Origin of the sequence: Gordonia sp. DT219 (assembly GCF_049847065.1) — a bacterium.
GTDB lineage: Bacteria > Actinomycetota > Actinomycetes > Mycobacteriales > Mycobacteriaceae > Gordonia.
Genome location: NZ_JBNCNR010000005.1, coordinates 1 through 203685, shown reverse-complemented (window position 1 = coordinate 203685; position 203685 = coordinate 1). Strand labels below are relative to the sequence as shown.

The following is a 203685-nucleotide window of genomic DNA, read 5'->3' as shown; positions in this document are numbered from 1 at the left end:
ACCGTGCCCCTGTATTTGGGTCGGGCCCGGTTGGCGAGTCGCGGGCAACGGATGGCGTTGTTCGCCAAACCCGACGGCCAGGTGTGCTCACACCCCGGGTGCTCGCAACCCGCCGCGCATTCGGAAATCCACCACGCCACCCTCGATTACGCGAAGGGCGGTCTGACCAACATCGACGACCTCGCCCCGGCGTGCCCGAAACACAACCGGATGGTCGGCGACAAACTCGGCCACTACACCACCGGCATCTACCGCGACGGACCCCTCGCCGGCCGGTGTTGGTGGCGCCGTAACGCCGCACCCGGCGCCCCACCCAACCCGAAACGCGTCAACAAACTGCCTGATGTCGGGCCCGACTTCACCGCCGGGCTCGCGAAGGTGCGTGCCGAAATCCACCGGCAACCACCCGACCCACCCGACACGGGTAAACCGTTGCCGGACACCGACACCGGTACTTTCACCGATCCGATCGCCGCGGACCGGAGCTGCCTGGTGGGCTTGGCACCCGGTGACAAGATCCTGCGCACCACCATCGGCACCCCGACCGGCGGCTACGACATCGTCGAGATCATCACCCACGACGGCACGTACGAAGACGCCGACACCGTCGTGGCTACCGACCAGTCGCCGATCGAAGCCCACCTGGCCCACCTGCTCGCCACCCGCGGACACTGACCACCGAAATCTGCCGGTACCAGTCGTCGGCTTGTCGACCGTGGGCACTAGTTGTATCCTTGGGTTACCGGCGAGTAACTTAGCGGTCGTTCGGTTGCGCCTGCCCCAGGACTCCGACCGCACCGGCACGCGAGGTTTCCGGCCGACACATGTAGCGAATATCGCAGGGGATTACGCCCGCGTCAGATAGGAATCCAAATGGGCCACTACAAGAGCAATATGCGCGACCTGCAGTTCAACCTCTTCGAGGTCTTCGAACTGGACAAGGTGCTCGAGTCGGGGGAGTTCGGCGACCTGGACCACGAGACCGCCGTGGACATGCTCCGCGAGGTCAGGACGCTCGCCGAGGGCCCGATCGCGGAGTCGTTCGCCGACGCCGATCGCAACCCGCCGGTCTTCGACCCGGAGACCCACAGCGCCACCATTCCCGAGAGCTTCAAGAAGTCCTACAACGCGTTCGTCGAGGGCGGCTGGGACAAGGTCGGCATCAACGAGGAGCTCGGCGGCATGCCGGCCCCGCGCTCGCTGTACTGGGCGATCGGCGAGATGGTGCTCGGCGCCAATCCGCCGGTGTTCATGTACGCCGCCGGCGCCGGATTCTCCAAGATCTTCTACGACAACGGCACCGATGAGCAGAAGAAGTGGGCAACAATCTGCGCCGAGCGCGGCTGGGGCGCCACCATGGTGCTCACCGAGCCCGACGCCGGCTCCGACGTGGGTGCCGGTCGCACCAAGGCGGTCCAGCAGGAGGACGGCTCCTGGCACATCGACGGCGTGAAGCGCTTCATCACCTCCGCCGACCAGGACATGACCGAGAACATCTTCCACCTGGTGCTCGCCCGTCCCGAGGGTGCGGGCCCGGGCACCAAGGGACTGTCGCTGTTCTTCGTCCCGAAGTTCCACTTCGACCACGAGACCGGTGAACTCGGCGAGCGCAACGGCGCCTTCGTCACCAATGTCGAGCACAAGATGGGCATCAAGGCCTCGACCACCTGTGAGGTGACCTTCGGTCAGCACGGCGTCCCGGCCAAGGGCTGGCTCGTCGGTGAGGTTCACAAGGGCATCGCGCAGATGTTCCAGGTGATCGAGCACGCACGAATGATGGTGGGCACCAAGGCCATCTCGACACTGTCGACCGGTTACCTCAACGCGCTCGAGTACGCCAAGGAGCGCGTGCAGGGCGCCGACATGGTGCAGATGACCGACAAGTCCGCACCGCGTGTCACCATCACCCACCACCCCGATGTTCGTCGTTCGCTGATGACGCAGAAGGCCTACACCGAAGGCCTGCGCGCCATCTACCTCTACACCGCGTCGCACCAGGATGCCGTTGCCGCACAGATCGTTTCGGGTGCTGACGCCGAGACGGCCCACCGCGTCAACGACCTGCTGCTGCCGATCGTCAAGGGCGTCGGCTCCGAGCGCGCGTACGCCAACCTCGGTCATGAGTCGCTGCAGACGCTCGGCGGTTCGGGCTTCTTGCAGGACTACCCGATCGAGCAGTACATCCGCGACTCCAAGATCGACTCGCTCTACGAGGGCACCACGGCCATCCAGGCGCAGGACTTCTTCTTCCGCAAGATCATTCGCGACAAGGGCCAGGCCCTCGCGCACGTCGCCGGACAGATCCAGTCCTTCATCGACTCCGAGGCGGGCAATGGCCGCCTCAAGACCGAGCGTGCGCTGCTCAAGACCGCCCTCGACGACGTGCAGGCCATGGCCGCGTCGCTGACCGGCGACCTGATGAGCGCGCAGGAGAACCCGAAGGACCTCTACAAGGTCGGTCTGGGCTCGGTGCGCTTCTTGATGGCGGTCGGCGACCTGCTGATCGGCTGGCTGCTGCAGCGTCAGGCCGAGATCGCGATCACCAAGCTCGACGAGGGCGTCACCGGCGACGACAAGGCGTTCTACGAGGGCAAGGTCGCCGTCGCAAGCTTCTTCGCCAAGAACATGCTGCCGCTGCTCACCTCGGTCCGCACCACCGTCGAGAACATCGACGGCGAGATCATGGAGCTCGACGAAGCAGCCTTCTGAGCCACCGCCTCAGCGGCTGACTCAAGAGCAGGGGAACCACAAACGACGGGGCCGGAATTCCATGGGGATTCCGGCCCCGTCGTTCTGTGTGTCGCCACCAGGCCGGGTCGCCACCAGGCCGGGCTCACCGGCACAGACACGGCGCGAGCGGCATACTGGGCACCGTGAGTGGTCGCACCTTTCGGATGCACAGCGCCTGGTCGCTCCCTTTTCGGCGGGATGCCGTCTTTGCCGCACTCGCCGACGCCGACAACTATCCGGCCTGGTGGCCGCAGGTGCATGACGCGCGGCGGATCGACGAGAGATCCGGCTCGGCCCGGATGCAATCGTTTCTGCCGGTGTCGCTGCGGGTGCGGCTGACCGAGGAGCTGATAGATCCGGCGGCCGGCGTGCTGCGTGCCCGGCTCACCGGCGACCTCGTCGGCTGGAGTCAGTGGGAGGTCTCCGAAACGGGCCCGGCCTCGGCCACCGCGGACTTCAGCCAGGTCGTCGAGTTCGCCAAAGGTGTTCCGGCGCCACTGTTGTCGCTGCTGCGTCCGGCACTGCACCTCAACCATCGCTACATGATGTGGTCGGGGCGGCGCGGGCTCACCGACCGGCTGGCGGCCGCACAGACACCGCGGCCGCGTCAGGATCTCCGACGCGGCCGTGGTGAGTGAAAGACGTTGGGAAAGAGCTACTTCGGGGGCATCCGAATGCCGCCGTCGACGCGCACGACCTCGGCGTTCATATACGAGTTGGTCACCAACTCGATGACCATCGACGCGAGTTCGTCGGGCACGCCGAGACGACGCGGGAACAGCACCGACTCGCCGAGTTTGGCCTTGAACACCTCGGCGGCCTCACCCTCGCCGTAGATCGGGGTGTCGATGAGGCCGGGGGCGACGGTGTTGACGCGCACGCCTACCGCGGCGAGGTCACGGGCGACCGGCAGGGTCATGCCGACGACGCCACCCTTGGACGACGAGTACGACGCCTGACCGATCTGTCCGTCGAAGGCTGCGACGCTGGCCATGTTGACGATCGCGCCACGCTCGTTGGATTCGAGCGGCTCGTTGCGGCTCATCGCGGTGGCCGCCAGGCGGATGGCGTCGAAGGTGCCGATCAGGTTGATCGCGATGACCTTCTTGTACGCGTCGAGATCATGCGCCGACGAGAATTCGCCGTCCCTGCCGACGGTGCGCTGCGCCCAGCCGATGCCGGCCGAGTTCACCAGGACCCGCAGCGTGCCGAGTTCGGTCGCCTGATTGACGGCGTTCTCGAGGTCCTCGGTCTTGGTCACGTCCACGGCGACGAACTTGCCGTCGACCTCCCTGGCGAGCTCACCGCCCTTCTCCGCGTTCAGGTCGGCGACGATGACCTTCGCGCCCTTGGCCGCCAACTGGCGAACCACCGCGGCGCCGATGCCCGACGCACCACCCGTCACAATTGCACTTGCTCCGTTGATATCCACGGCAGCCACATTACGACGCCTGTGACAGCCCTTACATCCCGGGCCCGAGCGAGCGGTCGGTAGACGGTCACGCGCCGAACAGCGCGGCCAATTGTTCTCGTCTCGCCGATTCGAGTGCCGGGTCGAGGCGCTCACGTCTGCGCAACTCGCACAGCCCATGCAGCGCGCTCCAGAGCAGCTCCGCACGGACATCGACGTCGGGGTCGTCCGGACCGAGCGCGTCGACGATGATCGCGAATCCCCGTCGCATGACCTCGGGGGTCTCCTCCCGCGCGAAACGCGCGGAGATGGGCATGGCGAACATCGCCTCGTAGGTGGCGGGGTTGTCCTGCGCAAACGAGATGTAGGAATCGATAAGGGCCGCAACAGGTCTGGGTGATGCGGCCACCGTGTCGGCGACCGCATCGACGAACTCGGCGAACCCGAGGAGCGCGACTGCGGTGACGATACCGTCGCGGCCGTCGGGGAAATGTTGATAGAGAACCGGCGGCGTGTACTCGATCTCGTCGGCCAGACGACGTGTCGTCACCGCCGCCCAGCCATCACGCTCCGCCAGCTCCCGCGCCGCCGCGACGAGCCGTTGCTGTCGTTCGGTGCGTTCGCGTGCGCGTCGGTCCGCAACTCCCATGCCACAAATCTACCATTGATAGATTGATCTATCACTGTTAGATTTACTTCCACCAACACAAACTCTGGGAGGCGTCACGGACATGGTTTTCCTACAACTGCTGGTCGGGGTCTCGGTGATGGCCAACGCCGTCATCTACGGCATCGACATCTGCGCCGGCGTGATCATGCGGCCGGTGTACGCCGGCGTCGACGACGCGACGATGACCGTGATGGCCGGCCGCGGCCATCACTACGGCGACAAACGCCTGCCGGTGGTCGGCATCACCGGCTTCGTCACCGCCATCGCCGCCACGATCGGCAATCTGATCACCGGTCACATACCCGCCGCGGTGTTCGGCGCGGTCGCGGTGATCGCCCTGACCCTGTGGCTCGTGCTCTACGCGCGTGGCGCCAAGCCGATCAACAGCCGCCAGAAGGAGGCGGCGCTGAGCGGGGTGATCCCCGCGGATGCGCGACAACTACAGAATCGTTGGGATGCCATGGTGCCGACCCGCATCACACTGCAGACCGTGGCGCTCGCCGCGCTCATCGGCGCGCTGGCGATCTGAGGAGACGGCGATGAGCATTCTCTGGTGGACCGGACTCGTCATCGGTTGGGCGCTTGCCCTGGGCATCATCGCGATCGGAGGCGCCTACCTGGCGCGCAACGCCGCCAACGCCGCCGGCTTCGGACTGACGGTCACCGTGCCACCCGAGGCGCGGGCGTGGTGGCAGGTCAAGGGAATCCGTGATCTGACAACGGGCGTGCTCGTCATCGCGTTCACCTTCGCGGGCACCGACCGACTGCCACTGCTCCTCGGCGTTCTCGCGATCGTCCCCATCGGCGACATGCTGATCGTGCTCGGGCAACGTGGTAACACGGCCCGCGCCCTGGGCATTCATGGTCTGACGGCGCTTCTTCTGCTGCTCGCCGCTGTGCTCATGGGGATCGGGCACGCAGCCTGGTGATCGGGCGCGCACGGCGCCGGTCGGGTGGCGCGATGACCGCAGGTGCACTCTTGATAAAGAACGAGGGCCTGACCGGCGAGAATTCGCTGGTCAGGCCCTCGGTGTGAGAGGCGCTCCGGTCGTGCTGTCGGGTCGGGGGTCTGACAGACCGACCGGAGCTATCCCGTATATCTACGAGACCCCCGTCCGCGTTACAGCACGGGGCACTTTTTATCGGCCGGCATTTCTCAGCCCTCGATGATGGCGGTGACGCCCTGGCCACCGGCGGCACAGATCGAGATCAGGGCGCGGCCGCCACCGTTCTCCTTGATCGTCTTGGCGGCCTGGGCCACGATGCGTCCGCCGGTGGCGGCGAACGGGTGACCGGCGGCAAGCGACGAGCCGTGCACGTTCAGCTTGCTGCGGTCGATGGACCCGAGCGCCTTGTCGAGACCCAGACGCTCCTTGCAGTACTCCTCGGACTCCCAGGCCTGCAGCGTCGCGAGGACCACCGACGCGAACGCCTCGTGGATCTCGTAGAAGTCGAAGTCCTGCAGAGTGAGTCCGTTGCGTTCGAGCAACCGCGGCACCGCATAGGTCGGGGCCATCAGCAGGCCGTCGGGGCCGTTGACGTAATCGACTGCGGCGGTCTCGGAGTCGACGAAGTAGGCCAGGACGGGAATGCCCTTCTCCTGCGCCCACTCGTCGCTGGCGAGCAGCACCGTCGAGGCACCGTCGGTCAGCGGGGTGGAGTTGCCCGCCGTCATGGTGGCGTCCCCGAGAGAGACGCCGAAGACCGGCTTGAGCTTGGCGAGCTTCTCCGCGGTCGAGTCTCCACGCAGGTTCTGGTCGCGGGTCAGCCCGAGGAACGGGGTGACCAGATCGTCGAAGAATCCGGAGTCGTAGGCGGCCGCCATGTTCTGGTGGCTCGCCGCGGCGAGCGCATCCTGATCGGCACGCTTGATGCCGAACTCCTTGGCGGTCTCGGCCGCGTGCTCGCCCATCGACATGCCGGTGCGCGGCTCGCCGTTGCGGGGGATCTCGATGCCGAGTTTGGGCAGCGCCTTGAGCAGGCCGAGCACCTGATCGCGCGGGCTACGGGCCCGGTTCACCTCGAGCAGGCCGCGGCGGAAGCCTTCCGACACACCGATCGGTGCATCGGAGGTGGTGTCGACGCCACCGCCGACCGCCACGTCATAGCGGCCACGCGCGACGCCGTCGGCGACCGCGGTGATGGCCTGCAGGCCGGTACCGCAGGCCTGCTGGATGTCGAAGGCAGGCGTGTAGGGCGAGAGCGCCGACCCCAGCACGCATTCGCGGATGAGATTGAAATCACGCGCGTGCTTCAGGACGGCGCCGCCGGCCACCATGCCCAGTCGTTCACCCTGGAGGCTGTAGCGACTGACGAGCCCGTCGAGGGCTGCGGTGAACATGTCTTGGTTGCTGACCTTGGCGTATGCCTTGTCCTGGCGGGCAAACGGAATACGGTTGCCGCCGAGGATCGCGACCGGGCGCTCGGTGCGGGTCTTGGGTGTGTTGGCCACGAGAGATCTCCCAGGGTTCGAGTGGTACCTATAGCGTATTCTTACTCCAGAGTAAGTTACATGTCGAACGGCGCTCCATATGCGAGCGTCCTCGATCACACCGAGCGTGAGAACAATCAGAGGAGATTCACGTGGCTGCCAACTCCACCACCGCCGGCCTGTACTCGAGTTTCGTGCACTCCGGGCCCGGCGCGTTCATCGCCAAACAGGCCGGTTTGCCGGTGCCGCCGCCGCTGCGCCGGTACAAGGCGTCCCAGCCACCGCTGTCCGGTCCGGTGCTGCTCGGCGGGCAGGGCCGGCTGATCGAGCCGCTGCGCGAGCTGCTCACCGACCCGGACTACACCTTGATCGAGAACGCCACCACCGGCCGTGGTGCCGACAAGTACGGCGGTCTCGTCTTCGATGCCACCGGCATCACCAAGCCGGCCGAGCTCGAGCAGCTCTTCGAATTCTTCGGCCCGGTCCTGCGCTCGACCGCACCGTGCGCGCGCTTCCTGGTCATCGGCACCACGCCGGAACTCATCACCGACCCCGATGAGCGAGTGGCCCAGCGCGCCCTCGAGGGCTTCACCCGCTCACTGGGCAAGGAACTCCTCAAGGGCTCGACGGTCCAGCTCGTCTACGTCTCCCCCGACGCCAAGACCGGCCTCACCGGCCTCGAGTCGACGCTGCGCTTCGTGCTGTCGGCCAAGTCGGCGTTCGTCGACGCCCAGGTGATCCGGGTCGGCGCCGACGACGCGGCCGCACCGACCAGCTGGGACAAGCCGCTCGACGGCAAGGTGGCCGTGGTCACCGGCGCGGCGCGCGGTATCGGCGCGACCATCGCCGAGGTCCTCGCCCGCGACGGCGCCCACGTGATCTGCGCCGACATCCCGGCCTCCGGCGAGGCGCTCGCCCAGACCGCCAACAAGGTCGGCGGCACGTCGTTCCCCCTCGACGTCAGCGCGCCCGACGCCGGCGCGAAGCTCGCCGAGCACGCCCTCGAGCGGCACGGCGGCATCGACATCATCGTCAACAACGCCGGTATCACCCGCGACAAGCTGCTCGCCAACATGGACGATGCCCGCTGGAACTCGGTGATCTCGGTCAACCTGATCGCCCCACAGCAGTTGGTCAACGCCCTCGTCGAGCGCAACGCCATCAAGGAGGGCGGCGCCGTCGTCGACGTGTCGTCGATCGCCGGTATCGCAGGCAACCGCGGCCAGACCAACTACGGCACCTCCAAGGCCGGGGTCATCGGCCTCGTCGACGCCTACGCCCCCATCCTCGCCGAGAAGGGCATCACCATCAACGCGGTCGCCCCGGGCTTCATCGAGACCAAGATGACCGCCGCGATCCCGCTGGCCACCCGCGAGGCCGGCCGCCTGATGAGCTCGCTGCAGCAGGGCGGGCAGACCGTCGACGTCGCCGAAACCGTTGCCTACTTTGCAAATCCGGCGTCCAACGCCATCACCGGCAACGTGGTCCGCGTGTGCGGCCAGGGCTTCCTGGGGGCGTGATGAGCAAGACCATCACCCTCGCCGCGCCACCGAGCACCGCCGACGTCTACTCCAAGGCCGTCACCGCAATGCTCCCCGTGATCGGCAAACCGGCCAAGGTGCGGGCCGACGCAAAGATCCCCGATCGGCACTACCGGCTGGAGAACGTCCGCGTCGATCCCGACCGGCTCCTGGCCTACACCCGCGCCACCGGGCAGCAATTCGGCACCACGCTGCCCATCACCTACCCGTTCGTGCTGCAGTTCCCGCTGGCCATGAAGATCATGACCGACGGCGACTTCCCTTTCGGCGCAGTCGGTTCGGTACACGTCGAGAATTCGATCCACCGGCTGCGCCCGATCGGCCTCGACGAGCCGCTGACGATCGAGAGCCATGCCGAGAACCTGCGCGAGCACCGCAAGGGCATGCTCGTCGACATGGTGTCGGAGATCAGCGTCGGCACCGAGCTGGTCACCCGGCAGGTGGCGACCTTCCTCAAACAGCAGCGCACCAGTCTCTCCGACGAGCCCCGCGGACCGCAGCCGCGCGAGCAGGCCCCGCCACCGCCGGATGCGATCCTGGCAGTGAATCTGGGGCGGATCCGCGAGTACGCGGCCGCCTCCGGTGATCGCAACCCGATCCATATGGGCGACCTGACCGCGAAGGCATTCGGATTCCCCAAGGCGATCGCGCACGGAATGTGGAGTGCGGCAGCCGCGGTGGCCAACATCGAGGCGCAGCTGCCCGACGACGTCACCTACTCGGTGCGCTGGGGCAAGCCGATCCTGTTGCCCGCCAAGGTCAATCTGTACGTGCACCGGATCGACGGGGCCGGCACCGGAGCCGGGGCCAAGGTGTCGGGCAACTTCGACATCTCGATCCGCAACCGGCGCAAGGGTTATCCGCACCTGACGGCGACCACGCGCAACGACTGAGGTACCACCGACACTCGCGAGGACCCTCATCCGGCACCGGCCGGGTGAGGGTCCTCTGCGTTGGTGGCCGACCGCTACATCGGCGTGTGGATGCCCACACCCTTCAGACCGCGCCAGGTGATGCCGACGAGCAGGTCGGTGGCGGTCTCGAGGTCGACGTCGCCCTCGCTCATGCGGTCGGCGACGGCCTCACCGGCACCGACGAGCGCGATCGCGGTGAGCTCGAAGTCGATGTCCCGGGCACCTTCGACGGTGGTGCCGCGGCGGATCAGTTCCGACACCATCTCGACCACCTGGCGACGGCTGGTGCTGACGGTGTCGGCGAAGGCGGCCGCACCGACGGCCACCCGATACAGCACCTGCCACGATTCGCGGTGTTCGTCGACGTACCGGAGGAATTCCCGGACCACCGTGCGCGCCTGCTCGCTCTGACGCAGGGTCGGATCGAAACCCACCGCCATCGAATCCATGAAACGGCCGGATTCGCGGGCGATGCAGGCGCTGAACAACTCTTCCTTGGACCCGTAGTACAGGTACAGCATCGGTTTGCTGATCTGCGCCTGCGCGGCGATGGAATCCATCGACGTGTCACGGAAACCGTTCTCGGCGAACACCGAGACCGCGGCGTCGAGCATCTGCTGCTCGCGCACTGCCCGTGGCAGCCGCTTGGTACCGCCGGCCATGATGGTTCTCCTCACATTCGCCGCATACCCACCACCGGTGGGCAATCAGATCATCTTACCGTTCGGTAAGGTCAACGCACTCGGCCGCGCCGCGCCGTGGTCTATTCGGCGGCCGCCGGCACCGGGGCCGTCAGCACCTCAACTGCCCCTTGGCGCGCAGGATCCGCACGACCGACGCGTTCACCCCCGCCTCGCTGAGCCGGCCGGCATGCACCGCGGCCTCGAGGCTGTCGAGCACCGCCGTCACCTTGTCGGTGGTGATCCACAGCGCGATGTCACCACCGGCGACGAGGAATCGTTGCACCGCCTGCGGGAGCGGGTAGCGCTGCGTGATGGCGCCCATGCCGGACAGATCGTCGGAGAAGACGACGCCGTCGAAGGCCGGACCGCCGTAGGGCTGCCCGGTCCGCAACATCCGAATGGCGTTGGCGCTCAAGCTCGCCGGTGTATCGCCGACGGTCAGTCCGGGCACGATGAGGTGCCCGACCATCACCGCCGCGTTACCCGGGTTCTTCAACAGTGTCCGGTAGGGCACCAGATCGCTCTGCTCGAGCTGCGCCAGCGGAGGCGTCCGCACCACGCCCAGATGTGAATCGCCCGAGCCGTGCCCGTGGCCGGGAAAGTGTTTGAAGACCGGCATGACGCCCGCCGATTCGAGGCCCTGCGCAAAGGCCTGTGCGTAGCGCGTGACCGTCTCCGGATCGTTGGAGAACGAGCGGTCGCCGATCACCTCGTCGTCGCTCTCATCGCTGACGTCGGCCACCGGCGCATAGTCGACCGTGATGCCCTTGGCCCGCATCTGCCTGCCGAGGTTTGCCGCGAGTGCGCGCACCTGCTCGGGCGTGTCGGTGCGGGCCATCTCGCGTGCCGACGGATTGTCGATCCCCAGCGAGGCCAGCCGCGAGACCCGGCCGCCCTCCTGGTCGACGCTGATCATCAGCGGGATCGTGGACTTGCCGGTGACCCGCGCCAGGTTGGCGCCGTTCAGGATCGACTTGTCGGTCCAGCTGCCGATGAAGATGCCGCCGACCGGTTCCCGCGACACCAGCGAATACGCGTCATCGGTACCGGTCACCCCGACCACGATCGACTGACCCAGCTTCTGCCGCAGCGACATCTTGGCGACCGTCTCCGCGCCGCACCCGGTCGGCTGGACGGCCCCACTTGCCGAGGGCGACGCGGAGGACGACGAGGCCGACGGCGACGGCGAGGCCGTACTCGACGACGTCGGGGCCGCCGACGAGGAGTCGGTGTCGCAGGCCACGACGCCGACGCCGGCCACACATACCGCCGCGGCCAGGCACATCAGGTCACGGACGTGGCGGAACCGGCGCCGTCGAGTTGAGCCCATGGCACGAGTGTTGCATGTAGGCTTGGGCAATGGACTCTCGCCATCGGGAGCACAGTGGGTCGGCAACGTCCGATGCGGCGATCGCCGCTGGTCCACGCGGTAGTGCGGACGTGGCGCAGTCGTTGATGATCGCCTTCGACGGCGGGCCCAATTCCGAACGCGCCATCCGCTACGCCGCACGGTTCCTGAAGGCATCGACGGCACATGTCGTCACCGCGTGGCAGCCCGGCACCTTGAATCCGGCGCGGATGTCGAGTGTGTCCGCGGGCATCCAGCCCTTCGTCGACACCTCACCCCTCGAGATCGACGTCGACGACGCGTTGCGCGCCGAGGCGGCCGAGATCAACACCCGCGGCGTCGAGTTGGCGCGTACGGCCGGGCTCGACGCCACCGGAACGCTGGTGGAGGTCGAATCGACGGTGTGGGGTGCGCTCGTCGCCGCGGCCGACGCCCTCGACGTGGACCTGCTGGTCACAGGTACGCGGGGAGACTCCGGGTTGAAGGCTCTGCTGCGGTCGAGCGTGGCCGGACACGTCCTCAAACACTCGCACCGGCCGGTCTTCATCGTTCCGGCCTCCTGCGACAAGCAACACCCGGTGAACCCGTAACGCCCTCGGCGGATCGGGATCGACCGGCGGCGATGGTAGTTTCGTCGTCATGCGTAGAAACCGCGTGATCGCCGGAGCCGTCGCCGGAATCGCCGGCATCGTCGTCGGCCTCGGCGCGGTGTTCCTCGGGGGATTCCTGTCGGCACAGACGAGCCCGTCGACCGATCTGAACAACATCAATCCGAACAGCGGCTTCGTACAGGGATCGGTGGACTACGGATCACGAGGTGGCGCCGGCGACGGCCAGTGACCTCGCATGACCCCGCCGTGTCGACGGGCGGTGTGTCGACGGGGAGTATCTCGACAGGGGTACCGGCCCTGGGCCGTCGCGGCGTTGTCGTTGCCACGCTGATCGCCCTGGTCATCGCCTTCGCGCAGTCCCCCGGCCGCACGGCCGCCGACACCAAACTCGACCTCACCGCCAACCCGCTGGGATTCCTGGCGCGCGCCGCGCACCTGTGGACGCCGCAGGCGCCGCTGGGACAGGTACAGAACCAGGCCTACGGCTACTTCTTTCCGCACGGGACGTTCTTCGCCGTCGGTGAACTGCTGAACTTCCCACCGTGGGTGACCCAGCGGCTGTGGTGGGCGCTGCTGCTCGTCGTCGGATTCGTCGGCCTCGTCCGCGTCGCCGAGGCGCTGGGCATCGGGTCCCCCGGCTCGCGGCTGCTGGCCGGCGCGGTCTTCGTGCTGTCGCCGCGGGTGCTGACCACGCTCGGGTCGATCTCGTCGGAAACCCTGCCGATGATGCTGGCGCCCTGGGTACTACTGCCGGTGATCCGGGCCCTCGACCACGGTTCGACGCCCACCTGGCGGTACGCACTCGCATCGGCGGTGGCGGTCGCGCTGATGGGTGCGGTCAATGCGGTTGCCACCCTCGGTGCGCTGGGCGTGGCGGTCGTCTGGTTCCTGCTGGCCGGGGGGCGCCCCCCGCGGCGCGGGGGGGGGCGGGGGGGGGGGGGGGGGTGGGTGCGGGGGGGCCGCCCGCCCCGCGGTCGGGGGGGCCGCGCGGTTCGGGCTGGCGTGGGCAGGCGGATTGGTGCTCGCCTGCGCCTGGTGGATCGTGCCACTGCTCATCCTGTCCCGGGTGTCGCCGCCGTTCCTCGACTTCATCGAGTCCTCGCGCGTGACCACCGAGTGGATGTCGCTGACCGAGGTGCTACGCGGCACCAGTTCCTGGACGCCGTTCGTCTCGCCGGAACGGATCGCCGGTGCGGTTCTGGTGACCCAGCCGGCCGCGGTGCTGGCGACCGGCACCCTCGCCGCCGCCGGGCTGGCGGGATTGTGTATGCGGCACATGCCCTATCGGCGGCGCGCGATCATCGTGCTACTCATCGGCCTGCTGCTGATGTGCACCGGTTTCGCCGGCGGGCTCGGCTCGCCGATCGCCGAACCTGTGCGCGTATTCCTCGACGGGCCGGGTGCGTTCCTGCGCAACGTGCACAAGTTCGAGCCGTTCATCCGGTTACCGTTGGTGCTCGGTGTCGCCCATCTCCTGGCGCGCGTGCCCATGCCCGGCGCGGCGGGGATGCGGCCCTGGTTGGCAGCGTTCGCCCATCCGCAGCGGTCGCGGCCGGTGGCGGCGGCCATCGTCGTCGTCGTCGCACTCGCCGGTGCGGGCTCGCTGATGTGGACCGGCCAACTCGCCCCCGACGGGGCCTATCGTGCGATCCCCGACTACTGGAAGCAGACCGCGTCGTGGCTCGACGACCACAGCCACGACGGCGTCGCCGCGTCCGGCACCGAGCAACGGGCACTGGTGGTTCCGGGCGCGCCGTTCGCCGACCAGTTATGGGGGTTGACGCGTGACGAGCCGATGCAGGCACTTGCGAAGTCCCCGTGGGCTGTTCGCGACGCGATCCCACTCACACCGCCCGGCGCCATCCGCGCCCTCGACTCCGTACAACGAAGCCTCGCCGACGGCCGATCGTCGCCGGGATTGGCGGCGACACTGGCAAATCAGGGAATCGGCTTCGTGGTGTTGCGCGCCGACCTCGACCCGGACACGTCGAGGTCGGCGCGGCCCCTGCTCGCCCAGCAGGCCCTCGACGGATCGCCGGGGCTCGTGAAGGCCGCGTCGTTCGGCCCCCTTGTCAGCCAGCCGACCGCGAGATCGGTGGTGCGGGACAACGGCTTACGGCCACCCATGCAGGCCGTGCAGATCTACCGGGTCGGCGGGGCGGCCGGCGTCGGCCCGTCGCTCACCGATCTCGACCGGATGCCGCGGATCGCGGGCGGCCCCGAATCGCTGGCCGCACTTCAGGATCTGCGTGCCCGGCTCGGTGAACCGGCGGCCGGACCGGCCCTGCTCGAGGCGGACGCGCGGCGCGCCGGGCTGCCCGACGCCCCGGCGATCATCACCGACACCCCGACCGACCGGGAGACCGACTTCGGCCGGGTCGACGACCACAGTTCGGCGATCCGCGGCGACGGCGACCCCCGCCGCACCCAGAATGCGGCACCCGATTACCCCGTCGACGGGCAACCGCTCACGCAGGGCCAGTGGCTGCTCGACAATCAACCTGGTGCGCTACGAGTGTCGACGTCGGGGTCGGCGGCCGATGCCACCCAGCCCGGACAGACCTCACCGGCGAGCTCTGCGGCCGCCGCCTTCGACGGCGACCCGTCGACGGCCTGGGTCAGCAGCGGCCTCTCCTCGGCGGTCGGTCAGTGGATGCGCCTCGACTTCGACCGTCCGCGTAGCGATCTCGCGCTGCGGCTCACGACCGCCAAGGCCCTCGGACCGGAGGTGTCGTCGATCGTGGTGACCACCGAGGCCGGGTCGACAGTGGCCTCCGGCCTGAAACCGGGCAAGCCGGTGACGGTCACCCTGCCCAGCGGCCCGACCCGCTGGGTGCAGATCCGGGCGTCGGCAACCGACGATGACACGGCCGGAAATCAATTCGCCCTCGGCGAGGTGGGAGCGATCGATCTGGCGTCCGGGCTGCCGTTGACGATCCGGCACCGGGTGGTGCTCCCGCCGCGCGAGACCGGTACCCGGGTGGCGGGTTGGCTTCTCACCCAAGAACTCTCGGGCCGATCGACGTGCGTCGACCAGCCCGTCGGCACCGATGACGGCTCGGCGTCGGTGCGGGTGCGGTGCGCGTCGGGACTCGGCCTGTCGGCCGAGACCCCGGGGGTGCTGACGCGCGCGCTGTCGGTACCCGCGCCGACCGACGTCACACCGGCGGTGGTGTTGCGCCCCAAACCCGGGGATGCGCTCGACGCGCTGCGCAGCGCCCCGGCGACGGTGCGTGCGACCGGGGCGTCGGAGGTCAACGACCCGCGCGGATCCGCTCAGGCCGCCGTCGACGGCGACCCCGGAACCGTCTGGACCGCAGCCGAACCCACGAAGAAGGGCGACAAGCCCACCCTCACCTTGTCGCTGCCCGCACCGCAAGAGGTCCGGGGTCTGCGGATCGTCGTACCGACCGACCATCCGGCCGCGCCCACCGAGGTCGCGGTCGATCTCGGTACCGGTCCGCAGCGCGTGCGGGTGGGCGCCGACGGCACGGTCGCGCTGCGTTCGGCAGTCACCGACCACCTCACCATCACCGTGCTCGACCGCGGCGAGTTGCTCGACGTCAACAGTCTCGGATTCGCCAGTCGCGCACCGGTCGGTATCGCCGAGATCCAGGTCTTGCCCGCCCCGACCGCCGGGCCGCCCGCCGACCGGCCCGTCGACATCGGATGCGACGCCGGCATCGGGATCACCGTGTCGGGTCAGGTGATCGGGTTGTCGGTGCACACCACGGCCGCCGCCCTGCGCGACGGCGACCCGGTGGTGGCGCGGCCGTGCTCGCCGGCCGCGGCCCGGTTGCCGGCAGGCGAACAGGAACTGTCGATCAACCCCGGGTCGGCGTTCACCGTCGAGAGCGCCTGGCTGGGCAATACCGCCCCCGCCGACGCGGCCATGGTGGCCGCACCCGAGCCGGTGACGCACCCCGTCGTCGAGCAGTGGCAGGCGACGGCGCGCAGCGTGCGCGTCGACGCCGCACCGGGCCGGCGCGTGCTGTCGGTGCCGGAGAGCACCAACCCGGGGTGGGTCGCCGAACTCGGCGGTCACACCCTCGAGCCGGTCGTCGTCGACGGCTGGCAACAGGGCTGGCTGATCCCGGCCGGCGAGTCGGGGGCGGTCACGTTGAGATTCCGCTACGACAGCGTCTACCGCTGGTCGCTGGTCGTCGGATTCGTCTTGCTCGCAGCGCTTTTCGGGTTGGCATTCGCCGGACGGCGGTTCCGTCCGAGCACTGCCGGCGATCAGACGGGCACTGCCGCCGCCCTCGGCGACAGAACGGGCACCCTCGGCGCGGTGGCGGGCGCCCTCGGCGGATTGGCGAGCGCCTGGCTGCTGGCCGGCTGGTGGGGCGTGGCGGTGGGTGCGGCCGCGGGTCTTGCCGTCATCGCCCTGCGGCCGCCGATGATCGTGGTGGCGGCCTTCGTCGCGATGATGCTCGCCACCGCCGGATTGGCGGCCGGCCCCTGGCATTCGCCGACCGGGTACCACGGGTTCTCGTGGTGGGTTCAGCTGCCCGCGCTGGTCGCGGTGTCACTGGTGATCGCCTCGGCGATGCCGTCGTCGCTGCCGTCGACATTGCGCCGATGGATCCGTGCGCTCTCGCGGCGCCGCAACCACTGACGCGCCGGTTCTTCGATGAAGGCGTAGGCGGCCGCGGAGATGCCGATCGTGACGACGGCGGTGATGGCCCAGACCAGCACCGAATCGCCACTGAACGGCACGATCCCGAAGAGCCCGAACACCACGGCGAGCACCGCGACATGCCAGATGAAGATGCCGTAGGACCACCTGCCGAGCGCCATCATCACCGGCGAGGTGAGGAACCGGAACTGTGCTCGCGCACTTCGTGATCGGCGTCCGAAAGGCTTCTCGCACACGAGTGGCGCGAGTATCGCGAAGCCGCACAGCGCGCCGAGGGCCATCTTGGTGGCGAATTGCCACGGCGCGAGATCGCCGAGACCGGTGGGCCCGGCGATCGGCGTGCATGCCAGCCCGTAGGCGACGACGAGGAGTACCAGCATCCATCCGCGGCGGGCACCCACGCGTTCGATGGCACGGGTGAACCGCGTCGAGCCGCCGAGTTCCGCGGCCCCGGACACCTCCGCGACGACGAGCCCCGCGACAAACCATGGCAGATGCCCGAACACCCAGTTGGTGGGCTGCACCCCGTCGGGCACCGGCAGCAGTTGCGCCACCCACGCCCAGCCCAGACTCAGGACTCCGAGACCGAGCAGCACCGGGGTGCGGGCGTCGGCGCGCACCCCCCGCAACCGCCACAGCGCGAATCCCAGGATCGGCAGAAGCAGGTAGAAGGCCACCTCGACCGACAGACTCCACATCTGGGTCAGGCCCGCAGTCAGCGACAGCGGCACGAAGACCTGGGTGAGGGTGAGGTTGGCCAGCCACACGGTGAGATCGGCGCCGCGCGCCTCCGGCAGCAACGTCAGCACGACCACGACGACGACCACGTAGGCGGGCCAGATACGCACGAATCGGTGGCGCAGATAGCGCCGCACCGACGGGGGCCGGGCCGCGCGATGCGCCGCGGCGACCCAGTTGCGCCACAGCAGGAATCCCGACAACGCGAAGAACAGGGCGACGGCCAGATCCAGCCGGCCCAGGATCGGGCCGAGGATCGGGGTGCGTACCGCGCCGGTCTGGAAGGCGACGTGGGTGGTCAGCACGCCCAGCGCCGCGACCGCACGCATCCCCTCGAGTTGCGGGAAGAACCGCCGGTACTCGGGGACGGCATCGGTGACGGGCTGGGTGGACATGCTGGGTCACAGGGTAACCGGAGCCGGAATGCCGCCGCGTACGCTCGCCCGTATGCCCGAGCCCGGCGCCGCCGACAGCCGCCCCCGCCCGAGCCGATGGTCCACGCGTGACCTGCTCGGACCCACGATGATCTTCGTCGGCGGATTTCTGCTGGCCGCCGCGCTGGCGCTGCCCACCCTGCTCGTTCCGCAACTGAAGCTCATCCCGCTGTCCACCGACGTCACCACCGTCGCGACCAGCGTCCCGGCCACCGCGACACCGGCCGGGTCGGCACCCGGTGCATCGGCGACGATCCTCGACCGGTGCTCGCTCAACACCCCCACCGCCCGCACCGTGGGTGCCGCGCTGGTCCGCCAGCAGCGCGTCGTCGCGGTGCGGCCCGCCGACAAACGGGTCATCACCCTGCAGGCCGGCACATCGGTGCAGGCCGAACGGATCCGGCTCGACGGCCGGACCGCCGACACCGATGCCCCACGTCCCGGTTCGCAGACCGCCCCGGCGCCGGGCAAGACGCCGTGTACCGATCCGACGCTGTCGGCATCCAAGGACCGCGTGACCCTCGACCGCCGCAGTGCCCTACCCGACCTGGGCGCGAACCCCAGTGGGGTGCGCGGCAATTCGGAGATCCAGTACGACAGCAATGCGGTACCGGTGCCGGCCCCGGACCGCACCGGATACACCTACGTCCTGCCCTTCGGCGTGTCCGGCGACGACCACACCTTCTTCGATCCGACGACCCGGAAGTCGGTGCCACTGGTCCACCGGGGCGAGACCCAGGTCGACGGTCGCAGCGCGGAGCAATTCGTCGCCGACGTCGCCGACACCGACCTCGACGCAACCCGATCGGGTGTCGCCGACGGTGTCCCGCCGACCCGGATCACCCGCCCCGCGTCGTGGTTCGGCGTCGGCGGCGACCCCGCGCGTGAACTCACCGCGACGCTGCATCAGTCCTCGAGATGGGAACTCGCCGTCGACACCACCACCGGCACCATCCTCGACGAGCGCGTCACCGTCGAGGAGGCCTACCGCATCGCCGACCCGACACTCACCGATCCTGCACTCGCCCACTACAGCCTGGTGAACCTGCGCGCCACGTTCGCCTACGACGACGCCACCCGCGACCGGCTGTCGGATCTGGCCGGCAGCCTCGCCACCCCGATTGTGGTCTGGGGCCGGGTCGTGCCGATCGTCGCGGGAATCCTGGGAGTCGCCGCGGTGGCGGGCGGACTCGTCATGACCGTGCCGGGGTGGCGTGAGGCGATGCGCGCATGGACCGGACAACGACGACGCCGGTCGACGCCGCCGCCACGGTGACGGCGATCGCGGCGGTCGCCGCCAGCGCGGTCACCGAGTCGACGAACGCGACGATCACCACCACCTCGACGGCGAGGACCAACCACGTCACCGCCGAGGCACGGGTGCGATCGGCCGCGATCGCCGACAACAGCAGCACCTGCAGCACCGCCATCGCCGAGCCGGTGTAGGCGAACAGCCACAGGATCGGCACGAGCGGCCGGTATGCCGCGCCGACGACGATCGGCACCAACGGCCCGAGGAGCGCCGCACCCAGGGTGAGGACCGCGCCGATCGCCGCGACCACCGTCACCGCCTGCCGCAGCGCCGTGCGGGACGACGCCGGGTCGGCCAGCCGCGGATAGAACACGACGCCGATCGCCTGCGGCAGCCAGAACGCGGCCTTCGTCGCGACCGCGCCGAGGGCGTAGACACCGGCATCGGTGGCACCGAGCGCCGTCCCGGACAACAACAGGTCGATCGAGACCGCGACGATCGCCACCAGCTGGACCTGCGATGCCCGCAGGACGCCGACGGCACTCACGCCGGCGTCGTCCGGCCCGACGGTCCGGTGCTCGGCCCGCACGACGGTGCCCACCGCCGACCACACGACGACTGCGGCCACGGCGGCACCGATCGTGCCGGCCAGCAGACCCGCCGCCGGGCCCGCGCCGACGGCGAACGCGACCAGCATCGGCACCGAGCGCAGGAGCCCGACCACGGCGAGGACCCAGCCGAGCGCACGGAATTCGCCGCGCCCCTGCAGCACCCCCTGACCAGCGGCGATCACGACGAGCACGGGCGCAGCACCGAGCGCCACGGCGGTGGCCGCGGTCCCGGTGCGGGCGACCGCCACGACGACCGGTGCGGCGGCGATCGCGATCACGACGACGGCCGCGGTCGTCGTCGCGGTGACCCGGAACAGCCGGCCACCGCGGCGTCGCACGACCTCCCGTGCGATCACCGATTGCAGGGCCAGCGCGGGCACGCCGAGCACGAGCATCGCCGACAGCAGCCGTGCGAACTGCCCGTAGTCGCTGGGCAGCAACCACCGGCCGGCCCCGACATACACGACATAGGCCGCGACGTTCGCCACCATCGAGCCGACGGCGACCCACCCGAGCGCACCCACCACGCCGCGCACCCGGACCGCCCTCGCCATGGCGTCAAGTGTGCCGCACGGGTTCCGCGCCGGGCTCTCGGCGCAACGCTCACCGCGGCTTGCGGATGTGAAACCATGGAGACCGTTCACCGGCGATCACCACTCGAGAAGGCCAGGATGTACGACCAGCAGAACACCACCGTCGACTCCGAGACGAGCGACATCGGTTCGCGTATCGACCCGGTACTCGCCCGGAGCTGGCTGCTGGTCAACGGCACCCAGTACGAGCGGTTCGCGCCGGCTGCCCGCTCGCGCGCCGACGTCGTCGTCCTCGACATCGAGGATGCGGTCGCCCCCAAGGACAAGGTCTCCGCGCGCGACAACGTGATCCGCTGGCTGGCCGAGGAATCCGAAGATCATCCCGGCGGTGCCGGAGATTGGGTGCGTGTCAACGGTTTCGGGACGCCATGGTGGGCCGATGACCTCGATGCCCTGACGACGACGTCGGTCGGCGGGGTGATGCTGGCGATGGTGGAATCGGTCGACCACGTCACCGAAACCGCCAACCGGCTGCCCGATGTGCCGATCGTCGCCCTGGTGGAGACCGCCCGCGGGCTGGAGCGCATCAGTGAGATCGCCGGGGCGAAGGGCACTTTCCGGCTCGCCTTCGGTATCGGCGACTTCCGGCGGGACACCGGCTTCGGCGACAATCCCACCACGCTCGCCTATGCGCGGTCGCGTTTCACCATCGCGGCCAAGGCCGCACACCTGCCCAGCGCGATCGACGGGCCCACGGTGGGGTCGGGCGCACTGAAGCTCTCGGAGGCAACAGCGGTCAGCGTCGAGTTCGGGATGACCGGCAAGATCTGCCTGACCCCCGACCAGTGCGCGCCGGTCAACGAGGGCCTGTCACCCTCTCCCGACGACATCAGCTGGGCGCGTGAGTTCTTCGCCGAGTTCGAGAAGGCCGGCGGCGAGATCCGCAACGGGTCGGATCTGCCGCGCATCGCCCGCGCCACGAAGATCCTCGACCTGGCGCGTGCCTATGCGGTGACCGAGGCCGACTACGAGGTCGATCCGGGGCATGCGTCGGCGCCGTCGGACACCTACCATTACTGAGCTGCTGCGGCCCGATGATTCTGCGCCCGTGACGACTCCGCGGCTCCTGCCGATCCTCTACGGGGTCGGCGCGGTGCTGGCCGCGGTGATCCTGGCACCGCTCTACGGTGGCCACCTGCTCTACCGGGACGCGGTGTCGACGCCGCGGTCCTTCGTGACCGACGCGGCGCTCGGCATCGGACCTCTCGCACCGCGCGCGGCGCCGCAGGACTGGTTCGTCGCGGTGACGAGCACCGTCGTCGACGGCGGGATCGTCGTTGCCGTGGTGCTCACCGCGGCCCTGGCGTGCGCGGCGGTCGGCTACGGCCGGTTGGCGGCTCGTCTGGTCCCGGGTGCGGGTCGCACGGGTGCGGTGGCCGCGGCCGTAGTGTCGGTGTGGAATCCCTTTGTCGCCGAACGCCTGTTGCAGGGCCATTGGGGATTGCTGGTCGGGTTCGCGGCGCTGGGATGGATCGTCGTTGCCGCCGCCGACCTGGTGGCACAACCTCTTTCGTTGGTGCGCTGGTTGCAGTTGGGTGCGCTACTTGCGGCCGCCGGACTGACCCCGACCGGCTCGGTGCTTGCGCTGGTGACGGGCGTGGTGGCGGTCGCCGCGTCGGAGACGGGGCACCGGCTGCGGCTTTCGGCGGCGGTCGTTGCGTTGTGGGTGTGTTCGGCGCTGCCGTGGTTGGTGGCCGCCGCCATCGGCGGCGGATCGGCGGGATCGGACGGACGGGCCGGGGTGGCCGCCTTCGGGTTACGCCCCGAACCCGGCCTGGGCTCCTGGGGCACCGCACTCGGCCTTGGTGGCATCTGGAATTCCGATGCCGTACCCGCGAGCCGCACGATCTGGTGGGCGGCGGTGGCGACGCTGTGTCTGCTCCTGGTGGTGGTGGCCGGGTCGGTGACGTTGTGGCGCAGCCGGATCGACAGCCACCGACGTCCGCTGATCCGCGCCTCGGCCGCCCTGGCGGTGGTCGCGGTGGTCGTGGTGGCGGCGACGGCGTCGGGTCCGGGACGCAGCGCGCTGGGCATGCTGGTCGACGCCGTACCGAGCGCCGGCCTCGTACGTGACACGCAGAAGTTCCTGGCATTGACGATGCCGTTCATCGCGGTCGCCACCGCCGGCGCGGTGATGGCGCTACGCCGCCATGTTCCGTCCGGGTTCGCGCTGGCGGCGGTGGCGCTGCTGGTGGTGGCGCCGCTGCCGGATCTGGGATGGGGTGTCGGCGGCCGGATCACGCCGGTGCACTATCCCGCCGACTGGGCTCGGGTCGCGGCGATCGTGCCCGCCGATTCCGGCGCGGTCGCCCTGTGGCCGCCCGGTACGGTCCGCGACTACACCTTCGCCGACGGCGTATCACTGGACCCGGCGCCCCGGATGCTGCGTGCGCCCGTCATCGAGTCCGGCGAATTGCGCGTCGACGGAGTGGTGGTGGACCGGGCCGAACCCGGTGCCGCCGAGGTGGATCGGGCGCTGCACGACGGCGCCGACCCGGCCACGCTGGCTGCGCTCGGGGTCGGGTGGGTGCTCGTCGAACGTGACGTCCGCGGTGGGGTGGATCTTCCGGCCCGCCCGGCCGGCCTCACGCCGGTCTTCGCCGGTGCCGACCTGGAACTGTTACGCGTCGAGGGCCCCGCGGCCGCCGGCGCGACGGCGGCGGCCCGCGTATCGGCGTGGACGGCGCACCTGGTGTGGGCGGCGCTGATCGTCGCCGGTGGGCTCGCCGCGGGCACCGCCGCCGCGCGGCGCGGGCTCATCGGCGCGACACGGCGCCGAGCACGTTGAGCATCTGGGCGCCGGTCACCGACCACGAATAGTGGCGCGATTTCGCTTGCGCCGCCTCCCCGAGCCGCCGGGACTCGTCCGAATCCTCGACGAGTTTACGTGCCGCACTGGTGAATTCGTCGATACTGTCGACGAGCAGACCCGTTTGCCCGTCGTCGATCGACTCCGCGAGTCCCGCCGAACTCCGGTAGCCGATGGTCGGGACACCGTGCTGAGCGGCCTCCATCACCGCCAGACCCCAGCCCTCTTTGCGCGATGGCATGAGATGGACGCGAGCGCGAGCGAGGATCTCGTGTTTGGTCACCTCGTCGACGTGCCCGTGAAATGTCACCGCCTCGTCGACACCGCGTTCTGTTGCAGCAGTGCGTAGTTCGTCGGACCACCAGCCGTCGCCGATGACGTCGAGCGCGACGTCGACCCCGGTGCGCCGCAGGTCGGCGACCACCGTCAACGCGTGCTCCACCTGCTTGTGTGGCACCAGACGCGACAGCACACAGAGGCGCGGCGGGGTCGCCGCCGCAGATGTGCGCACCTGCGCCGGGACCGGGTCGAGGCCGTTGCGGATGACGTCGATACGGGTCTCGTCGACACCCAACTGCGCCAGCTCCCGGCGCGAGGGCGCCGACACCGTGACATAGCGCGAGCGCCGATGAATCCACGGGGAGATTCGGGACTCGATGAACCATCCGAGCCGGCCCAGTGCCCGGCCGGCGACCGGCCACTGTTCCCGATGGCAGTGATGTACGAGCACGACGGTGGGCGCCACCCGCGTGAGCGTGGCAAAGAAGGGCACGCCGTTCTGGGTGTCGACGATCGCATCCGGTGCCCGCCCGGCCAGCGGGCCGCGGCCCAATCGTCCGGCGACAAGCAGGGCCAGCGCCCGCGGGTAGACGGTGATACGCCCGCCGACCCGGACGAACCGGATTCCGTCGCGTCGCTCCTGCCGCGCGGCGTCCGGGTATGCCGCCGTCAGATAGGTCACCTCGATCCCGCGCGCCACCATCTCGGCGCCGACCCGCTCCAGGTAGGTCTCGCTGCCGCCGCCCTGCGGGTGGCCGGTATCGCGCCAGCAGAGCAGCAGGACGTGGGTGGGAGGTGTCATCGCCTCACCAGCGTACCGAGCGGGTGGATGCGGTCGGTAGCATCTCGCCCGTGCCCCGAACCCGCGTGCCCGCACCGACTGCGACGATGCGGGCCCACGCGACCTTCGCCCGGGCGGCCGGGCTGCTCTCCGACTTCCGCTTCGAGCAATCCGATCCGGCGCGCTTCTACGGCGCATTGGCGCGCGACACCGCGGCGATGGTCGACGCCCTCACCCACGGCGCTCTCAACCACGACGGACTCGGGGGTGCCGTGGTCCTCGACGTCGGTGGCGGTCCGGGCTACTTCGCCGATGCGTTCGGTGAGCTGGGCGCCCACTACCTCGCCGTCGAACCCGATCCGACGGAGATGCACGCCGGCGGTCTCGAACATCGCGGCACGGTGCGTGCCTCGGGCCAGCACCTGCCCTTCGCCGACGACTCGATGGACGTGACGCTCTCGTCCAACGTCGTCGAACACACCGGCCGGCCGTGGCAGATGTGCGACGAGATGGTTCGGGTCACGCGCGCGGGCGGGCTCGTCGTCGTCAGCTACACGTTGTGGTGGGGTCCGTTCGGCGGCCACGAGATGGGACTGACGCACTACGCCGGCGGCCGCCGCGCGGCCCGCTGGTACACCCGCCGGCACGGGTCTCCCCCGAAGAACCTTTACGGCACTTCCCTTTTCGCCGTCACCGCCACACAGGGCCTGCGGTGGGCCCACTCCCGCTCCGGCGCCACCGAGCTGCTTGCCGCCTTTCCCCGGTATCTGCCGTCGTGGATGTGGTGGGTACTGCGCGTCCCGGTCCTGCGCGAGGTACTCGCCACCAATCTGGTCGTGGTGTTACGGAAGAAGTAGGCGCTGTGGAAGACCTGACCGGCCGGCTCAGTTCGGCAGGTCGGCGGCGCACCGCAGCAGGCCGCCATTGCTGGTCGTCGACGACAGTTGCTGCCCCCCATGCATGATGGTGCAGGTCACCGGACCGCTGACGACGATCGCGGTGAGTTCGGCGGTGGGGCCGGTGACGGTGGTGGTGATCGACCATGGCGCGGATGTGACGGGATCGAGGACGAAGTTGGCGCCCTTGCGGTATCGCAGTCCGGCCACCGTCCCGCCGCCGGTCAACTGGTAGACGACCGAGCCGGACGGCGCCCGTGACGTCGTCGTCTCCCGGGTCGTCGTCTCGGTGGTGCTGGTGGTCGTCGGCGCGCTCGAGCGCGTCGTCGACACCGTGGTGGTGACACTCGGTGCAGCCGTCGTGTTGTCGCCGCCGCCTCCGGTGTTCCGGACGATCAGGACCGCGGCCACCACGACCAGCACCAGCGCGAGGATCGTCGCGAGCACCAGATACAGCGTGCGATGCCCGCCGCCACCGGAACCGGGGTCGCCGGGCGGCACGTACTGGCCCGACTCCGGGTACTGGCCCGACTCCGGGTACTGGCCCGACTCGGGATACTGGCCGGTCGGGTACTGGCCGGATCCCGGATATTGCGCCGGGTTCTGCTCAGGGTCGAACGCCCGCGTATGCGGCGGGGGCTGATTCGGATCGTACGGATCTCCCGGTGGCTGGGTCATGGGCCGATTGTGCCAAACGCGGTCGTCATCCCTCTGCGATCATCCCTCTGCGATCATCCCTCTGCGATCGCCTCAAGCGGTTTGGTGCGTGCCGCCCGCACCGCCGGCCACAGCGCGGCCAGCACACCCACCACGGCCGCCGCCAGGATGGTCCATCCCATCAGACTCCACGGCAGGACGGGATCGCCGAGGCCCCAGCGGGCCAGGGTCCGTACCAGCGCCCACCCGATCACTGCGCCCAGCACCACCCCGAGGACGGCACCGTAGATCGCGATCAGCACCGACTCGAGGTAGACGGTGCGCCGGATCTGGGCGCGCAACGTGCCGATGGCGCGCAGCATGCCGATCTCGCGTTTACGTTCCACCACCGACAGGGCGAGCGTGTTGATGATGCCGAGCACCGCGATCAGCAGTGCGAGACCGAGCATGCCGTAGAGCACCGCGAGCATCTGGTCGATCTGCTCGGAGATACTGCTCTTGAACTGCTCGCGGGTCTCGACCTGCACGGTCAGATACTGATCGGTCGCCTTCTCCAGCCCGGTACGCAGGGTGCCGAGGTCGGTCCCCGGCGCCGCCTTGACGAAAAGACCGAACGTGACCCGGCTCGAGGCCGGCATCACCTTCTCGTAGACCTGCGGACCGACCAGCCACGGCTCCAACGCCTCGTTGTCCTCGTACACCCCGGCGATGGTGACGGGCACGACGGTGCCGTCCGGCGACGTGAACGGGAGGGTCTGGCCGCGTTTCCACCCCATCTGATCGGCGGTCCGGGCGCTGATGAACATCCCGTCGGGGGGCAATTGATCCGAGGCGCCGTCCCGCATCGTCACCGCCGCCACACCGTTGAGATCGCCACCGAGAGCGGCGAAACCGGTGCGCGCTTGCCCGTCGATGCGGGTCTGCACGATGCCGAACGACACGGTGTCAGAGATTCCCGGCACCGTCTTGACCGCGGCGGCCACCGATGCCGGCACCGGCTGACCATTGCTGCCTGCGACGATGTAGTCGGCGCGGATGCCGCTGTCGACCGCGTCATCGACGGTGCCCTTGAACGAGGCGCCCAGTGTGCCGATGATCGCGACCAGCATCAGGCCGAGCGTCAATGCGAATGCTGTTGCCGCGGTGCGCCGCGGATTGCGCACGGCATTGGTCCGGGCGAGTCGCCCGACCGTGCCGAACGGTGCCCCCAAGACCCGGCCGACTCCGCCGACGATGGGCCGCGAGAGCGCCGGCCCGGCGAGCACGGAGGCGACGATCGCCGCGCCCGCCCCCACGCCCACCACGACCGCGCGCAGTAGACCCTCGCCCATCGCGCCCCAGGCGATGGTGCCGATCGCGATCAGCAGGAACACGATTCCCACGAATGTTCGATTGCGCAGCGGCGCAGCACCTTCGGTGACACCGGCGCGCATGGCCTCCACCGGGGGGACGCGGGAGGCGCGGGCCGCCGGCACCCCCGCACTGATCATGGTGACGACGACGCCGACCAGCAGTGCCGCGAGGATCGCCGGCAGACCCACCTGCAGTGAGCCGTCGGGCAGGCCCGAGGACGAACCGATCGCCGCCTTCAGTCCCGCGGCCAGACCGACACCGACGCCGAGGCCGATGACACCGCCGATGATGCCGACCACGAACGCCTCGAAGAGGACCGACCGCGACACCTGGCGCCGGCTGGCCCCGATCGCACGCAGCAGCGCCAGTTCGCGATTGCGTTGGGCGACAATCATCGAGAACGTGTTGTAGATGATGAAGGTGCCCACGACGAGCCCGATCGCCGCGAACGCCAACAGGATTCCGGTGAAGATCGTCAGGAATTGGTTGACCTGATCCTTCTGCTCCTGACGGACCTGCGCGGCCGTGCGGACCTTGTACTGGTCCGCGGGCAGGGCCGCCGAGACCCGCGCAGCGAGTTCCTCATCGGAAACCCCGGGCACCGCGGACATGTCGATGAGTGCCACATGGGAACCGTCGGAGAAGAAATCCGACGCGGTGGCCTGATCGAACTGCACGTTGACGTAGCCGCCGGTGGCGGCGGGCAGATCGACCAGGCCGACCACCGTCACCTCCAGCGGATGGGTACTGCCCTGTCCGATCACGACTTTCGTCTTGGAGCCGACCTTCAGCCCGGCCTTCGCCGCGGCCGAGGAGTTGAGGACTATCTCGTTCTGGCCGTTCGGTGCCCGACCACCGGGCTTCAGTCTGTCCGGCGAGATCGCCTGCTCGGGCGGGGTGTAGGCGGTGCCGATGCTGGGCGCGCCGCCGGTCTGCAGGGCCTTGCCGTCGGCGGCCGCGAGGGTCACCAGGCCACTCTGATTGGTGACGATCTTGGCGATCCCCAGTTGCTGCCGGCGGTCCTGTAGTTGCGCCACGACCTGCTCGGGCACCCCGTCCGACGTCGAGCGCTCCGGCGTGAGCTGTACCGCGACACCGGGAATCGTGTTGTCGAAGATCGAGTTGAAGGCGTTGGAGATGGTGGCGGTGAACACCATCGATCCGGCGACGAACGACGTGCCGAGCACGATGGAGAAAACCGTGAGAAAGAGCCGGAGCTTGTGCGCCCGCAGATTTCGCAGCGAGACCTTGCGCAACGCCGATGAGGCGGCCATGGGTCAGCTGACCTCGTGCCGGCCGTGCGGCTGGTCGGCCGGCTTGTCGTCGAGGTGGCGCATGACCTCGAACACATCGTCGGCGCTCGGCCGGGCGAGCTCGCGCACGACGTTGCCGTCGGCGAGGAAGACCACGCGGTCGGCATACGACGCGGCCCGCGGATCGTGGGTGACGATCACGACCGTCTGGCCGAACTCGTCGGTGGCCGCACGCAGGATGTCGAGAACCTCGCCGGACGACCGGGAATCGAGGTTGCCCGTCGGTTCGTCGCCGAAGATGATGTCGGGGCGGCCGACGAGTGCGCGCGCACACGCGACGCGCTGCTGCTGGCCACCGGAAAGTTCGGTGGGCAGATGGGTGAGCCGGTCACCGATGCCGAGTCGGCCGATCACGGTGTCGAACCACTCTTTGTCGACCGGCCGCCCGGCGATGTCGAGGGGCAGCGTGATGTTCTCGGCCGCAGTGAGTGTGGGCACCAGGTTGAACGACTGGAACACGAAGCCGATCCGGTCGCGGCGCAGGGTCGTCATCTCCTTGTCGGAGAGACCGGTCAGGTCGACGTCACCGATGTAGGCCCGGCCGCCGGTGGCCTCGTCGAGTCCGGCGAGGCAGTGCATCAGCGTCGACTTCCCCGAACCGGACGGTCCCATGATCGCGGTGAACTCGCCGGCCGCGAACTCGATCGTCACGCCGCGCAGCGCGTGGACCACGGTGTCGCCGATGCCATAGGTCTTCGTCAGATCCCGCGAACCGGCCGCAACGGCAGCCCCGTCCGGCTTCATCATGTCTACGCCCGCTGATGTCATGCGCACCACGCTGCCAGGTCGGCGCCCGATTGGCCATCGGGGATTTCCCTGAGGTCGAGCCCCCGGTCCGGCCGGCGAAACCTCAGCGCCGCGGAAACCGGACCTCGAGGGCATGCACGCGGGTCGGCCCGGCGAACATGTCGTTGGTGACGACGTAGAGCGTGCGCGCCCGATAGTTCTGTCCGCGAACGTCGGGAAGCCAATCGCCCCAAGCCATTCCGGACATGTTACCGGTCGCCAGATGCGGCAGCGGGTCGGCCGAGAAGATCTGCGTCTTGCCCATCGCCCGCTCGTCACCGGCGAGCTCGGCCTTCCCGGTGACCGCGTCGGCGCCGCGGGTGGTGGTCCAGTAGATGCTGGTCACCCGGCCCCGTCCGCGTTCGAGAACGAGGAAGTCGGTGTCGTTGACGGCGAGGACATCGGCGGCGACCTTGTCGGGGTCGGTGCGGTAGACGAACTCGCTCTGCGCCCGGCCGGGGCCGAAGGTCAGCAGCCGCGCCGCATTACCCGGATCCTGACGCAATCCGCCGGCGGTGAGAACGCTGATCGCTCCCCGCGGTCCGACGGCGACACCGGTGATGCCCTTCTGCCCGTTGACTCCCCCGGTACGGGTCGGCCGCCACGCGGCCGGCAGACCCAGATCCCGGACGAACGTACCGACCGGGCCGATCTCCCGGACGAACTGATGTGCACCGCCGCTGGCCACCACATATCCGCCGGACATCGAGCGGATGCCCTCGAACTGTGCGTCGCCCGGCAGCAGCGGGAGATCGAGCGGGCTGAGTACCGTTCCGCCGCCGGTCAGGCGCGGGGCGCCGAGCTGCCCGAGACGGGCCGAGTAGTCGATGTGGGCGGTATAGAACCGCGCCGGCCCGGCCCGGCCCACATCGGTGGAGATCATCGCGTAGTCACCGTTGCCGATCCGGTCGATACCCGATATGGCACCGAAAGACGGTATGGCGGGCATGTTCTCGGTATCGACATACCGAGAGGTCACCGCCGGTGCACTCGGTGCGCCGGCCGCCACGCCGGTGCCCAGAGCTGTCATGACGACGCCCACCGAAACGAGCGTTGCCCCCCATGAGCGAAGTCTCATAGGGGGCAACACTACCTCAGTGACGCCGCCCATCTCGGGGCGGCGCTCGATGATCAGGCCAGGCGCTGCTTGAGCTGCGCGAGCTCATCGGCCAGGCTGGTCGGCAACTTCTCTCCGACGAACTCGAAGAGCTCCTCGATCAGCGGCAGTTCCCGCCGCCACTCGTCCTCGTCGAAATCCAGTGCGGCAGCGAGATCTTCGGCCGGGAGATCGAGCCCGCTGATATCGATCTCATCGGGCTTGGCGACGATGCCGATCGGGGTGTTCACGCCCTCGTTCTCGCCCTCGATGCGGCCGATGATCCACTTGAGGACGCGGCTGTTCTCGCCGAAACCGGGCCACAGGAACCGGCCGTCGTCACCGCGGCGGAACCAGTTGACGTAGAACACCTTCGGCAGTTTGGACGCGTCGGCGTTCTTACCGAGATTGATCCAGTGCGCGAAGTAGTCGCCGACGTGGTAACCCATGAACGGCAGCATCGCCATCGGATCGCGGCGGACGGTGCCGACCTTGCCCTCCGCGGCGGCGGTCTGCTCGGAGCCGACGGTGGCGCCCATGAAGACACCGTTCTGCCAATCGCGCGCCTCGGTCACCAGCGGCACCGTGGTCTTACGGCGACCACCGAACAGGATCGCCGAAATCGGCACACCGTTCGGGTCGTCCCATTCCGCCGCCAGTGACGGGCACTGCGAAATCGGGGTGCAGTATCGCGAATTCGGGTGGGCGGCGGGATGATCGGACTCCGGGGTCCAGCTCTTGCCCAGCCAGTCGGTGAGATGCGCCGGGGTCTCGCCGCCGATGCCCTCCCACCAGACGTCCCCGTCGTCGGTCAGGGCGACGTTGGTGTAGAGCGTGTTTCCGGCCTCGATGGTCTTCATCGCGTTCGGATTGGAGTCGTTGCTGGTGCCCGGGGCGACACCGAAGAAGCCGAACTCCGGGTTGATCGCGCAGAGGCGGCCGTCGTCGCCGAATCGCATCCAGGCGATGTCGTCGCCGACGGTCTCGGCCTTCCAGCCCGGGATGGTGGGCTGCAGCATGGCGAGGTTGGTCTTGCCGCAGGCACTCGGGAACGCGGCGGCGACGAAGTACACCTTGTTCTGCGGGCTGGTCAGTTTCAGGATCAGCATGTGCTCGGCGAGCCAGCCCTCGTCACGGGCGATCACCGATGCGATCCGCAGCGCGTAGCACTTCTTGCCGAGCAGCGCGTTGCCGCCGTAACCCGAACCGTAAGACCAGATCTCGCGGTCTTCGGGGAAGTGGGTGATGTATTTGTCGGGGTTGCAGGGCCACGGCACGTCGGCCTGTCCGGGCTCCAGCGGGGCGCCGACCGAGTGCAGCCCCTTCACGAAGAAGCCGTCGTCACCGAGCGTCTCGAGCACCTGCGGGCCGACGCGGGTCATGATGCGCATCGACAGCACGACGTACTCCGAGTCGGTCAACTCCACGCCGAGCTTGGGATCGTCGGAGCCGAGCGGGCCCATGCAGAACGGGATGACGAACATGGTGCGGCCGCGCATGCTGCCGCGGTACAGCTCGGTCATGGTGCGGCGCATCTCGCCCGGTTCGACCCAATTGTTGGTGGGACCGGCGTCCTCGCGGTTCTTGGCGCAGATGAAGGTGCGCGACTCCACGCGGGCGACGTCGGCGGGATCGGAGGCGGCCAGGTAGGAGTTGGGCTTGCGCTCCTCGTTGAGTTTGACCATCGTCCCGGCCGCCACGAGGTCGGCCGTCAGACGGTCCCATTCCTCATCACTGCCGTCGGACCACACGACCCGGTCGGGCTGGGTCAGCTCGGCGACCTGCGCCACCCACGCCAACAACTCCGCGTGTGTGGTGGGCGCGCTGCTCGGGTCCAGTCCGGGAATCGTTGTTGAGGTCATATCTCCTCCTCGGAGTTGGCCACCACCGACGGTGACCGGGGGTACGACGGCTTGGCCCCAGGATACGGCCACCGAACGTCCGCTAGGTCCGGGGGTTGCCTCGTCAGTCGAGGCGGCCCGAATCGGTGGGTACCCAGTTGCCGGTATCGGCGTCGAGCCGATGCGCGTCGTAGCTGCCGTCGGCGCCGATGCGGGTCACCGTGTCGACGCGCCCGTCGTGGTCGCGGTCGGTGTAGACGGTCATCCCGTCGGGTCCGGTCCGCGTCAACGAGTCGGGAATGCCGTCGGCATCGGAGTCGACGTCGGCGGGGCCCAGATCCCAGATCCGGCCGTCGTCGTACATCCACAGGTGGTCGTCGGAACCGGGGACCTCGTCCTCGCCCGGCAGGCTCATGTCCGGCAGGGCCGTCTCCGGCAGGCCGACGAGATGCGCGGCCTCCTCCATCGCCGGCTCGCCGTCCTCGCCCTCACCCAGCACAAACGGATCCATCACGGACCTCCCCTCGTTCCTGCACTCGGCCGACGTTCTCGTGCAGACTCGCCGAAATGAGCGCCCGCAACTGTTGCACCCGCTCGTGATCGGTCGCGCCGCCGGCCGATCGCGGCGAACGCAGGCGACGTAGCCGCTCGTCGATCTCGGCCACGTCGGCGGCGACCTGCCGCATCCGTCGTTCATGGTGCCGGTCGATCTGGCCGGCCAGACGTGACTGGGCCTCGGCCGTGCGGGCGGCGACACGCTGCTCGAGTCGGCCCCGCGCCTCGGCGAGAACATCGGTGGAGTACGCCCGCAGGTCGGCGCGACGCACGGTCGCACGCCGCAACCGGATCACCCAGATGGCCGCGGCGACACCCACCAGCAGCGTCAACGGCATCGACACCCATTGCAGGGTATGGACCGACGCCATCGGCGCAACGGCCAGTCGACCGATTCCCACGCCGGTGGACGCGCCGAACAAGACGAGCAGCGCATCCTCGGCGCCGCGCCGTCCACTCGGCGTGGCGCGGCGAATCAGCGGGGGCGAGGACGAATCCGCCGAAACGCTCACCGGAGCCGGCTCGGCCATGTCGACCCCCAGCAGCGTGGTCGCGGCAACCTCCTCGAGCCGCTCGTCGGTCACCGCGTCCACCCGTTCGGCGATCCGGCCGACCTCGGCCTCGAGCCACCTCCCGTGCGCATCGGGTTCTGACCCTCCCGCGTCGGCACACCGACGATTCGCGGCCGCGGCCAGTGCCCGGAAGCCGGCCTGCACATCGGCGATCGTGGCCGACCGGACGCCCGACACCCCGGCACGTACCGCGGCGAGCCGGTCGGTACGCCCGCGGTCGCGGGTGGCGACCAGGATGCGACGCCGCCGCATCAACTCGTCGGGGCCGCGCCGATCGGGAGCGGGATGACCGGGTGTGGCGAGATGGTCCAGCGCGGTCAGGCACGCGCCGAGCCGGGCTCGTTCGGCACGCAGCCCGGCCGGACCCGTGCCGCAAGCACGCATCCAGCCGACGAGGTCGCCGATACCGGATTCGTCGAGCTCACCGGCCATCGCGGCCGCCGCCGACACCGCGAACACCGGCACGTCCTCGGCCGGATCGAGCACCGCGCGCGCCGCACGCAATCGGCGCGGCCACTCCCAGAACGCGTCGATACCGACGCAGACCAGGGCGACGGTGCCGACCTGTGTCCGTAGCCGCGTGAACAGCGCCACATCCTCGTCATCGATGTCCGACGACGGATCGAGCACCATCACGCCCGCCCCGATTCCCCCGGCTTCCATTCCCCCGGCCCCGGCACCCCCGAACCCCGACACCGAAAGGTCGGGCGCAGTGTCGGCGCATACCGTCAGCAACTCGTCCACGGCGTCGCCGACGACGCCGGCGACAACGATCCGGGAACCCGGAACCGGAATGGCGGCCGCATCGAAACCGGTGATCGCACGCACCCGCAGATACACGTCGTCCACAGCTGTGCTCACCACGTCACCACTCACCACGTCACCTCCCCCACACGCAGCAACTGCTCGATCCCGGCACGCCCGGGACCCGCGGCGGCGAGCAGATCGAGGCGCTCCCGGACCAGCGCCTCGCGCCGTCCCCGGACGATTCCGACGCGGTCGGAAAAGGCGGGCACCAGCGCATCGATGCCACTGAGGCGATGCATCACCGCGTTGAGCGCGGCGGCGTCGGGGACGGCGCGATCACCGAGCAACTCCAGTGCGGTGTCGACGCCGTACCGGTCGAGTCGTCGCAAGAGACCGAGCCGCAGGGCACGCTCCCGGCTGCCCGGGGCCCCGACGAGGAATTGCCCGGACATCGACGGCATGTGCTCGCCGGCGGCGGCGAGGTCGGCCAGAAATGTCCACTCCACCTCGGTGATGTCGGCGCACGCCAGCAGCGCCGACACCGCGACCACCGGCCGTGCGAGCTCGTGTGCGGCTGCGGCCGACGCCTCGAGGGCGATATGCGGATCGGCGAACGTGTCGGCCTTACCGAGCACGACGATCGTCCGATCGGCCGGTAGCGCGGCCAGCATGACGTGATCGGCGCGGCGCGGCGCGGCCACGATCATGTGAACCCAGAGGTCGGCGGCGGCAACGGCGGTGCCGTCCTCGCCGGGGCCGAGCGCGCCGACGCGCAGCCGCTGCCGCAGCGCGCGTGTCATGGTGTCGCGCCCGGTGCCCGCCCGTCCGGAGACCGCCACCGTCAGACCCCGTGCATAACGTGTCGCCGACGACGCCAATTCGGCACGGACCGACGCCGGCAGCCCGTCGCCCCGCATGGCAGAGCGCGGCGTCGACGGCGCCCCGTCGAGCACCCGCGCCAGTTCGCCGCCCCGCTCGGTCATTCGTGTCTCCCCACATCGCCCCTGGTCTCGCAGCCTAACCCCGACAAGGCCGACGTGTGGCAGGTAAATACACAGGCAGAGGGTGTCGGGGATGATCCGTTTGAGGCGATAGGCCACGATGGACCGGTGAACAACGATGGACCGGTGCCCCACACCGCCGAGGCGCAGCCGCGTGAGCAGGAGAAACCGCCACACGAGCACACCGACCGGTCCCGGCTCTATCCGCGGGTCACGAGTTTCCGGTTCCGGCGCGGGTCACTGACACCCAATCAGCAACGCAACTGGGAAACCCGCTGGCCGGAGCTCGGCCGCGACCTGGCCACCGGGGTCACCCAGACCCCCGAACCACCGTTGGACCTGACCGCGACGTTCGGCCGGCAGGCGCCCCGGGTTCTCGAGGTCGGCAGCGGCACCGGCATCTCGACCGCCGCGATGGCCCACGACGAACCCGGCCTCGACGTCCTCGCCGTCGAGGTCTACAAACCCGGCCTCGCACAACTGCTCGGCCTGATCGAGCGCGGCGGCCTCACCAACATCCGGATGATCCGCGGTGACGCCGTCGTGGTGCTGCGCGAACTCATCCCCACCGCGAGCCTGACCGGCATCCGGGTCTTCTTCCCCGACCCCTGGCCCAAATCACGGCACCACAAGCGGCGCTTCATCCAGCGCGGAACCGTCGAACTGATGGCCGACCGCCTGGCCGACGGCGGAATCCTGCACATCGCCACCGACCATGCCGGCTACGCCGAGTGGATCGCGGAGATCCTCGCCACCCAGGACCCTGCCGCGCCACACGTCGTCGGGGCCACGGGTCCGACGCCCATCTCGCTGAGCCGTCCCACCACGAAGTTCGAGGGCCGGGCCGACCGCGAGGGCCGCGCGGTCAACGAGTTCGTGTACGTCCGGCCCCCACGCCCGGCACACCCGCACGACACACCCACGCAGGAGGCTCCGACCCGGGGCGCCGACACCGAGGAGAACCGATGAACGACGCCGCACCGACGCCGCCCGGCAGCCGTTTCGCCGATTCCATCTCCGGGAACAGCAGCGCACCGCGCATGCTCCTGATCTGGGATGCCCCGAACATGGACATGGGTCTCGGGGCCATCCTCGGCGGCCGGCCCACCGCCGCGCACCGACCCCGTTTCGACGCCCTCGGACGGTGGCTGCTCACGCGCACCGCCGACGTCTCCGGCAAGCACGCGGTCCGCGCAGGCGATGGCGGCCCGGTGGATGCGCAACCGGCCGATGCGGACCGGGGCGTGGTGGGACTTCCCACATCCGGTCCCGGTGACACCGGGCCGACGACCGCAGACCGGCCCCGCGGCATCGTCGAACCCGAGGCCACCGTGTTCACCAACATCGTGCCTGGTAGCGCCGATGTCGTACGGCCGTGGGTGGAGGCGTTGCGCAACGTGGGTTACGCCGTCTTCGCCAAACCGAAGGTGTCCGACGACAGCGACGTCGACTCCGACATGCTCGACCACATCGAGTTGCGCAGGCACACTGTGGGGTTAGCCGGACTGATCGTGGCGTCTGCCGATGGGCAGGCCTTCCGGGAACCGCTGTTGGGCATCGTCGCCGACGGCGTCCCGGTCACCGTGATCGGATTTCGGGAGCACGCCAGTTGGGCGTTGACGACCGACGGACTCGAGTTCGTCGACCTCGAAGACATCCCTGGCGTGTTCCGCGAACCGCTGCCACGCATCGGGCTCGATTCACTGCCCGACGAGGGTGCGTGGCTCGCGCCGTTCCGCCCGCTCACCGCGCTCCTGCGGTGAGTCCGACGATGTAGCCCTGCCGCGCGCCGTCGCGCGACGCGGCAGGCCAGGGGTTGCGGGGGCCTCAGGGAGCGCTCAGGAGGCGCTGCGACAATCTTTCCCCGGACTCGAGAAAGGACTGGGCGTGTTCGGAGCCATCGGCACATTCGTCTATCGGATGCGCTTTGCCGTCATCGCCGTCATGGTCGTGCTGATGGCGGGATTGGGCCTCTACGGCCTGGGTCTCAGCAAGCACCTCAGTCAGAGCGGCTGGTTCGACCCGACCTCGCAGTCGTCGAAGGGCTCGGTCGTCGCCGACAAGGCGCTGGGCCGCGATCACCGCTCCGACGTCATCCTGCTGATCACCGCCCCGCCGGGTAAGACGGTCGATGATCCCCAGATCGCACCGAAGGTCGAGAAGTTCGTCGACGACCTGCTCGCGAAGTACCCGTCGATCGTGCAGCGCGCCTACAACGGCGACAGCTCCACCGACGCAGGCCAGCAGCAGGCGTTGCAGAACAACCAGCAGATCATCGACCCCTTCTACCAGCCCAAGGACGCGGCCTCGCAGGCCGCGCAGGACATCGTCCGATCACGCACGATCACCGCCGACCGGCAGCGGGCGTTCATCAGCATCGGTGTCGCGGGCAACGACGACACGACGGTCCTCGGCAACTTCAAGAAGATCGAACCCGAGTTCTCCGGCATCGCCGAGAGATACGGCCTGCCCGCGGGAACACAGTTCCAGTTGGCCGGGCTGCAGCCGGTGGCCGGGGCCATGGCCCGCGGGATGGACGCCGACATCTCGCGCGCCGAGATCATCGCGCTGCCGCTGGTGGCGCTCATGCTGTTCTTCATCTTCGGCGGTGTCATCGCGGCCTGTCTGCCCGTGCTGATCGGTGGCCTGACGATCGCCGGCTCGCTGGGCATCATGAACGCGATCGCCCAGGTCACCGAACTGAACATCTTCGCGCAGTCGGTCGTCACCCTGATCGGCCTGGGTATCGCCATCGACTACGGCCTGTTCATCGTGAGCCGTTTTCGTGAGGAACTTGCCGAAGGCTATTCGACGAAGGCCGCGGTACGAAGAACCGTGATGACTGCCGGGCAGACGGTGGTCTTCTCGGCGACGATCATCGTCGCCGCGATCGCGTGTCTGCTGATCATGCCGCAGGGCTTCCTCAAGTCGGTGGCCTACGGCGCGATCGCGTCGGTGTCGTTGGCCGCGATCCTGTCGCTCACGGTCCTGCCCGCGCTGCTGAGCATCCTGGGCCCGCGGGTCGACGCGTTCTCGCTGCGGTGGATGCTCTCCTACACGCTGTTCCCGATAATCCGGAAGTTCTCCCCGTCGGGCGCGGACCGCCTCGACCACCGGGTCGCCGACCTCACCGGACGCACCAAGTCGCGCGAGGAGATCGAGAACGGCTTCTGGGGGCGGTTGTCGGGCTGGGTGATGAAGCATCCGGTGGCGACCGCGGTGCCCACCGTCCTGTTGCTCCTCGTGCTGACCATCCCGTTCGGCGGCATCAAATTCGGCGGTATCAGCGAGACGTATCTCCCGCCGGACAATCCGGCGCGCGTCGCGCAGGAGACATTCGACAAATACTTCCCCACCGAACGCACCGAAGAGATCAAGCTCGTCATCCTCTATGACGACAACGACCCGTCGGCAGGTAACAAACTCCAGCAGATCGCCGACGAGGCCAACAAGGTCCCCGGCTTCACCAAGAAGTTCAGCTCCTCGGCCAACGACGGTGCACTCACCGGCAACTACGGCGGCGCCAACGGTCCACCGGTCATGCAGATGTCGGCGGGACTCGTCGATCGCAATACCGCGGGCGAGGCGATCAAGGATCTGCGTTCGATCCAGATCCCTGGCGGCATGCGAATGTGGGTGGCCGGCACCCCGGCCCTGACCCAGGATTCGATCGACGCACTGCTGCAACGGCTTCCGTTGATGACGATAATGTTGGTGCTCATCACCGGCCTGCTGATGTTCCTCGCATTCGGATCGGTGGTGCTGCCGATCAAGGCGGCATTGATGTCGGCGTTGGGACTCGGCGCCACCCTGGGCATCCTGACGTGGATCTTCGTCGACGGCCACGGCGCCGGACTGGCCAACTTCACGCCCGGCCCGCTGTTCGCCGCGGTGTTGGTGCTGATCATCGCGATCGTCTTCGGTCTGTCGACCGACTATGAGATATTCCTGCTCTCCAGAATGGTCGAGGCCAGACAGCGAGGTGCCTCGACCACCGAGGCCATCCGCACCGGCACCGCCCTGACCGGCCGCATCATCACGGCCGCCGCGGCGATCCTCGTGGTGGTCACCGGCGCCTTCGGGCTCTCCGACATCGTGATGATGAAGTACATCGCATACGGAATGATCGCGGCACTCATCCTCGACGCCACCATCATTCGTATGTTGCTGGTGCCGTCGGTGATGAGACTGCTCGGCGACGACTGCTGGTGGGCACCACGCTGGATGAGCTCGCTGCAGCGCAAGATCGGCCTGGGCGAGACCATCCTCGACGAGCAGCCCGGCGACAAACTGCCCGCGGCCGGCGCGTCCCGCCCACTGAGCGCCGGCGCCCTCGTCGCGGAGGTACCCACCTCGGTGATGACCGCGGCGGCCCCGGCCACCCGCACCCGGCGCCGCGCCACCACCGAAACCGTGTCCGCGACCGCTACCCTGGAGCCAGCTGCTCCGCCGAGTGAATCGAATCGCGCACGGCCACAACAGGTTCCGGCTCGTCGCGGCACCTCGGCACCACCGTCCGGCGACATCGGTGCACCGCGCGCGACCCAGCCGCGGCCCACCCAGCCCCGGCCCCCAGAGTCCCGGCCCCCAGAGTCCCGGCCCCCAGAGTCCCGACCGATGCCGCCGCGGCCCTACGCGATGCCCAAGCAGGATCGGCCCGACACCGGCGGCTGGAGCCTCGGCGAGGGCGGTATCCGCCTCAGCGGTCCCGGGCCGGCGCCCGGCGCGCGCCCGGCACCGCGGCCCCGGCCGGAGACGACCCGGCGCCCATCGGCACCGCCTCAGGTGCCGGCCGGCACCCCCGGCGGCGCGCCGCCGTCGGGAGGTTCGTCGGCGGGAGGTTCGTCGTCGGGAGGTTCGTCTGCGGGAGGCCCGTCCCCGTTGTCACGCCGGCCCGAACTGGACCAGACGGGCCGACGCCCACTGGCCGCGTCGGTGAGCCCGGAGGAACGCGCCCGCCGCGGCATGTCCCCGAGTGGCGGGCCCCAATCCGGTCGGTCATCCGATTCGCGTGCGGACCGGACCGGCCGTTCGCCGATGGACCGTGGGTTGACGCCGGGCTCGGCACGTCTCGTGCCGCCACGTGAGGTCGGCAACGATCCGACCGTGACCGCAGATGTGCCCGATCAGCCGGAACCGCCGGTCTCCCGCGGCGCCGGACCCGATCGATCCACCGGCGACCGGCACGCCCGCGATGCCGACGACAACCGCATCAGCGTGCACGAACTGTTGCGGCGCAGCCGCGGCGGGGATCAGAGCGAGTAGCCGGCGACCGGAGCGCGGCTCCGCTGTTCAGTCCGGAGGGCGGGCGCCGTTGTCGCGCCCGCCGTCGCCGTCGTCCCCGTCGCCGTCGTCGCCGTCGCCGTCCGGCTTGTCGTCGGTGATCTCGTCGGCGAGTTGTTCGGCGTCGAGGATCGCCTGCTCAAGGTGTAGCCGGTCCCAGATCGGCGGGTCCGGAGTCGCCTCGAAGGCCCCGTCGCCCTTGATCACCTCATCGAGCGGCGTGCCCCTCAAATAGCGCACGGCAGTGTTGGTGAAGGCGATCACCGGGACGGCGAGCAGGCCGCCGACGATCCCGGCGGCGACGATGCCCGCACCGATCCCCAGGATGACCGCAACCGGATGCAGCCGCACCGAGCGGCCCATCAGGAATGGTTGCAGCACATGCCCTTCGAGCTGCATGACACCGATCAGGATGGCCAGCACGATCACCGCGGTCAGCCAGCCCTGCGTGACCAGCGCGATGACGACCGCGAGCGATCCGCTGATCAGTGCACCCACGATGGGGATGAACGAGAACAGAAAGATCACCGTCGCCAGCGGAAGAGCAAGGGGCACTCGCAGGATCGCGAGTCCGATACCGATGCAGACGGCGTCGACGAGGGCGACGACGACGGTCGCGCGGACGTACGCGACGAGCGTTCCGAACCCGGCGACTCCCGCCGAGACCACCTTGTCCCGGGATCCCCGCGGCACGAGATGGGTACAGAATTCCCAGATATTGCCGCCGCCGTACAAGAAGAAGATCATCAGGAACACCATCAGCAGCAGCCCGGTGATCAGTTCGGTTGCGGTCGTGGCGGTGGCCAGCGCACCGCTGGCCAGCTTGGCCTGGTTGTGCTGCATGAGGTCGATGATGTTGTTGCCGAGGTGACTGACCTGGCCCTCGTCGATGCGCAACGGGCCGTCCGTCAACCACTTTCGGGTCTCGTTGATCGTCGAGACGACCTCGTCGGTGAGTTGGGGGAATCCACTGACGAAGGCCCGGCCGACAAAGGTCAACACCCCGCCGACCACACCGAGCGCGGCGAGCATGACGATGACCACCGACAACGACCGCGGCACACGGCGCCGGTTGAGGAAATCGACCGCGGGCATGAGGAACGCCGAGAGCAGAATCGCCAGCGACAGCGGCACCGTCACCTCGTCGAATTTCTGGAAGAGGCGTCCCGCGATGTAGACGACGGCCAGGATGAGCAGAAGCCGCCAACTCCATTCGGCGGCCTTGCGCACCATCGGATGGACCGCCGAACGATCCAGATCCGCGAGGCTTCGCCGGGCCCGCCGAGGATCACCATCGCCGTCGGGCGCGACCGCCGAAGAACCATCGTCCACGAACGTCAGAGTAGCGGTGGATAGGGTGATGCCTATGTCATCGGACCAACCGACGGTCGGCACCCCGCCGGCCCGCCGCCGATTCTGGTGGTTGCGCTGGGTGGTCTTGGCGGTCGTGGTGGTGATCCTCGCCGTCGAGGTGGTCCTGATCTGGCCCAAGCTCGAACAGGTGTGGCACCGGACCGGCGACCTCGACTGGGTGTGGCTGGTGGCGTGCATGATGGCGGCCGTCCTCTCCATGGACAGTTTCGCCCAGGTGCAGCGGGCGTTGCTGCGCTCGGCCGGTGTGATGGTCAAGCAGATGAAGTCGCTGGCCGTGGTGCTGGCCGCGAATTCGCTGTCGCAGACGATGCCCGGTGGTCAGGTACTCGCGCCGGCCTTCACCTACCGCGAGACCCGCAAGTGGGGCGCCACCCCGGTCGTCGCGTCGTGGCAGGTGGTGATGTCCGGGCTGCTGGCCGGTGTCGGGCTCGCGGTCCTCGGTTTCGGTGGTGCGGTCCTCGCCGGGGCCAAGACCAATCCGTTCACGTTGGTGTTCTCCATCGTCGGATTCGTCGCGGTCGCCCTGGTCCTGCAGTACCTGGCCACCCATCCCGAGTCGTTACGGTCCACCGGCGAGCGGATGCTGGGCTGGTACAATCACCTGCGCAACAAGCCCGAGGACTCGGGAAAGGAACGTCTCCACGAGATCCTCGAGCAGCTGCGGGCGGTGAAGCTGACCCGGCGCGACACCGCGACGGCGTTCGGATGGAGCCTGTTCAACTGGATCACCGACATCGCCTGCCTGATGTTCGCGTGCTGGGCCGTCGGTGTCCATCCGTCGTACTCCGGTGTGATGGTGGCCTATGCCGCGGGCAAGGCGGTGGGTACCGCGGTCCCGCTGCTGCCGGGCGGCATCGGCGTCGTCGACGCCGTCCTCGTGCCGGCGCTGACCACGGCCGGGATGCCCGCGGCGGACGCACTGACCGCGGTACTGGTGTACCGCATCGTCAGCTACGTCCTGATCTCCGTGCTCGGGTGGGTGGTGATCATGGCGAAGTTCCGGTCGGGGATCCGCGACAAGGCCGAACTCGAGGCCGAGTACGACCACGACCGCGAACAGACCATCGAAGAGCTCGACGAATCAGACTCCCGCCGATCAGACCCCGGCCGATCAGACCCCGGCCGATCAGACCCCGGCCGATCGGAGCCCGGCGAATCAGACCCGGGCGAATCAGACCCCGGGGACCGGCGCCGGTCACACGCCGAACGCGATGTCGACCCTCCGGACGACGAGGCGAATTCGGCTTGACGCCGACTTCGGCTACCGTTGGTCACCATGTCGAGTTCTGACATGGCCAGCAGGGTGGCCCGGTCCACATCGCACGCGTCGACCACCGTCCGGTTGCCCGTCACCGCCTTCGCCGACGTCGTCGCGATTGCGGTGTTCGTGCTGATCGGTCGCGGGTCGCATCATCACGGTTACGCACCGCTGTCGGTTGTCCAGACATTGTGGCCGTTCGTCGCAGGCGCCGCCGTCGGCTGGTCGATCGTCTACGTGTACTCCCACGTCCGGTCCAGTGACTGGTTCGGCCGCGACTTCCGCCCGGAGCGGGTGGTGCCCGCCGGGCTGGCGATCTGGTTCTGCGCGGTCACGGTCGGCATGATCCTGCGCTACCTGTTCCACGAGGGCACCGAGGTGAGCTTCATCGTCGTCACCACGGTCGTGCTCGGCCTGTTCCTGCTCGGCTGGCGCGCGCTGACCGCTCTGATCCTGCGGCGGCTCGAGTCGCACCGGCCGACACCGGCCGCGGACGCGGCCCCCTGACGGTCCGCGACCTGCGGCCCGCGCCGCTCACTGGATGCGGAAGTACTTCTGCGCCACCTGAAGCGCCGCGGTTCCCGACTTCGGGCCCTCGGTATAGATCACGACGACCTTGCCGCCCTGGACTCCGACGAACCACCCGGGCCCATCGGGACCGTTGGTGCCGACCAGTGCCCGCAGTCCGGGATCGTTGGTGAGGTCGCTGGCGTCACCGGTCTTGGCGGTGGTGGTCATCGCATCCCAGATCGGACCGGTCAGATCGGGATTCAAGCCGCCGAGTCGGCCACCGGCCACCTTGGTCGGCACCCCGTCGACGACGTAGGGCGCCACCGAGTCGGCGGTTCCGGACGCGCTGCGTGCCATGGCCACACCGAGCGCGGCCATGTTCGTCATCGACATCTGTGTTGCGGCCGAGCGCAGATCGATCGTCGCCACCCCGGTGCCCGTGGCCGGAGCGCTGGCCCCCGGAACGGTGAACTGCACGCCCAGACCGAGCCGGTCGAGCACCGAGTCGGGGGTCTCCTGATTGGCCCGCGCGCTGCGGTCGACGGCGGCGAGCACCGGGTCGAGAGTCGACCCGACGGGATACGCGGCGTCGGGGTTGTTGCCACGCTCGGCGGCGTAGGTGTTCTGTGCCGCACCGAGAATCGCACCCGACTTCGCGTCGAGCGCCATGATGGTGGCCGGCTGCCCGACCTCGACCGCGGCATCGCCCAGCGTGAGTTGTACGCCCTGGTCCACCGACGTCGGCACGTTCGGGCCGGGGGGACCCTGCTCGCCGGCGAGCCGCTGCGGCGCCATCCCTGGGCCGACCATCTGTACCTGCCACCCGGCGGTTGCGTTGCGGATCGCCTGCCAGTAGTTGGTGAGACCGCTCTCGAGCGGCGAGGAGAGCCGACGATCGGCCATGACGAGCATGCCCGCCTTGCGCACGGTCACGCCCGGCACCGAGGCCGGGTCGCTGGTGAGAACGCCCATATCGGAGTTGCGCAGTGTCACCGCGGTGATGGGCTTACCGGGCGTTGCGGCCAGTTTCTCGCCGATGACCGAGGTCGTGACCAGCGGGGCGATCGGTGCGAGCGTGGTGGCCAGCGCCTTCGCCGACGCATTGACGTCGCGGGTCTGGGACGGGTCGAGGACGATCTCGTTGACCGGCTGCAGGTACATCAGGGGCTTACCCGAGCGGCTGTTGACCGTCGGCGCAGGCGTTGCGTCGGTGCGGATCTCGCGCAGGTTGCCACCGACGGGCAGTCCCGGGTAGATCACGCTCGGCTCCCAGGTGATCTTCCACCCGGTCGACAGATGCCGCGCGGCGCCCGAACTGTTCGAGGTGAAGGTGTGATCGGAATCGAACTTCCAGGTGGTCCGCAGCGAGAACGACGCGGTGCCGTCGCTGTACTCGACCGGCTTCTCCACCGCGACATCGACCTCGCGGGCATTCATCGCCTGCAAGGTCTGGGTCAGCGCCTCACCGGCCTGTCCCGGCGCCGTCGTCAACTTTGCGGCCGCGGCGGCGTCCTGGCGACCCCAGGCCGCGGCGAACTCGTTCGCGGTGGCCTTGGCGCCGGTATCGGGGGTCTGCGAGACCAACTCCTTGATCCCGAACGCGGCAGCACAGATCAGCACCACGCACGCGGCGAGCGCCGCCCATTTCACCCGAGTACCCATAGTCACAATTTTCACTCTAGTCACACGAGAATTCGATGCCGCAGGCTTGCAGTCGGGCTTCGGACCGGTCACGATCGGGTCTCGTACTGCAGTTTTGCCTTTCGCTGACGCCTTCGCCGCCGAACCCGCAGCGGGGTCGGCCGCGGCCGGGCCCGCCGTGGCGCGCGGGCGCTGGGCAGAACCGGACCGGGCCGCAGAACCGGACCGGGCAGCAGAACCGGACCGGGCACGGGGCGAACTCGTCGACCGCCGATCGACGGCGGGCTGCGGATCGTCATCGCCGGCCCGGTGGCGGCCCGACTGCGGCGTCCTCGGGGCAGGCGGGGTGCGCGGGATCTGAGAAGAATTCGCCGGAATGCGGCCACGCATCCGAGCAGGCCGGGGTGGGCCCGCGTCCGCGTCGCTCTCGGGTGCCCATAATGGGGTATGGGCTACACGGTCATCCGGGCCGGAGACAGGAGCCTGACGTCGACCGCCTGGCTCACCTCCTACCATTGCTTCTCCTTCGGCGATCACTACGATCCAGCCAACACCCACCATGGTGCCTTAATTGCATCCAACGAAGAATATTTACCGCCAAAATGCGGGTTCGAAACACACCATCACCAAGAATCCGAGATAGTCACATGGGTCAGTTCGGGATCGCTTGTACATCGCGATTCCGCGGGCAACTCCGGAGTCGTGCCCCCGGGTCTGGCCCAGCGCATGAGCGCAGGCAGCGGTGTCGACCACTCCGAACGCAACGAACCCTGGCCCGACCTTCCCGGCTCGGGCACCACGAGAACGCACTATGTCCAGATGTGGGTCATGCCCGACCGGCATGGCCTTGCCCCCTCATACGCGCAGCGCGACATCTCCACCGAGCTGGCGACCGGCGAGCTGGTGCCGGTCGCCTCGGGCAATCCCGACCATGCGGCCGCGATCGCCATCGCGAACGCCGGCGCGACCCTTTATGCCGCCCGCCCGGCGTCCGGTCGCACACTGACACTGCCCGGCGCCCGCTTCACGCATCTGTTCGTCGTCAACGGATCGGTGCAGCTCGAATCGGTGCAGCTCGACGGGCCCGGTGAGTTGTCGGCCGGCGATGCCGCCCGCGGCACCGACGTCGGCGACGTCCGGTTGGTGGCGCGCACGGATGCCGAGATCCTCTACTGGGCGATGGACAGCGCACTGGGTGAATTCTGAGCCGGGGCGAGATATGACCGCCGAGCGCACTACCCGGTGACGAATCGCCACGGCGATGACAGGATGGACGGCGTGACTGTGTCGAAGCATTCTCTGCCCGAATCCGGATTGGACCTCGACTGGGTCGACGACGCCGTGCGCGTCGAGGACGACCTGTTCGCCCACGTCAACGGTAAATGGCTGGCATCACATGTCATCCCCGAGGACCGCTCGGTCGACGGCGCGTTTCACGTGCTGCGCGACCGCGCCGAGGAAAACGTCCGCGACATCATCACCGACGCCGCCGAGTCGAATGCGCCGAGCGGCACCGACGCCGCCAAGATCGGCGATCTCTACGGGTCGTTCATGGACACCGAGCACATCGAGGCCCTGGGCATCGGACCGATCTCCGGTGAACTGGAGAGGATCGCCGCGATCTCCGATGTCGCCGAACTGTCCGCCCGGATCGGACGGCTTCAGCGACACGGCGTCGGCGGGCTGTTCGGTTTCTACGTCGACACCGACGCCCGCCGATCCGACCGGTACCTCGTCCACATCGTGCAATCAGGACTGGGCTTACCCGACGAGTCCTACTACCGCGAGGACAAGCACGCCCAGACTCGCGACCAGTACGTCGCGCACATCGGCCGGGCGTTCGGCCTCGCCGGGCTCGACGGCGCCGACGAGCGCGCACAGACCGTGCTGCGGCTGGAGACCGCGATCGCCGGACACCATTGGGATGTAGTGCGCCGCCGCGACGCCGAGCTCACCTACAACCTGATGAGTCTCGACGAATTCTCCTCCGCTGCAGCCGGTTTCGACCTGCACGCATGGTTCGGCGGGCTCGGCACCGTCGGCGACGACACCTTCGCCGAGGTGGTGGTCGGTCAGCCGTCGTTCGTCACCGACGTCGCCACCCTGGTCGAGGAGACCCCGCTCGCGGACTGGAAGACGTGGCTCACCTGGCGTCTCTTGCGTTCGGCCGCACCATATCTCTCGTCTGCGTTCGTCGACGAGAACTTCGATTTCTATGGCCGCACCCTGACCGGAGCGCAGACCATCCGCGACCGGTGGAAACGCGGTGTCGGCTTCGTCGAGGACGCAATGGGATTCGCGGTCGGGCGCCTCTACGTCGAACAACACTTCCCGCCCGAGGCCAAGGCCCGGATGGACGAGTTGATCGACAATCTCGTCAAGGCCTACCGGCGCAACATCTCCGACCTCGACTGGATGACCCCGGCCACCCGCGAGAAGGCCCTGACCAAGCTCGGCAAGTTCACCCCGAAGATCGGCTATCCGGCCCGCTGGCGCGATTACGGCGCGCTGACCGTCGATCGCGGCGACCTGGTCGGAAACGTCGCCCGTGCAGCATCTTTCGAGCAGGAACGGGAGCTTGCGAAGATCGGGGCACCGGTGGATCGCGACGAGTGGTTCATGACCCCGCAGACGGTCAACGCCTACTACAACCCGGGGATGAACGAGATCGTGTTCCCGGCGGCGATCCTGCAACCGCCGTTCTTCGACCCGGATGCCGACGACGCCGCCAACTACGGCGGGATCGGCGCGGTCATCGGGCACGAGATCGGCCACGGCTTCGACGACCAGGGCGCCAAATACGATGGTGATGGCAACCTCGTCAACTGGTGGAGCGATGCGGACCGCTCCGAATTCTCCACGCGTACACGCAAACTCATCGATCAATACAACGAGTTCACGCCACTGGGCCTCGACACGGAGTACAAGGTCAACGGCGAGTTCACGATCGGCGAGAACATCGGTGACCTCGGCGGGCTGTCGATCGCGCTCGTCGCCTATCGGCTCGCCACGACATCTTCGCCGCCCCCCGTGATCGACGGCCTGACCGGCGTTCAGCGGGTGTTCTACTCGTGGGCGCAGATCTGGCGCACCAAAACCCGTGACGCCGAGGCCATCCGGCGGCTGTCGATCGACCCGCACTCACCGCCGGAGTTCCGGTGCAACGGCGTGGTCCGCAACATCGACGCGTTCTACGACGCGTTTGGCGTGTCCGAGGGTGATGCCCTGTATCTCCCGGACGCCGACCGTGTCCGGATCTGGTGACCGGCGGCGCCGTCGAACCATCGACGGGCACGAGATCACCCGCCGCGAGATGGTCTCGGCCGTCCTGCGGCCGATCGCGGCGGGGGTGCTCCTGCTGGTCGGCTATTTCCTGTTGCCCTTCAACGCGGCCAGCAACTCCAAACTGATCGGCTTCGTCGCGGGCGTCGCACTGCTCATGGCGTTCTGCGCCTACGAGATCCGGCATTTCCTGCGGTCGCGCTACCCGGTGGTGACCGCACTCGAGATGCTCGTGGCACTCGCTACCTTCTATATCGTCGCCTTCGCCACGGCGTATTTCGTGTCCTCGGAATACACCGCGCACGGCTTCACCGAGAAGCTCACCCGCGTCGATGCGCTGTACTTCAGTCTCACCGTGTTCACGACGACCGGGTTCGGCGACATCGTGGCCGTATCACAGGGTGCCCGCATCGTGGTGTCGGTGCAGATGGTCAGCAGTTTCGTCCTACTGGGCCTCGGAATCCGTTTCCTGACCCTGCTCGTCAACGCCCGGCGGCGGCCGACCGGGCACTCGGGCCCGGTCGGCGACTGAGAGGCCGGGGTCAGTAGTCGTCGTCGCCGTAGACGATCACGCCGCGAATGTTCTTGCCCGACAGCATGTCGTCGTAGGCCTCGTTGATCTGGTCCTGTCGGTAGGTGGTGGTGATCAGGTCGGACAGGTTGAGTCGACCGGCCCGGTACTCGCGCAACAGGTTGGGGATCTGCGTACGCGGGCCGGTGCCACCGAAGATGGCTCCCTGTACCCGCTTCTGCAGCAGCGTCAGCTCGAACAGGTTGAGTTTGGTGTCCAGCGAGGCGAAATTGCCCATGCCGGTGACGATCACCTGGCCGCCCTTGCCGGTCAGTCCGAGCGCCGGTGCGATGATGTCGCCGGAGATCTCGCCGACGGTGATCACCGTGGTGTTGGCCATCCGGCCCCAGGTGATCTCGCCGAGAACCGGAGCCGCCTCCTCGATCGACGCGAAGGTATGGGTGGCGCCCAGCTTTTCGGCCATCTGCAGTTTGAACGGCACCGGATCGATCGCGATCACATAGCGGGCGCCCGCCGCGGCCGCGCCCTGGACCGAGTTGATCCCGACGCCGCCGATGCCGATCACCACGACCGTGTCACCGGTGTGGGTGTCGCCGATCTCGACCGCCGACCCCCAGCCGGTGGCCACCCCGCATCCGAGCAGTGCCGCCTCGCGGAGCGGGATGTCGTCCTCGATCTTGACCAGTGACGCCTCGTTGACGGTGATATAGGGGGCGAAGGTGCCCAGCAGACACATCGGGGTCAACGGTGTCCCGTCGGCGGTGTGCTGACGATGGGTGTCGTCGGAGATCGACATCCCGGTCAACAGCCGGGAGCCCTCGTCGCAAAGATTCTGCAGACCCCGGGAGCACGGCTCGCAGGTGCCGCACGCCGGGATGAACGCGGTGACGACGTGATCGCCCTCGCGCAGTCGGGTGACGCCGGGCCCGACCTTGGTGATCACTCCGGCGCCCTCGTGTCCGCCGAGCACCGGCATCGGTGCCGGGCTGTCGCCGGTGCGCAGGTGGTGGTCGGAGTGGCACAGCCCGGAGGCCGCGAGGCGCACCTGGACCTCACCGGCGATCGGGTCACCGACCTCGATCTCCTCGATCTGCCACGGCCGGCCGGTTTCGCGCAGGATCGCGCCCTTGGTCTTCATGCTCTGCTCCTTTTCGGCGCACTGCGGCGCCCTGCGGCCATCGTCGTCCATCCATGCGGCCATCGGCATGGGAACGGCGAGATCTGTTGCTGCACTCCGACTCCGGCATTCTCGACCGGAGCGACAGCCGATGGCGATTCCTCGTCCGAGGACCCCGACGGCCAAGGCTTGTGGCATTCCGGCCACAACCCGCGGGTAACCCGATAGCGTCGGATTCATCGCGATGCGAAAGCAGGTGACCCGATGACCCTCGCCGAACACTCCACGCCGATGCGTGCCGACTTCGCCTCGCTGCGCCGCGGCGGCCTGAACTGGGAATCGTTCCCGTTGCGCCTCTTCGTGAAGGGCAATGCGCGCTTCTGGGATCCGGCCGCCATCGATTTCGACCGGGACGCCGAGGACTGGAAGGCGATCACCGACGAACAGCGCCGCAGCTCCACATTTCTGGTCAGTCAGTTCATCGCCGGCGAGGAGGCGGTCACCCAGGACATCCAGCCGTTCATGAAGGCGATGGCCGCGGAGGGGCGATTCGGCGACGAGATGTTTCTGTCGCAGTTCTGCTTCGAGGAGGCCAAACACACCCAGGTGTTCCGGCGGTGGATGGATGCGGTCGGCCTCGACGGTGATCTGCAGTCGTTCGTCGCCGACAATCCGTACTACCGGCAGCTGTTCTACGAGGAGTTGCCGCAGAGTCTGCATGTCCTCGACCACGATCCGTCACCGCGCAACCAGATCCGCGCCAGCGTCACCTACAACCACGTCATCGAGGGATCGCTCGCGCTGACCGGCTATCACGCCTGGCAGACGGTGTGCACCCGGCACGGCATCTTTCCCGGCATGCAGCGGCTGATCCGGTTCATCGGCGACGACGAACGCCGGCACATGGCGTGGGGTACGTTCACCTGCCGGCGCCACGTGGCCGCCGACGACTCGCTGTGGGAGGTCGTCAACGCCCGGATGGCCGAGTTGATGCCGATGGCCCTCGGCATGATCACCTGGGTCAACGAGCAGTTCGACGAGCAGCCGTTCGGCCTGGACAACAACGAATTCCTCGGGTTCGCCGCCGACCGCGCCCAACGCCGGCTGCACGCGATCGAATCCGCCCGCGGACGCGACGTCGCCGAGATCGATCTGGACTATTCGCCCGCCGAACTCGAAGAACGCTTCGGGGAGGAAGAGGCCGAGTCGCTCGGTGGGTGAGCAGGCGCGAGCCCCGATGACAACCAACTAGAACACGTTCTAGTCTGGTGGGGTGGATGTCTCCTACGAATCGACCCGACGCGAGCTGACCACCGACCGCGGCGTGCTGCGCTACCACGAGGCCGGCGCTGCCGACGCCCCGCCGCTGATCCTGCTGCACGGCTCCGGTCCCGGCGTGACCGGCTGGCGCAACTATCGCGGCAACCTCGGCTTCTTCGCCCGCACCCGCCACTGCTACATCCTCGAGTTCCCAGGCTTCGGCGTCAGTGATCCGTGGGAGGGGATGCCGGTGCTGACCGCGGGTAAGTCCGTCATCGCCTTCCTCGACGCCCTGGGTATCGACAAGGCGCCGATGATCGGCAACTCGATGGGCGGCGTCGTCGGCGTCAACCTGGCGATCCGCAAACCCGGCCGCGTCGAGAAGCTGGTGACCATCGGCGGGGTCGGGCCCAACCTGTTCAGCCCGAGCCCCAGCGAGGGCCTGCGCCTGCTGCAGGAGTTCGCCGACGATCCCGATCGCGACAAACTCGTCCGGTGGCTCAACGCGATGGTCTACGACCGCGCCCTGGTCACCGACGAACTCATCGCCGAACGCTGGGAGGCCGCGATGAACCCCGACGCCCTGGCGACCGGGCGGGCGATGTACGGGTCGGCGGCCTTCGAGATGCAGCAACAGTTCCTGGCGAGCGCCGACACCCCGCCCTACTGGTCGATGATGCACAAGATCGCCTGTCCGACGCTGCTCACCTGGGGACGCGACGACCGCGTCAGCCCGCCCGACATGGCGCTGGCGCCGATGCGGCTGATCCCCGACGCGCAGCTGCACATCTTTCCCCGCTGCGGTCACTGGGTGATGATCGAGGCCAGCGACGCCTTCGAGGCGACCGTCGCCGCGTTCCTGGCGAGCTGAGCCGCCTTTTCCTGGCGACCGAAACCCGCGGAAGAACGGTTCTTCCGTGGGTTCTGGTTTCGTTCCCCAGAAACTTCTGGGGAACGAAACCACAAGTGGGGGAAGAACTTTCCTCCCCCACTTTCGGCCGGCGATGCGCCGCCACCCACATCGTCTCGCCCGACGTCCACCGATCGGTTGACGCACGTCCGACCGTCCGGTGGATCCACATCCACCGGTCTCGGGTCCAGACTGGAGAACATGGCGATGATCGAGGTCCATGGACTGACCAAGAGTTACGGCGACAGCCAGGTGGTGCGCGGCATCGACTTCGAGGTGCAACAGGGCGAGATCTTCGGGATCCTCGGTCCCAACGGTGCCGGAAAGACGACGACCGTCGAGTGCATCGGCGGCCTGCGCACCCGCGACGCCGGCCACATCCGCGTCGCCGGATTCGACCCCGCCGACGAGGACCGCGGACTCCGCGAGGAGCTGGGAATCCAGTTACAGGAGAGCCGGCTTCCGGACAAGCAGACCGTCGGCGAGGCGATTCGGCTGTATTCGAGTTTCTATTCCGCGCCCCGCGACTGGCGCGAGCTCCTCGAGCGTCTGGACATCGCATCGCAGGAGCGGACATACTTCGCCAAACTCTCCGGCGGACAGAAGCAACGGCTCTCGGTGGCGTTGGCGCTCATCGGAAATCCGAAGGTCGCGATCCTCGACGAACTGACCACCGGCCTCGATCCCGGCGCCCGCCGCGAGGTCTGGGGACTGTTGGAGGATCTCAAGGACACCGGCGTCACGCTCCTGCTGGTCAGCCACTTCATGGAAGAGGCCGAGCGACTGTGCGACCGGGTCGCGGTGATCGACGACGGGCGGGTCGTCGCCCTGGACACCCCGGCCGACCTGGCCGCCTCGGTTCACGCCGATCAGCGAATGTCGTTCGTGCCCACCGCACCCGTCGACACCGCCGCGCTGAGCACGCTGCCCGACGTCCACCGGATCGATCGGGTCGGCGACCGGGTGATCGCCACCGGCACCGACAACGTGGCCGCCGCGGTCATCATCGCCCTGCACGAGCGTGGCATCGCATGCCAGAAACTGCGCGTCGACCAACCGAGTCTCGACGACGCCTTCCTCGCCCTGACCCGTACCGATGCAACCGGCCCCGGCGCAACCGAGAACTGAGGAGTTCACCGATGAGCGCAGTGACCGCCATGATCGGTTCGGAAGCACGTCTGCTGGCCCGCAATCCCGGTGTCGTCATCTGGACGGCGATACTGCCGGTGGCGGCGGCGATCGTGATCGCGTCGATTCCGGCCGCGCGCAGACCCGTCACCGCCTTCGGCGGTCTGAGCACATTTCAGGTGTACCAACCGATCCTGGTGCTGTTCGTGCTGTCGCTGCTCGCCGTGCAGGCCATGCCCGATATGCTGACCCGCTATCGAGAGATGGGAGTTCTCAAGCGGTTGCGCACCACGCCCGTCTCGCCTGCCCTCCTGCTCGTTGCGCATTTCGTGCTGATCACGGGCGTCTCGATCGTCTGCCTGGTGTTGATCGTGGTGATCCCGGGCATCATCTCCGGACAATGGCCGCATCACCTGCTGGGCTTCGTCGTCAGCTTTCTGTTGTCCTGCTGGGCCTTTCTGGGCCTGGGGATGGTGATCGCGTCGTTGTTCCGCAACGCGAAGGTGGCGGCCGGGTGCGGCACGTTGATGTTCTTCGTGCTGATGTTCTTCGCCGGTCTGTGGATTCCGCGCTCGACGATGCCCGGCTGGTTGCACACGATCTCGAATCTGACGGCATCGGGGGCCGGCACCCAGGCCCTCGCCGACACCGCGACCAGCGGATGGCCCCCGGTGGGCTTCTTCGGCACACTGGTCGTGTGGGGAGCGCTCGCGACGGTCATCGCGATACGGACCTTCAAGTGGGAGTAGCCGTGTCGCGCGGTCACCTGGCCACCGGCAGCATCACCCTGCACCGCATCCCCGAACGCGAACCCCACGGCCGGTGGATCGATGCCCGCTCCGGGCTGACGTGGCCCGACACCCTGCTGCCACCGGAGTCGGAGGTATGGGGCCTGCGAATCCTCAACGTCGCCGGACTCATTGTCGCCCAATGCGTTCCGGCCGGCCAGCGCCATCATCTGATCAGCGCGGCCCTGATGGTCGCATTGATACTCTTCACCGAGTTCTGGATCCGGATCGACATCGGACCGATGTGGCGACGGTGCGCCGTATTCGGTGTCAACACCGCACTGCTCGCGGCAGCGATCGCGGTCACCCCGATGGCCGGTATCGCGTCGTGGGCGGGATACATGCTCTACGCCTCGCTGTTCACCGGTGCCCCGATGCTGCTCTGCGTCGGGGTGTCGTGTGTGTTGATGACGGCCACCCAGCGCAACGGCTGGCACCACATCGCCGACCCGTGGTGGGTGTCGATCCTGTGCTGGGTGCTGAACGTGGTCGTCGGAGTCGCGGCGGTGGCCGTCATCGACGCCCGCGAGAGCACACTCCTGCGTCGACGCGAACTCACCGACGAGCTGATCGCCGAGCGCTCCCGCAACGCCGAACTACAGGAGGAACTCGTCGGGCAGGCCATGCGCACCGGGGTGCGTGACGAACGTGCCCGGCTCGCACGCGAACTGCACGACACGGTCGCGCAGGGCTTCGTCGCCGTCGTCACCCAACTCGAGTCGATCGACGAGGATCACCTGTCGCCGTCGGTACGCGAGCGGGTCGAGAACGCGAAATCGCTTGCGCGCGAGGGATTGGGCGAAGCCAGGCGGGCGGTCAACGCCCTCGCCCCGGTGCCACTGGAATCCCGGCCGCTGGCCACCGCACTCCAGGAGGCTCTCACCGCCTTCTCCCGCCGCAACCCCATCGCGGCCACCCTGCGCGTGGACGGCGACCCGCGGTCCCTTCCCGGCGACGAGTCGCTGTTGCGGATCGCACAGGAGTCACTCGCCAATGTCGCCAAGCATGCCGGTGCCACGCAGGTGGTGACGACGCTGACCTATCTGGACGACACCTTGCTGCTCGACATCCGCGACAACGGGCGCGGTTTCATCCCCGATGCTGTGCGACGCGGCGCGGACAACGGCTTCGGCCTCACCACCATGGCGCAGCGCGCCGGCCTCATCGGCGGCGAGTTGGCGATCGAATCCGAACCCGGTGCGGGGTGCGTGATCTCGGTGTCGGTGCCCCGATGAACCCCGAACCCGACACCCCGATCACCATCGTCGTCGTCGACGACCATCCGGTCGTCCGGGACGGAATCCGGGGCATGCTCGAACGCGAGCCCGGGATGTCGGTGGTCGGTGAAGCCGCCGACGGCGCACAGGCACTCACCGAGATCGCAAGGCTGCGGCCGGATGTGGTGCTGATGGATCTGCGGATGCCGGGGACCGACGGGGTGACCGCGATCCGGCGACTGCGCGCGCAGGATCCCGATCGTCCACGCATCCTCGTGTTGACGACCTACGACACCGACACCGACATCCATGCCGCCGTCGACGCCGGCGCCGACGGCTACCTCCTCAAGGCCACACCGCGGGCGGACCTGATCGGCGCGGTGCGGAGTGCGGCTGCCGGCCGGCACGTCCTCGACCCGACTGCGGCGGCAAGTCTGATGAGCCGCAACCGCTTCGACACACTGACCGATCGGGAATGCGAGGTGCTGCGGGCAGTTGCCCGCGGTGGCACCAACCGGCAGGTCGCCGCCGAACTGATGATCAGCGAGGCGACGGTGAAGACACACCTGCTCCGGCTCTATCCCAAGCTCGGCGTCAAGGACCGGGCAGCGGCGGTGCGGGTGGCCTTCGAGCGCGGCCTGATCCGCTGACGACGAAACCCACGGAAGAATCGTTCTTCCGTGGGTTTCGTATTCGTCCCCCGGAAACTTCTGGAGGACGAAAACAAAAGTGGGGGACGAACATTCGTCCCCCACTTTTGGCTACCGGCTCAGCTCAGCTCAGCTCGACGACGCAGGAGCTCAGTACTTCTCGCCCTTGCTCGCCTTCTCGACCAGCGAGGCCGGCGGCTCGAACTGTGCGCCGTACTTCTTGGCCAGCTCGCGCGAGCGGTCGACGAAGCCTTGCAGGCCGCCCTCGTACTGGTTCATGTACTGCACGACGCCACCGGTCCACGCCGGGAAGCCGATGCCGAAGATCGAGCCGATGTTGGCGTCGGGCACCGAGGTGATGACGCCCCCCTCGATGCAGCGTGCGGTCTCGACGGCCTCGGCGAAGAGCATGCGCTCCTTGAGTTCTTCGAGCGACGGGTCGCTGCTGCCGGAGTCGAACTTCTCCCGCAGACCCGGCCACAGACGTACCCGCTTGCCGTTCTCGTCGTACTCGTAGAAGCCCGCACCGTCCTTCTTGCCGGGGCGGCCCTGCTCGACGAGGTAGTCGATGACGTCGAAGGAACCGTGGTGCGGGAATTCCTTGCCCTCGGCCTTGGCACCTTCTTGGCCGGATGTCCGGATCTTCTGCATCAGCACGAGATTCAGCTCGTCGGAGAGCTGCAGCGGCGCGGCCGGGTATCCGGCCTGGGTGCCTGCATGCTCGATCAGTGCCGGCTCCACGCCCTCACCGACGGCCGCGATGGCCTCGTTGATGAAGGTGCCGATGACGCGGCTGGTGAAGAAGCCGCGGCTGTCGTTGACCACGATCGGGGTCTTGCGGATCTGCAGGGTGTAGTCGATCACCTTGGCCAGCACCGCATCCGAGGTCTTCTCGCCGCGGATGATCTCCACGAGCGGCATCTTGTCGACCGGCGAGAAGAAGTGGATGCCGATGAAGTCCTCTTGGCGCTTGACGCCCTGGGCGAGGATGGTGATCGGCAGCGTCGAGGTGTTGGAGCCCAGGATGGCGTCGGGTTCGACGATGTCCTCGATCTCCTGGAATACCTTGTTCTTGACCTCGACGGACTCGAAGGCGGCCTCGATGACGAGGTCGACGCCCTTGAAGTCCTCGGCCTTCTCGGTCGGGTGGATGCGGGCGAGCAGCTCGTCGCTCTTGTCCTGGGTGGTCTTGCCGCGGGAGAGGGCCTTCTCCTCGATCTTGACGGCGTAGCCCTTGCCACGTTCGGCGGCCTCGAGCGAGACGTCCTTCAGCACGACCTCGATGCCGGCCTTGGCCGAGACGTAGGCGATCGCCGCACCCATCATGCCCGCGCCGATGACGCCGACCTTCTTGGCGGTGTACTTCTCGTAGCCGTCCGGCCGCGACCCACCGTTGTTGATGTGCTGCAGATCGAAGAAGAACGCCTTGATCATGTTCTGCGCGACCTGACCGGTCACCAGCGACACGAAGTAGCGGGTCTCGATGAGGTCGGCGGTGTCGACGTCGACGTAGGCACCCTCGATGGCGGCGGCCAGGATGGCGCGCGGGGCCGGCATGTTGGCGCCCTTGATCTGCTTGCGCAGCAAGGCCGGGAAGGCAGGCAGGTTCGCCGCGACCGATGGGTTGGTCACCGATCCACCGGGCATCTTGTAGCCCTTGACATCCCACGGCTGCTGCGCCTCGGGGTTGTCCTTGATCCACGCCTTGGCGGCGGGCAGGAGCTCGTCGACCGAGCCGACGACCTCGTCGACGAGACCGATCTCCTTGGCCTTGGCCGGCTTGAGACGGGGCCCCTGCAGCAGGACGCTCATCAGCGCGTTCTGGAAGCCGAGCAGTCGCACGGTACGCACGACGCCACCGCCGCCGGGCAGCAGGCCGAGGGTGACCTCGGGCAGGCCGACCTGAGCGCCCTTGACGTCGGCGATCACGCGGTGATGGGTATGCAGCGTGATCTCCAGGCCACCGCCGAGGGCGGCGCCGTTGATGGCCGACACGACGGGCTTGCCGAGGGTTTCCAGCCGACGAAGAACCTTCTTCATCGCGTTGGTCGTCTCGGTGATCTGGGTGGCGATCTCTTCTTTGGACTGGGTCCGCTCGGCGGTCATGTCCTTGAGGTCGCCGCCGGCGAAGAACGTCTTCTTCGCCGAGGTGAGCACCACTCCGGTGATGTCGTCCTTCTCCGCCTCCAGCCGATCGACCGTCTCGGCGATCGAGGTCTGGAAGAGCGCGTTCATCGTGTTGGCGCCCTGGTTGGGGTCGTCCATCGTCAGGACGACGACGCCGTCGGCGTCCTTCTCCCAATTGATCATGTTGTCACTCATGGTGTTCGAAGATTCTTTCTCTCGTGGCGGAGTATCAGAGACGCTCGATGATGGTCGCGACGCCCATTCCGCCGCCGATACACAGGGTGACCAGGCCGTAACGGCCGCCGGTGCGCTCGAGCTCGTCGAGCACGGTGCCGAAGATCATTGCGCCGGTCGCGCCGAGCGGATGGCCCATGGCGATCGCGCCGCCGTTGACGTTGACCTTCTCGTGCGGGATCTTCAGGTCCTTCATCCACTTGAGGACAACCGCGGCGAAGGCTTCGTTGAGCTCGAAGACATCGATGTCGTCGACGGTCAGGCCGGCCTTCTTGAGCGCCAGCTCGGTGGCCGGGGTGGGACCGGTGAGCATGATCGACGGCTCGGAGCCGACCTCGGCGAAGGCGACGACGCGACCGCGCGGGGTCAGCCCGTTGCGCTTGCCCGCGGCTTCGCTACCGATCAGGACGATTCCGGCGCCGTCGACGATGCCGGAGCTGTTGCCGCCGGTGTGAACGTGGTTGATGGCCTCGAGCTGCGGGTAGCGCTGCATGATGACGTCGTCGAATCCGGCCATCTCGGCGAGTGCGGCGAAGGCCGGCTTGAGCTTGCCGAGCGACTCGACGGTGCTGCCGGGCCGGCGGTGCTCGTCGTGGTCGAGCACGATGACGCCGTTGATGTCGCGCACGGGTACCACCGACTTGGCAAAGTAGCCCGAGGTCCAGGCCTTCTCGGCCCGGGCCTGCGACTCGGCGGCGTAGGCGTCGACGTCCTCGCGGGAGAAGCCCTCGATGGTGGCGATGGTGTCGGCGCCGATGCCCTGCGGGGTGATGTAGTGGTCGTAGGCAGTGGCCGGGTCGGTGAAGAGAGCACCGCCGTCGCTGCCCATCGGCACGCGCGACATCGATTCGACGCCACCGGCGAGAACCAGATCGTCGAAGCCCGAGGCCACCTTCGCGGCGGCCAGGTTGGTGGCTTCCAGACCCGACGCGCAGAAGCGGTCGATCTGGGTGCCGGGGACGGTCTCGGGCAGACCGCTGTTGAGGGCGGCGGTGCGGGCGATGACGCCACCCTGCTCACCGACCGGCGAGACCACACCGAGGATCACGTCGTTGACCTCGGCGGGATCGAGCCCGCCGTGCCGTGCGAGGACCTCGTTGATGATGCCCGATGCGAGATCGACGGGCTTGACGCTGTGCAGCGAACCACCACGCTGCTTGCCACGGGGCGTACGGAGCGCCTCGTAGATGAATGCTTGATCGGCCACGATGCTTCTGTTCCTTTCACACGAACCTTGTCGACGGTTACTCCGTCAGGCTAACGCGGAATAACTTCCTTGACCATACCCCGAGGTCAAGACTTGATCGAAGCCGCCATATCTGAGCTATGGTCGATTCACCATGCCTACCGAAAAGCCATCCCCGCGGGCCCGCCCGGCCGACCGCAAGCGGCAACTCGTCGCCCATGCCGCGTCGCTGTTCGCCGAGCGCGGCTACCCCCAGGTGGCCGTGGCCGACATCGCGCGGGCCGCCGGCGTCACCGCACCGTCGGTGTACCGGCACTTCGCCGACAAGCACGCCCTGCTGGTGGCCGCGGTGCGCAGCGGGGTCGACGAACTCGAGGCCTGCACCGATCAGGTGCTGTCGGCCGACTCCTCGCCGGCGGGCCTCGTCGACGCGGTCTGCTCGATCGGTGTCCGCAGCCCGGCGGCCACCTCGCTGTGGCGCTCGGCGAGCCAGCATCTCAGTGACGAGCAGAATCGGGAGATCGTCCTGCACATCCGCGGGGTGATCCACCGGTGGGCGGGGGTACTAGCCGCCGGCACCGGGATCCCCGAACGCGAGGCGGTCGAATTGTGCTGGGCGACGCTGAGTGTCGTCGGCAGTCTCGGCGTCCACAACACCCGGCTGTCGGCCGGCCGCTCGCTCGCGGCGATCAAGACACTCGTCCACCGACTCCTCACCCTGCGCCCGGATTCGGCGCCACCACTGACCCCGGCACCGTTGATCTCCACCGGTTCTCGGACCAGGCGCGACGAGATCCTTGACGCAGCAGCGGAATTGTTCGCCACGAGCGGCTACGCCGGGGTCGGCATGGACGACATCGGCGCCGCCGTCGGCATCACCGGACCGAGCGTGTACCGGCACTTCAGCTCCAAGCTCGCCATCCTCGTCGGAATCGGCCGGCGCAGCGCCACCCGACTGGAGGCCGGTGCGATGGCCGCCTACGGCTCCACCTCCGACAGCGCCAAACTCCTTGCCCTGCTGATCGATTCGTACGTCGGCGTACTGACCTCCAGTCCGGATCTCTCGGTCGGGTTCAACAACTCCGCGGTCTTCATCGGGCAGTCCGCCGCCGCCGACCTCATCGACGTACAACGCAATTACGTTGCGCGCTGGATCGACCTGCTGACCCAGACCGATCCCGATCTGCCCCGCCCCGAGGCTGCCGTGGCCGCGCACGCCGCCCTGTCGATCGTCAACGACGCCGTCCGCGTGCGCCGCGGGACGTCACGTCCCGACTTCCCGGCCCGGATGGCATACCTGATGAAAGGCGTCCTGGACGTCTGAGCGTGCTCGTCCGTGTCCGTGTCCGCGGCCGACCGGCGTGACTTCTGTTCACCGCAGGGAAAGCCGTTCACCGCTGTGACAACTGTTCACTGGTGGTACGAAAGCCGTTGCAGCCCTTGTGGATTAATCCTCGCAGCCCTTGCGCGTCGAACAAATCTTCTGCTACACTGGACCCATCGCAAGATCATCCAGGGGGGATTCATGATCGACGCCACCACGCCTTCGGCTTCACGGTCCGCAGAGCTTTCGGCCGACCTGTTCGCGGGCCTCATCGCGCAGCTCGACGACCGCACCTTCCGTGCGGACATCGGTTCACGAGACGCGTTCGCGTCGATGCAGCAACTGATCACCTTGCGCAACATGATCGATCACCTCGCCGCGACGTTGACCGGCGAGTTCGACCGCCTCAAAATGACCGCACCCCAAGGCCGCTCGGTGCGACAACTGTTGATCACCATGGGAATTGCGCCCGCCGTCGCCGGCCGACTCGTTCGCGTCGGAACCGCCACGGATGTCGACGGTGTGCGTATCCATACCGTCGACGGTGCGATATCCCTCGACCACGCCGACGCCATCGTCCTCGGACTCACCCACATCGAATCCCGCGCCGGCGAACCCGTCACCCCCGAACAACGCCGCGACCACACCCGCGCACTCGTCTCGCAAGCATTGTCCGGGATGAGTCCCGCCGAAATCGGTAAGCACGCACGCCAACTCGGCAACACCCTCGCCGACGACACCGGTGGCACACCTGCTGCCGAAGATCGTTCCCTCAACAGCGTCACCCTCGCCACAACCAGCGACGGCCGCCTCGACGTGCGCGCCGACCTCGACATGAGTGTCGGCGAAAAACTGTGCACCACCATCGAAACGCTGTCCGCCCCCACGCCCCAGCCCGACGGCTCCCACGACCCACGCACGGTCCAGCAACGCCAGGCCGACGCACTCGAGACACTGCTGGAAGCCGCCGCCCGCGGACTCGCCGACGACACGGTGTCGACGACATCACGGTATGACGTCCTGTTGACGCTCAACGCCGAACAGCCCGACCAATCCGCGCTGCAATACATGGGTCCGGTCACCGACCAACTCGCCACCACCCTGACCTGTGACGCCCAACTGACCGTCGCCATCCTCGACGACGAACGAGCACCCCTACAACTCGGACGCCGCAAACGATTGTTCACCAACGCCCAACGCAAAGCGTTCATCCTGCGCGACGAATGCTGCATCAAATGTGGTGCACCCGCATCGCGGACCCAAGCACACCATTTGCGGCATTGGGCCGACGGCGGGGCCACCGACCTCGACAACGGGTGCCTGCTCTGCACCGCATGCCACCACGACGTTCACGACCGCGCCGGCGCCGGGAGCGAAGCGAGCGGGCCGAATGATTACTGGGGTGTGGTCATGGGCTTCGACCGGCATCCGTGGCTCATCCCGCCCTCCACCGTCGACCCGAAACGACGACCACAACCGGCCTACAACCGGCGCACCCTACGCCTCGACAGCGCTGCCTGACCACACTGGCCGCCCGAAACAGGCCTGCCCACAAGACTTCCCGACCCCCGCACCCGGCCCGCCGGGACCGCATCTGTTGTTTGAGAACTTCATAGGGCGCCGGCCCCGGGACCTCCTGCTAGACTCACCGCGACCACGACGACGGACGGGGACCGATGAGTGCCGGCACAGGATCCGACGAGCCCACATACTCCCGCGACGAACTCATCGCCGAGCTCGACGTCTCACCGGAGTACGCCCAAAGACTGTGGAATGCCTTCGGTTTCGCACATCGGACCACCGACGACAAGATCTTCACCGCCGACGAGGTGGCCGCGTTGCGACTGTTCGCCGATTCCGAGGGTTCGATGCCGCAACGGGCGCAGGTCGCCACCGCCCGTGCGATCGGACAGACCATGTCGCGTCTGACCGAATGGCAGGCCGATCAGATCACCGACCTCCAACGCGATCCCGACGTTCCGTGGACGCAGGATCAGATGATCAACGCCATCGACGTCATCCAACGACTGATCTGGCGTCGCCACCTGAAACTCGCACTCGAGCGCGATGCGACACGGGTATCCGACGAGGAACACGATCTGGTGGTCGGGTTCGCCGACATCGTCGGATACACCAGCCTGTCCCGCCGCATCGGGATGGGTGAACTCGAGGACCTGCTCGAGAAATTCGAGGAACGCACCTTCGATATCGTCACCGATCGTGGCGGGCAGGTCATCAAAACCCTCGGCGACGCGGTGATGTTCAGCTTCGAGGCCGCCGGTGGCGCGGCGGCCGCCGCGTTGGCGATCCAGCGGCTGAGCGACGCCGACCCCATCCCCCCGTTGCGGGTCGGTCTGGCCCGCGGACCCGTCCTGAGCCGCCTCGGTGATCTGTTCGGTGAGCCGGTCAACATCGCTGCCCGGCTGTGCGGGTCGGCGCGCCCGGGCACCATCCTCGTCGACGAGGTATTGGCCGCCGACCTCGCCGACTCCGATCGCTTCTATCTGCGGTCGATGCCGTCATTGTCGGTGCGCGGCTACCGTCGGCTCCGCGCAAAGGTGCTCGAGCCCAACAAGTACTACTCGCGCGACTCTGCGGCACCATAGATCCGCACCTCGGTCGCCTTGACCGAGAGATGCACCGCCACACCCGCTCCCAGCCCGAGTTCGGCCACCGACGCCCACGTGACCTCCGCCGCGACGTCGTGGTCACCGCAACGGCATCGGATCAGCGCCCGATCCCCTTGCGGCACCACCTCTCCCACCACCGCAGGCCAGGTGTTGCGTGGACTGCCATGCGGCTGCGACGGATACACGGCGACCGCACGAGGCGAGAAGGCGCCCGCCGCGCGGGCGGCCGGTCGCAACGATTCGACTGCGGTGCCGACGACGGGCAGACCGTCGGCCGCGACGACCGTGTCGGGGTCCCGATAGGCCCCGACGACCAGGTTGGTGCCCGCCAGCGTCGCCGCGAACGCCGTTTCGGGATGGGTGAGCACATACGTGGTGAGTCCGGACTGCATGACGTGCCCGTCGTCGAGCACAGCGATCCGGTCGGCGAGGCTCACCACATCGATCAGATCGTGGGTGACCAGAATCGTCATGCCGTCGCGCTCCGCGAGCAACGACCGCATCAACGTCCGCATCTGTTGTGCCACACTGATGTCCAGCGCAGCGAACGGTTCATCGAGTAGCAGCACGTCGGGCTCGGTCGCCAGCGCGCGGGCGATCGCGACCCGCTGCGCCTGCCCACCGGACAGATGCGCGGGCATCCGGTCGGCCAGCTCGGCCACCCCGGCAGCCGCCATCCACTTCTGCGTCCGGTTGCGCACCGCCGCCCGGCCCAGTCCCGACGCGGCCGGACCGAAGGCGACGTTGCGCCGCACCGACAGATGGCCGAAGAGCCGCGCCTTCTGCTCGAGCAACACCACCGACCGGCGATGCGGTTCGACAAAAGTGTTGTGCCCCTGTAGCTCACGGTCGCCCATGGACATTTGCGAATCCGGGGTGCGGCGCAGTCCGGCCAGCACCGACAACAGCGTCGACTTGCCCGCGCCGTTGGGTCCGATGATGCCGAGGGTCTCGCCGGGCGCGACGTCGATGCGTGCGGTGACCTCGGGAGCCGAGCACCGCACCGAGGCACGAAATCCCTCGGCGCCTGCGGACGATCTTGGGGTTCCGGCTGATTCGGGGACGGTCTCGGTCATGAGACCTCCGGGCTGCGGCGTAGATGGACGCCGATCACCACCGCGAGGGCGACGACCATCAGCACGAGCGCGAGCGGAAGTGCCTGCGCGGGGTCGTTGATCGCGTCGAGGTAGATCTTCAGCGGAGCCGTCTGGGTGGTGCCGGGCAGGTTGCCGGCGAAGGTGATGGTGGCCCCGAACTCACCCAATGCTCGGGCGAATGCGAGGACCCCACCGGCGATCAGTGCCGGCCGCGCCATCGGCAGCGTCACCCGCCACAGGGTTCGCGTCGGGGACGCCCCGAGGGTCGCCGCGATCCGCTCGAAACCATCGTCGCCGCTGCGCAGTGCACCTTCCACACTGATCACCAGAAAGGGCAGCGCGACAAAGGTTTGCGCGATCACCACCGCCGGGGTGGTGAACGCGAGGGTGATCCCGGCCCGGTCGAGATACTGGCCGACGAGGCCATACCGGCCGAGGGCGTAGAGCAGCGCCACGCCGCCGACCACCGGCGGCAACACCAGCGGCAACAGCACCAGCGCGCGGACGATTCGGATCACGACGCCCTCGTATCTCGCGAAGACGACGGCCATCGGCACCCCGAGCAGTACACAGACGACGGTGCTGACCACGGCGGTGCCGAAGCCCAGCTTCAGTGCCGCAACCGATTCCGTCGATGTGACCGACGACCAGAAGATCGCCCACGGCATCCGGACGATGATCGCGACGGGTCCGATCAGGATCAGAGCGACGCCGAGCAGCGCGGGCAGATGAACCCACCGGGGAACGCGTCTCATACAGTCACCGAACCGGCGTCACCCGGCCGTGGCGAAGCCCGCGTCGGTCAGGATCTTCTGCCCCGTCTGCGCGAGTACGAGATCCATGAATTCCTGCGCCTGCTGCTGGTGCTTGCTCGTCTTGAGGGTGGCGATCGGATAGTTGTTGACCACCTTCGCGAAAGCTCGGTCGCCGACCACCGCGATCGTGTCGGGGCCGCTCTTGGCGTCGGTCACGTACACGAGCCCGGCGTCGGCCTCGCCGGAGGTCACCTTGGTCAGCACCGCCGTCACCGACGATTCCTCACTCACCGGCTTGATGACGATCCCGGTGTTGCGTTCGACCTGGGCGGTCGCCGCCCCGCAGGGCACCTCGACCGCACACACCACGGTGCGGATCGACGGGTTGGCCAGGCTCCCGAAGTTCGTGATGTTCTTGGGGTTTCCCGCCGCGGTGACGATCACCAGGGTGTTGCGCGCGAAGATCTTCGGCGGATCGACGAGATCACCGAGCTTGCTCATGGTGGCCTCGTCGGCGGTCGCGATGACGTCGGCGTCGGCTCCTTGCTTGATCTGGTTCACCAGCGCCGAGGATCCGTCGAAGTTGATCGTCACGTCCACGTCCGGGTGCTGGCTCTCGTAGGCTTTCTCGATCTCGGTGAAGGTCTTCTTCAGCGACGCCGCCGCATACACCTTCAGCGGGGTCTTCGCGTCGGCGTCATCCGACGACGAACACCCCACGGCCACACCGGTGATCAGCGCCGCCGAGGCCGCCACACACACCCACCGGGTCCATCTCGAAACAGCGGTCATCGGTTCTCCTGTGGTCGGTGTTGCGGGGCGGGGCGCTCGACGATCACGGTCGTCGCCTTGACCACCGCGGTGGCCACCACCCCGGGTTCGAGTCCGAGTTCGCGGGCTGCCTCGGCGCTCATCAGCGACGTCACGGCGAACGGCCCGCACTGCAGGCTGACCTTCGCCATCACACCGTCCATCTCGACGTCGGTGACCAGTCCGGTGAATCGGTTGCGCGCCGAGGTCAGCGCGGGCGAGGAATCGGTGACCGCGCGAGCCCGCGCGACCGCTAGTTGCGCCAGGTGCGCGCCGTCGACGGTGGTCACCCCCTTGTCGGGACCGGCCGTGTCGGAGCCCGCGGGTAGTGTTCCGGCCGCCATCCACCGACGGATGGTGTCGTCGCTGACGCCCAGCAGCAGCGCCGCGTCACGAATCCGAATCGGAGCCATGGACGTACCTTAGCCGCACATTCGGAGAAATTCTGCATCGAACCCCGCATATGCAGACCCAGTCGAATCGACTTCCTCACAACCGATGAGTTCTCGCGGCGGCGACCGTCTATACCGCCGAAAGGTCAAGCGATGGTAAAAATCGCTGGCCAACCACCCCACCCCGTCAACTAGCGTGGAGAACCATGACCGCACCCTCCTCTACCCCGACCGCCGGTGGCGGCCGCCCCGCGATCGAGGCCGTCGACCTCGTCAAGACGTTCGGCGATTTCACCGCCGTCGACGGTGTCTCCTTCTCCGTCGCGCCCGGCTCGGTACTCGGCCTGCTCGGCCCCAACGGCGCGGGCAAGACGACCATCGTCCGCATGATGACGACCCTGTCGACCCCGACGAGCGGCACCGCCCGGATCGCCGGACACGACGTCATCGCCGAGCCCGAAGCCGTTCGCCGCAACATGGGTCTCACCGGTCAGGCGGCCACCGTCGACGAGATCCTCACCGGCCGCGAGAATCTCAAGATGATCGGCGGCCTCTACGGAATCGGGCGGCGTGATCTGGCGCGACGGGGTGATCAACTCCTCGAACAGTTCTCCTTGACCGATTCCGCCAACAAGCAGGTCCGCTCGTACTCCGGCGGCATGCGCCGGCGACTCGACCTGGCGGTGAGCCTGCTGGCCGCGCCGCCGGTCCTGTTCCTCGACGAGCCGACGACCGGGCTCGATCCGCGTAGCCGCAACGAACTGTGGGATGTGCTGCGGGAGTTGGTGAAGGCCGGTACCACATTGTTGCTGACCACCCAGTACCTCGAGGAGGCCGATCAGCTCGCCGACGACATCGTCGTCATCGATCACGGCACGATCATCGCCCACGGCACCCCGTTGCAGCTCAAGCAGCAGGCCGGATCTGCCAGCGTGGTGGTCACGGTCTCCGACGACGCCGATCTACCACAAGCCCGAGAACTGTTGTCACGCAGCGGCAATGAGGTCTTCGTCGACGAGAATGCCCGCACCGTCACCACCGCGGCCGCCGGACTGTCGGATCTCACCCGCATCGCCGGATGGTTCGACGAATCCCGCATCGCCGTCGACGATCTCGGCCTCGTCCGGCCGAGCCTCGACGACGTCTTCCTCTCCCTCACCGGCCATCGCGCCGAACAGGACTCGACCGACACCGACACCGCGGTGAACGAAGGAGCAGCATGACCACCACCGAGACCCCGCCCACCGCTATCACCGGGCCACTTCCGGACCGCCCGGCGGTGCACCAGACCAATTTGGCGCAGCAATCATGGATAATGGTGCGCCGCAACCTCATCCACACCCGACGCATGCCCGAGATGCTCTCGGATGTGACGATCCAGCCGATCATGTTCGTGGTGCTGTTCGCCTTCGTCTTCGGGCCGGCGATCAGCCTCGGGGTACCCGGGGTGAGCTACAAGGAATACCTGCTGCCCGGCATCATGGGCCAGACGATCGTGTTCACCGCATTCATCGTCGCCACCGGCATCACCGCCGACATCGAGAAGGGCATCGTCGACCGGTTCCGGTCACTGCCGATCCGCCGCTCGTCGGTCCTGGTCGGCCGCAGTCTCGCCAGCCTGATCCACTCGTCGATCGGCATCGTGGTGATGGCGGTGACCGGTCTGATCATCGGGTGGCGGATCACCACCTCGGTCGGCGAGGGCGCGCTCGGCTTCGCACTGGTGCTGCTCTTCGGCTTCGGGATGATCTGGTTCGGGGTGCTCATCGGCTCCTGGCTGCGTTCGGTGGAGGCGGTCAACGGGTTCATGTTCTCGATCCTGTTCCCGATCACCTTCGTGTCCAACGCCTTCGTGCCGACCCAGAACATGCAGCCGTGGCTGCGCGCCATCGCCGAGTGGAATCCGATGTCGGCGCTGGTGCAGGCCATGCGCGTGTTGTGGGGTAACGGTCCCGACGCCGCCGCCGACGCCGCGTGGCCGATGCGCCACCCGGAGTTGGCGACACTGATCTGGGCGATCATCCTGACCGCGGTCTTCGCCCCGTTCGCGCTGCGCAACTACGCCAAGCGCACGGCCGACTGACCCCGTGCTGCCCGCCGCCGACTACTCGGTGGCCCCCAGCGCGGCCAGCGGGTCGCTGTAGACGGCGTCGAGCGACACCGCACCGGCGGCCTGCTGCTGCACTGTCGTTCCCGAATGCGACACTCGCACATCGCGTCCGGGTACGACGGAAGTCTCACGCAAGGAGGCCGCCACGATCGGCAGGGTGGTCGGGTTGTCGGTGAAGGCCTGGCCACCGAGGATCACGTGGTCGGGGTTGAAGATGTCGGCGATCAGTGCCACCGTGCGGCCGAGCACCTGCGCGCGCTCCTCGAACAGGGCGCGAGCGGTGGCGTCACCATTGCGGGCGAGCGCGAGGACGCCCTCGATGTCGGTGACCGCCAGGTTCAGCGACTGTGCGGCCTCGACCACGCCGGTGTCGGAGACGGTCGGTTCGAGCCGGCCCGTCCGGTTGGGATCCAGCAGCGTGGTACCCGATGCCGGGAAGTGGCCGATCACCGGTGGCCCACCGGCCGGAGTGTGCACGGTGCCGTCGACGCTGAAGGCGATGCCGACCATTTCGCGGGCGTAGAAGTACAGGAAGCTCGAGCGCTGATCGGCGTCGGACCCGCTGGGGTTCACCACGAGTTCGGCGGCGGCCATCGCCTCCACATGTGAGGCCACCGACACGGGCAGGCCCACCGACTCGGCGATGACCTGCCCGACGGGTGCATTGACCCAGCCCAGCCGGGGGTGATCGACGAGGCCGCCGCGCGCCACGCGCCCGCCGACGGCCACACCTGCCCACAGCACGCGGCGATTGGTCCAGCGGCCGAGGAAGCGGTGGGCGCTCTCGCCGATGGCGGCGAGCGTCTGTTCCGGCGAGTCGCCGATGGGGGTCGGGATCTGGATCGCACCGACCACCCGATGCAGCAGGTCGTGGGTGGTGATCGAGGTGACCTTGTATCCGATGTGGATACCCAGGGTCAGGAACGTCGAGACGTTGAGTTCGAACGGCAGACGCGGCCGCCCGATCGCACCGGCGGGTGCCAGGTCGGCGCGCTCACGCAGGAGTCCGGCCTTGAGAAGTGCGCCGACCTGCCGGTTCACGGTCGAGATGGACAGTCCGGTGAGTTCGGCGGCCTCGTCGCGGAAGACCGGACCCGACAGCCGTGCGGTACGCAGCACGAGCGCGGCGGGTTTGGTCGACAGTTCGAGTTGCGGGGTCGCGATCTGAATGCCTCGACCCCCTTTGTGTGACGTCCGCGCGTCGACCCGGGCGGGTGCCGCCCGAACCGGTCGGGGCCGGGTGGTGCGGGCCGGGGTGGTTGCGGTGCGGGTGCGGTGGTCGATCGTTGCGGTCATGAGTGAATGCGTCCTCGTGAATGTGCCACAGGCGGTCATCGTCGTCCAACGCTCGAGTCGATCTCGGCGGCGGACGGCCACTCGGGTACCGATCAATGCGGCGGTGGTGGATGACCAAGTGGGAAGGGGTTGTCGGCTGGGATTATCGAATCGCTCGGGGCATCAGCAGATGACGCTCAGAACAGGCGACTCAGTGCATTCGACAACAACACAGAACACGAGCGAAGGGCAGGCGGCAGCCCAAGGCGGTGATCACGTAGGACACCTCCGGGATGCGGCTCTGTTCGCTGCACGTCATGGGAGCCAAGCTAGCAACGGCCGGTGCGTCGCCGCAAGCCTGCGCCGAGGACGTCACACCCGGCGACAGGCCATCGGACCCGAGAGCGCACTCCCGCTCACTCATTTGTTTCCCGCTCACCGAGATCGTCGAGCGGGAAGTAAATCGTTGAGCGGGAGCGCGCTCAACACGGGTCGCCGTACCCTGGACACCATGCCCGGCATCCCCGCCACCAGCGCCCCGGCGACCGTCCCGACGCAGCCGTCCGATACCGAATTCCTGGCGGCGACCGAGCCGCTTCGACGTGAGATCCACGCGCATTGCTACCGCATGATGGGGTCGCATCACGACGCCGAGGACCTCACCCAGGAGACCTACTTGCGGGCGTGGCGCGGCTACCCGAAATTCGACCGGCGGGCGTCGGTGCGCACGTGGCTGCACAAGATCGCGACCAACACCTGCCTCACCGCGCTGGGCAGCGCGCAACGCCGGTCGTTGCCGTCGGGTTTGGGCACCGACGCCTTCGATCCCACCGACACCCTCCTTCAGGACCACGAGGTGCCGTGGCTCGAGCCGTACGCCGGCGCGGTCGACGAGATCAGCCCCGGCGAGGACGCGGATCCGGCATACGTTGTCGGCGCCCGGGAATCCATCCGGCTCGCGTTCATCGCCGCGCTCCAGCATCTGCCGGAACGGCAGCGTGCCGTGCTGATCCTGCGGGATGTGTTGCAGTGGAAGGCCGCCGAGGTCGCCGATACCATCGGCGTCACCACCACCTCCGTCAACAGTCTGCTCCAGCGTGCCCGCGAGCAACTGAAAACCGTTCGGGCCGACGATGATTCGTCCACCGTTCTCGATGACGAGGGGAATCGCGAGCTGCTCGCGAAGTACGTCTCGGCGTTCGAACGGTACGACGTCGACGCCATCGTCGACCTGTTCACCGACTCATCGATCTGGGAGATGCCGCCGTTCACCGGTTGGTATCAGGGCGGTGCGGCCATCGGCACACTCATCCGGGCCAATTGCCCGGCCGAGAAGGCCGGCGATCAGATCCTCTTGCCCACCATCGCGAACGGACAGCCGGCGCTGGGCCTGTACATGCGTGACCCCGGCGACGGTGTGCACCGCCCGTTCCAGCTGCAGGTACTCGATCTCGACCCGCGGACCCGGTCGGTAGCCCACGTCGTCGCCTTTTTCAGTGACACGATGATCGAGGACTTCGCCCGATTCGGGCTCCCGGCGACGCCTCCCTCGGACGAGTCCTCCCGCTGAACCATTTGCGGTTGAGCGGGCGCCTCACGACACATCCATCGACACGAATTCCCAGGCGTGGCCGTCGAGGTCGCAGAAACTGCGCGAATACATGAAGCCGAGGTCCTCGGCCGCCCGCAACGGGGTGGCACCGGAGCCGAAGGCGGCGTCCGCGTATCGGTCGACCGCGCCGCGCGACGGTGCGGATATGGCGAGCACCGCCTCGCGTCCCGCGCCGAGGTCGGCGACCGGTGCCGACGCGTAGCCACGGAATCGGCTTCGCCGATGCATGACCACCATCGCCTGGCGGTTCACCGGCATGCACAGCGTCGAGGGGTCGCAGAACATCTCGTCGAAGACGAATCCGAGGCCGCCGAAGAAGGCCCGCGAGCGCGCGACGTCGGCGACCGGCAGATTGACGAACATCATCGGCGCCACCGTCACCTCTTCCGATTTGTCGGGCGCACCCGCGCTGCGGGTTCTCTCGATGGACAGACCACCCGGCCCGCCCGAATTCATCGCCGGGATGGCCAATAGGCTCCTCGGTCATGGGTGTCATCTATGTGGTGCGGCATGGTCAGGCAGATCCGAAGGCGTACGGGATCGTGGGCTCAGAAGCCGCGAGTGCCTCCGGCGAGGTCGGTGGCCTGACCGCGATGGGCATCGTCCAGGCGGGACTCACCGGCGACCTGCTCGCCGCGCAGATCCCGTCGGTCACCACCGCCATCTGTGGTGACCTCCCACGGCAGCGCGACACCCTCGCCGGCGTGCTCGGCCGCTTCGACAACGCCCCCGAGCCGATCGTGGATCCGCGCTGGAACGAGTACGCGCTGCCGGCGCTGGTCGGCGAGACGAGTGCGGCGGAGTTCGACGACGGGCGCAACTATCAGAAGCGCCTCGACGATTCGCTCGGCGCCTGGGTCGCACGCAACGACAAACCCGATGCCGCCCACGATCACAGCGGCGAGACCTACGGGGGCTTCCGCGATCGGGTGGACGCCGCCGGCCACGACGCGGCCGCTCACGCCGGCAGCGGACAGACCGTGGTGGTGGTGTCCTCGGCGGGTGTGATCGCCCAGTGGATCGCCGATCTCTGGGGTGTGCCGCCGCAACAGTGGCCGACGGTGGCCCGCGCGATGATCAACGCGTCGGTGACCAAACTGATCGTCGGCCGCCGTGGTGTCTCGGTGGTGTCGTTCAACGAGCACGCCCACCTCGACGACCGCGACGGCGGGGTCGCGACCTTCCGCTGACTACCCGACGTGCCGCAGGCCGGCGGCGATGAATTCGGCGGTGGCCTCCGACGCCTGTTCGGCCCCCGCCTCCGTCGACGCACCCGCGCGGGCGCGGTGACTGATGCCCTCGGCGATCACTCCGAGTTTGAGATTCGCCAGCGCCAGATAGAAGTCCCAGTCACCCAGGTCGTTTCCGGTCGCGGTGACGTAGCGCTGCGCCATGTCGTCGGCGCTCGGATAGCGTGGGCTGGTCCAGGCGGCGTCGAAACCGAGAACGGTGTCGAAGATCGGCTGCCGGTACACGCACATCAGCGCAACATCGGTGATCGGGTCACCGAGCGTCGACATCTCCCAATCCACCACCGCCGCAACATGCCCCGGGTCGGCGGCATCGAGGATGGTGTTGTCGACGCGGTAGTCGCCGTGCACGATGGTCGCCCGCGTGTCCGTCGGCACGCGGTCGGCGAGAACTGCGCACAACCGTTCCACGTCCGGCAGTTCGCGGGTCTTGACGATCCCCCACTGGCGCGCCCATAACTTCACCTGGCGGGCGGCAAATCCTGCGGGACGGCCGAATTCACCGAGGCCGACCTGCTCGTGGTCGACGGCGTGCAGGGCCGCGAGCGTGGTGACGAGTCCGTCGACGTTGCGATCCACCTCGTCGTCGGAGAGCGCATCGAGTTCGGCCGCGGTGCGGATGACGACGCCGTCGACGAACTCGACGATGGTGCACGGGGCGCCGAGGGCCTCGCCGTCGGCATCGAAGGCGACCGTCGGTGCGACGGGGACGTCGGTGGCGCCGAGGGCCCGGGTCACCGTCCACTCACGGGCCATGTCGTGCGCCGAGGGCGTCAGGCCGCCGGTCGGGGGCCGTCGGGCGATCCACCTCGTCACACCGTCGGTGACGGCGAACGTGAGGTTGGACTTGCCGCCACTGATCAGGTCGATCTGCAGGTCTCCCTGCACGTCGACGCCGTTGTGCTCCAAGAACTTCCGCAATGCCACCGGGTCGAGCACCCGGCGCGGGTCGATGGCCGTGCTCATCGCCGGCCCTCCGCGGCCGCCGCGGCCTTACGGGCGCGGCCGACGGCACGGCGTGCGATCGCCCACCGATGCACCTCGGACGGTCCGTCGTAGATCCGGAACGGTCGCAGCTCGTTCTGCAAACGGGCCAGCGGCAGCTCGTCGGAGACGCCTGTCCCGCCGCACATCTGGATGGCGCGGTCGGCGACCCGGGTGAACGCCTCGGCGGCAAAGGTTTTGGCGATCGATGTCTCGTTTGATGCATGCGCACCGCGGTCGAGCTCGGCGCAGGCCTTCACCAGTAGGGCGCGGGCGGCGGCGAGATCGATCTCGTTGTCGGCGATCATCTGCTGGATCATGCCGAGATCGGCGAGCTTGCCGCCGAAACCCGCACGGCGCGAGACGTAGTCGACGGCGACGTCCTGGCAGCGCACCGCCGAACCCATCCACCGCGTCACGTGCGTCATGCGGGCCGGGCCCAGGCGGACCTGGGCGTAGCGGTAGCCCTCGTCGACCTCGCCGAGGACATCCTCGTCGGGGACGAAGAGATCGGTGAAGGTGACCTCGCGATGCCCACCGACCATCGAGCGGTCGGTGGTGCGGATGTGGCGGCCGACGGCGATACCCGCACGATCGGCGGGCGCCAGGAACATCGTCGCACCACCCCGATCACCCGGGGAGCCGGCGGTGCGCGCCATGATGATGAAGAATCCGGCACCATCGGCGCCGGTGATGAATCGCTTCTCCCCGTTGACTTTCCAGCCGCCGTCGACCTTGGTCGCGATGGTGTTCAGCGCATTCGGATCCGAGCCGGCACCGGGCGATGGTTCGGTCATCGCGAACGCCGACCGCACGTCGCCGGCGGCGAGCGGCGCGAGATAGGTGTGCCGCTGCTCTTCACTCGCGATGTGGGCCAGCATGTGAACGTTGCCTTCGTCGGGTGCCCCGATGTGCAGGGCGACCGGGCCGAAGGTCGAGTAGCCTGCGGCCTCGAAGACCGGTGCGCGATCGGACATGTCGAGCCCGAGCCCGCCGAACTCCACCGGTGCATGGGGCGCGAAGATGCCCGCGGCCCTGGCCTTGGCGTTCATCTCCCGCCGCAGCGCGTCGCCGCCGGCCGCCGCGATGTCGCCGGCGTACTTCTCCTCGATCGGCGCGACATACTCGGCAATGAACTGCGACGTCTTCTCGACGAGGTCGACGACGTCGGCGCCGTACGTCAGATCGATCGGCATGGGGTCTCCTCGGGCATTCGCCTCTCCTCACCTGGAGCAGCCCGACCGGTCGCACCGACCGATCGTTCGCTCTGTCGGCGTCTCACCCTGCCAGTCCGCACCGCCACGGTCAAGCGCGCCTGCCCCTCGACCCGCCGGCCGCCGAGGTCAGGCCCGACGATAGCCCACGATGTCACGCGCGAAACTGAGGTTGCGCCGGATCAGTTCGTCGGCGCCGAGTTCGCCGTCGAGTTTGAACCAGGTCGACACCCCGACACACATGGTGGCCACGGCGCGGGCGGCGTCCTTGGGATATGGGGTCGCGAAGTCGCCCGCCTCGACCCCGGCGAACACGATCTCGTCGACCATGTGCTGTTGCCGGTCGCGATGGCCGATGTAGGTGGGCTTGTACGAGTCGTCGAGGCTGCGGATCTCGGTGGACCCGACGAATGCCTGTTCGCGGCGATACATGTGGAAGCGCAGCAACGACTCGACGACGGCGTCGAAGCGCCGCACCGGTTCGGGACCGGCCTCGCGGATCGCCTGCTCGGACCGGGCCAGCAGGTCGGTCATCGTGCGCTCCAGGAGTCCTTGCAGCAGCGACTGTTTCGACGGGTAGTGATGATAGAGGCCGGGCACCGAGAGGCCTGCCCGCGCGGCGATCTCACGGACCGAGGTTCCGTGATAGCCGTGTTCGGCGAAGGCTGCGAGCGCCGCGGCGAGGGGCACCGGCAGCTGGGCCTCCCCGTAGTCACGCCACGAGTCGAAGGCCGGCACGCTCTCGGGCTCCTCGATCCGCGTCCCCTCGGCTCCGTCGCTCATCGGTCCAACATATCGTCATCGCGCCCGGTGACCGCACCCACCAGCGACATCATCAACCGCACGCTCAGCGCGACCACCTCGACGCGCCCCAGTGGGACCTCGCCGTCGAGCCACGCCGAGAGCAGCCGGCCGAGCCCACCCACCTGGAACTGGGCCGCCGCGATCGCCTCGGCCCCGACCTCGGTCGCCAGCGCGTCGGTGGCCGTGTGCAGCGTCAGCATCGCGAACAAGCCGGTGGATTCGCTGCGCTTGGCGGCCACGATCGGCGACAACAGCGATGGTGAGAACAGCAGTTTTCCCTTGCGCCGGTCGGCATCGATGATCTCGACGATGGCCGTCACCGCCCCGGCGACCTTACCGGTGACGCCGCCGCCGGTCGCGGTCGTGAAGGCAGCGAGCGCGGCGTCGGAGATCTCCTCGATGACGCGATCGAAGGTGGCCGCGACCAGCGCGTCCGCGGACTCGAAACTCTCGTAGAAGTAGCGTGGATTCAGCCCGGCAGCACGGCAGATCCCGCGGACGGTGACCGCGCCCTCGGTGGCGAGCACACCGAGCGTCGCGTCCATCAATGTCTCGCGGCGACGGGAGATCCGCTCGTCACCTTCGACGCCGCCATATGCACGCAAACCCGTACTACGCAGACCGGTACCGCGCAGACCGGTACCGCGCTCCGCCCGGACTTCGGTGGCGGCCGGCACGGATTTGTCACTCGGCGATCGGTCGGACACGGCTTTCATCTTGACACCTTCACGACCGGAGGGGTTCAATCAATCAGGAAACATCCGTTACCAGATTACGCGGCGTCCGAGGGGCAGTGCCGTAGCGATCTGGAGAGATCAGAGGTGCGAGCATGACGACGCAGGACACCGCCTCCGGCCGCGACACCACCCCCGGCCGGGACGCCGCCCTTCAGGCCAATCTCGCCGCCGCGACCCCGGACACCGAATTCCTGCCGCCGGCAGCACGCATGTCGCGCGCCGAACTCGACGCACTGCCTGCGGCGAACATGGAGATGCTGGGCATCGCGACGCTGGCCGGCTCGGCGAATGTGATCATGCAGCTGGCGCTGCCCGCGGTGGGATACGGCGTCTACGAGAGCCGTGTCGATTCGGGCAATCTCTTCAAGCATCCGGTCAAGCGCACCCGCACCACGCTCTCCTACCTGTCGGTCGCCGCGAGCGGGGATCCCAAGGTGCGCAAGGCCTACCGGCATGCCGTCGGACGATCGCATGCGCAGGTGCGGTCCACCCCGGACAGTCCCGTCGAGTACAACGCCTTCGACCCCGCGCTGCAGCTCTGGGTGGCCGCGTGCCTGTACAAGGGCTGGGAGGACGTCCAGCGGATCTTCGGCGATCGGGCGCTGATCACCGAGGAGGCCTATCAGGCCGGTGCGGTCATGGGCACCACGTTGCAGATGCCACGCGAGATGTGGCCCGCCACCCGTGCGGATTTCGAGGAGTACTGGAACACCACGGTCGAGCAGCTCGAGATCGACCCCGTCATCCGGGCGCACCTCATGTCGATCGCCCGCCTGGAGTTCGCGGGTCCGGTGGTGTCTCGGCTCTTCGGCTGGCATTCGGAGATCTTCACCATCGGTTTCCTTCCCGAGGGATTCCGCACGGCCATGGGTGTCGAGATGAAGCCATGGCAGCAGCGGTTCTTCGACACGCACAACAAGGTGGCCCGCGCGGTCATCCGGCGGCTCCCGAAGCCGGTGCGCGCCTTCCCCTTCAACCTACTGCTCACCGACGTGAAGTGGCGGATGCGGACCAAGCGGCCGCTGGTGTGAGTGCTCGTCAGATCCGGCGCAGGGCATCGGCGGTCACGTCGGCCACCGAGGTGTGGCCGGCGAGCCCGAGGGTCAGATCGAGCTCACCGATGATGTTGGCGACCACCTCACGTGCACCGTCGGCGCCGTCGATCGCCAGCCCGTACATGTGCGGCCGGCCGATACAGATTGCGTCGGCTCCGAGCGCAAGTGCCTTGAAAGCGTCTGCACCGGTGTAGATTCCGGAGTCGACGAGGATCTTGGCGCGGCCGTCGACGACGGACGCGATCTCGGTGAGCGCGTCGATCGAGCCGATCTCGCCGTCGATCTGGCGGCCGCCGTGATTGGACACGATGATGCCGTCGATCCCGGCGTCGACGGCGGCGCGCGCGTCGTCGGGATGCAGTATCCCCTTGAGCACGATCGGCAATGATGTCCGTTCCCGCAGCGACGCGATCTCGGTCCAGCCCAGCGACGGACGCGAGTAGATGTCGAGGAAGGTCTGCACGCCGACGCGTGGTTCCGGGCGGATCAGATTGCGCAGCAACGATCCCGGGGTGTTACGGGCGATCGAGAACAGGGTTCTGACGGCGCCCGGCGAGACCTCCGGCTTCTCGCCGGTACCGGCCGCCGCGCGGTCGGCGACGATCTCGGCGAATCGCGGATCGGACGTGTACTGCGCGATGCCCTCGGCGCGCGCGAACGGCAGCGATCCGAGGTTGAGATCCTGCGGGCGCCAGCCGAGCAGCGTCGTGTCGAGCGTGACGGCGATCGCCTGGGCGCCACACCGCTCGGCGCGTCGCAGGAACGAGTCGACGAGGTCGTCATCGGTCGACCAGTACAGCTGAAACCAGCGGGGCGCACCGTCCTTCACCGACTCCATCGCGGTGGCGACCCGTTCCATCGACGCGCTGCCCTGGTTGGAGAAGATGTAGGGCACACCGAGTTCGGCTGCGGCCCGCCCGATCGCGACGTCGGCGTCGCGCAGCACGAGACCACCGGCACCGACCGGCGCGAACAGGATCGGCGCAGGCAACTGCGCGCCGAACAGTTCGATCTCGAGGCTGCGGTGCGACACGTCCCGCAAGACCCGCGGCACGATCGCCCACCGGTCGAGCGCCGCCCGATTGGCCGCCATCGTGCGACCCTCCCCCGCACCGCCGGCGACATACGCCCACGCCCGCTCCGACATGACCTTGCGTGCGCGGCGTTCGAGTTCGGCGAAGTCGGTGGGCACCCGGGGGCGCCGCCCGTGGATTCCCGCGGTGTAGATGGCGTTCTGACGGGTGCGTCCCCAGCCTGGGGTCATCGGTGATCTCCTTCGTCGGCCCTCCCCGTATCTCTATCAGGTCGTATCTCTATCAGGTCGTATCTCTATCAGGTCGCAGCCGCCCGCCCGGCCCGGTCGCGCGTGATCAGGGCCTGCACCCCGAGACTGATCCCGAGGAACAACAGGATCGAGGCACTCTCGAGCCCGCCGAGCGAACCGTGCCGTCCGTCGAACAGCTCCGGAACCAGCAGCGCGATGACGATGTGCGCCGCGATCGCGAGGATCCACAGGCTGATGGTCACCGCGTTGCCCCGCCGCACGAGTACGCCGGCGGTATTGCGATAGATGTGCATCGTGTGGGCCCGCGGAACGGCGATCAGCGCGGCGACCGCGAATCCCAGGAACATCGCGACGACCTCGCCGACCTCGACGTGGTGCGGTCCGCGGAGATAGTTCATGGTCTCGATCAGCCCGACGACCGCAAGAATCGCCGGCAGCTTCAGCGGGTTGTCCTTGATCGGCCGTTCGGCCAGTTGGCGGTAGAGGATGTACGCCAGCACCAACAGTGCCACCAGTGCGTAGAAGACAGTGTTCTGGGTCATGGTGTTCACCTTCGTCGGCGGCGGCGCCGTTGCCATCAACCCGAGGGTGGATACCGGGTTGATCTTGCGGCGACGACCGCCACCGGAGTGCTCATGTACGGCTACGGTGAGTTGTGCCCTCCGCCATACGAACCCGAGTCCCGATCCGGATGGACACGTTCGTGCTGCGCGGTGTGGTGAGTGTCCCGCTGGTGGTCTCCGCGGCCCTGGGTGCGGGATCGGTGCCCGGGTGGCGGCTCGCGATCGGCTGGGCCGCCACCGCGGTCCTCGTCGGGGCAGTGTTTCGCGGCATGTTCGCCGCGTCCGCCACCGATCGCATCCTGGGCCAGGACTCCATGGTGTTCTCGGCGGTGACCATCGCCGCAGCCACCGCCACCGGACTCGCCTTCGGCGGCGCGGCCACCGTCTGGGTGCCCCTGCTGGGGGTTGCCGCAGCAGCGCTGGCGCCGGTCGGCATCTGGATCACCGCGCTGCTGGCGGTTCCGCCGGTGGCCGCAATCGTGGTGCAGTCGTGGTGGCTCGATCGCGAGATGTGGACGGTCGTCATCGATCTCGCGATCGCGTTGCTGGTCTTCGGTTGGGTACACCTGCGGCGGTATCGGCGCGAGGCGGACGAACTCGCTGCCGCACAACGGCAGATCATCGAGGGCGAACGGGCCCGAGCCGCGGCTGCCGAGGACCGGCAGGTACTGGCCGCCCAGCTCCATGATGTGCTGGCACACACCTTGTCGGGGTTGATCATCACGGTGCAGGGCGCAGCGCTCGCCGCCCGGCGCGAGGGTGTCTCGCCGGAGCTGACCGAAAAGCTCGACACCGCAGCAGCACTGGCGCGCGACGGGCTGGCGGAGGCTCGCGATGCCGTTCGTTCGCTGCGCGGTGACGACGATTCGCCACTTGGCAGTGGTGGTGAATCGCTATCCGACTGGACCGCTTCCACGATCGAGCGGCTGCACACCGCGACCGGATTGGAGATCACGGTCACCGGCTCGGCCGCCGACGTCGATACGCCATGGGTGGCACTGGCGAAGTCGGTGGTGATGGAGGGGCTCACCAATTCGCTGCGTCACGCCGCAGGCGCCCCGGTGCGCATCGAATTCGGCGCGACGACGCTGCGTGTGCTGTCGGTGGGCGCACCCGATGAATTCAGCGACCGCGATCATCCCAGTGGCGCATACGGTTTGGCCGGACTGGCCGAACGCGTGGCGCTGGCCGGCGGTACGCTGACCCATGGCCCGTGCGAGGAAGGCTTCGAGCTCACCATGCGGATGACGTCGTGACGGTGCGAGTGGTGATCGCCGATGATCAGACCGTGGTGCGGGAGGGCCTGCGCTCGATGCTCGGCATGTTCGACGGCGTCGAGGTGACCGGCGCCGCGGCGTCGGCCGAAGCCGCCCTCGACCTCGTCGCCGATACCGACCCCGACGTGCTGCTCACCGATCTTCGAATGCCCGGAATCGGTGGCGTCGAAGGGATTCGCCGGCTCCGCGAATCCGGATCACGCACCAATGTGGTCGCGTTGACCACCTACGACGACGACGCGACGATCGTCGACGCACTCGAGGCGGGTGCCGTTGGATTCCTCAACAAAGACGCCGATCCCGACGCGATCGAGGCCGCGCTGGTTGCCGCGGCCACCGGCCGTTCGATGCTCGACGAGAAGGCACTTCGTGCGGTCTTGACCCACCAGCGGACCGCGGACGGACGCACTGCGCCGGCCGCCAACCCGGACGGCCTCACCGACCGGGAGGTCGAGGTACTGCGGCTCGTCGCCACTGCGATGTCGAATCAGCAGATCGCATCGCACCTGGTGGTCGGGCTCAGCACTGTCAAGACCCACATCAATCACCTGCTCGCCAAGACCGGCTGCCGCGACCGGGCGGCACTCGTGGCCTACGCCTACCGACATGGTCTGATCTGACACATTCTTCGGCTTGCGTTCCGGCAGCCCAGCCATTTGAGTCGGCAATCTATATACAGCAACACCCATCTTCTTGAATTCACCACATCTCGACTCCGCCACGGTACTGTGTTATGTATCACACCTGGTCAATCGTCCTAGTCGGGGAGGTCCGTCATGGTGGTCGGTTTGCGCTGGCGTCGCACTGCCGTATTTACGGTGTTTGCGGCACTTTTGGGAATGCTCGCACTTCTCTGGGCACCGGGCGCGGCCGCAACCGCCGGTGCCGTGGACTGCAAGACGGGTGCGGTCTTCATGGTCAACGGCACCAACGACGTCGGTGGCGCGGCCTACAAGAACCTGCAGACCCGCTTTCCCGCGGACCAGTGGGAGGTCCACGACCTCGGCGCGAGCGACGAGGACTACACCACCGCGCTGTGGCCCGTCGGGGCGATCGGATACAACGACGACGTCGCCCGCGGAAAGCAGCAGCTCATCCAACAGGTCGCTACCTACCAGACGGCCTGTCCCAACAGCGAAATCGTGATCGTCGGATACTCCCAGGGCGCGCGAGTCGCCGGGGACGTCCTCTCCGACATCGCGCACGGCCGGGCCACCACCACCGTCGACGGCGTCACCTACACCATCAGCGACTCGAACGAGATTCGCGGAGAGCTCTATTCGGACCCGCGCCGCGACGGAGACAAGTCCGGCCGCGGGATCGAACTCTCGTGGGTCGGCCTGATCCCCGGACTCACGTTGTCCGGTCCGCGCGACGGCTTCGGCGACATCCCGGTGATCTCGTATTGCACCCAGGGCGACGGCATCTGCGACATGCCCGACCCGCTCTACGATCCGATCGGCGCGCTGAACGGGATCGCCGGATACGTCCTCGGCCGGCACGGCAGCTACCAGAACGCCGAGATGCTGCTGACCCCGAACTATGCACTCGGTGAATTCCAGAACATCCTGCGACCGATGCCATCGATGGTGAAGCAGTATCTCGGCGTCGACATTCCCTCCATCTACTTCGATCTGCCGTTCCAGTTGGCGGCGATCCAGCCGGTCCTCACCGCCGTCTACGACCTCATGCCCCCACTGCCGAAGCTGGGCTACGGTGCGTACCTGCCCGACCCACTCACCGCACTCAACATGCTCAGCTTCGATACGGCCACCCGAACCGCGGCGGTCAAGGCGATCGCCGCCAGCCTCACCAGTCTGGTTCTCCTGCCGGCGAACTTCACCATCTACTGGGGCCAGCAGGGCCTCACCCTCGTCCACGGCATCGTCACCTCACCGATGTTCACCGCCGCGGGTGCCGCGATCCACAACGCCGCGCTCGAACTGATCGCGAAAATCGAAGCGGCGGCGAAGAAGCCGACGGCGGCTCCGACGGCGTCGACGTCCGGCCCGTCGGGCACGGCAAGTCCGCTGGGCTCCCGGTCACGGACGAGCACCTCGCCCGCCCCGTCCACGCGGGCCACCGGCACAACTTCGGCAACCAGCTCAACCGAATCGAGCCCAGCAGCGTCGAGCGCAGCAGGATCGAGCCCTGTGACGTCGAACCCTGAATCTGCCACTGCCGCCACGCCTTCGGCCACCGCGACGTCGAGTCGACCCAGCCCGACCGAAACGACACCCTCCGACACGGTCACCACACCCGAGACCGCACCGACGGGGACGGTCACCACAACGCCGGAGACCACGGCCCCGGCCGCGCCCGCCGCCGAAACACCCACCGCTACCGAACCCACGCCGACGAATCGGTAGACATAGTTACCGGTTTCCGAGAGAGATGTCTACCGATTAGAGTGCGCCGACCCGGCTAGTCGGTTGTCCCCCAGGTGATTCGCGCCTGGCCGTCAACACAGTCGGGGGTCACTTGCAACCGACGCGTCACACCCTTGCCTTGACCGGACGCGTCATAGCCTTTGATGTAGATGTCGTTGTCGCACATGATCCGTGTTCGACCGCAGGGTGGCCAGAGCATATGCGGGCCGTCCAGCGCATTCAGCTCGAAGTATCGACCGGCATAATCCCGCCACTGGGTCGTCGGTATCAAAAACTCCAAGACCGAACAGTTTCCCTGCAGGGCAAACGGTGGGTCGTCGACACCGACCCGGGTGGCGTCAGCCGGAATGCTCACCCCGATACGGTCTGCCATCCTGGCAGCAGGATGCCCGGTGCTGAAGTACGTTGCCACACCGACAGCGACCACCACCACAATAATCACTGCCACGCAGATCACTGCCGACCAGATCCAACCCGTACGCGTCATCATGGTGTTACGACTCCTACTGTGTGCTCTGGGCTCTGCCGTACAGCCTTCGGCGGCGGAGGCAAGTAGCGAACCCAACCGGCTCTCGGCGGCGTCGGTGAAACGACCGAACAACGATGGATACCGCCGAGCTAGTCGGTTGTCCCCCACACAATTTGCGCCTGCCCGTCAACACAATCCGGTATCACCTGCAAGGAACGTCGGATGCCGCTCTTCTCTTCCGTCGCCTCAAACCCGCCGGCGTAAATGCCTTTGTGACAGTTGATGAGTGAATGCCCACAGAAACCCGGGACCTCCTCCAGTTCACGGAGGCGATCGACATCGAAGTAGTGTGAAACGTATGACTGCCAACTACTTTGGGGCACCTGAAAGTCCAACATCGAACAGTTTCCCTGCAGGGCGAACGGTGGGTCGTCGACACCGACCCGGGTGGCGTCAGCCGGAATGCTCACCCCGATGCGGTCTGCCATCCTGGCAGCACGATGCCCGGTGCTGAAGTATGTTGTCACACCGACAGCGACCACCAACACGACAGTCACCGCCACGCAGATCACTGCCGTCCAGATCCAACGCGCGCGTGTCATCACGGCGTCCCGGATCGTGCGGAGTGAGGGCTCGACGTGCCTGTTACCTCGTAGTTCTGGGCCCAACCGGCACGGTGGAGATCGTTAAGATCCGAATACTGTTCGGATGGCGACTTTTTGGTTGTATCCCAGTTGTAGTAGTCGTAGATGCTGGTCTGATAGGTGAGTTCACCCGGACCAACGCCTGCTCCACCGAGGTGCGGCATATAGACACCACTCGTCTGATATGAGAAGGTGCCCAGCGCAGCCCAGTAGTCCGGGTGTGCGGTAGCGTCTGCGCGAAATCCGGGGTTGACTTGCCACTGGCTCTGAAAGGCAACTGGCCCGTCGTAACCGTTCGGCATCACCGACTGCGCCCTGCTAGCGCTCCGGCTTGCGGTATCTTCGGATCTTCCCGCGAACTCGGGCACATCTCTGAGCATTCCGTTCACATCGAATCGATATTCGTTCCCACTGTTTCCGAGGAAATGCATGAGCATGCTCGACGCGATGGGCAGGCTCGGCGAAGCATTTGCCGCACCAGCTTCGGCAGCCGCCCGAATCCCCTGCAAATACGCCTTCTTCGCAAGGTTGGGATCGTAGGTGCGGTAGTCGTCGGGCCCCGACCCGTCCCTGTTCGCGTCGGCGATTGCTCCCGCCGGGGGAGCGGGTGCCGGGGGTATCCGCGGATGGAACGGATGAGCAGCGGCTTAAACGTGATCTGCGTAGCGAACGCAAAAGCCTTTTCACGCGCGTCAGCCAATCCATCTTGGTCATTGACATTCGCTGCCGCCAGCTTCTGCAGATAGCTCTTTCTGACCGTGGCCACACCGCTGTCTGCCACATCACATACAGTTCGCACCATCATGTCGTCGACTGTGGCGAGTATTTCGTCCCTGAGTTTTCCGAGTTGGTCGGCCGCGGTACGCAACACAACGGCCGCATTCGACCATCGATCAGCCCTCTCCCGAAGGCTTTCGGCATGGTCTTTGGCCTTCACCGCAACCTGCGTCTGCGTCTCGCCCTTCCAATCGGTCGATGCGCGGTCGAGTTCATTGAGGACCGACGTCGCATTACCCGCCAACGACTCCGCTCCCGAACTGAGCCCATCACCGGTCTGGGTCAGCGACCCAATCGAGAAGTCTTCGACCTGGCCGATCGTAAGAGTCACAGCCGCGACTCACCGGGCGAAGCGATCTGCTCGGAAAACTCGCTGTCTGCTCGCAGAAACCTATCGACAGCAAGTTTCACGCCGTTGCCGAACTCGTCGAAATTCGTGGACAACCCACTAACGGCCTCATGTTCACGCTCGGCGTGCCGCTTCAACCCGCGTTCGAGGTCCGTACCGGGGCATGCAGCGGCGCCCGTCGCAAGGATGCCCGCCGCGTCGATGTCGGCCAGACTGTCCGACACGCGCCACAAATGCTTGCCGAAATGTATCACCGCCTCCGGATCAAGCCTGAACTCGTGGGACATGAATCTCCTCGCTCATCTTCGGGTGGGACGTTCACTCGGCCATGATGGTAGCGGGTCCCACACATCGAGAATCGGTGTCATGCGAGAGAATGATGTGCTACCAGATCAGAATCACCGGCGCGGCGTCGTCGACCGGAAGCAGACCCGCACGTTCCGACAGTCTCCGGGCGAGCAAACAGGCCGTCACCGGTCGGCCCGCCAACTGTAGGCCGACGCCGACATCTCGTCGTGCACGACCGCGATCGCGGGCTGGTTCTCGGTGTCGCGGAGCGGGTGAGCGGTCTCGTCGCGCCACAGCCGGGCGGCGAGGTAGAAGGCCGCCGCGAACGGCACGGGGACGAGCCCGCACACGACGAAGGTCGTGGTGAGGCCGATCACGTCGGCGACCGGAGCGGCCAGGGCCATCGACACCGGCATCAGCACGACCGACACGAAGAAGTCGAGGCTCGCCACACGGCCCAGCAATGCCGGCGGCACCCGACGTTGTAAGAGCGTGCCCCACAACACCATCGGACCGTCGAACAACAGACCCATGACGAATCCGGCAACGATGAACACCCAGGTGTGGCCGGCAACGCCCATGAGTACCAACGGGATCGACGACCAGCCCCACAGCCCGAACATCAGGGTCAGATAGCGCCTCGGCATCCGGATCGATGCGAACACGAAGGAGCCGATCGCCGCGCCGGCACCGAACGCGGCCAGCACCAGCGAGTGGTCGCCGGCACCGCCGTGGACCCGCTCCCGTAACGCGAAGGGGATGAGCACCTCGATCGGCCCCATGGTGGCCAACACCAGAATCGTCGCGAAGAACAGCGTCGACCACAGCCACGGGGTGCGCCACATGTAGCCGAAGCCCTCGGCGAGGTCGGTGATGATCGAACGAATCGCCGGACCGCGCAACGTATCCGGGTCCCGGCGCAACGGCACCGGCCGCATCGCGAGGTAGCAGAGTGCCGCACCCACACTCGCCACCGCCGCCACCAGGGCCGCCTGCGCCGGCGCGGTCACGGCGATCACCGCGCCGGCGATCATCGGCCCGGCCGCCTGGAACAGCACCGGCCGCAGGATTCCCTCGATGCCGTTGGCCGCCTGCAATTGGTCGGCGGCGACGATGCCCGGCAGCAACGCCGAATACGCCGGGTAGTACATGCCGGTGGTGACCCCGCCGAGCATGGCCGCGACCGCCAGGATCGGCATCGACAGCACCCCGGTGATCGCGCAGATCGCCACGGCCGCGAACACGGCCATCTTGACGACCTCGAGCCCGATGATGATGGATCGCTGGGATACTCGATCGGCGAGCACGCCACCGGCCAGCGTCGACACCACCATCCCGACCGCAGCCAATCCGGTCGCCAACGACACCTGCCCCGGTCCCCCACCGAGCCCGATGACCTGCCACACCAGCGTGATCGTCCAGACCCCGTCGGAGAACAGCGCCAACATCAGACCGGCCGCGAGCAGCCGGTACTGTCCACTGCCGAACGGGCGCAGCGCCCGCGGCAACGTACGCGTGGACGTCGACGAACTCACCTCATCAGCGTGCCCCACCCGGGCCGGGTGCGGCCACCGATTTTGGTGGTTCTGATCCGGCCCGACCGACTCAACTGGCGCGGCGGGAGGTCTTCTTGGCTGCGGTCTTCTTGGCCGGAGCCTTCTTCTCGGGAGCCTTCTTCGCAGCGGTCTTCTTCGCCGGAGCCTTCTTCGCGGCAGTCTTCTTCGCGGGCGCCTTCTTGCCGGCCGTATCGGACTCCGATGTCGACGACTCGTCGGCACCGCGATCCTTCACCGACGCACGCAACGCGGCCAACAGGTCGGCGACCTCGGAGTCCTCGTCGGCCTCCGGCTTCGCCTCGGTTTCCGGAAACGCTTCGGAGCCTTCGGATTTCGCGTCGATCAGCTTGGCCAGCTCTTTTTGATAGGTGTCGGAGAACTCACTGGGGTCATAGTCCTGCGCCATCGAGTCGATGAGCGACGACGCCATCGTCAACTCCTGGTCACGGATCTGCACGTCCTCGCCCAGGAAACCGAAGTCGGGTTTGCGGACCTCGTCCGGCCACAGCAGGGTCTGCAGCGTCATCACCCCGGGTTCGATCACCCGCAGCGCCGCCATACGGGTGCGGTTGCGCAGCGTGAACGATGCGATCGCCAGCCGATCGGTCTCCTGCAGCGCGCGCGCCAACAGCACGTAGGCCTTCGGCGACTTCGACGACGGCTCCAGGTAGTACGGCTTGTCGAAATAGATCGGATCGACCTGTTCGACAGGTACGAACTCGAGAATCGAGATCTCCGGACTCTTCTGCACCGGGAGCGAGGCCAGATCGTCCTTGGTCAAGATCACCGTCTCGCCGGACGACGATTCGTAGGCATTGCCGATGTCGGAGAAATCGACCTCGGTGTCGGTGCCCTCCCGGACGCGCCGATAGCGGATTCGGGTGCCGTCGGAGGAATCGACCTGATAGGACTTCCGGTCGTGGCTTTCCGTGGCCGAGTACACCTTGACCGGCACATTGACCAGACCAAAGCTCAGATCGCCCTTCCAGATCGAGCGCATGGTCGCCATTGTGCCATCCCAGGGCGGCAATTGCGCCCTGGACACGAGAGCCGTGGCACGCTTGATCCATGGCATCCGGAGGACAGACGCTCCAGGTGGGTGGACACACCATCTCGGTGACCAACCTGGCCAAGGTGCTCTATCCGGCGTCGGGCACCCGCAAATACGACGTCATCGACTACTACGCGCGCATCGCCGACACCATGCTGCCCCACCTGGCCGATCGGCTCGTCACCCGCAAACGCTGGCCCAACGGCGTCGAGTCCACCCCGTTCTTCGAGAAGTCGGTACCCGAGGGCACCCCCGAGTGGGTCTCGCGCCGCGCCATCGAACACAGCAGTCGCATCATCGAGTATGTGGTGGCCGATTCGCCGGCAACCTTGGTGTGGCTGGCGCAGATGGCCGCCCTCGAATTGCACACCCCGCAATGGCGTCTGCCCGCCCCCGACGAGACCGCGGTCTTCGCAGCCGAGGGCCCCAAGGCCAACCGGCTGGTCCTCGACCTCGATCCCGGGCCCGGTGTGACGCTCGCCGAGTGCGCCCAGGTGGCCTGCGCCGTCCACGACATGCTCGACGCCGCGGGACTGCCCTGCTATCCGGTGACCAGCGGCGGCAAGGGAATACACGTCTACGCACGGTTCGAGACGCCGGTGTCGGCGGACTCCGCGAGCGCCGTGGCCAAACAGATCGCCACCTCCCTGGCCCAGCAGCAACCCGACCGGGTCACCGCGATCATGGCGAAAGCCCAACGCCCCCACAAGGTTTTCATCGACTGGAGCCAGAACAGCGCATCGAAGACCACCTTGGCGCCGTATTCGTTGCGCGGGCGCGAACAGCCCTGGGTCGCCGCGCCACGCACCTGGGACGAAATGGCCGATCCCGATCTGACGCAGCTGCTCTACACCGACGTGCTCGCACGGGTCGAGGAGATGGGCGATCTCCTCGAGGGGCTCGACGACGACCCCGATACCGCCGACAGCACCGAGGCGACCGAAGATCCCGACGGTGACGACGCCGACGGACACGGCGAGGCGGACGGTGCGGCCACGAATGCCGGCCAGGTCATCAACCTGCGCGAATACCGTCGCAAACGCAACGCCGAGGTGACACCCGAGCCGTTCGACGACGCCACCGCCCGGCAACGGCGTGGCGCGGACACCGATGCGGCAGGCCCGATCTTCGTGATCCAGGAACACCATGCCCGGCGGCTGCACTACGACTTCCGGCTCGAACGCAACGGCGTCCTGGTGAGCTGGGCCGTCCCGAAGAACCTGCCGACCGATCCCGGCCAGAATCGGCTCGCCGTGCACACCGAGGACCACCCCCTCGACTACGCCGACTTCGCCGGCGACATCCCGGCCGGCGAATACGGTGGCGGGCACGTGGAGATCTGGGATCGCGGCACCTACGAAACCGAGAAGTGGCGCGACGACGAGGTCATCGTCCGCCTGCACGGAGAACGCGTCCAGGGCAGATATGCGCTGATCAAGACCGGTGACAAGAACTGGCTCGCGCACCTGATGAGCGACGAACCCCGACCCATCCTGCCCGACAGCCTGCGGGATCCGCGGCCGATGCTGGCCACCGACGAACCGGTGGAGAAGCTCGACCCGAAGGACTGGGCTTTCGAGGGCAAGTGGGACGGCTACCGTCTCCTGGTGCGCTACATCGGCGGTGAGTTCACCCTGACCTCCCGCTCCGGTCTGAACATGACCGCCGACTTTCCCGAACTCGCCGCCATGACCGACGATCTCGGGCTGATCGACGTCGTACTCGACGGCGAGGTGGTGGCCCTCGACTCGGCCGGGCGCACCAATTTCACGCTCCTCGCCGGGCGCCGATCCGCGGACGCCGGTATCACGCTCAAGCTCTATCTGTTCGACGTCCTCTACCTCAACGGCACCTCTCTGCTCGGCAAACCGTGGTCGCAGCGACGCGAACTACTCGAAGGGCTAGCACCCGCGTTCGGGCGTTCGCGCTACGTCGAGGTGCCCGCCCTGCTACCCGAGCCGGGCTCGGCGGCCGTAGCATACAGTCGCGAACACCAGCTCGAAGGCGTTGTCGCCAAGCGTCGTTCGTCGACCTATCAGCAGGGTCGGCGGTCCAAGTCGTGGCTCAAACAGAAGAACTGGCGCGACATCGAGGTGGTGATCGGCGGCTGGCGGCCGGGGCGCGGCCACCGCACCGACACAATCGGTTCCCTGCTCCTCGGTCTGCCGGAGGCGACCGGACTGCGCTACGTCGGGCGGGTCGGCACCGGGTTCACCGAAGCCCAATTGTCCTTGCTCGCCGAGGAACTCGAACCGCTGACGATCCGCCGCTCCCCGTTCCTGGACAAGTTGGATCGGCCGGTGGCGGCGAATGCGGTGTGGGTGCTGCCGAAGATCGTCGGTGAGGTGCGGTTCATGGATTGGACGAGCACCGGGCATCTGCGACATCCGAGCTGGCGCGGTATCCGACGCGACAAACTGCCCGGCGACCTATGAGGCGGGTACGCGTTCGCGCGGTCCGACCTGGTTCGCGCGGGCCGTCGACCACCTGCGTGAGCAAATTCGAGCCGCGCGACCCCTGCTGATCAGTCCACCGATTTCGAGAGGAAGAGATGAGCGAGACAACCGGAGAGAAGATCACCGTCACCGCCGCCGACGGCGATGCCGAAGCGTATGTGGCGCGGCCGGCGCCCGCGGCGGACGGCGACACCTGGCCCGGCGTCCTGTTTCTCATGGACGCGATCGGATTGCGCCCCCAGATCGAGAAGATGGCCGACCGGATCGCGTCGTGGGGCTATGTGGTGTTGGCGCCCAACACCTTCTACCGCAGTGGAACCGCGGCCGAGACCTCCCCCGACGAGCCGTTGCTCGATGCCGAGAGCCGCTCGACGTTCTTCGCGAAAGCGCGGCCGCGCATCAAAAGCCTCACCACCTACCGGGCGCGCGGCGATCTGGCCGCGTACCTCGACGCGTTGCGCGCGCTGCCGGAGACCGCGCCCGGGCCGGTCGGCGCGACGGGCTATTGCATGGGCGGGCGGCTGGCCCTGCTGGCCGCTACCACCCGACCCGATGACGTTGCCGCCGTGGGCATGTTCCACACCGGTGGCCTGGTCACCGACTCCTCGGACAGCCCGCACCTGTCGCTGCCCGAGGTGAAAGCAGAGGTGCTCGCGATACACGCCGATCACGACCGCTCCCTGCCGCCCGAGTCGGTCGCCGTGTTCGAACACGCACTCACCTCATCCGGTGTCACCCATCACGCCAGTGTCTATCCCGGTGCCCCACACGGATACACCATGGCCGACACCGCCTCCTACAACCACGATGCGTCGGAGTATCACTTCGCGGAACTGGCCAAATTGTTCGCCCGCACACTGGGGTGACGGCGGGCACGGCCACGCGCCGGCCCCGGTACACCCTCGGCGTGCTCTTGCGGTGCCATGCGGCTAGCCTCAGGTGAGTCGACAAGGGAGTGTGTGCGTGTTCGTCGTTGCCCACATCAGCGACCTCCATTTCAACGGAACGCGGTACAACCGCGCCCGGATCGAGTCGACCCTGAGTTATCTCAACGCACGCGCGGCCGGACTCGATGCGTTGCTGGTCACCGGCGACATCGCCGACGAAGGAACACCTCGCGAATACGTCGAGGCCTATCGCGTTCTCGAGTCCCCACTACCGATGCTGGTCACCGTCGGTAACCATGATCTTCGGGACAATTTCAGCGAGGTCTTCGGTCCTCGTCGCAGCATGGCCCCGGTCAACTCCTCGCTGCTCATCGGTGACGTCTTGCTGCTGTCGGCGGACAGTTCCATTCCCGGGGGCAACGACGGTTACCTCGACGACGACACGCTCGAATGGATGTCGGCGCAGATCGAGGCCGCCGGCCCGCAGACCCGGGTGCTGGTGGCCTTCCATCACCCGCCGGTGGACGTCGGTATGACCTACATGGACACCATCCGCCAGACCGGAGAACAGCGGCTGGCCGCTCTCGTCGGCAAACACCCCAACATCGTCGGCTTCGTCTGTGGGCACATACACTCCGCATGCGTCACCCGCTTTGCGGACCGTCCGCTCTGCATGGCGCCGGGTGTCTCATCGACACTGAACCTGCCCTTCGAGGGCACCGACATCATCAACCGCGGCCAACCCCCGGGTATCGCCTTCCACATGATCGACGGCGATCGCCTGATCACCCACTTCCGTTCGGTGATGTTCTAGCGTCCACCCGAGGCGCGAAACACTTTGTCCACAAGCAGTATTCGATACCCAGATCGCCCACCGGCGTGACGGCTGTTCACCGCAGGGAAAGTCGTTCACCGCTGGGGCAACTGTTCACTGGCGTGGCGAAAGTGGTTGCTGCCCTTGTGGATTAATCCTACAAACCCTGCCAGTCGAACAAATCTTCTGCTACACTGGACTCATCGCAAGATCATCCAGGGGGGATTCCATGATCGACGCCACCACACACTCCGCGGAGCTCCCGGCTGACCTGTTCGCGGGTCTCATCGCGCAGCTCGATGACCATACGTTCCGCGCGGACATCGGTTCGCGGGAAGCGTTCGCGGCGATGCAGCAACTGATCATCTTGCGCAACAAAGTCGATCACCTCGCCGCGACATTGACCGGCGAGTTCGACCGTCTCAAAGTGACCGCGCCCCAAGGCCGCTCGGTACGACAATTGTTGATCACCATGGGAATCGCACCCGCCGTCGCCGGCCGACTCGTCCGCGTCGGCACCACGAAGGAGCTCGACGGTCTGCGTATCCACACCGTCGACGGTGCGATATCCCTCGACCACGCCGACGCCGTCGTCCTCGGACTCACCCACATCGATTCCCGCACCGGCGAACCCGTCACCCCCGAACAGCGTCGCGACCACACCCGGTCCCTCGTCTCGCAAGCGTTGTCCGGGATGAGTCCCGCCGAAATCGGTAAGCACGCAAACCAACTCGGCAATCTGCTCGCCGACGACACCGACGGAAAGCCTGCCGCCGAAGACAAGAGCGTCAACGAACTCGGCTACCACAAGACCAGCGACGGACGCCTCGATGTGCGCGCCAACCTCGATGCGGTTGCCGGGGAGAAACTCCACAGTCTCGTCGAGAGTTTGTCCGCGCCAAAGCCTCAGCCCGATGGTTCGCTGGATTCGCGGTCGGCCGATCGTAAGCGCGCCGATGCTCTGGAAACGATCCTGGAGCTCGCGGCAAAGGGCCTCGCCGACGAGACCGTGTCGTGTAAACCGACCGGCGGTGTGCTGCTGACGATTCCTGCTGATGCCCCGAAGCTTTCCGCACTTGAGTTCATGGGATCGGTGACGCCCGCGACCGCGAAAACACTCGGGTGTGATGCCGGGGTCACCGTGGTGATCGTCGACGGTGACGAGGTGCCGTTGAACGTCGGACGCGAGAAGCGGTTGTTCACCCCGGCACAGCGAAAAGCGTTGCTGATCAGGGATAAATGCTGCATCAAGTGTGGTGCGCCGGCGTCGCGCACCCAGGCGCACCACCTCGTGTCGTGGGTCGAGGGTGGCCCCACCGACCTCGACAACGGCTGCCTTTTGTGCACGGCGTGCCATCACGATGTCCACGACAGGGGATGGGATGTGGTGATGGGCTTCGATCGGCACCCGTGGCTGGTCCCGCCCGCGGGTGTCGACCCGAATCGGCGACCCTTACCGGCCTACAACCGTCGCACCCTGCACCTCGACGACGCTGCCTGACACTGACCGTCTGACACGATCCGCCTGAAACAGGCCTACCCATAACGACTTCCCGACCCCGCACCCGGCCCGCCGGGACCGCATCTGTTCGTTGAGAACTTCATAGATAGATAGGGCTACGGCCCAGATCCCGGCTGTCGCCGGTCCACGTCGACCACCCTTCCGAGGTGGGACGTCGGTGCCGGCGACTGCCGGGGTTGACCTTCACGTAGATCGAAGCCCGATGATGTGGTGGTGGAAGATCCCGGGTTGATGCCGATCGGTTCGTTCGCGCGCAGGAGTGGGCTGACAGCGAGCGCGTTGCGCTTCTATGCCGATGCCGGCGTGCTGATCCCGACCGAGGTCGACCCGGCGTCCGGGTATCGGTTCTATGCGACAGACCAACTCGAGCGTGCGTCGTTGCTTCGGCAACTACGCGAGATCGGAATGCCTCTCGCGACGGCGAGATCCGTGCTCACTGCCGACTGCGAGGAGGCGGTGCGCTTGGTCGACGACCATGTCGACGCAGTCGTCGGCAACGCCGTCACCGCACGGGAGCGTGCCGCCACCATCAAATCCGCCCTGGTCGAAACGACCGCAACGATGGTCGCCACGGTGAGCGGCCCAGTGCTGGCCGCGGCGGTGGCGCAGGTCCTCACCGCCACCACCGACGAGCCGGACGTCCCGGTACTCGGCGGTGTACGCATCGAGGCCGACGCCGGCACGGTGGTGGTGACCGCAACCGATCGCTACCGCTTGTCGATTCGCACGCTGGTGAGCACCCATCGTCCTGGTCCGGCCTGGGCAGCGACGGTGAACGGCGAGGACCTGCGTGACTGCCTGACCGATCTGCGGCGCACGCCGCAAGCTCGAATCGAGGCGACCGACCACGAAATATGGATCCGGATGCCGACACGCGGAGATCGACATTGTCGACTCCTGACCGAAACGTTCCCCGACTACCAGTTGATGCTCGACGAACTGCCCCCGCCGACGACGCGCGTTGAGTCGCCGAAGACGATGTTGCTCCAACGCCTCGAAGAAAGATCCACAGGACTGATCTGCCTGCGCGTCAACAACTCCGGGATCTCGTTGTACGACACCAGCCACGACATGCACGGCCAGATTCCGGGCCGTGTCAGTGGGCCCGGGTTCGACGTCTGGTTCGAGATGACCACCCTCTATCCGGCCATCAGTACCGCAATCGGCGCGGATGTGGTCTTCGACCTCCGCGGCGCGACGCAGCCTGCGACCATCCGCTCTGCCGACAACGGTGATCTGACCACGCTTGTCATGCCCACCATGCCCCCATTCACCGAAGATGGCGCCACACCAAAGGAGCACCACGAATGACCGGAGCAACCACGACCGACCCGACGATGAATGCCATCATCGAGGCGGTCACCGACGGACGCAGCGGAAACGTCGACAACGCACGCACCCAACTCCTGGATCTGTGGCAGACAATCGGAGTCACCGGAGATCCACTCCACCGCTGCACACTGGCGCATTACCTGGCCGACCTCTACATCGATCCTGCACAGGCCCTGCAATGGGATGTGCGTGCACTCGACGCCGCCGATGCCGTCAGCGAGCAACGGGCCCGAGAACTCGACGCCGGCCTGCACATCGCCGGCTTCTACCCATCGCTTCACCTCAACCTCGCCGACAACTTTCGTCGGCTCGGCAGCTTCGACGCCGCCCGAGACCAGCTCGCATCAGCCCGTGAACGCTCCTTTACCCTGCAAGCCGATTCATACGGCGACCTCATTCGTGTGGGAATCGAGGAGGTGGCCGCCGCGGTCAAGAAGCGGGACACCGCACCCCGCGCATGGTCTCGAGCATCGAGCGGAACCGAATAGCGTCCGCTCCACCGGCCAGAAGGGCGACACCCCACCGCCGGACGCGACCATTTCCGGCCCACCAGATGCTCGTTACCGGGTTGGAACCAAGTCCCCCTGGTGACCTGCATATCCGCCACCTACTGTTACTCAAGTGACTGGCGTGTCCAGAGTGAAACGTAATTTTCGACGAACCGCTGTCGGGGTTCTCGCACTGTCGGCCATCGGCGGCGCGGCCGTCGGTACTCTGCCGACGTCCCACGAGAGCGCGGTGACCACAGCTGCGGTCACCGTCGATCCGGCCTCGCTGTACAACGCCGCGCAACAGAAGTTCGCCGCCGGAGATGTGGCCGGCGGCCTCGGTGACCTCAAACAGGCGGTGACACTCAATCCTGCTGACAGCCAATCCCTTGCACTGCAAGCCATCTGGGCCGACCAGATCTCCGACGACGCGCTCGGCAAGGCAGCGCTGAATCGCTTGACAGTGGTGGACTCTCGGTTGGCGAAGACCACACGCAACGTCATCGACGGCGTCACCAAGGCGGCCGCGATCGTCCCGAGCACCACCGCCCGACCCGTCTCGGGCAACCCGGCCATCGTCATCCTCGGATTCGGCCTGTCCCCCGAGGGGAAACCGGCGCCCGAGCTGATCAAGCGACTCGAAGCCGGACGCGCACAGGCACTGTCATCGCCGTCGGCGCCGATCGTCGTCACCGGTGGCAAGCCCCAAAACGGGGCCACCGAGGCATCGGTGATGCGCAAGTGGCTGATCGCCAACGGCGTCGCGCCCGCACGCATCGCCACCGAGGAAACGTCCGTCTCGACCGTGTCGAACGCCCAGAACACCGCCGGGCTCCTCACCGCACGCCACATCTCCGATGTGGTGCTGGTGACTTCCCCCAACCACATTCGCCGCGCCGCAGCCGACTTCGCCGCAGCCGGCCTCACCGTCACGCAGTCGATCACCACCGACACCGACCTGGCGAAGAACGACGCACCACTGCCCAAGGACAAGCAGACCGGCATCCGCGTCGAGGCGACCCGCACCGCGGGCATTCCGGCGAGCCGGACCCCGCTTCTGCCCACCGATCAGCTACCCGGAAGTCAGCTACCTGACGTGGGCCCCGGAATAATCGACGACATCGGCGGGAAGATCCTCGGGCAGCTGGTCGGATCGGGGTCGGTCGGCTGATCACCCTCGGCGGGTGATTCGGCATCCGGGCGCGTCGCCCGAGGTCTGCCCGGTGTCTGCCCGAACGGCCGGTCTACCAGACCAGCGGCGCAAGGAATTTCGTCGCGAACTCGCGCAGCGCGTCGTCGTCGTCGACGTCGATGGCGTGCGATGACGTGGTCGCGAAGGACGTGACCAAGCGGAAGAGGATCTCGGCGACCAGGCGCAGATCAGGCTCGGGCATCGAGGCGCAGGGTGGCGACGACGCCGCCACTGAATTCGTCGATGAGGTCGTCGACACGGGGATCCTCGGTGCCGACGCTGAGATCGATGGCGGCCGGGTCGTCGACGATGACCTTCGCGATGACGTCGTTGTTGCGCATTCCCAGAACTGCCGCGGTGAAGGCCTCGACGATGGCGGCGCGGGGTCGAGCCCCTTGACCCGCACGCCGATCTCGTGAACGAAATCGCGACGCATCCGTTCGACCGCCGCGGCGAGGAGTTCCTCCTTGCCGGGGAAGCGACGGTACAGCGTGCTGCGGCTGACGCCGGCCTCGCGCGCAATCCGAGGTCACCGATGCCGGTGCGCCACAACAGCTGAGCGCCAGCGAGATCAGTACGTCCAGTGGCACCGTCGTGGTGGTCTTGGCCTGCCTGCTCGGTGCGTTGGCGTTGCGGCGCCTGAGCCCGGCATACCGCCCGGTCTGGGCCGGCTATACCGGTATCGCACTCTCGGCCCTCGCGGTGGTAGCGGTGCTGTGGTTCACCTCCGATACCGCACACCAGGTCTCGGCTCTGGGTTCATCGGTCGACGTCGACGCCGATTCGCTGCAGGTGACGCCGTGGCCGTGGATCACGTTGTGCTGCTTCCTCATCGGCGCCGCGATCAGCGTATTCCTGGTCCCCCGGAGCGGCCGTGGCCGCGCCGGGGGCGTCGATCGCGGGCCGGCTACAGCGCCTTGAGTTCCTCGATGACCGAGTCGACGGACTTCTTGGCGTCCCCGAAGAGCATCGAGGTGTGATCGAGGTAGAACAGTGGGTTCTCGATGCCGGCGTATCCGGAACTCATCCCGCGTTTGAGCACGATCACCGAACGCGCCTGATCGACATTGAGGATCGGCATGCCATGGATGGGTGAACCCGGATCGTTGCGCGCCGCCGGATTGGTGACGTCGTTCGCGCCGATCACGATGGCGACGTCGGTGCGCGCGAACTCGCCGTTGATGTCGTCCATCTCCTTCATCGCGTCATACGGCACATCTGCTTCGGCCAGAAGCACATTCATGTGTCCGGGCATCCGCCCGGCGACCGGGTGGATGGCGTATTTGACCTCGACGCCCTTGGCCTCGAGCAGGGTGGCCATCTCTTTGACGGTGTGCTGCGCCTGCGCGACGGCCAGGCCGTAACCCGGCACGACGATCACCTGGTTGGCGTAGGCCATCTGGATTGCGGCGTCGGCGGCCGAGGTGGCCTTGACCGTGCCGCCCGCCGCGTCCGCACCGCCGGCGACGCCGGCCTCGCCACCACCGAAGGCGCCGAACACGATCGCCGGGATGGACCGGTTCATCGCCTTGGCCATCAGGTTGGTCAGGATCGTGCCCGATGCACCGACGATCATGCCGGCCACGATCATGGCCTGGTTGTTCAGCGCCAGACCCGCAGCCGCGGCCGACAGCCCGGTCAGCGCGTTGAGCAGCGAGATGACCACCGGCATGTCGGCGCCGCCGATCGGGAACACCACGAACAGACCCATCACACCGGCGATCACGAGCAGCGCCACGATCCAGAACCATGGCGTCGCCGAAGTGGAATCGGCGGAGACACCGATGTAGACGGCGATCGCGATGGCCGCGATGGCGAGCACGATGTTGGCGAACTGGAAGGCCTTGGCGGCCTTGACCAACTTCTTCTCGAGGTTCTTGTTCAACAGCTCCTGCAGCTTCGCGAACGCCACCAGCGATCCCCAGAAGGAGACCGAACCGATGATCGCCGCAAACAGCGAGCCGACGATGACGTGTACGTCGGGCGTCTCGTGCACTGCGGTGAAGCCGTCGGACTCGATGTACTCCGACCACGCGATCAGCGCGACGGTCCCGCCGCCGACACCGTTGAACAGTGCCACGAGCTGCGGCATCGCGGTCATCTTGGTCTTCAGGGCCGGCGGGATGCCCAGCGCCACACCGACCACCAGGCCGACGGCGATCAGAATCCAGTTGATCGACGGCACGCCCGCATCGCCGGCGTTGTTGTAGACGCCGAGCAACGTCGCGACGACGGCGATCCCCATGCCGACCGCGGCGATCCAGTTGCCGCGCACCGCGGTCTTCGGCCCGGTCAGGCCCGACAGGCCATAGATGAACAGCGAGAACGCGACGATGTAGAGGACGGTCACCCCGTAACCGAGGCCTTCGGAGACCTGCCCCGTGCCGCTGAAACTGGCGTCTACCACCTCTTGGGCGAAAACGGTGGCGCTCACTTGGCGGACTCCTTCTTACCCTTGAACATTCCCAGCATGCGGTCGGTGACGGCGAAACCGCCGACCACGTTGAGCGTGCCGAACACCAGCGCGATGAACGCGATGATGCGCACGCCCCAATTGGCGTCGGCCGGTAGCGAACCCAGCACCACCAGGGCGCCGAGCACAACTACGCCGTGGATGGCGTTGGTGCCCGACATCAGCGGGGTGTGCAGGGTGTTGGGGACCTTCGAGATGACGGCGAAGCCGACGAAGCCGGCCAGCACGAGAATCGCAATGTTCGCGAGTAGTTCGTTGTACATCAGGCCGACGCCTCCTGGCTGTCACGGGTGACACACGCGGCGGTGATGACCTCGTCGGTGAAATCCGGTGCGAGCGCACCATTCTCGTCGAGCATGAGGTCGATCAGCGCGAGCACGTTCTTGGCATACAACTCGCTGGCGTGCTCGGGCATGGTGGCGGGGAGATTCAGCGGCGAGGTGATGGTGACGTCGTGTGTGACGACCGTCTGCCCGGGTTCGGTGAGTTCGCAGTTGCCGCCGGTCTCGCCTGCGAGGTCGACGACGACGCTGCCCGGCTTCATGCCCTCGACCGCGGCGGCGGTCACCAGACGTGGCGCCGGCCGACCCGGCACCAGTGCGGTGGTGATGACGACGTCGAATCCCTTGATCGCATCCTCGAGCGCCTGCTGTTGCTTCGCTCGCTCGTCGTCGGTCAGTTCGCGGGCATACCCGCCCTCGCCGGCGGCGTCGATCCCGAGATCGAGCCACTGCGCGCCCACCGAACGAACCTGCTCGGCCACCTCGGGCCGCACGTCGTAGCCGGTGGTGCGGCCACCCAGACGTTTGGCGGTCGCAAGCGCCTGCAGACCGGCGACGCCCACCCCGAGCACCAGCACGGTTGCCGGCTTCACGGTGCCCGCCGCGGTGGTCAGCATCGGGAAGAAGCGGGTCGACAGATCGGCGGCGACGATGACGGCCTTGTATCCCGACACGTTGGCCTGCGAACTCAGTGCGTCCATCACCTGAGCGCGCGAGATACGCGGAATCGCCTCGACGGCATACGCCTCGATGCCGGCCTCGCGCAGGGCGCCGATCTTGGTGTCGGCGTTGCGCGGCGCGAGGAATCCGATCAGCTTCTGTCCACTGTGCAGCTTGGCGATCTCGGCGTCCGACGGCGGCGACACCCGCAACACCGCATCGGCCGAATACGGATCGCCGATCGTCGCACCGGCCTCGACGAAGGCCTCGTCGGGGATCAGCGCCCCGAGGCCTGCCCCCTCCTCGACGATCACGGGGACGTTCTTGCCCACCAGCGACGCGACGACCTTCGGTACCAGCGCCACCCGACGCTCACCGGAGGCCGTTTCGCGCACGACACCCACACTCATTGCTATTCGCTGTCTTTCGTTCTGTCGGTACTCATCGACTTGTCGGTGCATCGGCGAAAACGAACGATCGGCCCGGTCGGTGCTCTGATCGGCCGTGCCGCAGTGATGCGGTCGGGACGGGGCGACGGGTTACATCACCACCAGAAACGTGCGACGAACATAACACGACCTCTCCCGACGCAGATCACTGCGTTGGTTTGCTCACTTTCCCTTGACTCTCGTACGACGTCCTGAGCACTGCGTGCGTCAGATTGGCCGGCAAACCGGGCCAATCAGGCGAACCGGCACCGGTCCCGGATGGGACAGCGGCCGATCCCGCGGCTCTATCAACATCTCGGCGCGGTGATCGCACCGCCGGCTGGTGGGATGTAGTCGACGATGATGCGAGAGAACACCGGGATCATCAGGTCGGGAACCGGCTCGAAGGCGCCACGATCGGGCATCGTCAGCGCCGAGCTGTTGTTCCACTGCTGCCGGGTGATTCGACTGAGGTCCAGATCGTGCCGGTGGTCCCGGAGCAATTGCCGCAGAAACAGTTTTGCACTTCTGCCGTTCCCTCTCGCCAGGGATGGGCGGTATTGAGGTAGGCGTAGGCCGTGGCTGCTTCGACGGCGAGACCGCCGTGGGCAAGGGCACCCCAGTCGGTGGTGGCGATGTGGTCGGCAGCCGCCCTCAGGTAGGCGCCGATCTGCGCAGGGTCGGCGAAGCCGATGCGGTCTTTGGCCATCGGGTAGATGCGGGTCTTACCGGCCCAGTCATAGATGTCGGCGAACAAGGCGGTGTGTACAGCGCGGAGATGCTCGGCGTCGTAGGTGCGGTCGATTACCAGCTGCCCGCGCAGGACTTGACGCTCGGCGGTGGCGGTGAGTCCATACTCCAGCTGCTCGAGTTGGTCTGGGTCGTCGATCCCGAGCTTGTTTGCCAATACGTGACTGCCTGGGATGAAGGTGGCATCCCAGTCCGATCGGGGAGAAGCCATGGACCGCGACGCCTATCTCGAGTTGATGATGACCGGCAGTAAGACGGCGACACCACCCGTCATGACTCCAGGGGGCGTCGCATGCGAGGCGGACGATTCGTCAGGTGGCGGCGGTGACTCCACGCAGTGCCATCTGGACGAGCTCCGCTCGGGTGATCTCGCCACGTGCTTGGCGCAGGAGGTCGTCGCGGCTGATGGCGCCGCGAGCCTCGGCGGTGAGAATGGCAATGTCGTCGCGGGTCGGCTCCCAGCCTTCGAGGACGTTGTTGTCCACCGCGGCGGTGATATCCAGCGCGTCATGTTCGGTCAGTCCGGCAAACAGGTCGGGGTATGCGCGGGTGAGCCAGGTGGAAGTGGCCATGGCACGCTCCTTTCGGCTGCGGTACGTAGATTCTAGCCGCGAAACCAACCACGTTCGGTCACGTGTTCGGTAGAACCGCCGGTTCGGCGCTCTCGGTCGTCGGAGTCTCGATCGTCGGGGTCTCGATCGTCGGGGTCTCGATCGTCGGGGTCTCTGGCGTCGGGGTGGCAGTAGATGTCGTGGCTGCCAACTCTCCACTACTCGGTGCCGGTGCCGTACTCGTGGCCGATCGGTTGGTCCCGGTGATCGACGGCGCTGTCGGAGTCGAATTCGCCGGCGTCGTCGCAGGCGGCGTGTCGGCACCGGCCACCGAGCTGTAGTCGGCCCGGCAGGCCGACGGGGTCCGGGCGCAGGCATCGGGATCGTGGACCGGGACACCGACTCCGAGACGGGCGGCGAGAAGTCCCTGGAGTTCACGCGGTGTGGGCACGTCGTAGGCGCTCAACTGGCCCCGCATTTCGTCCGACATCGGGATCGGCAGATCTGCCAGGGTCGAGCGGGCACCGGGCATCGGCACCGGGACGAGCGCACTCAGCGCCTCGTCGAATTCTCGCGGCACCGGAATACCCAAGTCACGCAGCATCATTCCCCACGGATTGCCGCCGTCGTAGACGATGTAGTGCGTGTTGCCGCCGGCTCCGGCCTCCTGGCTCGTCCACTCCTTGGTGATCGTGTACTCGTTGATGTGCTGGTTGAGAGATCCGTGCACGTAGAAGCCTGGTGCCAGATAGAAGAACGTGGAGATCGGATTGACGAGCGGATTACCCGCCCCACAGGTCGGATCGCCGCGGACGCAGTAGGAGTACACGGGAATGTCGCCGGTGTCGGCGGGATCGCGGTCACCGTTGGTATACAGCCCCGGCAGAAGGCTCGGCATCGTGTTCTCCACGCCAGTGTTGGGAAAGCGTGAGTCAGCGCCGATGATCACCACGATCTTGTCGTCGGGGATCTCACCCTCCCCGTCGATGTTTCTGTGGTGCAACAGGTATGCGACGTTCATCGCGATCGGTGCGCTCTGCGAGTAGCCGTTGACGACGACCCTGCGGTTGCCGTCACCCGGATACGCGGCCTCGGCATCGGCGACGCCGTTGATCGATCCGGCCTCGACAGAGTGGGTGAAGGTATCCGAGCCGACGAGGTAGATCGGGATACCGAACGGATCGAGTCCGAAGGCGCCGGGATACGAGACGACGGTGACTTCCGGTGCAGCCTTGGGATCGACGACGGCCGCGCCGGTCGCCGGGTCGGTCGTGACGCCCCCGAACAGCCCGATCTGCAGAGTGCGCCCGAGTTGGTCGCTGCCGTCGTAGTCGGTGGTGCCAGGGATGAGGATGACCGCATCATCGGCGCTCAATGGCGGCGCCCATTCCGGAGTTCTGACGAGTGCGGGTTCGCCGTGATCGCCGGTTCCCGAGGAACCGGCGTCCGGGAAGATGATGGGGCCGATCTGTAGTGCGTTGGTCACTCCCGGCTGAAAACTTGCCTGTACGAAGAGAAGTGCGGCGGCAGCCACCACCACCGTCAGTATCGAGTGTCGCCCTCTGAGCACTTCATCCCCCTGATCCGCGGATCGTTCCCCTCCGGCGAACTGGTCCCCGCCGGTCTACGACCGCTGCCGCCCATGTCGAGAGGTGAGTGTATCGCCCATCGTCGCGCACCAGAGGCGCTTGCCACCAATCGGTGAAACCCAGATAGTCCAATCGACACCGTGCCAGGGCGCGTACGCCTAGCACAACTCACCGACAGAAACGCGCGTCCACCGAGCCACGAAACACGTTGTCCACAAGCGGTATTCGATCCACAAATGCCGGCGATCCGGGTGCCATTGTCGGTGCATGCGTGTAAGATGGAGACATCGAATCGATCACCAAGGGGGGCACTATGATCGCCGACGCAACTGTCGAAAGCGACGATACCGCAGCCATTCTGGCCGGCATTGTCGACCAGCTGGCCGAGCTTCGCACCGGATTGGACATGACCGGGCCGCAAGCACACGCCGCGCTGCAGCAGATTCTGCTGATCCGCAACCTCGCCGACCACCATGCGGCCACGCTGACCGGTGATCTCGACCGATTCGGTGTCGCCGACGGCCACGGACGCCGCCTGCGGGAACTGTTGACCGTGATGGGGTGCGCGCCCGCGGTCGCTGCACGGTTCGTGCGGGTCGGTACCGCCATCGACATCGACCCACTCGTGCGCCGGGCGGCTGACGGAGCCATCTCGTCCGAACACGCCGACGCGATCGTGCGGGGGCTGTCGCACATCGAATCGCGCTCAACCGAACCCGTTGATCCCGACCTGCGGTCAGCACAGTTGATGTCACTGATGTCGTGGTCGTCGGCGGGCATGACGCCCGCGCAGATCACCGATCACGCTCGCACCATCGCGAACGAACTCGCCGCCGACGCCGATGCCGGTGTGCCTGCCGCCGAGGACAAGTCGATCAACGAGCTGGGCTACCACAAAACCGATGATGGCCGTTTGGATGTGCGTGCCAACCTGGATGCGGTTGCCGGGGAGAAGCTGCACAGCCTGGTTGAAGCGTTGTCGGCGCCGAAACCTCAACCCGATGGTTCGCATGATCCGCGGGCGGCCGAGCGCCGCCGTGCTGATGCCTTCGAATCCATTTTGGAACTCGCCGAGCGGGGTCTCGCCGACGAGACCGTGTCGTGCAAGCCGACCGGTGGTGTCCTGCTGACGATCCCGGCTGATGCCCCGAAGCTGTCCGCGTTGGAGTTCATGGGGTCGGTGACACCCGCGACGGCGAAAGCGTTGGGGTGTGATGCCGCGGTCACCGTCGTCATCGTCGACGACGCACAGGTGCCGTTGAACGTGGGACGCGAAAAGCGTCTGTTCACCCCGGCGCAACGAAAAGCGTTGCTGCTGCGGGATGAGTGCTGCGTGAAATGCGGTGCCCCCGCATCGCGCACCCAGGCACACCACCTCGTGTCATGGGTCGACGGTGGCCCCACCGACCTCGATAACGGGTGCCTCCTGTGCACGGCCTGCCATCACGACGTCCACGACCGCGGCTGGGATGTCGTGATGGGCTTCGATCGTCACCCGTGGCTGGTCCCGCCTGCGGGTGTCGACCCGAAGCGACGACCCTTACCCGCCTACAACCGACGAACCCTCCACCTCGACAACGCCGCCTGAAACAGGCCTGATCCCAAGTCTTTCCGACCCCTGCACCCGGCCAGCCGGGACCGCAAATGTACATTGAGAACTTCATAGGTCGCCGGCCCCGGACTCGGGACCACCGGTCTCAGCTGACGGTATAGGTGCGGGTATCCAGTCCGGTGGCGCCGTCGGGGACCGGGTCGGCGAGCGCGGCGGTCTGGACCTGCCCGTCCTTCCCGATCGCCCGGCACGCGACGGTGTGTGCGCCCGGCGTGGCGTGCCACTCGTATTTCCATGGGCGCCAGGTGTCGTCGCTGTAGTCGGCGGCCAGAGTCGCCGGCGCCCACGGACCGTTGTCGACCCGTACCTCGACCCGAGCGATGCCGGTGTGCTGATGCCAGGAGGTGCCGGCGATGATCACCTGGCCGGCCCGCAGACTCGAGCCGGAGGACGGGCGGTCGATGCGCGAGGCGATCTTGATCGGTCCGGTGGCCGACCAGCCGCGCGTCGTCCAATATGCCTGCGCCGCAGAGAACGTGGTCAATTCCCAGTCCACCACCCATTTGGTGGCCGAGACGTATCCGTAGAGCCCGGGGATGACCTGTCGCACCGGGTATCCGTGTTCGATCGGCAGTGGCTGACCATTCATGCCGATCGCGAGCAGGGCGTCGCGGTTGTCGCTGATCGCCGAAACCGGTGTGCCACAGGTCCATCCGTCGGAGCTGGTGGACAGCAGCATATTCGCGCCCGGACGCGCCCCGGCGCGATCGAGCAGATCCTTCATCCGTACCCCGAGCCAGCGTGCATTGCCGATCAGGTCACCGCCGACCTCATTGGAGACGCAGGTGAGCGTGACCAGCCGCTCGGTCAACGGCATCCGCAGCAATTCGTCCCAGGAGAGGGAGAACTCGTTGTCGACCATGCCGTGCACCCGCAGCTTCCAGTCGCCGGTGGTCAGCTGCGGGACCTGCAGAGCGGTGTCGATCCGGTAGAAGTCGGCGTTGCCGGTGACGAACGGCGACGTCCCCGGAACTCCGATGTCGGCGGCGGCCGGTACCGGCGGGGCAGGGTCGGCCGGGGCCGGGAGACGCACGGCATTGCGATCGGCCAGCGTCTTGGCGGCACCGGCGAGCAGGGTCCGGCCCAGAGCACCGGCGGCGACGGCGACCGCCGCGATCCCGGCCGCGGCCAGCACGAAGCGGCGCGACGTGGGCGCTCCGAGACCACCACGGCGGTCCTCGGCATCCGCTGGATCGTCCGTATCGACAGGATCCTCGCCCGACTCATCCTTCCCGGCGTCGAGGGTGAGGATGCCGATGAGGATCCGCAGCGCGACCACGCCGGCGGCGCCACCCAGGAGCGAGGGCAGCACGAAGGTCGCCGTGGCACCGGGGCGGCCGAGGGCAGTGATCATCCCGACGATGGCGAAAACCACGATGACCACCGAACCGATCGGTGGGCGTCGCCGTTCCACGACCCCGCAGACACCCGCGATCACGGCGATCACCACGCCCATCACCACGAACAGCGTGAGTTTGTCTGAGGTGCCAAAGGTGGATATCGCCCATTCGCGCATCCACAGCGGCGAATGGTCCACGACGGTCGAGCCGACGGCGAAATACGGGGAGGATTCCGGCGAGATGAGCGCCGCCACCAATTCGCCGATGCCGAGGGCGGCACCGACGGCGACGATTCCGGCGATGGCATTCACCGGCGCCCCGACACGACGAGCGGGGGCGTGCCGGGGTGTGTCGTCGAGTTCGGAGGTCACACTCATTGATACTCCCCGTCCTGGCCTCCTCGCGCGGGTCGCGCCCACCACGTCGATCAGTCACCCGACAAACCCAAGACTAGAACGCGTTCTAGTTTGTCGGTTACGCTGATGCGCATGGCAGCGGATACAGCGATCCCCGACACGGTCGCGCTCGAATCGGTCGACACCTTCGGCGACGAGGTCGACGTGGTGGTCATCGGACTCGGCATCGCGGGCGGATGCGCCGCCGTCGAGGCCGCGGCCCACGGCGCCCGGGTACTCGTACTGGAACGTGCGGCGCAGGCCGGTGGTACGACCGCCATGGCCGGCGGACACTTCTACCTCGGCGGCGGCACCGCGGTGCAACAGGCCACCGGCCACGAGGACTCGGCCGAGGAGATGGAGCGCTACATCACCGCCGTCTCGAGCGATCCCGAGCCGGACAAGATCCACGCGTACTGCGTCGACAGCGTCGATCACTTCAATTGGCTCGAGGCTCTCGGCTTCACCTTCGAGCGCAGCTACTACCCCGAGAAGGCCGTCGTGCAGCCCGAGACGCAGGGGCTGATGTACACCGGCAACGAAAAGGTGTGGCCGTTCAAGGACATGGCCAAACCCGCCCCGCGCGGACACAAGGTGCCGGTACCCGGTGACACCGGCGGCGCCGCGATGGTCGTCGAACTGCTGGTCAAACGGCTCGCCGAACTCGGCGTCGAGGTGCGCTACGAGACCGGCGCACGCAACCTCGTCGTCGACGCGGACGGTGCCGTCACGGGGGTGGCGTGGCGCGGCATCGGCGGCGAACAAGGCTACATTCGGGCGCACGGGGTGATCGTCGCCGCCGGCGGATTCGTCATGAACTCCGCGATGGTGGCCGAGCACGTGCCGTGGCTGACCGAGAAGCCGTTCGTGCTGGGCAACACCTACGACGACGGGCTCGGACTCCGGATGGGAGTGTCGGCAGGCGCTGTGCTCAAGCACATGGATCAGGCGTTCTGCACCGCGCCGGTGTACCCGCCGTCGATCCTGCTCACCGGAATCGCCGTCAACAAGAACGGGGATCGCTTCGTCGCCGAGGACTCCTACCATTCCCGGACGTCGGCATTCGTGCTCGAACAACCCGATGCGACGGCCTACCTCATCGTCGACGAGGCACATATGAAACGCCCCCGAATGCCGTTGGTACCCTTCGTCGACGGATACGAGACGGTCGCCGAAATGGAAGCGGCCCTGGGTATTCCGACCGGCCGACTGCAGACGACGCTGGACCGCTACAACACCCACGCCGCCGCGGGCACCGACCCCGACTTCCACAAGTCGGCGGAATTCCTGGCCGCGCAGGACACCGGCCCGTGGGCGGTATTCGACATGAGTCTGGGCAAGGCGATGTACGCCGGGTTCACCATGGGCGGCATGGCGACCTCGCTGGACGGCGAAGTCCTCGACGCCGACGGCAGTTCCATCGCGGGGCTGTATGCGGCCGGAGCGTGCGCCGCCAACATCGCCCAGGACAGCTTGGGATACGCCAGCGGCACCCAGCTCGGGGAGGGCTCGTACTTCGGGCGCCGCGCGGGACGGCACGCCGCCGCACGCCGCCGATCTGCCGAGGTGATCGGGTAGTCGGCTACGCACGTCCGCCGCCGATCCTGGTGGTGTACTGCGTTCACCGACACCACCGCGCACCGTGGTGCGCCCACTCCCGAGGTGCGCACCGAGGAGTGTGGACCATGCGATCACACCGACTCATCCACCTGGCCGCCGCATTTCTTATCGCGGCCGTGAGCGGCGTGATCGCGATGGGAATCTCCCCGCCCACGTCGTCGGCCGATCCCGGGCGCGTGGTCTCCACCGAGACCGCCGGACCGAATCATCTTCTCCTGCGGGTGTTCTCGCCATCGATGGGCCGCGACGTCCCGGTGGAGGTCCTGCGCGCACCGGGCGGCGCTCCGGCGCCGACGCTGTATCTGCTGAACGGGGCCGGTGGTGGCGAGGACACCGCGAACTGGATTCAGCAGGGCTCACTCACGACCGTGTCCCGGCCACGCGTGACCGAAAACCCCGCAGCCGCAGGCTGTTCGCGACGACGAATACCGACGAGAACGCCATCGCGGCACCGGCGATCATCGGATTGAGCAGCCCGGCCGCGGCGATCGGGATCGCGGCGACGTTGTATCCGAACGCCCAGAACAGATTTCCCTTGATGATCGAGAGCGTGCGGCGCGAGAGGTTGATCGCGTCGATCACCTTGCGCAGCTCACCGTCGACGATCGTCAGGTCGGCGGCGGCGATGGCCACGTCGGTGCCGGTACCCATCGACAACCCCAGATCGGCCTGAGCCAGCGCGGCAGCATCGTTGATGCCGTCGCCGACCATCGCCACCACGCGTCCCTGCTGCTGGAAGTTCTTGATGGCGGCCACCTTTTCTTCCGGCCGCATCTCGGCGATGACCTGATCGATCCCCACCTGACCGGCCACATGGCGCGCTGCGCCCGGGTTGTCGCCGGTCAACAGCACCGGGGTCAAGCCCATCTGTTTGAGTTCGGTAATCGCCTGCCCCGAGGTCTGTTTCACCTCGTCAGCAACCACGATGACACCGTACTCCGTCGGCCCCCGGCCCTCGACGGACACGATCACCGCGGTGGCGCCCCGGTCGTGGGCGGCGTCGACCTGGGCGGTCAACGTAGCCGGCAGTAGGTCGGCGAATTCGCGCGGACTGCCGACGCGAACCTTGTCGCCGTCGACCATTCCGGCGACCCCGGCACCCTTGGTGCCGGCGAAGTCGGTGACCGTTCCCACCGGAAGATCCTGCGCGGCAACGACGATGGCCTTGCCGATCGGATGTTCGGACGCCGATTCCACGGCGGCCGCCGCCGTCAGCATCCGTTCATGGTCGGCGGCGTCGAGGGTGTGGACCGTCTCGACCCGCATGATTCCGGTGGTGACGGTGCCGGTCTTGTCGAGCACGATCGTGTCGACGCGTCTGGTCTGCTCCAGCACCTCCGGACCCTTGAGCAGGATGCCCAGCTGCGCGCCGCGGCCGGTGCCCACCATCAGCGCCGTCGGGGTCGCCAGACCCAGTGCACACGGGCAGGCGATGATCAACACCGACACCGCAGCGGTGAACGCGAAGGTAACCGGTGAATCGGTGGCGATCGCCGCGCCCATCCAGAATCCCAGCGCCGCAACGGCGATGGCGATCACCGCGGGCACGAACCAGGCCGAGATGCGGTCGGCGAGGCGCTGGGCACCGGCCTTGCCCGTCTGGGCGTCGGCGACCATCCGGGCCATCTGGGCGAGCGCCGTATCGGCGCCGACATGGGTGGCACGCACCAGCAATCGGCCGCTGGTGTTGATGGTGGCACCCACCACGGCATCCCCCGGGCCGACCTCGGCCGGCACCGATTCGCCGGTGACCATCGAGGCGTCGACGGCCGAGGCCCCCTCGACGACCGCTCCGTCGGTGGCGATCTTCTCGCCGGGACGCACCACGAACACGTCGTCGACGCGCAGCGCCTCGATCGGGATGCGGGTCTCGACCCCGCCCCGTACCACGGCAACGTCCTTGGCGCCCAAGCGCATCAGCGCGCGCAAGGCGTCGCCTGCGGTGTGCTTGGCCCGCTTCTCGAAGTAGCGTCCGAGGAGCAGGAAGGTGGTGACGCCCGCGGCGGCCTCGAGATAGATGTTCGCGGCGCCGTCGGCGCGCTGCGGGACGAGATCGAAGCCATGGGTCATCCCGGGCTCGCCCGCGGTACCGAAGAACAATGCGTACAGCGACCAGCCGAACGCCGCCAGCGTGCCCATCGACACCAGCGTGTCCATCGTGGTCGAGCCGTGACGCAGATTGAGCCACGCGGCGCGATGGAACGGCCAGGCGCCCCACACCACGACCGGCGCCGCCAACGTCAGCGACAACCACTGCCAGTAGGTGAACTGCCATGCCGGGACCATCGCCAATGCGACGACGGGAATGGTGAGTACGGCGCAGATCAGTACCCGGTTGCGTAGCGCGTCGAGCACCGGGTCGGTGTCGGTCTCGGACTCGGTGTCGGTGCGCGGCTGGTCGTCAACGGGTCCCGCGTCGTAGCCGGCGGACCGGATCACCTCGATGAGCTGGGAGGTGTCGAGGCCGGCGGGGTGATCGACGTGCGCCCGTTCGGTCGCGAAGTTGACTGTCGCGTGCACCCCGTCGAGCTTGTTGAGCTTGCGCTCGATCCGGTTGGCGCACGACGCACACGTCATGCCCTCGATGTCGAGGTCGACGCGGTCGGCGGTGGGCGCGGTGGCGGGGGTTGTCATCAGTGGCCTCGGTGGATCTCGGTGGTCGTCGGTGGCTGCTGATGCTGATGGGTAGGGGCGCCGGTGTCGGGCCCGACCGCGTGACCGACCGTGAACGCCACGACGAACACCGCCGCGAGGGCCACCAGGAAGGCGGCCACCCGTGCGGCGGTGCTCGACGCGAGGGCGCCGGCGGTCAGCGCACGCGGGATCATGATCGGCTCACACCAACTGATATCCGGCCTCGGTGACGGCCCGGGCCACATCATCGCGGGCGAGTGGCTCGTCGCTGGTCACCTCGACACGCCCCGAGTCGACGGTCACGTCGACACTCTGCACGCCGGAGATCTCCTCGATCTCCTCACGCACCGATGCCGCGCAGTGACCACAGGTCATGCCGCTCACGGTGTAGATCTCACTTGCCATGGAAATCACTCCTCACAATTCTTCGGTCCGGCGCCACGCCGGGCCCGGTTGGACACAGTCGGTTGTCAACACACAAATGTTGCAGCACAACGCTTCTCAGGACTTGACGAGCCGCGCGATCGCCTGGACCGCCTCGTCGACCTTGGCCTTGCCCTCGGCGTCACCCTCCCGGGCGGCGCGGACGACGCAGTGGTTCATGTGCTCTTCGAGCAGACCGAGTCCGACGGCCTGCAGGGCCTTCGTCATCGCCGAGACCTGGGTGAGGATGTCGATGCAGTACTGCTCTTCCTCCACCATCCGCTGAAGCCCGCGGGCCTGCCCTTCGATGCGGCGCAGCCGGCGCAAGTAGTCGTCCTTGCGGCCGATGTAGCCGTGTTCGGCGTGGTCCATGAAGCCTCCATCGGTGCAACTGGTTCGGTGATACCCCCAATAGGTATACGCCGGTCGCACGGGAAACGCTACCCCCCTAGGGTATGTGGGCCGTCGGCGAGTAAGCGAGCGCCGTCGGCGAGTAAGTGAGCGCCGTCGGCGAGTAAGCGAGCGCTGTCAGCGACGGCGCAGTGCTTCGGCGAGCTTCGAGAGCGCCGAGGCGACGTCATCGAGCGCATCGCCGACCGTGCCCAGGCCGCCACGACCTGCCGAGACGTCCGGCGACGGGGCGGGCAGCGGTGCGGTCGGCTCGACTGTGTGGTCTCGCGCCGCGGGCTCGGAGGCTGCCGGCTCGGAGGCTGCCGGCTCGAGAGCTGCGGGCGCGGAAGTCGGGGGCGCCGGTTCCGGGGCCGGGGCCTGAGGTGGAGTCCGCGGAGTCTGCGCAGGAGCCGACAACGGCTCGGGCGCCGGTGCGGGCACGTCGAAGCTGTGACGCCGCCCCCGATAAGCAGGCAGATCGCCGGGCGGGGTGGAATCGGTGGAGCGTCGGCCACCGCGGTAGGACTCCCCGGTGGGAGCCGCCGGCGGCGGTGGCGTCTCGGGCCGCCGGATCTCGGGCTGCCGGGCCTCCGATTGCGATGTCTCGGGCATGCGGTGCGATCCGCGGGCGCCGACGCCGGAGACCGGCAGGTCGCCCGTCGACGGTCCGTGCGTGCCACCACGGGTTGTCGAGTATTCCGGCCCGGGCGCCGGGCTCGTCGTATGGGGCCCGGCGGGCGCGTGCCCGTGCCCCCCGGCGGCCATCCCCGACATGGCGCTCGGGGCATGCCCGTTGGACCTGGCGTAGACGTGCAGCCCGGGATGGCCGTAGAAGTAGCGGCAGGGCGCGTTCTCCGCGGAGTGCACCGGGCACGGATTGCGTTCGATGAGCGACTGCGCGCGGGGGTCGAAGTCGTTCCACTCCAGCCAGAGCCGACGATCGCCGCGGGGGCCCAGACTGCCGTCGGTGGCATGGTTGCCTCGATGGCCGCCGGACAGGCGGCACTCCAGCATCCAGCCCGCCGATTCGGGAAGTCCCAGCGCCCGGCGTTCAGCAGCCGAGCTGACCACCGTCGACCAGCACCCCTCGCTGTCCATCGAACCTCCAATTCGCGCGGGTCGAAGAACTCCCAACCCCCGCGGCCAGTGTACGAAGGTCCGCCTGCCGGGGCTACCCCGGGAGGACGGCCGGCACGGCGTCGGCGAACTCGGTCATCCGACCATCGGCGAAACCGAAAAAGCGGGATGCGGCCCGGGGCGCAGAATGCGGGAAATCCGAGCGTACATGGCAGCCGCGGGATTCGCGACGAGCCGCCGCCGCGGCGACGACAGCACCCGCGGCCAGGGTCAGCGACGCATCCTCGGCGGCGCGCGAATCATCGATCCGCCGCACCGGCGCCGAGGACAGCACGGCGCCCACCTCGGCGAGACCCGACGCGTCGCGCCGCAGCGCGACGTGCCGGCTCATCGTGTCCTGCAGCGTCGTGCGATCGAGCGCCGGCAGCCTGAGGTGCGCGGTGTGCCCGAGTGGCCCGCGGCTCTCGTCACGCCACGACGATGCGACCCCGGCCGCCGCAATACCCGTCACCACACCCTCGAGCAGGCTGTTGGACGCCAGCCGGTTCGCGCCGTGCAACCCCGTCCGCGCGACCTCCCCGGCAGCGAGCAGCCCCGGCACGCCGGTCCGGGTGACGGTGTCGGTGACGACGCCGCCGCACTGATAGTGGGCGCCGGGCACCACCGGGATGCGGCCGCCCTCGATCGACAACCCGGCTGCACGCACCCCGGCGGTCACCGTCGGGAACCGCGACGCGAAGTGCTCGATATCCGCGACGTCGAGGTAGACGCATGGATGGCCGGTGCGTTCGATCGCCGCGATCACGGCGTTGGCGACCACGTCGCGCGGGGCGAGATCGCCGAGCGGGTGCACACCCGCCGTCACCGACCGGCCGCCGGCGTCGACGAGACGACCGCCTTCGCCGCGGATCGCCTCGGTGACCAGGGTGCGCCGCCCCCGCTCGCCAGGGGTGAAGAGCATCGTCGGATGGAACTGGACGAACTCGAGGTCGGCCACCCGGGCCCCGGCGCGCAGGGCGAGGGCAATACCGTCGCCGGTTGCGCCGGCCGGGTTGGTCGTCGCGGCATAGAGGTGCCCGGCGCCGCCGGTGGCGAGCAGCACTGTCGGCGCCCTCACCGCCGCCGTCTGCCCCACCCGGTCCTGCCCCGCACCCTGGCCGCCTGCCCGCAGGTATTCGATCCCGCCGACGCGGCCGTCGACATCGGTGAGCAGGCGGGTGACCACGGCGTCGTCGACGCATTCGACGCCCCCGGCGGCTTGTGCACCGAGCAACGCCGACCCCAACGCGCGCTGCACTGCCGCGCCGGTCGCGTCACCACCGGCGTGCAGGATGCGGCGCATCCGGTGCCCGCCCTCGCGGCCCCGGGCCAGGGCACCGTCGGCATCTCGGTCGAATTGTGTTCCCCACGAGGTCAGTTCGGCGACCGCGGCCCAGCCGGCGTCGAGGATCGGCCGGCTCGCCGAGGGGTCGGTGAGTCCCCCGCCCGCGGCCACCGTGTCGGCGAGGTGGGCGTCGACGGAATCGTCGGGGTCGCCCGGCATGACCGCCGCGATCCCACCCTGCGCGTAGAACGTGGCCGTGGCCTGTTCGGCACGGTCGGGCTGCCAGCGCGGCCCCTTGTGCACGACGACCACGCGCAGCCCCGCGGCATGGGCGGTCAACGCCGCGGCAATCCCGGCGACGCCCGCTCCGACCACCACGAGATCGGCGCAGCGGGTCGCGTACGCCCGTGAAGCAGTCATGGTCACGCCTTTCCGCACCGGAGATGAACCCTCGTTTTCGATCCACAGTCGAAAACCTCTGACGTGCACTGTACGCCTGGTTGCCGGCAACGACGAGGATGCGTTCACACCGAATACGGCTTGCCAACTCACCACTGCGCGGATGCGGAGCCACGTCGGAATTCGTGGCTACACTGGCCCGCGGTGACCTTCATGAACAAACCCCCTGTCAACACCCAGGTCGACCGGCGAGCGCAGCCGGCGCACGCACAGTTGCGCCCGGTCTCACCGCTGTCGGAGGCCTACCGGTTCGGTTCGACCGCCGTGCAGGCCTCCGTCGGAGTGGCACGATTCGCGGCGAGTACTGCCCTCGATGCTTTGCGGTTGCGGCCGCCGACCGCCCAGCTGACTGCCCGGCGCGCAGCCCAAGAGGTTCGCGCGACCTTCGAGCGCCTCGGCCCCACCTACGTGAAGCTGGGCCAGCTGATCGCATCCAGCCCGGGGGTGTTCACCGAGACGTTGGCCGCCGAATTCGAGGGATTGCTCGACCGCGTGCCGCCCGCCGACCCAACCGAGATCCGGCAACTCTTCATCGAAGAATTCGGGCGCCCGCCCGAAGAGGTGTTCGCGACCTTCGACACGCGGCCCATCGCCTCGGCCTCGATCGCCCAGGTCCACACGGCGACTCTGCCCGACGGCACCGAGGTCGTCGTCAAGATCCAGCGCCCGGGTATCGGTGCGCGACTGGCCCCCGACGTGGCGATCCTCGACCGGCTGGCCGCGCTGGCCGAGCGCTCGGAATACGGACGGATGCTCAGTGCCCGGCATTTCGTCGAGGACTTCGCCGCGGGCCTCGACGCCGAGCTGGACTTCGGCAACGAGGCGTCGGCGATGCACGAATGGTATGAATGCCTGCGCCCCGGGCCTTTTGGCGATCGCGTGCGCGTGCCCCGCGTCTACGACGAGCTCAGCACGCCCCGGGTCCTGACGATGGAACGGATCTACGCGACCCGCATCGACGACGCGGCGGGGGTACGGGCCGCGGGCCATGACGGGGTGGCGTTGTGCCGCAACCTGTTGCTCTCGCTGCTGGAGTCGGCCTTTCACGGTGGCCTGTTCCACGGTGACCTGCACGCGGGCAACGTCCTCGTCGACGACGACGGGCGGCTGGTGCTCCTCGATTTCGGCATCGTCGGCCGGTTCACCCCCCGGACGCGCCGCATCCTGCGGCAACTCGTCGTCGATCTGATCGTCCGCAACGACTTCGAGTCGGCGGGCCGGGCCATCTTCTTGCTCGGCGCCGTCCGCAATCCGGGCTCGTCCGCGCAAGGCGGTGTCGACATCGAGAAGGTCGCCGCACCACTGTCGAGCACCGACCTCGGGTCGATGAGCTACACCGACCTCGGCCGTCAGCTCGCCGCCCTCGCCCGCGCGCACGACGCGCGCTTGCCGCGTGAGCTGGTCCTCGTCGGCAAACAACTGCTCTACGTGGAGAAGTACATGAAGCTCCTCGCCCCGCGCTGGAAGGCGCTGAGCGATCGCGAAATCTACGGCTATATGGCCGGGATCATGAAGGAGGCCGAGCGGGATCGCCGCGCCTCCGGCGCATCCGTTCGCTGAATCGCACCGAGCCGCCCGCAGTGGCCGATCGCGAGGCGTTGAGCGGCTCGCCACACCGTCGCCATTAGGGTGGTGTCAGTCGCGAGCGCGCGGATGGCTCGACGTCGCCGACCCGAGGGAGACGATTGATGAAACGAGTGTTGCCTGCGGTGCTGGCATTCCTCGGCGTGGCCTGCATCACGGCAGCGATCGCCGTGCCGTTGTGGCTGGTCCCGCAGCTGAAGGTGGTCCCACTTGACCTCGACATCACCTCAGACGCCACCAGCGTTGCCGCCGACGGCTCGCCCGGCGAACGCTTTCCCGCCGAGATCTTCGATCGTTGCTCGGTCGGCCAGGCCAAGGCGCAGACCCTGCAGGCGCACCTCACCCAGCAGCGCCGATCGGTCATCGTCGACCCCTCCGATCGCCGCCAGGCCACGATCCAGTCCGCCCAGACGGTGCGCATCGACGGGACCCGCGCCGCGAACGGCGACGAGTCGCAGCCTGCGGCTCCTGCGGCAAATGGCGACCTGCAGTGCAACGACGGCCTGCTGACGGCGAACATCGACCGGGTCTCACTGAACCGCAAGACATCGGTGCCCAACGGCACCGTCAGCTCGCTGCAGGTCGAGGCGGCCCCGGAGGGCGTGAACCGCAACGACGTGTCGGTTCAGCTTCCCAACCGCAAGGGTTTCCAGTACAAGTTCCCGTTCAACACCAAGAAGCGTTCGTACCTCTATTACGACCTCAACACCCGTCAGGACACCCCGGCCGCGTTCGTCGGCGAGGAGACCGTCCACGGCATCAAGACCTATCACTTCCGGACCCAGGTCCCCGAGACCGATCTGTCGTCGCTGCCGAACCCGCAGAACGAGGCACCGCTGGGGACGATGCTGACGATGCCCGCCAAGTGGTGGGGTATCACCGGTCCCGGGGTGCGGCCGGGCGATCACATCAACATGCACCGCTACGCGACGGCGACCCGCGAGGTGTGGGTCGAACCGCGCACCGGCACGATCGTCAACGGCCGTGAGGTTCAGCACCAGTACTTCCGCTCGCCCTACAAAGACGACGATTCGACGCCGGCACCGGTGCGCAACTTCCAGCTCGACGCGCTGAAGGCCAACTTCGCCTGGAGCGACAAGACGGTGTCCGCGCAGGCCGACAAGGCCGACAAGTACATGGGCCAGTTGAAGCTCGGCAACTTCTGGCTACCGCTCATCCTCGGCATCGTCGGTGCGGTGCTGCTGCTCGCCTGCCTGCTCATCTTGCTGCGCCGACGCCGCAACCGTGGTGCCGGGCCCGACGGGGACCCGCGCGACGACGGGCAGAACGAGTACGGGGACAACGAGTACGGGGACAACGGGTACGGGGAGGTCCCCGACACCGACCCGGGTGCCGATGCGCCGACCGTCGTCGACCCCGGCGGGCCGGCCGCGGCGCGCGCGGCCGCACCGACCGCGGTCATCGCCAATCAGCGATCGCGGCACAGTACGCCCGCCTCCCCGAATCCGGATCACCCCGGGCACGAGGCCGGCCCGGACGACGCCGACGACGACACCGCATATCTGTGGGATCACCCGACGGAGCAGATCCCGCGGGTGGAAGGGCCGGCGCCCACGGGCGGCGGCGATCACGACTTCCGTCCCATCGACGAGTCGTCCGCGGACCCCCCGCATCACGCCCACGAGCGTCGCGACGAGGACCGGTAGCAGCGCAGCACACGGTGTGGCCGTGGGTGTGTGTCCGGCCATGCTCACCGGGGAGCCGGCTGGCGTATGTGTAAGTCCGCTTATACCCTCGCTGCGGGGTTGATCGACTGATCAACCGAGGCACGGCGAGACGAAGGGCAAGGTAGCGGATATGTGGCGATTCGAAGCGATCGGATGCTCGGTAGGCGGAGCCGTCGCCGGTGTGCTGATCTCGACCTCCATCGCTGCCCACCAGGCAGCGCAGGCGGTGTTCGGCGACTAGACGCGCAGCACAGACACAGAACGAGGGCCGGTGATCGCGATGATCACCGGCCCTCGTCGCTGTCTCGGTCTCAAGCCCTCGCGGACCTTCCGATCAGCCGATCAGAAGAACGCGGGCGCGAACGTGGTGCCCCAGGACTGCTTGAAATCGTCGTCCCAGTAGGTCCACCAGTGATCACCGTCCGGGGTGATCCGGGTGGTGAGGTGGATCGGCAGCGTGCGCAGCCGGCCGATGTAGATCTGGCTGCTCGTCGAGGCTGCGACCTCGAGCGGAACCATCTGGGCGAAGTGCACCGCGTTGAAGTTGGGGCTGCCCGGGGTGATCGACGAGTCGTAGCGGCTGCCCATGCCGGTGCCCGCGGACACGTACACGTACTTGCCGGACAGGTTGCCCGCCGAGAGGAACGGGTCGTTCTGGAACCACTCACCGGCCGGGTAGAAGCCCCACATGTTGTTGGGATCGCCGCCCGTCTGAGCCACCGATGTCTGGATGCCCTGGGTGAAGCCGGGCATGGTGACGGTCGGGTAGCCGCTGTAGGACGCGACGGCCTTGTAGAAGCCCGGGTGACGCGAGGCGAGGTTCAGCGCCGAGGTCCCCGACATCGACAGCCCGGCGATGCCGTTGCGACGGTTGTCGCTGCCGTGCCTGGCGGCCATGTAGGCAGGGAGCTCGCGGGTCAGGAAGGTCTCCCACTTGTTGATGCCGAGCTTCGGGTCGGGACGCTCCCAGTCGGTGTAGAAGCTGCCGCCGCCACCGAACGGGATCGCCACGTTGGCGCCCTTTCCGGCCATCCAGCTCGCGACGTTGGTGTTGATCAGCCAGCCGCTGTTGTTGTCCATCGCGCGCAGACCGTCGAGCAGGTACAGGGTGGGCTTGTTGCTGCCACCGTCGGAGACGATGCAGACCGGAATGTTGCGGTGCATCGACTGCGAGTAGACCGGCTCGACGATGCATCCGCGGGCCGCCGAGGCGGCCGGTGCGGCGACGGTGGTGACGCCGGCAACGGCGGCGAGGGCCACCATTCCCGCCACCAGGCGCTTACGGGCGCGAGAAAGCATGAGTTGTCAGTCCTTACGATCGTGACCCGAGCGGTCTCGTTCACATGGGGTGGTGCGGGGTGAGTGGCGGCAAGCCGCCCGGGACGATCCCCGTCGCGGTGATAGTAACGGCCCCATAACACGGCGGCAAAGGGAGACGAGCGCCCGACGACCACTTCGAGAGATCCTGCCAGGCCCCGGTGATCCTCGTCACCTGCACCGATCACGGTTACACGTCGACTTGGTCACATAGCCGAAAGTCGTCGAACACCGGATCCGATATGTCGCCGATGCCCACCTCGAGTGGCGCGGATTACAGTCGATGGCGACTGCCAGGGAGGTCCAGTGAATCAGCAGAACGCCGAAGCCGTCGTCGTCGGAGCCGGCTTGGCCGGTCTCGTCGCCACCTACGAACTCACCCGCGCCGGCCGCAAGGTGATCGTGGTCGATCAGGAGAACCGCAACAACCTCGGCGGGCAGGCCTTCTGGTCGCTGGGCGGACTCTTCCTGGTCGACACCCCCGAGCAACGGCGACTCGGTGTCCACGACTCCGCCGAACTGGCCCTGCAGGACTGGATGGGCTCGGCCGGATTCGATCGCGACGACGAGGACTACTGGCCGCGGCAGTGGGCGCGCGCCTACGTCGAGTTCGCCGCCACGGAGAAGCGACAGTATCTGCGCGACCTCGGTCTGCGGGCGCCGCTCGTCGGGTGGGCCGAGCGCGGTGGCGGATTCGCCGACGGCCACGGCAACTCGGTACCGCGATTCCATCTGACCTGGGGTACCGGCCCGGAGGTCGTCGGGGTGTTCGCCGAGCCGGTGCTCGACGCGGAACGCCGCGGACTCGTCGAGTTCCGGTTCCGCCACCGCGTCGACGAACTGATCGTCGAAGACGGCGCGGCGGTCGGAACACGCGGCGCCGTGCTGGCGCCCACCGATCTCGACCGTGGGAAGGCGTCGAACCGAGAAGTGGTCGGCGACTTCGAGATCCGCGCCGGCGCGGTGATCCTGACCACCGGCGGCATCGGCCACAACCACGACATGATCCGCGCGAACTGGCCGGTCGATCGCCTCGGCCCGGCACCGAAGACGATGATCTCGGGGGTGCCCGCACACGTGGACGGCCGGATGCTGGGGATCGCCGAGAGCGCCGGGGCCCACCTGGTGAACCGCGACCGCATGTGGCACTACACCGAGGGCATCATCAACTGGGATCCGATCTGGCCCGATCACGCCATCCGGATCATCCCCGGCCCGTCGTCGATCTGGCTCGACGCCAACGGCGACCGGCTCGCGCCGCCCAATTTCCCCGGCTTCGACACCAATTCGACGATGAAGGCGATCCTCGCCACCGGGCAGGACTACTCGTGGTTCATCCTCACCCAGACCATCATCGAGAAGGAATTCATGCTCTCGGGTTCGGAGCAGAACCCCGATCTGACCAGCAAGGACCTCAAGTTCGCGGCGAAGAGCCGCCTGGCCAAGGGTGCGCCCGGCCCGATCGCGAAGTTCGTCGAGCACGGCGAGGACTTCGTTGTCGCCGACAATCTCTCGGAGTTGGTCGCGGGGATGAACCGCATCGCGCGCGGCCCGCAATTGGATCTGGCCAAGATCGAACGCATCGTCTCCGCGCGCGACGCCGAGGTGGACAACAAGTTCGCCAAGGACGCCCAGATCATGGCCATCACCAATGCGCGGCAGTACCTCGGCGACAAGGTCGCGCGGGTCGCCAAACCGCACAAGATCCTCGACCCGGCGCACGGGCCGCTGATCGCGGTGCGGCTCAACATCCTCAGCCGCAAGACCCTCGGTGGCGTGGAGACCAACCTCGATTCGGCGGTGATGCGTCCCGACGGCACCGTCTTCGACGGCCTCTACGCCGCCGGTGAGGTGGCCGGCTTCGGTGGCGGCGGCGTCCACGGCTACAACGCGCTGGAGGGCACCTTTCTCGGCGGCTGCATCTTCTCCGGCCGCGCCGCCGGCCGGGCCATCGCGCGACGCTGAGGCGCGGCCCGATCATTGTGGTCGGGTCGCAGCTCGTCCCTTCGACACCACACCTGACCCGGGCGTGGGCTCATCCGTCGGACCCGCCGGCCGCCGACCGCTCACCCGATGGCGCCGTTCTGAGTAGCGCTGCGGGGAGAGTCCGCTCGAGCCAGTCGCGAAATCCGTCGAGGGTGTAGCCGAGGCGGTGAACCAGAAGGTCGAACGTCTCCGGGCCGGCGATGGCCCAAGCGGTGTCGATCGCTACCTGGCGAGTAAGCCCGGGCTTCAACGAGTCCTCCGGAATGGCCCCGATGATGGTGGTGAAGGTTTGGTGTCGCAGGAGCTGGAGCTCGTTCCAGTCGGCAGCGATCTCGGGATCGATGGCGGCGGCGTCACGGTAGAGCGTCCAGCCGGTGGAGGCACGCTCCGCGACCTCGGCCACCAGGTGCGCGAGCTCCCTGAGTCGACGGTCGGGCGGCATCTGTTCGGTGAACCGCTCGGACGCGTCGGCGGGTGACGCGGCACCGCCCGCGAGAACCTTCTCCATGTACCCGCGCAGGAGCTCGCGCTTGCTGCCCCAGGCCAGGTAAAGGGTCTGCACCGAAACCCCGGCCGCGGATGCGAGGCGAGTGACGGTGGTCGCGGCGTAGCCGTGCGCGGCGAACTCGGCCTCGGCCGCCTCCAGGAGCCTGTTCCGGGTCTCCTGCCGCAGAACGTCGCCGACGCGCTTCTGCCGACTGCGGTAATCGGCTGCAGCTTCTTTTTCCGTGGTCATGGACAACACCCTACCGCACGTTCTAGAGTGACACTCAAGTGCTATTGAATGGCACTCAAGAGCATAGCTGAAGGGATCAGCATCATGAAGAACACCACGATCGATAAGCCCTGGAAGCGGCCCGCAGCCGCCGCCTACGCACGAGCGCGCCGAAAGGCATTTCTGCATCCGCCGGTCACCGTGTACGAGATGGGCGCCGACGTGCGCAAGGACGAGGACGTGCCCGTGGTGATGCGCGATGGCGTGACGCTACGGCTGAACCTGTTCCGCCCCGCCGACGCCGAGGGCCCGCTGCCGGTGTTGCTCTCCGCGCACCCCTACCGGAAAGACTCGGTCCCGAAGAAGAAGGGGGGAAAGTGGTCGCTGAGCTTCCAGTTCCGGATCATGAATCAGCCTGAGCCGCTGCGGATCTCGGACCAGACCAGTTGGGAAGCACCCGACCCGGTGTGGTGGGCGCAGCACGGCTACGCGGTCATCAATCTCGACACCCGTGGCGGCGGTCATTCGCAGGGCCGCGGCGACCTCTTCTCCGACCAGGAGGCCGACGACATCTCGCAGGTCATCGCCTGGGCTGCCGAGCAGCCCTGGAGCAACGGCCGGGTGGGAACGCTCGGCGTGTCGTACCTCGCGATGTCGCAGTACAAGGTCGCAGCGTTGAACCCGCCGGCGTTGACGGCGATCTGCCCGTGGGAGGGCTTCACCGACGCCTACCGCGACTTCATGACCCCCGGCGGCATCGTCGAGGACGGGTTCGCGAAGGTGTGGCTGGCGATCACCAAGAGAGTCGCGCGAACGAACACGAACCTCGCCGCCGAGCGGATGAAGCACCCCCTGCACGATGACTGGTGGAAGAAGATCACCCCCGACATCGCGAAGATCCGGGTTCCCATGCTCGAGTGCACGAGCTTCTCCGACGCCAACCTGCACAGCGTCGGGTCCATGCGCGCCTTCCAGAGGGCCGGCTCCGCCGAGAAGCACGCGTACACGCACCGCGGAGCCAAGTGGGCCGTCTTCTACGGGGGGAGGCCAAGCGCGTCCAGCTCGCGTTCTTCGACAGACACCTCCGCGGGCGGGACGTCCCCGAGTTGCCACCCGTGCGGCTGGAGGTCCGAGACCGGGCCGAGCGCATCGTCGAGGTGCGCGACGAACAGCAGTGGCCCCTCGCCCGCACCCAATGGCAGCAGCTGCACCTCGGCGCCCACGGCGCCCTCACCGACGCGGCCGGCGCACCCGGGCAGGTGACCTTCGACCTCAAGCGCAACGCCGCCGCATTCGAGTACCGCTTCGAGGAGGACACCGAGCTCAGCGGCCCGATGACCCTCCGACTACAGGTGGCCACGAACGGCGCCGACGACCCACGCCTGTTCGTCGGGGTCGAGAAATGGTCGCACGGCAGGCCGGTGCCCTTCGAAGGCTCCTACGGGTACGGTCGCGACCGCATCGCCCAGGGCCGGCTACGACTCGCCCTGCGAGAACTGGACCCCGAGCTGAGCATGCCCCATCAGCCCGAGCACACCTTCCGCACCCTCCAACCGGTACGCGACGGCGAGGAGCTGGAGGTGCTCATCCCCCTGAGCTCCTCGGCAACCCTCTTCCACGCCGGGGAGAGCCTGCGGCTCATGGTCGCCGGCCGCTACCTGCAACCCCGCAACCCCGTCTTCGGCCACTTTCCAACGCACTACGTTCCGAACAAGTCCGGCCGCGCCACCATCAGCTGGCGCCCCGAGCGCCCCTCGACACTCGAGATTCCCATGATCCCGGCACACTGAGCGGCTCCAGAGCGCGCAGATCACCCGGGCCCGAAACCGCTGCCGGCGATCAACTCCACAGTCCGGGCCGCACCGATCGCCGGTTAGGGTGGACGACGTGCCGGTGCCGCAGACGATCCTGACGCGCAAGACCAAACACGCCGTGTTCCTGGTCATGACGATCAACGAGGGCGGCGAGGCCGCGGTGCGCGATTTTCTCGCCGTCCTCGGCTCCCGTATCAACTCGGTCTCCTCCCGTGCGCCGGAGGAGGCGCTCTCGGGAATCGTGTCGATCGGGTCCGGGGCGTGGGATCGGCTCTTCGACGGCGCGCGGCCGCGGTCGTTGCGGCCCTTCGTCGTCTACCCGGGCGAGGTACACACCGCCCCGGCCACCCCGGCCGATCTGCTGCTGCACGTCAAGAGTGACCAGACCGATCTGTGCTGGGAACTCGCCCGGCTGGCGATGGACGATCTCGGTGCTGCGGTCACCGTCGTCGACGAGGTCCACGGGTTCCGGTACTTCGATCTGCGTGACCTGATCGGCTTCGTCGACGGCAGCGAGAATCCGGACGGACAGGCCGCGATCGACGCGATCACCGTCGGCGACGAAGATCCGGCGTTCGCGGGCGGCAGCTACGTGGCGATCCAGCGTTACGTCACCGACCTCGAGTCCTGGAACGCCATCGGTGTCACCGAACAGGAAAAGGCCATCGGCCGAACCAAATTGGACAATGTGGAGATGTCCGACGACGTCAAGCCGGCCAATTCGCACATTGCCCTCAACGTCGTCGAGGACGCCGACGGCGAGGAGATCGAGGTCGTCCGCGACAACATGCCCTACGGCAATGTCTCCGGCACCGGCGAGACGGGAACCTTCTACATCGTCTACTCCTCGGGTCCCGACGTCACCGAGGAGATGCTGCGCAAGATGTTCATCGGCGACCCGCCCGGCAACTACGATCGGCTGCTCGACTTCACCACCGCGGTCACCGGTTCCCAATTCTTCACGCCCACAGTCGATTTCCTCGACGATCTGCCGCCGGCACCGGCAGCCGAGGGGGGATCGGCGGACGATTCCGGCGATGGCCCCGCCGAGCCGCCCGCACCCCCACCCACCCGGCCCGGCGACGGCTCGCTGGGCATCGGCTCACTGCACTGACCCGCTTCGCCTCTCCCCCAACCACTCCCGAACCCACCCGACCGCCGACCACCAGGAGACAGCCATGAACAACCTGCATCGCGAACTCGCCCCGATCTCCGCATCGGCGTGGGAGGCCATCGAGGAGGAGGCGACGCGCTCGCTCCGTCGCAACATCGCCGGGCGCCGCCTCGTCGACGTCAAGGGGCCGCTCGGGCTCGAGACGTCGGCGGTCACCCGCGGACACCGGTCCACGATCGACTCCCCCGCCGACGGCATCCTCGCGTTCAAGCGGCACGTGCAGCCGCTGATCGAGCTGAAGGTTCCCTTCACCGTCACCCGGACGGCCATCGACGACGTCGACCGCGGGGCACTCGACTCCGATTGGGATCCGGTGGTGGAGGCGGCACGGCAGCTCGCTCTCGCCGAGGACCGCGCCGTCTTCGAGGGCTACCCGGCCGCCGGGATCAGCGGGATCCGCGCCGAGGCCACGGCCACCCCCATCGGGCTGCCCGATGATGTGCGTGACTATCCGCAGGCGTTCAGCCAGGCGTTGTCGACGCTGAAGCTGGCCTCGATCGACGGGCCGTATTCGATTGCGGTGTCCGCCGACGTCTACACGCTGATCAACGAGACGTCCGACCACGGCTACCCCGTTCGCGAGCACATCCAACGGCTGATCGACGGCGAGATCGTCTGGGCACCGGCGATCACCGGCGCATTCGTGCTGTCCACCCGGGGCGGGGACTTCGAGTTGACGATCGGGCAGGACGTGTCGATCGGCTACGACTCACACGACGCCGACGTGGTGAACCTGTACTTCCAGGAGTCCTTCACCTACCTCACCTACACCGGCGAGGCAGCGGTCGCGCTCGCCGGAGCCTGAGCCACCTCGACCGGGTCTCTGGGACAGGAACTTCTGGAGATCACGACATTTCAGACACCGGCGCCACCCGGCCCACCAATCCCGGCATAACCATTCGCCGGGACGAATTCTCATTGCTACCGTCGTCGAGGTGATCGCCCCATGCTGACCCGTTTGATCCGCACGTATCTGTCCCGATATCCGGGGAACATCACCGCGGTGATCCTGCTGCAACTCGTCGCCACCGCGGCGATGCTGTATCTGCCGACCCTCAACGCCGACATCATCGACAACGGGGTGGCCCGCGGCGACTCCGCCTACATCCTGCGCATCGGCGGCTGGATGCTCGCGGTGACCGTCGTGCAGATCGTGTGCACCCTGATCGCCCAGTATTTCGGCTCGCGTGCCGCGCTCGGCGCCGGTCGCGACATCCGCCACGACCTGCTGCATCGGGTCAACACGTTCTCCGCGCGCGAGGTCGGCAGCTTCGGCGCGCCGTCGCTGATCACCCGCAACACCAACGACGTCCAGCAGGTGCAACTGCTCGCCGTGATGAGCACCTCCATCCTGGTGATGGCGCCGATCATGTGTATCGGCGGCATCGTGATGGGCATCCGCGTGGCGCCCGGCCTGTCCTGGCTCCTCGTCGTCGCCGTCCCCATCCTCGGTATCACCATGGCCGCCATCATCGCGCGCATGATCCCGGGATTCCGGGCGATGCAGGATCGGCTCGACGCGGTCAACCGCGTCATGCGCGAGCAGATCACCGGCATCCGCGTGGTCCGCGCGTTCGTGCGGGAACGCCATGAGATGGCACGCTTTTCGGTCGCCAACGACCAGTTGAGCGATGCGTCCATGCGGGTCGGCCGCATGATGGCGCTGATGTTCCCGGCGGTCACCATGATCACCAACGTCACGATCGTCGCGATCATCTGGTTCGGCGGGCATGCCGTCTCCGACGGCAGCGTCGAGATCGGTGCGCTGACCGCGCTGATGACCTACGTCATGCAGATCATGATGTCGGTGATGATGGCCTCCTTCCTGGCCATGATGGCCCCCCGCGCCGCGGTCTGCGCCGAACGGATCGGTGGGGTCCTCGACACCGAGACGTCGGTGCGGCCGCCGCAGCAGCCGGCGCCCTTCGCCGGCGATCCCGCGACGGTGGAGTTCGACGCAGTGCAGTTCCGCTACCCCGGCGCCGACGAGAACGTCCTCTCCGACATCGGCTTTCGCGTGCGCCCGGGTACCACCACCGCCATCGTCGGCTCGACCGGTTCGGGCAAGACCACCCTGATCGGTCTGGTGCCCAGGCTCATCGATGTCACCGCCGGTGCGGTCCGCGTCGGCGGCACCGATGTGCGGGAGCTCGATCCCGACGAGTTGCGGTCGGTGATCGGGCTCGTCCCGCAACGGCCATATCTGTTCTCCGGCACCGTGGCCACCAATATCCGTCATGGCAAACCCGACGCCAGCGACGAGGAGATCTGGGCGGCATTGCGAGTCGCGCAGGCCGCAGACTTCGTCGCCGCGATGCCAGAGCAGCTCGACACCCCGATCGCGCAGGGCGGCACCACCGTCTCGGGCGGGCAGCGGCAACGACTGGCCATCGCCCGTGCCTTGATCCGGCGACCGTCGGTGTATCTGTTCGACGATTCGTTTTCGGCCCTCGACCTCACCACCGACGCGAAACTCCGTGCGGCACTGCGTCCGGCCACCGCCGACGCCGCGGTGTTGATCGTCGCGCAACGGATCTCGACGATCGTCGACGCCGACCAGATCATCGTGCTCGATCGCGGACACGTCGTCGGACGCGGCACCCATGACGAATTGCTCACCTCCAGCGAGACCTACGCCGAGATCGCGCGCTCGCAACTGTCGATCGGAGAACACGCATGACCCGCCCCGGACCGGGCCGTGGCCCCATGGCGGGCGCCGGACCCGTGCTGGAGAAGCCGAAGTCGTTCGGGCCGTCGATGAAGCGGATGGTGCGCCTGCTGATGTCGCACCGCTGGCAGATGGTGATCGTGCTGACGGCGATCGTCGGGTCGGTGATCCTGCTCGCCGCGGCACCACGCATCCTCGGACACGCCACCGACCTCATCTTCGACGGCGCCATCGGCAAGATGCTGCCCGCCGGGATCAGCAAGGCGCAGGCCGTCGACGGTCTGCGCGAGCGGGGTCAGGGCACCTTCGCCGACATGGTGTCGTCGATGGATCTGACCCCCGGGGTGGGGATCGACTTCACCACCGTCGCCTGGACGCTGCTGATCGTCGTGATCTGCTACGTCGCGTCATCGTTGTTGACCTGGATGGCTTTTCGGCTGCTCAATGTGATCGTGGTCGACACCGTTCGCGGTCTGCGCACCGAGATCGAGCAGAAGGTGCACCGGTTGCCGTTGCGCTACTACGACTCCACGCCGCGTGGCGACCTCCTGAGCCGCGTGACCAACGATCTCGACAATCTGTCGCAGGGTCTGCAACAGACCATCTCGCAGTTCGTCAATTCGGTGCTGACCGTGATCGCCCTGCTGGTGGTGATGCTCTGGATCTCGCCGCTGCTGGCGCTGATCGCGGTGGTGACCGTCCCGCTGGCGGTGGCCGCGACCGCACTCATCGCCCGCCGCTCCAAACCGCACTTCATCGCCCAGTGGTCATCGACCGGAAAACTCAACGCCCAGATCGAGGAGGCGTTCACCGGGCATGAGCTGGTGAAGGTGTTCGGCCGGCAGGACGAGATCGAGCGGACCTTCGACGAACGCAATGAGCAGCTCTACCAATCGAGTTGGCGGGCACAGTTCATCTCGGGCATGGTCATGCCGACCATCATGTTCCTGGGCAACCTCAACTACGTCGCGGTCGCCGTCGTCGGTGGTCTACGGGTCGCCTCGGGATCACTGAGCCTCGGTGAGGTACAGGCATTCATCCAGTACTCCCGCCAGTTCACCCAGCCGCTCACCCAGATCGGGTCGATGATCAATCTGATGCAGAGCAGCGTGGCCTCGGCCGAGCGCATTTTCGAGATCCTCGACGCCGACGAGCAGACGCCCGATCCGGCGCAGCCGCAGAGCCCCGCAGAAGACAAGGGCCGCATCGAATTCGAGGACGTGTCCTTCCGCTACGTCCCCGACAAGCCGCTGATCGAGGATCTGTCGCTGGTGGCCCGGCCCGGGCACATGGTCGCGATCGTCGGACCGACCGGCGCGGGCAAGACCACCCTGGTGAACCTGATCATGCGGTTCTACGACGTCGACGCCGGACGCATCGTCCTCGACGGTGTCCATACGCGCGCCATGACGCGTGACGACCTGCGCGAACGAACCGGCATGGTGCTGCAGGACTCGTGGTTGTTCGGCGGCACGATCTACGACAACATCGCCTACGGTGACCCGGGCGCGCCGCCTGAAGACGTGATGGCCGCGGCGATGGCCAGCCACGTCGACCACTTCGTCCGGACGCTGCCCGACGGCTACGACACCGTCCTCGACGACGAGGGCGGCGGGGTGAGTGCCGGTGAGCGACAACTCATCACGATCGCCCGGGCCTTCCTGGCACGGCCCACCATCCTGATCCTCGACGAGGCCACGAGTTCGGTGGACACCCGCACCGAGCTGCTGATCCAGCAGGCGATGGCCAATCTGCGCGCCGACCGCACGAGTTTCGTGATCGCGCACCGTCTTTCGACGATCCGAGACGCCGACACCATCGTCGTGATGGAGGACGGACACATCGTCGAGCAGGGCAATCACGACGAGCTCCTCGCCGCCCAGGGTGCGTACTGCCGGCTGTATCAAAGCCAGTTCGCCGGGGCCCTGGAAACCGAATAGACCGCAACCGAATAGACCGCAACCGAATAGACCGCCGACCGAGTAGACCGCCGACCGGGTGACCGGGACGGGCTCAGGCTCCCCGGCCGCGTTCGAGCTCGCCGGCGATGCCCCGTTCGAGCGCCGCGGCGGCCGGCGACGGGACGTCGATCAGGCCGTCGAGCTCGCTGCGCGCCTTGCGGTATGCGGCCTGCCGTTCGGCCGGGGTGGCTGCGGCGTCCACCGCGATCGAGATGAGTTTGCGCGCCCGATCGAGCGATTCGCGTTCTATGGGTGAAAAGTCGGATTGCTTGCGGCGCCGGGCTTCACGCTCGGCGGCATCGAAGGATGCGGCATACACCTGTACCGCGTCGCGGTAGTCGCCGAAGGTCTCCGGGTCGAGCGTCTCGCCGGGTTCGGGTGCCAGATCGTCGGCACGCACCTTCGCCTGGTGGAACGCCAGCGTCAGCGGTTCGCGCATGTCGATCAGCATCGGGAACTCGATCAGCGTCGCGAGGTCGAGCTCGTAGGCGAACCACTTCTCGTTGATCTCGTCGTGGCGTTTGCGGACCTTGTTCACCTGCGCCGCGTCGGCCTGGGTGATGCGCAGCTGCTCGCTCTTGGCGGTCGCCTTGATCCGGGCGAGCTCGATCTTGTCCCGGCGGCGCTTCTCGTTGTACCGCGCGATGTGATTTGCCCAGCCTCCTACGACGCCGCCGACCGGGAAGATCAGCCACCAGTAGCTCTGCGCATAGTGGAGGAATTGGTCCACGTGACAACCCTACCGGCCCCGGCCCCGGCGGCGCCGATGTCCGGTCCTTCGTTCAGCGAAACCTCAGTAGCCGGCCTCGGCCGACACCGTCGAGATCAGCTCGTCCCCGGCGACGAAGCGCCGGATGTTCTCGGCCACCCAGGGCGCGAACTCGCGCGTCAGACCCGACGCGGGATTGGCGACGTGTGGGGTGATGATGCAATTGGGCAGCGACCACAGCGGATCCTCCGGCGCAGGCGGCTCGGGATCGGTGACATCGAGTGCGGCACCGGCGATCTCGTTACCGCGCAATGCCCAATAGAGGGCCTGCTGGTCGACCAGCGGACCGCGCGCGACGTTGACGACCCAGCAGTGCGCGGGCAGCGCCGCGAGGCTGGCCGAGTTGATGAGGTGATGGGTCTGCGGCGTCGACGGCGCCGCCAGCACGACGTGGTCGGTCGAGGTCCACACCTCGTCCATCCGCGTGGCCGGCAGCGTCCGGTCGGCGCCCTCGACACTGCGCCCGGAACGGTTGACGGCAAGCACCTCGGCGCCGCACGCCTTGAGTCGTCCGGTCAGCGCCGCGCCGATCCCGCCGGCGCCGACGATGGCCACCGTCGCGCCACGCAGGGTACGGACCGCGGTGTCGATGGGCTCCTTGTCCCAGTGGTCGCGGACGGCGGTGTGGATCTGGCGCAGCCCGGTCAGCAGCAGGGCCAGGGCATGTTCGGCGACGTTCTCGGCGTAGAAGCCCGACGCGTTGGTCCAGATCCGCTTGTCGTCGAGCACCCCGGCCGCGAGGAAGCCCTCGATACCCGCGGACTTCAGCGCCACCCACCGCACCGCGTCGGGCAGGGCGGGGAAGCTGCCGGGATCGCCCAGCCACACCAGCGCCTGCGCGTCGTCGAGCCCGACGACGCGCGCCCCGGTGCCCTCGACCGCGGCCACCACGTGGGCGTCGCGCACCGGCTCGACCGCCACCCGCAACTGCTCGCCGCTCGATCCCGTCATGAACGCGCCGGCGCGATCTCGCGGGCCGCCGACGTTGCCAGCCGGTCGGCGATCTCGTTGTAGTGGTCGCCGTTGTGGCCCTTGACCCAGCGCCATTCCACGCGGTGCCGCTTCTCCTCCTCGATGAGGCGTTTCCACAGTTCGGCGTTCTTCACCGGCTTCTTGTCGGAGGTCTTCCAGCCGTTGCGCTGCCAGCCGGCCACCCATTTCATGATCCCGTTGCGCACGTAACTGGAGTCGGTATAGAGGATCACCGTCGACGGCCGGGTCAGCGCGGCCAGCCCTTCGATCGCCGCGAGCAGTTCCATCTTGTTGTTGGTGGTGTCGGGATCCGAGCCGGAGAGCTCCTTCTCGGTGCCCTTGAATCGCAACACCGCCCCCCAGCCGCCCGGTCCCGGATTTCCCAGGCAGGCGCCGTCGGTGGAAATCTCGACGACGTCGTCGGGAAGGGGGCTCGCGGTCGGATCATTCGCCATTCGTCCAAGATTACGAGACACGCGGCGGCTGGTCGAAACGTCTAGGGTGAATGCATGCCCGTCTGGGATCCGACACGCTATCTCCAGTTCGCCGACGCCCGCACACGCCCGTTCCTCGACCTCATCGCGCAGGTCCCGATCGAACCGGTCACCATCATCGATCTCGGCTGCGGACCCGGGCACCTCACCCGCCACCTGCGGGCCCGCTGGCCGGACGCCCAGATCCTCGGCATCGACTCGTCGGCAGAGATGATCGACGAGGCGCTGCGCGGCAACTCCGACCCGGACGCGAACTACGACATCCACGACGTGACCACCTGGGCGCCCTACGAGCCGGTCGATCTCATCGTCTCCAACTCGATGTTCCAGTGGGTTCCCGACCAGTTCACGGTCATCGGTGCCCTGCTCGACCACCTGACGCCGGGCGGCGCGTTTGCGGTGCAGGTTCCCAACAACGCCAGCTCGACCACCCACACGCTGCTCGACGAGATCGCCCGCACCGAGCCGTACGCGCAGTATCTGCACGAGGTACGACGTCTGCCCACCACCGCCCCCCTGGAGTATCTGGAGTTCTTCGCCGAGCGCGGCTACTCGGTCAACGCCTGGGAGACCACGTACCTGCACGTCCTCGACGGCGAGGACCCGGTGTTCGACTGGATCTCGGGTACCGGTGCGCGCCCGTACCTGCAGGCGTTGCCCGACGATCTGCTCGAGCAGTTCACCGAGGACTACAAGGCGCAGTTGCGTGAGCGGTACCCGACACATCCGTGGGGCACGCCGCTGCCGTTCCGCCGTACCTTCGCCGTCGCGGGGCCGGCGGCGCATCAGTATTGATCGGCGGGACTGCCGCCCGGCCGCACGCCGGTGTAGACGCCCTCGGGCCGGAAGCGCAGCCGTGGCGCCTGGTACTCCTCGAGGGCGTGCGCGGTCCATCCGGCGATGCGGGCGAGCGCGAAGACGGTTTCGGCGGCATCGGGACGCATCCGGTACCGTAACGCCACGGCAGCCAGCGCCAGGTCGGAATTGATGAACGACGACGGGCCGATCGCATCGTCGATCGCGGTGAGGGCGGGCACCACCCGACGGTCCCCGCCACCGCTGCGCCGCAACATCTCCAGCAGTGCCGTCGCCCGCGGATCTCCCGTCCGATAGACGACGTGTCCGGTTCCGGGAACAGGCGTGTCGGCGTAGAGGGCAGCGGCCACGGCGGCGGTCGGGTCGTCGAGCGCGTCGGCGAGGAATCGGTAGGCCAAAGTGGTTGCGCCGCCGTGCATCGGCCCGTCGAAGGCGCCGAGGCCGGCACCGATGACCGCGTAGACGCTACCCCGCGCGCTCGCCGCGACGCGGGCCGCAACGGCGCCGGCGGACATGTCGTGATCGGCCAGCAGCACCAGGGCCGCGTTGAGGAGGGCGGCCGTCCGGGCGGTGGCGGGCTCGTCGGTCAGCCGCGGCCACAGACGTTGCGCGAATGAGCCTTCCGCCGGTCCGGGGGTCAGCGCGTCGACGGCGGTGACGAGCACCCGGGACGCCTTCACGGTCACCGCGGCCGGCTCGATGTGATGCCGCAACGGGTCTCGCGCACCCAACAGATCCACGGTGAGCCGGATCAGGTCCACGCCACGCGAATTCGGCCCGGCCACGCGCCGCACTGCGGCGCCGACCCCGCGCGACGGGGCGGCGGATACCCAGGGTTGCTCCCAGAGCAACTGCGCCACTTGCTCATACGTCGATGCGCGAGCGAGCTCCACGACATCACGGCCGCGATAGTAGAGCCGATCGTCGTGCAGAAGGGTGAGCTGGGTGCGGATGCGTTCGGCGACCCCGGCCGGTGGACGGTGCCGGGCACGATCGCCGAGCGCGTCGATCTCGTCGATCGGGAACATGCTGCCGTCGTATCCGTCGATCCGGGTACTGTGCAGCCGCCCGCGGCTCACGTAGGCATACACCGTGGAGATCTTGACCCCCAACACCTTTGCGACCTGTTCGGTCGTCAGGTAGTCACGGCCGTCATGACGGATCGGCTTCGGAAAACGGCGGGTGTGTGTGCGGTCCACACATTGATTGAATCAACATTGACCGCCGCGCTCAACGTCGCCATCGTGAACCGTGGGAACCGCAGACGAGGGCACGCCCTCGACGACCACGAGGAGTCACGATGACCGGACCACTTGTCGCACCACCGGGATTGCACGACGTCATCGTCGCCGACACCGAGATCGGGGACGTGCGCGGATCGGAGGGCTTCTACCACTACCGCCAGTACTCGGCGATCGAGCTGGCGCGCACCCGCTCCTTCGAGGAGGTGTGGTTCCTGTTCGTGCACGGGCATCTGCCCACCGCCGCCGAACTCACCGGATTCGTCGACGTGGTGCACGAGCTGTCGGTGCTGCCGCCCGAGGTCGGCGGAATCCTCACCGCGGCAGCACTACTCGGTGGCGAGCGGGACTCGCTGGCCGGGCTGCGGACGGTGTTGTCGGCGGCAGGCAGCGCCACCGGCACGCAACCGTTATGGGACAGCGACGACGAGCAACGTCGCGTCGACGCCATCCGGGTCGCCGCACTCACCCCGACGATCCTCGGTGCGCTCGCCCGGATTCGCGCCGGTGAGGAGCCCCTGGCGCCGCGCCGCGATCTGTCGGCGGCCGCCAACTGGCTGTATCTGATCTCCGGGCGCGAGGCCACACCGCAACATGTACGGGCGATCGAGCATTACCTCATCGCCACGATCGATCACGGATTCAACGCATCCACCTTCACCGCCCGGGTCATCGCGTCCACCGGTGCGGACGTGTTCGCGGCGGTGTGCGGTGCCATCGGGTCGTTCTCCGGGCCGCTGCACGGCGGGGCACCCGACCGTGCGCTCGACGCACTCGACGAGATCGCGGCGTTCGGCGATCCGACCGAGTGGGCACGCCGGCAGGTCGAGCAGCGGCAACGCATCATGGGATTCGGGCACGCGGTGTATCGCACCGCCGACCCGCGCGCGCTGATGCTGCGCGAGATCGCCCGCGAACTCGGCGGTCCCCTTGTCGAGCAGGCCGTCGCCGCTGAGGCCGCGATCACCGACGTGCTCGCGCAGGCCTATCCCGAACAGCCCCGCTACGCAAACGTCGAGTTCTATGCCGGGGTGGTGATGGAATGCTGCGGGGTGCCGCGCTCGATGTTCACCCCGACCTTCGCGGTCAGCCGGGTGGTCGGATGGAGCGCCAACATCCTCGAACAGGCCCGCAGCCGCAAGATCATCCGGCCCGCCGCCCGTTACGTCGGGCCGGCCCCAACCGTGACCGGGGAAGGCGTGCCAGACTGAGGAAATGGCACGTCAGGTCTATCTGATCCGCGCGATCAACGTCGGGGGCGCGAAGTTGCCGATGGCGCAATTGCGTTCGCTGGCCACCGAACTCGGCGCCACCGAGGTGAAGACGCACATCGCGTCGGGCAACCTTGTCTGCACCCCGCCGGGGAGCCCCGACGACTTCGCCCGGACGCTCGAGACGCGGATCGAGGATCGCTTCGGCTTCTTTCGCGAAGTGATCGCCCGGTCGGCGGCGCAACTAGGGGATGCGGTGGCCGCGTACCCGTTCGACGCCGGCGAGGAGAAGTTCGCACACCTCTACTTCCTGACCGGCGTCCCTGACGCGGAGCTGGTGAAGTCGTTTCTGGACAATGACTTCGAACCCGACGAACTGGCAGTGATCGGGGCAGACCTGCACATCCGCTATCGGGCCGGAGTGGCGGCCACCAAGTTGTCGGTACCCAAGATCGCCCGCGGTCTCGGCGTCACCGGCACCGGCCGCAACCTGCGCACCGTCCGCACCTTGATCGAGCTCGCGCAGAGTTGAGCGTGGCGGGCCGGGCGCTACACGCGCATCAATGCCGCGGTCACCGCTCCGATGTCTTCGCGCTGCTGCGCGAACGGCGCTTCCCACAACTTGCGAGGCAGTTCCTCGAGCTTTTCCACCGCACCCTCGAGCTGTTCGAGTCGTTCGGTCTTTTCGTCACCGCTCAATTCCGTCGCGGCGATGAGTTGATCGTCGACGGCGAACACCGCGTCGTCGAGGCGGTCCCGCTCGGCGAGGGTCTGCTCGTCGTGCGGGATCGCCGGATTCTGGTGCACGTCGGCGATCGCATAGCGAACACGTCGGTGCAGCAACGCTTCCGGTGAGGTGGCGGTCGTCCAGTCGTCGGGGGCCCGGCTCGGCTTGCCGGGGATCAGGTCGGTCGAGCGCGCGAACGCCCGGACCCGCTTGTCGGAATCCCAGGCGAACCAGATGGCCCCGATCAGGATGAACAGTGCGACGAAGACGATGACGCCGATGACAACGATCGCGATGGCCGACATAATGCGACCTTAGCCCAATGCGGTTTGTGCTCAGCCGGGCTCGTGTGCGGCCCGCACCGCTGCCGCATTGACCCGCGTGAGCACCGAGTGCAGTTCTTCGAGGTCGGCGCGGTCGACGCCGAGCGCGTCGACGACGGCGGTCGGAATCGACAGCGCCTGCTCGCGCAGCGCCCGCCCGGCGGCTGTGAGATCGACGTCGACGTTACGGACATCGTCGTCGCGGCGACGGCGTTCGATGAGCCCGGTGGCCTCGAGTCGCTTGAGCAGCGGTGAGAGCGTCGCCGAATCGAGTTGGAGCGCCGCGCCGATCTCCTTGACCGCCTGCGGCGAGGTCTCCCACAGCGCCAGCATCACCAGGTACTGCGGATGCGTGAGTCCCAGCGGATCGAGGACCCGACGGTAGATCCGCAGGACCGATCGGTTGGCGACCGCCAGCGCGAAGCACACCTGCCGTTCCAGCAGGAGCGGATTATCGTCGGCGCCCCCCGGTCCGGCGATCGGCGTTGTCGGCTCCGACATGGCCCTCCTCTTCGGAACGTATGCGTTGTTCACATGGTAGGGCGGGCGGCACCGGGCGCGTCTCCCGACGGTTTGCCCGCCACCAGATCTTCGATGGTCAGACCCCATTTACCGAAGCGGGTATCGAAGTCGGCGGCCCGCTTCGCGCTGCACGCCGCCTTGGCCGGGGAATAGCGGTGGGCGGCCCACCGCGAGTGCGGCCGGGCCAGCCGGATCGCACCGACCCAGCCCACCGGGACGATGAACGCGCCGACCGCGGCCGTCGAGTATTTGCCCTTGGCGACGCACATCAGCACGCACGCGATGTGGATCGGCAGGATGACGAGGATTCCGAGGTTGCCGTCGAGGTGGGCGGTCGAGTCGTCGTCGAACGGGTCGATTCCCAGTGCGAGCAACCCGAGCGCCGCGGTCGTCAGCGAGACCACCTGCACCGAGAGCTGGCCCTCGGTGGTCCAGTAGACGTCGCCGAGATGCAGGATCAGGGCGAACTCGTCGAGCACCAGGCTCGCACCGACACCGATGAGGACCGCCGCGATCAGCGCACCCGGGCGATGGCCGGCGACGGCGACCGAGGTGACCGCACCGACGAGCAACAGGATGAGCCCCGGAACCGCGTGATGGATGTGCACCCCGCCGCGCACGTTGTTGCGAAACGGCCCGCGGCCCGCCCGGATCAGGCGCGTGATGGTCCGGGTGATGACGAAGGTCAGCAGAAACGCGATGAACAGCAACGACACCGGCAATCGACCCGAGTGCCAGAAGTGCTCGAGCGCGCTCACGGTGCGCTCAGGCGCCGCCGCTGATCCCGGTGCGGCGCTGTTCGATGAGCAGGCACCGGTCCTCGACGTAGAGCAGTCCGGCCGATTCGGCGATCTCACGAGCCTCCGGTGAGGCGATACCGAGTTGCAGCCACAGAGCGGTGGCCCCGACGGCGACGGCCTGCCGGGCGATCTCCGGAGTCTGCGCGGACGGCCGGAACACATCGACGAGGCCGACCTGCTCGGGAACATCGGCCAACGTTGGATACACGCGTTCGCCGACGATCTCGGTGGCGGTCGGGTTGACCGGGATGATCCGCCAGCCCTTGGACTGCATGACTGCGGGAACCTCGCCCGCGGCCTTCGCCGGATTCGCACTGGCCCCCACCACCGTGATGGTGTCGTAGGTGCGCAGGATCTGTTCCACCACATCGTCGGTGCTCATGGCGTCGAGTCTAGAGCGCGCGGGCGCCGGTCCTGCGGGCGTGAGGTGGTGCGGTCCGAGTCGACTACGATCCCGTCACGACCCACAGGCTTCGACCCATGGGCATCAAGGAGAGCCCAGTCGACGTGACCAGGCTTCTCCCGCCCGGTAACGGCGGGCCCGCCCCACATCAGCAGCCCTACGGGCAACAGCCGTACCCGTATCCGCCACAGCCGCCGCAGAAAAAAGCGGACGGTCTGGCCATGGGTCCTCGGGAGCGTCGTCCTCACGATCGTCCTCCTCATCGGCGGCGGCTTCCCTGTCGTCAGCCTCGCCGAGCATGAGGCCGTCAAGGAATTCCAGCGGAGGGTAGAAGTCACGTATCGGGTGACTGCCTCCGGGGTCTCGGACGTGGACGCCTCCTGGTACGTCAATGGCATCGAGGACGAGAAGGCGACCAATATTTCGGTGCCCTGGGAGAAGGTGACCGTGACCGGCCCGGATTCGTCAAGGAACGCGCAACGCCATTCAGCCCCGCAACCGAATATAACTTGCAGCTATAGTGACGGTCGCGACGATTATCGTCTCGGCCGTCGCTATAGCCGCATTCTGTATTCGCGTCAGTAGCATTTCGTCCTCGACACGCACCACACATCCGCAGGCGATCCACCGGTGACAAGCCCTGGCCCGTTATGCCACCACCACCGCTGTTGGCCAGCCCCGCAAACTCCCTCGGCAGTCGGTGTACACGCGCACGGCCGCGCAGGCAGACTCTTCCCGGATTCGTCAAGGAACGCGCAACACCATTCGGCCCCGTCACCGAATATAACTTGCGGCTATGGCGACGGTCGCGACGATTATCGTCTCGGCCGTCGCTATAGCCGCATTCTGTATTCGCAGCGGTCCGATATCAGTGCTCGCGGTGGCCAGAGGACTCAGACCTGCGACGCACAACCGTGGTGATCGAGGTGGTCAACAGCAAGGCGCCGGCGGCGATCCACAGCACCGCGTCGGGGAGTCGGGTGTAGACGTATGCGCCGATGACCGCGCCCATCGCCAGCGCGATCCACATCGCCAGATACCGAAGCCATGCGGTGCGTGAGCCGCCGAAGAAGCCGTCCACCAGGCGCTGACCGGCTTTGACGAGGGTGCCGGTCATGTAGGTGATGCCGATCGACACCTCGCCGCCGCGCTGGAAGGTCGCATTGAGCAGGCCCATCGCAACCGCGATCACGACGATCGCGGGCACGCCGACACCGAGCGATCGTGCCGTCGCTGCGCCACCGATGATGACGGTCGTCGCCCACAACACCATGCTCCGCCCGTCGCGGGACCGCGACAGCAACGACCCCGCCACGACACCGACGAAGAACAACCCGATCAGTCCCGCGGCGCGGCCGGCCGACACCCACCGGCCGTTCACCGCCTCGACCGCAGCCCGCGTCGTGTTCCCGCTCATGAACGAGACGAAGTAGCCGCCGAGATGGAGAAAGCCGACCGCATCGAGATACCCCGCGATGGCGGCCAGCACCGTCGCGAGCAGCAACTCCCGTCTACGTACACTCTGCACCCGCTGATCCTGGCACATCGAGCAGGTGGGGCCGGTACGCACGTAGGGCGATCCATCCCGCGACCAGACCTAATCGGTTGTCCCCCAAGCAGTTCGCACCTGGCTGTCAATGGGCAACACGTGCCGGGCACGCTCACGTCGATCCGCTCGCTGCTGCGAATTATCAGCCCGCGAAGGAATCCAACGACAGCCGGACGACCGCGAACGCGCCGACAGCGAGTAGCGCGCACGTCATCCCGATCCCGAAGGATCTGGTGCGGGCCGGTTGCACCAGCGAGATCGTGGCCAAGACGTACACAATCCACAAAGGTGGGTAGAACAATCCGAAGACCAGAAGCAGTGCTCCCCAAACGGCACCGAGAATCGACCACACCTCGTTCTTCATAGGCCGACCAGCAACAGCAGGGCCGCACACACCATCCCGGCGGCCATTCCGCCTGCCATCGGCGAGAATCGGGTCCACGTCCCGATCCGTGGAAACAGGAAGATCCGCGTCGTCAGCACCACGACGCCTGCGCCGATCAAGACACCTGCGAGCAGACCCACCGATACCATGTCTTGCGCAACAAGAAATCTCGAGACCCCATTGGCGAGACCACCCACGATGCTCGCGGACGCGCCGGCAACCAGCGCGCACAATGATCCCGACGACCTCGCCATCGAACCGCTACTCAACTCGGCGCTCGCTCGATCCGAGGCACGGCCGATCCCGAACCGAAAGCGGGTCCGTCATCAAGCCCCCCACTGGCTTCACCCAATCGACGTACATGACATCCGCGAGGACCAGGGGCGGCTCCCGGATCCCCGGAAACGACCTCGGCCCTCCTGGCGGAAGCGGAGGGATTTGAACCCCCGGTGGTTTTACCCACGCTCGCTTTCAAGGCGAGTGCATTCGGCCGCTCTGCCACGCTTCCCTGCCGAAAAGGGTACGTGAGGAGGCCACGACGCCGAACGCGGGGCGAATGAGAGAACGCCACCGGTGCACCGACCGCGTCTACCAGGACGGACCGCGTGCGGACGCCATGGTGTGCCACGATCGGGGTATGCGTGCCGTCACCGTTTCTTCGTCCGGCGATCTGTCCGTTTCCACCATCGACGATCCGGTCGCCGGTGCCGACGAGGTGATCGTCGACGTCGTCTCGGCCGGGGTCAACCGTGCCGACCTGCTGCAACGACGCGGGCACTATCCGCCGCCGCCCGGTGCCCCCGACACGCTCGGTCTGGAGGTGTCGGGCCATATCAGCGAGGTGGGCCCGGACGTGTCCGGCTGGTCGGTCGGCGACGAGGTGTGTGCCCTGCTGGCCGGCGGCGGATACGCCGAGCGGGTCGTGGTGCCGGCAGCGCAGGTGTTGCCGGTACCGGCCGGGGTTCCGGTGGCCGACGCGGCCGCGTTGCCGGAGGTGGCGTGCACCGTCGTGTCCAACGTCGTCGAGGCCGGTGGGCTGCGCGCCGGGGAGTTGCTGCTGATACACGGCGGCTCGAGTGGCATCGGCACGCACGCCACGCAGCTCGCGCACGCACTCGACGCCCGGGTCGCCGTCACCGCGCGCACCCAGGAGAAGCTGGATCGCTGCGCCGGATTCGGCGCCGACATCCTGATCAACTACGCCACCGAGGATTTCGCCCAGGTGATCTCCGAACACGGTGGCGCGGACGTCATTCTCGACATCATCGGCGCAAAGTACTTGTCGCGCAACGTTTCTTCACTCAATACCGGTGGCCGGCTCGTCATCATCGGGATGCAGGGCGGAGCCACCGCCGAGCTTTCCATCGCGACGCTGATGGGCAAACGCGCCTCGGTGATCGGCACGACGCTACGGTCGCGCCCGGTCGACGGCGACGGCGGCAAGAGGCAGATCGTCGCCCACACACAGGCGGTGACGTGGCCGCTGATCGCCGCAGGCAAGGTGGTGCCGGTCATCGACAGCGTCTACGACCTCGACGACGCGGCCGCGGCACACGAGCGTCTCGACAGTGGCGAGGCGATCGGCAAGGTCCTGCTGCGCGTCTCGGCCGCCCGACCAGCAACCGGCTAGCGCGGGGGCGGACAATCGTCGGCCGAGCAGCCGTCCCGGATCTTGCCGAAGATGCGTCCGAGATTCTCGTACTCCTCCGGCGTGAGCATCTCGACGACGTGGGCGCGGATCACCGCGTCGCGCACGTCGAGCTGGGCCCGGAGCTCGGCACGCCCGCGGTCGGTGATGCGGACCAGGCGGTGACGTGCGTCCGACCGGGAGGGCACCCGCTCGAGGAGTCCGTCGTCGATGAGTCTCCGGACCACGCGCGAGACCCTGCTGACACCGGCGTGCATCGCTGCCGCGAGCTCGCTGATCCCCGCGGACTCGCGCGCGACGATGATCTCGAGCAGCCGCATGTCGGTCACGGTCACGCCCGCAGCACTGAATCCGGCGTTGACCTCGGCCATCAGCGCCCAGCCGCCGTCGACGACCGCGCGCCACACGTCCATCTCGTCGCCGGACAGTGAGACAGACCCCATGGACACCGACCCCTTGCTCTTCACTTTCCACAAGATAGTGCGCCAGAGCGTTTCTTACGAACTCATTGGGTCATCTGACCGACAATTCGGTCGATCAGGCCAGCGAGCCGAGGGTCCGGACGAGGTGATCGACTTCGTACGGAGTCGAGTACGGGCCGAGCCCGACGGTGACCGCTCCCCCGAAATCGCCGGCCCCCATGCGCGCCAGCGCGCGGCTCGGCAGATCGGCGAGCGCACAGATCCCGTTGTCGGCCAGCCGTCGCACCACGGTGTCGGCGCCGACACCCTCCACGGTGAAGCTGACCAGGGGCACCCGGTTGTCGCTCTTGCCGATCACCGACACGTGATTGAGCTGGTCGAGCGTGTTGACGAGGTAGAAGCCGAGGCGCTGCAGATATTCGTTGACCCCATCCAGCGAGGTCGTGAGGCGGCGACGCCGCTTACCGAGCGCGTCCTCGTCGAGCCCGGCGAGATGTTCCACCGACGCCACCAGGCCGGCCAGCAGCGCACCCTGATGCTCGTCGATCTCCAGACGTCCGGGACCGACCGCGAGCGGGTCGGCGGACATCGTGTTCAGGCGGTCGATCGCGCGGGGCTCGGCGAACACCATCGCCGCCATGCGCGGGCCGCCCCAGCGCTCGGCCGACACCACGACGACGTCGGCACCGAGTTCGCCGATGTCGAGCGGCAGGTATGGGGCCGCGCTGGACGCGTCGACGACGACCATCGCGCCGACCTCGCGGGCACGGGCGGCGATCTCGGAGACGTCGGTGATGGTGCCCAGCGTCGACGACGCGAGCGGTACCGTCACGACCGCGGTGCGCCGGTCGATGAGGTCGTCGTATTGCCATGGCGGCAACTCGCCCGATTCGACGTCGATCTCGGCCCACCGCAAGCTGCCGCCGACCCGGTCGACGACGCGCAGCCACGGCAGGATGTTGGGTTCGTCGTCCTGGCGGCTGACCACCACGTTGCCGGTGAGCCACGTGTTGGGATTGATCGCCTCGGCCAGGGTCCACAACAGCACCGAACGTGACGGTCCGAGCACCACCCCGTCCGCCGACGCCGACAGCAAGTCGGCGACGGCACGCCGCGCCCCGTCCAGTGCCTCGGCGGTCTCGCGGGCAGCGGGATAGCGTCCACGCGGGGAGGCGCCGAGCCGGCGGAATCCCCTCGACACCGCACTGGCCACCGAGTCGGGTATGACCGACCCGGCCTGCGGGTCGAAGCGGATCCAGCCGTCGCCGAGCGAGGGAAAAAGTCCACGCGCATGGGCGACGTCGAAGGCCATGGCCCCACGATAGACGCGCCGTGTACAGGCCCTGGCGGGTATCCGGTGCCCAATTGGGCGCATCGGCCACAGACGCATTGGGCACAATGGAGCGCATGGTCATCGACAGCAATGCGAGTCCGTTCGGAACACCTGATCGAGACGGAAGCCCGGACGACGACAACGATCAGGTCGTCGTGGTGGGCGCCGGGTCGCCGCTGGGCACCCAGGCCTCGGCCGAGGAGTCCGCCGACGGCACCAGCGTCGCCGACATGGTGGAACAGCCGGCCAAGGTGATGCGGATCGGCACCATGATCAAACAGCTGCTCGAGGAGGTCCGTGCCGCTCCGCTCGACGACGCGAGCCGCAACCGGCTGCGCGCGATCCACGAGTCGTCGATCCACGAGCTCGAAGAGGGCCTCGCACCGGAGTTGCGTGAGGAACTCGAACGCCTGGCACTTCCGTTCACCGACGACTCCACCCCGTCCGACGCCGAACTGCGCATCGCGCAGGCGCAACTCGTCGGCTGGCTCGAGGGTCTCTTCCACGGCATCCAGACGGCGTTGTTCGCCCAGCAGATGGCCGCGCGGGCGCAACTGGAGCAGATGCGCCAAGGTGCGTTGCCGCCGGGCATGACTCCGTCGTCAGGGCACGGCAGCACCGGGCAGTACCTCTGATCACGACATCTGGGCTGATCACCCACGCTGCGCGGAGAGCGTCCGCACGGCGCTTGTATGCTGTGGCCTCGTGTCAGCGGAAGTAAGCGAGGGTCGGATCCCGCCGCCGCCATCGGGCGCCGGTTCGCGGTCCATGGCGCGCGCGTTCGGCGACCTGTCCGATGGTCTGCGCGCCCGGGAACTGTGGCTGCATCTGGGCTGGCAGGACATCAAACAACGCTACCGCCGTTCTCTTCTCGGCCCGCTGTGGATCACGATCGCCACCGGCGTCACAGCGGTGGCCATGGGGCTGCTCTACGGCCAGCTGTTCCACATGGACATCAAGTCGTTCCTGCCGTATGTGACGCTCGGGTTCATCTTCTGGAACTTCATCCAGAGTTCGATCCTCGAGGGCGCCGAGGTGTTCTCGAAGAACGAGGGCCTGATCAAGCAGTTGCCGTCCCCGGTGAGCGTGCATGTGTACCGCATGGTGTGGCGTCAGCTGATCATCTTCGCCCACAACATCGTGATCTACATCGTGATCCTGATCGTGTTCCCACAGCCGATCAACTGGACGGTGATCCTGGTGATCCCGGCGATCGTGCTGTTCGTGCTCAACGGCGTGTGGGCCTCGATCGTGTTCGGAATTCTCTCGACCCGCTTCCGCGACATCGGTCAGCTGCTGACCACGGCTGTGCAATTGGTGTTCTTCATGACGCCGATCATCTGGACGACCGAGAGTCTGGGACGCCAGAGCGGCGAGAAGTCGGCGCGGCTGCGGCTCGTCGAGCTGAACCCGATGTACCACTACCTCGACATCGCACGCGGCCCGTTGCTGGGTGAGTCGGTGGCCTTCTATCACTGGCTGATCGTCATCGGCTGCACCGTGGTCGGCTGGCTGATGGCACTGGCCGTGATGCGCAATTACCGGGCCCGCGTGGCCTATTGGGTGTGACCGCCGCGCCATGGGCGACCGGCGGAGATAAGGCGACGACAACGATGGCCACGAGCAAGAGCAACGTCCGGGTCGACACCTGGGACGCCTGCGTCGACTTTCCGATCTTCGACGCCAAGACACGGTCGTTGAAGAAGTCGGTGATGGGCGCGGCCGGTGGCGTGATCGGCGCGAATGCGTCGAACGTCATCGTCGTCGAGGCGCTCAAGAACGTCAATCTGCATCTGCAGCACGGTGATCGCGTCGGACTTGTCGGCCACAACGGTGCCGGCAAGTCGACGCTGCTGCGGCTGCTGTCGGGGATCTACGAGCCGACGCGCGGCCATTGCCAGGTGGTCGGCCGGGTCGCGCCGGTCTTCGACCTCGGCATCGGTATGGACCCGGAGATCTCCGGCTACGAGAACATCATCATCCGCGGCATGTTCATGGGTATGAGCCGTAAGGAGATGCTCAAGAAGACCGATGAGATCGCGGAGTTCTCCGAGCTCGGCGACTACCTGAACATGCCGTTGCGCACCTACTCCACCGGCATGCGCGTGCGGCTGGCGCTCGGCGTGGTGACCAGCATCGATCCCGAGATCCTGATCCTCGACGAGGGCATCGGCAACGTCGACGCGGACTTCATGAAGAAGGCCCGCACCCGGCTCGAGGCGTTGGTGGCGCGGTCGGGCATCCTCGTCTTCGCCAGCCACTCCAACGAATTCCTGGCGCAATTGTGTGACCGGGCACTGTGGATCGATCACGGTGAGATCCGGATGGACGGCGGCATCGAGGATGTGGTCGAGGCCTATGAGGGGCCGCAGGCCGCCGCCCAGGTGCGCGAGGTGATCTCGGGTATGAAGCGCGAGGACGCCGAGGGCGAATGAGCATGCAGGGCAAGGTGATCGCGGTGGTCGTGACCCACCGGCGAGCCGAGTTGCTGAGCGCGTCGCTGACGGTGCTGGCCGGCCAGACCCGGCCCGTCGACCACATCGTCGTCGTCGACAACGCCGACGAAGCGCAGGTCGCCGAACTCGTTGCGGCCCAACCGGTGCCGACGACCTATCTCGGTTCGCAGCGCAACCTCGGCGGGGCCGGCGGCTTCGCCCTGGGTATGCTGCATGCGCTGGCGCTCGGTGCCGACTGGGTGTGGTGTGCCGACGACGACGGCCGGCCCGAGGGCCCCGAGGTGCTCGAGACCCTCCTCGGGTGCGCGCGACGCCACGACCTGGCCGAGGTGTCGCCCGTCGTGGTGAACATCGACGATCCCGACACCCTTGCCTTTCCGCTGCGGCGTGGAATCGCCTGGCGGCGTAGGCGATCCGAACTGTTCGAGGACGGCGAGGACAGTGGCGAAGACCTTCTCCCCGGCATCGCCTCGCTGTTCAACGGGGCGCTGTTCCGGGCCGAGACCTTGGAGATGATCGGCGTCCCCGACCTCCGCCTGTTCTTCCGCGGCGACGAGGTGGAAACCCATCGGCGCCTGCAACGTTCCGGGCTGGCCTTCGGAACCTGTTTGACCACAGCGTATCTGCACCCCTACGGCTCCGACGAGTTCCGGCCGATCCTCGGGGGCCGGATGCACACGCAGTATCCGGACAACCCGACCAAGCGGTTCTTCACCTACCGCAACCGCGGCTACCTCATGGCCCAGCCCGGTATGCGCAAACTGCTCCCCCAGGAGTACGCGCGCTTCGGCTGGTACTTCCTCGTGCAGCAGCGCGACGTCACCGGATTCGCCGAATGGCTGCGCCTGCAGCGCCTCGGCCGCCGCGAGCACTTCGTCCGGCCGGAATAGTAGACCGCGGCACCCATCAGCCTTGCGGGCTCCCGCGATCTTGCCTTCAGAGTTGCGTCGCGCTCTACCGTGAGTGAGCAGGACACATTAGCCAGTACGCCAGCTTGAATGAACCCGAGTAGGCGACGTCGCTAGTGCGGCGCGCCTGAAGTTTCTGGACGGTGTTGTTTGATTCATTGGTGTATGCGAGCTGCACCGTTGATCATCTCCGACAGTGACCGCGCCGAGTTGGAACGATGGGTTCGTTCGTCGACCACCAAGGCGGGCCTGGTGCTGCGCGCGCGGATCGTGTTACTGGCCGCCGATGGTGTGGCCCACACCGAGATTGCGCGGCGGTTTTCGATCTCACGGCAGACCGTGGTCAACTGGCGATCACGCTACGAGACCGGCGGTGTGAACGGTTTGCACGACGAGGACCGGTCAGGCCGTCCACGGGTGTTGGACCGTGACAAGGTGATTGCCACGACGTTGACGCCTCCACCGAAGAAATACGGTGTCACACATTGGAGTTCGCGCTTGCTGGCGAATCACTTGGGTATCGGCTACGGCACGGTGGCCAGAGTATGGCGCGAACACGGCGTGCAGCCGTGGCGGTCCGAGACGTTCAAATTCTCCACCGACCCCGAGTTGGTCGGCAAGGTCACCGACATCGTCGGTTTGTATCTCGACCCGCCGGAGAACGCGATCGTGTTGTGTGTGGACGAGAAGTCGCAGATCCAGGCACTCGACCGCACGGCACCGACGCTGCCGATGCAGATCGGAATTCCCGAGCGCCAGACGCACGACTACGTCCGCAACGGCACCACCACACTGTTTGCTGCCCTGGATATCGCGACCGGGAAGGTGACCGGGATCTGTCGGCCTCGGCACCGGCACCAGGAGTTTCTGGTGTTCCTCAAACATGTTGCCCGCGCCTACCCGGACCAAGAACTGCACCTGGTGATGGACAACTACGCCACCCATAAGAAGCAGGAGGTCCGCGATTGGCTTGCCGCGAATCCTCGTGTACACGTGCACTTCACACCCACGTCGGCGTCGTGGATGAACCTAGTCGAAGTATGGTTCGGCATCATCGAACGCCAAGCCATCCATCGTGGCACGTTCCGCAACGTCCGCGAACTCACCGCCAAGATACGCGACTTCATCAACGGCTGGAATCCACGCGCTCAACCATTCGTCTGGACGAAAACCGCCGAACAAATCCTCGCGAAAGCCTACCGTCCAACAACTTCAAACACGCCGCACTAGTCAGTCGACCACATCTTCCGCGCCTCGAACTCGGCCGCCCATTCCCGCGCTATCTCCGGCAGCGCAGTCACCACTTCTCGGCCGAAGAGTATTTCGTCAACGTGGCCCATATGAAGAATGTCAATCATGCGGCAGAGATACGACCGTCCTTTACCCCACCACGTTTCATATGAATCGACCATTACCAGGTGATTAATCTTAATCTTGGTGACGCGTTCCAATTCCTCCCGTTCGTAGCCATCAAGACTTGTTATGTAGACCGCATCAGATATCTTACTTCCGAATGTAGTGGTGTAGTAGTACTCCTTAATTTCCCAAATGGAAATCGGATTTCTCGTTGAAGGAAATGCTCCGTCTTGCCTTCGAGAGAAGGTCTGATACAGAGTATCCTCGTGGTCGAACCGAGTAATGCTTCGCGGGTCATAGTCGCAAGGCAATCCTTGCAATGCGTCGGCGACAACCAGATTAATTATGCCCGTCAGGTACGATTCAAATCTCTTTACGCCCTTCTGCTTATTCATCGGGACACGGACCGTCTGACCAGCAACCTTATAGTCAACCGCACACTCCTCCCTTTTTGAGTTGAGGACAGGAATGCCGGTTGGCACTGCATTCAATTCACGCTGGACCTCCAGAAAAGTTGTGCGAGCCTCCTCCGCAGTCATCAAGTCACGACGAATATGCTCATTGATTAATTCCGCACGCAGACTTAGATAAGAACTCAATTCGATGGCGAGGTGACTTGGGTTTTCTAGGCTGCCGAGCGCATCAGTGGGCTGATCCATCTTGGAAAGCGCAAAGAACAGATCCTCTATCAATGGATTCCGAACAGATGCCGGTACGGTCACAACTCCCTTCGACTTTCTTTCACGGATCGAGTATCCAAGTGCTTCACTGACCGATCTCACATATGCCCAAAATTGGACCGGTTTGTTTGTGAACCGCGGGTCCGCTTTCATTCTGACTCCTCAAAGCGTCTTATCAGTGCCTGAAGTGGCAGCCCGAGCGCTGACGAGATCGCACAAAGCTCGACGAGGTCGAGCCGTCGCGTGCCCGACTCGTACTTGCTAACGAACGACTGGGGCTCGTCTAGTCGGTCTGCGAGTTGGTGTTGACTGAGCCCAGCCTCAGACCGCGCTTCACGCAGGACAGCAAGCAGCCTCGCGTGTGCCTGCGTTGTGATGGACTTGTCCACAGGGTGAGTGGACCAGCAGCGTGGGATTATCCGAAATTGGGATCGCGTAGTGCTATGCTCGACCGGTGACCATGACACCTACTCTGTTTGACGTGACTGGGCCAGTCACCCCCTTCAAGACACAGCTATTGAAGTGGATCGGCAACAAGCAACGATTTGCGCATGAGATAGCCTCATACTTTCCAAGTGATGTGCGGACCTACTATGAACCGTTCTTGGGTAGCGGCGCGGTTCTCGGTACCTACGCGCCACCTAGAGCGGTCGGTTCTGACGCGCTCAAACCGTTAGCTGAAATCTGGATGACACTATCCGACGATCCCGATGAGCTCAAGGAATGGTATAGCGAGCGTCGTGAGTGCGTGGACGACGATTACGCTAACAAAGTAGAGGTATACGAGAAAGTTAAGGCTTCGTACAACAACTCACCCAACGGCGCTGACCTCCTATATATATCGCGATCATGCTACGGCGGAGTGGTTCGCTTCCGTAGGGCTGACCACTTCCTGTCCACACCGTGCGGAGCACACAGACCGATCTCGACTGAATCATTCGCGAAGCGAGTGGATGTCTGGGCGGATCGAGTCAAGGGAACTAGCTTCGCGCATATGGACTTCCGTGACGCAATGCGAGATGCGAGAGTCGGTGATCTTATCTATTGCGATCCTCCCTATACGGATACTCAGGCCATATTATATGGTTCCCAGCAGTTCGTACTTGCTGATCTATTCAACGAGATCGACCGATGCAAGAGCCGCGGGGTTCGCGTCGCACTAAGTATTGACGGCACAAAGAAGTCTGGTCTCAGAAGTGTCGCTACCAACGCACCCACGGGACTGTTCGAAAGTGAAGTGATGGTGAATTGCGGGAGGTCAATGCTACGACGTTTTCAAATGGGCGGGTTGACGTTGGAGTCTGAAGAAGTTTCGGATCGCTTACTGTTGACCTATTGATGCAGTGTACGCAAATACCAGCGCGAGGGAGCGAGAACACTGAAAGGTATCCGCGTTCCTGCGGATACATGTACTGCCCCCTTCGTCAGTCTGCGCGTGGACGAATTCCGCTACGCCGTCGTGTGAGTTGACGGCGAACGACCGCACCGTCATCGTCCAAGGAGGCTGACCATGGCCGCGCCGACCGGCGGCAATGTACAATAGCCGGTAGGTATCGCTAGAATGGCCGCGACACGCCCAAGTGCGGCTAGCAAGATTTGAAGCACTACTCGGACCACCATGTCCAGCGGCTCGATTTCGACATTGGGTTCGGTACTCAGCGGCGTCGCCCGACAGCGTCTCACAGAGGATGAGACCCGGCCGTCGGACACGTACGGCGGTACTGCTTCTGGTCGGATGAGTGTTTGCGGCAGCCGTGGCTTAGCTTAGCAAGCTGCAGCCTCCAGCAAATCGTCAAAAGCCAGGCACTGACCATTGCAGTAGACCGCGCCCTCAGCCTTGCGGGCTCCCGCGATCTTGCCCGCAGAATTAGAACGTGTTCTACTCTGGGTGGCGAGACCACGACACCGGGAGCCATGACCATGCGTTTCACCTTCGCCGAGGCGATGACCGATCCGACCTACTACGCGCCCCTCGCGCGGGCGGCGGAGGAAGCCGGATTCGCGGGCTTCACCATCCCGGACTCGTTGGCCTATCCCGAGGAATCCGACGCGACCTATCCCTACACGCCGGACGGCAACCGCGAGTTCCTCGAGGACAAGGCGTTCATCGAGACCTTCATCCAGGCCGCCGCACTGGGCGCGGTCACCTCGACCATCCGCTTCACCCCGTTCGTCCTCAAACTCCCCGTGCGGCCACCGGCGCTGGTGGCCAAGCAGGCGGCATCGGTCGCCTACCTGACAAACAACCGGTTGGCACTGGGCGTCGGCACGAGCCCCTGGCCCGAGGACTACGACATCATGGGCGTCGACTTCCGCAGACGCGGAAAGCGAATGGACGAGTGCATGGACATCGTCCGCGGACTCACCACCGGTGAATACTTCGAGTTCCACGGCGAGTTCTACGACATCCCCAAGATCAAGATGAGCCCTGCCCCCACCGAACCGATCCCCCTGCTCGTGGGCGGGCACGCCGATGCGGCGCTGCGCCGGGCCGTCATCCGCGGCGACGGCTGGATGCACGGCGGCGGACCACCGGAGGAGCTCGACGCCCTGCTCGACCGGATCACCGAGATCCGCAAGGCCGAGGGAAAACTCAACGACCCGTTCGAGATCCACATCATCTCGCTCGACGCCTACACCGTCGACGGCTGCAAACGGCTGGAAGACAAGGGCATCACCGACGTGATCGTCGGCTTCCGGCTGCCGTATATCACCGGCGCCGACACCGAACCCCTACAGAAGAAGCTCGACCATCTGAACTCCTACGCCGACACCGTGATCGCCAAGGTCAACGGCTGACGCGGCGGCACCGACTCACCGCTGCATGCGCACGACCTGGGAGTGATTGAACTCGGTGCGATCGGTGATGTGGAGTCCGGCGGCCGAGAGTTGCCGGTACAGCGGCGTATTCGTGAAGTGATACGGCTCGAAGTACCAGTCGGACATACCGCCCGGGAACTCGACCGCGCGTCGGCTTCGTTCGCCGTCGGCGACGACCCACATCACCTGACAACTTCTCGCGAAGTAGCGATACGCGGGGACCGGTCTCTCGAGGTCCCACATCCGACCCGAAGGCGCGGCGGCGACTCGCGCGCCGATGTCCCGAAGCCCGGCGAAGTCGGCGGGCTTGGCCCGCAAGGTCACCCGCTGTGAGATGGGGCTCCACGACGGTGCGGACCCGAAGGCGACGCAATCTCCCGGCTCGGCGTGATCACCGATGTAGTCGGCGACGGTGGAGAAGTCGCTGCCACCGAGATGACCGTATGTGCCACGCTGCGTGACGTATTGGGGCGCCGCCGCGGCCACCAGCGCGATCAGCGCAACGCCGATCACCCAGCGACTCTCGCGGGCCAGCACCGTCACCGACCACGCCAGCAGCAGTGCCATACCTGGCACGGTGAACACCAGATACCGCGGGGCGTACAGATGGGTGCCCGTCCACGACACCGCGAAGATCACCGCCGCAGGGAGCAGCAACCAGCACCAGGCGAGCACGAACGGGCGGACGCCGTCCAGACGCCACGTCGTCACCGCCGCCATGAGTGCGATCGCGAGCGCCAGTCCGGCGACGATCGGGTACGCCACCGAACCGGTGAAGAACTCGAAGCGCGCATACGTCCACACCCGCTGGACCGACATGTCGGGAATCCACGAAACCTGTTCGCGCTGACCGAATGCCCACCGCCCGAACGGCACCAGCGCCAGAACCGCCACCGCAGTACCGATCGTGAACCCGCGAATGGCCTTCCGGTGCAACAACAACAGATACAGCGCATGCGCAAGGAGCAGGGTGATCGCCAAGAAGAACCAGACCACCATGACGACCACGCCGAGGGCATACGCCACCCACCACCAGCGACCACGATCGGCGGCGATGATCAACAGCAGCGTGACCACGATCGCCAGGAACAGCGTGCCCGCATAGGATCTGGCTTCACTGCCCGCCCACATCACCCGCGGGATGGTCAGCAGGATGAGACCGGCGAGCACCCCGAACCGCAGATCCCACAGCCGTTCGGCGAGGACCACCAGCGCCGCCGCGGCCGCGCCGACAGCGATCGCCGACGGGAAGCGCACCGCGAACTCCGACAACCCGAAGACCGACGCCCACGCCTTGAGCACCACATAGTAGGCCGCATGCACGGCGTCGGTGTGATGCACGAGTGAAAACAGTTGGGGGTACGAGCGATTGATCGCCGAGATGGTGGCGGCCTCGTCGTACCAGAACGACGGCTGCCAGGACCAGGCGGCCGCGAGCAGCAAGCCGAGCAGACCGACCAGCGTCGCGGCGACGAGGACTCGCCGACGATCAGTCGGCGGCGAGTCAGTCGCCGTCGAAGAGTCGCTGCCAGTTCTCATGACTCGTGAGTTCCGGCAGCGCCGCCTGCCACTGTGCGGCCAGGCGCGGCGCGTTCCGCCTCAGTTCGAGGCATACCTGTGTGAGTTCACGGAACTGACGTACCGCGATCTGCTTGTCGCGGCGGCGGATTCGCACGCCGGTCTGGGAGGCATCGGTGACAATGGCCTCCGCGAACAGGCCGACGTGCCACCACCGGGCGCTGTCCGCCGGGATCGCCACCCGGCCGCCCCGGACCCGGCCGAGCACCTGCTGCACGACCCGCTTGGCCATCACCTGGTCGAGCTTCTTCTCCTTGGGCTCATGGCCTTTGGTGACGATGCGCGGATCGCCGACGAGTCCCTCGGTGGCCTCGTGCCGGACCGTGTCGGGGTACTGCGCGCGCAGCTCGGCGAGTTCGCCGAGTTTGGAGCGGCCGCCGTCGGCGAGGATCGATGGCCCGGACATGAAGTCGCGCACCGCGAGCAGGAAGGTCTCGGCCAACCCGTACTGCATCGACACGATGTGGCCGGTGATCTCGCGGGCCACCACGGTCGCGACCTCCGTCGGATCGAAGCGTCCGTGGATGGCCGCCACGATCAGCGCGTTGCGCCAGCTGAAATACCGCGACCAGTCGTCGTAGTCCTTGAGGTGGAAGTCGGCATGCCACACACCGGCATTGGGCAACGTCACCGTCGCGAAACCGGCCTTGCGGGCGCGGATCCCGAACTCGATGTCGTCCCACTGGAAGAACAGCGGCAACGACAGTCCGGCCGCCACCACCGCCTCCGCGGGCAGCAGGGCTGTCCACCACCCGTTCCAGCCGGCATCGCCGCGCGCGTCCTGATGCTTCTTCAGGGCATTGAGCCCGGCCCGCCCACCGGCACCGGGGCGGCCGGCCTTCAACTCGTCGAGGGCTTCCCACTCGCTGGTCATGTGGACGCGGTAGGTCTCCGACAACAGCAGCATCTGCGCGCCGACGATGACCGGCCGCACGGCATTGTTGGCCATGGCGGAGAGGCGGACCACCGATTCCGGCTCGCACAGGATGTCGTCGTCCATGACGACGATGTCGGTGTCGCACTCGCCGGTTCGCGTCAATTCGTGGATGCCGCGGTTGAAGCCGCCTGCCCCACCGAGATTCGGCTGGACCAGATACTGCAACCGCGGTCCGAGTACGTCCTTGACGGCCGGGAACTCGTCGTGGGCGTCCACCCGCTGCGTGCCCTGATCGACGACGTACACCGACTCGATGAGGTCGAGGGCGATCGAATCCGAGGCCAGCGTGAGCAGCGTCGAGATGGCGTCGGCGGGGCGGTTGTGCGTGCACATCACCACCGACATCAGCCGGTTGCGTTGCGGACGCGGCACCGACCACGTCACCTCCGCGATCCGCGCGCCACCACCGATCGCGGTGGCGTCGAACCAGAGGCCGCCGCCGTCGACGAATCGGCGGACGTCGAGGTCGAGAACCGACCGGCCGCGGCCGGTGACCTCGACGGCGTCGACGGGACGCCAGCGGCCGCCCGCATCGGATGCCTTGACCTCCACCCGAAGGGTCGCGTCGGGTGCACAATCGTGGTCGAATTCCAGCCGTACCGCGGTGATCGCGGTGTAGCGCTGCCAGTAGCTCGCGGCGAACCGCCCGAAGTAGGTGTTGGTGTTCAGAATTGCACCGGGCTCCATCCGGACCCCGGTCCGGTCGGGGCGCACCATCGCCGGGTTCGCGGTGACGTACATACCCGGAGCCACCCGGGGGTGCGGTCCCGCGAATAGCGTTCGCTGGACAAGCGTCCGCTCAATTTCCTGCTGCATCGGCCCTCATAATCAGTGCGCGTGACGAGTCGTGGTCGCCCCGACCCGCACCGAGACTAACGCACCGGTATCGGCCGCCGGTGCGGCCGACACGGCGAGCAGGCCCCACACCGGTCACTTGATGTTGAAGATCACCGTGCGCTGCACGATGAAGTTGATGATGGTCGCCAGCCCCTGGGCGATGACGTAGGCGAGCAGGCTGTAGAGCACCGTTTCCGGCCACAGGTGGGAGAGGTAGGTATAGACCCCGACATTGACGACAAACGTAACGCAGTAGAGCACGGCCACCGCAACGAACCGGGCCATGCTCGGCTCGGCGCGGAACGTCCAGCGCCGGTTGAAGATGTAGGCGGTCGTCGTGCCACAGACAAAGCCGATCGCCTTGGCGAACCCGGCGGGCATCCCGAGCGCGTACTGCAGGATCGCGGTCAGCCCGAAGTCGAGGATGCCCGAGCCGACCCCGGTGACGACGAACCGGAAGATCTGCGTCGCCAACGGCAGATTCGTCGACGCCTCTTGGTCGTCGAACGGGAGTTCCGGGGCCATCGGCGCGTGCCGCGTCCGGAAGTCGTCATGGTTCGGATGATGCTCGTGCGAAGCCTGGTGCAGGTCGTTCGGCTCGTCGGGGCTGGGCTCTACCACGCTGACACCCTAGACCTTCAGAACTCCTCTTCGACGTCGGAGTTACGCGCGGCACCCTCGCCACGATCGAGTTCGGCGAGGGCCGCGAGGTCGTCGGCGTCGAGTTCGAAGCCGAACAGATCGATGTTCTCGAGCTGCCGGCCCTTGTGTGACGACTTCGGGACCACGCCGATGCCCTGCTGCACCGCCCACCGCAACGCGATCTGGGTGGGCGACTTGCCGTATTTGCGGGCCAGCCGGATGACCGTCGCATCCCCCGACATCCCATCCTTGCGCCCCGTCGGATGCCACGCCTGTGCATGAATATCGTTGTCACGCATGAATTCCCGCAGTTCTGTGCGCGCCAGGGCCGGTGAGCACTGAATCTGGTTGAGCTCCGGCCATCGCCCGGTTTCGTCATAGAGCTCCTGCAGCTGGTGCTCCTTGAAGTTCGACACCCCGGGCACCCGGATGAACCCCTCGTCGGCCAGGGTCAGCAACGCCTTCCAGGAGTCGACCGTCCGCCCCAGACTCGGGCACGGCCAGTGGATCAGGTAGACATCGATGTAGGCGACCCCGAGGCGGCGCGCACTCTCCTTGGCGGCGGTGATCGCCTCGTCGAAGCCCTGGTCGCCACCGCCGAGCTTGGTCGCCACGATCACCTCGGACCGGTCCACACCCGATTCCTCGATCCCGAGACCCACGCTGCGCTCGTTGGAGTACCGCGACGCGGTGTCGAGCAACCGATAACCCGAGTCGAGCGCATGGGAAACCGCCTGAACACACGGCATTCCGAGCATGTCATACGTGCCGAGCCCGACGAGCGGCAGCGAAAAACCGGATGCGAGGGTCACCGACGGTATCTCCACCCACCAAGGATATGGCGCACAGCGGTGCGCGCGCCCGCCAACCGGCGCAGTAGCCGGAGAATGGTGCGGCCCACTGCGCTGGGCGTTAGGTTCGATCCATGCCCGATCGAGCTCCCCGCACCTCGTCTGCACGCCGCATCCGTTCCCGCATCGGGATCTCGACCCTGACCATCGGGATTCTGATCTCACTGGCGACCTGGACAGTTGCCCCGGCGCACGCCGATGCGACCGCCGCCCCGGTCACCTCCGGCCTCGACGCGGCCGACTATCACGGCCCGATCGGCGCCCCCGGCACCCTGATCGCGCAGGTGCCGCTCGCCCCCTCGGTCAGCGTGCCCGCCGCCGGACGCGCCTACCGGATCCTCTACGCCACCCGCGATATCCACGGACGTCCCGCGGTCAGCTCCGGTGAGGTGCTCCTGCCGAAACGGCCCGCACCGGCCGGCGGATACCCGGTCATCGCGTGGGCGCACGGCACGACCGGGCTCGGCGACAACTGCGCGCCGTCGGTGCTGCCCCACAGCGAACGTGACGCCACCTACCTCGGACATTGGCTCGATCAGGGCTATGCGATCGTCGCCACCGACTACGTCGGCCTGGGCACCCCGGGATTCATGAACTACCTGAGCGGGACCGCGGAGGCGCAGTCCGTCGTCGACTCGGTCATCGCCGCCCATCAGATGGGTCTGCCGTTGTCCGAGAAGTGGGCGATCGTCGGCCAGTCACAGGGCGCCGGGGCCGCCCTCAACGCAGCCCGGCGCGCCACCGCACTGTCGACCGGCAGCGGTCTGGACTACCGCGGCGTGGTCGCCACCGGCACCCCCGCCAACATCGAGCAGATCGTGGCGCTGGCCCCGCCGGCGCCGATTGCGCTGCCCGCCGCGCTCAACGCCTACACCGCCTACATCTTCGCCGGGTTCTCCGAAGCCCGCCCCGACCTGCATGTCGAGAAGATCCTCGCCCCGAAGGGCCGCGAACTGGTCGCCAAGGCGCGCACGCTCTGCTACGCCGAGATGGCGCCGCAGGCCAAGGGCGTCACCCTCGCCCAATTCCTCGCCGCGCCGGTCGCGACGATCCCCGGTATCCGGGAGGCCCTCGCCGAGTACATGGGCACCCCGTACTCGGGTTATGACCGGCCGATCTTCCTCGGCCAGGGGCTCCTCGACACCGACGTCCCGGCCCCGTCGGCGTTGTCGCTCTACGCGCAGATGGTCGCCGCCGGGCAGCCCGTCGAGTTCCACGTCTATCCCAACCAGGACCATTCCGGGACGGTGCTCGCGTCCATCCCCGACTCCACCCCGTTCCTGGCGCGAATCATGAGGTAGCCGATGGCGATGGCAGCAGCCGGGCCCCCGGCGTCGAGAGCGGCCTATGACGACGTCGTCATCGGGGCCGGCCACAACGGTCTGACCGCGGCCGCATACCTGGCCCGCGCGGGCCGCTCGGTGCTGGTCCTCGAGTCCGACGACCACGTCGGCGGGGCAGCGGTGTCGGCCACGCCCTTTCCCGGTGTCGCGGCCCGGCTGTCGCGCTACTCCTACCTCGTGTCGCTGATGCCGCCCAAGATCATCGCCGATCTCGAACTCGACGTCGAACTGGTCCGGCGGCGCCACTCCTCCTACACCCCGCTGCCGTCGGATCCGTCGCGCGGATTGCTCGTCGACACCGCCGACGAGCACGCCACCGCCGTGTCCTTTGCCCGGGCCACCGGCGGCGACACCGAATTCGTTGCGTGGCGGCGGTTCTACGAACAGATGGGGCAGATCGCCCGCCGGGTCTTCCCCACCCTGATCGAACCGCTGCGCTCTCGCGAGCAGATGAACGAGCTGGTGGCGCACGCCGACCCGGCCGCCGACGCGGAGTCGGCGCACCTGTGGAAACTGCTCACCACCCGGCCGCTCGGTGAGGTGATCGAGCGGTACTTCGACGACGATGTGGTGCGCGGCGTCGTCGCCACCGACGGGCTGATCGGCACGTTCGCCGACCTGCACGACACCTCCCTGCGGCAGAACATCTGCTTCCTCTATCACCTGATCGGCGGCGGCACCGGGAACTGGGACGTGCCCGTCGGCGGGATGGGCGCCGTGTCGGGGGCGCTCTATCAGGCCGCGGTCGCCGCCGGCGCGGTCATCCACACCAACTGCCGGGTCATCGGCGTCGACCCCGACGACGGCACCGTCGACTACGTGATGACCGAGACCGCCGGGAATCGGCAGCGCGTCGGCAGCGTGCGCGGCTCGATGATCCACGCGGCGTGCGCGCCGACGGTACTCAACACGATGCTCGACGCGCCCGTCGACACCGAGACCGCGCCGCAGGGTGCGCAACTGAAGATCAACCTGCTCCTCGAGAGGCTCCCCGGGCTGCGCGACGCAAGCGTCGACCCGCGGGCCGCATTTGCCGGCACCTTCCACGTCAACGAGTCCTACGAGCAGCTGCAGACCGCGTGGGCGCAGGCCCGCCTCGATCAGGTGCCCGCACTGCCACCGTGCGAGATCTATTGCCACACCCTCGCCGATCCGTCGGTCCTCGGGCCCGAACTCGCGGGCATGCACACCCTGACGCTGTTCGGTCTACACATGCCGCCCGAGGTGTTCGCCGCACCGGGCGCCACCGCCGACGCCGTCGAGGCCACCCTCGCGTCACTGAATTCCGTTCTCGCCGAACCGATCCAGTCGGTGATCGCCACCGACGCGCACGGCAACGCCTGCCTGGAGGTCAAGACGCCGCAAGATCTGGCCGCGGCCGTGGGACTGCCGGGCGGCAACATCTTCCATCGTTCGCTGCAGTGGCCGTGGGCGCAGACCGGCGCCCAAGTCGGCCGGTGGGGCGTGGAGACCAGGCATCCGCGGTTGCTGCTCTGCGGCGCCGGCGCACGACGCGGCGGCGGGGTGAGCGGCATCCCGGGACGCAATGCGGCCGCCGCGGTCCTCGCCTGGTGATCGCGCCGCCCACACGACCCGGCTCCCACGACCTGGCTGGGGCGTCGGCGCATGCGGGTACTCTCTACCCCGATGTCTACAGAAGAATTGCTGCCGATCACGACCCGAGCACTTGTCGGATGGTCGCGCACCACCCCCATCGAGGGACACGTGCTGTCCACGCCATATCCGGAGCTCATCGCCGAGGCAGTGGCCCGTGTCGCCGACGACAATGCGGGCAAGCCCGACTACCTCAAGCGAGGCGTGATCGCCCGCGGGCTCGGCCGTTCCTACAACGAGTCCGCGCAGAACTCGGGCGGGCTGACCATCGACATGACGCCCCTGACCCGGGTGCATTCGATCGACGAGGAAGCCGGCATCGTCGACGTCGACGCCGGGCTGTCGCTCGACGCGCTGATGCAGATCGCCCTGCCGTACGGACTGTGGGTTCCGGTGCTGCCCGGCACCCGGCAGGTCACCGTGGGCGGTGCCATCGCCCACGACATCCACGGCAAGAACCACCACAGCCAGGGCAGCTTCGGCAACCACGTCGTCGAGATGGCACTGCTGGTCGCCGACGGCCGCATCCTGACACTGGCGCCCGACGGCTCCGACGACGACCCCGACGGGTCGCTGTTCTGGGCCACGGTCGCCGGGATCGGTCTGACCGGCATCATCCTGCGCGCGAAGATCGCGATGAAGCGGACCGAGAGCGCGTTCTTCATCGCCGACACCTTCACCACCTCGAACCTCGACGAGACGATCGATCTGCACCTCAAGGACCGTTATGAGGACGGCTTCGAGTACGCGTCGGGCTGGTTCGACACCATCAGCGGTCCGCCGAAACTCGGGCGCGGAACCTTCAGCCGCGGCAACCTCGCCACCCTCGAGGAGCTGCCGCGCAAGCTGCGGGCCAAGGCACTGACCTTCAACAACAAGCCGCTGATCAGCCTGCCGAACGTCTTCCCGCGTGGGCTGGCGAACAAGCTCGACTTCATGATCGTCGGCGAGGCCTACTACCGGATGGGCGGCGACAAGCGCGGTGCCGTGAAAAATCTGGCGCAGTTCTATCACATGCTCGACATCATCGGTGACTGGAACAACGGCTACGGCCGCGGCGGCGGCTTCGCCCAGTACCAGTTCATCGTGCCCACCGGCAACGAACCAGAGTTCAAGAAGATCATCACCGACATCCAGGCGTCGGGACACGTCAGCTTCCTCAACGTCATCAAGTTGTTCGGAGACGGCAACAAGGCGCCGCTGAGCTTCCCGTTCAAGGGCTGGAACGTCTGCCTGGACTTTCCGATCAAACGCGGGCTGGCCGAGTTCCTCAACGACCTCGACCGTCGGGTGATGGAGATGGGCGGGCGGCTCTACACCGCGAAGGATTCGCGGACGTCGGCGGAGAACTTCCGCAAGATGTATCCCGAACTCGACTCCTGGATCGCCATCCGGCGCAAGATCGACCCGACCGGCGTCTTCATGTCCGACATGGGGCGACGCCTCGAACTCGCCTGAGTCGCTCGCAGTATCCGCACCGCACAACAGCTTTCGACAGCAGAGGGAATCCATTCATGTTCAACGCCGTAGGCGCCCCGCAGTCCATCCTCGTTCTCGGCGGCAGCTCCGAGATCGGCCTGGCCATCGCGGGCGAGTTCTTGACGCGCGGCCCGGCACGCGTGGTCCTCGCCGTCGTCCCCGGTGACCCGGCCGCCGACGCCGCGGTCAGCACCATCAAGGCCGCCGGTGCCACCGCCGTCGAGGTCATCGACTTCGACGCCTTGAAGCCCGAGACCCACCCCGAGGTCATCGAGAAGGCCTTCGCCGCCGGCGACATCGATCTGGCGATCGTGGCCGCGGGCGTGCAGTTCGACGACGAGGCCGTCTGGCAGGACCACGGCAAGGCCGTCACCGAGGTGACCATCAACTACACCGCCGCGGTCAGCGTCGGCGTGCTGCTGGGCGAGCGGTTCAAGGCGCAGGGCCACGGGCAGATCGTGGCGATGAGTTCGGTTGCCGGCGAACGCGTCCGGCGCTCCAACTTCGTCTACGGGTCGTCCAAGGCCGGCCTCGACGGCTTCTTCCTCGGCCTCGGTGAGGCGCTGGCACCGTTCGGCGGGCATGTCCTCGTGGTGCGCCCGGGCCAGGTCCGCACCCGGCTGTCGGCCCACGTCGACGAGGCGCCGCTGACGGTGAACAAAGAAGACGTCGCGCGGGCCGTCGCCGCGGCGGTGGACGCAGGCAAGGAGATCGTGTGGGTGCCCGGCCCGTTCCGCTTCATCATGATGGGACTCCGTCACGTCCCGCGAAAGGTGTTCCGCAAGCTGCCGGTGTAAAGATCGCGTGCGGCCGCACAGAAGCTGGAAGGAAGGGACAGGAGACGATCATGACGAATGACCTCGGTTCCACGCCAGAAGTCCGCGGAGGCAGCCGACAGCCACCGCAAGGGTGTTCTGGAGGCGGCCGCGAAGGTGGCGGCCACGGCGAGTGAGAAGACCGGTCGCCCCGTCAGTCGCCGCGCAGCGAGACTTCTCAAACGCGCCTCCTAGCGCTCGAGGTTGCCGGATGGTCCGCTCAGCGGCTCATCCGGCAACCTTGACCAGGGACCGTCCCACCTACAATCGACGCCGTGACCACAACGCCGACGCCGCGCCCGAAGTCTTCGCACACGTCAGAACCAGTGGCGTGACGCGAACGCAGACCCCGGCCCTCGACGACCCCCGTCCGCCGTCGCCCACGGCAGCGCCGACGCCGCGTCGACACATCCCTGGGCGCGTCGCCACGCTGATCGACCTGATCGTGGCCGTCGTCGCCGCCGCCGTCGTCTCGCTGGCCGGGCTGAAGATCGTCGACGCCGTCGGATGGCCGGCGTTCAACTCGTCGAACGTCACGCGGGCGCTGACCACGGTGGGCCAGGTGGTCGCGGTGGCATTCGTCGTGGCCGCGGCGATCCTGTACCGCTACCGCCGCTCGCGGTGGCTGACGACCCTGGCATCGACGATCGGCGTGGCCGGGCTGGTCACCGCCACCCTCGGCATGCCGCTCGGCGCGACGCGGCTGTACCTGGGCGGGCTGTCGGTCGACCAGCAGTTCCGCACCGAATACCTGACGCGGCTGACCTCGAGCCCGCACCTGGCCGACATGACCTACCCCGATCTGGCGCCCTACTACCCCGCCGGCTGGTTCTGGTGGGGCGGGCGGTTCGCCAATGCGGTCGGTCAGCCCGGGTGGGAGGCGTTCAAGCCGTGGGCGATCCTCACCATCGCCGTGGCCGCCGCCGTCGGCGTGGTGCTGTGGAACCGGATGCTCGGCGCCGATCGCGGCGCGGCGGTCGCCCTGGCCGTCACCACGACGACGCTGATGCAGGCCGGCCCCGAACCGTATGCCGCGGTGTTGATCCTGATCGGCATTCCGCTGCTGGTCCCGATGATGTACGGGTTGCGCGGACACGGACGCCTCGCCGACGGCCCGTCGGGATCGTTGCGCTCGGGCACCAGTTGGTGGGCGGTCGTCGCGGGCGGGGTCTTCCTCGGACTGTGCGCCGCCTCCTACACGCTCTATGCCGGGCTGTTCGCCGGGGTCGCGGTTTTGATGGCGCTGGTGGTGGTCGCACTCGGCTGGCGTGGGGCCGCGAACAAAGCCGTTGCCGCGCCGGAGGTTTCCGCTGCTCGGCGTGATCTCGTCCTTGCGGTGGCGGTGCGGCTGATCGTCATGGCGGTGGTCTCCGGACTGATCGCGTTGCTGGTGTGGACGCCGTATCTGCTTGCGCGGCTGCGTAACACACCCGCCAGCGGTGGCACTGCCGAACACTATCTCCCCGGCCGCGGATCGGTGCTGCCGCTGCCGATGTTCGAGCTGAGTCTGACCGGCGCGATCACGATGATCGGGCTGCTGTGGATTCTGGTGCGCTTTCGCACCCGCACCGTGGCACTGACTTTCGGGATCACCGTCGTCGGCATCTATCTGTTCTGCCTGCTGTCGATGCTGCGCACCGCCACCGGCTCCACCCTGCTCTCCTTCCGCCTCGAGCCGATCCTCGTCGCGGTCCTCGCCGCCGCGGGTGTGCTGGGCGTGGTCGATCTGTCGCGATGGGCGGTCGGCCGGTTCGGGGACATCCGGATCGTCATCGGTGCGATCGCCGCGGTCGCCGCAATCGCCATGGCACAAGGAGTTCCGGACTACCTCGCCAACGAGATCAACACCGCCTACACCGACACCGACGGATACGGTCACCGTGCCGACCAGCGCCCGTCCGGCGCCGAATCGTTCTACCCGCAGATCGATCACCTCATCACCGAGCAGACCGGACGACCGGCCACCGGCAATGTGGTGCTCACCGCCGACTACGGCTTCCTCTCGGTCTACCCGTACTGGGGTTTCCAGGGACTGACGTCGCATTACGCGAATCCGCTCGCCGAATTCGACAAGCGGGCCGCCACCATCGAGAAGTGGACGCAGGCAACGACTCCCGACGAGATGATCGCTCAGCTCGATCATTCCGCGTGGAAGCCGCCCAACGTGTTCCTGTTCCGCTACTCCGCCGACGGCTACACCCTGCGGCTGGCCAAGGACGTCTACCCCAACGATCCGAATGTGAAGCGGTACACGGTGACCTTCGATCCCAAGGCGTTCGCCGATCCGCGGTTCACCGTCACCGAGGTCGGACCGTTCGTCCTGGTGGTCCGGAAGTGACGATGCGCGCCGGTGACATGGTGCTCAGCCGGGTCGACGGCGCGTCGTCGACGGCGTGGTTCGTCGGCACCGATGCCGTCAACTGGGTTGTTCTGCAAGATGACTCGGGACTGACCCTGATCGACGGCGGCTATCCACGGCAGGCCGATCTCGTCGAGGAATCGATCAGGAAGATCGGCGCGAGCGCGGCCGACATCCGTGGCGCGCTGCTCACCCACGCCCACGTCGATCACCTCGGCGGTCTGGCGAGACTCGCAGCGCGACACGGCTTTCCGGTCTACGCCGATCCGGCCGAAGTCGCCCACGCCCGCCGCGAGCATCTGCAGCAGGCGTCGCCGATCGACATCGCCTCGATCGCCTACCGGCCGCGCGTGTGGCGGTGGCTGGCGGAGGTCGTGCCACTGGGAGTGTTGAGCCGCAAGGGCATCGAGTCGACCCGGCCGTTCACCGACACCCTGCGCCTGCCGGGCAATCCGGTACCGGTGCCGGCCCACGGCCACACCGACGGCCACAGCGCCTATCTCGTCGCCGACGGCGAGGTGCTGGTCGCCGGTGACGCCTTGGTGAGCGGGCACCCGATTTCCGGGATCTCGGGCTGTCAGTGCATCCCGGACGTCTTCCAGCACGACGTGGCCGCCGCTCGACGCAGCGTCGAGGCGTTCACCGGCCTGGAGGCGACAGTCCTGTTCCCCGGCCACGGTCCACGCGTCGACGGGCCGGTGGCCGACATGGCCCGCGCGGCCCTGCAACGCTGAACAACCGGCGGAACCGATCAGCCGACGAGTTCGGCGAGTCGCCGGATGGCGAACTCGTATCCGCGGATTCCGTAGCCGACGATGATCCCCGAGGCGTTCGGCGAGATGTAGGAGTGGTGCCGGAACGCCTCGCGTTTGTGGACGTTGCTGAGGTGGACTTCCATGATCGGCACCTCGGGGATCAGGAGCGCATCGGCGAGCGCCACCGATGTGTGTGTCCATCCCGCCGGGTTGATCACGATGCCGCAGACCGCTCCCCGCGCCTCGTGAATCCAGTCGATCATCTCGCCCTCGTGATTCGTCTGCGCCGCCCGGAGACCGAAGCCGAGTTCCGCGGCGGTGCGCTCGGCGAGGTCGACGACGTCGGCGAGGGTGTCGGTGCCGTAGATGTCCGGTTCCCGCACACCGAGGGTGTTCAGGTTGGGCCCGTTGAGCAGCAGGATCGGGAGAGGCGCGGAGTCGGTGGCGGGATCGGTCGGCATGATCGCCAGCGTAGTCGAGGGCAATGGCCGCTCCGGTCGCGTCGAGCCCACCAACTACCATCACTGTTTGTGCCAGCAGCGTCGACGGTCGGGCGAGCGAAGCTCGTAGCAATCACCACAGGCCTGCTCGGTCTGTTCCTCGCCTTGGCGACGCCGTTCATGCCGGTCAACCAGACCACCGCGTCGATCACCTGGCCGCAGCACGGTCAGATCAACTCGGTCACCGCGCCCCTGATCAGCTACGTCCCCATCGACCTCGACGTGCAGGTGCCGTGTTCGGCCGTCGGTGAACTCCGCGGCGACCAATCCGTCCTGCTCTCGACGACGCCCAAGGGCGCCGAGAAGTCGCCCGAACGCGGGCTGTTCATCCGCAAGAGCGGTGCTGCCACCGATCCCGCCGACAAGCAGACCGTCGAGGTCGTCAACCGCAACGTGCCGCTGGTGTCGGCGACGCTGGCGCAGATCCGGTCGCAGGACTGCCGCAACATCGTCGTGCATGCCGACTCCGACGAGGTGACCGCCGAATTCGTCGGCATGAGCAACGACAAGGGCGAGTCGCTGACGGGCACCACTGCCGATCGCGACCTGTTCAACTCCGACCAGCGACCGCAGATGACCGGGCTGTTCACCGACTTGTCCGGCCCCGCAGCGACCCTCGGTGGTCTGCACGCCCAGGCAACCATCGACACGCGCTACACCAGCACCCCGACGATCCTGAAGTGGCTGGTACTGATCTTCGGCATCGTGTGCGCGTTGCTGTCACTCTCGGCGCTGGCGGTGCTCGACTCCACCGACGGCCGCAAGCACCGCCGCATCTTCCCGGCCCGCTGGTGGCGCCTCAATCTGCGCGACTACGTGGTGCTCGCCTCGTTGCTCGTCTGGCATTTCATCGGCCCCAACACCTCCGACGACGGCTACCTGCTGACGATGGCGCGCGTCGCGCAGCACAGTGAGTACACCGCCAACTACTTCCGCTGGTACGGCGCACCGGAGGCACCGTTCGGCTGGTACTACCAGGTGTTCGGACTGCTCAGCCACGTGTCGGTGGCCAGTCCGTGGATGCGGCTACCGGGCCTGCTCTGCGGTGTCGTGTCGTGGCTGATCATCAGTCACGAAGTGCTGCCCCGGCTGGGCCGGGCCGCGACCATCCGGCCCGGCGTCGGCTGGACCGCGGCGTTCGTGTTCCTGGCGTCGTGGTTCCCGTTCAACAACGGCCTGCGGCCCGAACCGATCATCTGCCTGGGTGCACTGCTCACCTGGTGTTCGGTCGAACGCTCGATCGCCACCGGCCGGCTGCTGCCCGCGGCGCTGGCGTGTCTGTTCGGTGCGTTCAGCCTCGCCGCCGGGCCCACCGGATTGCTGGCTGTCGCGGCGCTCATCGCCGGCGCCAGACCGATGATCCTGGCGCTCATCAAACGGGCCCGGGCCATCGGCAACGGATGGAGTTCGTACCTCGCCCTGCTCGCCCCGATCCTCGCGGCCGGTACCTTCGTCATCTTCGTGGTCTTCGCCAATCTGACGCTGCGCTCGTTCCTCGAGGCGTCGAGCATGAAGACGGCCCTCGGTCCGTCGCTGCACTGGTACAACGAGATCGACCGCTACTCAACGCTGTTCGCGTTCTCCGCCGACGGCTCCATCGGCCGGCGGTTCGCCGTGCTGGCGATGATCCTCGGCATGGTCGTGTCGGCGGCGGTACTCATCCGCAAGTCGCGCATCCCCGGCACGGCGATCGGCCCGACGCGGCGCATCGTCGGAATCACCTTCGCCTCGCTGGTGTTCCTGATGTTCACGCCCACCAAGTGGACCCACCACTTCGGCGTGTTCGCCGGTCTCGCAGCCGCTTTGGCGGCGATCGCGGCGATCGCGGCGAGCCAGAGCGCCATGCACTCCCGGCGCAACCGGACTTTGTATGCGGCGCTGGTGTTCTTCATCGTCGGCCTGGCCTTCACCGGTCCCAACTCGTACTACTACTCGTCGGCCTGGGGTATGCCATGGGGTGTCGACCAGGTGACCATCGTGGTCCGTCTCGGCACGCTCATGCTGGCGATCTCGCTGGTGTTGTTGTTGCTGGCGTTGTGGTTTCACTTCCGTGAACCGTTCACTGGCACCGACCCCGGTCCCGATCCGGTAGCGCAACCCACCGGCTCGCACCCCTGGTACCGCCGGGGCGCGCACTCGTTGGCCGGGGCCCCACTGGCGTGGGTGGCCGCCGCGGTGGTGGTCTTCGAACTCGTGACCGCTGCGTTCGCCGGTATCCACCAAAGTGATTCGTACTCCGTCCCCCGCTCCAATCTCGAGGCGCTGGCGGGCAAGCAGTGCGGCATGGCCGACAAGGTGTGGGTCGAGCAGAACCCGAGCAGCTTCCAGTTGTCCCCGGTCGACCCGACACTCACCGATCCACTCGCCGGCCCGGCCACCGCGCCACCGACGTCTGCGCGTCCGGCCACCAGTGGGTTCGGCCCCGACGGGATTTCCGACGACCTGGACACCAAGACACCCGCCGGCGCGCTGGGCGTGCTCGCGGGCGACGCGGCCGCCGACCCGGACGTGCTGATCGCCAACGCCGGCGGCACCGGCGCCGGGCAGGTGGCCACCCCCGGCGTCAACGGCAGCCACGCCGCACTGCCCTTCGAGCTCAACCGATCGAAAACCCCGGTGCTGGGCAGCTATTCGGATGGTGAGCAGACGCCCGCGCACCTGACCTCGGGGTGGTACAAGATGCCCGCCGACTACCGGGACCGCCCGCTCGTCACCTTCTCGATCGCCGGACAGTTCGACAATCCGCAGGATCTGTTGTTGGAGTACACCTCCGACAAGCCCGGCCCGGGCACCCACGATGCCGATCTGCAACCCACCGGCTCGGTCCAGATGATCGATCCCGGCCCGCGGCCCTCGTGGCGCAACGTCCGGGTGCCCACCAGCGATCTGCCCGACGGCGTCACCGCGGTGCGCATCATCGCCACCGACGACAACCTCACCTCGGACCGCTACATCATCGTCACGCCACCGCGGTTGCCGCAGATGCAGACGGTGCAGCAGGTCGTCGGCTCCACCGCGCCGGTGCACGTGGACTGGACCTCCGGCCTGGTGTTCCCCTGCCAGCGTCCCTTCACCCACCACGACGGCGTCGCCGAACTGCCCGAGTGGCGCATCAGCCCAGGCGCCGACCTGTCCGCGGCGGTGTCGGCCTGGCAGGACGCATTCGGCGGCGGACCCCGCGGCTGGGAGCAGGTGCTCCTGCAGCCCACCGCGCTGGCGACCTACCTGCAGGGCGACGTCGGCCGCGACTGGGGCTCCCTCGAGCGTCTGGTCCCCTACGACGGCGTCACCCATCACGCCGAGATCACCACGGGCACGCAGACTCGCAGCGGACTCTGGAGCCCGGCGCCGATCCGGTACTGAGTATCGTTCGGCGACCGCCGCCGACCACGTCTGACCTGCACTGTCTCCATCTCGGGTAGAGTCGGACGCGCACCCGATCAGGAGGATTGACGTCACATGGCTGCACTGCACGTCACCCATACCGAAGAAGAGATGCCGGCTGCGGTCGCCGCCGGCCACGAGATGGCCGGCATGGCCCTGACAGACCGTGACGAAGCCGCCGTCCGTCGCGTCCTGCGCGGCGAAACCACTGCCACCGAGGAAGCCGACCGACTCGCCGCAGAGATCATCGCCCGCCGCACCCGGCGTTGAGAATTGCGGGCATTGCAGAGCCGCCGCCGCCGCTACCTCAATGGCTTGCTCAGATGGACCAATGCGTACCCACCTGGTGTCAGAGTTCGGTGTGTCTCTCGATAGCCGAATCTGGCATAGAGTCGCAGGTTGCCTGCGCTGTGCTCGCCCGTGAACAGCTGCAACTCAACAACTTCAGTGGAGAGTCGCTGCTCTACCAGTTCAAGCAAGCGGCTCCCCAGACCGCGACCCTGCAGGTCCGGCGCCACGACCAGCCGGCCCAGCACGGCAATCTCCTTCGCACAATCGATGTTCACGCGGACCGCAGCGACCAGACGCCACCTGGAATCCCGTAGCCCGAACGCAACCACCGACGGATCCGAGAGCTCGGTCGTCAACTCGTCCAGCGACTGGATCAACGGCGGCAGCCGTAGATCGTGATGCGCCTGCCCTTCGGTGACGTAAGCGGCACGTTGAAGGGTCAACAGCTCACCTGCATCCGACACAGACAGAGACACATCGGTTTCCACGGGGCCGATTCTGCCAGTCACACCCCACCCGGCGCCTCTCGATTTCCACCGCACCGAGGTGTCCATCTCTGGGGGCTGTGCTCAGTTGGTGATGGCCCGCATCGGTCCGGGGGTCCAGAGCCCGTTGCGAACGTCCTGGGACACCTCAAGCTGAGCAGGTACCTGCGGAACGAGTGGCGTCAGACGTTGCAGACTGCCCCAGTCCTTGGCCCACGAGTTGCGGAGGTAGGACGGCAGCACCATCGGTTTCAGGTCGTTCTCGACGATGCCGAGCGGACCGCCGTAGTCGCCGGCCATCCAGCGCCGGGAGTTGACGCGCTCGCCGTCGGCGTCGGGCGTGACCCGCCACCTGGGCACTTCGAGGATGCCGTTGTGGACACCGGCCGGGCGCTGGCACGGGAAGGCGAAGGCCACCTCCCAGTCGAGCAGCACCGGATCCTCGCTGCCCACCAGTGAATTCAGCGTCACCATCGGGGTCACCCGCGGCGGGGTGATCGCCAGCCACTGCGCCGGATCGGTACTCGTGTCCGCGGCGACGACGCGCACCACACTCGCATGCGGCGGTGCCTGCGCCAACGGGAACCGCAGATTGCGCCACTCCGGCGCGGTGTCGATTCCCATCGGCAGCATCGAACCGACCGTCGTCACCTTGCCGTCGGGTCCGACCCGGCCGAACTCGAGCCGGACCTTCTGCCCGTCGTGGGTGACCGCGACGTCGTCGATGAACGACACCTGTCCGGCGACCGCCATCGTCACCAGCGGCGCGTCGTCGCTGCGGGCGGGCATCTGATACCAGTCGGAGGTCAACTGTGCGTGCCCGTTCGGCGCGCCGAAACTGCCCAGCACCGGGACGTGGGCGGGATTCAGGCCGAACGGCAACTTGACCGACGAGCCGTTGACGCCCGTGGTGGAGGTGGTGCCGCCACCGGTGTCGGTGGCACCGGCCGTACCCGACGGAAGTTGTTGCGAGACAGTCGGGTCGGTTTGCGACGGGTCCTGGGTATCGTTCCCGTCGGAGGACTCGTCGTAGGTGTTCTCCAGATCGGTGGCCACCCCGTTGGGGGTGAACCCGGTCATCCCGGCACCGGCCAGGGCCGCCCCCGGCGACGGATCGTGCTGTCCGGCAACACGAGCGGGCGCCAGGACGCCCTTGTTCGCGTCCGGCTCGATGAGCACCGCGTCGGCCAGGGCGCACGGGTTGCCGCGGAGCGCGTTCACGTTGGAGCTCGCCCACGACCACGAGCCCCGTTGCGTCTGAATACCTTTCCCGAACGAGATCAGGTTGAACACGACCACGATCGCGAGCACGATGGCCAGCGAATACGTCGGCATCCGCCCGAGCAGGCCACGCAAGCCCGTGGTGGATTCCACGACGGCGTGACCCTGCTGGGCGCGCCGGTCGTCGCGGTAGTACTGCCACGCCCCGAGTGCGGTGAGCGCGATCGCGACCAGCAGGATCGGGATGTAGAGCTCGATCCCCGCCACCTTCGGGGTGTCGTCGCCCCATGGGATGCCGTAGCTGCCCACGTACCACCACTGGTTGCGCCCGGCGAAGGTGACCGCCAGGACGTAGGTGGCGGCCGCGGCGATGAACGTCCGATTGCAGCGCCGTCGGATGACCCCGGGCGAGATCATCGTCGTCGCAGCCGCGACGAGGACACCGGTGAGGCAGGCGAACGTGCCGTACTGGTGGGTGGCCTTGGTGGGCGAGAAGGCCAGCACGCCAACGGCTCCGGCGAGTACCGCGACCAGCCGCCACAGCGGTGCGGTCGCGACTCCGGGCACCCGTCGCTTGGCCAGCAGGGTGAGCACGATGATGATCACCGCGAGGAAGGTCACGAAGATCCCGATGCGCCGGGCGATCGACCCGTCGGTGGTCGGGTTCTGCAGGATGTAGTAGCGCATCGCCTCGGTCCACCATTTGTTGGTGGGGCCGACGATCCCCTGGACCTTGATGCCCTCGAGGATCGACGCGAGCGGTTGGTCGGCGAAGATCTCGTAGAGCACCAGCAACCCGGATGCCACGATGGGTGTGAGCACCGGCAGCCAGCCGTCGCGGCGGATGCGTATCCGCAGGCGTTTGATGATCGGCCGAAGTGCCGCAACGAGTACCAGGGCGGCGATCGCACCGGCGGGATGCACGGTGAGGGTGAATGCGGCGACGACGATGCCGAGGGTGAGCGGGAACAGCCGGCCGGTGGCCACGGATCGCTCGACGAGCAACCACGTCGCCAGGATGCCGACCGCCAGGATGGGCTCCACCCGCAGACCGTTGTTGAACGCCAGCCACACCGCGAGGAAGCCGAATGCGCCGGCCCAGCGCGCCGCCTTCGACGAGCGGACCGCGGCACCGACCCGGCCGAACGCGGCGCGGGACAGGAGGAACCAGCCTGCGAGCCCGAACAGCAAGGGCAGCAGGCGTAGCCATGGCGTCGCGGTGCTGACCTGCATCCAGAGCGCGAGGTATCGATAGTGCCAACCGAACGGATCCTGCGGCGCACCGAAATAGCGGTAGTAGTTGTCCAGATAACCGGCACCGGGCGCCACCCGGCCCACCGTCACCTGGTATCCGTCGTCGGCGGTATTACCGCCGACGAACAGCCAGATCACCAGCACCACGACGACGACCGCATCGGGCAAGGTGATCCGCCACCACCGGCGCGGCAACCAGCGCAGGCGCTTGCGGCCGTCCTGCCGGTCGAGGACCGCCAGCGCGATCATCGACGCGAGAGTGGCGATCACACCCAGGATCGCGGCCGCCATTTTCAGCGTGGTGGGGCTTGAGACGAACCGCGTGTCGACGGTCGAGGAGTACGAAAGTCCTTGCGCGTCCACGTTCTTCGGCAGTTCGGTGAACACGCCGATGATCTGTGGCCGGGCGTTGGAGTCGTCGAGGGCGAAACTGGGCGGGGCGCCACCATCGGTCGAGAGCCCGCGGATCTCGCCGCGGATGCCGCCGGTGTCGGCGTGGATCACCACCGTGCAGCCCGCAGTGGTCTGCGCCTGTTCGCGAGGCACGTTGAGCAGGACCATGTTTCGCTGTGTGACCAGCAGCCGGTCGGTGGTGGCCCGGACGAACAGTCCCACCTTGCCCGCCTCGGCGCCGTTGGACGGCACCGTCGACACCAGCACCCCGCCGGCCGCGGGCAGGTCGGCGGCCAACCGACACGGCACGGCGATGTCCATGTTCACCGGCGTGTAGGACACGTTGGGCGCGACCACATTCTGCACACCCGGCTCGCTCGTCCCGAACTGCGGCCAGTTGATGACGACCTTGGTGTAGCTCACCGGCAACAGCGGCATCGCGATGGCGAGCACGATACCCAGCAGGCCGGTCGTCACGGCGACGATCCGCGCGATGGCAATGGTGCGGGGGGTGAGACCCGACGTTCCCGTCTCGGTGGTGCGGGTATCGGTGGCGTCGGTCCCGGGGTCCCGATCGAGCTCGGTGGGCTCGGTCTTCTCGGTGTGATCAGTCACTCTCGGCCACCACCCTGATCGCTCCGTTCCGCGTCCAGCCCCACGTCGATCCGGTCCCCGTCTGCACCCGCGCCGGCGGCGCGTCCGATACCAGCGGGGTCAGGCGCAGCAGGCTGCCCCAGTCGCGATACCAGTCGTTCTCGAGGTAGGTGGCCACCGTATTCGACGTGGTCAGCGCGTCGGATGCGGTGAGGATGCCGCCGTCCGACGCCGATTGCCACGACTTGGATTTGGAGAATGTGGTGGTCCGGTCCGGGGTGATCCGCCACTGCGGGATCTCGCTGATCCCGTTGGATACCGTGGCCGGACGCTGACACGGGAACTGGCTGGCCACCGAGAGATCGAGCAGCACCGGCGAGTCCGAGCCGACGAGATCCTGCAGCGTCTCCAGTTTCGGGGCGCGCGGCGGGGTCAACGCCAGCCACTGATCGTTGGCGAGGTTGTCGTCGACGGCGACGATGCGCATCGCGCCGGCCTGCGGCGGCACCGCGGTCATCGGGATACGCAGGTTGCGCCACGGCCGGTTGGGCCGGTCAGGACCGGGATCGATCGGCACGAACGGGGCGCCGACGGCCTGGAAGGCGCCGTCGACGACGTTGCCGAACTCCACGTGCAGTTGCCTGCCCGGGGTGATGACGCCGTCCTGGTCGACCGACAGGATCGACCCGGCCGCGCTGATGACGATCAGCGGCGACGCGTTCCGGGCAGGCAATCGGTACGGCAGCGAGGTCAATTCGGCGGTGCCGTTGTCGTGGCCGTAGCTGCCGAGCACCGGCGTCTTCGCGGGGTCGAGTCCGAAGGGCAGCGCCGCGGTGCTGCCGTTGACGCCCTTGGGTCCGCGGCCGCCGATGGTGCCGGGCGAACCACCCGACACCACGTACGGCCGGGACAGATCACCGGCGGTGTTGATCGTCCCGGCACCGAGCGTCGTCGCATCCGGGGTGAGGTCGCCTGCCACCCCATCGGGGGTGAACCCGGTCTGCTCGCCGGCCAGCGCGGCCGCGACGTCGGAGGTGCCGATCGGTTGCAGCGCACCCACATCGGGGTCGTTCTCGACGAGAACCTTATCGGCCATGGCGCACGGGTTACCGGCCAGCGCCGACATGTTGGCGCCGAAGGTGGTGTAGGTGTCCGAGCGGGCGGCGGCCGCCTTGGCGAACAGTGCGAGCTCCACGAGGACCACCAGCGTCGCGATCACCAGCATCGGGGACGAGGCGATACCCGTCTTCAGTCGCGACCGCCCCGAATCACCGGGAGTACGGCCGTGTTCGGCGTCGACGTCGATCCGCAGGTGGAACCACACCGCTGCGGCGAGCGCGATGACGGTCAGCACCAAGAAGATCGACGACAGCGGGTGGCCTCCGATGACCGGTGCCTTGTCGAACCAGGCGATGCCGAAGTCGTAGGCCCAGCCCCACGCATTCTCGCCGGCCACCGCGACCGCGCAGGCGAACAGCAGCCCGGCGATGTACACGCAGAGGTTGCGGGGCGAGCGGCGCGACGTCTGGGCGACGGCGACGGTGGTGACGGCGGCCATCGCGGCGGCGAGCCCGGTGTAGATGCCGAACTGCACCGTCCACTTGGTGGGCGTGAAACCCAACAGCACCATGGTCAGGCCGATCGCGCCGATCAGCCGCCACACCGGCGCCGGATCGATGCCGCGAATCCGCTTGCGGCGCAACATGACGGCAACCGTCACCGCGACGGCCGCGAAGAACAGCAACACCGGCACCCGGCGCACGAGCGTGCCGTCCTGGGTGGTCAGCGTCAGATAGTAGTAGCGCAGGAACTCCTGGAACCAGGAGAGCGTCGGGCCGACGGTCAGGCGGATGCGCAGCGACTCGGCCACCGTGGCAAGGGTCTGGTCGCGGAAGACGACGATGATCACCGCACCCACGGCCGCGGCGAGCGGTGCGAGCAGCGGTGGCGCACCCGACCCCCAGAGGGTCCGCCCACGCCAGGTGAGAAGGAATTGTCCGGACCGGCGCCGCAGGATCCGCAGCATCGGGCGGGAACCGGCCAGGAGCAACGCCACCGCGATGATGCCGTGTGGTGCGAGCGCGAGGGTCAGGCACGCGGTCAGGGTGGCCGCCGCGGCGGGCAGGAGCCGGCGCGTGGCGATGGCCTGCTCGACGCCCCACCACGTCAGCAGGGTGCCGAGCACGATGATCGACTCCGAGCGCAGACCGCTGCACAGCGGCATCCAGAACGCCACGAAGACCGCGGCGGCGGTGAACATCGCCCACTGCGATCGGCGCACGGCGCCGCCGAGTCGCGGCAGCAGGATGCGGCTGAGCACGAACCAGCTCAGCAGGCCGGCGAGCAGGGCGGGCAGGCGCATCCACACCCCGGCCGTCGACACCTCCGACCAGTGCGCGAGGAAGGAGTAATACCAGTCGAACGGAGCCTCGGGGATGCCGTAGAAGCGGTAGTAGTCGGCGAGGTAGCCCGCGTCGAAGCTGTTGCGGGCCATGCCGAGGATGTAGCCGTCGTCGGAGGACCCGGCACCCAGGAAATGCCACACCACCAGTACCGCCGTGACGGCGAGGTCGGCGGCCCGGGGCCTCAGCAGCCGGCGCACGTCGATCCGCCCGACGCGACGATGGTATCCGCCGAGGACGTCGAGGGCCGCAATCGCGATGAACGCCACGACAGCCGCGAGGATGCCGATGATCATCACGGCGAGTTTGATCGCCGACGGGCTGGTGTCGAACCGGTTGTCGATCTCGAGGTGCGCCGACACGCCTGCGGTGCCGGTGAGGTCGGTGAACAGTCCGGCGATCTGCGGCTGGTCGGCAGGCGGGGCCGTGCCCGCGGCGTCCGGGGTGCCGACGCCGACGAAGTGGGCGGTGACCCCGTCGCGGGCCGAGGTCACGTGCAGGCTCCGGCAGTTCGCCACCTGATCGGCGGTCGCCGCGGCGATCTGCGTTCCGCGCGTCACGACGCTGACGCCAGTGGTATCGGCGGTGACGAACAGCGCGCTCTGCCGGGCATTGTCGGCGCCCTTGGGCATCGTGGCGAAGATTGTGGTCGCACCGGAGCCGGTATCGCGCACGGCGCGCGCGAGGACCCGGCAATCGGCGGTCACGTCGAGGTGCGCGGCGGTCTGCGCGGCCAGCGGCGCGGTGATGCCCGGCGCGGCGCCCTGCTGCTGCCCCTGCGGCCAGGTGATCGACGCGGTGTGCACCGTGACCGGGAGGAAGGGGGTGAGTACGCCGGCCAGGATCGCCACCGCTCCGGCGAGAACGGAGATCGTGGCCCAGACCCGCGGATTCGACGGAATCCGGACGCCACCGATATGGAGGGTGCGGCCATCGCCACGCCGATCGGGCGTGGTGGACGTCGGCGTCGCGGGCTCAGTCATCTCAGATCGACACAGTAGTGGACGAGTATGAGTGCCCGCCTCAGGCATCGCACCAACGCGGCCGCCCGCGTGTTCGTCGACGGCGTCAGCGGGCTGCCGGCGCGTCGCCGGCGACCCGGTGCGTGGCGCTCGCCGACCGGGTGAGCTGCTCGCGTCGAGTCGTGGGAGAGCGATCCATCTCTGATCGCCCGGCAGCGGCCGGCACGCCCGCCACCTGGTCTTCGGTCCGTGACCGCAGCCTCACCTTGCTTGCGTGATCGTTGGCGTTGGCGCTTCAGTAGACCTATGACCCACCTCGGCGGAACCGGTGACGAACGCCGGTCTGTTGAACCACCGCACCAGCATTCGGATGAGCCGCACGACGTCGGTTCGCTGGCCAGCCGGCTCAACTGGCTGCGCGCGGGGGTCCTCGGCGCCAACGACGGCATCGTCTCGACAGCGGGCATCGTGATCGGCGTGGCCGCCGCCACGATCGATCGCGGCCCGATCTTCACCGCTGGCATCGCGGGGGTGGCCGCGGGCGCGGTGTCGATGGCACTCGGCGAGTACGTGTCGGTGAGCACCCAGCGCGATACCGAGAGGGCGTTGCTGGCCAAGGAGCGCCGGGAATTGCACGAGCAGCCGGAGGCCGAGTTCGACGAACTGGTCGGCCTCTACGAGAAGAGGGGACTCAGCCACGAGACCGCGACCCAGGTGGCCACGGAACTGACCGAACGCGATGCGTTCGGGGCGCACGTCGACATCGAACTCGGTATCGACCCCGACGCGCTCACCAACCCGTGGCAGGCCGCGGCCTCCTCGGCCGTCTCATTTCTCTCCGGGGCGCTGCTGCCGATGATCGCGATCCTGGTGCCACCGCCGCACCTGCGCGTTCCCATCACCTTCATCGCGGTGCTCGCCGCCCTGGCGATCACCGGCTTCACCGGTGCCACTCTGGGCGGATCGTCACCGTGGCGTCCGATGTGGCGCGTCGTACTCGGTGGTGCGATCGCGATGATCGTGACCTACGCCATCGGGCATCTGGTCGGTCACACGGTCGGCTGAGGAAGCCGATCGCTCAGATCGGCATCAGCAGGTGCTTGCGCGGAGTGCGGATGATCTGTTTGTCCCGCAACTGCGCCAACGCTTTTCGCAGCTGCAGTCGCGTCTGCGCGGGCTCGATGACGGCATCGACGTAGCCACGTTCGGCCGCGAGATACGGGGTGGCCATCATCGTGTTGTAGAAGTCGATGAAGTCGCGCCGCACCTTGTCGGCTTCCCGCGCCGACAATCCCTCGGTCTGTCGCCGGGTCAGCACCGCTGCCGCCGATTCGGCACCCATCACCGCGATCTTGGCCGACGGCCACGCGAAATTGAGGTCGGCGCCGAGCTGCTTGGAACCCATCACCGCGTACGCGCCGCCATATGCCTTACGCAGCACCACAGTCACTTTCGGCACGTCGGCCTCGACGTAGGCGTACAGGAAGCGCCCGGACCGTCGGATGGTCGCCTTCTGCTCTTCGACGAGTCCCGGCAGGATCCCCGGGGTGTCGACGAGAAAGATCAGCGGGATGCCGAACGCATTGCAGATGCGGACGAATCGCGCGGCCTTCTCCGATGAGTCGGTGTCGAGGGTGCCTGCCATCACGCTCGGCTGATTGGCGACCACACCGACCGAATGCCCGTCGACACGCGCATAGCCGGTGATGATGTTGGGCGCGAACAGCTCTCCGACTTCGAGGAAGCCGCCGTCGTCGAACAGCTTGATGATGATGTCGTGCATGTCGTACCCGGCGTTGTCGTAATCCGGCATGAACGAGTTGAGCGAGAGATCGGACTCGGTGATCTCCGGTTCGAGTCCGGGATTGATCACCGGCGGCTGCTCGTAGCAACTCGACGGCATGTACTGCAGGTACTCTCGCACCCACTCGAACGCCGCTTTCTCGTCCACGGCGACGTGGTGGATGTTGCCCCACCGCGCCTGATTGTGGGCGCTGCCGAGATCCTCGGCCGAGATCTCTTCGCCCGTGGTCTGTTTGATGATGTCGGGACCGGTGACGAACATGTAGGACTTGTCCTCGACGGCGACGAGGATGTCGGTGTTGGCCGGGGTGTACACCGCCCCGCCGGCACACTTGCCGAGGATCACCGAGATCTGCGGCGCCAGACCCGAGAGCAGGTCATTGCGGCGGCCCATCTCGGCATACCAGGCCAGCGAGGTGACCGCATCCTGGATCCGGGCGCCGGCCGAGTCGTTGATCCCCACCATCGGGCAGCCGAGTCGGCCGGCCCACTCCATGAGTGCAGAAACCTTGCGGCCGAACATCTCTCCGACCGTCCCACCATGTACCGACTGATCGTGGGAGAACGAGGCCACCGGCCGGCCGTGTACCAGCCCGTGCCCGGTGACCACACCGTCGCCGTATCCGGTGTCGGCGGCGCCCGGCATCTTGGCCAGCGCACCGATCTCGACGAATGTTCCCGGGTCGAAGAGCATCTCCAGACGCTCACGGGGCGAGAAGATCCCCTTCTTCGCCCGCTTGGCCACCGCCTTCTCGCCGGCCGGCTCCTGGGCGAGCTCGAGTTTGGCCTTCAAGTCTGCGAGTTTGGCTGCGGTGGTGTCCATGGCGGTGTATCCCTTTGTCCGGTCTGCGAATCCGCGCGGATCGCTCAGTTTTCGGTGGTGGCGTCGAGGCCACCGAGCCGCTTGGTGAGGTCTGCGCCGATCTTGCCGATGAACGGTTCGTCGACGATCGACAGGTGATCGCCGCCGATGTGGATGATCTCGAGGTCCTCGACGACCTCACGCCACCGCCCGTCCTCGTCGATCTCGGCCCACTGCGGCTCGAGTTCGATTGCGCCCTCGTGCATCCGGTCGGCCCGATACAGGATGACCTTGCCGTCGTAGGGCGTCGGACGGATGTTGGTGAGAGCCCGGTTGTCGATGAACGACGTGCGCTGATGCTCGATGATGCCGCCGGGGATCTTGGTGCCCGACATCGACATCATCTCCATGATGATCGCGAACTGTCCTTCGTCGTCGGCCTCGACGAGCCGATCCATCGGGATCGGGATGTCGGCGTCGAGATCGTAGTTGCGGATCGCGAAGTCCTTCCACCGTTCCAGGCGCGCACGTTTGGTCTCCGGCGTCTCCTCGACGTCGTGGCGCGGGCGCACCACGTCGATGAGCCCGACGAAGCTCACCTCTTCGCCCTCCGCGCGCAGCACCTGGGCCGCGCCGTAGGCCAGCGCCCCGCCCAGCGACCAGCCGACCAGCACGTACGGGCCATGCGGCGCCACTTCACGCAGGCGCGGAAGGTATTGCCGCACACGCTCTTCGATGGTGCCCTCGACCCGGTCGAAGCCGATGACCGGCTGCGTCGGCGGAAGCCGCTTCAGCAGCGCCTCGTACGCGGCGGTGTTCCCGCCTGCCGGATGGAACAGCAGCATCGGGGCGGGGTCACCGGCAGTGGTGTCGTAGGTCTTCTTGCCGTCCGGCACCAGGCGCAGGTAGCGGACGAAGCCGTCGGTGTCGGCGGCCGCGTCGAGGTAATTGCGAACGTAGTTCGACATCTCCTCGATGGTCTCCGAGTCGAGGATGTCCTCGACGTCGATGTCGCCGCCGGTGCGCTCGTTGAGCTTGTCGGTGAGCGCTTGCGCCACTTGCTCTTCCAGCACCGGCAGCTTGGTGAAGATGCCGCCTGCCGATCGTTTGGTCACCACCGCGTACACCCCGAACGTCAGGCGCTCGGCGGCATCACGCGGCGGGACGTCGGCCCCGGCCGCCTCTGCCACCGCGGCCTGCGAGGTGATATCGGCCGGCCCGCGGGCGGGCTCGGCGGGCCCGGGAGCGGGCTCGGCAGGCTTGGCCGGCTCGGCAGGCTCGGGAGCCGGCTCGGCGGCGCGCTTGGCGTTCTGCTCGTCGATGTAGGCGTTGAGCGCGGCGGTGTCGAGCTCGCCATCCGCACCGGCAAGACTGTCGAGCTCGTCGCGGTGATGGACCGCGTAGTCGACGAACTTCGCGACGTCGGAGAGATCGGCCTGCCGCATCGCCTGCAGCTGCAGTTGCGGGATGTCGAATTCGAACTCGACGCGGTTCTTGATCCGGACCGCCATCAGCGAATCCAGGCCCAGCTCCACGAGTGGGATCTCGCGCGGCAGGTCTTCGGGGTCGTATCCCATCGACTCGCCGACGATGCGCGCCAGCCGATCGTCGATGGATTCACCCGATTGCGGGTCCCACTTGTCACCGATGTCGTCGACGATCTCGTCTTCGACCACCACCGAGGTGTCGATATATCCGATCTTCTGCGGGTCCAGGGCGCCGTCGGCACCCGGACGAGCGCTGTCGGCGGGCGAGGCGGCGCCACCGGCGGGCGAGACGGCGCCGTCGAGGGACCCGGTCACGACGGCCTCGAACAGCAGCGCAAAGTTCTTGTCCTGCTTGGCATGCACGGTCACCGAGGCACCGCCCGGATGTGGGCTCAGGGTCGTGGTGAGCGAGCCCTGCGAGGGGAACCCGCCGTGGGCCACGGCGGCACCGACCGCAGGTTCGGAGAGTACTTGCGCCGCCGCGGCGCGCACGAGTTCACGCGGATCGGTGACCGACGCGGCGTCGACCTCCCACGCGTGCCGGCCGTCGGGCAGGGCGACGTGCGCACCGGGGACCGTCGCGCTGCCGCCACCGGAAGAGAGAACGGCCTTGAGCCAGTAGTTCTTGCGCTCGAAGCGGGTTCGCGGGATGTCGGCGAAGCCGCGGTCGGGCCCGGTACCGAACAACGCACCCACGTCCACGGGGTGACCGTGCACGTACAGCTTCATCAGCGCGTTGACGACGCCGAAGCTCTCGTCCTCCTTGCGCCGCAGTGTCTCGATCAGCTCCGCATCGTGCAGCCCGGCCGAGAAGGTCACCGCCGCAACGGAGATGAGGACCGCCGGGTTGGGCGAGAGCTCCAGGAAGGTACGGTGCCCGTTCTCGACGGCCTTGCCGATCGCCTGTGAGAACCACACACTGTGCCGCAGTCCCTTGAGGAAGTAGTCGATGGTGTGCACCGGCTCGTGCCCGGGCCGGTAGTAGGTCTCCCGGTCGACCGAACTGTAGAAGCCCACCTTCGGCCGCAGCGGCTCGATACCGGTGAGCTCGTAGGCCAATTCGCCGAGCAGTGGATCCATCTGCGAGGTGTGGCTGGCACCCTTGGTCTGCAATTTGCGGCCGAGCTTGCCCTCCTGCTCGGCGCGCTCGACGATGGCGTCGACCTGAGCCTCCGGACCACCGATGACGGTGTGGGTCGGCGCCGCGTAGACGCAGATCTCCAGATCGGGATAGTCGACGAGCACGTCGTTGATGTCCTCGGCGGAATACTCGACGAGCGCCATCAGCCGGATGTCGTCGCCGACGAGCATCGACTCGCCCTCGCCCATCAGACGTGAACGCTGGCAGATCACCCGGGTCGCGTCCTCGAGCGACAGACCGCCGCTGATGTAGGCGGCCGAGGCCTCCCCCATCGAATGCGGGATCAGCACACCGGGTTCGGCGCCGAAGTACCGCAACGTGTCGGCGAGCGCGACCTGGATCGTGTAGATGCCGACCTGGCTGGTCTCGATGGCGTAGGTCTGCGCGTCGTCGAGGAAGATCTCGACGATCGAATAGCCGAGCTCTCGCTGGACGAACTCATCCACGCGGTCGGCGTACTTCGCGAATACCGCGTTCTCGGTGTAGAGCTGCTTGGCCATCTTGCGGTGCTGGGACCCGAAGCCCGACAGCAACCACACCGCCGACGCGGCGTCCGGCGAATCTGCTGAATACACAAGCGGATTGGCCTTGCCCTCGGCCACCGCACGCACACCCTTGACCGCGTCCTCGTGGGAGCGGGCCATGACGACCGAACGCGAGCGGCCGTGATTGCGGTGGGCGAGCGCGCGGCCGATGTCGGCGAGCGGGGCGGCTTGTCCGGCTTCGGATTCGAGCCAGGCCAGCAGGTCGGCGGCCGCTTTACGACGCCGGGACGGCAGGAATGCCGAGATCGCCAGGGGCACAACCGAACCCTCGACGGCACACGGCGCGAACCCCTCGGCCGCATCTCGCTCGGCGACCACGGCTTCGGGTGCGGCTGTCGTGGCCTGCGCGGCGAGTACCGCACGCTCGGCCTCGGTGAGAAATTCCTCGTCGTCGTCGGGATCGGCGGCGACCGGCGTCTCGGCGGCCGTGGCCTCGGCGACCGGGTCGGCAGCCGGTTCTGCGACGAGGTCACCGGGAAGCACCTCGCGCACCACGAGGTGCGCATTGGTGCCGCCGAACCCGAAGCCGGATACACCGGCGACGGCGTGACCGGAGTAACGCGGCCACTCGGTCGTCTCGGCGGTGACCTTGAGTCCGTTGGCGTCGAACTGGATGTAGGGATTGGGGCCTGTGTAGTTGAGCGAGGCGGGGATCGTGTCATGCGCCATGGCCAGGACCACCTTGGCCAGCGCCGCGGCGCCGGCCGCCGACTCCATGTGGCCGAAGTTCGTCTTGGCCGAACCGAGCAATGCCGGCGCGCCGACGACGCGACCGCGGCCGACCACACGTCCGAGCGCGTCGGCCTCGATCGGGTCGCCCAGAATCGTGCCGGTGCCGTGCGCCTCGACATAGTCGACCAGGCGCGGATCGAGCGCGGCATCGGTGTAGGCCGATCGGAGAACCTCGACCTGCGCGTCCGGGTTGGGTGCAAAGATGCCGTTGGACCGGCCGTCGGAGTTCACCGCGGTACCGGAGATCACCGCGAGCACCTGATCACCGTCGCGGCGGGCGTCGGCGAGCCGTTTGAGGACGAACAGACCGCCGCCCTCCGACCGCACCATCCCGTCGGCGTCGGCCGAGAACGCCTTGATGTGGCCGTCCTTGGCGACCGCGCCGATCGTGTCGAAGCCGACGGTCGCGGCGGGGGTCAGGATCATGTTGACGCCACCGGCCAGCGCCACCTCGGACTCGCCCGAGCGCAGGCTCCGCACCGCCTGATGCACCGCGACCAGCGACGACGAGCACGCGGTGTCCAGGGCGACCGACGGCCCGCGGAAGTCGTAGAAGTAGGAGACGCGGTTGGCGATGATCGACGTCGCGGTACCGGTCAGCGCGTACGCGGCCGTCTCGTCGGAGCCCTCGCCCAGTCCGAGCGCGGCCATCAGCTGATAGTCGTTGGTGGATGTGCCGACGAAGACACCGACCTGGCCGCCCTTGAGGTCGCTGGCCGAGATACGAGCGTGTTCGAGCGCCTCCCAGGTCAATTCCATCGCGAGCCGCTGCTGTGGGTCGACCATCTCGACCTCACGCGGGCTCATCTGGAAGAAGTCGGCGTCGAAGCCCTTGACGTCGTCGAGGTAGCCGCCGCGCAGATTGCGCTTGTCGAGGATCTCGACCATCCGCGGATCGGACTTGAATTCCGTCCATCGGTCGGCGGGCAGCTCCGAGATGCCGTCGCGGCCCTCGGCCAACGCCGCCCACGTCGATTCCGGGGTGTTGCCTGCCTTCGGGAATCGGGTGGAAAGGCCGACGATGGCGATGTCGTCGGCGGAGTCGCGTTCGCGTTCCCAGAACCGGTCGGCATCGACGTCGATGTCCTCATCCGGATCGCCCTCGATGATGCGCTTGGCCAGCATCGCGATCGTCGGATGGTTGTATGCGACGGTCGCGGTCAGGACCACGCCCGTCTTGTCCTCGATGTCGGCGGCCAGCGCCACCGCGTCGCGCGAGGACAGCCCGAGCTCTTCCATCGGCCGGTCGTCGGAGATCTGATCGGCCGCCAGACCGGTGGCCTCGGCCACCCAGCTGCGCAGCCAGTCACGCAGCTCGGGGACGGTCAATCCGCCGGCAGTCTCGCCATCGGCAGCTTCGGTGGACACCTCGACGGCCGCGGTCGGCTCGTTACCACTCACTTCAGACATCACATCTCAATGTACTTGGGTCGTTGGCGTCGTACTTGGGTCGTTGGCGTCGGCTCCGCCGCCGCGGGCGTTCGGGGCCAGGTGCACCGCTCTTCGTCGTCATCGCGGCGTCGCTGCGCTCCTGGCTCTTCCTCCTGCATCGCGGCGCGGCCCCGAACACCGTGTTTGCGGCTGTAACGCGAGTTCTCACAAGCTATCCGGGAAGGCTGTCTGCTTGTGCCCGCCTCGTAGGCTGCCGTCGACGTAGGCCGCCTTGGTCGCCCGGCGCGCGATCTTGCCGCTGGAGGTGCGCGGGATGGACCCGGCAGGCACCAGCAGGATGTCGCGGGCCATCACGCCGTGGCGCTGGGCGATCGCGGCGCGGACGGTGTCGGAGACCTCCTGCGGATCGTGGCGTTTGCCCGGGCCGCGTTCGGCGACGATCACCAGCTGTTCGGAGGCGTCGTCGGGATCGAAGCTCAGTCCGCTGGTGGCCTGCTCGAAGACCACTGGGGGTAGCTCGTTGGACGGCACCGCGAAGGCCGCGACAAAGCCGGGACGCAGCGCCGAACTGGCCTCTTGCGCACTGTATTCGAGGTCCTGCGGGTAGTGGTTGCGGCCGTCGACGATGACGAGGTCCTTGACGCGGCCGGTGATGTAGAGCTCACCGTCGAGCCAGACGCCGTAGTCGCCGGTGCGCATCCACTTCGCGTCGGCCGGCGTGCCCTCGGTGTGGCTGCCCTGCGCGAGCGGGGTGGGGATCGTGTTCTCGAAGGTCTCGCGCGACTCCTGCGGCTTGTTCCAGTAGCCTGCGCCGATGTTGATGCCGTGCAGCCAGATCTCGCCGACCTCGCCGTCGGGCCTTTCCGCGCCGGTCTCCGCGTCGACGATCGCCGCCCACTGGCTCAGCGCGACCTGACCGCAGGAGACCTGCGCGACCGCGTTGGGTGCGTCGGAATCGACCACCTTCATGCGGCCGGCGTTGAGTTCCTCGCGGTCGACGTGGATGACCTTGGCCTCGTTGTCGCGTTGGGTCGCCGACACGAACAGCGTTGCCTCGGCCATGCCGTAACAGGGTTTCATCGCGGTCTTCGGCAGACCGTAGGGGCCGAATGCGTCGTTGAACTTCTTCATCGAGCTGACCGTCACCGGCTCGGAGCCGTTGATCAGGCCGATCACATTCGACAGATCCAGCGATTCGCCTTCCTTGGGCAGGCCGCGGACGGCGGCGTGCTCGTAGGCGAAGTTCGGGGCGGCCGCGTAGGTGGGGGCGTTGTCGTCGTCGGCGGCGAGTTCGCGGATCCAGCGCCCCGGTCGGCGGACGAACGCCTGCGGGCTCATGATCGTGATGTATTTGCCGCCCAGTGCGGGCAGGATCACCGTCAGCAGCCCCATGTCGTGGAACATCGGCAGCCAGGTGACACCGCGCGCGTTGCGGTCGATCTCGATGCAGTCGTAGATCTGCAGGACGTTGGCGGCGACCGCCTGATAGGTGATCTCGACGCCGGCGGGCACGCGGGTCGAGCCCGACGTGTACTGCAGATAGGCGACGGTGTCCTTGTTGTGGTCGGTGCCGGCGATCGGGGCCACCCAGGCCGAGCCCACGGAATCGGGGACCGCGTCGACGGCGATCACCCGGGGTCGCTCTTTGGCCGGGCGGTCGGCGAAGAAGTTGCGCACGGCCTCGGCGGACTTGGTGGAGGTGAGGATCGCGGTCGGCTCGCAGTCGGCGAGCACCGCGGTCAGCCGGTCGGTGTGGCCGGGTTCGTCGGGGCTGAACAGCGGGACCGCGACGTTGCTCGCGTAGAGGGCCGCGAAGAAGCCGATCACGTACTCCAGCGATTGCGGCGCGAGGATCGCGACGCGATCGCCGTGCTTGGTGACCTGCTGCAACCGCGCCGCCACGGCCCGGAGACGTTTGCCGAACTGCGCCCAGGTGAGGTCCTGACGTTCGCCGTCACGTTCCCGGCTGTAGTCGATGTACCGGTAGGCGAGGGTGTCGGCCGCGTCACGCACATTGCGTTCGACGTAGTCGACGAGCGTCGCGTCCTCGGTGAAGTGCAGCTGACCGTTGTCGTCGAGAAACTGCTCAAATTCAGTCTTCAGCATTCATTACTCCTGTGGCCCCACGTTGCTGCCCTCGTCGGGCATGTCGTGCGTACCTCGTGGCACACCCCGCGGCGCCACCACCCCCGGCGTATGGCGATGCGGCCGCTTCGGTGTCGGTCGTCGTCGCGCTGCGCGTCGTCGGTCGGATCGGTACTCAATGGTTCGTATTCAACTGGTTCGTATTCAACTTGTTCGTATTCAACTGGCTCGTACTCAACCGGCTTGTATTCGAATGTCTCGGTACTCGACTGGCTCGGCACTCGAATTGTTCGGTAAGTCATTGGTCCGCGCGCCGCGTCTTCGCGGTTGCACGGTCGTGTCCCAACCCTTTCACTTCCTTGCTGATCGTCATGTCCGTCTTCGCCAGTCCGCAGTCTGATCACCGCTCTGCAGCAGTGCTTCACCCACGGTTATCGTGCGGCTTCTCCCCCGGACCGAGGACATAGTTTACTCCCCCTTGAGGAGTGAGATGACAGGCGCGAACGCATCCATCTGCGTCGGGAACACGCCGACGTAGGACATCGAGGTGCGCCGGCGCACCTCGCGGATCTGCTCGGCGATCTCCTCGAAGGAACCGATTGCGATATACGGCGAATTCAGCACGTCGTCGACGGTGAATTCGGTGTCGCGTTCGATGTTCGGCGGATATCCCTGCTCGAGGGCCTTGAGCGCCATCTCGGCGGTGGCGTGGCGGTCATCGGTGATGACGATGACCGCAATGGTCCAGTTCAGTTCGATCTGATCGAACCGATCGCCTGCGGCCTCCCGGATGCCGTCGACGCGCGCGGCGGTCTTCTCGATCGTCATATCCGAGAGCTTCATCCGGCCGTCGGGCGTGGTGCCCGGCGCGACCGAGATGATGTCGGCGTGTTTGGCGGCCAACCGCAGCATCTTGGGGCCGCCGCCACCGACGGCGATCGGCGGACGCGGCCCCTGGCGCGGGCGCGGACTGCCCTCGAGGCCGCTGATCTGGTAGAACTCGCCGTCGAAGTCGACGGTCTCGCCGCGCATCAGCTTGTCGAGGATCGTCAGCGACTCGTCGAGACGCCGGATGCGCACGCCCGGCGACTCGAACTCGATGCCCGCCTTGTCGAACTCCTCCTTGAGCCACCCGGCGCCGATCCCCAGCTCCAGGCGTCCCTTGCTCAGCACGTCGATGGTGTTGGCTTCTTTGGCGAGCACCGCCGGATGCCGCAACCCGTTCGCCAGCACCGAGGTGCCCAGCCGGATGCGGTCGGTCGCCTGACTCAGCGCGCCCAGCGCAGCGAGCGGCCCGACCTGGTTGCCGAGGTGGTCGGGCACGGCAAAGGTGTCGTATCCGTACTCCTCGGCGGTCTGGGCGAGCTTCACGAACTTGCGGGCACCGCCCTCTTCTTTGTTGCCCTCGCCCCCGGCGCCGAACCGGAACTTGCGCAGCGTGGATTCGCTGCCACCGGTCCCGGTGGCCTCCCCCTCGGTCATTCGTTCTCCTCGTGCTGCCTGCCGGCCTCGTCATGTGCTCTGATGGTCGACGGATCGTCCCCGGCTCTCCGGGACATCGCCGAGCCAGCACATCACGTTAATGCAGCACGGCGGTGCCACCCAAACGAATCCGGGCGGGCCGGCTCAGTTGTGCGCGGGACGCGGCGCCCCGTCGATCAATCCGCTCGCCCAGCCGCGCATCCACTGGGTCGCGGTCGCACCGTTCAGCGACCAGTAGCGCGGGGTCGCGTACATGGCGTGCACCGGGTTGTTCATGGCTTTGGCCATCTGCCCCACCGCGCCCAGCGGATTCGACACCGTCGGCGCGTCGCAGATGAGATCGCCTGGGGCACAAATGGATACGACCTTGCTGCGAATGTCGCCGAAGCCACCGGGGCGGGGTCCGGTCATCGTCGTGCCCGGTACCAGGCTGCCCACGCCGGCGAGTGCGACCTCGGCACCGACGCCGGGCGGATTGGGACCGATATCGCGTTGCTCACCGGACTGCCTGCGGCCGTCGGCGATCATGCCCACGCCGAGGACGAGATCGGCATCGGAGCGGGGCAGCACGTTTCCGCGACCGTTCCCGATGGCGGATGCGAGGTCTCCCGCGATCACCGCACCCTGCGAGAAGCCCATGATCACGTAGCGGGTCAGCGGGCACCGGCCGTGCGTGGAGATGATCTCACCCGCGGCACGCCGGTAGCCCTGGGTCCGGGAGTCGTTGTACGAGTGTTGCCGGTCGTTGAGAATCGTCGGATTCCGGAACTCGGCGATGTAGGGCACCGTATATACGGTGGTGCGCGACGCGGGGAACTCGCTGCTGATCGCCTTGGAGACACGCAGGAGCAGCGAAGCCGGCTTCGATGTCGGATTCAGCGGATCGTCGTTCGGCGTGGATTCCCACGTTCCGGGCACCACCAGCGTCAGCACATCCGGGCAGTCGGCGGGTTGGGCCTGCGGCCGGCCCGGGGGTGCCGACGAGGACGGGCCACCGCCGTGCGGTGGGGGCGGCGTCGGTGTCCCGAAGAGACCCTTGACCCAGATGACGATCAACACGATCGCGATGATCGCGATCAGTGCCACGGCGGCCAGCAGCAGGCGCAGGGCACGACCGGATCGTGAGCGAGAGTTACGGCGTGGGTTCACCGATCAGGTCCCGGTCAGCAATAGTTGTCCTGGGCGGCCTTGATCACCTTGTCGGCCTTGGTATTGGCCTCCTGTGCGTTCTGCGTGCCTGGCGCGACGAGCGCGACGACATAGCCCTTGGTGGTGACCGGGTCGGTGTTCTTGTGTTGCGCGTCGCACACGTAGGTCGCCAGCGTCAGGGCGACACTGTTGTCGGAATCGCCGAGAAACGTGACGTTCTGATTGTGCAGGGCCTGCAGGTACCGCTTGGCCTTGTCGTCGAGCGGCTGCCCTTCCGGCGTCGCGAACTGACCCGACGCCTCCGCACTCGACCGCGGCGCGGTGGCGGGCAGACTGGAGCCGCCGGTGGTGGCCGAAGCCGCGGACTCTTGCGTGCTCGCAGCGGCGGGAGCCGACGAACTCGGCGCCGCCGAGTACATCGACGTCGTGGTGACCGGATTGCTGGTGATCGGCGCACTGGCCGTCGAATCGTCTGCACACGCAGCCAACGAACCGAGCGCGAACACCGCACCGGTCATCAGCACGCCCAGCCTCAGGTACTTACTCATCTTCACTTCCTCGTCACGCGTCACCGATCGCGCCGACCCGCCCGACCCGGGCCGATCCTCGCGGTGGCAACTGCGCACACACATACGATGGTTTGTCCCAACCGCCCGCAAGGTTACCCAACCGCACCGACATCTTTTGCCACCGGAACCACCTCACCTGCATAAACGTGGCGATTCCACAGTGAGATCTCAGGACGCGCACACGCGGCGCCCCGGGTTCGTGCTCCCGGGGCGCCGCGCATCAGCGCGCGAGGTGTGCACCGCCACGCGGCGACCAGTCGATCCGGCCGTGTTCGAAGGTCTGCGTCTTGCCGCCGTCACGCCCGGCCGGCACCTCCATGCCCGTCGGCAGACCGAGCTTGCCGCCGGGGCCGCCGGCGCCGACATAGGCTCCGCCGATCGCTCCGCCGACCACCTGCGGGCCCTTCGGTCCGGTGATGATCCGCGCGTTGGCGAAGTCTTGGGCCCGGCCGCCCGGTACCGCGTACTCCGGGGTGAGGCACCGTCCGATCCGGGCCTTGTCGGCGAGCTTCTTGAACGCCGGGCCGACCCCGCACGCCACCTTGTCGCCGGAGAGCCCGAGGGCCGCCGCGGCCTGTGGCCATGCCTGGTGCATCTCGAACTCCCAGTAGGGCCAGGTGTGGGTTCCCGACGGCCGGTACACCGCCTGACCGGGGATACCGAGCTGGTTCAGCTTGATCGCGAACTGCTGGGAGGTGACGCGCGAGAGCAGTTCGAGCCCCACGCCGGAGTAGTTGGTGGCCAGCAACGGTATGTCCGACGGTTTGTCGTGTGGTCCGACCATGCCGTTGCCCGACGAGATGTAAAGGCTGGTGCCGCGTAACTTGTCGGCGAGCAGATACGGGTCGTGCGCCTTCCATTCCGGATCGCTCGGCGGCCCGAACATCTTCATCGCGTCATAGCCGCCGCCGTCACGCAGCGCGAACTGGATCGCCTGCGGCATGCCGTAGGACGTCAGCTGCAGGATGCCAGAGAACGAGCCGGCGAACTTGTAGTAGCCGGGATTGCGTGCGGCGAGCATCATCGCTGCCGAACCGCCCATCGACAGTCCCTCGATGCCACGCACGTCCGTCGAGCGCCAATCGCCTTCGATAATCGGCGGCAACTCGTGCTGGAGGAACGCCTCCCATTTGTAGTTCTTGCCCTTGTCGGGTTCTTTCCAGTCGGTGTAGAAGCTCGATTCGCCACCGATCGGCAGGATGACGTTGACGTTCTTGTCCTTGTAGAAGTCGACGATGTCGGTGTTGATGACCCAGCCGCTCTGGTCGTCCTGGGCACGCAGACCGTCGAGCATGGTCAGCTGCGGAAACTTGGCCTGTGGCTTGGCCCACCAGTCGCGGGCCAGCAGGATCTGCACCTGGATCTCGGTGTTCATCGAGGGCGAGAAGACCCAGAGTGCCACCCGGCGATCGGTGTACCAGAACGTCTTGGTCACGTGCGCCGGCTGGGTGGGTGCCGGCGTCGCCGCGGGAGCCGGTGCCGGCGGGGATGCCGGCGCCGGGGCGGGTGCTGGTCCGGGCCCGGGAGCCGGCGCCGGGCCGGGATTTGCCGGGGCAGGTGCCGGTGCGGGTGCGGGTGCGCCGGTCGCGGCCGATTGGCCGATCAGGACCCAACCCAGAGCCACCAACGCCACCACCACGGCCGCGATACCGGCCCGGATGGGCCGGCGCATTCTCGCCGTGCGGATGGGCCGGCGCCGGATCGACCGGCGACCACTCACTGTTTGCATTCCCTCGCGCTCCTTCACGCCCCTGTTGGTCGACGCACCGCGGTCGGGAACCGCGTCGACCCAGTGGCCACTCAAGTCACAGAAATCCCACTGGTGTCATAACGCCTCAGGTGTTTCTTACACGTCGTGGCGAGGGAAGCGGCGACGCCACGCTGTGACAGGTGAGAATTTTGTGACTTCTGTGACCCGAGATCCGTCGGGGTACTGCTGCGTCTGGGCAGTTCGGGCCGCAGAAACGACACAACCCCGGCCCGAACCTTTCGGTTCCGGCCGGGGTTGCCCCGGACGATCTTGTCTGGCTGGTTACCGGAAGAAGCCCTGCGCCTTGGCGCTCCAGACCATGTCCTGCCAGTAGCCCCACGCATGGGTGCCGACGCCGTAGTGGCTCTTGATGTTGATCCCGTTGAGCGCCGCGAGGCCCTCGAAGGCCTTGGCCTGGGTGAACGCGAGCACCTCGAGCGTCGATCCCTGGATCAGGTCGTTGAAGACGTTCGGCAGGGCGTTGTACTGACCGAACAGCCCGTTACCGGAACCGACGAAGAGATTGAGGCCGTGCATCTGGTTGAGCAGCATCGACGGATCGTTCTGGTACCAGCGCGGATCCCACGGCGGGCCCCACATGGCGTCGACGTTCCAGGGCGCCGGCGCGACGTCGAGCATCGCGAGACGAAGCATGGTGTGCATACCGGGGGCGCTCAGGAAGTCGTAGCCCGAGAGCGAGCCGGCCGCGTAGTAGAGGTCGCGGCGATGGGCGGCCAGCGTCAGTGCGGCGTTACCACCGGACGAGACACCCATGATCGCGAACTTGCCGCCCCTGGTGCCGAAGTGGCGAGCCCGCAGCGCCGGGGCCAGCCGGTCGTTGATGACGCATTCCCACTTGTACGGAGCCTGCTGGCCGTTGAAGTTGCTCGCCGCGTTCCAGTTGGTGTAGAAGCTGGCCGGTCCGCCGATCGGCTCGACGACGTTGATGCCCTGCTTGACCAGTTCCTGGATGTTGGTGTTGATCTCCCAGCCCGAGAAGTCGTACTGGGCGCGCATGCCGTCGAGCATGATGACCGTGCGCTGGTTGCCCGGGCGGTGCCACGAACGGACCTTGACCCCTCCGTTGCCATTCCCGGGGCCGAGGGCGTTGCCGGTGGGCATGCCGCAAGAATTGATCCAGAACTCGTCGACACCGCCGGTGCCGTTGATCCGGGCGTCGGCCTGGCCGCTGCCGACCACGGCACCGATCAGTCCCGCAACCGTCGTCACCGCGATGACGATCGCCAGCAGCCGACCACGGAGCCGGAGACCTCCGGACGTCTTCGGTTTCACTTCACCTACACCCATCGCCTTGCATTCTCCCTTTGTCACCGGCCTTGTACGGACCGGTTGGACCGTGCCGTACTCCGGACTTCACATCTGCGACGTCCGGTCCCCCGACACCGAGCTCCCACGCGCAAAAATCCACGTGCCGAGCCCCCGGCAGCCTATTGCAGCCACCAGAACCTGACAATCCTTGTGATGGCTCTCACAATATCCTCAGGTCGGCGCGGTTACACCGATTCCGCCGTCATCTTGACGCACGGTATATCGATCGCGCTCCGCGGCACGTTACCGATTCGAAATAAACTTCCGCAAGTTTTCTGATGCCACCCGCAGGTTCTTCACAGCTACCGCGGGTGAATTCGCGGCGGCATCTGCAGGCCACAGCGCGCAATCTCGTATTCGGGGTTCCGATCGATCCGGTAGTCGGTGAAGGTGAACGATTGGGCGAGATTGCTCTTGAATCGCTGCCACGTCCAGGGCGCCTCGTAGGACGCGATCCGGTCCTGGGTCGCCCGGCAGGTGAGGGCCACCTGCGCCTGACGTACGACGTCCTCGTCGAGGAAGCCGGGGAGGATCGGACGCCGCGACACCGCACCCGCCTCGGCCACCACCCACTCCGAGGGCAACACCTTGTCGTGTCCGATGCGCCCGTCGTCGAGCCGCTCGGTGTGGGCGGCGATCGGGTATGCCAGTCCCATCTGGTCGACGACGCGCACATCGAGCGGCGCGTTCATGCTGGTCATACCCAGATTGAGGAAGTACACCGTCAACTGACGCTTGTCGGGCGGCGTGTCGGCCGGCATCGGCACGTAGTACCACTCGTCGTAATTGAACGAGCCGAGCAGCACCCCGCCGTCCTTCTCGTACTTCGCGATGTTCTCGACCATCGCCCGCATGCGCGGGTAGTCCAGATAGTCCTTCGCGGTGACCGGGTTCTCGATGCCCATGTTGGTCACATAGAAGCGCCGCTCGTCGACGATCCCGCTGCGCCCGATGTCGATGCCCGCATTGGGCAGGACGTTCTCGTGCGCGACGACGGCCCAGGCGATCGTGGCGATCCACATGGCGGCCAGCAGGGTCGAACCGACAAGCTGCAACCGGGTGCGCCGATTGCGGTTCTCGGCACCGTCCACCCCGTCGGCGCGGTCCTCGTCGGCAGCGTCCTCGTCTACGCCGTCCTCGTCGGCAGCCTCCTCGTCGGCACCGTCCTCGTGGAGGTCCGCGGCAGGTCCGCGACGGCGCCGGAACGCGGCGCGAATGCCGTGGACCGGAATCGTCACCGGGATCACCATGAGCGGCAGCAGCAGGACGAACAGCGGGGTCAGCAGGACGCGCCCATGCATGAAGTCGCCGCCCTGACGCAGCCAGTAGAGACCGACGAGCAGGCCGGCGAGCACGGTCGCGGTCACCACCGCTCCCGGGGTCTGCAGGCGCGCCGACCACGACGCCAGGCGCTCGCGCGTGGAGGCCGGCGACGGCTCGGTCCGGTTGGGCGAGAGTCGGCGAACGCGCACACCGATGGCCAGCAGGATGCCCGCGATGATTGCCAGGATCACCGGCAGCAGCAGCGTGTAGGGCCCGAAGAGATTGGCGAGATAGATGAACCCCTGGTGCCATTTGGAGCCGCTCGCGTCCTTGGCGACAGCCGGATTCGGTACCAGCAGTGCGTAATAGCCCATCCGGAAGATCTGGTAGCCCACGGGCAGGACCGCTGCGACGACGATCATCCCGATCCGCATCTTCCACGACTGCGGCGCGAAGAACACGAGCAGCAGGGCGATGCCCCCGATGATTGCCAGCTCCGGACGGACCAGCGGCGCCAGCCCCGCCCAGAACGCGAGGAACAGTGTGGCCGCGGAACCCGCGCGCGTGGCCGCCGACCCGGACCTGCGCCTGCACCAGGAGATGAGCAGACACCACAGCACCGCAACCCAGAAGATGCAGAGACCGTTCTCCAGTCCGCTGGTCGCGAAGTCGCGGGCCGGCGGCAGCGCAATGTAGATGATCGGGCCGAGTGGCAGCAGCAGTGTGTAGCCGTCGCCGGTGAAGCCGCCGAGTCGACGCCCCAGCAGGCGTGCGGTCCCGTACATCGCGATCGGAATCGAGGAGACCGACAGTACGAGCGCCACCCACAGGGCGACGTATTCGAGTTGGCCGTCGGTCACCCACGCCCAGAACCAGAGCAGATAGGTCCAGGCCGTCGAGGTGTTGGCCTCGACGCGCTCGCCGGCATTGAAGACCGGCCCGTTGCCCGCGAACAGATTGCGCAGCGTGCGCAGGACGATGAGGCCGTCGTCGGCGATCCAGCGACGCTGCCATGCACCCACCGCGAACAGGGTGGTGACCGTGACCGCTCCGATCAGGAAGCTGCTGATCGCGGTCCACTCGCGCGCGCTCCGGCGCCACCACGCGCGCCCGTCGACCGGGGGCGCGCCGTCGACGATTCCCGCCTCGTCAGACGTGCGCTCGTCGTCATCAACTGCGTCGTCATCAACTGCGTCGTCGTGGCCCGTTGGGCGGTCGGCCTCGTCCTTGCCGAGGTTCAGCCGCAACCATTGGGTCGGCGTGTCGTCGTCGGGCGACGGATCGGGAGATTCTCGATCAGGAGACTGCATAGACCGCGACACCCACGCATACTATCCAGGCCACCGCCAGGACCTGCAGCACATGGTCGCCCAGGGCGATCTCCTCGGGCTCGCCGGCCTGACCGCCGTCCACGTCGACGGCGTAGCGCAGAATCGCGACCGTGAACGGAACCATCGAGATCGCGTAGGCGACGTTGGTGTCGTGCCCGGAGTTCTTGTCGAATGCCCACAGTCCGTAGAAGAGAACGACGGCGGTCGCCGCCAGCGTCCAGACGAATCGCAGATACGTGGTGGTGTAGTACTGCAGCGCCTTGCGGATCTTGGCGCCGGTGCGCTCGGCGAGCTGGAGCTCGGCGTAGCGTTTACCGGCCGCCATGAACAGCGAACCGAACGCCATGACCAGCAGGAACCACTGTGAGAGCCGGATCTCGGCGGCCACGCCACCGGCGATCGCGCGCAGCAGGAACCCCGACGAGACGATGCAGATGTCGACGACGGCCTGATTCTTCAGACCGAAGCAGTAGCCGAGCTGGATGACCAGGTAGGTCGCGATCACCACCGCGGTCTGCCAGTTGGCGACCAGCGAGACCGCGATCGATCCGGCGGCGAAGATCAGTGCCAGCGCGTATGCCAGCGGGACCGGGACGATGCCGGCGGCGATCGGCCGGAACCGCTTGGTCGGGTGGTTGCGGTCGGACTCGACGTCCATCGCGTCGTTGACCAGGTAGATGCTGGACGCGACGAGACAGAACGCGATGAACGCCAGACCGACGCGTGCCATCGCGTGGCCGTCGGTCAGCGCGTCGGAACCGGCGGCCAGGGGTGCGGCGAGGACCAGGACGTTCTTGACCCACTGACGTGGACGTACCGCCTTGATGAGCCCGGTGGCCAGGTTCTTGGGCGGACCCTTCACCTTTCCGTGCTCGATCGGCTCCTCGCTCATGCCTTCTCCCTGTCACTGGACGTTCCACCGACGACCCGGCGCGCCAGCAGACGCGCAGTCGATCCCGGCATCAGCGCGATCGCACCGATCCGGGCAGCCACCCCCGCGAGCCGGGTGGTCCGCGGGTGGCGTGCCGCGGTGTCGACGGCACGCTCGATGAACTGATCGCCGAGGACGACGGCACCGGCGCTCAAGGCGCCGATCGTGGCTCCGGCGGCGACATCACTCGGATAATGCACGCCGAGAACAAGTCGCGAGGTGAGCATAGGCGGGACCAGAACGGCCGGAAGCAGGTAGGGCGGCAAATCCGCGGCCCGGCCGATGAGGATGGCCGCCGCGGTGGTCGACGTCGCATGCGAGGAGGGGAAGCTCAGCCGGCTCGGCGTCGAGACGCCCACCCGGATGCGGGGATCGTAGGGACGCTTACGTCGGATGACGCGTTTGATGACGACCGATGCCGCATGCACGCCGAAGGCGCCGACGCCGGCCTCGATCCACCGCCGCTGCGCCGTCTCGTCGTCACGACGCACCGCCAGACCCCAGCCGACGGCGCTGACGGCCAGCCAGCCCAGCGAGTGCTCACCGAAGTGGGACAGTCCGCGGGCCGCCGGGACGATGCCCGGCACCTCCAGCAGCGCCCCTTGGATACCGATGAGCGCCGCCACCTCGCCGGTAGGTGCCGAGATGGGTTCCTGCTCAGTCGATTCCGAAGACACGCGCCCAGCTCTCCTTACTGGTCAGCTCCTGATGCGCGGCGCGATACTGCTCCTGCATCTCCGGGAACCTCTCCTTGAGTTCGCGTACCAGTGCCGCGGATTCGCGCGCCAGGGCGATCATCTTGTCGCGGTCGCGCTGGCGATACACCACGCCGCGCCCGTCTGCGGTGGTGACGGTGACGCCGTCGACCCGGCCCAGGGAGAACCAGCGCGCCTCGACCGGCGGGTAGTTCGCCTGCGGCACCTCGTGATGACGCGGATCGGCCGGACGCAGGTTGTTGACGACCGCACCGGCCAGGGCACGCAGCTTGGTGACCGGATTCTTCGGCTCCGCGGTTCCCAGACCCGTTGCCTCACCGCTGGTTCGGGGGAGCTCCGTCGCCGAGGGCAATACCACCGCGTCGGGGTACTCCTTGCGCATCGCGGCGATCTTCGGCAACGCGGTCGGCAGGAGCGAACGGATGTGGTCGGGCCCCGCGAGGAAGTCGCGGATCGCCTCGTTCTGGATGGCGACCGTCGAATACTCAAGGCACAGCAGGTGTTTGGCGGTCGCCTTGGCCATGGATTGCAAAATGCCGCCGATCGGCCCGTCGTGGTGGATGGCCGCGACCACGAGCCGGTTGCGCAGGTGGAAGTACGCCTGCCAGTCGATCGCGTCGTCCTTGTCGCTCCAGGCCATGTGCCAGATCGCGATGCCGGGGACGGTGGCGGTCGGATACCCGGCTTTGCCTGCCCGCAAGGCGAATTCCCAGTCGTCCCACTTGATGAACAACGGCATCGGCAGGCCGATCTCCTCGGCGCAGGCGCGCGGGATCATGCACATCCACCAGCCATTGCCCTCGACGTCGATGCGCCGGTGCAGGTTCTTCGAGTTCTCGCGATCCCGCAACGGGAACTGCGCGAAGTCGTGGTCGTAGTCGACGAACGGCGCGGCGGTCCACATGAAGGTGTGGTGATCGATGACCTCACCCATGCAGTGCAGATGGCTGCGGTCCTGCAGGTTGAGCATCTGCCCGCCGACGAGCATCGGCGTCCGGGCGAACCTCGACATCGCCAGCGCCCGCAGGATCGAGTCGGGCTCGATCGCGATGTCGTCGTCCATGTACAGCACATACGGAGAATCGGTGAGCCGCAACGCCTCATACATGATGCGCGAGTATCCACCGGAGCCGCCGAGGTTGCCCTGATCGAAGATGTGCAGCCGATCACCCAGGGCGGCAGCAGCTTCGGGGTAACCCGGCTCGTCGACGACCTTGCGGGTCCCCTGATCGGGCATCAGCACCGCGTCGATCACCTCGTCCACCAACGGATCCGAGGTGAGCGCGGCGAGCGCGTTCACCGCGTCGGTCGGCCGGTTGAAGGTCGGGATACCGACCGTGACCCGCTTGGTGTCGGCGCCGCCGGGCGCAGCCGGCACCGGGATCGCCGAATACCAACCGGCGGAGACGATCTCGGTGTCGGTGTCGGTGGTGACGTCGAACCAGATCCACCCGCCGTCCTCGAACGGCCCGAGGTCGAGCTCGAATTCGATGGCGCCGCGGCCGGTCTCGTCGATGGGGACGAGGTCGCCGCCGATCCCGATGCGTGACCCGTCGATCTTGGAGCGGTAGAGGTCGACGCGGCAGGTGCCGATCACCTCGACGCGTAAGACCACCGAGGTGAGGACGGTCCAGCGTCGCCAGTAGCTCGCGGCGAAGGCGTTGAAGTAGCTCTCGAAGCTGACCTCGGATTCCGCGCCGAGCAGCACCGACGTGCGGGTCGGCGCGTGTGCGCGGCGGTTGTTGCTCGCGGATTCGACGAGGTAGAGCGAGCGCACGGCCAGCGGCTCGCCGGGCCGCGGGAAGATCACCCGCTGCAACAGTTCGGCCGCTTGGGATTTCGGGGCGTCGGCCTCGGCCGGGGCCGGTGCCGACAGCTTCTCCTGTTGGGCAGGGGTCACACTCATCACTCCGCTCTGATCCACGTCCGGGCGCTACGCGTCGGGGCTCGCCAGCTGCGCACCGTCGGTCAGGTGCGGCGCCAGGGTGTTCTCGAACATCGTCAGCGCACTGGCGATGGCCATGTGCATGTCCAGGTATTGGTAGGTGCCCAGCCGTCCGCCGAAGAGGACCTTCGACTCGGCGGTCTCGGACTTGGCCAGCTTGCGGTAGGCCGCGAGCATCTCGCGGTCCTCCGGGGTGTTGATCGGGTAGTACGGCTCGTCGTCGTCCTTGGCGAACCGGCCGAACTCGCGCATGATCACGGTCTTGTCGGCCGGGTAGCCATCCCGTTCGGGATGGAAGTGCCGGAACTCGTGGATCCGGGTGTAGGGCACGTCGGCGTCGTTGTAGTTCATCACCGGGGTGCCCTGGAAGTCGCCGGTGTCGAGGACCTCGGTCTCGAAGTCGAGCGTGCGCCAGCCGAGGCGCCCGGCCGAATAGTCGAAGTAGCGGTCGAGTGGGCCGGTGTAGACGATGGGTGCGTCGGGGCTGTCCGCGCGCAACTCGTCGCGTACCTCGAACCAATCGGTGTTCAGGCGAACCTCGATGCGGTCGTCGGCGGCCATGTTCTCCAGCCAGGCGGTGTAGCCGTCGACGGGCAGACCCTCGTAGGCGTCGTTGAAGTACCGGTTGTCGAAGGTGTAGCGGACCGGTAGCCGGGTGATGTTGGCGGCCGGCAAGTTGGTGGGGTCGGTCTCCCACTGCTTGGCGGTGTAGTGCTTGATGAACGCCTCATAGAGCGGACGCCCGATCAGGCTGATCGCCTTCTCCTCGAAGTTCGCCGCCTGGTTGGTGTCGATCTCGGCGGCCTGCCCGGCGATCAGCGCACGCGCCTCGTCAGGGCTGAAGTAGCGGCCGAAGAATTGGCTGACCAAACCCAGCCCCATCGGGAACTGGTAGGCCTGCCCATTGTGCATCGCGAACACCCGATGCTGGTACCCGGTGAAGTCGGTGAAGCGATTGACGTAGTCCCAGACCTTCTGGTTGGAGGTGTGGAACAGGTGCGCGCCGTACTTGTGGACCTCGATGCCGGTGGTCGGCTCGGGCTCGGAGTAGGCGTTGCCACCGATGTGGTGCCGACGCTCGATCACGAGCACGCGTTTGCCCAGTTCGGCGGCGGCACGCTCGGCGATTGTGAGGCCGAAGAATCCGGAGCCGACGACGATCAGGTCATAGGGTCCGGAGCGGTCGGAATCGGCGCTGGTATTGGATGCCACGGGTGTTCAGGGTAACCGACCGAAGCTGAGGAGTTGCCAAGCCGTCCCGGCGAGCGCGCCGGTGCGAAGCGGTGCGCTCGAGCGAAGTCCCGACCCGCCGCCAGGATGTCGTGGTCCACGGTAATCTCGGTGATGCGCTCGGCCGATGGTTCCGTCGGATACCAAGCGGGAATCGTCGGTAGCAAGGAGCGTGGGATGACGACGGAGATCACCAGTCGGATGGCCGGGGTCATCAACGAGCTGCGAGTCGAGAGCAATGATCAGGAGGCGGTCCTCCGGGCGATCTCGAAGGCCGCCGTCAACACGATCGACGATGCCGAATACGCGAGTGTCACGATCGTCACGCGCGGGCGGATAGAGACGCCGGTGATGTTCGGTGATCTCGCAGGCAAGTGCGACGACCTGCAGCGCGAACTCGGTGAGGGCCCCTGCGTCCGCGCGGCCGTCGACGACACCACCGTGCGCATCGACGACCTCGCCACCGACCTGCGCTGGCCCCGGTTTGCCCCGGCGGCAAGCGCATTGGGCGTGGCATCGATGGCGTGTTTTTGCCTCTACATCGACGGCAACGATTTCGGCGCCCTCAATCTGCACAGCACGCAGCCGCAAGCGTTCACCGACGAGGCGTGTTCACTCGGCGAGCTGTTCGCGGCGCATTGCGCGACGACCTTCGGCGCGGTGCGCGAGAAGGAGCAACTCCGCAACGCCCTCAGTTCGCGCGATCTGATCGGGCAGGCCAAGGGCATGTTGATGGAGCGCTATCACATCGACGCCGACGCAGCTTTTCTGCTGCTCGCCCGGCTGTCGCAGGAGTCGAACACCAAGTTGGTCGAGGTCGCCCTCAAGTTGGTCGGCGCCGGACCGGGCGGCTGACACCTGCTCAGCGCAACACGTTGGTCTTCGGGAAGCCCAATACCGGGATTCCGCCACGGGCCTGGAACCTCTTGAGCCCCTGACCTGCCAGTACATGCGCACCGGTCTGTTTCGAGAAGAACATCATCCCCTCTTGGAACAGCTGGGTGACGCCGGCACCGTCGGGCGTCGGCGTCGGCGCACCGAGGGCCTGTCCCAGCGTGTCGGGAAGACCACCCAGGCTGCCGAGTAGCCCTTCGAATGCGGTCGTGGCCGTACCGACCAGCTCGCCGGCACCGGGCACCACCTGGTCGGCGATCCCGCCCAGTGCGCTGAGGTCCGGCAGGCCGAGGCCGCCGGCCGGCCCGGTCGGCGGCTTGACGATCTGTGGCGGCGTGCGCTGCCCCTGCACGGCGAACCACGCCGATTTCAGATTCAGCTTGGTCCGAGCTTCGTCACCGGTGGCCTCGACGCTGCGTCCGCCGCCGGTCGCGCGCACCTTCACCGCGCGTCCGTTCTCGGCACCGAGTCCGTTGGCCTGGATCACCTCGAAGGCGTCGAGGCTGGGCAAACCGAACGCCGTGGCGACCGCACTCGGACTGATGGTCGCCGTCCAGTTGTGATTGGGCGAGGCCGTATCCCCGTCGTCGACGACGGCCGGGAACCTGCCACCCGCGGTATAGCCGCCCGTCGATGACGAGAACTCGGTGAACGCCGGCACCCCGTTCTGCAGCAGAATCTGCCCGGCGGTGGCGTCGGCGGCCGTATTGGTGCCCGCGCCCTCACCCGAGACGCCGCCGTAGACCTGCGAATTCTGGGTGTCGTCGATCTTCTTGCCACTGGCGATGGCCGCGAGCGCATAGGTGCGTGCGGCAACCGCCTGCGCCTTCAACGCCTCGATGCCGCCCGAGGTGGCCCAGCCGGGCACACTCTCCTTGGCGATCACGCCCTTGACGTAGTCGTCGACGTTCAGTTTGTTGGTGACCCGGCCACCGTCGGAGCCCAGCGAGCCGCGGAACGGCTCGTTCGAGCCGCAGAACTTGAGGAATTCGTTGGGCGGGCGGTTGGGCGCGGGGTTGACGGGGTCGGCAAACGCGGCCGGGACCGTGCGCACCGGCGCACCACCACAGCCTGCGGTGATGGTCGCGGTGCCACCGGTCACCGTGACGGCCTCATTTGCCGCAACCGGCTGCCCGGCCACCTGCATCCCCGCATCGGAGTGCACGCTGACGCCGTTCTTGTCGTGCAGCGCGACGTTGACCGTGGGATCGGCGGGGCGCCCGAAGGTGGTGCCGCCGTAGTAGTGCTGCAGGATCTGCCGGTATGACCACCCGCGCTTGGCGTAACCGTAAGCGCCGTACTGGCCCATCCCGCGGCCGTGGCCGAGGCCGTGCCCGATGAGGGTGATCTCCGATCCCGCGGTCAACCCGATGTCGACGCGATCCGACGCGGTGGCTCCCACCAGCCCGACTCCGCCCACGAGTACCGCCGCCGACACACCCCCGACGAGCGATGACATGCGCCGACGACGAGAATGACCGGGCCGCGTACGGATGGTCAGTGCCCGGGACACCAGAGACGTCACCGCCGATGAGTCCGCCTTTGTCACGGTCAATCACTCCTCCGGGCCGGGGTTCCTGATGCCTCGTTGCGTTACGCCTGATCTGTTACAGATGTGAATGGTGAGACTCCAGTGACGATAGACAAGTCACTTGCAGATCACCAACCACAGGAGGTAACAACCGCATCACGAGTTACAAGGCTGCGGTGTGGGGGTGCCGAATCTGCAGCCTTTGGTCGCGGTTTCCGCGACCAAAGGCTGCAGATTTTTGCGCGCGTCAGAGTCCGCGGGTGGTGAGCAGGTGGCGCAGGCGCGATTCGCTCGACGAGCGTGTGACGGCATCCTTCAGTACGTCGGCGGGATCCCAGGTGATGATCTCGACGACGTCGTGGGCACCGGTGCACTTGTCCGGCAACGGCGTAACCGTATCGGGTGGATCTGCTGGTTGCCGGTGGATTTCGGCACGCACCCTCGCGAGCCCGGCGGTGAAGTCGGGCCCGACATCAGGCAGTTTGTTGACGCGTTTCGGGTTGGGTGGGGCACCGGGGGCGGCGTTACGGCGCCACCAACACCGCCCGGCGAGGGGTCCGTCGCGGTAGATGCCGGTGGTGTACTGGCCAAGCCGGTCGCCGACCATCCGATTGTGTTTCGGACACGCCGGAGCGAGGTCGTCGATATTGGTCAACCCGCCCTTCGCATAATCCAGGGTGGCGTGATGGATCTCCGAATGCGCGGCCGGTTGCGAACACCCGGGATGTGAGCACACCTGGCCGTCGGGTTTGGCGAACAACGCCATGCGTTGCCCGCGGCTCGCCAGCCGGGCCCGACCCAAATACAGGGGCACGGTGGTGTGCTCACCGAAGACCGCCAACCAGGGTTGCGCGTCGGCAGCCAACCGGATGACGTCTTTGATGGGCAGCAGGCTGTTGGTGGCGGTGACGCCGTGGCCGGTTTCGTTGATCAGATCGGTCAGGTCGGCTTTGATG

The 203685-nt window shown here is 67.4% G+C and carries 173 protein-coding genes, 1 tRNA gene and 3 pseudogenes; 81 read left to right on the top strand and 96 right to left on the bottom strand.

Going from position 1 to position 203685, the window contains the following annotated elements; translation table 11 throughout:
* From ACPXB3_RS09795 to ACPXB3_RS09785, 3 genes are all read left to right on the top strand, one after another.
* On the top strand, window positions 1-675 hold a 675-nt coding region (locus ACPXB3_RS09795), incomplete at its 5' end, for an HNH endonuclease signature motif containing protein (RefSeq protein WP_425727489.1).
* A 198-nt stretch (window positions 676-873) separates the two neighbouring features.
* Window positions 874-2709: an acyl-CoA dehydrogenase gene (locus ACPXB3_RS09790; protein WP_425704240.1), complete on the top strand. Its 1836-nt coding sequence runs from the start codon at window positions 874-876 to the stop codon at window positions 2707-2709.
* 164 nt (window positions 2710-2873) lie between these two features.
* Window positions 2874-3368 carry an SRPBCC family protein gene (locus tag ACPXB3_RS09785; protein WP_425727488.1) on the top strand — a complete coding sequence of 165 codons (495 nt, stop codon included), beginning with the start codon at window positions 2874-2876 and terminating at the stop codon, window positions 3366-3368.
* A 17-nt stretch (window positions 3369-3385) separates the two neighbouring features.
* On the opposite strand, the gene ACPXB3_RS09780 is transcribed toward ACPXB3_RS09785, so the two are convergent.
* Window positions 3386-4162: an SDR family NAD(P)-dependent oxidoreductase gene (locus ACPXB3_RS09780; RefSeq protein WP_425704238.1), complete on the bottom strand. Its 777-nt coding sequence runs from the start codon at window positions 4160-4162 to the stop codon at window positions 3386-3388.
* A 67-nt stretch (window positions 4163-4229) separates the two neighbouring features.
* Window positions 4230-4790, bottom strand: a complete 561-nt coding sequence (locus tag ACPXB3_RS09775; RefSeq protein ID WP_425704237.1) for a TetR/AcrR family transcriptional regulator — start codon at window positions 4788-4790, stop codon at window positions 4230-4232.
* 82 nt (window positions 4791-4872) lie between these two features.
* On the opposite strand from ACPXB3_RS09775, the gene ACPXB3_RS09770 reads away from it, so the two are divergent.
* Window positions 4873-5340 (top strand): DUF1772 domain-containing protein, encoded by a 468-nt coding sequence (locus tag ACPXB3_RS09770; RefSeq protein ID WP_425727487.1) that lies wholly within the window; start codon window positions 4873-4875, stop codon window positions 5338-5340.
* A 10-nt stretch (window positions 5341-5350) separates the two neighbouring features.
* Window positions 5351-5740 carry a DUF4267 domain-containing protein gene (locus ACPXB3_RS09765; protein WP_425704235.1) on the top strand — a complete coding sequence of 130 codons (390 nt, stop codon included), beginning with the start codon at window positions 5351-5353 and terminating at the stop codon, window positions 5738-5740.
* A 227-nt stretch (window positions 5741-5967) separates the two neighbouring features.
* Here ACPXB3_RS09765 and ACPXB3_RS09760 read toward each other — a convergent pair whose 3' ends face one another.
* Window positions 5968-7263, bottom strand: a complete 1296-nt coding sequence (locus ACPXB3_RS09760; RefSeq protein WP_425704234.1) for an acetyl-CoA C-acetyltransferase — start codon at window positions 7261-7263, stop codon at window positions 5968-5970.
* Between the two features lie 131 nt (window positions 7264-7394).
* On the opposite strand from ACPXB3_RS09760, the gene ACPXB3_RS09755 reads away from it, so the two are divergent.
* Both ACPXB3_RS09755 and ACPXB3_RS09750 read left to right on the top strand, forming a co-directional pair.
* Window positions 7395-8762, top strand: a complete 1368-nt coding sequence (locus tag ACPXB3_RS09755) for a 3-oxoacyl-ACP reductase (RefSeq protein ID WP_425704233.1) — start codon at window positions 7395-7397, stop codon at window positions 8760-8762.
* The gene (locus tag ACPXB3_RS09750) at window positions 8762-9676 is read left to right on the top strand and encodes a MaoC/PaaZ C-terminal domain-containing protein (RefSeq protein ID WP_425727486.1); all 915 of its coding nucleotides are present in this window, start codon (window positions 8762-8764) and stop codon (window positions 9674-9676) included. The genes ACPXB3_RS09755 and ACPXB3_RS09750 overlap by 1 nt, the downstream gene beginning before the upstream one ends.
* A gap of 74 nt (window positions 9677-9750) precedes the next feature.
* Here the strand turns inward: ACPXB3_RS09750 and ACPXB3_RS09745 are convergent, their stop codons facing one another.
* Entirely contained in the window at window positions 9751-10359 is a 609-nt protein-coding gene (locus ACPXB3_RS09745; RefSeq protein WP_425704231.1) for a TetR/AcrR family transcriptional regulator, read from the bottom strand.
* 130 nt (window positions 10360-10489) lie between these two features.
* Window positions 10490-11710 carry a glycoside hydrolase family 3 N-terminal domain-containing protein gene (locus ACPXB3_RS09740; protein ID WP_425727485.1) on the bottom strand — a complete coding sequence of 407 codons (1221 nt, stop codon included), beginning with the start codon at window positions 11708-11710 and terminating at the stop codon, window positions 10490-10492.
* Between the two features lie 29 nt (window positions 11711-11739).
* On the opposite strand from ACPXB3_RS09740, the gene ACPXB3_RS09735 reads away from it, so the two are divergent.
* From ACPXB3_RS09735 to ACPXB3_RS09720, 4 genes and pseudogenes are all read left to right on the top strand, one after another.
* A complete protein-coding gene (locus ACPXB3_RS09735) occupies window positions 11740-12318 on the top strand; it encodes a universal stress protein (RefSeq protein WP_425704229.1) in 579 nt (192 codons plus the stop codon).
* Between the two features lie 49 nt (window positions 12319-12367).
* Window positions 12368-12568: a DUF2613 domain-containing protein gene (locus ACPXB3_RS09730; RefSeq protein WP_425704228.1), complete on the top strand. Its 201-nt coding sequence runs from the start codon at window positions 12368-12370 to the stop codon at window positions 12566-12568.
* Window positions 12565-13179 (top strand): annotated as a pseudogene (locus ACPXB3_RS09725) (alpha-(1->3)-arabinofuranosyltransferase domain-containing protein); the annotation flags it as partial. The gene ACPXB3_RS09730 and the pseudogene ACPXB3_RS09725, both read left to right, overlap by 4 nt.
* A gap of 202 nt (window positions 13180-13381) precedes the next feature.
* On the top strand, window positions 13382-16957 hold the full coding sequence (locus ACPXB3_RS09720) for an alpha-(1->3)-arabinofuranosyltransferase domain-containing protein (RefSeq protein ID WP_425727484.1): 3576 nt from the start codon (window positions 13382-13384) through the stop codon (window positions 16955-16957).
* Here the strand turns inward: ACPXB3_RS09720 and ACPXB3_RS09715 are convergent.
* Window positions 16843-18111 carry an acyltransferase family protein gene (locus tag ACPXB3_RS09715; protein ID WP_425727483.1) on the bottom strand — a complete coding sequence of 423 codons (1269 nt, stop codon included), beginning with the start codon at window positions 18109-18111 and terminating at the stop codon, window positions 16843-16845. The two genes, ACPXB3_RS09720 and ACPXB3_RS09715, sit on opposite strands and share 115 nt — an antisense overlap.
* 52 nt (window positions 18112-18163) lie before the next feature.
* Here ACPXB3_RS09715 and ACPXB3_RS09710 point away from each other — a divergent pair, with 52 nt between their 5' ends.
* The gene (locus ACPXB3_RS09710; protein ID WP_425727482.1) at window positions 18164-19426 is read left to right on the top strand and encodes a DUF3068 domain-containing protein; all 1263 of its coding nucleotides are present in this window, start codon (window positions 18164-18166) and stop codon (window positions 19424-19426) included.
* Here ACPXB3_RS09710 and ACPXB3_RS09705 read toward each other — a convergent pair.
* Window positions 19344-20567, bottom strand: a complete 1224-nt coding sequence (locus ACPXB3_RS09705; RefSeq protein WP_425727481.1) for a polysaccharide biosynthesis protein — start codon at window positions 20565-20567, stop codon at window positions 19344-19346. The genes ACPXB3_RS09710 and ACPXB3_RS09705 overlap by 83 nt on opposite strands.
* Window positions 20568-20684: 117 nt before the next feature.
* Between ACPXB3_RS09705 and ACPXB3_RS09700 the strand changes: the two genes are divergently transcribed.
* Together ACPXB3_RS09700 and ACPXB3_RS09695 are read left to right on the top strand one after the other, a co-directional pair.
* On the top strand, window positions 20685-21626 hold the full coding sequence (locus ACPXB3_RS09700; RefSeq protein ID WP_425727497.1) for an HpcH/HpaI aldolase/citrate lyase family protein: 942 nt from the start codon (window positions 20685-20687) through the stop codon (window positions 21624-21626).
* A gap of 28 nt (window positions 21627-21654) precedes the next feature.
* Window positions 21655-23394, top strand: coding sequence for a hypothetical protein (locus ACPXB3_RS09695; RefSeq protein WP_425727480.1), 1740 nt, complete (start codon window positions 21655-21657; stop codon window positions 23392-23394).
* On the opposite strand, the gene ACPXB3_RS09690 is transcribed toward ACPXB3_RS09695, so the two are convergent.
* On the bottom strand, window positions 23363-24496 hold the full coding sequence (locus ACPXB3_RS09690; protein WP_425727479.1) for a glycosyltransferase family 4 protein: 1134 nt from the start codon (window positions 24494-24496) through the stop codon (window positions 23363-23365). The two genes, ACPXB3_RS09695 and ACPXB3_RS09690, sit on opposite strands and share 32 nt — an antisense overlap.
* 86 nt (window positions 24497-24582) lie before the next feature.
* Between ACPXB3_RS09690 and ACPXB3_RS09685 the strand changes: the two genes are divergently transcribed.
* On the top strand, window positions 24583-25332 hold the full coding sequence (locus ACPXB3_RS09685) for a class I SAM-dependent methyltransferase (RefSeq protein WP_425704255.1): 750 nt from the start codon (window positions 24583-24585) through the stop codon (window positions 25330-25332).
* A 27-nt stretch (window positions 25333-25359) separates the two neighbouring features.
* On the opposite strand, the gene ACPXB3_RS09680 is transcribed toward ACPXB3_RS09685, so the two are convergent.
* The 8 genes from ACPXB3_RS09680 to ACPXB3_RS09645 all read right to left on the bottom strand — a co-directional run bounded on the left by ACPXB3_RS09680 (window position 25360) and on the right by ACPXB3_RS09645 (window position 35274).
* The gene (locus tag ACPXB3_RS09680; RefSeq protein WP_425727478.1) at window positions 25360-26049 is read right to left on the bottom strand and encodes a hypothetical protein; all 690 of its coding nucleotides are present in this window, start codon (window positions 26047-26049) and stop codon (window positions 25360-25362) included.
* Window positions 26050-26102: 53 nt separating this feature from the next.
* Window positions 26103-28655, bottom strand: coding sequence for an ABC transporter permease (locus tag ACPXB3_RS09675; RefSeq protein ID WP_425704220.1), 2553 nt, complete (start codon window positions 28653-28655; stop codon window positions 26103-26105).
* A 3-nt stretch (window positions 28656-28658) separates the two neighbouring features.
* Window positions 28659-29462, bottom strand: a complete 804-nt coding sequence (locus tag ACPXB3_RS09670; protein ID WP_425704219.1) for an ABC transporter ATP-binding protein — start codon at window positions 29460-29462, stop codon at window positions 28659-28661.
* 82 nt (window positions 29463-29544) lie between these two features.
* A complete protein-coding gene (locus ACPXB3_RS09665; protein ID WP_425727477.1) occupies window positions 29545-30558 on the bottom strand; it encodes an esterase-like activity of phytase family protein in 1014 nt (337 codons plus the stop codon).
* A gap of 53 nt (window positions 30559-30611) precedes the next feature.
* Window positions 30612-32438 carry a phosphoenolpyruvate carboxykinase (GTP) gene (locus ACPXB3_RS09660; protein WP_425727476.1) on the bottom strand — a complete coding sequence of 609 codons (1827 nt, stop codon included), beginning with the start codon at window positions 32436-32438 and terminating at the stop codon, window positions 30612-30614.
* Window positions 32439-32541: 103 nt separating this feature from the next.
* Window positions 32542-32928, bottom strand: a complete 387-nt coding sequence (locus ACPXB3_RS09655) for a DUF6802 family protein (protein WP_425727475.1) — start codon at window positions 32926-32928, stop codon at window positions 32542-32544.
* Window positions 32906-34405 (bottom strand): hypothetical protein, encoded by a 1500-nt coding sequence (locus ACPXB3_RS09650; RefSeq protein ID WP_425727474.1) that lies wholly within the window; start codon window positions 34403-34405, stop codon window positions 32906-32908. Before ACPXB3_RS09650 ends, ACPXB3_RS09655 begins: the two co-directional genes overlap by 23 nt.
* Before the next feature lie 11 nt (window positions 34406-34416).
* Window positions 34417-35274 carry a hypothetical protein gene (locus ACPXB3_RS09645; protein ID WP_425704214.1) on the bottom strand — a complete coding sequence of 286 codons (858 nt, stop codon included), beginning with the start codon at window positions 35272-35274 and terminating at the stop codon, window positions 34417-34419.
* 126 nt (window positions 35275-35400) lie between these two features.
* On the opposite strand from ACPXB3_RS09645, the gene trmB reads away from it, so the two are divergent.
* The 3 genes from trmB to ACPXB3_RS09630 all read left to right on the top strand — a co-directional run bounded on the left by trmB (window position 35401) and on the right by ACPXB3_RS09630 (window position 40557).
* On the top strand, window positions 35401-36261 hold the full coding sequence (trmB, locus tag ACPXB3_RS09640) for a tRNA (guanosine(46)-N7)-methyltransferase TrmB (RefSeq protein ID WP_425727473.1): 861 nt from the start codon (window positions 35401-35403) through the stop codon (window positions 36259-36261).
* Window positions 36258-37055: an NYN domain-containing protein gene (locus tag ACPXB3_RS09635; protein WP_425704212.1), complete on the top strand. Its 798-nt coding sequence runs from the start codon at window positions 36258-36260 to the stop codon at window positions 37053-37055. The genes trmB and ACPXB3_RS09635 overlap by 4 nt, the downstream gene beginning before the upstream one ends.
* Before the next feature lie 124 nt (window positions 37056-37179).
* Window positions 37180-40557, top strand: coding sequence for an MMPL family transporter (locus tag ACPXB3_RS09630; RefSeq protein ID WP_425727472.1), 3378 nt, complete (start codon window positions 37180-37182; stop codon window positions 40555-40557).
* 27 nt (window positions 40558-40584) lie between these two features.
* Here ACPXB3_RS09630 and ACPXB3_RS09625 read toward each other — a convergent pair whose 3' ends face one another.
* Window positions 40585-41808 (bottom strand): AI-2E family transporter, encoded by a 1224-nt coding sequence (locus ACPXB3_RS09625; protein WP_425727496.1) that lies wholly within the window; start codon window positions 41806-41808, stop codon window positions 40585-40587.
* 133 nt (window positions 41809-41941) lie between these two features.
* Here ACPXB3_RS09625 and ACPXB3_RS09620 point away from each other — a divergent pair, with 133 nt between their 5' ends.
* Window positions 41942-43198 carry a lysylphosphatidylglycerol synthase transmembrane domain-containing protein gene (locus ACPXB3_RS09620; protein ID WP_425704210.1) on the top strand — a complete coding sequence of 419 codons (1257 nt, stop codon included), beginning with the start codon at window positions 41942-41944 and terminating at the stop codon, window positions 43196-43198.
* A 27-nt stretch (window positions 43199-43225) separates the two neighbouring features.
* On the top strand, window positions 43226-43714 hold the full coding sequence (locus tag ACPXB3_RS09615) for a DUF3054 domain-containing protein (RefSeq protein ID WP_425704209.1): 489 nt from the start codon (window positions 43226-43228) through the stop codon (window positions 43712-43714).
* Window positions 43715-43741: 27 nt separating this feature from the next.
* Here the strand turns inward: ACPXB3_RS09615 and ACPXB3_RS09610 are convergent, their stop codons facing one another.
* The gene (locus tag ACPXB3_RS09610; protein WP_425727495.1) at window positions 43742-45379 is read right to left on the bottom strand and encodes an NTF2-like N-terminal transpeptidase domain-containing protein; all 1638 of its coding nucleotides are present in this window, start codon (window positions 45377-45379) and stop codon (window positions 43742-43744) included.
* Between the two features lie 94 nt (window positions 45380-45473).
* Between ACPXB3_RS09610 and ACPXB3_RS09605 the strand changes: the two genes are divergently transcribed.
* The 4 genes from ACPXB3_RS09605 (at window position 45474) to ACPXB3_RS09590 (ending at window position 49172) form a co-directional block, all read left to right on the top strand.
* Window positions 45474-45719 (top strand): hypothetical protein, encoded by a 246-nt coding sequence (locus tag ACPXB3_RS09605; RefSeq protein ID WP_425727471.1) that lies wholly within the window; start codon window positions 45474-45476, stop codon window positions 45717-45719.
* Window positions 45720-45805: 86 nt separating this feature from the next.
* Window positions 45806-46564 (top strand): pirin family protein, encoded by a 759-nt coding sequence (locus tag ACPXB3_RS09600; protein WP_425727470.1) that lies wholly within the window; start codon window positions 45806-45808, stop codon window positions 46562-46564.
* 63 nt (window positions 46565-46627) lie between these two features.
* Window positions 46628-48622: a M13 family metallopeptidase gene (locus ACPXB3_RS09595; protein ID WP_425727469.1), complete on the top strand. Its 1995-nt coding sequence runs from the start codon at window positions 46628-46630 to the stop codon at window positions 48620-48622.
* Window positions 48606-49172 carry a potassium channel family protein gene (locus ACPXB3_RS09590; RefSeq protein ID WP_425727468.1) on the top strand — a complete coding sequence of 189 codons (567 nt, stop codon included), beginning with the start codon at window positions 48606-48608 and terminating at the stop codon, window positions 49170-49172. The genes ACPXB3_RS09595 and ACPXB3_RS09590 overlap by 17 nt, the downstream gene beginning before the upstream one ends.
* A 10-nt stretch (window positions 49173-49182) precedes the next feature.
* Here the strand turns inward: ACPXB3_RS09590 and ACPXB3_RS09585 are convergent, their stop codons facing one another.
* Window positions 49183-50310: an NDMA-dependent alcohol dehydrogenase gene (locus tag ACPXB3_RS09585; protein ID WP_425727467.1), complete on the bottom strand. Its 1128-nt coding sequence runs from the start codon at window positions 50308-50310 to the stop codon at window positions 49183-49185.
* Window positions 50311-50553: 243 nt separating this feature from the next.
* Here ACPXB3_RS09585 and ACPXB3_RS09580 point away from each other — a divergent pair, with 243 nt between their 5' ends.
* The 6 genes from ACPXB3_RS09580 (at window position 50554) to ACPXB3_RS09555 (ending at window position 56242) form a co-directional block, all read left to right on the top strand.
* On the top strand, window positions 50554-51510 hold the full coding sequence (locus tag ACPXB3_RS09580; RefSeq protein ID WP_425704203.1) for a R2-like ligand-binding oxidase: 957 nt from the start codon (window positions 50554-50556) through the stop codon (window positions 51508-51510).
* Between the two features lie 52 nt (window positions 51511-51562).
* Window positions 51563-52420 (top strand): alpha/beta fold hydrolase, encoded by an 858-nt coding sequence (locus ACPXB3_RS09575; protein ID WP_425727466.1) that lies wholly within the window; start codon window positions 51563-51565, stop codon window positions 52418-52420.
* Window positions 52421-52660: 240 nt separating this feature from the next.
* The gene (locus ACPXB3_RS09570) at window positions 52661-53587 is read left to right on the top strand and encodes an ABC transporter ATP-binding protein (RefSeq protein ID WP_425727465.1); all 927 of its coding nucleotides are present in this window, start codon (window positions 52661-52663) and stop codon (window positions 53585-53587) included.
* An 11-nt stretch (window positions 53588-53598) separates the two neighbouring features.
* The gene (locus ACPXB3_RS09565) at window positions 53599-54336 is read left to right on the top strand and encodes an ABC transporter permease (RefSeq protein ID WP_425727464.1); all 738 of its coding nucleotides are present in this window, start codon (window positions 53599-53601) and stop codon (window positions 54334-54336) included.
* A gap of 2 nt (window positions 54337-54338) precedes the next feature.
* Window positions 54339-55610 carry a sensor histidine kinase gene (locus ACPXB3_RS09560; protein ID WP_425727463.1) on the top strand — a complete coding sequence of 424 codons (1272 nt, stop codon included), beginning with the start codon at window positions 54339-54341 and terminating at the stop codon, window positions 55608-55610.
* Window positions 55607-56242, top strand: a complete 636-nt coding sequence (locus ACPXB3_RS09555) for a response regulator (protein WP_425704198.1) — start codon at window positions 55607-55609, stop codon at window positions 56240-56242. Before ACPXB3_RS09560 ends, ACPXB3_RS09555 begins: the two co-directional genes overlap by 4 nt.
* Before the next feature lie 150 nt (window positions 56243-56392).
* On the opposite strand, the gene ACPXB3_RS09550 is transcribed toward ACPXB3_RS09555, so the two are convergent.
* Both ACPXB3_RS09550 and ACPXB3_RS09545 read right to left on the bottom strand, forming a co-directional pair.
* Window positions 56393-58564: a 3-hydroxyacyl-CoA dehydrogenase NAD-binding domain-containing protein gene (locus ACPXB3_RS09550; RefSeq protein ID WP_425727462.1), complete on the bottom strand. Its 2172-nt coding sequence runs from the start codon at window positions 58562-58564 to the stop codon at window positions 56393-56395.
* A gap of 34 nt (window positions 58565-58598) precedes the next feature.
* A complete protein-coding gene (locus tag ACPXB3_RS09545) occupies window positions 58599-59810 on the bottom strand; it encodes an acetyl-CoA C-acetyltransferase (protein ID WP_425704196.1) in 1212 nt (403 codons plus the stop codon).
* A gap of 133 nt (window positions 59811-59943) precedes the next feature.
* Between ACPXB3_RS09545 and ACPXB3_RS09540 the strand changes: the two genes are divergently transcribed.
* From ACPXB3_RS09540 to ACPXB3_RS09530, 3 genes are all read left to right on the top strand, one after another.
* Entirely contained in the window at window positions 59944-61113 is a 1170-nt protein-coding gene (locus ACPXB3_RS09540; protein ID WP_425727461.1) for a TetR/AcrR family transcriptional regulator, read from the top strand.
* Window positions 61114-61314: 201 nt separating this feature from the next.
* A complete protein-coding gene (locus ACPXB3_RS09535) occupies window positions 61315-62634 on the top strand; it encodes a DUF222 domain-containing protein (protein WP_425727460.1) in 1320 nt (439 codons plus the stop codon).
* A gap of 155 nt (window positions 62635-62789) precedes the next feature.
* Entirely contained in the window at window positions 62790-63719 is a 930-nt protein-coding gene (locus tag ACPXB3_RS09530) for an adenylate/guanylate cyclase domain-containing protein (protein WP_425727459.1), read from the top strand.
* Here ACPXB3_RS09530 and ACPXB3_RS09525 read toward each other — a convergent pair.
* From ACPXB3_RS09525 to ACPXB3_RS09505, 5 genes and pseudogenes are all read right to left on the bottom strand, one after another.
* The gene (locus tag ACPXB3_RS09525; RefSeq protein ID WP_425704252.1) at window positions 63692-64135 is read right to left on the bottom strand and encodes a TOBE domain-containing protein; all 444 of its coding nucleotides are present in this window, start codon (window positions 64133-64135) and stop codon (window positions 63692-63694) included. The genes ACPXB3_RS09530 and ACPXB3_RS09525 overlap by 28 nt on opposite strands.
* A 162-nt stretch (window positions 64136-64297) precedes the next feature.
* Window positions 64298-64708: pseudogene (locus ACPXB3_RS09520) on the bottom strand (ATP-binding cassette domain-containing protein); the annotation flags it as partial.
* Window positions 64709-64815: 107 nt separating this feature from the next.
* Window positions 64816-65595: an ABC transporter permease gene (locus ACPXB3_RS09515; RefSeq protein WP_425704192.1), complete on the bottom strand. Its 780-nt coding sequence runs from the start codon at window positions 65593-65595 to the stop codon at window positions 64816-64818.
* Window positions 65596-65613: 18 nt separating this feature from the next.
* Window positions 65614-66387 (bottom strand): molybdate ABC transporter substrate-binding protein, encoded by a 774-nt coding sequence (gene modA, locus ACPXB3_RS09510; protein WP_425727458.1) that lies wholly within the window; start codon window positions 66385-66387, stop codon window positions 65614-65616.
* The gene (locus ACPXB3_RS09505) at window positions 66384-66818 is read right to left on the bottom strand and encodes a TOBE domain-containing protein (protein WP_425727457.1); all 435 of its coding nucleotides are present in this window, start codon (window positions 66816-66818) and stop codon (window positions 66384-66386) included. Before ACPXB3_RS09505 ends, modA begins: the two co-directional genes overlap by 4 nt.
* Before the next feature lie 185 nt (window positions 66819-67003).
* Here ACPXB3_RS09505 and ACPXB3_RS09500 point away from each other — a divergent pair, with 185 nt between their 5' ends.
* Together ACPXB3_RS09500 and ACPXB3_RS09495 are read left to right on the top strand one after the other, a co-directional pair.
* A complete protein-coding gene (locus tag ACPXB3_RS09500) occupies window positions 67004-68020 on the top strand; it encodes an ATP-binding cassette domain-containing protein (protein ID WP_425727456.1) in 1017 nt (338 codons plus the stop codon).
* On the top strand, window positions 68017-68880 hold the full coding sequence (locus ACPXB3_RS09495; RefSeq protein WP_425727455.1) for an ABC transporter permease: 864 nt from the start codon (window positions 68017-68019) through the stop codon (window positions 68878-68880). The genes ACPXB3_RS09500 and ACPXB3_RS09495 overlap by 4 nt, the downstream gene beginning before the upstream one ends.
* A 21-nt stretch (window positions 68881-68901) precedes the next feature.
* Here the strand turns inward: ACPXB3_RS09495 and ACPXB3_RS09490 are convergent, their stop codons facing one another.
* Entirely contained in the window at window positions 68902-70203 is a 1302-nt protein-coding gene (locus ACPXB3_RS09490; protein WP_425727454.1) for an ROK family protein, read from the bottom strand.
* 490 nt (window positions 70204-70693) lie between these two features.
* On the opposite strand from ACPXB3_RS09490, the gene ACPXB3_RS09485 reads away from it, so the two are divergent.
* Window positions 70694-71752 carry a sigma-70 family RNA polymerase sigma factor gene (locus ACPXB3_RS09485; protein ID WP_425727453.1) on the top strand — a complete coding sequence of 353 codons (1059 nt, stop codon included), beginning with the start codon at window positions 70694-70696 and terminating at the stop codon, window positions 71750-71752.
* A 24-nt stretch (window positions 71753-71776) separates the two neighbouring features.
* On the opposite strand, the gene ACPXB3_RS09480 is transcribed toward ACPXB3_RS09485, so the two are convergent.
* Window positions 71777-72169, bottom strand: a complete 393-nt coding sequence (locus ACPXB3_RS09480) for a VOC family protein (RefSeq protein ID WP_425704251.1) — start codon at window positions 72167-72169, stop codon at window positions 71777-71779.
* 110 nt (window positions 72170-72279) lie between these two features.
* Between ACPXB3_RS09480 and ACPXB3_RS09475 the strand changes: the two genes are divergently transcribed.
* Window positions 72280-72984, top strand: coding sequence for a histidine phosphatase family protein (locus ACPXB3_RS09475; protein WP_425704185.1), 705 nt, complete (start codon window positions 72280-72282; stop codon window positions 72982-72984).
* On the opposite strand, the gene ACPXB3_RS09470 is transcribed toward ACPXB3_RS09475, so the two are convergent.
* The 4 genes from ACPXB3_RS09470 to ACPXB3_RS09455 form a co-directional block, all read right to left on the bottom strand.
* A complete protein-coding gene (locus ACPXB3_RS09470; protein WP_425704184.1) occupies window positions 72985-74010 on the bottom strand; it encodes a phosphotransferase family protein in 1026 nt (341 codons plus the stop codon).
* Window positions 74007-75224 carry an acyl-CoA dehydrogenase family protein gene (locus ACPXB3_RS09465; RefSeq protein ID WP_425727452.1) on the bottom strand — a complete coding sequence of 406 codons (1218 nt, stop codon included), beginning with the start codon at window positions 75222-75224 and terminating at the stop codon, window positions 74007-74009. Before ACPXB3_RS09465 ends, ACPXB3_RS09470 begins: the two co-directional genes overlap by 4 nt.
* A gap of 147 nt (window positions 75225-75371) precedes the next feature.
* Entirely contained in the window at window positions 75372-76025 is a 654-nt protein-coding gene (locus ACPXB3_RS09460; RefSeq protein WP_425704182.1) for a TetR/AcrR family transcriptional regulator, read from the bottom strand.
* Window positions 76022-76762, bottom strand: coding sequence for a TetR/AcrR family transcriptional regulator (locus tag ACPXB3_RS09455; RefSeq protein WP_425727451.1), 741 nt, complete (start codon window positions 76760-76762; stop codon window positions 76022-76024). The genes ACPXB3_RS09460 and ACPXB3_RS09455 overlap by 4 nt, the downstream gene beginning before the upstream one ends.
* Before the next feature lie 113 nt (window positions 76763-76875).
* Here ACPXB3_RS09455 and ACPXB3_RS09450 point away from each other — a divergent pair, with 113 nt between their 5' ends.
* Window positions 76876-77814, top strand: a complete 939-nt coding sequence (locus ACPXB3_RS09450) for an oxygenase MpaB family protein (RefSeq protein WP_425704180.1) — start codon at window positions 76876-76878, stop codon at window positions 77812-77814.
* 7 nt (window positions 77815-77821) lie between these two features.
* Here ACPXB3_RS09450 and ACPXB3_RS09445 read toward each other — a convergent pair whose 3' ends face one another.
* Window positions 77822-79102, bottom strand: a complete 1281-nt coding sequence (locus tag ACPXB3_RS09445) for an alpha-hydroxy-acid oxidizing protein (protein WP_425727450.1) — start codon at window positions 79100-79102, stop codon at window positions 77822-77824.
* 68 nt (window positions 79103-79170) lie between these two features.
* Window positions 79171-79665: a hypothetical protein gene (locus ACPXB3_RS09440; RefSeq protein ID WP_425727449.1), complete on the bottom strand. Its 495-nt coding sequence runs from the start codon at window positions 79663-79665 to the stop codon at window positions 79171-79173.
* A 149-nt stretch (window positions 79666-79814) separates the two neighbouring features.
* On the opposite strand from ACPXB3_RS09440, the gene ACPXB3_RS09435 reads away from it, so the two are divergent.
* From ACPXB3_RS09435 to ACPXB3_RS09425, 3 genes are all read left to right on the top strand, one after another.
* Window positions 79815-80942 (top strand): sensor histidine kinase, encoded by a 1128-nt coding sequence (locus ACPXB3_RS09435; protein WP_425727448.1) that lies wholly within the window; start codon window positions 79815-79817, stop codon window positions 80940-80942.
* A complete protein-coding gene (locus ACPXB3_RS09430; protein ID WP_425727447.1) occupies window positions 80939-81583 on the top strand; it encodes a response regulator in 645 nt (214 codons plus the stop codon). The genes ACPXB3_RS09435 and ACPXB3_RS09430 overlap by 4 nt, the downstream gene beginning before the upstream one ends.
* A gap of 219 nt (window positions 81584-81802) precedes the next feature.
* Entirely contained in the window at window positions 81803-83332 is a 1530-nt protein-coding gene (locus tag ACPXB3_RS09425) for a cutinase family protein (protein ID WP_425727446.1), read from the top strand.
* Between the two features lie 55 nt (window positions 83333-83387).
* Here ACPXB3_RS09425 and ACPXB3_RS09420 read toward each other — a convergent pair whose 3' ends face one another.
* The 6 genes from ACPXB3_RS09420 to ACPXB3_RS09395 form a co-directional block, all read right to left on the bottom strand.
* On the bottom strand, window positions 83388-83843 hold the full coding sequence (locus ACPXB3_RS09420; protein ID WP_425704174.1) for a hypothetical protein: 456 nt from the start codon (window positions 83841-83843) through the stop codon (window positions 83388-83390).
* Between the two features lie 128 nt (window positions 83844-83971).
* Window positions 83972-84385: a hypothetical protein gene (locus tag ACPXB3_RS09415; RefSeq protein ID WP_425727445.1), complete on the bottom strand. Its 414-nt coding sequence runs from the start codon at window positions 84383-84385 to the stop codon at window positions 83972-83974.
* Between the two features lie 466 nt (window positions 84386-84851).
* Complete coding sequence (locus tag ACPXB3_RS09410) at window positions 84852-85574, bottom strand: hypothetical protein (protein WP_425727444.1); 723 nt, start codon at window positions 85572-85574, stop codon at window positions 84852-84854.
* Entirely contained in the window at window positions 85571-85879 is a 309-nt protein-coding gene (locus tag ACPXB3_RS09405) for a hypothetical protein (protein ID WP_425704171.1), read from the bottom strand. The genes ACPXB3_RS09410 and ACPXB3_RS09405 overlap by 4 nt, the downstream gene beginning before the upstream one ends.
* A gap of 183 nt (window positions 85880-86062) precedes the next feature.
* The gene (locus ACPXB3_RS09400) at window positions 86063-87415 is read right to left on the bottom strand and encodes an MFS transporter (protein WP_425727443.1); all 1353 of its coding nucleotides are present in this window, start codon (window positions 87413-87415) and stop codon (window positions 86063-86065) included.
* Between the two features lie 70 nt (window positions 87416-87485).
* On the bottom strand, window positions 87486-88445 hold the full coding sequence (locus tag ACPXB3_RS09395) for a Ku protein (protein ID WP_425727442.1): 960 nt from the start codon (window positions 88443-88445) through the stop codon (window positions 87486-87488).
* Window positions 88446-88504: 59 nt separating this feature from the next.
* Here ACPXB3_RS09395 and ACPXB3_RS09390 point away from each other — a divergent pair, with 59 nt between their 5' ends.
* From ACPXB3_RS09390 to ACPXB3_RS09360, 7 genes are all read left to right on the top strand, one after another.
* Entirely contained in the window at window positions 88505-90922 is a 2418-nt protein-coding gene (locus ACPXB3_RS09390; RefSeq protein ID WP_425727441.1) for an ATP-dependent DNA ligase, read from the top strand.
* A gap of 116 nt (window positions 90923-91038) precedes the next feature.
* Window positions 91039-91809 (top strand): dienelactone hydrolase family protein, encoded by a 771-nt coding sequence (locus tag ACPXB3_RS09385; RefSeq protein ID WP_425727440.1) that lies wholly within the window; start codon window positions 91039-91041, stop codon window positions 91807-91809.
* A gap of 97 nt (window positions 91810-91906) precedes the next feature.
* Window positions 91907-92644, top strand: a complete 738-nt coding sequence (locus tag ACPXB3_RS09380) for a metallophosphoesterase (protein WP_425704166.1) — start codon at window positions 91907-91909, stop codon at window positions 92642-92644.
* Between the two features lie 229 nt (window positions 92645-92873).
* On the top strand, window positions 92874-94145 hold the full coding sequence (locus ACPXB3_RS09375; protein WP_425727439.1) for a DUF222 domain-containing protein: 1272 nt from the start codon (window positions 92874-92876) through the stop codon (window positions 94143-94145).
* A 234-nt stretch (window positions 94146-94379) separates the two neighbouring features.
* A complete protein-coding gene (locus ACPXB3_RS09370) occupies window positions 94380-95477 on the top strand; it encodes a MerR family transcriptional regulator (RefSeq protein WP_425704164.1) in 1098 nt (365 codons plus the stop codon).
* Window positions 95474-95986, top strand: coding sequence for a hypothetical protein (locus ACPXB3_RS09365; protein WP_425704163.1), 513 nt, complete (start codon window positions 95474-95476; stop codon window positions 95984-95986). Before ACPXB3_RS09370 ends, ACPXB3_RS09365 begins: the two co-directional genes overlap by 4 nt.
* Before the next feature lie 142 nt (window positions 95987-96128).
* Window positions 96129-97157 (top strand): YdcF family protein, encoded by a 1029-nt coding sequence (locus tag ACPXB3_RS09360; protein WP_425727438.1) that lies wholly within the window; start codon window positions 96129-96131, stop codon window positions 97155-97157.
* 73 nt (window positions 97158-97230) lie between these two features.
* Here ACPXB3_RS09360 and ACPXB3_RS09355 read toward each other — a convergent pair whose 3' ends face one another.
* Together ACPXB3_RS09355 and ACPXB3_RS09350 are read right to left on the bottom strand one after the other, a co-directional pair.
* Window positions 97231-97380, bottom strand: a complete 150-nt coding sequence (locus ACPXB3_RS09355) for a hypothetical protein (RefSeq protein ID WP_425704161.1) — start codon at window positions 97378-97380, stop codon at window positions 97231-97233.
* Window positions 97367-97519, bottom strand: coding sequence for a hypothetical protein (locus ACPXB3_RS09350; RefSeq protein WP_425704160.1), 153 nt, complete (start codon window positions 97517-97519; stop codon window positions 97367-97369). Before ACPXB3_RS09350 ends, ACPXB3_RS09355 begins: the two co-directional genes overlap by 14 nt.
* Window positions 97520-97772: 253 nt before the next feature.
* Between ACPXB3_RS09350 and ACPXB3_RS09345 the strand changes: the two genes are divergently transcribed.
* Entirely contained in the window at window positions 97773-98099 is a 327-nt protein-coding gene (locus tag ACPXB3_RS09345) for a hypothetical protein (RefSeq protein ID WP_425704159.1), read from the top strand.
* Here ACPXB3_RS09345 and ACPXB3_RS09340 read toward each other — a convergent pair.
* The 6 genes from ACPXB3_RS09340 to ACPXB3_RS09315 form a co-directional block, all read right to left on the bottom strand.
* Entirely contained in the window at window positions 98086-99612 is a 1527-nt protein-coding gene (locus ACPXB3_RS09340) for an NAD(P)(+) transhydrogenase (Re/Si-specific) subunit beta (RefSeq protein ID WP_425704158.1), read from the bottom strand. The two genes, ACPXB3_RS09345 and ACPXB3_RS09340, sit on opposite strands and share 14 nt — an antisense overlap.
* The gene (locus tag ACPXB3_RS09335) at window positions 99609-99914 is read right to left on the bottom strand and encodes an NAD(P) transhydrogenase subunit alpha (protein ID WP_425704157.1); all 306 of its coding nucleotides are present in this window, start codon (window positions 99912-99914) and stop codon (window positions 99609-99611) included. The genes ACPXB3_RS09340 and ACPXB3_RS09335 overlap by 4 nt, the downstream gene beginning before the upstream one ends.
* Entirely contained in the window at window positions 99914-101002 is a 1089-nt protein-coding gene (locus tag ACPXB3_RS09330; RefSeq protein ID WP_425704156.1) for an NAD(P) transhydrogenase subunit alpha, read from the bottom strand. The genes ACPXB3_RS09335 and ACPXB3_RS09330 overlap by 1 nt, the downstream gene beginning before the upstream one ends.
* A gap of 445 nt (window positions 101003-101447) precedes the next feature.
* Window positions 101448-101981 carry a Fic/DOC family protein gene (locus ACPXB3_RS09325; RefSeq protein ID WP_425704155.1) on the bottom strand — a complete coding sequence of 178 codons (534 nt, stop codon included), beginning with the start codon at window positions 101979-101981 and terminating at the stop codon, window positions 101448-101450.
* A 100-nt stretch (window positions 101982-102081) separates the two neighbouring features.
* A complete protein-coding gene (locus tag ACPXB3_RS09320; protein WP_425704154.1) occupies window positions 102082-102342 on the bottom strand; it encodes a hypothetical protein in 261 nt (86 codons plus the stop codon).
* A gap of 58 nt (window positions 102343-102400) precedes the next feature.
* Window positions 102401-103858, bottom strand: a complete 1458-nt coding sequence (locus ACPXB3_RS09315; protein WP_425727437.1) for a hypothetical protein — start codon at window positions 103856-103858, stop codon at window positions 102401-102403.
* A gap of 365 nt (window positions 103859-104223) precedes the next feature.
* On the opposite strand from ACPXB3_RS09315, the gene ACPXB3_RS09310 reads away from it, so the two are divergent.
* Window positions 104224-105498, top strand: coding sequence for a DUF222 domain-containing protein (locus ACPXB3_RS09310; protein ID WP_425727436.1), 1275 nt, complete (start codon window positions 104224-104226; stop codon window positions 105496-105498).
* A gap of 109 nt (window positions 105499-105607) precedes the next feature.
* On the opposite strand, the gene ACPXB3_RS09305 is transcribed toward ACPXB3_RS09310, so the two are convergent.
* A complete protein-coding gene (locus ACPXB3_RS09305) occupies window positions 105608-107239 on the bottom strand; it encodes a molybdopterin-dependent oxidoreductase (protein WP_425727435.1) in 1632 nt (543 codons plus the stop codon).
* Between the two features lie 111 nt (window positions 107240-107350).
* Here ACPXB3_RS09305 and ACPXB3_RS09300 point away from each other — a divergent pair, with 111 nt between their 5' ends.
* Complete coding sequence (locus ACPXB3_RS09300; protein WP_425704150.1) at window positions 107351-108835, top strand: FAD-binding protein; 1485 nt, start codon at window positions 107351-107353, stop codon at window positions 108833-108835.
* A 402-nt stretch (window positions 108836-109237) separates the two neighbouring features.
* Here ACPXB3_RS09300 and ACPXB3_RS09295 read toward each other — a convergent pair whose 3' ends face one another.
* The 6 genes from ACPXB3_RS09295 to nadB form a co-directional block, all read right to left on the bottom strand.
* The gene (locus ACPXB3_RS09295) at window positions 109238-111511 is read right to left on the bottom strand and encodes a heavy metal translocating P-type ATPase (RefSeq protein ID WP_425727434.1); all 2274 of its coding nucleotides are present in this window, start codon (window positions 111509-111511) and stop codon (window positions 109238-109240) included.
* On the bottom strand, window positions 111511-111705 hold the full coding sequence (locus ACPXB3_RS09290) for a hypothetical protein (RefSeq protein ID WP_425704148.1): 195 nt from the start codon (window positions 111703-111705) through the stop codon (window positions 111511-111513). Before ACPXB3_RS09290 ends, ACPXB3_RS09295 begins: the two co-directional genes overlap by 1 nt.
* A gap of 7 nt (window positions 111706-111712) precedes the next feature.
* On the bottom strand, window positions 111713-111916 hold the full coding sequence (locus tag ACPXB3_RS09285; protein ID WP_425704147.1) for a heavy-metal-associated domain-containing protein: 204 nt from the start codon (window positions 111914-111916) through the stop codon (window positions 111713-111715).
* A 96-nt stretch (window positions 111917-112012) separates the two neighbouring features.
* On the bottom strand, window positions 112013-112306 hold the full coding sequence (locus ACPXB3_RS09280; RefSeq protein ID WP_425704146.1) for a metal-sensitive transcriptional regulator: 294 nt from the start codon (window positions 112304-112306) through the stop codon (window positions 112013-112015).
* A gap of 156 nt (window positions 112307-112462) precedes the next feature.
* On the bottom strand, window positions 112463-113422 hold the full coding sequence (locus ACPXB3_RS09275; RefSeq protein ID WP_425727433.1) for a hypothetical protein: 960 nt from the start codon (window positions 113420-113422) through the stop codon (window positions 112463-112465).
* Window positions 113423-113495: 73 nt separating this feature from the next.
* Window positions 113496-115145 (bottom strand): L-aspartate oxidase, encoded by a 1650-nt coding sequence (nadB, locus tag ACPXB3_RS09270; protein WP_425727432.1) that lies wholly within the window; start codon window positions 115143-115145, stop codon window positions 113496-113498.
* 192 nt (window positions 115146-115337) lie between these two features.
* Here nadB and ACPXB3_RS09265 point away from each other — a divergent pair, with 192 nt between their 5' ends.
* Both ACPXB3_RS09265 and ACPXB3_RS09260 read left to right on the top strand, forming a co-directional pair.
* Window positions 115338-116744 (top strand): ABC1 kinase family protein, encoded by a 1407-nt coding sequence (locus tag ACPXB3_RS09265; RefSeq protein ID WP_425727431.1) that lies wholly within the window; start codon window positions 115338-115340, stop codon window positions 116742-116744.
* Between the two features lie 128 nt (window positions 116745-116872).
* Entirely contained in the window at window positions 116873-118435 is a 1563-nt protein-coding gene (locus tag ACPXB3_RS09260) for a DUF3068 domain-containing protein (protein WP_425727430.1), read from the top strand.
* A gap of 363 nt (window positions 118436-118798) precedes the next feature.
* On the opposite strand, the gene ACPXB3_RS09255 is transcribed toward ACPXB3_RS09260, so the two are convergent.
* On the bottom strand, window positions 118799-119755 hold the full coding sequence (locus tag ACPXB3_RS09255) for an alpha/beta hydrolase (protein WP_425704141.1): 957 nt from the start codon (window positions 119753-119755) through the stop codon (window positions 118799-118801).
* A gap of 324 nt (window positions 119756-120079) precedes the next feature.
* Between ACPXB3_RS09255 and ACPXB3_RS09250 the strand changes: the two genes are divergently transcribed.
* A complete protein-coding gene (locus ACPXB3_RS09250) occupies window positions 120080-121738 on the top strand; it encodes an FAD-binding dehydrogenase (RefSeq protein ID WP_425727429.1) in 1659 nt (552 codons plus the stop codon).
* A 70-nt stretch (window positions 121739-121808) separates the two neighbouring features.
* Here the strand turns inward: ACPXB3_RS09250 and ACPXB3_RS09245 are convergent, their stop codons facing one another.
* Window positions 121809-122495, bottom strand: coding sequence for a TetR/AcrR family transcriptional regulator (locus ACPXB3_RS09245; RefSeq protein WP_425704139.1), 687 nt, complete (start codon window positions 122493-122495; stop codon window positions 121809-121811).
* 84 nt (window positions 122496-122579) lie between these two features.
* Between ACPXB3_RS09245 and ACPXB3_RS09240 the strand changes: the two are divergent.
* The 5 genes and pseudogenes from ACPXB3_RS09240 to ACPXB3_RS09220 all read left to right on the top strand — a co-directional run bounded on the left by ACPXB3_RS09240 (window position 122580) and on the right by ACPXB3_RS09220 (window position 130070).
* A pseudogene (locus tag ACPXB3_RS09240) lies at window positions 122580-124264 on the top strand (CocE/NonD family hydrolase).
* Between the two features lie 97 nt (window positions 124265-124361).
* Complete coding sequence (locus tag ACPXB3_RS09235; protein ID WP_425727428.1) at window positions 124362-125402, top strand: Dyp-type peroxidase; 1041 nt, start codon at window positions 124362-124364, stop codon at window positions 125400-125402.
* 64 nt (window positions 125403-125466) lie between these two features.
* The gene (locus tag ACPXB3_RS09230; RefSeq protein WP_425704136.1) at window positions 125467-126267 is read left to right on the top strand and encodes a family 1 encapsulin nanocompartment shell protein; all 801 of its coding nucleotides are present in this window, start codon (window positions 125467-125469) and stop codon (window positions 126265-126267) included.
* 141 nt (window positions 126268-126408) lie between these two features.
* Entirely contained in the window at window positions 126409-128142 is a 1734-nt protein-coding gene (locus tag ACPXB3_RS09225) for an ABC transporter ATP-binding protein (protein WP_425704135.1), read from the top strand.
* The gene (locus ACPXB3_RS09220) at window positions 128139-130070 is read left to right on the top strand and encodes an ABC transporter ATP-binding protein (RefSeq protein ID WP_425727427.1); all 1932 of its coding nucleotides are present in this window, start codon (window positions 128139-128141) and stop codon (window positions 130068-130070) included. Before ACPXB3_RS09225 ends, ACPXB3_RS09220 begins: the two co-directional genes overlap by 4 nt.
* Window positions 130071-130143: 73 nt before the next feature.
* Here the strand turns inward: ACPXB3_RS09220 and ACPXB3_RS09215 are convergent, their stop codons facing one another.
* The 3 genes from ACPXB3_RS09215 to rnhA form a co-directional block, all read right to left on the bottom strand.
* Window positions 130144-130821: a hypothetical protein gene (locus tag ACPXB3_RS09215; RefSeq protein ID WP_425704133.1), complete on the bottom strand. Its 678-nt coding sequence runs from the start codon at window positions 130819-130821 to the stop codon at window positions 130144-130146.
* 63 nt (window positions 130822-130884) lie between these two features.
* Complete coding sequence (locus tag ACPXB3_RS09210) at window positions 130885-131811, bottom strand: D-isomer specific 2-hydroxyacid dehydrogenase family protein (RefSeq protein WP_425727426.1); 927 nt, start codon at window positions 131809-131811, stop codon at window positions 130885-130887.
* Window positions 131808-132287 carry a ribonuclease HI gene (gene rnhA, locus ACPXB3_RS09205; RefSeq protein ID WP_425704131.1) on the bottom strand — a complete coding sequence of 160 codons (480 nt, stop codon included), beginning with the start codon at window positions 132285-132287 and terminating at the stop codon, window positions 131808-131810. The genes ACPXB3_RS09210 and rnhA overlap by 4 nt, the downstream gene beginning before the upstream one ends.
* Before the next feature lie 54 nt (window positions 132288-132341).
* On the opposite strand from rnhA, the gene ACPXB3_RS09200 reads away from it, so the two are divergent.
* Window positions 132342-133121, top strand: coding sequence for a methyltransferase domain-containing protein (locus ACPXB3_RS09200; protein ID WP_425704130.1), 780 nt, complete (start codon window positions 132342-132344; stop codon window positions 133119-133121).
* Here the strand turns inward: ACPXB3_RS09200 and ACPXB3_RS09195 are convergent.
* Window positions 133112-134341, bottom strand: a complete 1230-nt coding sequence (locus ACPXB3_RS09195; RefSeq protein WP_425704129.1) for a citrate synthase — start codon at window positions 134339-134341, stop codon at window positions 133112-133114. The two genes, ACPXB3_RS09200 and ACPXB3_RS09195, sit on opposite strands and share 10 nt — an antisense overlap.
* A gap of 101 nt (window positions 134342-134442) precedes the next feature.
* Here ACPXB3_RS09195 and ACPXB3_RS09190 point away from each other — a divergent pair, with 101 nt between their 5' ends.
* Together ACPXB3_RS09190 and ACPXB3_RS09185 are read left to right on the top strand one after the other, a co-directional pair.
* The gene (locus ACPXB3_RS09190) at window positions 134443-135594 is read left to right on the top strand and encodes a citrate/2-methylcitrate synthase (protein WP_425704128.1); all 1152 of its coding nucleotides are present in this window, start codon (window positions 134443-134445) and stop codon (window positions 135592-135594) included.
* Window positions 135595-135598: 4 nt separating this feature from the next.
* A complete protein-coding gene (locus ACPXB3_RS09185; RefSeq protein WP_425727425.1) occupies window positions 135599-136126 on the top strand; it encodes a DUF1697 domain-containing protein in 528 nt (175 codons plus the stop codon).
* 17 nt (window positions 136127-136143) lie between these two features.
* On the opposite strand, the gene ACPXB3_RS09180 is transcribed toward ACPXB3_RS09185, so the two are convergent.
* The 8 genes from ACPXB3_RS09180 to ACPXB3_RS09145 form a co-directional block, all read right to left on the bottom strand.
* On the bottom strand, window positions 136144-136626 hold the full coding sequence (locus ACPXB3_RS09180) for a hypothetical protein (protein WP_425727424.1): 483 nt from the start codon (window positions 136624-136626) through the stop codon (window positions 136144-136146).
* 30 nt (window positions 136627-136656) lie between these two features.
* On the bottom strand, window positions 136657-137145 hold the full coding sequence (locus tag ACPXB3_RS09175; RefSeq protein WP_425727423.1) for a MarR family winged helix-turn-helix transcriptional regulator: 489 nt from the start codon (window positions 137143-137145) through the stop codon (window positions 136657-136659).
* 29 nt (window positions 137146-137174) lie between these two features.
* The gene (locus ACPXB3_RS09170) at window positions 137175-137924 is read right to left on the bottom strand and encodes a hypothetical protein (protein WP_425727422.1); all 750 of its coding nucleotides are present in this window, start codon (window positions 137922-137924) and stop codon (window positions 137175-137177) included.
* A 7-nt stretch (window positions 137925-137931) separates the two neighbouring features.
* Window positions 137932-138348: a CoA-binding protein gene (locus ACPXB3_RS09165; RefSeq protein ID WP_425727421.1), complete on the bottom strand. Its 417-nt coding sequence runs from the start codon at window positions 138346-138348 to the stop codon at window positions 137932-137934.
* Between the two features lie 889 nt (window positions 138349-139237).
* The gene (locus tag ACPXB3_RS09160; RefSeq protein ID WP_425727494.1) at window positions 139238-139873 is read right to left on the bottom strand and encodes a YoaK family protein; all 636 of its coding nucleotides are present in this window, start codon (window positions 139871-139873) and stop codon (window positions 139238-139240) included.
* Between the two features lie 187 nt (window positions 139874-140060).
* Window positions 140061-140282, bottom strand: coding sequence for a hypothetical protein (locus tag ACPXB3_RS09155; RefSeq protein WP_425704121.1), 222 nt, complete (start codon window positions 140280-140282; stop codon window positions 140061-140063).
* On the bottom strand, window positions 140279-140557 hold the full coding sequence (locus ACPXB3_RS09150; protein WP_425704120.1) for a hypothetical protein: 279 nt from the start codon (window positions 140555-140557) through the stop codon (window positions 140279-140281). The genes ACPXB3_RS09155 and ACPXB3_RS09150 overlap by 4 nt, the downstream gene beginning before the upstream one ends.
* A 166-nt stretch (window positions 140558-140723) precedes the next feature.
* A tRNA-Ser gene (locus tag ACPXB3_RS09145) sits at window positions 140724-140811 on the bottom strand.
* Window positions 140812-140940: 129 nt separating this feature from the next.
* Between ACPXB3_RS09145 and ACPXB3_RS09140 the strand changes: the two genes are divergently transcribed.
* On the top strand, window positions 140941-141933 hold the full coding sequence (locus ACPXB3_RS09140) for an NAD(P)H-quinone oxidoreductase (protein ID WP_425727420.1): 993 nt from the start codon (window positions 140941-140943) through the stop codon (window positions 141931-141933).
* Here the strand turns inward: ACPXB3_RS09140 and ACPXB3_RS09135 are convergent.
* Together ACPXB3_RS09135 and ACPXB3_RS09130 are read right to left on the bottom strand one after the other, a co-directional pair.
* A complete protein-coding gene (locus ACPXB3_RS09135; protein ID WP_425704118.1) occupies window positions 141930-142418 on the bottom strand; it encodes a MarR family winged helix-turn-helix transcriptional regulator in 489 nt (162 codons plus the stop codon). The genes ACPXB3_RS09140 and ACPXB3_RS09135 overlap by 4 nt on opposite strands.
* 70 nt (window positions 142419-142488) lie before the next feature.
* Window positions 142489-143685 carry an aminotransferase class V-fold PLP-dependent enzyme gene (locus ACPXB3_RS09130; RefSeq protein WP_425704117.1) on the bottom strand — a complete coding sequence of 399 codons (1197 nt, stop codon included), beginning with the start codon at window positions 143683-143685 and terminating at the stop codon, window positions 142489-142491.
* A gap of 95 nt (window positions 143686-143780) precedes the next feature.
* Between ACPXB3_RS09130 and ACPXB3_RS09125 the strand changes: the two genes are divergently transcribed.
* The 5 genes from ACPXB3_RS09125 to ACPXB3_RS09105 all read left to right on the top strand — a co-directional run bounded on the left by ACPXB3_RS09125 (window position 143781) and on the right by ACPXB3_RS09105 (window position 148300).
* On the top strand, window positions 143781-144341 hold the full coding sequence (locus tag ACPXB3_RS09125; protein WP_425704116.1) for a bacterial proteasome activator family protein: 561 nt from the start codon (window positions 143781-143783) through the stop codon (window positions 144339-144341).
* A gap of 70 nt (window positions 144342-144411) precedes the next feature.
* Complete coding sequence (locus ACPXB3_RS09120) at window positions 144412-145275, top strand: ABC transporter permease (RefSeq protein ID WP_425704115.1); 864 nt, start codon at window positions 144412-144414, stop codon at window positions 145273-145275.
* 44 nt (window positions 145276-145319) lie between these two features.
* Window positions 145320-146141: an ABC transporter ATP-binding protein gene (locus ACPXB3_RS09115; protein ID WP_425704114.1), complete on the top strand. Its 822-nt coding sequence runs from the start codon at window positions 145320-145322 to the stop codon at window positions 146139-146141.
* On the top strand, window positions 146138-147052 hold the full coding sequence (locus ACPXB3_RS09110; protein WP_425704113.1) for a glycosyltransferase: 915 nt from the start codon (window positions 146138-146140) through the stop codon (window positions 147050-147052). Before ACPXB3_RS09115 ends, ACPXB3_RS09110 begins: the two co-directional genes overlap by 4 nt.
* A 183-nt stretch (window positions 147053-147235) precedes the next feature.
* Window positions 147236-148300 (top strand): IS630 family transposase, encoded by a 1065-nt coding sequence (locus tag ACPXB3_RS09105; protein WP_425727419.1) that lies wholly within the window; start codon window positions 147236-147238, stop codon window positions 148298-148300.
* Here the strand turns inward: ACPXB3_RS09105 and ACPXB3_RS09100 are convergent.
* Together ACPXB3_RS09100 and ACPXB3_RS09095 are read right to left on the bottom strand one after the other, a co-directional pair.
* The gene (locus tag ACPXB3_RS09100) at window positions 148297-149259 is read right to left on the bottom strand and encodes a DUF7687 domain-containing protein (protein WP_425727418.1); all 963 of its coding nucleotides are present in this window, start codon (window positions 149257-149259) and stop codon (window positions 148297-148299) included. The two genes, ACPXB3_RS09105 and ACPXB3_RS09100, sit on opposite strands and share 4 nt — an antisense overlap.
* Window positions 149256-149495 (bottom strand): helix-turn-helix domain-containing protein, encoded by a 240-nt coding sequence (locus ACPXB3_RS09095; RefSeq protein ID WP_425727417.1) that lies wholly within the window; start codon window positions 149493-149495, stop codon window positions 149256-149258. Before ACPXB3_RS09095 ends, ACPXB3_RS09100 begins: the two co-directional genes overlap by 4 nt.
* 71 nt (window positions 149496-149566) lie before the next feature.
* Between ACPXB3_RS09095 and ACPXB3_RS09090 the strand changes: the two genes are divergently transcribed.
* Both ACPXB3_RS09090 and ACPXB3_RS09085 read left to right on the top strand, forming a co-directional pair.
* Complete coding sequence (locus tag ACPXB3_RS09090) at window positions 149567-150445, top strand: DNA adenine methylase (protein WP_425727493.1); 879 nt, start codon at window positions 149567-149569, stop codon at window positions 150443-150445.
* A gap of 581 nt (window positions 150446-151026) precedes the next feature.
* Window positions 151027-151905 (top strand): TIGR03619 family F420-dependent LLM class oxidoreductase, encoded by an 879-nt coding sequence (locus ACPXB3_RS09085; RefSeq protein ID WP_425704249.1) that lies wholly within the window; start codon window positions 151027-151029, stop codon window positions 151903-151905.
* Between the two features lie 15 nt (window positions 151906-151920).
* Here ACPXB3_RS09085 and ACPXB3_RS09080 read toward each other — a convergent pair whose 3' ends face one another.
* The 4 genes from ACPXB3_RS09080 to ACPXB3_RS09065 all read right to left on the bottom strand — a co-directional run bounded on the left by ACPXB3_RS09080 (window position 151921) and on the right by ACPXB3_RS09065 (window position 156747).
* A complete protein-coding gene (locus ACPXB3_RS09080) occupies window positions 151921-153465 on the bottom strand; it encodes a glycosyltransferase family 39 protein (protein WP_425704112.1) in 1545 nt (514 codons plus the stop codon).
* Entirely contained in the window at window positions 153431-155257 is a 1827-nt protein-coding gene (locus ACPXB3_RS09075; RefSeq protein WP_425727416.1) for a glycosyltransferase, read from the bottom strand. Before ACPXB3_RS09075 ends, ACPXB3_RS09080 begins: the two co-directional genes overlap by 35 nt.
* Before the next feature lie 114 nt (window positions 155258-155371).
* On the bottom strand, window positions 155372-155803 hold the full coding sequence (locus ACPXB3_RS09070; RefSeq protein WP_425727492.1) for a GtrA family protein: 432 nt from the start codon (window positions 155801-155803) through the stop codon (window positions 155372-155374).
* Window positions 155804-155916: 113 nt separating this feature from the next.
* Window positions 155917-156747, bottom strand: coding sequence for an aldo/keto reductase (locus ACPXB3_RS09065; protein WP_425704110.1), 831 nt, complete (start codon window positions 156745-156747; stop codon window positions 155917-155919).
* 98 nt (window positions 156748-156845) lie between these two features.
* On the opposite strand from ACPXB3_RS09065, the gene ACPXB3_RS09060 reads away from it, so the two are divergent.
* The 7 genes from ACPXB3_RS09060 (at window position 156846) to ACPXB3_RS09030 (ending at window position 165115) form a co-directional block, all read left to right on the top strand.
* Window positions 156846-158072 (top strand): alpha/beta hydrolase family protein, encoded by a 1227-nt coding sequence (locus ACPXB3_RS09060; protein ID WP_425704109.1) that lies wholly within the window; start codon window positions 156846-156848, stop codon window positions 158070-158072.
* A gap of 3 nt (window positions 158073-158075) precedes the next feature.
* On the top strand, window positions 158076-159689 hold the full coding sequence (locus tag ACPXB3_RS09055) for a phytoene desaturase family protein (RefSeq protein ID WP_425727415.1): 1614 nt from the start codon (window positions 158076-158078) through the stop codon (window positions 159687-159689).
* Window positions 159690-159761: 72 nt separating this feature from the next.
* The gene (locus ACPXB3_RS09050) at window positions 159762-161186 is read left to right on the top strand and encodes an FAD-binding protein (protein ID WP_425727414.1); all 1425 of its coding nucleotides are present in this window, start codon (window positions 159762-159764) and stop codon (window positions 161184-161186) included.
* Window positions 161187-161242: 56 nt separating this feature from the next.
* Window positions 161243-162004 carry a decaprenylphospho-beta-D-erythro-pentofuranosid-2-ulose 2-reductase gene (locus tag ACPXB3_RS09045; protein ID WP_425704106.1) on the top strand — a complete coding sequence of 254 codons (762 nt, stop codon included), beginning with the start codon at window positions 161243-161245 and terminating at the stop codon, window positions 162002-162004.
* Window positions 162005-162061: 57 nt separating this feature from the next.
* Window positions 162062-162217 (top strand): hypothetical protein, encoded by a 156-nt coding sequence (locus tag ACPXB3_RS09040; protein WP_425704105.1) that lies wholly within the window; start codon window positions 162062-162064, stop codon window positions 162215-162217.
* A 136-nt stretch (window positions 162218-162353) separates the two neighbouring features.
* The gene (locus ACPXB3_RS09035; RefSeq protein ID WP_425727413.1) at window positions 162354-164360 is read left to right on the top strand and encodes a galactan 5-O-arabinofuranosyltransferase; all 2007 of its coding nucleotides are present in this window, start codon (window positions 162354-162356) and stop codon (window positions 164358-164360) included.
* 2 nt (window positions 164361-164362) lie between these two features.
* A complete protein-coding gene (locus ACPXB3_RS09030) occupies window positions 164363-165115 on the top strand; it encodes an MBL fold metallo-hydrolase (protein ID WP_425704103.1) in 753 nt (250 codons plus the stop codon).
* Between the two features lie 17 nt (window positions 165116-165132).
* On the opposite strand, the gene aroQ is transcribed toward ACPXB3_RS09030, so the two are convergent.
* Entirely contained in the window at window positions 165133-165597 is a 465-nt protein-coding gene (gene aroQ / locus ACPXB3_RS09025; RefSeq protein ID WP_425727412.1) for a type II 3-dehydroquinate dehydratase, read from the bottom strand.
* Between the two features lie 69 nt (window positions 165598-165666).
* On the opposite strand from aroQ, the gene ACPXB3_RS09020 reads away from it, so the two are divergent.
* Together ACPXB3_RS09020 and ACPXB3_RS09015 are read left to right on the top strand one after the other, a co-directional pair.
* Entirely contained in the window at window positions 165667-168999 is a 3333-nt protein-coding gene (locus ACPXB3_RS09020; protein WP_425727411.1) for an arabinosyltransferase domain-containing protein, read from the top strand.
* Between the two features lie 96 nt (window positions 169000-169095).
* Window positions 169096-169290: a hypothetical protein gene (locus ACPXB3_RS09015; RefSeq protein ID WP_425727410.1), complete on the top strand. Its 195-nt coding sequence runs from the start codon at window positions 169096-169098 to the stop codon at window positions 169288-169290.
* Between the two features lie 32 nt (window positions 169291-169322).
* On the opposite strand, the gene ACPXB3_RS09010 is transcribed toward ACPXB3_RS09015, so the two are convergent.
* The 3 genes from ACPXB3_RS09010 to ACPXB3_RS09000 form a co-directional block, all read right to left on the bottom strand.
* A complete protein-coding gene (locus tag ACPXB3_RS09010) occupies window positions 169323-169799 on the bottom strand; it encodes a GNAT family N-acetyltransferase (protein WP_425704099.1) in 477 nt (158 codons plus the stop codon).
* Window positions 169800-169880: 81 nt separating this feature from the next.
* Window positions 169881-173279, bottom strand: coding sequence for an arabinosyltransferase domain-containing protein (locus tag ACPXB3_RS09005; RefSeq protein WP_425727409.1), 3399 nt, complete (start codon window positions 173277-173279; stop codon window positions 169881-169883).
* Window positions 173272-176643: an arabinosyltransferase domain-containing protein gene (locus ACPXB3_RS09000; RefSeq protein WP_425727408.1), complete on the bottom strand. Its 3372-nt coding sequence runs from the start codon at window positions 176641-176643 to the stop codon at window positions 173272-173274. Before ACPXB3_RS09000 ends, ACPXB3_RS09005 begins: the two co-directional genes overlap by 8 nt.
* A gap of 285 nt (window positions 176644-176928) precedes the next feature.
* Between ACPXB3_RS09000 and ACPXB3_RS08995 the strand changes: the two genes are divergently transcribed.
* Window positions 176929-177687: a VIT1/CCC1 transporter family protein gene (locus tag ACPXB3_RS08995; protein ID WP_425704096.1), complete on the top strand. Its 759-nt coding sequence runs from the start codon at window positions 176929-176931 to the stop codon at window positions 177685-177687.
* 13 nt (window positions 177688-177700) lie between these two features.
* Here the strand turns inward: ACPXB3_RS08995 and ACPXB3_RS08990 are convergent, their stop codons facing one another.
* The 13 genes from ACPXB3_RS08990 to glf form a co-directional block, all read right to left on the bottom strand.
* Complete coding sequence (locus ACPXB3_RS08990) at window positions 177701-179248, bottom strand: acyl-CoA carboxylase subunit beta (protein ID WP_425704095.1); 1548 nt, start codon at window positions 179246-179248, stop codon at window positions 177701-177703.
* 44 nt (window positions 179249-179292) lie between these two features.
* Window positions 179293-184542, bottom strand: coding sequence for a polyketide synthase Pks13 (pks13, locus tag ACPXB3_RS08985; protein WP_425727407.1), 5250 nt, complete (start codon window positions 184540-184542; stop codon window positions 179293-179295).
* A gap of 186 nt (window positions 184543-184728) precedes the next feature.
* A complete protein-coding gene (fadD32, locus tag ACPXB3_RS08980; RefSeq protein ID WP_425704093.1) occupies window positions 184729-186630 on the bottom strand; it encodes a long-chain-fatty-acid--AMP ligase FadD32 in 1902 nt (633 codons plus the stop codon).
* Between the two features lie 447 nt (window positions 186631-187077).
* The gene (locus tag ACPXB3_RS08975) at window positions 187078-188091 is read right to left on the bottom strand and encodes an LLM class F420-dependent oxidoreductase (RefSeq protein ID WP_425727406.1); all 1014 of its coding nucleotides are present in this window, start codon (window positions 188089-188091) and stop codon (window positions 187078-187080) included.
* Between the two features lie 144 nt (window positions 188092-188235).
* Window positions 188236-189240, bottom strand: a complete 1005-nt coding sequence (locus tag ACPXB3_RS08970; protein ID WP_425727405.1) for a cutinase family protein — start codon at window positions 189238-189240, stop codon at window positions 188236-188238.
* A 14-nt stretch (window positions 189241-189254) separates the two neighbouring features.
* Complete coding sequence (locus ACPXB3_RS08965; RefSeq protein ID WP_425704090.1) at window positions 189255-189788, bottom strand: DUF732 domain-containing protein; 534 nt, start codon at window positions 189786-189788, stop codon at window positions 189255-189257.
* A 241-nt stretch (window positions 189789-190029) separates the two neighbouring features.
* On the bottom strand, window positions 190030-191481 hold the full coding sequence (locus ACPXB3_RS08960) for an alpha/beta hydrolase-fold protein (protein ID WP_425727491.1): 1452 nt from the start codon (window positions 191479-191481) through the stop codon (window positions 190030-190032).
* Window positions 191482-191841: 360 nt separating this feature from the next.
* A complete protein-coding gene (locus tag ACPXB3_RS08955) occupies window positions 191842-192867 on the bottom strand; it encodes an alpha/beta hydrolase (RefSeq protein ID WP_425727404.1) in 1026 nt (341 codons plus the stop codon).
* 323 nt (window positions 192868-193190) lie between these two features.
* On the bottom strand, window positions 193191-195461 hold the full coding sequence (zomB, locus tag ACPXB3_RS08950) for a flagellar motor control protein ZomB (protein WP_425727403.1): 2271 nt from the start codon (window positions 195459-195461) through the stop codon (window positions 193191-193193).
* Window positions 195448-196374, bottom strand: a complete 927-nt coding sequence (locus tag ACPXB3_RS08945; RefSeq protein WP_425704087.1) for a decaprenyl-phosphate phosphoribosyltransferase — start codon at window positions 196372-196374, stop codon at window positions 195448-195450. The genes zomB and ACPXB3_RS08945 overlap by 14 nt, the downstream gene beginning before the upstream one ends.
* Window positions 196371-197090: a phosphatase PAP2 family protein gene (locus ACPXB3_RS08940; RefSeq protein WP_425727402.1), complete on the bottom strand. Its 720-nt coding sequence runs from the start codon at window positions 197088-197090 to the stop codon at window positions 196371-196373. Before ACPXB3_RS08940 ends, ACPXB3_RS08945 begins: the two co-directional genes overlap by 4 nt.
* Window positions 197071-199035, bottom strand: a complete 1965-nt coding sequence (locus tag ACPXB3_RS08935; RefSeq protein ID WP_425727401.1) for a glycosyltransferase — start codon at window positions 199033-199035, stop codon at window positions 197071-197073. The genes ACPXB3_RS08940 and ACPXB3_RS08935 overlap by 20 nt, the downstream gene beginning before the upstream one ends.
* Window positions 199036-199062: 27 nt before the next feature.
* Window positions 199063-200286, bottom strand: coding sequence for a UDP-galactopyranose mutase (glf, locus tag ACPXB3_RS08930; RefSeq protein ID WP_425727400.1), 1224 nt, complete (start codon window positions 200284-200286; stop codon window positions 199063-199065).
* A gap of 195 nt (window positions 200287-200481) precedes the next feature.
* Between glf and ACPXB3_RS08925 the strand changes: the two genes are divergently transcribed.
* The gene (locus ACPXB3_RS08925) at window positions 200482-201159 is read left to right on the top strand and encodes a GAF and ANTAR domain-containing protein (protein ID WP_425704083.1); all 678 of its coding nucleotides are present in this window, start codon (window positions 200482-200484) and stop codon (window positions 201157-201159) included.
* 7 nt (window positions 201160-201166) lie between these two features.
* Here ACPXB3_RS08925 and ACPXB3_RS08920 read toward each other — a convergent pair whose 3' ends face one another.
* Together ACPXB3_RS08920 and ACPXB3_RS08915 are read right to left on the bottom strand one after the other, a co-directional pair.
* Entirely contained in the window at window positions 201167-202723 is a 1557-nt protein-coding gene (locus tag ACPXB3_RS08920) for a SpoIID/LytB domain-containing protein (protein ID WP_425727490.1), read from the bottom strand.
* A gap of 253 nt (window positions 202724-202976) precedes the next feature.
* On the bottom strand, window positions 202977-203685 hold a 709-nt coding region (locus ACPXB3_RS08915), incomplete at its 5' end, for a DUF222 domain-containing protein (RefSeq protein ID WP_425727399.1).

Excerpts from the sequence above, each read along its gene's own strand:
- ACPXB3_RS09735 (WP_425704229.1), top strand. The coding sequence starts at position 11,740 with ATGGACTCTCGCCATCGGGAGCACAGTGGGTCGGCAACGTCCGATGCG.
- ACPXB3_RS09015 (WP_425727410.1), top strand. The coding sequence starts at position 169,096 with ATGGCTGCACTGCACGTCACCCATACCGAAGAAGAGATGCCGGCTGCG.
- ACPXB3_RS09100 (WP_425727418.1), bottom strand. The coding sequence starts at position 149,259 with ATGAAAGCGGACCCGCGGTTCACAAACAAACCGGTCCAATTTTGGGCA.
- ACPXB3_RS09310 (WP_425727436.1), top strand. The coding sequence starts at position 104,224 with ATGATCGCCGACGCAACTGTCGAAAGCGACGATACCGCAGCCATTCTG.
- ACPXB3_RS09105 (WP_425727419.1), top strand. The coding sequence starts at position 147,236 with ATGCGAGCTGCACCGTTGATCATCTCCGACAGTGACCGCGCCGAGTTG.
- ACPXB3_RS09295 (WP_425727434.1), bottom strand. The coding sequence starts at position 111,511 with ATGACAACCCCCGCCACCGCGCCCACCGCCGACCGCGTCGACCTCGAC.
- ACPXB3_RS09375 (WP_425727439.1), top strand. The coding sequence starts at position 92,874 with ATGATCGACGCCACCACACACTCCGCGGAGCTCCCGGCTGACCTGTTC.
- ACPXB3_RS09365 (WP_425704163.1), top strand. The coding sequence starts at position 95,474 with ATGACCGGAGCAACCACGACCGACCCGACGATGAATGCCATCATCGAG.
- ACPXB3_RS09085 (WP_425704249.1), top strand. The coding sequence starts at position 151,027 with ATGCGTTTCACCTTCGCCGAGGCGATGACCGATCCGACCTACTACGCG.
- ACPXB3_RS09425 (WP_425727446.1), top strand. The coding sequence starts at position 81,803 with ATGCTCGCACTTCTCTGGGCACCGGGCGCGGCCGCAACCGCCGGTGCC.
- ACPXB3_RS09465 (WP_425727452.1), bottom strand. The coding sequence starts at position 75,224 with ATGCCGATCGATCTGACGTACGGCGCCGACGTCGTCGACCTCGTCGAG.
- ACPXB3_RS09245 (WP_425704139.1), bottom strand. The coding sequence starts at position 122,495 with ATGACCACGGAAAAAGAAGCTGCAGCCGATTACCGCAGTCGGCAGAAG.
- ACPXB3_RS09180 (WP_425727424.1), bottom strand. The coding sequence starts at position 136,626 with ATGTCGGCCATCGCGATCGTTGTCATCGGCGTCATCGTCTTCGTCGCA.
- ACPXB3_RS09040 (WP_425704105.1), top strand. The coding sequence starts at position 162,062 with ATGACCTCGGTTCCACGCCAGAAGTCCGCGGAGGCAGCCGACAGCCAC.
- fadD32 (WP_425704093.1), bottom strand. The coding sequence starts at position 186,630 with ATGCTGAAGACTGAATTTGAGCAGTTTCTCGACGACAACGGTCAGCTG.
- ACPXB3_RS09090 (WP_425727493.1), top strand. The coding sequence starts at position 149,567 with ATGACACCTACTCTGTTTGACGTGACTGGGCCAGTCACCCCCTTCAAG.
- ACPXB3_RS09645 (WP_425704214.1), bottom strand. The coding sequence starts at position 35,274 with ATGACCGAGCGGGGCGGCGAACTGGCGCGGGTGCTCGACGGGGCGCCG.
- ACPXB3_RS09665 (WP_425727477.1), bottom strand. The coding sequence starts at position 30,558 with ATGAGACTTCGCTCATGGGGGGCAACGCTCGTTTCGGTGGGCGTCGTC.
- ACPXB3_RS09385 (WP_425727440.1), top strand. The coding sequence starts at position 91,039 with ATGAGCGAGACAACCGGAGAGAAGATCACCGTCACCGCCGCCGACGGC.
- ACPXB3_RS09615 (WP_425704209.1), top strand. The coding sequence starts at position 43,226 with ATGTCGAGTTCTGACATGGCCAGCAGGGTGGCCCGGTCCACATCGCAC.
- ACPXB3_RS09745 (WP_425704231.1), bottom strand. The coding sequence starts at position 10,359 with ATGGCCGGCGGTACCAAGCGGCTGCCACGGGCAGTGCGCGAGCAGCAG.
- ACPXB3_RS09300 (WP_425704150.1), top strand. The coding sequence starts at position 107,351 with ATGGCAGCGGATACAGCGATCCCCGACACGGTCGCGCTCGAATCGGTC.
- ACPXB3_RS09285 (WP_425704147.1), bottom strand. The coding sequence starts at position 111,916 with ATGGCAAGTGAGATCTACACCGTGAGCGGCATGACCTGTGGTCACTGC.
- ACPXB3_RS09125 (WP_425704116.1), top strand. The coding sequence starts at position 143,781 with ATGGTCATCGACAGCAATGCGAGTCCGTTCGGAACACCTGATCGAGAC.
- ACPXB3_RS08935 (WP_425727401.1), bottom strand. The coding sequence starts at position 199,035 with ATGAGTGTGACCCCTGCCCAACAGGAGAAGCTGTCGGCACCGGCCCCG.
- ACPXB3_RS09140 (WP_425727420.1), top strand. The coding sequence starts at position 140,941 with ATGCGTGCCGTCACCGTTTCTTCGTCCGGCGATCTGTCCGTTTCCACC.
- ACPXB3_RS09750 (WP_425727486.1), top strand. The coding sequence starts at position 8,762 with ATGAGCAAGACCATCACCCTCGCCGCGCCACCGAGCACCGCCGACGTC.
- ACPXB3_RS09395 (WP_425727442.1), bottom strand. The coding sequence starts at position 88,445 with ATGGCGACCATGCGCTCGATCTGGAAGGGCGATCTGAGCTTTGGTCTG.
- ACPXB3_RS09050 (WP_425727414.1), top strand. The coding sequence starts at position 159,762 with ATGTCTACAGAAGAATTGCTGCCGATCACGACCCGAGCACTTGTCGGA.
- pks13 (WP_425727407.1), bottom strand. The coding sequence starts at position 184,542 with ATGTCTGAAGTGAGTGGTAACGAGCCGACCGCGGCCGTCGAGGTGTCC.
- ACPXB3_RS09765 (WP_425704235.1), top strand. The coding sequence starts at position 5,351 with ATGAGCATTCTCTGGTGGACCGGACTCGTCATCGGTTGGGCGCTTGCC.
- ACPXB3_RS09110 (WP_425704113.1), top strand. The coding sequence starts at position 146,138 with ATGAGCATGCAGGGCAAGGTGATCGCGGTGGTCGTGACCCACCGGCGA.
- ACPXB3_RS09045 (WP_425704106.1), top strand. The coding sequence starts at position 161,243 with ATGTTCAACGCCGTAGGCGCCCCGCAGTCCATCCTCGTTCTCGGCGGC.
- ACPXB3_RS09290 (WP_425704148.1), bottom strand. The coding sequence starts at position 111,705 with ATGATCCCGCGTGCGCTGACCGCCGGCGCCCTCGCGTCGAGCACCGCC.
- ACPXB3_RS09175 (WP_425727423.1), bottom strand. The coding sequence starts at position 137,145 with ATGTCGGAGCCGACAACGCCGATCGCCGGACCGGGGGGCGCCGACGAT.
- ACPXB3_RS09230 (WP_425704136.1), top strand. The coding sequence starts at position 125,467 with ATGAACAACCTGCATCGCGAACTCGCCCCGATCTCCGCATCGGCGTGG.
- ACPXB3_RS09435 (WP_425727448.1), top strand. The coding sequence starts at position 79,815 with ATGGACACGTTCGTGCTGCGCGGTGTGGTGAGTGTCCCGCTGGTGGTC.
- ACPXB3_RS09500 (WP_425727456.1), top strand. The coding sequence starts at position 67,004 with ATGACCGCACCCTCCTCTACCCCGACCGCCGGTGGCGGCCGCCCCGCG.
- ACPXB3_RS09685 (WP_425704255.1), top strand. The coding sequence starts at position 24,583 with ATGCGGGCCCACGCGACCTTCGCCCGGGCGGCCGGGCTGCTCTCCGAC.
- ACPXB3_RS09305 (WP_425727435.1), bottom strand. The coding sequence starts at position 107,239 with ATGAGTGTGACCTCCGAACTCGACGACACACCCCGGCACGCCCCCGCT.
- ACPXB3_RS09200 (WP_425704130.1), top strand. The coding sequence starts at position 132,342 with ATGCCCGTCTGGGATCCGACACGCTATCTCCAGTTCGCCGACGCCCGC.
- ACPXB3_RS08955 (WP_425727404.1), bottom strand. The coding sequence starts at position 192,867 with ATGGGTGTAGGTGAAGTGAAACCGAAGACGTCCGGAGGTCTCCGGCTC.
- ACPXB3_RS09580 (WP_425704203.1), top strand. The coding sequence starts at position 50,554 with ATGACCCTCGCCGAACACTCCACGCCGATGCGTGCCGACTTCGCCTCG.
- ACPXB3_RS09255 (WP_425704141.1), bottom strand. The coding sequence starts at position 119,755 with ATGCTTTCTCGCGCCCGTAAGCGCCTGGTGGCGGGAATGGTGGCCCTC.
- ACPXB3_RS09460 (WP_425704182.1), bottom strand. The coding sequence starts at position 76,025 with ATGAGCGACGGAGCCGAGGGGACGCGGATCGAGGAGCCCGAGAGCGTG.
- ACPXB3_RS08945 (WP_425704087.1), bottom strand. The coding sequence starts at position 196,374 with ATGAGCGAGGAGCCGATCGAGCACGGAAAGGTGAAGGGTCCGCCCAAG.
- ACPXB3_RS09155 (WP_425704121.1), bottom strand. The coding sequence starts at position 140,282 with ATGAAGAACGAGGTGTGGTCGATTCTCGGTGCCGTTTGGGGAGCACTG.
- ACPXB3_RS09320 (WP_425704154.1), bottom strand. The coding sequence starts at position 102,342 with ATGGCCACTTCCACCTGGCTCACCCGCGCATACCCCGACCTGTTTGCC.
- ACPXB3_RS09655 (WP_425727475.1), bottom strand. The coding sequence starts at position 32,928 with ATGGATCCGTTTGTGCTGGGTGAGGGCGAGGACGGCGAGCCGGCGATG.
- rnhA (WP_425704131.1), bottom strand. The coding sequence starts at position 132,287 with ATGGCGAATGATCCGACCGCGAGCCCCCTTCCCGACGACGTCGTCGAG.
- ACPXB3_RS09790 (WP_425704240.1), top strand. The coding sequence starts at position 874 with ATGGGCCACTACAAGAGCAATATGCGCGACCTGCAGTTCAACCTCTTC.
- ACPXB3_RS09710 (WP_425727482.1), top strand. The coding sequence starts at position 18,164 with ATGCCCGAGCCCGGCGCCGCCGACAGCCGCCCCCGCCCGAGCCGATGG.
- ACPXB3_RS09530 (WP_425727459.1), top strand. The coding sequence starts at position 62,790 with ATGAGTGCCGGCACAGGATCCGACGAGCCCACATACTCCCGCGACGAA.
- ACPXB3_RS09495 (WP_425727455.1), top strand. The coding sequence starts at position 68,017 with ATGACCACCACCGAGACCCCGCCCACCGCTATCACCGGGCCACTTCCG.
- ACPXB3_RS08995 (WP_425704096.1), top strand. The coding sequence starts at position 176,929 with ATGACCCACCTCGGCGGAACCGGTGACGAACGCCGGTCTGTTGAACCA.
- ACPXB3_RS08990 (WP_425704095.1), bottom strand. The coding sequence starts at position 179,248 with ATGGACACCACCGCAGCCAAACTCGCAGACTTGAAGGCCAAACTCGAG.
- nadB (WP_425727432.1), bottom strand. The coding sequence starts at position 115,145 with ATGACTGCTTCACGGGCGTACGCGACCCGCTGCGCCGATCTCGTGGTG.
- ACPXB3_RS09075 (WP_425727416.1), bottom strand. The coding sequence starts at position 155,257 with ATGCAGCAGGAAATTGAGCGGACGCTTGTCCAGCGAACGCTATTCGCG.
- ACPXB3_RS09470 (WP_425704184.1), bottom strand. The coding sequence starts at position 74,010 with ATGAGCACGGCCATCGACCCGCGCCGGGTGCTCGACCCGGTGGCATTG.
- ACPXB3_RS09600 (WP_425727470.1), top strand. The coding sequence starts at position 45,806 with ATGGGCTACACGGTCATCCGGGCCGGAGACAGGAGCCTGACGTCGACC.
- ACPXB3_RS09550 (WP_425727462.1), bottom strand. The coding sequence starts at position 58,564 with ATGAGTGACAACATGATCAATTGGGAGAAGGACGCCGACGGCGTCGTC.
- ACPXB3_RS09540 (WP_425727461.1), top strand. The coding sequence starts at position 59,944 with ATGCCTACCGAAAAGCCATCCCCGCGGGCCCGCCCGGCCGACCGCAAG.
- ACPXB3_RS09275 (WP_425727433.1), bottom strand. The coding sequence starts at position 113,422 with ATGGACAGCGAGGGGTGCTGGTCGACGGTGGTCAGCTCGGCTGCTGAA.
- aroQ (WP_425727412.1), bottom strand. The coding sequence starts at position 165,597 with ATGCCGACCGATCCCGCCACCGACTCCGCGCCTCTCCCGATCCTGCTG.
- ACPXB3_RS09485 (WP_425727453.1), top strand. The coding sequence starts at position 70,694 with ATGCCCGGCATCCCCGCCACCAGCGCCCCGGCGACCGTCCCGACGCAG.
- ACPXB3_RS08965 (WP_425704090.1), bottom strand. The coding sequence starts at position 189,788 with ATGAGTAAGTACCTGAGGCTGGGCGTGCTGATGACCGGTGCGGTGTTC.
- ACPXB3_RS09565 (WP_425727464.1), top strand. The coding sequence starts at position 53,599 with ATGAGCGCAGTGACCGCCATGATCGGTTCGGAAGCACGTCTGCTGGCC.
- ACPXB3_RS09570 (WP_425727465.1), top strand. The coding sequence starts at position 52,661 with ATGGCGATGATCGAGGTCCATGGACTGACCAAGAGTTACGGCGACAGC.
- ACPXB3_RS09455 (WP_425727451.1), bottom strand. The coding sequence starts at position 76,762 with ATGAAAGCCGTGTCCGACCGATCGCCGAGTGACAAATCCGTGCCGGCC.
- ACPXB3_RS09260 (WP_425727430.1), top strand. The coding sequence starts at position 116,873 with ATGAAACGAGTGTTGCCTGCGGTGCTGGCATTCCTCGGCGTGGCCTGC.
- ACPXB3_RS09335 (WP_425704157.1), bottom strand. The coding sequence starts at position 99,914 with ATGTACAACGAACTACTCGCGAACATTGCGATTCTCGTGCTGGCCGGC.
- ACPXB3_RS09390 (WP_425727441.1), top strand. The coding sequence starts at position 88,505 with ATGGCATCCGGAGGACAGACGCTCCAGGTGGGTGGACACACCATCTCG.
- ACPXB3_RS09210 (WP_425727426.1), bottom strand. The coding sequence starts at position 131,811 with ATGACGGGATCGAGCGGCGAGCAGTTGCGGGTGGCGGTCGAGCCGGTG.
- ACPXB3_RS09055 (WP_425727415.1), top strand. The coding sequence starts at position 158,076 with ATGGCGATGGCAGCAGCCGGGCCCCCGGCGTCGAGAGCGGCCTATGAC.
- ACPXB3_RS09775 (WP_425704237.1), bottom strand. The coding sequence starts at position 4,790 with ATGGGAGTTGCGGACCGACGCGCACGCGAACGCACCGAACGACAGCAA.
- ACPXB3_RS09525 (WP_425704252.1), bottom strand. The coding sequence starts at position 64,135 with ATGCAGTCCGGACTCACCACGTATGTGCTCACCCATCCCGAAACGGCG.
- ACPXB3_RS08960 (WP_425727491.1), bottom strand. The coding sequence starts at position 191,481 with ATGCGCCGGCCCATCCGGGCCGGTATCGCGGCCGTGGTGGTGGCGTTG.
- ACPXB3_RS09585 (WP_425727467.1), bottom strand. The coding sequence starts at position 50,310 with ATGAAGACCAAGGGCGCGATCCTGCGCGAAACCGGCCGGCCGTGGCAG.
- zomB (WP_425727403.1), bottom strand. The coding sequence starts at position 195,461 with ATGCAGTCTCCTGATCGAGAATCTCCCGATCCGTCGCCCGACGACGAC.
- ACPXB3_RS09555 (WP_425704198.1), top strand. The coding sequence starts at position 55,607 with ATGAACCCCGAACCCGACACCCCGATCACCATCGTCGTCGTCGACGAC.
- ACPXB3_RS09265 (WP_425727431.1), top strand. The coding sequence starts at position 115,338 with ATGAACAAACCCCCTGTCAACACCCAGGTCGACCGGCGAGCGCAGCCG.
- ACPXB3_RS09595 (WP_425727469.1), top strand. The coding sequence starts at position 46,628 with ATGGACGGCGTGACTGTGTCGAAGCATTCTCTGCCCGAATCCGGATTG.
- ACPXB3_RS09505 (WP_425727457.1), bottom strand. The coding sequence starts at position 66,818 with ATGGCTCCGATTCGGATTCGTGACGCGGCGCTGCTGCTGGGCGTCAGC.
- ACPXB3_RS09625 (WP_425727496.1), bottom strand. The coding sequence starts at position 41,808 with ATGGTGCGCAAGGCCGCCGAATGGAGTTGGCGGCTTCTGCTCATCCTG.
- ACPXB3_RS09355 (WP_425704161.1), bottom strand. The coding sequence starts at position 97,380 with ATGCCCGAGCCTGATCTGCGCCTGGTCGCCGAGATCCTCTTCCGCTTG.
- ACPXB3_RS09670 (WP_425704219.1), bottom strand. The coding sequence starts at position 29,462 with ATGACATCAGCGGGCGTAGACATGATGAAGCCGGACGGGGCTGCCGTT.
- ACPXB3_RS09730 (WP_425704228.1), top strand. The coding sequence starts at position 12,368 with ATGCGTAGAAACCGCGTGATCGCCGGAGCCGTCGCCGGAATCGCCGGC.
- ACPXB3_RS09190 (WP_425704128.1), top strand. The coding sequence starts at position 134,443 with ATGACCGGACCACTTGTCGCACCACCGGGATTGCACGACGTCATCGTC.
- ACPXB3_RS09350 (WP_425704160.1), bottom strand. The coding sequence starts at position 97,519 with ATGCGCAACAACGACGTCATCGCGAAGGTCATCGTCGACGACCCGGCC.
- ACPXB3_RS09080 (WP_425704112.1), bottom strand. The coding sequence starts at position 153,465 with ATGAGAACTGGCAGCGACTCTTCGACGGCGACTGACTCGCCGCCGACT.
- ACPXB3_RS09225 (WP_425704135.1), top strand. The coding sequence starts at position 126,409 with ATGCTGACCCGTTTGATCCGCACGTATCTGTCCCGATATCCGGGGAAC.
- ACPXB3_RS08975 (WP_425727406.1), bottom strand. The coding sequence starts at position 188,091 with ATGACCGAGGGGGAGGCCACCGGGACCGGTGGCAGCGAATCCACGCTG.
- ACPXB3_RS09185 (WP_425727425.1), top strand. The coding sequence starts at position 135,599 with ATGGCACGTCAGGTCTATCTGATCCGCGCGATCAACGTCGGGGGCGCG.
- ACPXB3_RS09150 (WP_425704120.1), bottom strand. The coding sequence starts at position 140,557 with ATGGCGAGGTCGTCGGGATCATTGTGCGCGCTGGTTGCCGGCGCGTCC.
- ACPXB3_RS09115 (WP_425704114.1), top strand. The coding sequence starts at position 145,320 with ATGGCCACGAGCAAGAGCAACGTCCGGGTCGACACCTGGGACGCCTGC.
- ACPXB3_RS09445 (WP_425727450.1), bottom strand. The coding sequence starts at position 79,102 with ATGACCCCAGGCTGGGGACGCACCCGTCAGAACGCCATCTACACCGCG.
- ACPXB3_RS09675 (WP_425704220.1), bottom strand. The coding sequence starts at position 28,655 with ATGGCCGCCTCATCGGCGTTGCGCAAGGTCTCGCTGCGAAATCTGCGG.
- ACPXB3_RS09030 (WP_425704103.1), top strand. The coding sequence starts at position 164,363 with ATGCGCGCCGGTGACATGGTGCTCAGCCGGGTCGACGGCGCGTCGTCG.
- ACPXB3_RS09130 (WP_425704117.1), bottom strand. The coding sequence starts at position 143,685 with ATGGCCTTCGACGTCGCCCATGCGCGTGGACTTTTTCCCTCGCTCGGC.
- ACPXB3_RS09680 (WP_425727478.1), bottom strand. The coding sequence starts at position 26,049 with ATGACCCAGCCACCGGGAGATCCGTACGATCCGAATCAGCCCCCGCCG.
- ACPXB3_RS09475 (WP_425704185.1), top strand. The coding sequence starts at position 72,280 with ATGGGTGTCATCTATGTGGTGCGGCATGGTCAGGCAGATCCGAAGGCG.
- modA (WP_425727458.1), bottom strand. The coding sequence starts at position 66,387 with ATGACCGCTGTTTCGAGATGGACCCGGTGGGTGTGTGTGGCGGCCTCG.
- ACPXB3_RS09220 (WP_425727427.1), top strand. The coding sequence starts at position 128,139 with ATGACCCGCCCCGGACCGGGCCGTGGCCCCATGGCGGGCGCCGGACCC.
- ACPXB3_RS09700 (WP_425727497.1), top strand. The coding sequence starts at position 20,685 with ATGTACGACCAGCAGAACACCACCGTCGACTCCGAGACGAGCGACATC.
- ACPXB3_RS09690 (WP_425727479.1), bottom strand. The coding sequence starts at position 24,496 with ATGACACCTCCCACCCACGTCCTGCTGCTCTGCTGGCGCGATACCGGC.
- ACPXB3_RS09060 (WP_425704109.1), top strand. The coding sequence starts at position 156,846 with ATGCCCGATCGAGCTCCCCGCACCTCGTCTGCACGCCGCATCCGTTCC.
- ACPXB3_RS09610 (WP_425727495.1), bottom strand. The coding sequence starts at position 45,379 with ATGGGTACTCGGGTGAAATGGGCGGCGCTCGCCGCGTGCGTGGTGCTG.
- ACPXB3_RS09705 (WP_425727481.1), bottom strand. The coding sequence starts at position 20,567 with ATGGCGAGGGCGGTCCGGGTGCGCGGCGTGGTGGGTGCGCTCGGGTGG.
- ACPXB3_RS09535 (WP_425727460.1), top strand. The coding sequence starts at position 61,315 with ATGATCGACGCCACCACGCCTTCGGCTTCACGGTCCGCAGAGCTTTCG.
- ACPXB3_RS09490 (WP_425727454.1), bottom strand. The coding sequence starts at position 70,203 with ATGACCGCAACGATCGACCACCGCACCCGCACCGCAACCACCCCGGCC.
- ACPXB3_RS09000 (WP_425727408.1), bottom strand. The coding sequence starts at position 176,643 with ATGACTGAGCCCGCGACGCCGACGTCCACCACGCCCGATCGGCGTGGC.
- ACPXB3_RS09770 (WP_425727487.1), top strand. The coding sequence starts at position 4,873 with ATGGTTTTCCTACAACTGCTGGTCGGGGTCTCGGTGATGGCCAACGCC.
- ACPXB3_RS09660 (WP_425727476.1), bottom strand. The coding sequence starts at position 32,438 with ATGACCTCAACAACGATTCCCGGACTGGACCCGAGCAGCGCGCCCACC.
- ACPXB3_RS09070 (WP_425727492.1), bottom strand. The coding sequence starts at position 155,803 with ATGGCCCCGGAACTCCCGTTCGACGACCAAGAGGCGTCGACGAATCTG.
- ACPXB3_RS09635 (WP_425704212.1), top strand. The coding sequence starts at position 36,258 with ATGAACGACGCCGCACCGACGCCGCCCGGCAGCCGTTTCGCCGATTCC.
- ACPXB3_RS09450 (WP_425704180.1), top strand. The coding sequence starts at position 76,876 with ATGACGACGCAGGACACCGCCTCCGGCCGCGACACCACCCCCGGCCGG.
- ACPXB3_RS09165 (WP_425727421.1), bottom strand. The coding sequence starts at position 138,348 with ATGAGCACCGACGATGTGGTGGAACAGATCCTGCGCACCTACGACACC.
- ACPXB3_RS09330 (WP_425704156.1), bottom strand. The coding sequence starts at position 101,002 with ATGAGTGTGGGTGTCGTGCGCGAAACGGCCTCCGGTGAGCGTCGGGTG.
- ACPXB3_RS09280 (WP_425704146.1), bottom strand. The coding sequence starts at position 112,306 with ATGGACCACGCCGAACACGGCTACATCGGCCGCAAGGACGACTACTTG.
- ACPXB3_RS09420 (WP_425704174.1), bottom strand. The coding sequence starts at position 83,843 with ATGATGACGCGTACGGGTTGGATCTGGTCGGCAGTGATCTGCGTGGCA.
- ACPXB3_RS08925 (WP_425704083.1), top strand. The coding sequence starts at position 200,482 with ATGACGACGGAGATCACCAGTCGGATGGCCGGGGTCATCAACGAGCTG.
- ACPXB3_RS09325 (WP_425704155.1), bottom strand. The coding sequence starts at position 101,981 with ATGGCTTCTCCCCGATCGGACTGGGATGCCACCTTCATCCCAGGCAGT.
- ACPXB3_RS09515 (WP_425704192.1), bottom strand. The coding sequence starts at position 65,595 with ATGAGACGCGTTCCCCGGTGGGTTCATCTGCCCGCGCTGCTCGGCGTC.
- ACPXB3_RS09740 (WP_425727485.1), bottom strand. The coding sequence starts at position 11,710 with ATGGGCTCAACTCGACGGCGCCGGTTCCGCCACGTCCGTGACCTGATG.
- ACPXB3_RS09715 (WP_425727483.1), bottom strand. The coding sequence starts at position 18,111 with ATGTCCACCCAGCCCGTCACCGATGCCGTCCCCGAGTACCGGCGGTTC.
- ACPXB3_RS09405 (WP_425704171.1), bottom strand. The coding sequence starts at position 85,879 with ATGTCCCACGAGTTCAGGCTTGATCCGGAGGCGGTGATACATTTCGGC.
- ACPXB3_RS09620 (WP_425704210.1), top strand. The coding sequence starts at position 41,942 with ATGTCATCGGACCAACCGACGGTCGGCACCCCGCCGGCCCGCCGCCGA.
- ACPXB3_RS09440 (WP_425727449.1), bottom strand. The coding sequence starts at position 79,665 with ATGACCCAGAACACTGTCTTCTACGCACTGGTGGCACTGTTGGTGCTG.